At 70.1% G+C, this 230,686-nt stretch carries 212 protein-coding genes and 1 riboswitch (2 of these 213 cut by a window edge); of the genes, 97 read left to right on the top strand and 115 right to left on the bottom strand.

The features are described from left to right. Positions 1-264 carry the start of an aldehyde dehydrogenase family protein gene (locus JJ691_RS06080; RefSeq protein WP_211767808.1) on the bottom strand. Its footprint begins 1,278 nt before the window's first position, so 264 of the gene's 1,542 nt are visible here — the first part of the coding sequence; the start codon lies at positions 262-264; its stop codon lies beyond the left edge, outside the window. 191 nt (positions 265-455) lie between these two features. Then, positions 456-519: riboswitch (cobalamin riboswitch) on the bottom strand. A gap of 130 nt (positions 520-649) precedes the next feature. On the opposite strand from JJ691_RS06080, the gene JJ691_RS06075 reads away from it, so the two are divergent. From JJ691_RS06075 to JJ691_RS06065, 3 genes are all read left to right on the top strand, one after another. Then, a complete protein-coding gene (locus JJ691_RS06075) occupies positions 650-1,324 on the top strand; it encodes an SDR family oxidoreductase (RefSeq protein WP_211767807.1) in 675 nt (224 codons plus the stop codon). A 22-nt stretch (positions 1,325-1,346) separates the two neighbouring features. Then, the gene (locus JJ691_RS06070) at positions 1,347-1,928 is read left to right on the top strand and encodes a TetR/AcrR family transcriptional regulator (protein ID WP_211767806.1); all 582 of its coding nucleotides are present in this window, start codon (positions 1,347-1,349) and stop codon (positions 1,926-1,928) included. 253 nt (positions 1,929-2,181) lie between these two features. Beyond that, entirely contained in the window at positions 2,182-2,961 is a 780-nt protein-coding gene (locus JJ691_RS06065) for a polysaccharide lyase family 7 protein (protein ID WP_249227717.1), read from the top strand. A gap of 129 nt (positions 2,962-3,090) precedes the next feature. On the opposite strand, the gene JJ691_RS06060 is transcribed toward JJ691_RS06065, so the two are convergent. Together JJ691_RS06060 and JJ691_RS06055 are read right to left on the bottom strand one after the other, a co-directional pair. After that, positions 3,091-3,282, bottom strand: a complete 192-nt coding sequence (locus tag JJ691_RS06060) for a tautomerase family protein (RefSeq protein WP_211767805.1) — start codon at positions 3,280-3,282, stop codon at positions 3,091-3,093. Next, entirely contained in the window at positions 3,282-4,169 is an 888-nt protein-coding gene (locus JJ691_RS06055) for a VOC family protein (RefSeq protein ID WP_211767804.1), read from the bottom strand. Before JJ691_RS06055 ends, JJ691_RS06060 begins: the two co-directional genes overlap by 1 nt. 110 nt (positions 4,170-4,279) lie before the next feature. Here JJ691_RS06055 and JJ691_RS06050 point away from each other — a divergent pair, with 110 nt between their 5' ends. From JJ691_RS06050 to JJ691_RS06035, 4 genes are read left to right on the top strand one after another with little or no spacing between them, the layout of a single operon-like run. Continuing rightward, positions 4,280-4,939 carry a class II aldolase/adducin family protein gene (locus tag JJ691_RS06050; protein ID WP_211767803.1) on the top strand — a complete coding sequence of 220 codons (660 nt, stop codon included), beginning with the start codon at positions 4,280-4,282 and terminating at the stop codon, positions 4,937-4,939. A 12-nt stretch (positions 4,940-4,951) separates the two neighbouring features. Then, positions 4,952-6,238, top strand: coding sequence for an MFS transporter (locus JJ691_RS06045; RefSeq protein WP_211767802.1), 1,287 nt, complete (start codon positions 4,952-4,954; stop codon positions 6,236-6,238). Beyond that, positions 6,235-7,659, top strand: a complete 1,425-nt coding sequence (locus JJ691_RS06040) for an aldehyde dehydrogenase (protein WP_211767801.1) — start codon at positions 6,235-6,237, stop codon at positions 7,657-7,659. The genes JJ691_RS06045 and JJ691_RS06040 overlap by 4 nt, the downstream gene beginning before the upstream one ends. 16 nt (positions 7,660-7,675) lie before the next feature. Next, entirely contained in the window at positions 7,676-8,248 is a 573-nt protein-coding gene (locus tag JJ691_RS06035) for a PadR family transcriptional regulator (RefSeq protein ID WP_211767800.1), read from the top strand. On the opposite strand, the gene JJ691_RS06030 is transcribed toward JJ691_RS06035, so the two are convergent. Then, positions 8,249-9,133, bottom strand: coding sequence for an AraC family transcriptional regulator (locus JJ691_RS06030; RefSeq protein ID WP_211767799.1), 885 nt, complete (start codon positions 9,131-9,133; stop codon positions 8,249-8,251). A gap of 101 nt (positions 9,134-9,234) precedes the next feature. Between JJ691_RS06030 and JJ691_RS06025 the strand changes: the two genes are divergently transcribed. From JJ691_RS06025 to JJ691_RS06010, 4 genes are read left to right on the top strand one after another with little or no spacing between them, the layout of a single operon-like run. Then, on the top strand, positions 9,235-9,990 hold the full coding sequence (locus JJ691_RS06025) for a nuclear transport factor 2 family protein (RefSeq protein ID WP_249228196.1): 756 nt from the start codon (positions 9,235-9,237) through the stop codon (positions 9,988-9,990). Between the two features lie 4 nt (positions 9,991-9,994). After that, positions 9,995-10,855, top strand: coding sequence for a macro domain-containing protein (locus JJ691_RS06020; protein ID WP_211767797.1), 861 nt, complete (start codon positions 9,995-9,997; stop codon positions 10,853-10,855). Next, the gene (locus JJ691_RS06015) at positions 10,846-11,670 is read left to right on the top strand and encodes a hypothetical protein (protein WP_211767796.1); all 825 of its coding nucleotides are present in this window, start codon (positions 10,846-10,848) and stop codon (positions 11,668-11,670) included. The genes JJ691_RS06020 and JJ691_RS06015 overlap by 10 nt, the downstream gene beginning before the upstream one ends. Next, on the top strand, positions 11,667-12,770 hold the full coding sequence (locus tag JJ691_RS06010) for an NAD(P)-dependent alcohol dehydrogenase (protein WP_211767795.1): 1,104 nt from the start codon (positions 11,667-11,669) through the stop codon (positions 12,768-12,770). The genes JJ691_RS06015 and JJ691_RS06010 overlap by 4 nt, the downstream gene beginning before the upstream one ends. 5 nt (positions 12,771-12,775) lie before the next feature. Here the strand turns inward: JJ691_RS06010 and JJ691_RS06005 are convergent, their stop codons facing one another. Then, a complete protein-coding gene (locus JJ691_RS06005; RefSeq protein WP_211767794.1) occupies positions 12,776-13,531 on the bottom strand; it encodes an IclR family transcriptional regulator in 756 nt (251 codons plus the stop codon). A 7-nt stretch (positions 13,532-13,538) separates the two neighbouring features. On the opposite strand from JJ691_RS06005, the gene JJ691_RS06000 reads away from it, so the two are divergent. The 6 genes from JJ691_RS06000 (at position 13,539) to JJ691_RS05975 (ending at position 19,350) form a co-directional block, all read left to right on the top strand. Next, on the top strand, positions 13,539-14,363 hold the full coding sequence (locus JJ691_RS06000; protein WP_211767793.1) for a 2-keto-4-pentenoate hydratase: 825 nt from the start codon (positions 13,539-13,541) through the stop codon (positions 14,361-14,363). Continuing rightward, positions 14,363-15,313 carry an acetaldehyde dehydrogenase (acetylating) gene (locus JJ691_RS05995; RefSeq protein WP_211767792.1) on the top strand — a complete coding sequence of 317 codons (951 nt, stop codon included), beginning with the start codon at positions 14,363-14,365 and terminating at the stop codon, positions 15,311-15,313. The genes JJ691_RS06000 and JJ691_RS05995 overlap by 1 nt, the downstream gene beginning before the upstream one ends. Beyond that, on the top strand, positions 15,310-16,323 hold the full coding sequence (gene dmpG / locus JJ691_RS05990; protein ID WP_211767791.1) for a 4-hydroxy-2-oxovalerate aldolase: 1,014 nt from the start codon (positions 15,310-15,312) through the stop codon (positions 16,321-16,323). Before JJ691_RS05995 ends, dmpG begins: the two co-directional genes overlap by 4 nt. Continuing rightward, entirely contained in the window at positions 16,320-17,066 is a 747-nt protein-coding gene (locus tag JJ691_RS05985) for a 2-keto-4-pentenoate hydratase (protein ID WP_211767790.1), read from the top strand. The genes dmpG and JJ691_RS05985 overlap by 4 nt, the downstream gene beginning before the upstream one ends. Before the next feature lie 49 nt (positions 17,067-17,115). Then, positions 17,116-18,012 (top strand): class A beta-lactamase, encoded by an 897-nt coding sequence (gene bla / locus JJ691_RS05980; protein WP_211767789.1) that lies wholly within the window; start codon positions 17,116-17,118, stop codon positions 18,010-18,012. A 114-nt stretch (positions 18,013-18,126) separates the two neighbouring features. Then, a complete protein-coding gene (locus JJ691_RS05975; RefSeq protein ID WP_211767788.1) occupies positions 18,127-19,350 on the top strand; it encodes a family 2 encapsulin nanocompartment cargo protein terpene cyclase in 1,224 nt (407 codons plus the stop codon). 213 nt (positions 19,351-19,563) lie between these two features. Here JJ691_RS05975 and JJ691_RS05970 read toward each other — a convergent pair whose 3' ends face one another. The 3 genes from JJ691_RS05970 to JJ691_RS05960 form a co-directional block, all read right to left on the bottom strand. Beyond that, positions 19,564-20,412, bottom strand: a complete 849-nt coding sequence (locus JJ691_RS05970) for a geranyl diphosphate 2-C-methyltransferase (protein WP_211767787.1) — start codon at positions 20,410-20,412, stop codon at positions 19,564-19,566. Between the two features lie 535 nt (positions 20,413-20,947). Next, positions 20,948-22,060 carry an ATP-binding protein gene (locus JJ691_RS05965; RefSeq protein ID WP_249228195.1) on the bottom strand — a complete coding sequence of 371 codons (1,113 nt, stop codon included), beginning with the start codon at positions 22,058-22,060 and terminating at the stop codon, positions 20,948-20,950. Positions 22,061-22,113: 53 nt separating this feature from the next. Continuing rightward, positions 22,114-22,665 (bottom strand): TetR/AcrR family transcriptional regulator, encoded by a 552-nt coding sequence (locus JJ691_RS05960; RefSeq protein ID WP_211767785.1) that lies wholly within the window; start codon positions 22,663-22,665, stop codon positions 22,114-22,116. An 80-nt stretch (positions 22,666-22,745) separates the two neighbouring features. Between JJ691_RS05960 and JJ691_RS05955 the strand changes: the two genes are divergently transcribed. Genes JJ691_RS05955 through JJ691_RS05945 form a run of 3 tightly spaced genes read left to right on the top strand, consistent with a single transcriptional unit; the run spans position 22,746 to position 25,287 of the window. After that, on the top strand, positions 22,746-23,873 hold the full coding sequence (locus JJ691_RS05955; protein ID WP_211767784.1) for an FAD-dependent oxidoreductase: 1,128 nt from the start codon (positions 22,746-22,748) through the stop codon (positions 23,871-23,873). Positions 23,874-23,924: 51 nt separating this feature from the next. Further along, positions 23,925-24,146 (top strand): SDR family oxidoreductase, encoded by a 222-nt coding sequence (locus JJ691_RS05950; protein WP_211771305.1) that lies wholly within the window; start codon positions 23,925-23,927, stop codon positions 24,144-24,146. 22 nt (positions 24,147-24,168) lie between these two features. Further along, a complete protein-coding gene (locus JJ691_RS05945; protein ID WP_211767783.1) occupies positions 24,169-25,287 on the top strand; it encodes a glycosyltransferase family 2 protein in 1,119 nt (372 codons plus the stop codon). Between the two features lie 291 nt (positions 25,288-25,578). Here JJ691_RS05945 and JJ691_RS05940 read toward each other — a convergent pair whose 3' ends face one another. Continuing rightward, complete coding sequence (locus JJ691_RS05940) at positions 25,579-26,724, bottom strand: DUF222 domain-containing protein (RefSeq protein ID WP_211767782.1); 1,146 nt, start codon at positions 26,722-26,724, stop codon at positions 25,579-25,581. A 401-nt stretch (positions 26,725-27,125) separates the two neighbouring features. On the opposite strand from JJ691_RS05940, the gene JJ691_RS05935 reads away from it, so the two are divergent. Both JJ691_RS05935 and JJ691_RS05930 read left to right on the top strand, forming a co-directional pair. After that, positions 27,126-27,602 (top strand): GNAT family N-acetyltransferase, encoded by a 477-nt coding sequence (locus JJ691_RS05935; RefSeq protein ID WP_211767781.1) that lies wholly within the window; start codon positions 27,126-27,128, stop codon positions 27,600-27,602. Between the two features lie 74 nt (positions 27,603-27,676). Further along, positions 27,677-29,338, top strand: coding sequence for an acetolactate synthase large subunit (locus tag JJ691_RS05930; protein WP_211767780.1), 1,662 nt, complete (start codon positions 27,677-27,679; stop codon positions 29,336-29,338). Here JJ691_RS05930 and JJ691_RS05925 read toward each other — a convergent pair whose 3' ends face one another. Together JJ691_RS05925 and JJ691_RS05920 are read right to left on the bottom strand one after the other, a co-directional pair. Continuing rightward, complete coding sequence (locus JJ691_RS05925; RefSeq protein ID WP_211767779.1) at positions 29,339-30,550, bottom strand: dihydrolipoamide acetyltransferase family protein; 1,212 nt, start codon at positions 30,548-30,550, stop codon at positions 29,339-29,341. It abuts the gene before it with no gap. Further along, positions 30,550-32,700, bottom strand: a complete 2,151-nt coding sequence (locus JJ691_RS05920) for an alpha-ketoacid dehydrogenase subunit alpha/beta (protein ID WP_211767778.1) — start codon at positions 32,698-32,700, stop codon at positions 30,550-30,552. Before JJ691_RS05920 ends, JJ691_RS05925 begins: the two co-directional genes overlap by 1 nt. A gap of 96 nt (positions 32,701-32,796) precedes the next feature. On the opposite strand from JJ691_RS05920, the gene JJ691_RS05915 reads away from it, so the two are divergent. Together JJ691_RS05915 and JJ691_RS05910 are read left to right on the top strand one after the other, a co-directional pair. Then, on the top strand, positions 32,797-33,297 hold the full coding sequence (locus tag JJ691_RS05915; RefSeq protein WP_211767777.1) for a VOC family protein: 501 nt from the start codon (positions 32,797-32,799) through the stop codon (positions 33,295-33,297). 13 nt (positions 33,298-33,310) lie between these two features. Then, on the top strand, positions 33,311-33,964 hold the full coding sequence (locus JJ691_RS05910; RefSeq protein ID WP_249227715.1) for a GntR family transcriptional regulator: 654 nt from the start codon (positions 33,311-33,313) through the stop codon (positions 33,962-33,964). Positions 33,965-34,009: 45 nt separating this feature from the next. Here the strand turns inward: JJ691_RS05910 and JJ691_RS05905 are convergent, their stop codons facing one another. The 4 genes from JJ691_RS05905 to JJ691_RS05890 form a co-directional block, all read right to left on the bottom strand. After that, complete coding sequence (locus JJ691_RS05905) at positions 34,010-36,247, bottom strand: glycoside hydrolase family 3 N-terminal domain-containing protein (protein ID WP_211767775.1); 2,238 nt, start codon at positions 36,245-36,247, stop codon at positions 34,010-34,012. A 17-nt stretch (positions 36,248-36,264) separates the two neighbouring features. Beyond that, on the bottom strand, positions 36,265-37,509 hold the full coding sequence (locus JJ691_RS05900; protein ID WP_211767774.1) for an MFS transporter: 1,245 nt from the start codon (positions 37,507-37,509) through the stop codon (positions 36,265-36,267). 508 nt (positions 37,510-38,017) lie between these two features. Next, a complete protein-coding gene (locus tag JJ691_RS05895) occupies positions 38,018-38,512 on the bottom strand; it encodes a DinB family protein (protein ID WP_211767773.1) in 495 nt (164 codons plus the stop codon). 14 nt (positions 38,513-38,526) lie between these two features. Then, on the bottom strand, positions 38,527-39,492 hold the full coding sequence (locus tag JJ691_RS05890; RefSeq protein ID WP_211767772.1) for an SDR family NAD(P)-dependent oxidoreductase: 966 nt from the start codon (positions 39,490-39,492) through the stop codon (positions 38,527-38,529). A 215-nt stretch (positions 39,493-39,707) separates the two neighbouring features. Between JJ691_RS05890 and JJ691_RS05885 the strand changes: the two genes are divergently transcribed. Beyond that, on the top strand, positions 39,708-43,094 hold the full coding sequence (locus JJ691_RS05885; protein WP_211767771.1) for a discoidin domain-containing protein: 3,387 nt from the start codon (positions 39,708-39,710) through the stop codon (positions 43,092-43,094). A 42-nt stretch (positions 43,095-43,136) separates the two neighbouring features. Here the strand turns inward: JJ691_RS05885 and JJ691_RS05880 are convergent, their stop codons facing one another. After that, positions 43,137-44,834, bottom strand: coding sequence for an amidohydrolase (locus JJ691_RS05880; protein ID WP_211767770.1), 1,698 nt, complete (start codon positions 44,832-44,834; stop codon positions 43,137-43,139). A gap of 292 nt (positions 44,835-45,126) precedes the next feature. On the opposite strand from JJ691_RS05880, the gene JJ691_RS05875 reads away from it, so the two are divergent. Beyond that, positions 45,127-47,889 carry a glycosyl hydrolase 2 galactose-binding domain-containing protein gene (locus JJ691_RS05875; RefSeq protein ID WP_211767769.1) on the top strand — a complete coding sequence of 921 codons (2,763 nt, stop codon included), beginning with the start codon at positions 45,127-45,129 and terminating at the stop codon, positions 47,887-47,889. A gap of 20 nt (positions 47,890-47,909) precedes the next feature. Here JJ691_RS05875 and JJ691_RS05870 read toward each other — a convergent pair whose 3' ends face one another. Next, positions 47,910-48,764, bottom strand: a complete 855-nt coding sequence (locus JJ691_RS05870) for a class I SAM-dependent methyltransferase (protein WP_211767768.1) — start codon at positions 48,762-48,764, stop codon at positions 47,910-47,912. A gap of 99 nt (positions 48,765-48,863) precedes the next feature. Between JJ691_RS05870 and JJ691_RS05865 the strand changes: the two genes are divergently transcribed. Further along, positions 48,864-49,019 (top strand): hypothetical protein, encoded by a 156-nt coding sequence (locus tag JJ691_RS05865; protein ID WP_211767767.1) that lies wholly within the window; start codon positions 48,864-48,866, stop codon positions 49,017-49,019. Here JJ691_RS05865 and JJ691_RS05860 read toward each other — a convergent pair. Further along, positions 49,016-50,068, bottom strand: coding sequence for an alpha/beta hydrolase (locus JJ691_RS05860; RefSeq protein WP_211767766.1), 1,053 nt, complete (start codon positions 50,066-50,068; stop codon positions 49,016-49,018). The two genes, JJ691_RS05865 and JJ691_RS05860, sit on opposite strands and share 4 nt — an antisense overlap. Positions 50,069-50,081: 13 nt before the next feature. Then, a complete protein-coding gene (locus JJ691_RS05855) occupies positions 50,082-51,368 on the bottom strand; it encodes a cytochrome P450 (protein ID WP_211771304.1) in 1,287 nt (428 codons plus the stop codon). 240 nt (positions 51,369-51,608) lie between these two features. On the opposite strand from JJ691_RS05855, the gene JJ691_RS05850 reads away from it, so the two are divergent. Next, entirely contained in the window at positions 51,609-52,424 is an 816-nt protein-coding gene (locus JJ691_RS05850) for an SAM-dependent methyltransferase (RefSeq protein WP_211767765.1), read from the top strand. A gap of 137 nt (positions 52,425-52,561) precedes the next feature. On the opposite strand, the gene JJ691_RS05845 is transcribed toward JJ691_RS05850, so the two are convergent. The 4 genes from JJ691_RS05845 to JJ691_RS05830 are packed head-to-tail and all read right to left on the bottom strand — an operon-like array spanning position 52,562 to position 57,212. Further along, the gene (locus JJ691_RS05845) at positions 52,562-53,476 is read right to left on the bottom strand and encodes an NlpC/P60 family protein (protein ID WP_211767764.1); all 915 of its coding nucleotides are present in this window, start codon (positions 53,474-53,476) and stop codon (positions 52,562-52,564) included. An 11-nt stretch (positions 53,477-53,487) separates the two neighbouring features. Then, positions 53,488-53,970, bottom strand: coding sequence for a poly-gamma-glutamate biosynthesis protein PgsC/CapC (locus tag JJ691_RS05840; RefSeq protein WP_211767763.1), 483 nt, complete (start codon positions 53,968-53,970; stop codon positions 53,488-53,490). Beyond that, on the bottom strand, positions 53,967-55,142 hold the full coding sequence (gene pgsB / locus JJ691_RS05835; protein ID WP_211767762.1) for a poly-gamma-glutamate synthase PgsB: 1,176 nt from the start codon (positions 55,140-55,142) through the stop codon (positions 53,967-53,969). Before pgsB ends, JJ691_RS05840 begins: the two co-directional genes overlap by 4 nt. A 9-nt stretch (positions 55,143-55,151) precedes the next feature. Beyond that, complete coding sequence (locus JJ691_RS05830; protein ID WP_211767761.1) at positions 55,152-57,212, bottom strand: HAMP domain-containing protein; 2,061 nt, start codon at positions 57,210-57,212, stop codon at positions 55,152-55,154. A gap of 184 nt (positions 57,213-57,396) precedes the next feature. Here JJ691_RS05830 and JJ691_RS05825 point away from each other — a divergent pair, with 184 nt between their 5' ends. Next, the gene (locus JJ691_RS05825) at positions 57,397-58,290 is read left to right on the top strand and encodes a hypothetical protein (RefSeq protein WP_211767760.1); all 894 of its coding nucleotides are present in this window, start codon (positions 57,397-57,399) and stop codon (positions 58,288-58,290) included. On the opposite strand, the gene JJ691_RS05820 is transcribed toward JJ691_RS05825, so the two are convergent. Next, positions 58,274-59,371: a CU044_5270 family protein gene (locus JJ691_RS05820; RefSeq protein WP_211767759.1), complete on the bottom strand. Its 1,098-nt coding sequence runs from the start codon at positions 59,369-59,371 to the stop codon at positions 58,274-58,276. The two genes, JJ691_RS05825 and JJ691_RS05820, sit on opposite strands and share 17 nt — an antisense overlap. After that, complete coding sequence (locus JJ691_RS05815) at positions 59,364-59,966, bottom strand: RNA polymerase sigma factor (RefSeq protein WP_211767758.1); 603 nt, start codon at positions 59,964-59,966, stop codon at positions 59,364-59,366. The genes JJ691_RS05820 and JJ691_RS05815 overlap by 8 nt, the downstream gene beginning before the upstream one ends. Before the next feature lie 49 nt (positions 59,967-60,015). On the opposite strand from JJ691_RS05815, the gene JJ691_RS05810 reads away from it, so the two are divergent. Together JJ691_RS05810 and JJ691_RS05805 are read left to right on the top strand one after the other, a co-directional pair. Then, the gene (locus tag JJ691_RS05810; RefSeq protein ID WP_249227714.1) at positions 60,016-60,507 is read left to right on the top strand and encodes a pyridoxamine 5'-phosphate oxidase family protein; all 492 of its coding nucleotides are present in this window, start codon (positions 60,016-60,018) and stop codon (positions 60,505-60,507) included. Between the two features lie 338 nt (positions 60,508-60,845). Further along, positions 60,846-61,952, top strand: a complete 1,107-nt coding sequence (locus tag JJ691_RS05805) for a DUF222 domain-containing protein (protein WP_211767757.1) — start codon at positions 60,846-60,848, stop codon at positions 61,950-61,952. Between the two features lie 43 nt (positions 61,953-61,995). Here JJ691_RS05805 and JJ691_RS05800 read toward each other — a convergent pair whose 3' ends face one another. The 12 genes from JJ691_RS05800 to JJ691_RS05745 all read right to left on the bottom strand — a co-directional run bounded on the left by JJ691_RS05800 (position 61,996) and on the right by JJ691_RS05745 (position 74,947). After that, complete coding sequence (locus JJ691_RS05800) at positions 61,996-63,258, bottom strand: alpha/beta hydrolase (protein WP_211767756.1); 1,263 nt, start codon at positions 63,256-63,258, stop codon at positions 61,996-61,998. A 197-nt stretch (positions 63,259-63,455) separates the two neighbouring features. After that, the gene (locus JJ691_RS05795) at positions 63,456-63,908 is read right to left on the bottom strand and encodes a GNAT family N-acetyltransferase (RefSeq protein WP_442912716.1); all 453 of its coding nucleotides are present in this window, start codon (positions 63,906-63,908) and stop codon (positions 63,456-63,458) included. A gap of 21 nt (positions 63,909-63,929) precedes the next feature. Then, complete coding sequence (locus JJ691_RS05790) at positions 63,930-65,183, bottom strand: ATP-grasp domain-containing protein (protein ID WP_211767755.1); 1,254 nt, start codon at positions 65,181-65,183, stop codon at positions 63,930-63,932. Further along, positions 65,180-66,391, bottom strand: a complete 1,212-nt coding sequence (locus JJ691_RS05785; RefSeq protein WP_211767754.1) for an MFS transporter — start codon at positions 66,389-66,391, stop codon at positions 65,180-65,182. The genes JJ691_RS05790 and JJ691_RS05785 overlap by 4 nt, the downstream gene beginning before the upstream one ends. Further along, the gene (locus JJ691_RS05780) at positions 66,388-67,338 is read right to left on the bottom strand and encodes a branched-chain amino acid transaminase (RefSeq protein ID WP_211767753.1); all 951 of its coding nucleotides are present in this window, start codon (positions 67,336-67,338) and stop codon (positions 66,388-66,390) included. The genes JJ691_RS05785 and JJ691_RS05780 overlap by 4 nt, the downstream gene beginning before the upstream one ends. Positions 67,339-67,354: 16 nt before the next feature. After that, on the bottom strand, positions 67,355-68,524 hold the full coding sequence (locus tag JJ691_RS05775) for a GNAT family N-acetyltransferase (protein ID WP_211767752.1): 1,170 nt from the start codon (positions 68,522-68,524) through the stop codon (positions 67,355-67,357). Further along, on the bottom strand, positions 68,521-69,723 hold the full coding sequence (locus tag JJ691_RS05770; protein WP_211767751.1) for an ATP-grasp domain-containing protein: 1,203 nt from the start codon (positions 69,721-69,723) through the stop codon (positions 68,521-68,523). Before JJ691_RS05770 ends, JJ691_RS05775 begins: the two co-directional genes overlap by 4 nt. Continuing rightward, entirely contained in the window at positions 69,720-70,739 is a 1,020-nt protein-coding gene (locus JJ691_RS05765; protein ID WP_211767750.1) for an Ldh family oxidoreductase, read from the bottom strand. Before JJ691_RS05765 ends, JJ691_RS05770 begins: the two co-directional genes overlap by 4 nt. Beyond that, positions 70,736-71,797, bottom strand: coding sequence for an enolase C-terminal domain-like protein (locus tag JJ691_RS05760; RefSeq protein ID WP_211767749.1), 1,062 nt, complete (start codon positions 71,795-71,797; stop codon positions 70,736-70,738). Before JJ691_RS05760 ends, JJ691_RS05765 begins: the two co-directional genes overlap by 4 nt. Continuing rightward, positions 71,797-73,104: a KamA family radical SAM protein gene (locus JJ691_RS05755; protein WP_211767748.1), complete on the bottom strand. Its 1,308-nt coding sequence runs from the start codon at positions 73,102-73,104 to the stop codon at positions 71,797-71,799. The genes JJ691_RS05760 and JJ691_RS05755 overlap by 1 nt, the downstream gene beginning before the upstream one ends. Next, positions 73,101-74,090 carry an AurF N-oxygenase family protein gene (locus tag JJ691_RS05750; RefSeq protein WP_211767747.1) on the bottom strand — a complete coding sequence of 330 codons (990 nt, stop codon included), beginning with the start codon at positions 74,088-74,090 and terminating at the stop codon, positions 73,101-73,103. The genes JJ691_RS05755 and JJ691_RS05750 overlap by 4 nt, the downstream gene beginning before the upstream one ends. Continuing rightward, positions 74,087-74,947, bottom strand: coding sequence for a TauD/TfdA family dioxygenase (locus JJ691_RS05745; protein ID WP_256449369.1), 861 nt, complete (start codon positions 74,945-74,947; stop codon positions 74,087-74,089). The genes JJ691_RS05750 and JJ691_RS05745 overlap by 4 nt, the downstream gene beginning before the upstream one ends. Before the next feature lie 285 nt (positions 74,948-75,232). Here JJ691_RS05745 and JJ691_RS05740 point away from each other — a divergent pair, with 285 nt between their 5' ends. The 3 genes from JJ691_RS05740 to JJ691_RS05730 all read left to right on the top strand — a co-directional run bounded on the left by JJ691_RS05740 (position 75,233) and on the right by JJ691_RS05730 (position 78,541). Beyond that, positions 75,233-75,811, top strand: a complete 579-nt coding sequence (locus JJ691_RS05740) for a hypothetical protein (RefSeq protein ID WP_211767745.1) — start codon at positions 75,233-75,235, stop codon at positions 75,809-75,811. A gap of 36 nt (positions 75,812-75,847) precedes the next feature. Continuing rightward, on the top strand, positions 75,848-76,111 hold the full coding sequence (locus tag JJ691_RS05735; protein WP_211767744.1) for a DUF1905 domain-containing protein: 264 nt from the start codon (positions 75,848-75,850) through the stop codon (positions 76,109-76,111). Positions 76,112-76,369: 258 nt separating this feature from the next. Further along, positions 76,370-78,541, top strand: a complete 2,172-nt coding sequence (locus tag JJ691_RS05730) for a discoidin domain-containing protein (protein WP_249227712.1) — start codon at positions 76,370-76,372, stop codon at positions 78,539-78,541. Positions 78,542-78,582: 41 nt separating this feature from the next. Here JJ691_RS05730 and JJ691_RS05725 read toward each other — a convergent pair whose 3' ends face one another. From JJ691_RS05725 to JJ691_RS05710, 4 genes are all read right to left on the bottom strand, one after another. After that, on the bottom strand, positions 78,583-78,960 hold the full coding sequence (locus tag JJ691_RS05725) for a VOC family protein (RefSeq protein ID WP_211767742.1): 378 nt from the start codon (positions 78,958-78,960) through the stop codon (positions 78,583-78,585). 17 nt (positions 78,961-78,977) lie between these two features. Further along, the gene (locus JJ691_RS05720; RefSeq protein ID WP_211767741.1) at positions 78,978-79,355 is read right to left on the bottom strand and encodes an SgcJ/EcaC family oxidoreductase; all 378 of its coding nucleotides are present in this window, start codon (positions 79,353-79,355) and stop codon (positions 78,978-78,980) included. Then, on the bottom strand, positions 79,352-79,936 hold the full coding sequence (locus tag JJ691_RS05715) for a hypothetical protein (protein WP_211767740.1): 585 nt from the start codon (positions 79,934-79,936) through the stop codon (positions 79,352-79,354). Before JJ691_RS05715 ends, JJ691_RS05720 begins: the two co-directional genes overlap by 4 nt. A gap of 208 nt (positions 79,937-80,144) precedes the next feature. Then, positions 80,145-81,287 (bottom strand): PucR family transcriptional regulator, encoded by a 1,143-nt coding sequence (locus JJ691_RS05710; RefSeq protein WP_211767739.1) that lies wholly within the window; start codon positions 81,285-81,287, stop codon positions 80,145-80,147. Positions 81,288-81,408: 121 nt separating this feature from the next. Between JJ691_RS05710 and JJ691_RS05705 the strand changes: the two genes are divergently transcribed. Then, positions 81,409-82,566, top strand: coding sequence for an alpha-hydroxy-acid oxidizing protein (locus JJ691_RS05705; RefSeq protein WP_211767738.1), 1,158 nt, complete (start codon positions 81,409-81,411; stop codon positions 82,564-82,566). On the opposite strand, the gene JJ691_RS05700 is transcribed toward JJ691_RS05705, so the two are convergent. After that, complete coding sequence (locus JJ691_RS05700) at positions 82,567-83,694, bottom strand: M48 family metallopeptidase (protein ID WP_249227711.1); 1,128 nt, start codon at positions 83,692-83,694, stop codon at positions 82,567-82,569. 64 nt (positions 83,695-83,758) lie between these two features. Here JJ691_RS05700 and JJ691_RS05695 point away from each other — a divergent pair, with 64 nt between their 5' ends. From JJ691_RS05695 to JJ691_RS05645, 11 genes are all read left to right on the top strand, one after another. Next, complete coding sequence (locus tag JJ691_RS05695; protein ID WP_211767737.1) at positions 83,759-84,325, top strand: TIGR00730 family Rossman fold protein; 567 nt, start codon at positions 83,759-83,761, stop codon at positions 84,323-84,325. A 71-nt stretch (positions 84,326-84,396) separates the two neighbouring features. Beyond that, entirely contained in the window at positions 84,397-86,049 is a 1,653-nt protein-coding gene (locus JJ691_RS05690) for a hypothetical protein (RefSeq protein ID WP_211767736.1), read from the top strand. Positions 86,050-86,104: 55 nt separating this feature from the next. Next, on the top strand, positions 86,105-87,022 hold the full coding sequence (locus tag JJ691_RS05685; protein ID WP_211767735.1) for a hypothetical protein: 918 nt from the start codon (positions 86,105-86,107) through the stop codon (positions 87,020-87,022). Positions 87,023-87,152: 130 nt separating this feature from the next. Next, positions 87,153-87,872, top strand: a complete 720-nt coding sequence (locus JJ691_RS05680) for a G1 family glutamic endopeptidase (RefSeq protein ID WP_211767734.1) — start codon at positions 87,153-87,155, stop codon at positions 87,870-87,872. Positions 87,873-88,063: 191 nt separating this feature from the next. Continuing rightward, positions 88,064-89,896 carry an FUSC family protein gene (locus JJ691_RS05675; RefSeq protein ID WP_249227710.1) on the top strand — a complete coding sequence of 611 codons (1,833 nt, stop codon included), beginning with the start codon at positions 88,064-88,066 and terminating at the stop codon, positions 89,894-89,896. 112 nt (positions 89,897-90,008) lie between these two features. Beyond that, on the top strand, positions 90,009-90,383 hold the full coding sequence (locus JJ691_RS53040) for a ClpX C4-type zinc finger protein (protein ID WP_211767733.1): 375 nt from the start codon (positions 90,009-90,011) through the stop codon (positions 90,381-90,383). Between the two features lie 49 nt (positions 90,384-90,432). Beyond that, positions 90,433-90,783: a hypothetical protein gene (locus JJ691_RS05665; RefSeq protein ID WP_211767732.1), complete on the top strand. Its 351-nt coding sequence runs from the start codon at positions 90,433-90,435 to the stop codon at positions 90,781-90,783. Positions 90,784-90,842: 59 nt separating this feature from the next. Beyond that, the gene (locus tag JJ691_RS05660; RefSeq protein WP_249227709.1) at positions 90,843-91,640 is read left to right on the top strand and encodes an alpha/beta fold hydrolase; all 798 of its coding nucleotides are present in this window, start codon (positions 90,843-90,845) and stop codon (positions 91,638-91,640) included. A 110-nt stretch (positions 91,641-91,750) separates the two neighbouring features. Continuing rightward, entirely contained in the window at positions 91,751-93,595 is a 1,845-nt protein-coding gene (gene ggt, locus JJ691_RS05655; protein ID WP_211767731.1) for a gamma-glutamyltransferase, read from the top strand. A 97-nt stretch (positions 93,596-93,692) separates the two neighbouring features. Then, on the top strand, positions 93,693-94,961 hold the full coding sequence (thrS, locus tag JJ691_RS05650) for a threonine--tRNA ligase (RefSeq protein WP_256449368.1): 1,269 nt from the start codon (positions 93,693-93,695) through the stop codon (positions 94,959-94,961). Positions 94,962-94,971: 10 nt separating this feature from the next. Continuing rightward, positions 94,972-95,385, top strand: coding sequence for a RidA family protein (locus JJ691_RS05645; RefSeq protein ID WP_211767729.1), 414 nt, complete (start codon positions 94,972-94,974; stop codon positions 95,383-95,385). Here the strand turns inward: JJ691_RS05645 and JJ691_RS05640 are convergent. Further along, on the bottom strand, positions 95,372-96,403 hold the full coding sequence (locus JJ691_RS05640) for a YeiH family protein (protein ID WP_211767728.1): 1,032 nt from the start codon (positions 96,401-96,403) through the stop codon (positions 95,372-95,374). The genes JJ691_RS05645 and JJ691_RS05640 overlap by 14 nt on opposite strands. 73 nt (positions 96,404-96,476) lie before the next feature. Between JJ691_RS05640 and JJ691_RS05635 the strand changes: the two genes are divergently transcribed. After that, positions 96,477-97,241, top strand: a complete 765-nt coding sequence (locus JJ691_RS05635; protein WP_211767727.1) for a GntR family transcriptional regulator — start codon at positions 96,477-96,479, stop codon at positions 97,239-97,241. A gap of 1 nt (position 97,242) precedes the next feature. Here the strand turns inward: JJ691_RS05635 and JJ691_RS05630 are convergent, their stop codons facing one another. After that, entirely contained in the window at positions 97,243-97,548 is a 306-nt protein-coding gene (locus tag JJ691_RS05630) for a hypothetical protein (protein WP_211767726.1), read from the bottom strand. Next, on the bottom strand, positions 97,545-99,797 hold the full coding sequence (locus JJ691_RS05625) for an ATP-binding cassette domain-containing protein (RefSeq protein WP_211767725.1): 2,253 nt from the start codon (positions 99,795-99,797) through the stop codon (positions 97,545-97,547). The genes JJ691_RS05630 and JJ691_RS05625 overlap by 4 nt, the downstream gene beginning before the upstream one ends. Before the next feature lie 59 nt (positions 99,798-99,856). Here JJ691_RS05625 and JJ691_RS05620 point away from each other — a divergent pair, with 59 nt between their 5' ends. The 3 genes from JJ691_RS05620 to JJ691_RS05610 are packed head-to-tail and all read left to right on the top strand — an operon-like array spanning position 99,857 to position 102,358. After that, positions 99,857-100,552 (top strand): MerR family transcriptional regulator, encoded by a 696-nt coding sequence (locus tag JJ691_RS05620; protein ID WP_211767724.1) that lies wholly within the window; start codon positions 99,857-99,859, stop codon positions 100,550-100,552. A 55-nt stretch (positions 100,553-100,607) separates the two neighbouring features. Continuing rightward, positions 100,608-101,507, top strand: a complete 900-nt coding sequence (locus tag JJ691_RS05615) for an aminoglycoside phosphotransferase family protein (protein WP_211767723.1) — start codon at positions 100,608-100,610, stop codon at positions 101,505-101,507. After that, positions 101,504-102,358, top strand: coding sequence for an aminoglycoside phosphotransferase family protein (locus JJ691_RS05610; protein WP_211767722.1), 855 nt, complete (start codon positions 101,504-101,506; stop codon positions 102,356-102,358). Before JJ691_RS05615 ends, JJ691_RS05610 begins: the two co-directional genes overlap by 4 nt. Here JJ691_RS05610 and JJ691_RS05605 read toward each other — a convergent pair. Then, entirely contained in the window at positions 102,327-103,259 is a 933-nt protein-coding gene (locus JJ691_RS05605; RefSeq protein ID WP_249227708.1) for a GlxA family transcriptional regulator, read from the bottom strand. The two genes, JJ691_RS05610 and JJ691_RS05605, sit on opposite strands and share 32 nt — an antisense overlap. Further along, positions 103,244-103,780 (bottom strand): NAD(P)H-dependent oxidoreductase, encoded by a 537-nt coding sequence (locus JJ691_RS05600; protein ID WP_211767721.1) that lies wholly within the window; start codon positions 103,778-103,780, stop codon positions 103,244-103,246. The genes JJ691_RS05605 and JJ691_RS05600 overlap by 16 nt, the downstream gene beginning before the upstream one ends. Positions 103,781-103,895: 115 nt before the next feature. On the opposite strand from JJ691_RS05600, the gene JJ691_RS05595 reads away from it, so the two are divergent. The 3 genes from JJ691_RS05595 (at position 103,896) to yidD (ending at position 105,834) form a co-directional block, all read left to right on the top strand. After that, on the top strand, positions 103,896-105,017 hold the full coding sequence (locus JJ691_RS05595; protein ID WP_211767720.1) for a CaiB/BaiF CoA transferase family protein: 1,122 nt from the start codon (positions 103,896-103,898) through the stop codon (positions 105,015-105,017). Between the two features lie 100 nt (positions 105,018-105,117). Beyond that, positions 105,118-105,450 carry an STAS domain-containing protein gene (locus tag JJ691_RS05590; RefSeq protein WP_211767719.1) on the top strand — a complete coding sequence of 111 codons (333 nt, stop codon included), beginning with the start codon at positions 105,118-105,120 and terminating at the stop codon, positions 105,448-105,450. 18 nt (positions 105,451-105,468) lie between these two features. Beyond that, positions 105,469-105,834 (top strand): membrane protein insertion efficiency factor YidD, encoded by a 366-nt coding sequence (gene yidD, locus JJ691_RS53225; protein WP_331474362.1) that lies wholly within the window; start codon positions 105,469-105,471, stop codon positions 105,832-105,834. Between the two features lie 131 nt (positions 105,835-105,965). Here yidD and JJ691_RS05580 read toward each other — a convergent pair whose 3' ends face one another. Together JJ691_RS05580 and JJ691_RS53035 are read right to left on the bottom strand one after the other, a co-directional pair. Beyond that, positions 105,966-106,661, bottom strand: coding sequence for an RraA family protein (locus JJ691_RS05580; RefSeq protein WP_211767718.1), 696 nt, complete (start codon positions 106,659-106,661; stop codon positions 105,966-105,968). Between the two features lie 61 nt (positions 106,662-106,722). Beyond that, positions 106,723-107,241, bottom strand: coding sequence for a LysM peptidoglycan-binding domain-containing protein (locus JJ691_RS53035; protein ID WP_305874570.1), 519 nt, complete (start codon positions 107,239-107,241; stop codon positions 106,723-106,725). A 454-nt stretch (positions 107,242-107,695) separates the two neighbouring features. Here JJ691_RS53035 and JJ691_RS05570 point away from each other — a divergent pair, with 454 nt between their 5' ends. From JJ691_RS05570 to JJ691_RS05555, 4 genes are all read left to right on the top strand, one after another. Next, positions 107,696-108,787 carry a hypothetical protein gene (locus tag JJ691_RS05570; protein ID WP_249227707.1) on the top strand — a complete coding sequence of 364 codons (1,092 nt, stop codon included), beginning with the start codon at positions 107,696-107,698 and terminating at the stop codon, positions 108,785-108,787. After that, positions 108,784-109,716, top strand: a complete 933-nt coding sequence (locus JJ691_RS05565) for an ABC transporter ATP-binding protein (RefSeq protein ID WP_211767716.1) — start codon at positions 108,784-108,786, stop codon at positions 109,714-109,716. The genes JJ691_RS05570 and JJ691_RS05565 overlap by 4 nt, the downstream gene beginning before the upstream one ends. Further along, positions 109,713-110,546: an ABC transporter permease gene (locus JJ691_RS05560; RefSeq protein WP_211767715.1), complete on the top strand. Its 834-nt coding sequence runs from the start codon at positions 109,713-109,715 to the stop codon at positions 110,544-110,546. Before JJ691_RS05565 ends, JJ691_RS05560 begins: the two co-directional genes overlap by 4 nt. A gap of 143 nt (positions 110,547-110,689) precedes the next feature. Further along, positions 110,690-114,166 (top strand): ABC transporter substrate-binding protein, encoded by a 3,477-nt coding sequence (locus JJ691_RS05555; RefSeq protein ID WP_211767714.1) that lies wholly within the window; start codon positions 110,690-110,692, stop codon positions 114,164-114,166. 37 nt (positions 114,167-114,203) lie between these two features. On the opposite strand, the gene JJ691_RS05550 is transcribed toward JJ691_RS05555, so the two are convergent. From JJ691_RS05550 to JJ691_RS05540, 3 genes are all read right to left on the bottom strand, one after another. Then, the gene (locus tag JJ691_RS05550; protein ID WP_211767713.1) at positions 114,204-115,334 is read right to left on the bottom strand and encodes a TolB family protein; all 1,131 of its coding nucleotides are present in this window, start codon (positions 115,332-115,334) and stop codon (positions 114,204-114,206) included. A 47-nt stretch (positions 115,335-115,381) separates the two neighbouring features. Continuing rightward, positions 115,382-116,011: an esterase/lipase family protein gene (locus JJ691_RS05545; RefSeq protein ID WP_249227706.1), complete on the bottom strand. Its 630-nt coding sequence runs from the start codon at positions 116,009-116,011 to the stop codon at positions 115,382-115,384. Between the two features lie 191 nt (positions 116,012-116,202). Further along, on the bottom strand, positions 116,203-116,982 hold the full coding sequence (locus JJ691_RS05540; protein WP_249227705.1) for an inositol monophosphatase family protein: 780 nt from the start codon (positions 116,980-116,982) through the stop codon (positions 116,203-116,205). A gap of 71 nt (positions 116,983-117,053) precedes the next feature. On the opposite strand from JJ691_RS05540, the gene JJ691_RS05535 reads away from it, so the two are divergent. Continuing rightward, positions 117,054-118,058 (top strand): Lrp/AsnC family transcriptional regulator, encoded by a 1,005-nt coding sequence (locus tag JJ691_RS05535; protein ID WP_249227704.1) that lies wholly within the window; start codon positions 117,054-117,056, stop codon positions 118,056-118,058. Here JJ691_RS05535 and JJ691_RS05530 read toward each other — a convergent pair. Next, positions 118,015-118,902 carry an NAD(P)/FAD-dependent oxidoreductase gene (locus JJ691_RS05530; protein ID WP_211767712.1) on the bottom strand — a complete coding sequence of 296 codons (888 nt, stop codon included), beginning with the start codon at positions 118,900-118,902 and terminating at the stop codon, positions 118,015-118,017. The genes JJ691_RS05535 and JJ691_RS05530 overlap by 44 nt on opposite strands. A gap of 68 nt (positions 118,903-118,970) precedes the next feature. Between JJ691_RS05530 and JJ691_RS05525 the strand changes: the two genes are divergently transcribed. Beyond that, the gene (locus JJ691_RS05525) at positions 118,971-119,912 is read left to right on the top strand and encodes a threonine ammonia-lyase (protein WP_211767711.1); all 942 of its coding nucleotides are present in this window, start codon (positions 118,971-118,973) and stop codon (positions 119,910-119,912) included. Here the strand turns inward: JJ691_RS05525 and JJ691_RS05520 are convergent. Further along, positions 119,909-120,883 (bottom strand): chitinase, encoded by a 975-nt coding sequence (locus JJ691_RS05520; RefSeq protein ID WP_211767710.1) that lies wholly within the window; start codon positions 120,881-120,883, stop codon positions 119,909-119,911. The genes JJ691_RS05525 and JJ691_RS05520 overlap by 4 nt on opposite strands. A 127-nt stretch (positions 120,884-121,010) precedes the next feature. Between JJ691_RS05520 and JJ691_RS05515 the strand changes: the two genes are divergently transcribed. Further along, positions 121,011-121,718, top strand: coding sequence for a class I SAM-dependent methyltransferase (locus tag JJ691_RS05515; protein ID WP_211767709.1), 708 nt, complete (start codon positions 121,011-121,013; stop codon positions 121,716-121,718). On the opposite strand, the gene JJ691_RS05510 is transcribed toward JJ691_RS05515, so the two are convergent. From JJ691_RS05510 to JJ691_RS05495, 4 genes are all read right to left on the bottom strand, one after another. Beyond that, the gene (locus JJ691_RS05510; RefSeq protein ID WP_211767708.1) at positions 121,619-123,142 is read right to left on the bottom strand and encodes an FAD-dependent monooxygenase; all 1,524 of its coding nucleotides are present in this window, start codon (positions 123,140-123,142) and stop codon (positions 121,619-121,621) included. The two genes, JJ691_RS05515 and JJ691_RS05510, sit on opposite strands and share 100 nt — an antisense overlap. After that, positions 123,139-123,747: a TetR/AcrR family transcriptional regulator gene (locus JJ691_RS05505; protein WP_211767707.1), complete on the bottom strand. Its 609-nt coding sequence runs from the start codon at positions 123,745-123,747 to the stop codon at positions 123,139-123,141. Before JJ691_RS05505 ends, JJ691_RS05510 begins: the two co-directional genes overlap by 4 nt. A 156-nt stretch (positions 123,748-123,903) precedes the next feature. Then, a complete protein-coding gene (locus JJ691_RS05500) occupies positions 123,904-125,289 on the bottom strand; it encodes an MFS transporter (protein WP_249227703.1) in 1,386 nt (461 codons plus the stop codon). A 44-nt stretch (positions 125,290-125,333) separates the two neighbouring features. Continuing rightward, positions 125,334-126,254 (bottom strand): hypothetical protein, encoded by a 921-nt coding sequence (locus tag JJ691_RS05495; protein ID WP_211767706.1) that lies wholly within the window; start codon positions 126,252-126,254, stop codon positions 125,334-125,336. Positions 126,255-126,392: 138 nt separating this feature from the next. On the opposite strand from JJ691_RS05495, the gene JJ691_RS05490 reads away from it, so the two are divergent. After that, positions 126,393-127,037: a response regulator gene (locus JJ691_RS05490; protein WP_211767705.1), complete on the top strand. Its 645-nt coding sequence runs from the start codon at positions 126,393-126,395 to the stop codon at positions 127,035-127,037. Here the strand turns inward: JJ691_RS05490 and JJ691_RS52080 are convergent. Together JJ691_RS52080 and JJ691_RS05480 are read right to left on the bottom strand one after the other, a co-directional pair. Beyond that, positions 127,034-128,617 (bottom strand): sensor histidine kinase, encoded by a 1,584-nt coding sequence (locus tag JJ691_RS52080; protein ID WP_211767704.1) that lies wholly within the window; start codon positions 128,615-128,617, stop codon positions 127,034-127,036. The genes JJ691_RS05490 and JJ691_RS52080 overlap by 4 nt on opposite strands. Before the next feature lie 132 nt (positions 128,618-128,749). Next, positions 128,750-129,172: a pyridoxamine 5'-phosphate oxidase family protein gene (locus JJ691_RS05480; protein ID WP_211767703.1), complete on the bottom strand. Its 423-nt coding sequence runs from the start codon at positions 129,170-129,172 to the stop codon at positions 128,750-128,752. Positions 129,173-129,259: 87 nt separating this feature from the next. Between JJ691_RS05480 and JJ691_RS05475 the strand changes: the two genes are divergently transcribed. Both JJ691_RS05475 and JJ691_RS05470 read left to right on the top strand, forming a co-directional pair. Continuing rightward, a complete protein-coding gene (locus JJ691_RS05475) occupies positions 129,260-130,096 on the top strand; it encodes a patatin-like phospholipase family protein (protein ID WP_211767702.1) in 837 nt (278 codons plus the stop codon). 82 nt (positions 130,097-130,178) lie between these two features. Further along, the gene (locus JJ691_RS05470; RefSeq protein ID WP_211767701.1) at positions 130,179-130,406 is read left to right on the top strand and encodes a hypothetical protein; all 228 of its coding nucleotides are present in this window, start codon (positions 130,179-130,181) and stop codon (positions 130,404-130,406) included. Here JJ691_RS05470 and JJ691_RS05465 read toward each other — a convergent pair. The 4 genes from JJ691_RS05465 to JJ691_RS05450 form a co-directional block, all read right to left on the bottom strand. Further along, positions 130,403-131,650, bottom strand: coding sequence for an ABC transporter substrate-binding protein (locus JJ691_RS05465; RefSeq protein WP_211767700.1), 1,248 nt, complete (start codon positions 131,648-131,650; stop codon positions 130,403-130,405). The two genes, JJ691_RS05470 and JJ691_RS05465, sit on opposite strands and share 4 nt — an antisense overlap. A gap of 99 nt (positions 131,651-131,749) precedes the next feature. Beyond that, positions 131,750-132,697 carry a sigma-70 family RNA polymerase sigma factor gene (locus tag JJ691_RS05460; protein ID WP_249227702.1) on the bottom strand — a complete coding sequence of 316 codons (948 nt, stop codon included), beginning with the start codon at positions 132,695-132,697 and terminating at the stop codon, positions 131,750-131,752. A gap of 195 nt (positions 132,698-132,892) precedes the next feature. After that, complete coding sequence (locus JJ691_RS05455; protein WP_211767699.1) at positions 132,893-133,048, bottom strand: hypothetical protein; 156 nt, start codon at positions 133,046-133,048, stop codon at positions 132,893-132,895. A 293-nt stretch (positions 133,049-133,341) separates the two neighbouring features. Beyond that, positions 133,342-133,656 carry a hypothetical protein gene (locus tag JJ691_RS05450; protein WP_211767698.1) on the bottom strand — a complete coding sequence of 105 codons (315 nt, stop codon included), beginning with the start codon at positions 133,654-133,656 and terminating at the stop codon, positions 133,342-133,344. 196 nt (positions 133,657-133,852) lie between these two features. Here JJ691_RS05450 and JJ691_RS05445 point away from each other — a divergent pair, with 196 nt between their 5' ends. Beyond that, positions 133,853-135,463 carry a CocE/NonD family hydrolase gene (locus JJ691_RS05445; protein ID WP_211767697.1) on the top strand — a complete coding sequence of 537 codons (1,611 nt, stop codon included), beginning with the start codon at positions 133,853-133,855 and terminating at the stop codon, positions 135,461-135,463. Between the two features lie 35 nt (positions 135,464-135,498). On the opposite strand, the gene JJ691_RS05440 is transcribed toward JJ691_RS05445, so the two are convergent. The 7 genes from JJ691_RS05440 to JJ691_RS05410 form a co-directional block, all read right to left on the bottom strand. Next, positions 135,499-136,578: an HNH endonuclease signature motif containing protein gene (locus JJ691_RS05440; protein ID WP_256449367.1), complete on the bottom strand. Its 1,080-nt coding sequence runs from the start codon at positions 136,576-136,578 to the stop codon at positions 135,499-135,501. A 719-nt stretch (positions 136,579-137,297) separates the two neighbouring features. Further along, the gene (locus JJ691_RS05435; protein WP_249227701.1) at positions 137,298-138,713 is read right to left on the bottom strand and encodes a phosphocholine-specific phospholipase C; all 1,416 of its coding nucleotides are present in this window, start codon (positions 138,711-138,713) and stop codon (positions 137,298-137,300) included. A gap of 70 nt (positions 138,714-138,783) precedes the next feature. Continuing rightward, on the bottom strand, positions 138,784-139,389 hold the full coding sequence (locus JJ691_RS05430; RefSeq protein ID WP_211767695.1) for a pentapeptide repeat-containing protein: 606 nt from the start codon (positions 139,387-139,389) through the stop codon (positions 138,784-138,786). Continuing rightward, on the bottom strand, positions 139,386-141,014 hold the full coding sequence (locus JJ691_RS05425) for an ABC transporter ATP-binding protein (RefSeq protein ID WP_211767694.1): 1,629 nt from the start codon (positions 141,012-141,014) through the stop codon (positions 139,386-139,388). The genes JJ691_RS05430 and JJ691_RS05425 overlap by 4 nt, the downstream gene beginning before the upstream one ends. Before the next feature lie 73 nt (positions 141,015-141,087). Beyond that, positions 141,088-142,080, bottom strand: coding sequence for an ABC transporter permease (locus JJ691_RS05420; protein WP_211767693.1), 993 nt, complete (start codon positions 142,078-142,080; stop codon positions 141,088-141,090). Position 142,081: 1 nt separating this feature from the next. Next, a complete protein-coding gene (locus tag JJ691_RS05415) occupies positions 142,082-143,005 on the bottom strand; it encodes an ABC transporter permease (protein WP_249227700.1) in 924 nt (307 codons plus the stop codon). Continuing rightward, positions 143,002-144,705: an ABC transporter substrate-binding protein gene (locus JJ691_RS05410; protein WP_211767692.1), complete on the bottom strand. Its 1,704-nt coding sequence runs from the start codon at positions 144,703-144,705 to the stop codon at positions 143,002-143,004. Before JJ691_RS05410 ends, JJ691_RS05415 begins: the two co-directional genes overlap by 4 nt. Positions 144,706-144,852: 147 nt before the next feature. Between JJ691_RS05410 and JJ691_RS05405 the strand changes: the two genes are divergently transcribed. From JJ691_RS05405 to JJ691_RS05375, 7 genes are all read left to right on the top strand, one after another. After that, on the top strand, positions 144,853-145,623 hold the full coding sequence (locus tag JJ691_RS05405; protein WP_211767691.1) for a class I SAM-dependent methyltransferase: 771 nt from the start codon (positions 144,853-144,855) through the stop codon (positions 145,621-145,623). Positions 145,624-145,660: 37 nt separating this feature from the next. Next, on the top strand, positions 145,661-147,748 hold the full coding sequence (locus tag JJ691_RS05400; protein WP_211767690.1) for an alpha-galactosidase: 2,088 nt from the start codon (positions 145,661-145,663) through the stop codon (positions 147,746-147,748). Positions 147,749-147,931: 183 nt separating this feature from the next. Next, a complete protein-coding gene (locus JJ691_RS05395; RefSeq protein ID WP_211767689.1) occupies positions 147,932-148,642 on the top strand; it encodes a 3-keto-disaccharide hydrolase in 711 nt (236 codons plus the stop codon). A gap of 159 nt (positions 148,643-148,801) precedes the next feature. Beyond that, positions 148,802-149,695 (top strand): GNAT family N-acetyltransferase, encoded by an 894-nt coding sequence (locus JJ691_RS05390; RefSeq protein ID WP_211767688.1) that lies wholly within the window; start codon positions 148,802-148,804, stop codon positions 149,693-149,695. A 40-nt stretch (positions 149,696-149,735) separates the two neighbouring features. Further along, complete coding sequence (locus tag JJ691_RS05385) at positions 149,736-151,082, top strand: apiosidase-like domain-containing protein (protein ID WP_211767687.1); 1,347 nt, start codon at positions 149,736-149,738, stop codon at positions 151,080-151,082. A gap of 44 nt (positions 151,083-151,126) precedes the next feature. Further along, positions 151,127-151,900, top strand: coding sequence for an isocitrate lyase/PEP mutase family protein (locus JJ691_RS05380; RefSeq protein ID WP_211767686.1), 774 nt, complete (start codon positions 151,127-151,129; stop codon positions 151,898-151,900). A gap of 53 nt (positions 151,901-151,953) precedes the next feature. After that, positions 151,954-153,987 (top strand): hypothetical protein, encoded by a 2,034-nt coding sequence (locus JJ691_RS05375; protein WP_211767685.1) that lies wholly within the window; start codon positions 151,954-151,956, stop codon positions 153,985-153,987. 26 nt (positions 153,988-154,013) lie between these two features. On the opposite strand, the gene JJ691_RS05370 is transcribed toward JJ691_RS05375, so the two are convergent. The 5 genes from JJ691_RS05370 to JJ691_RS05350 all read right to left on the bottom strand — a co-directional run bounded on the left by JJ691_RS05370 (position 154,014) and on the right by JJ691_RS05350 (position 158,145). Next, positions 154,014-154,874 (bottom strand): diacylglycerol/lipid kinase family protein, encoded by an 861-nt coding sequence (locus tag JJ691_RS05370; protein WP_211767684.1) that lies wholly within the window; start codon positions 154,872-154,874, stop codon positions 154,014-154,016. Continuing rightward, the gene (gene tatC, locus JJ691_RS05365) at positions 154,871-155,815 is read right to left on the bottom strand and encodes a twin-arginine translocase subunit TatC (protein WP_249227699.1); all 945 of its coding nucleotides are present in this window, start codon (positions 155,813-155,815) and stop codon (positions 154,871-154,873) included. The genes JJ691_RS05370 and tatC overlap by 4 nt, the downstream gene beginning before the upstream one ends. After that, a complete protein-coding gene (locus tag JJ691_RS05360; protein ID WP_211767683.1) occupies positions 155,812-156,066 on the bottom strand; it encodes a hypothetical protein in 255 nt (84 codons plus the stop codon). Before JJ691_RS05360 ends, tatC begins: the two co-directional genes overlap by 4 nt. A 133-nt stretch (positions 156,067-156,199) precedes the next feature. Further along, positions 156,200-157,162 carry a helix-turn-helix transcriptional regulator gene (locus JJ691_RS05355; RefSeq protein WP_211767682.1) on the bottom strand — a complete coding sequence of 321 codons (963 nt, stop codon included), beginning with the start codon at positions 157,160-157,162 and terminating at the stop codon, positions 156,200-156,202. Next, complete coding sequence (locus JJ691_RS05350) at positions 157,159-158,145, bottom strand: helix-turn-helix transcriptional regulator (RefSeq protein WP_211767681.1); 987 nt, start codon at positions 158,143-158,145, stop codon at positions 157,159-157,161. Before JJ691_RS05350 ends, JJ691_RS05355 begins: the two co-directional genes overlap by 4 nt. A 142-nt stretch (positions 158,146-158,287) precedes the next feature. Here JJ691_RS05350 and JJ691_RS05345 point away from each other — a divergent pair, with 142 nt between their 5' ends. After that, positions 158,288-159,037, top strand: a complete 750-nt coding sequence (locus JJ691_RS05345) for a UbiA family prenyltransferase (protein WP_249227698.1) — start codon at positions 158,288-158,290, stop codon at positions 159,035-159,037. 81 nt (positions 159,038-159,118) lie between these two features. Here JJ691_RS05345 and pafA read toward each other — a convergent pair whose 3' ends face one another. Beyond that, positions 159,119-160,477 (bottom strand): Pup--protein ligase, encoded by a 1,359-nt coding sequence (pafA, locus tag JJ691_RS05340; RefSeq protein WP_211767680.1) that lies wholly within the window; start codon positions 160,475-160,477, stop codon positions 159,119-159,121. A 115-nt stretch (positions 160,478-160,592) separates the two neighbouring features. On the opposite strand from pafA, the gene JJ691_RS05335 reads away from it, so the two are divergent. Then, on the top strand, positions 160,593-161,978 hold the full coding sequence (locus tag JJ691_RS05335) for a bifunctional phosphatase PAP2/diacylglycerol kinase family protein (protein ID WP_211771287.1): 1,386 nt from the start codon (positions 160,593-160,595) through the stop codon (positions 161,976-161,978). Between the two features lie 348 nt (positions 161,979-162,326). After that, positions 162,327-164,402: a caspase, EACC1-associated type gene (locus JJ691_RS05330; protein ID WP_211767679.1), complete on the top strand. Its 2,076-nt coding sequence runs from the start codon at positions 162,327-162,329 to the stop codon at positions 164,400-164,402. 186 nt (positions 164,403-164,588) lie between these two features. On the opposite strand, the gene JJ691_RS05325 is transcribed toward JJ691_RS05330, so the two are convergent. Together JJ691_RS05325 and JJ691_RS53260 are read right to left on the bottom strand one after the other, a co-directional pair. Then, complete coding sequence (locus JJ691_RS05325) at positions 164,589-164,756, bottom strand: hypothetical protein (RefSeq protein ID WP_211767678.1); 168 nt, start codon at positions 164,754-164,756, stop codon at positions 164,589-164,591. A gap of 24 nt (positions 164,757-164,780) precedes the next feature. Continuing rightward, positions 164,781-164,990 carry a DUF1707 SHOCT-like domain-containing protein gene (locus JJ691_RS53260; RefSeq protein WP_442912715.1) on the bottom strand — a complete coding sequence of 70 codons (210 nt, stop codon included), beginning with the start codon at positions 164,988-164,990 and terminating at the stop codon, positions 164,781-164,783. Positions 164,991-165,040: 50 nt separating this feature from the next. On the opposite strand from JJ691_RS53260, the gene JJ691_RS05315 reads away from it, so the two are divergent. Next, the gene (locus tag JJ691_RS05315; RefSeq protein WP_211767676.1) at positions 165,041-166,186 is read left to right on the top strand and encodes a DUF222 domain-containing protein; all 1,146 of its coding nucleotides are present in this window, start codon (positions 165,041-165,043) and stop codon (positions 166,184-166,186) included. 668 nt (positions 166,187-166,854) lie between these two features. Here JJ691_RS05315 and JJ691_RS05310 read toward each other — a convergent pair. From JJ691_RS05310 to JJ691_RS05280, 7 genes are all read right to left on the bottom strand, one after another. Beyond that, the gene (locus JJ691_RS05310; RefSeq protein WP_211767675.1) at positions 166,855-167,895 is read right to left on the bottom strand and encodes an IS110 family transposase; all 1,041 of its coding nucleotides are present in this window, start codon (positions 167,893-167,895) and stop codon (positions 166,855-166,857) included. Between the two features lie 292 nt (positions 167,896-168,187). Next, positions 168,188-168,925, bottom strand: a complete 738-nt coding sequence (prcA, locus tag JJ691_RS05305; protein WP_211767674.1) for a proteasome subunit alpha — start codon at positions 168,923-168,925, stop codon at positions 168,188-168,190. Positions 168,926-168,961: 36 nt separating this feature from the next. Further along, positions 168,962-169,795 carry a proteasome subunit beta gene (prcB, locus tag JJ691_RS05300; protein ID WP_211767673.1) on the bottom strand — a complete coding sequence of 278 codons (834 nt, stop codon included), beginning with the start codon at positions 169,793-169,795 and terminating at the stop codon, positions 168,962-168,964. 59 nt (positions 169,796-169,854) lie between these two features. After that, complete coding sequence (locus tag JJ691_RS05295; protein ID WP_184867474.1) at positions 169,855-170,049, bottom strand: ubiquitin-like protein Pup; 195 nt, start codon at positions 170,047-170,049, stop codon at positions 169,855-169,857. 93 nt (positions 170,050-170,142) lie between these two features. Further along, complete coding sequence (dop, locus tag JJ691_RS05290; protein WP_211767672.1) at positions 170,143-171,645, bottom strand: depupylase/deamidase Dop; 1,503 nt, start codon at positions 171,643-171,645, stop codon at positions 170,143-170,145. A 48-nt stretch (positions 171,646-171,693) separates the two neighbouring features. After that, positions 171,694-174,198, bottom strand: a complete 2,505-nt coding sequence (locus tag JJ691_RS05285; protein WP_249227697.1) for an FtsX-like permease family protein — start codon at positions 174,196-174,198, stop codon at positions 171,694-171,696. 147 nt (positions 174,199-174,345) lie between these two features. Beyond that, positions 174,346-175,953, bottom strand: a complete 1,608-nt coding sequence (locus tag JJ691_RS05280; protein ID WP_211767671.1) for a S53 family peptidase — start codon at positions 175,951-175,953, stop codon at positions 174,346-174,348. Positions 175,954-176,037: 84 nt separating this feature from the next. On the opposite strand from JJ691_RS05280, the gene JJ691_RS05275 reads away from it, so the two are divergent. After that, entirely contained in the window at positions 176,038-176,547 is a 510-nt protein-coding gene (locus tag JJ691_RS05275; protein ID WP_442912714.1) for an NUDIX hydrolase, read from the top strand. Here the strand turns inward: JJ691_RS05275 and JJ691_RS05270 are convergent. From JJ691_RS05270 to arc, 5 genes are all read right to left on the bottom strand, one after another. After that, positions 176,538-177,191, bottom strand: coding sequence for a class I SAM-dependent methyltransferase (locus JJ691_RS05270; protein WP_211767670.1), 654 nt, complete (start codon positions 177,189-177,191; stop codon positions 176,538-176,540). The two genes, JJ691_RS05275 and JJ691_RS05270, sit on opposite strands and share 10 nt — an antisense overlap. 84 nt (positions 177,192-177,275) lie before the next feature. Next, entirely contained in the window at positions 177,276-178,493 is a 1,218-nt protein-coding gene (locus JJ691_RS05265) for an NAD(P)/FAD-dependent oxidoreductase (RefSeq protein WP_211767669.1), read from the bottom strand. 262 nt (positions 178,494-178,755) lie between these two features. Further along, positions 178,756-179,418 carry a hypothetical protein gene (locus tag JJ691_RS05260; protein WP_211767668.1) on the bottom strand — a complete coding sequence of 221 codons (663 nt, stop codon included), beginning with the start codon at positions 179,416-179,418 and terminating at the stop codon, positions 178,756-178,758. Between the two features lie 78 nt (positions 179,419-179,496). Next, a complete protein-coding gene (locus JJ691_RS05255; protein ID WP_249227696.1) occupies positions 179,497-180,435 on the bottom strand; it encodes an aldo/keto reductase in 939 nt (312 codons plus the stop codon). Positions 180,436-180,638: 203 nt separating this feature from the next. Further along, positions 180,639-182,432, bottom strand: coding sequence for a proteasome ATPase (gene arc / locus JJ691_RS05250; protein WP_211767667.1), 1,794 nt, complete (start codon positions 182,430-182,432; stop codon positions 180,639-180,641). Between the two features lie 315 nt (positions 182,433-182,747). Between arc and JJ691_RS05245 the strand changes: the two genes are divergently transcribed. After that, entirely contained in the window at positions 182,748-183,479 is a 732-nt protein-coding gene (locus JJ691_RS05245; protein WP_211767666.1) for a hypothetical protein, read from the top strand. A gap of 10 nt (positions 183,480-183,489) precedes the next feature. Continuing rightward, positions 183,490-183,942, top strand: a complete 453-nt coding sequence (locus JJ691_RS05240) for a hypothetical protein (protein WP_211767665.1) — start codon at positions 183,490-183,492, stop codon at positions 183,940-183,942. Here the strand turns inward: JJ691_RS05240 and JJ691_RS05235 are convergent. Both JJ691_RS05235 and JJ691_RS05230 read right to left on the bottom strand, forming a co-directional pair. Next, entirely contained in the window at positions 183,939-184,784 is an 846-nt protein-coding gene (locus JJ691_RS05235) for a tRNA (adenine-N1)-methyltransferase (RefSeq protein WP_211767664.1), read from the bottom strand. The genes JJ691_RS05240 and JJ691_RS05235 overlap by 4 nt on opposite strands. A 164-nt stretch (positions 184,785-184,948) precedes the next feature. Next, entirely contained in the window at positions 184,949-186,085 is a 1,137-nt protein-coding gene (locus JJ691_RS05230; RefSeq protein ID WP_211767663.1) for a site-2 protease family protein, read from the bottom strand. A 229-nt stretch (positions 186,086-186,314) separates the two neighbouring features. On the opposite strand from JJ691_RS05230, the gene JJ691_RS05225 reads away from it, so the two are divergent. Further along, positions 186,315-187,160: a RecB family exonuclease gene (locus JJ691_RS05225; RefSeq protein ID WP_211767662.1), complete on the top strand. Its 846-nt coding sequence runs from the start codon at positions 186,315-186,317 to the stop codon at positions 187,158-187,160. Between the two features lie 61 nt (positions 187,161-187,221). Then, the gene (locus tag JJ691_RS05220) at positions 187,222-187,584 is read left to right on the top strand and encodes an STAS domain-containing protein (protein WP_211767661.1); all 363 of its coding nucleotides are present in this window, start codon (positions 187,222-187,224) and stop codon (positions 187,582-187,584) included. Here JJ691_RS05220 and JJ691_RS05215 read toward each other — a convergent pair. From JJ691_RS05215 to JJ691_RS05205, 3 genes are read right to left on the bottom strand one after another with little or no spacing between them, the layout of a single operon-like run. After that, a complete protein-coding gene (locus JJ691_RS05215; protein ID WP_211767660.1) occupies positions 187,581-188,495 on the bottom strand; it encodes an AEC family transporter in 915 nt (304 codons plus the stop codon). The two genes, JJ691_RS05220 and JJ691_RS05215, sit on opposite strands and share 4 nt — an antisense overlap. Before the next feature lie 10 nt (positions 188,496-188,505). Further along, positions 188,506-189,351, bottom strand: a complete 846-nt coding sequence (gene hisG, locus JJ691_RS05210; protein WP_211771283.1) for an ATP phosphoribosyltransferase — start codon at positions 189,349-189,351, stop codon at positions 188,506-188,508. Positions 189,352-189,371: 20 nt separating this feature from the next. Beyond that, positions 189,372-189,635 (bottom strand): phosphoribosyl-ATP diphosphatase, encoded by a 264-nt coding sequence (locus tag JJ691_RS05205; RefSeq protein WP_211767659.1) that lies wholly within the window; start codon positions 189,633-189,635, stop codon positions 189,372-189,374. A 151-nt stretch (positions 189,636-189,786) separates the two neighbouring features. Here JJ691_RS05205 and JJ691_RS05200 point away from each other — a divergent pair, with 151 nt between their 5' ends. Together JJ691_RS05200 and JJ691_RS05195 are read left to right on the top strand one after the other, a co-directional pair. Then, positions 189,787-190,854: an NAD(P)-binding domain-containing protein gene (locus JJ691_RS05200; protein WP_211767658.1), complete on the top strand. Its 1,068-nt coding sequence runs from the start codon at positions 189,787-189,789 to the stop codon at positions 190,852-190,854. Between the two features lie 11 nt (positions 190,855-190,865). Further along, positions 190,866-191,786: a patatin-like phospholipase family protein gene (locus tag JJ691_RS05195; protein ID WP_211767657.1), complete on the top strand. Its 921-nt coding sequence runs from the start codon at positions 190,866-190,868 to the stop codon at positions 191,784-191,786. 72 nt (positions 191,787-191,858) lie between these two features. Here the strand turns inward: JJ691_RS05195 and JJ691_RS05190 are convergent, their stop codons facing one another. The 5 genes from JJ691_RS05190 to JJ691_RS05170 all read right to left on the bottom strand — a co-directional run bounded on the left by JJ691_RS05190 (position 191,859) and on the right by JJ691_RS05170 (position 195,864). After that, positions 191,859-192,140, bottom strand: coding sequence for a hypothetical protein (locus tag JJ691_RS05190; protein ID WP_211767656.1), 282 nt, complete (start codon positions 192,138-192,140; stop codon positions 191,859-191,861). 10 nt (positions 192,141-192,150) lie between these two features. Further along, on the bottom strand, positions 192,151-193,554 hold the full coding sequence (locus JJ691_RS05185; RefSeq protein ID WP_211767655.1) for a DUF4331 domain-containing protein: 1,404 nt from the start codon (positions 193,552-193,554) through the stop codon (positions 192,151-192,153). Positions 193,555-193,571: 17 nt separating this feature from the next. Beyond that, positions 193,572-193,841 carry a hypothetical protein gene (locus JJ691_RS05180; protein WP_211767654.1) on the bottom strand — a complete coding sequence of 90 codons (270 nt, stop codon included), beginning with the start codon at positions 193,839-193,841 and terminating at the stop codon, positions 193,572-193,574. 115 nt (positions 193,842-193,956) lie between these two features. Further along, complete coding sequence (locus JJ691_RS05175; protein ID WP_249227695.1) at positions 193,957-194,973, bottom strand: beta-ketoacyl-ACP synthase III; 1,017 nt, start codon at positions 194,971-194,973, stop codon at positions 193,957-193,959. 258 nt (positions 194,974-195,231) lie between these two features. After that, on the bottom strand, positions 195,232-195,864 hold the full coding sequence (locus JJ691_RS05170; RefSeq protein WP_211771281.1) for an HAD family hydrolase: 633 nt from the start codon (positions 195,862-195,864) through the stop codon (positions 195,232-195,234). A 203-nt stretch (positions 195,865-196,067) separates the two neighbouring features. Between JJ691_RS05170 and JJ691_RS05165 the strand changes: the two genes are divergently transcribed. Continuing rightward, the gene (locus tag JJ691_RS05165; protein WP_211767653.1) at positions 196,068-196,991 is read left to right on the top strand and encodes a PAC2 family protein; all 924 of its coding nucleotides are present in this window, start codon (positions 196,068-196,070) and stop codon (positions 196,989-196,991) included. Positions 196,992-197,133: 142 nt separating this feature from the next. On the opposite strand, the gene JJ691_RS05160 is transcribed toward JJ691_RS05165, so the two are convergent. Next, a complete protein-coding gene (locus JJ691_RS05160; RefSeq protein WP_211767652.1) occupies positions 197,134-198,054 on the bottom strand; it encodes an NADP-dependent oxidoreductase in 921 nt (306 codons plus the stop codon). 93 nt (positions 198,055-198,147) lie between these two features. On the opposite strand from JJ691_RS05160, the gene JJ691_RS05155 reads away from it, so the two are divergent. Then, positions 198,148-199,056, top strand: a complete 909-nt coding sequence (locus JJ691_RS05155; protein ID WP_211767651.1) for an AraC family transcriptional regulator — start codon at positions 198,148-198,150, stop codon at positions 199,054-199,056. A 146-nt stretch (positions 199,057-199,202) separates the two neighbouring features. Next, positions 199,203-199,706 (top strand): hypothetical protein, encoded by a 504-nt coding sequence (locus tag JJ691_RS52070; protein ID WP_249227694.1) that lies wholly within the window; start codon positions 199,203-199,205, stop codon positions 199,704-199,706. Here JJ691_RS52070 and JJ691_RS05145 read toward each other — a convergent pair. The 3 genes from JJ691_RS05145 to JJ691_RS05135 all read right to left on the bottom strand — a co-directional run bounded on the left by JJ691_RS05145 (position 199,703) and on the right by JJ691_RS05135 (position 203,094). Next, positions 199,703-200,917, bottom strand: coding sequence for a dihydrolipoamide acetyltransferase family protein (locus tag JJ691_RS05145; protein WP_211767650.1), 1,215 nt, complete (start codon positions 200,915-200,917; stop codon positions 199,703-199,705). The genes JJ691_RS52070 and JJ691_RS05145 overlap by 4 nt on opposite strands. 72 nt (positions 200,918-200,989) lie before the next feature. Further along, a complete protein-coding gene (locus JJ691_RS05140) occupies positions 200,990-202,003 on the bottom strand; it encodes an alpha-ketoacid dehydrogenase subunit beta (protein WP_211767649.1) in 1,014 nt (337 codons plus the stop codon). Then, positions 202,003-203,094 carry a thiamine pyrophosphate-dependent dehydrogenase E1 component subunit alpha gene (locus JJ691_RS05135; RefSeq protein WP_249227693.1) on the bottom strand — a complete coding sequence of 364 codons (1,092 nt, stop codon included), beginning with the start codon at positions 203,092-203,094 and terminating at the stop codon, positions 202,003-202,005. Before JJ691_RS05135 ends, JJ691_RS05140 begins: the two co-directional genes overlap by 1 nt. A gap of 116 nt (positions 203,095-203,210) precedes the next feature. On the opposite strand from JJ691_RS05135, the gene JJ691_RS05130 reads away from it, so the two are divergent. Then, complete coding sequence (locus JJ691_RS05130; protein ID WP_249227692.1) at positions 203,211-203,708, top strand: Lrp/AsnC family transcriptional regulator; 498 nt, start codon at positions 203,211-203,213, stop codon at positions 203,706-203,708. 100 nt (positions 203,709-203,808) lie between these two features. Next, on the top strand, positions 203,809-205,686 hold the full coding sequence (locus JJ691_RS05125; RefSeq protein WP_211767648.1) for a S53 family peptidase: 1,878 nt from the start codon (positions 203,809-203,811) through the stop codon (positions 205,684-205,686). Between the two features lie 5 nt (positions 205,687-205,691). Here JJ691_RS05125 and JJ691_RS05120 read toward each other — a convergent pair whose 3' ends face one another. Both JJ691_RS05120 and JJ691_RS05115 read right to left on the bottom strand, forming a co-directional pair. Continuing rightward, positions 205,692-206,510, bottom strand: coding sequence for a VC0807 family protein (locus JJ691_RS05120; RefSeq protein ID WP_211767647.1), 819 nt, complete (start codon positions 206,508-206,510; stop codon positions 205,692-205,694). Continuing rightward, positions 206,507-206,989, bottom strand: coding sequence for a MarR family winged helix-turn-helix transcriptional regulator (locus tag JJ691_RS05115; protein ID WP_211767646.1), 483 nt, complete (start codon positions 206,987-206,989; stop codon positions 206,507-206,509). The genes JJ691_RS05120 and JJ691_RS05115 overlap by 4 nt, the downstream gene beginning before the upstream one ends. A gap of 140 nt (positions 206,990-207,129) precedes the next feature. On the opposite strand from JJ691_RS05115, the gene JJ691_RS05110 reads away from it, so the two are divergent. Beyond that, entirely contained in the window at positions 207,130-207,990 is an 861-nt protein-coding gene (locus JJ691_RS05110; protein WP_211767645.1) for an SAM-dependent methyltransferase, read from the top strand. A gap of 602 nt (positions 207,991-208,592) precedes the next feature. After that, complete coding sequence (locus JJ691_RS05105; protein WP_211767644.1) at positions 208,593-209,726, top strand: HNH endonuclease signature motif containing protein; 1,134 nt, start codon at positions 208,593-208,595, stop codon at positions 209,724-209,726. A gap of 73 nt (positions 209,727-209,799) precedes the next feature. Here the strand turns inward: JJ691_RS05105 and JJ691_RS05100 are convergent, their stop codons facing one another. Further along, positions 209,800-210,795, bottom strand: a complete 996-nt coding sequence (locus tag JJ691_RS05100; RefSeq protein WP_211771277.1) for an MBL fold metallo-hydrolase — start codon at positions 210,793-210,795, stop codon at positions 209,800-209,802. 176 nt (positions 210,796-210,971) lie between these two features. Between JJ691_RS05100 and JJ691_RS05095 the strand changes: the two genes are divergently transcribed. Then, entirely contained in the window at positions 210,972-212,126 is a 1,155-nt protein-coding gene (locus JJ691_RS05095; protein WP_211767643.1) for a glycoside hydrolase family 88/105 protein, read from the top strand. A 55-nt stretch (positions 212,127-212,181) separates the two neighbouring features. Here JJ691_RS05095 and JJ691_RS05090 read toward each other — a convergent pair whose 3' ends face one another. Continuing rightward, positions 212,182-213,030 carry an SAM-dependent methyltransferase gene (locus tag JJ691_RS05090; RefSeq protein WP_211767642.1) on the bottom strand — a complete coding sequence of 283 codons (849 nt, stop codon included), beginning with the start codon at positions 213,028-213,030 and terminating at the stop codon, positions 212,182-212,184. A gap of 175 nt (positions 213,031-213,205) precedes the next feature. Here JJ691_RS05090 and JJ691_RS05085 point away from each other — a divergent pair, with 175 nt between their 5' ends. Both JJ691_RS05085 and JJ691_RS05080 read left to right on the top strand, forming a co-directional pair. Beyond that, positions 213,206-214,078, top strand: a complete 873-nt coding sequence (locus JJ691_RS05085; protein ID WP_249227691.1) for an oxygenase MpaB family protein — start codon at positions 213,206-213,208, stop codon at positions 214,076-214,078. A gap of 105 nt (positions 214,079-214,183) precedes the next feature. Next, positions 214,184-214,879, top strand: coding sequence for an SDR family oxidoreductase (locus tag JJ691_RS05080; RefSeq protein WP_211767640.1), 696 nt, complete (start codon positions 214,184-214,186; stop codon positions 214,877-214,879). Between the two features lie 63 nt (positions 214,880-214,942). Here JJ691_RS05080 and icmF read toward each other — a convergent pair whose 3' ends face one another. Continuing rightward, on the bottom strand, positions 214,943-218,170 hold the full coding sequence (icmF, locus tag JJ691_RS05075) for a fused isobutyryl-CoA mutase/GTPase IcmF (protein ID WP_211767639.1): 3,228 nt from the start codon (positions 218,168-218,170) through the stop codon (positions 214,943-214,945). Between the two features lie 341 nt (positions 218,171-218,511). On the opposite strand from icmF, the gene JJ691_RS05070 reads away from it, so the two are divergent. Then, positions 218,512-219,540: a phosphatidylinositol-specific phospholipase C domain-containing protein gene (locus JJ691_RS05070; protein ID WP_211767638.1), complete on the top strand. Its 1,029-nt coding sequence runs from the start codon at positions 218,512-218,514 to the stop codon at positions 219,538-219,540. Between the two features lie 152 nt (positions 219,541-219,692). Then, positions 219,693-221,861, top strand: coding sequence for a tetratricopeptide repeat protein (locus tag JJ691_RS05065; protein WP_211767637.1), 2,169 nt, complete (start codon positions 219,693-219,695; stop codon positions 221,859-221,861). Here the strand turns inward: JJ691_RS05065 and JJ691_RS05060 are convergent. Together JJ691_RS05060 and JJ691_RS05055 are read right to left on the bottom strand one after the other, a co-directional pair. After that, entirely contained in the window at positions 221,788-222,054 is a 267-nt protein-coding gene (locus tag JJ691_RS05060; protein WP_211767636.1) for a hypothetical protein, read from the bottom strand. The genes JJ691_RS05065 and JJ691_RS05060 overlap by 74 nt on opposite strands. Before the next feature lie 14 nt (positions 222,055-222,068). Continuing rightward, a complete protein-coding gene (locus tag JJ691_RS05055; protein WP_211767635.1) occupies positions 222,069-223,268 on the bottom strand; it encodes a hypothetical protein in 1,200 nt (399 codons plus the stop codon). 200 nt (positions 223,269-223,468) lie between these two features. Here JJ691_RS05055 and JJ691_RS05050 point away from each other — a divergent pair, with 200 nt between their 5' ends. Then, positions 223,469-226,429 carry an AfsR/SARP family transcriptional regulator gene (locus JJ691_RS05050; protein ID WP_211767634.1) on the top strand — a complete coding sequence of 987 codons (2,961 nt, stop codon included), beginning with the start codon at positions 223,469-223,471 and terminating at the stop codon, positions 226,427-226,429. 152 nt (positions 226,430-226,581) lie between these two features. Then, positions 226,582-226,755 (top strand): hypothetical protein, encoded by a 174-nt coding sequence (locus tag JJ691_RS05045; protein WP_211767633.1) that lies wholly within the window; start codon positions 226,582-226,584, stop codon positions 226,753-226,755. Positions 226,756-226,941: 186 nt separating this feature from the next. On the opposite strand, the gene JJ691_RS05040 is transcribed toward JJ691_RS05045, so the two are convergent. From JJ691_RS05040 to JJ691_RS05030, 3 genes are all read right to left on the bottom strand, one after another. Continuing rightward, positions 226,942-227,427 carry a LapA family protein gene (locus JJ691_RS05040; RefSeq protein ID WP_249227690.1) on the bottom strand — a complete coding sequence of 162 codons (486 nt, stop codon included), beginning with the start codon at positions 227,425-227,427 and terminating at the stop codon, positions 226,942-226,944. 68 nt (positions 227,428-227,495) lie between these two features. Continuing rightward, on the bottom strand, positions 227,496-228,608 hold the full coding sequence (locus JJ691_RS05035) for a GGDEF domain-containing protein (protein WP_211767632.1): 1,113 nt from the start codon (positions 228,606-228,608) through the stop codon (positions 227,496-227,498). 367 nt (positions 228,609-228,975) lie between these two features. After that, entirely contained in the window at positions 228,976-229,635 is a 660-nt protein-coding gene (locus tag JJ691_RS05030; protein WP_211767631.1) for a hypothetical protein, read from the bottom strand. A 145-nt stretch (positions 229,636-229,780) separates the two neighbouring features. On the opposite strand from JJ691_RS05030, the gene JJ691_RS05025 reads away from it, so the two are divergent. Further along, positions 229,781-230,686, top strand: the 5' portion of a protein-coding gene (locus JJ691_RS05025) for an ArsR/SmtB family transcription factor (protein WP_211767630.1). The gene runs 84 nt beyond the window's last position; the window shows 906 of its 990 coding nt (coding positions 1-906); it begins with the start codon at positions 229,781-229,783; its stop codon lies off the right edge, out of view.

Here is a 230,686-nt window from a genome sequence, read left to right as displayed (position 1 = left end):
TTCCGGCCAGGGTTTTGCCGCCCAGTCGGACCCGGCGGCCGCGGCCACGGCGGCGTCCACATCGGACTCGGTGGCGGCGTGCGCGGTGCACAGCACCACGGACCGGTCGCACGGGCTGGTCACCGTGAACGCGGGCCCGTTGCCGGCGAACTCCGCGCCCAGCCAGGACTTGGCGGTGCGCAGGCCGTTCTCGTAGGCGGCGTGCAGTTCTTCGTTGTCGGACGTCAAGGTCGCATAAGTCACGCGGAAGCGCGCGGTGGTCACTGGATCCCCTTCAGGGCACGGCGAAGCACACCTTGCCGGGCTGACAAGGCGTGGGACGAACCGGCAGTGACGTCAGAGAGAGGTCCAGCCGCCGAGCGCGCGCGGCATCAGCAACTGGAGGACGCGGTAGGCACCCATGTGTCAGCTCCATCCTCGTGGGCCTCACCCGAAACGCCCATGGGCGGCGATCTGGCTCCCGACACCCAGGGGCGTCGGACACAGTGGCGGGACCGCGCCGGACTCGCACCGGCTTCCCCGCGCCGCGGGCCTTACGCGTCGTTTATAGCAGGGCGAACGCCGCCGCGGGACCCCCTGCCCGTCGTGTGGCCCCGGTCACCGGACTTCTTATTGCACCGTTCGTTCTCAACAGACTATCGTCATCGACATGGACTTCACCAAGACTGTTGCCGTCGTGACCGGCGCGAACCGCGGCCTGGGCCGCCACTTCGCCGAACAGCTCGTCGCCCGCGGCGCGAAGGTGTACGCCACCGCGCGCCGCCCGGAGACCGTGGACATCGAGGGCGCCGTCCCGCTGCGGCTGGACGTCACCGACCACGCCAGCATCGAGGCCGCCGCCAAGGTCGCCGCCGACGCCACCCTTCTGATCAACAACGCCGGCATCGCCGGCGAGCTCGACCTGCTGACCACCGACCTGGACGCCATCCGCGAGCAGATCGACGTGCACTACATCGGCCCGCTGGTGGCCATCCGCGCGTTCGCGCCGGTGATCGAGGCCAACGGCGGCGGCGCGGTGCTCAACGTGGCCTCGGTGCTGTCGTGGGCGCACTTCCCGTCGGTCGGCGCGTACTCGGTGGCCAAGGCGGCCGAGTGGGCGATGACCAATGTCGTGCGCCAGGAACTGGCCCCCAAGAACATCACGGTGACCGGCCTGCACGTCGGCTACATGGACACCGACATGGCCGCGCACGTCGCCGACGGCAAGTCGGACCCGGCCGAGGTCGCCAGCACCACGCTGGACGCGGTGGCCAAGGGCGAGGCCGAGGTGCTGTTCGACGAACTCACCCGCAACGTGAAGGCGGGCCTGAGCAAGATCCTGTAGTTCGTGTGAGAGGTTTGTCCCCATGGTGCGGCACAAGGAATTCGATCCGGACGAGGCGGTCGCGGACGCGATGGCGCTGTTCTGGGAGCGCGGCTACGAGGCGACCTCGGTGCAGGACCTGGTCGAGCGCACCGGGATCGGCCGGCGCAGCATGTACGACACCTTCGGGGACAAGCACTCCCTGTACCTCCGGGCGCTGGACAGCTACATCGGCGCGGTGGAGGACGGCTTCCGGCGCCTGGCCGCCACCAGCGCCGACGGCCGGGCCGCCATCCGGTCCCTGTTCGACATGCTGCTGAACTCGGCCGCGGACGACTACCGGGGCTGCATGGTCGTGAACAGCGCGACCGAGCTCGGCCCCTCCGACGACGAGGCGGACGGGCGGCTGCGCCGGCACCTGGACGTGAGCCGCGAGACGCTGGCCGGCCAGATCCGGCGGGGCCAGCAGGACGGCTCGGTGACCGACCGGATCGATTCGGAGACGCTCACCGCCGTCGCCTTCAACGCGTGGCTCGGCGTCCGGGTCGGAGTGCGGGCCCGCATAACCCGGACCCACATCATCCACGATGTGGAAAAACTGATGGACCTGCTTTCCGGTTCATAATCATGAACCGTTCACGTCCATGAATACTGTTCAGAAGTGTTGACGACGCTGGCACGGGTATCCCAGACTGATGGCCCCTGTTCTTCTCGATGTCGGTATGGCACCGCCGCCAAACCGGAGGAGATGCACAACCATGCACCACACCCCTGCCAGCGTTGCTTTTCCTCGCTCGGCCGGGGCGGCCAGAAAACCGTGACTCCTGCCTGAACTCACGGTTCCACACCGCCGCCACGGTCCCTGCCGAGGAGAAAAATTGAACACGAAACTCACGGCGAGCGCCCTGACGCTCGCCGCGGCCGGCATGCTGTTCGCCGGCCAGGCCGCGGTCGCCGCACCCGCACTGAACACCGGTGTCGCCCCGGGCGGAAACTTCAATCTGTCCGTGTGGGAATTGCAGGAGCCGACCGGCTCCCCCGGTTCTCCGACCACCATCAGCCCCAGCCGGCTGAAAGGTGCGAGCGGCTACCAGGACAGCTACTTCTACACGGACAAGTCGGACGGATCCATGACGTTCTGGGATCCGGAAAACGGCGTGCACACGCCCAACTCCAACTATTCCCGGTCCGAGCTGCGGGAGATGAACTCCAGCGGCTCGGCGGCCAGCTGGGGCCTGCCCGGCACGCACAAGCTGAGCGCCACGGTGAAGGTGACGCAGGTGCCGTCCAGCGTCTGCGTCGGGCAGATCCACGCCAGTGAGAGCAGCGGCACCACCAAGCCGCTGCTGGAGCTCTACTACCACAGCAACGGCGACATCGTCGCCGGCATCGAGAACGGCCCCGGCGGCGGCCAGACCCCGCACACCGTGGGCCACGTGTCGCTGAGCACGCAGTGGAGCTACGCCATCACCGTCACCGGCGGCAACACCATCAACATCCAGATCAACGGCGGCAGCACCCAGAAGTTCGCGATCCCGTCGGGCTGGAACGGGTACCCGCAGTACTTCAAGGCCGGCGACTACGACCAGACCGCCGGCAGTAGCTCCAGCGTGGGCGCGACGGTCCACTTCTACGCCCTGACCGTCTCACACAGCTGACCCCCAACCCCCGCGAGTCACGCTCTCCGTCACACCGAAATGCGGTTTCGGGCAGAACTGAGCCTTGAGTGTCAGAACTGCCCGAAACCGACATTCGCCCTGACGCTGGGCGGGACTCGCGGGGGTTCGTCAGCGACCGCGTTCACTCAGGGTGGCGCCGCCCGAGCTCCACAGTTCCGGGTCGACTTCGGTGACCAGTACCCGAATCGACGCGTCGGGCGCGCCGAGGCTGTCGCGCACCGCCTCGTGCACGGCCCGCATGCACTCCCGCAGCTGAGCGCGATCACGGCCGGCGGCAACGGAAATCCGCACGATGGGCATCAGCGGCCCGTCAGCCCGCGCAGCTGCGGCTGGGAGGCGCAGCGGTTGGTCGGTCCCCGCCACATGTCGATGGCGTCGGGCTCAGCCGGGTCGAAGTAGCGGACCCGCCACGCGTCGTCGTCCTCGATGCGCCGGACGCCGTAGGAGTATTCGTAGGTCAGGCCCTCGGGTCCCTTGAAGTACAGGAACACCGCGCCGGACTGGGGATGACGGCCGGGGCCCTGCTCGATCTCGATGCCGTTGTCCACCAGGAAGTGCCAGCTGCGCATCACGTCGTCGATGGACTCCACCTGGAAGTTCATGTGGCACAGCCCGGGGCCGGCGCCCTGGAACACGGCCAGCTTGTGGTGCACGGGATCGAAGCGCATCAGGCAGGCCCCGTCGCCGATCCAGTCGGACACCTTCAGGTTGAAGTGCTTGGTCCAGAACCGGTGCGCGGCACGGACATCCGGGGCGTCCAGGCAGACGTGGCCGAACTCGGTGATGCCGGCGGCGCGGGCGAAGTTGACCGGCGTCGGCACCGCCTTCTGGTCCACCACCAGTTCGACAACGTTGCCGAACGGGTCCTCGAAGGCGATGAACTCGCGCACGTGCCGGTCGGCGGCGGCCGCCTTGTCGCCGCGGGTGACGGTCAGCCCGGCCTTGGTCAGCTCGGTTTCGGCCTCGGCCAACCGGTCCTCGTCAGCCAGGGTCAGGGCGGTGGCCAGCACGCCGGCGTCACCGGCCACAAAGGACAGACAGTGGTGCCGGTTGTCGGCCCGCAGGTAGGCCCGGTCCGCGGTCCGCTCGACCAGTTCGAGGCCCACCACGTCGACCGCGAAGCCGACAGCGGTCTCCAGGTCCGCGGTGCCGGAGCGGACGTAGGCGATGTCCTGGATGGTGATCACGGCCCCACCTCGCTGTCAGACGGTCACTCAACGCTCACCACGTTACAGGTATCGATATACATGTCAATCCTCGTGTTGACAGATATACAGATACCGGTAACCATTGCCCCATGCCGACAGCCAGCACCGCCGACGACCTCACCAGGGCCGGCCACGCGCTCGACGCGACCGGCCTGGTCACCGCGTTCGGGCACGTCAGCGCCCGGATCTCGGCCGACGAGCTGATCATCACCCCGCCCCGGCCGCTGGGCTCGCTGGCCGGTGGGAAATTCCCCCAGCTGTCCATTTCCTCGGCCACACTCCCGACCGATGTGCCCCGCGAGGCCTGGATGCACGCCGCGATCGCCGCCGTCCGACCGGACGTCGGCGCCATCTGTCGGGCCCAGCCGCCGGCCGTCGCGGCCACCACCGCCCTCGGCCTCCCACTGGTCCCGCTGCACGGCCAGGGCGCGCTCGTCGGCCCGATCGTGCCGATCTTCCACAACTCGCGGCTGATCCGCGAGCCGGGCATCGCCCGCGACCTGGCCGCCGCGCTGGGCGGCGCGTCGGCGTTGGTGTTGCGCGGCAACGGAGCCGTCACCGTCGGGGCCAGCGTCGCCGAAGCCGTGGCCCGCATGTGGATTCTCGAGGAGACCGCCAAGCTCACCCTCGCCGTCGCACCGCACGGCCCGATCCGCCCGCTGCCGGCCGAGGAGCAGGCGGCCTGGGCGTCGACCGGATCCGAACTGCTCAACCGCATCTGGCACCACCTGACCGCACTGCCGCGGTGAAAGGACCCCGCCATGCAACTGAACCGCAGTGCCTTATGGAGCGTCGTCGCACTCTGCGCCTTCGCCGTCACCTTCGACGGCTATGACCTCGTCGTCTACGGCACGACGGTGCCGTCGCTGCTGGCCGACTGGCACATCGGCCCGGCCCAGGCCGGCGCCATCGGCAGCTACGCGCTGATCGGCATGCTGGTCGGCGCGTTGCTGGTCGGCACCGTGACCGACCTGCTCGGCCGCCGGCGCATCCTGGTGCTCTGCATGGTGTGGTTCTCCTTCTGCACGGCCCTGTGCGCCGTCGCGCCGAACCCGGAAGTGTTCGGGCTGCTGCGTTTTGTCGCCGGCATCGGGCTCGGCGGGCTGATGCCGACCGCCGCCGCGCTGGTCATCGAGTACGCACCGGGCGGCAAGCACAACCTGACGTACGCGATGATGCAGTCGGGCTACGCGGTCGGCGGGATCCTGGCGTCGACGCTGGCGATTCCGGTGATTCCGGCGCTGGGGTGGCAGGTCATGTACCTGATCGGCGCGGCCCCGGTGCTGGCGGTGCCGTTCGCGCTGCGCTGGCTGCCGGAGTCGTTGGAGTACCTGGTGTTGCGGGGCCGGACCGAGCAAGCCGCCGCGCTGGCCACGCGGCTCGGCGTCGAGGTGCCGGTGATTTCCGTGCCGGAGAAGCGGAACTGGCTCACCGCGTTGCGGGAGCTGGCCGCTCCCGGCTACCGGCTGGGCACGGTTCTGTTGTGGCTGGCCAGTTTCAGCTCGCTGCTGATGGTGTACGGAATGAACACCTGGCTGCCGCAGATCATGCGGCAGGCCGACTTCCCGCTGGGCTCGGCGCTGAGCTTCCTGCTGGTGTTCAACCTGGGCTCGATCATCGGCTCGGTGATCGGCGGCCGGGCCGCGGACCTGCTGGGCTCCAAGCCGGTGGTGGCGGTGTCGTTCCTGCTGGCCGTGCTGAGCATCGCGCTGCTGGCCACCCGACCATCCACAGTGGCCATCTACGTGCTCGCGGGGATCGCCGGTTACGGCACCATCGGCACCACCAACCTGCTCAACGTGTTCGTCACCCGCTACTACCCGCCCACGTCCCGCGCGGTCGGCATCGGCTGGTCGCTCGGGGTCGGCCGGCTCGGCGCCATCCTCGGCCCGGTGCTCGGCGGCCTGGTGCTCGCCTCCGGCGCGAGCTACGTGTGGAACTTCTATCTCTTCGCCGCCGTGGCGGTGATCGGCCTGGTCGCCACCGGGCTGGTGCCGGTGGCCCGCCGGGCGCCGGCCGGCATTCGACTGAGGGAGCAGACTTCGTGAAGATCCAGCACGTCATCGGCGGCGTGGAGACCGACTCCGCGGACGGCGCCACCTACGACGACATCGATCCGTTCACCCAGCAGAGCTACGCCACCGTGGCCCGGGCGTCGGCGTCCGATGTGGACCTGGCGGTCGCCGCGGCCCGCAAGGCCTTCGACGAGGGTCCTTGGCCCCGCATGGGTTTCGCCGAGCGCGGGCGGCTGCTGCACAGGTTCGCCGACCTGATGGAGGAGCACGCGGCGGAGCTCGGCGAGGCCGAGGGCCGGGACATGGGCAAGCCGATCGCCGCCGCGGCCTCGCACGACGTGCCGCGATCGGCCCAGAACTTCCGGTTCTTCGCCGACCACGCCCGGCTGTCGGTCGCCGAGACCCTGCCGTCGGACATCGGCATGCACACCTACACCCGATACGAGTCGGCCGGTGTGGTGGCGGCGATCTCCCCGTGGAACTTCCCGCTGATGCTGGCGACGTGGAAGATCGCGCCGGCGCTGGCCTGGGGCAACACGGTGGTGCTCAAGCCGGCCGAGGACACCCCGCGCTCGGCGGCGATCATCGGCCGGCTGGCGTTGGAGGCCGGTATCCCCGAGGGGGTGCTGAACGTGGTGCTGGGCTTCGGGGACGCCGGCGCGGTGCTGACGCAGGATCCGCGCGTGGACCGGATCACGTTCACCGGGTCGTCGGTGACCGGCCGGGCCATCGCGACCGCCGGCGCGGCCAACCTGACGCCGGTCAGCCTGGAACTGGGTGGCAAGGGCTCGAACCTGGTGTTCGACGACGCCGACCTGGACCTGGCGGTGGACTGGTCGATCCGGGCCGCGTTCAGCAACACCGGGCAGGTGTGCCTGGCCGGCTCGCGCCTGTACGTGCAGCAGGGGGTCTACGACGAGTTCCTGTCCCGGTTCGTGGCCGCGGCCGAGGCGATGACGCTGGGCGATCCGTCCGATCCGTCGACGGCGATCGGGCCACTGGCCAGCGCCAAGCACTACGCGAAGGTGGTCGGGTATCTGGACCCGTCGAAGATGCTCGGGGCGACCGTCGTCACCGGTGGCCTGGACCACGACTGGTTCGTGCGGCCCACGGTGTTGACCGACGTGCCGGCGGATGCGCCGGTGCAGCGGGAAGAAGTGTTCGGGCCGGTCGTCACCGTGACGCCGTTCGCCACCGAGGAAGACGGTGTTCGGCTGGCCAACGACACTCCGTACGGGCTGTCGGCCATGGTGTTCAGCGAGGGCCTGAACCGGGCGCACCGGGTCGCGGCTTCGCTGCGCAGCGGGAACGTGTGGGTCAACTGCTTCTTCGTGCGCGACCTGCGGGCCCCGTTCGGCGGCGTCGGCGACTCGGGGCTCGGGCGGGAGGGCGGCACCTTCAGCCGGGAGTTCTTCACCGAGCCGAAGACCGTGAGCATGCGCGTCGGCGCCTGACCGTTACTATCGGATCATGTCCCTACAGCATGCCTTGTTGGGGGTGCTGGAGGCACGCCCGATGTCCGGCTACGACCTGGTGCGGTTCTTCGACGGCTCCACCGGCTGGATCTGGGCCGCGCCGCAGAGCCAGATCTACCCCATGCTGCGCCGGATGGAACAGGCCGGCCTGATCGCCGGCGACGAGGAGGCGCGCGGGCCCCGGCTGACCCGGACCGTGTACTCGGTGACCGAGAAGGGACATGCCGAGCTGGCATCGTGGCTCGGGGTGGCGCACGACGCGGCGCCGCCCCGGGATCCGTTCATGGTGCAGGCCCTGAACTTCGACATGATCCCCGCGGCCGAAGCGGTGGCCGTGCTCGACGCGTTCATCGCCGAGCAGGACAAGGCCGCCACCGAGGCCGAGGCCCACCGGGATCGGTTGCTACGCAAGGACACCGCACTGCTCAAGGAGCGGCTGTCGCGGCGGGATCCCGAGGAGCACGACCGGATCGCCCGGCTGAAGGCGCATGTGTTCGATGGCATCGCGGCGGTGGCGCGGGCCAAGGCGGAGTGGGCCCGCGAAGGACAGCGACTGCTGGAGTCCTAGTCAGAGCTCGTCGGCGCGGAAGGCGCCGGGAGTCAGTCCGGTCTCGCGGACGAAGAACTTGGTGAAGTTGGTGGCCTCGCTGAACCCGAGGCGGTGACCGACAGCCGCCGCCGAGAGCGTGGTGTGCGCGAGCATTCGCTTGGCCTCCAAGGCGACCCGCGCGTCGATCAGGGCCTTGGCCGAACGACCGGTCGCCGCCTGACAGGCGCGGTTGAGGCTACGCAACGAATAGCCGATCCGGCCCGCGTAGACGGCCGCGTTGCGCGTCGTCGCGAAGTCCTTTTCGAGTTCGCGTCGGAAGCTTTGGAAGGTCTCGTCACTTCGGTGGCCGTCGTCGGCGTGGTCGATGGCCACCGGCAGCCGCGCGACACGCAGCAGCAGAGCGCCGAGCAACTGCCGGACGAGATCCGTGGAGACCGTGGAGTTCTCCGCCGCCGCCCTGCTGTACTCAACCTGGAGCTCGCTGACCGCCCGGTCGATGCCGCCCCACTCCTCGGCCGGCACGGACCAGGTGACCGGTCCGAACGGGCTGAGCAGCGTCCGCACCCGCTCCAGCCGGGGCGGGAACGACACCGTGAACAACACGGCGACCGCGTCCACGTCGGCGGTGACGGCCCGCGGCAGACGGAGCACGCGACCGGGGCAGACAGAGAGCAGCGTGCCGGCCGGACAGTGCAGGTCGGCGAAATCGACCATCGTCGAGGCCTCGCCGGCCCGGAACAGAAACAGCTGGTGGAAGTCCGTCCGATGCACCGCGGCCAGCGTTTCCGGCGGCAAGCGACTGCTCAGCAGCGAGTAGTCCACCAACTCGACGCCGAGCCGTGGCCGGTCCGGATTACTGAAGCCGAACTCGACCAGAGGTCGGTCCTGTCCACTTCTGACCATAGCGGTTCCCGATCCTACCTCGTGCCGGCGCCGCCCGCGGGAGATCGTGAAGCGGTCGACGGCGGGCGCCGGGCCCGCCGACCGTGAGAAGCGGACACGTGATGAACAACAAGGAACTCGTGCTCAAGGCCGCCGGTGAGCTGTTCGGCGACCGCGACCCGTCGGCGGTGGATCGCTGGGTGGCGCCGGACTACCGGCAGCACAGCTCGCTGGCCGCCGACGGTCCCGAGGCGCTGCGCGGTCTGGTCGCCAACCTGCCGGACGGCTTCCGCTACGAACTCGCGCGGGTCGTCGCCGACGGCGACCTGGTCGCGCTGCACGGCGTCTACCACGGCTTCGGGCCCACCCCCTTGGTGGCGTTCGACCTGTTCCGCGTCGAGAACGGCAAGCTGGCCGAGCACTGGGACGGCCTCACGCCGGTGGTGGCCACCACGGCCAGCGGCCGGTCGCAGACCGACGGGCCGGTCGACCCCCTGGCCACGGCGGACACCGAGGCCAGCCGCGCCCTGGTCGCCGAGTTCGCCCGGCGGATCCTCCAGGACGCCGACTACTCCGTGATCCCCGACTACATCTCGACCGAGACGTACCACCAGCACAACCCCGAGGCCGCCGACGGGATCGACGGCTTCGGCGCCGCCGCCGCGAAGTGGGCCGAGCAGGGCAAGAACCTGGTCTACAAGACCGTGCACCGGATGATCGCCGACGGCGACCTGGTGCTGCTCCAGTCCGAGGGCGAGTTCGGCGAACCGGTGGCGTACTGGGATCTGTTCCGGGTGGCCGACGGCCGCATCGTCGAGCACTGGGACGTCATCGCGCCGATCCCCGCCGAGTTGCCGCACCGCAACGGCATCTTCTGAGCTGATGGACACCCTGCACGCGTTGCTGCTGAGCGCGTACCGCGAGGCGATCGCACTGGACGAGCCGTTCCGACCGACCGGGGCGGCTGCCCCGCCGGACCGGCTCGTCCAGGACGCGGCGCGGCTGCTCGGCGGCCAGACCGGGGAGACGCTGCGGGACGTGCTGCCCCGTCGCGCGCCCGGTCCGATGGAGCCGGAGGTCGCCGCCGCCGTGGACGTATTGCTGGCCGCGGGAAACTCCCGGCGGGCCTGGACGGACCCGCTGACCCTGCCCACGATCGCCAGTGTTCGGCTGGACACGACCTACCCGGCCGCGGATCACACGTCGGTGTGGCGAGGCGACATCACCACGCTGGCCGCCGACGCGATCGTCAACGCCGCCAACAGCGCCCTGCTGGGCTGTTTCCTGCCGAGGCACCACTGTGTCGACAACGCCATCCACAGCGCCGCCGGCCCCCGGCTGCGCGAGGACTGCAACACGATCATGGCCGCCCAGGGCGCGCCCGAGCCGACCGGCACCGCCAAGATCACCCGGGGCTACCACCTGCCCGCACGCTACGTCCTCCATACAGTGGGTCCGATCGTGACCGGGCCGGTCCATCTGGCCGACCGGCGGGCGTTGGCCGACTCCTATCGGGCCTGCCTGGACCTGGCGGCCGAGGTGGACCAGATCCGCACGATCGCGTTCTGCGGCGTCAGCACCGGTGTCTTCGGATTCCCCAAGACACCCGCCGCGGGGATCGCACTGTCCACAGTGGAGGGCTGGTTGAGTCGGCATCCTGGTCGATTCGACCGCGTCGTGTTCACCACGTTCGGCGCCGACGACCTCGCCGCGTACCTGGAGCAGTTGACGACATGGACCTGACGATCCGCACCTTCCGCCGGTGGCTCGACGAGGCCGATCGCGTGCTCGTCGCCGCCGGCGCGGGGCTGTCGGCGGCAGCCGGCTACGACTACACCGACACCCGCCGGTTCGCCGAGCTGTTCCCTGCCCTGTACCGCCAGGGCCTCCGGGCCCGGTACCAGCTGATCGGACTGCCGCTGCCGCCACAACTGCTGTGGGGATACTGGGCCGTCCACGTCGACGACATCCGGTTCGGTCCCGGCCCCAACCCGGTCTACCAGCGGCTGCGCGAGCTCGTCGGCGACCGGGATCACTTCGTTGTCACGTCCAATGTGGACGGACTGTTCGAGCGAAACGGTTTCGCGCCGGACCGGGTGTGGACCCCGCAGGGGGACTACGCCCGCTACCAGTGCGAGATCCCGTGCACCGGCAGTACCTGGGAGAGCCGACCGATCATCGACACCGCGCTGGCCAGTTACGACCCGGGCACCGGCACCGTCCTGGACGAAGCCGTGCCGCACTGTCCCCACTGCGGCGGCGACGTGTTCCTCAACGTGCACAAGGGACCGGAGTTCATCGACGACCACTACGTCCCGACCGCGCGGCGCCTGAGCCGGTGGCTGGACACCCCGTCCCGGCTGCTGGTCATCGAGATCGGCGCGGGCATGAACACTCCGACCGTGATCCGCCGGCCCACCGAGACCATCACCCGCCACTCGCCGACCACCCGACTGGTGCGGATCAACCCCGAGTATCCCGACGTGCCCACCGACCTGGCCGAGCGGGCGCTGTCCATCGCCGCCGGCGTCGAGGACGTGCTGGAGGCGATGACATGAAGATCACGGCCGCCGTTGTCGAGCAGCGGCACGGACCGTTCGCACTGAGGGAGGTGCTGCTGGACGATCCCCGGCCCGGCGAGGTGCTGGTCCGCGTGGTCGCGACCGGAATCTGCCACACCGATTCCATCACGCGGCACGGCGACCTCCCGTTCCCGCTGCCCGGCGTGCTCGGGCACGAGGGGGCGGGTGTGGTGGCCGCCGTCGGGTCCGGTGTGGTTGGTGTCCGCGAGGGGGATCACGTCGTGCTGGGCTGGCCGTGGTGTGGTGAATGCCCGAACTGTCTCGACGGCCAGCCTCGCTATTGCCTGCGGTTGAAGGAACTTCTCGTCGGCGGTGGTCGTGCGGACGGTTCCACCGCGCTGCGCATGCCCGACGGCACACCGTTGTCGAGCCACTTCTTCGGGCAGTCGTCGTTCGCCACGCACGCTGTGGTGCCCTACCGAGGCCTCGTGACCGTCGATCCCGATCTGCCACTGGAATTGCTCGGACCGTTGGCATGCGGGCTCTCCACGGGTGCCGGGGCCGTGCTCAACGTGCTGCGCCCGCACAGCGGCGCCAGCCTCGTCGTCTACGGTGTCGGCCCGGTCGGGCTGGCCGCCGTCATGGCCGCCCGCAACAGCGGCGCCACCAGGATCATCGCCGTGGACCGACACCCGTCGCGGCTCACCCTCGCGCGCAGGTTAGGCGCCACCGACGTCATCGACGCCGGCGAGACCGACCCCGTCGCCGCGGTGCACGAGGTCTGCGCCGGGCCCGCTGATTTCAGCCTGGAGTGCACCGGAGTCATCGCCGTGTGCCGACAAGCCGTGGACTCCGTCGGCATGCGGGGTGTCTGCGCCCTCATCGGCGGCGCACCCGCCGACGCGCGGCTCGAACTGGACCACCTCAGCACCCTGTGGGGCAAACGGGTCGTCGGCATCCTCGGTGGCGAAGGCCGGAGCTCGACGCTGATCCCCACGTTGCTCGACCTGTACCGCCAGCACCGGTTCGCCTTCGACGAACTCGTGACCTACTTCCCGCTCGAACGGATCAGTGACGCGCTCGCCGCCGCTGAGACCGGCGAGGTCCTCAAGCCGGTGCTGCGCATGCCCTCCTGAGCATCTCACCCCCACTGCCGTGACAGCATCAACGCCGTGGTTCGCAGCGCCGGCACCACCCGGTCGATCTGCATCCGGTTCACCCAGCCCTGCACCGACACCGCGGCGATCGCCCGGCCCTGCCCGTCCACCACGGGGCAGGCCGCGCACACCACGCCGTTGGCCGATTCCTCGTACTCGTGCGCCACGCCTTCGGTTCGCACCCTCCGGAGTTCCCGCATCAACACCCCGCGCATAACCACGGTCCGGGGCGTGATGCGCTCCAACGGCCGTGACAGCACGATTTCCCGCACTTCCTCGGTGGCATGGGCCAGCAGCGCCTTGCCTACGGCAGTGGCGTGGGCGGGCATCCGGCCGCCGATACGGGACGGCACGGCCGGGGCGGCGCGGCTGGTGAGCTTGTCGAGGTACACGACATCCGGCGCTTCCAGCACGGCGAGGTGCACGGTCTCCCCCGACGCCCGGTGCAGGTCCTCCAGGTACGGCCGCGCCGCGTCCCGCAGACCCCGCTGCCGCGGCACCAGCTGCCCCAGCTCGAACACCCGCAGCCCCAACCTGAGCCCGCCCTCCCCCGGCTCCAGCATGCCCAGCTCCACCAGCTGCATGGCCAGCCGGTGCGCGGTCGGCTTGGCCACCCCCGAGCGCCGGGCCAGTTCGGACAGCGTCACGCACCGGTCGTCGTCCGGACGGAAGGCCGACAGCAGGGAAACCGTCCGGCCCAGCACCGAGTTCTGACCGTCGTCTCGCTGAGTGGAACGCATAGCTGGCATGGTGCCACGTGCGACCGCCATCGTCGACCTCGTGAACCCCCAGATCCAGCGAGCGGCCGACCGCCTGAAGCGGGCGGCGGAGACGGGCCAGCCGTGTGCCCCGGTCCGCGACCTCATCGGCGAGCACGACATCGACGCCGCCTACGCCGTGCAGGAGCTGCTCACGGCCCAGCGGGCCGCCACGACCCGCGTCGTGGGCCGCAAGATCGGCCTCACCTCAGACTCGGTCCGCAGCCAGTTCGGCGTCTACCAGCCGGACTTCGGCACGCTGTTCGCGGACATGGGCTACGCCACCGGCGAAGCGGTCCCGCTCGGCCGCCTGCTCCAGCCGCGGGTCGAAGCGGAGATCGCCTTCGTTCTCGGCCGCGACATCGATCTGTCGGACGCGTCGGTCACGGATGTCATCCGGGCCACCGACTTCGTCGTCGCGGCCATCGAGATCGTGGACTCCCGAGTGGACGGTTGGGACATCCGCATCACCGACACGGTGGCCGACAACGCGTCCAGCGGGCTCTACACCCTCGGCTGCACCCCGTTCTCCCTCAACGGCCTCGACCTCGCCCAGGTCGGCATGGTCGTGGAACACGACGGCGAGCCGGTCTCGGTCGGCTCGGGGGCCGCCTGCATGGCCAACCCGATCGTCGCGGTCGCCTGGCTGGCCCGGGAAGTGGCCCGGCGCGGCGCACCGCTGCGGGCCGGCGAGGTGGTGCTGTCCGGCGCGCTGGGCCCCATGGTCAAGGTCACCGCCCCGGGGGTCTTCACCGCCCGCCTGGACGGTCTGGGCAAGGTCCAAGCCGTGTTCACCGACGACGGAGGTGCGTGATGACCGCGGGAGCGGTGGTGATCGGTTCCGGCAACATCGGCACCGACATGATGTTCAAGATCAAGCGGCTGTCGACCGGCCTGCACGTGGCCGCCATGGCCGGCATCGACCCGGGTTCCGACGGCCTGGCCCGGGCCCGGCGGCTCGGCGTGGCCACCACGGCGTCCGGTGTGGACGGTCTGGTCGAGCTGCCGGAGTTCGCCGAGGCGCGCATCGTCTTCGACGCCACCTCGGCCGGCGCGCACCGGCACAACGCGGAAGTCGCGGCCGCGCACGGCAAACTGATGGTGGACCTGACTCCGGCGGCGATCGGCCCGTACGTGGTGCCGTCGGTGAACCTGGACGAGCACCTGGCCGCCGACAACGTCAACATGGTCACCTGCGGCGGCCAGGCCACAATTCCCGTCGTCGCCGCGGTTTCCCGCACCACGCCGGTGGCCTACGCGGAAATCGTCGCCTCCATCTCGTCCAGGTCGGCCGGCCCCGGCACCCGGGCCAACATCGACGAGTTCACCGAGACCACGTCGGCGGCCATCCAGTCGGTCGGCGGCGCGGCCCGTGGCAAGGCGATCATCGTGCTGAACCCGGCCGAACCGCCGCTGGTCATGCGGGACACCGTCTACTGCCTGGTGGAGTCGGCCGACCACAACGACGCCATCGCCGAGTCGATCGACCGCATGGTCGCCGAGGTGCGGCAGTACGTGCCCGGCTACCGGCTCAAGCAGGACGTGCAGTTCGACCCGGTCTCCGTGCCGTACCTGCCGGCCCTGGGTGGCGCGTTCGACGGCGTCAAGGTCTCGACCTTCCTGGAGGTCACCGGGGCCGGCCACTACCTGCCCGCCTACGCCGGCAACCTCGACATCATGACCTCGGCCGCGCTGCGGACCGGCGAGCGCATCGCCGAGCTGCGGGGCTGGCTGACCGAGCCCGCGGTGGGGAGCATCGCATGACCGAGATCTACGTTCAGGACGTGACCCTTCGCGACGGCATGCACGCCATGGCGCACAACTACTCCGTCGCGCAGGTGCGGGAGATCGTCACCGCGCTGGACGCCGCCGGCGTGGCCGCCATCGAGGTGGCCCACGGCGACGGCCTCGGCGGTTCCAGCGCCAACTACGGCTTCGGCGCCCACACCGACAACGAGTGGATCACCGCCGCCGCCGAGTCGGTGACCAACGCCAAGCTGACCACGCTGCTGCTGCCGGGCATCGGCACCATCGAAGACCTCAAGCACGCCAAGGATCTCGGCGTGACCAGCGTGCGGATCGCCACCCACTGCACCGAGGCCGACATCTCCGCGCAGCACATCGGCTGGGCCCGGGACAACGGCATGGACGTCGCCGGCTTCCTGATGATGAGCCACCTCAACGAACCGAAGAAGCTGGCCGAGCAGGCCAAGCTGATGGAGTCCCACGGCGCCCACTGCGTCTACGTCACCGACTCCGGCGGCCGGCTGACCATGCGGGACGTCGCCGAGCGGGTCGACGCCTACGGCGAAATCCTGGAACCGGCAACGCAGATCGGCATCCACGCGCACGAGAACCTGTCGCTGTCGGTGGCCAACAGCGTGACCGCCGTCGAGCACGGTGTGTACCGGGTGGACGTCGCGCTGGCCGGTCAGGGCGCGGGGGCCGGCAACTGCCCGGCCGAGGCGTTCATCGCCGTCGCGGATCTGCTTGGCTGGCACCATGGTTGCGACCTGTTCGCACTTCAGGACGCCGCCGAGGATCTGGTGCGACCGTTGCAGAACCGGCCCGTCCGCGTCGACCGGGAGACGCTGACGCTGGGCTATGCCGGTGTGTACTCCAGTTTCCTGCTGCACGCCGAGCGGGCGGCCGAACGGTACGGTCTGGACACCCGGGAGATTTTGGTGGAGCTGGGCCGGCGCCGGATGGTCGGCGGGCAGGAGGACATGATCGTGGACGTCGCGCTCGATCTCGCCGGCAAGGCGGCGTCGTGACGACCCTGGCAACGCGGCTGCACGAGGCCCAGCGCAAGGCCGAGGCCACTCCCCAACTGCCGGCGGGCATCACCATCGCCGAGGCCTACGCCATCCAGCATGCCGTGCTGGAGCAGCGCTTCGCCGCCGGGGAGCGCCTGGTCGGCACCAAGCTCGGCTTCACCAGCCGGGCGAAGATGGTGCAGATGGGCGTCTCCGACATCATCGTCGGCCAGCTGACCGACGCCATGCGGGTCGAGGACGGCGGCGAGGTGCGGCTGTCCACGCTGGTGCACCCCCGGGTCGAGCCGGAGATCATCTTCCGGCTCGGGCGGGACGTGGATCCCACGGACCCGTTGTCGGACATCGTGTCCGCGGTGGACGCCGTCGCGCCGGCGGTCGAGGTCATCGATTCCCGCTACCGGGACTTCAAGTTCAACCTGGCCGACGTGATCGCCGACAACACCTCCGGCGGTTTGTTCGCGCTCGGCGGCTGGCAGCCGATCGGCGACATCGGCAACCTCGCCGTGCGGCTCAGCGTGAACGGTCGGGACGCGCAGTTCGGCTCAACCGCCGCCATTCTCGGGCATCCGTTCCGGGCGCTGCGGCAGCTGGCCGGCATCGCCGCTCGTGAGGGATTTCCCTTGAAGGCCGGACATGTCATCCTGGCCGGCGCCGCGACTGCGGCCGTGCCGTTCGGAAAGTCGGTGGTCAGGGTCGAGGTCGCCGGCCTGGGCAGCGTCACGGTGCACGGCGTCGCCTGACTCGCCACGGGTAGTGTGACCCTCAGATACACACCCTGGGGGTTCACACATGCCGTTGCCGCGCCGCACTCTGCTGTTCACCGGGCTCGCCGCCGCGCTCGCCGGCTGTGCCGCCAAGCCGGCGAGCGAGCCGGGGACGGCCTTGACGCTGTCGACGACTCCCGACGCGGATTTCGTCGCCCTGGAACGGAAGTTCGGCGGCCGGCTCGGGTTCTACGCGCTCGACACCGGCACCGGCAAGACCGTGCAGTATCGCGCCGCCGAGCGGTTCCTCATGTGCTCCACGCACAAGGTGCTCGCCGTCGGCGCGATTCTCCGGCTGCGCCAGCAACAGCCCGGTCTGCTCGACCGGGTCATCCACTACGACCAGTCCCAGGTCCTGTCCTACGCGCCGATCACCTCGCAGCACGTCGCCGACGGCATGACGGTGTCGGCCCTGTGCGACGCGGCGCTGCGGGTCAGCGACAACACGGCCGTCAACCTGCTGATCGGTCTGCTCGGCGGCCCGCCCGCGGTCACGGCCTTCGTCCACGACCTGGGTGAGACCATGACCCACCTGGACCGGGTGGAGCCCGATGTCAACGTCGGCGCGCCCGGCGACGAGCGGGACACCACCATCCCGGCGTATTTCGCCGCCGACCTGCGGAAAGTGACATTGGGTGACGGTCTTGACAGCGCCGGCCGCGACCTGCTCGTGAACTGGATGAAGTCGGCCACCACCGGTCTGGACCTGGTCCGGGCCGGGGTGCCCAAGAACTGGGCGGCAGCCGACAAATCCGGCAGTGGCGCGCAGGGCGAGGTCAACGACGTCGCCGTGGTCTGGCCGCCCACTGGCGCTCCCCTGGTCGTCACCGCGTTCACCGTGCCGACCGATCCCAAGTCCACCGCTGGTCGTGCCACAATCGCCGAGGCGACCGCCATCGCTGTGAAGCAGCTGGGGCGCTGAATTTCCTTGAAGCACCGCACTTCTGGCGGTATCCAGCCACCCGACCCGTAGCACATCCGAGTGGACTTTCCGTTCCAGCGCCGTGGTTTGTGGCTTACTGGCCGCATGTCCCTGATGTCTCGGCTTCTTGCCCCGAGCGTGTCCGGAGACCCAGCGGAGCTGGCGGCGGCGGTGCTGGCCGACATGCGGGCGGCGCCGTCGGTGGAGCTGTCGTCGCTGCTCGGCGGCGAACCGGAGCGCCCGGCCCCCAGCCTGCTGTTCCTCACCGAGCAACCCTCCACGCTGGGCATGTCCGCGGCCCGGTTGCCACTGCTGCTGGCCGATCGGCCGGCCGAGCCCGCGCCGCTGCCGCCGGAACCGGCCGTCGACGACGACTCCGACGAGGTGCCGGAGCTGTTCTGCCCCGGCCCGGTGCGGGACAATCCGGCGCTCGGCGAGGAAGTCAACGAGCGCATGGTGGAGTGGGCCGGCGAGGTCGGCATCTACGACGGCCGGCTGGACCACCTGCGGTCCTGCGGCTTCGGCCGGCTGATCATGCTCACCCACCCCGGCACCGACGACCCGGACCCGCTGCTGGCCGCCGCCAAGGTGGTCGTCGCCGAATGGGCGGCCGACGACTACTACCTGGACGAGGAGGAGATGGGCGCGGATCCCACGCTGGCCGCTGCCCGCCTCGGCGTCCTGTACGGTGTCGTCGATCCCGTGACGATGCCGCAGCGCTACCGCCATGAGCTCGACCGCTTCATCAAGGAAGAGCCCATCGCGCTGGCCTTCCGCACCGGCATGGAACACCTGGCCAAGTACACCAGCACCGCTCAGATGGGCCGTTTCCAGCACCAGATGGCCATTCTGTTCCAGGCCCTGGACCAGAACGCCAGCTGGCGCCAAACCGGCAAGCGGCCCGCGGTGTGGGAGTACTACATGCACCGCTACCACAACAGCTATCTGCCGCCGATGATCCTGGTCGACGCCGTCGCCGGCTACGAGCTGCCGGCCCAGGAGTTCTACCACCCCCGCCTGCGCCGGGCCTTCACCATGGCCGGCACGGCCGCCGTGCTGCTCAACGACCTGCACTCGATGGACAAGGAAGCCGACGACGACATCAGCCTGCCCATCGCGCTGATGGAGGAGGAGGGCCTGTCCCGGCCGCAGGCCGTCAAGCGCACCGTCGAGATCCACAACGAGCTCATGCGCGGCTTCGTCACCGAGGCCGCCGCGATGTACCTCGAGGGAACCCCGATGCTGCAACGCTTCCTGGCCGACACCTGGGCCTGGTGCGGGGGCAGCCGCGAGTGGCACGCCACCAGCCCGCGCTACCACACGCAAGAGCAGTCCTGATCGGACGAACCCCGGGCCCCGCACCGTTTCCAGGTGCGGGGCCCCTGCTTCTGTCATGAAGGGCCCCTTCCTCTCGTTCAACGTCGTGAAGGGGTCCTTCATGACGTTGAACGAGAGGATCGGAGCCTTGATCTTGGGGGGCGTCGATCTCGGCGGAACGCCGCGGAGGCCCGCGTCCTCGGTGGACGCGGGCCTCGGGGAAAGCGTTGCCGGCTAGGCGATTCGGTCGGCGGCGATGAGCAGGTAGTGGAAGCTGCCCTCCCGGTAGGCCTGCAGGAACGGGCCCTCGATGCCGGTGGCGACCGAGGAGCGCTCGCGCAGTTCCCAGTAGGGGATGGTGTCGGCGGTCAGGTCGACCACCGCGATCGGCGTGAGCTTGTTGGCCGCCATGGCCTTGAAGTACTCGCTGCGCGGGTGGATGTTGCAGGTGTAGTGCTGGTCGATCTGGCTGACCGCCTTGGACCGGCCGCCGGTGACGTCGTTGTAGCATCCGGTGATCGTCACGTAGCGGCCGCCGATCTCCAGCTGCCGCGAGTGCTCGGCGAACAGCTGGTGCAGGTCGACGTACATGGTGCTCTCGTTGTTCCAGATCGCCTTGCGGCTCGCGTCCTCGAAGCCGGTGTCGAGCATGTTCCGGAAGTGGTAGCGCACCTTGTCCGAGACGCCGCGGCGGCGGGCCTGCTCGTTGGCGAACTGCATCTGCGTCTCGGAAATGGTGATGCCGTCCGCGTAGCAGCCGAACCGCTGGTTGGCCATGATGCTGGTGCCGCCGCGACCGCAGCCGGCGTCCAGCACCGCGTCCTCGGGACCGACGTCGCCGAGGTGGTCCAGCAGGACCTCGGCCTGCGCTGTCTCCAGGCGGTGCATCTCCGCGATGACGGCCTCGTCCGGACCGTCCAGCACGGCCGGGTCGTAGGCGCCGAGCCCGTAGTGGTGGTGGTAGAGGCCGTCGACATCACCGAGCCGCAGGTTGACCGGGTCCTTCTCGTTGTTCCAGTACTCAGCGACCGAACGCTGGTAGTCGCTGCGGAGGACCGGCCGTGCGCGGTGGGTTGTCGTCATGCGCGAACTCCTTCAACCGTGCGGACGTGCGCCATCGATAATCGGTGGCAGATAAGGACTTCCCGGCGTCGCTGGTGGCGACGAACGCGGGGAAACGCGGTGGCCGGCCGGCCCAGCCGAGGCTAGCACCGGCTTTCCGGACCAACACAGTCCCTCAACAGGGTGGTGTGCCGCTGCTCCGTTGTGGACATGCGCTGCGTAGAACTCGTTGCTCCGTGCGGGTGATGCCCGATAACCCGGACGTGCGCCATCGGATGATCGTTGCTCAGAAAGGGAAATCCGCTGCCGCCGATCGTCCAGCTCGGACGGTGGTGTTGTCTGCCAACGAAAAGCCGATTCCCGCAGGCCATCGGCGGCGCGACCACGCCGGCCACGCCGCGGCCGCGAGTCGCCGCTCCCCGAGCATGTGTCATCCAGACGGCCGAGTCGCACCAACGGCTCAAGGGGCATGGTCCGGCCCCAGTGCCACTCAGCGTCGTTCACTCCTACGGCGGTGCCCCCGTCTGCCGTATCAAGTAGGCGCGGGAAGTGCCGGTCATTCCATCTCGTCGAACAACCGCCGGCATTCACCGTCGTTCGCGGCCAGAGCCGCGAGGGCGGGGCGATGCAGGGCGGCGATGCCGGCCAGGCGCGAGGGCCACATCCGGGCCAGGTCCACGAGGTGGTCCCGGATGCATCGGCCCAGCTGCTCACGGACGGCCGCCAGCCGCTCGTCCTCGACGAAGCCGTCCCGGGCCACGTTGGGGAGCAGATCGTCGGCGTCGATCACGCAGCGCACGAAAACCGCCCAATCCGGCAGCAATCGCTCAGCCGACTCGGAAAGCAACATACGCCGCAGGCACACCCGGTCGCGGTGCGGGCTCGACTCGTGTGGCAGCACGAACGCCACTCCGCGGACGCCGTCGGCATGCAGCGGGATCGCGTCCAATGGATCCAGGTCCAGCACCCGGCGGGCGTACCCGAGGGCGTTCTCCCGCTGCCGGTCCATGGTCAGCGCCGGCAGCTCCCATGGCGGCGGCTCATCGTTGACCTGCGTCGACCCCATCCGGACCGGCACCGGCAGCAGGCCGCCGTAGCGACGGGCCGATCGCGACACATGGCCGAACGAGACGCCAGCCCGGGCCCGCAGGTGTACCCGAGTGCCTATCGGGAGAGAACTCTCCGCCGGGCTGATCTCATAGGTGCCGTCACCAAGCCCATGCCACCGGAGCGCTTCCGGATCCTTCGCGGACCGAGTGAGCACGGTGACCTCGTCGGCGACCAGGAAGCACGCGAGCAGCCCGACGCCGAACTGGCCGACATGGTCCCGATGCCGGGACGACTCATCCCGCTCGAAGCGGACTGGACGCCGTCGCACCATTTCGTACTGCCCCGAATCGCCGCCGACATTGGCCAGGAGCTCGACCAGCTCGGCACCGGTCAGGCCGATGCCGTTGTCGGTGATCACGAGCTCGCCGGGTTCGACCACCTCGATCGACACAACCCCGGACAGGCCGGGCTCCAGCCGTCGACGCGCGGCGATCGCGTCGACGGCGCTCTGGAGCAGGTCCCGGAGGTAGACGTCCGGGTCGTGGTAGAGGTGCCGCGACAGCAAACCGGCCAGGCCGCGAAAGTCCATCGCGGCCGAGGTGATCGTCGGAGACGGCATGCGCACGCGGCGATTCTGGAACGCCGGGCCGCCCCCTAGCATCGGGCAAACCCCTAGCCTTCGACCAGGGACGGCGCCTCCCGGAGCCAGTCGGCCAGGCCGTCGGGGTTGGCGCGGAGCTCCGGGGACGTCGTCGTGCGCACGATCCCGACGAGCTGGATGGCGTGCAGCCGCATGGCCGGGGTCGCGGGCCCGCCGGACTCGGCGGCGAGCTGTTCGACGACGCGGTCCTCGAACTCGGCCCACATCCGCAGCAGGCCGGAGCGCAGCGCGGGCGACTCGCCGTAGGCGCGGTGGTAGCTCACCAGGCCGGTGCCGTCGCCGGCGGCCTCGGCCAGCACGTCGACGAAGACCCAGGCGTGGCTGACGTCGGCGGGCCGGGCGGCCAGCGCGGCGATCAGCCGGTCCAGCAGCTCGGTGTCGGCGAACACCAGGTCCTCTTTGGACCGGAAGTAGACGAACAGCGTCTTCACCGAGACGTTGGCGGCGTCGGCGATCTCGGCCACGGTCACCTCGTCGTAGCCGCGCTCGGCGAACAGCCGCTCGGCGGCGTCCCGGATGGCCCGCCGGGTGATCGCCTTCTTCCGTTCGCGCAGCGACTCCATGACCGAGATCATACCTCCTTGACGCACGAAGGTAAGCGACTTACCTTTTCTAGCGAGTTACCCAACGGGAGGAGGACACCGTGTCCGACATCGCGATCCTGGGCGCCGGCCCGGCCGGCCTGGCCCTCGCGCGGCTGCTGCACCTGGGCGGCGTCGAGTGCGCCGTCTACGAGCGGGACGCCGACCAGCACGCCCGCACCCAGGGCGGTTCGCTGGATCTGGGCGCGGACAGCGGTCTGCGGGCGATCACCGCCTGCGGGCTGACCGAGGAGTTCGACCGGCTCGCGCGGCCCCAGGGCCAGCACACCAACTACTTCGACCAGCACGGCCAGCTCCTGCTGGCGACCGACGCCGAGGACGAGGGCGAGGCACGGCCGGAGATCGACCGCCTGGAGCTGCGCACGATGCTGCTGGAGTCGCTGCCCGCCGGCACCGTGCGCTGGAACCGTGACGTCGTCTCCGTCACCCAGACAGGAAACCGTTGGCGGATAACGTTTTCCGACGGCCAGCACGTCGACGCCGACCTGGTGGTCGGTGCGGACGGCATCAACTCCCGCACCCGCCCGCTGGTCACCGACGTGCCGCCGGCCTACACCGGGGTGACGCTGATCGCCGGCGAGATCGCCAAGCCACGGCTCGACTCCTACGCCGCCGAACTCGTCGGTGAAGGCGCCGGCCTCGCCTTCGCGCCCGATCAAGCGTTTCTCATGCAGCGCAACGGAGACGGCTCGATCCAGGTGTACTACGCGCAGCGCCGGGCCGAGGACCCGCGCCGGGCGATCGGCACCGTGCTGCACGATCCGGCGTTCATCCGCACCGAACTGGACCGGGAGCTGGCCGACTGGTCGCCCCGAATGCGCGGAGTCCTGGACGAGGTCGAGAGGCACTTCGTGTGGTGGCCGCTGTATGTGGTGCCGGCCCGTCAGACCTGGCGCGAGCACTCCGGTGTCACGTTGATCGGCGACGCCGCGCACATCATGCCGCCGTACTCCGGACAGGGCGTGAACATGGCGCTGCTCGATGCCCTGGAGCTGGGGCGAGCGCTCGCCGAGCACGCGGACACCGACGCGGCGATCGCCGCCTACGAGAAGTCGATGCTGGCCCGAATGGATCCAATCGCGACGGCCACGACGACGTACGAGAACCTGGTGCTCAACCCGGACGGGCCCAAGGCGCTGCTCGACCTCGTGCGGACCGGAGGTCGCTGACATGGACGCGCTCAAGGGCAGGACCGCCGTGATCACCGGCGGCTCCAGTTCCTGCGCCGTCGGATCCGGGTCAACACCATCAGCTACGGGGCATTGGCCACGCCGATGACCGAGCACCCGATGCTGCACGAGTGGGCCGCATCGAACGTCCCGATGGGGCGGGTCGCCGACCTGGCCGAGGCGGCCGCGCCGGCGTTGTTCCTGGCCGGATCGGGGTCGACGTACATGACGGGCGCGGAGATCGCCGTGGACGGCGGCCTCACCCAGCTCTGACGACTGTGGCAGCCTGGAGGGCATGGGCAAGGGGGCGATTCTCGGTTCGGCGGCGTTGGCGGCGGTCTCGGTGTTCCGCTCGGCGCGCACGGTGGCGACCTGGCGGACGGTTCAGCCGCTGCCGGACACCCCGCTGGACAAGGGCAGGGTCAGCGTCGTGATCCCGGTGCGCGACGAGGAGTCCACCATCGACGGCTGTCTGGCCTCGCTGCGTACCCAGCGGCACGCCGACCTGGAGATCGTGGTGGTCGACGACGCCTCGACCGACCGGACCGCGGAAATCGTGCAGCAGCACGTGGACGACGATCCGCGAGTGCGGCTGGTCCGCACCGACGGGCCGCCGCCGGGCTGGGCCGGCAAGGTGCACGCCATGTTCCGGGGCGTCGCCGAGACCACCGGCGACTGGCTGCTGTTCGTCGACTCCGACACCGAGTCCGCCCCCGACCTGGTCGGCAAGCTGCTGGCCGCGGCGGCCCGGGACAACGCCGACCTGATCACCACGCCGGGCCGGGCGATCGTGCCCAACAGCGGCTGGTGGCTGCTGCTGGCCCCGACCAACGTGCTGCTGTTCGACAGCGCGTCGCCGGACGGCAGCCGGGGCAAGGCCGTCGGCATCGGGCACTGCATCCTGGTCAGCCGGGCCGCCTACGACCAGGCCGGCGGCTGGGAAGCGCTGTCCGGCGAACGAGCCGACGACGTCGCGTTCGCCACCGCCGTGCGGGACAGCGGCGGCCGCACCCGGCTCGTGGACGGCATGGACTCGATCACCTCGTCCGGCCTGGACTCGTTCGGCGCGGTCTGGCGGTCCCAGCGCAAGAGCATTGTCGCCGGCGGGGCCATGGTCGGCGGCCTCGCCGCCGGGGCCGCCGCGCTGGGCCTCGGCGGCCTGCTGCACCTCGCCTACGGCCTCGCCCCGGTGTTGATGTCCTTGCGGGGCAAGGGCTTCGTCCGCTTGGCCGGTCTCGCCGCCTGGGCCGCCCAGTCCGCCGCCCACCGCTCGTACATGCAGGCCAGCCACCAGTCCGCCACCACCTCGGTGCTGGCCCCGGCCGCCAACGTCACGTTCGGCGTGCTGATGCTGGACTCCGCGTGGCGCTCGGTGCGTGGTGGCGATCTGTGGAAGGGGCGGGACATTCGGTAGCGGCTCGGGGGCCGTGGTGGGTTGCGGGCCGGTGGGGGAGGCAGGCTCGTTTGCTTGGGTCAGGTGGGTAGCGGATTTCAGGTGGCTCCGGGTGGATTTTGCGCGGAGCCTCTGGGCGATGGCGTATCGAGGCGTCATCGGGCAGGCTCCGCCTGCCTCGATTCGCGGATCAGCGAATGCCATCGCCCCCCTCCGCGCAAAATCCACCCTCCGATTCGAGTTGTTGCGGGTTCTTGGGTGGGCTGGGCTGGTTTCGCTGTGGAGTTGTCAAGGAACGGGTGGATCGGGTGGTCAGTATTGGTGGGGTTGAGTGGTGTAGTGGCGGCCTAGTGGGGTGACCCAGTGGAGGGTGCTGTCGGAATCCAGGGTGACTGTGTGGTTGCCGTGTTTGAGGTGGTGGTGATGGGCGCAGTAGCCCTTGAGTTGGGTAGCGGTGGTGTCACCGGCGGGCCAGGGAACGGTGTGGTCCAACTCTTGGATGGGCGTGGTGCAGCCAGGGGCGGAGCAGACTCCACCTGCATTAAGTTCGGCGAATTCCTTGATGCGGGCGGTGGGGCGGTAGGTATCGGTGCTCAGTTCGGAAGCCCGACGGTACTTGTCGAGGAGGAGTCCGCGCCAAGGGGCGTGCATGGACAGCTCGCGGGCAGAGTCGGCGGCGATCGGGCCGTATCCGTCCAGCAGACCGGGGTCTTCGGTCAGGCCCATCAGGGTCTCCAGCGAGATGGTGACGTGCACCTTGACCTTGCGGTCCACCCCATAGCCCAGGAACCGGTCCACGAAGGCGTCGGCCCGCTTCTGATCGGTGGTCCGGTTGTCCTTCACGAGGGCCCGCGCGTCCTGAGTCAGCACGTCGTAGACCTCGCGGGCATCCAAGGCGGTCAGGGTGATCCGCAGCTGGGCCATGCCGTCCGGGAGTGGTGTGAACTCGACCCGACGGTCCTGTTTGGCCTTCAGGCGGCGCTGGTCGTAGCCGGTGGGATCGACCTTCGCGACCTGCGCGGTAGCCCGGCGGGCCAGTTGGGTGCGGGTCAGCCCCGGAGCCACCTCGACGAGGGCGTCCTCCACCTCGGCGATCATGGCGGGGTTGGGCAGGTTGACGATCCGCTCGTCTACGGTCTCCAGTCGCCGCAGGTCCAGCTCTCCTCGCCGTAGCAGCTCCGACAGCCGAGGCAACCGGTCCAACACCTCACTACTGCGCTTCTGCCGTACCACCGACTGCTCCGGCTCATGGATGGCCATCGCCAGCTCGGCAGTGTCCTCGACACCGCTCAGAATCGACAGCTGCACGTGATCGGCGAAGGCTTTGATCTTCCGCGCCACAATGAACGCCGTCACCTGCTGATCGGCGGTCAGAGCGTTGAGGTCCACACCCATGAGCAGATCCAGCAGGGCCCCATAAGGCTCTCTACTCTCCAACTCTCGGGTGAGTTCTTTCATGCCTCCAGAATACGCCGCTCAAAGATCGAACTCGATTCACTAACGGGTGAATCCGGGTTTCATGCATAATCGCAAACCTGACCCCACAAACCCAACCATCGCTCCCTCTAACCTCGGAGGGTGGATTTTGCGTGGAGGGGGGCGATGGCGTACGCTCGTCCGCGAATCGAGGCAGGCGCAGCCTGCCCGATGATTGCCTCGATTGCCATCGCCCAGAGGCTCCACGCAAAATCCACCCGGAGTCAACCAAAAAACCCACCATATCCCCCGCAACCCAAAAACCGGTCACCCTTCCAAAACCACCCCTACCGCCACGACGAGCAGGCACTCCATCCACCGCAGCACCGCATCGGCTCGAAACCGAGTGGCGTCCTCGCACGTGGTTGATCGAGGATGTGGCCGTGCAGCAGGTGACGCTACGGAAGATGACGGCGGCGGAGTACGGTGCCGCGACCGAGCATCGCGAGGCCGAGTCGGTGCGTGTGCTCAGCCGGGTGATGCCGGAACACCTCGCGCGTGAGCGGGTCCGGAGTGGCACCACGCGGTTCCTCCCCGACGGCCTGGACACGGTCGGTCATCATCTGCTGACAGCCGAGAACGAGTCCGGCGAGGCGGTGGGGAACGCGTGGATCGGCCCGGACCCGAGCCAGGCTTCGGGTACGGCGAGCGCCGCATGGCTGTATGACATCAATGTCTTTCCGCCGTACCGGCGTCTCGGGTACGGATCCGCGATCCTCGCGGCCGCGGAGGCGCTCGTCGCGCGCGAGGGCCGGACGGCGCTGGGCCTGAACGTCGTCGGGGACAACGAGGCGGCGATCGCCCTGTACCGCCGCAGTGGCTACGAAGTGACGTCGATGTCCATGCGGAAGAAGATGTAGCGCTGACCCTTACGGGGTTGTGAAAGGGGGCTCACCACCGGGTCCGCTCGCCGCGGAAGTGGTAAGCCTGAGGTATGTCGCAGCAGCCTGACGGCCGGACGGCCGCCGATCTGATCGTGGAGTGCCTGCTGGCCGAGGGCGTCGAGGTGGTGTTCGGCATCCCCGGCGAGGAGAACATGCGGCTGACCAACGCCCTGGACGCCTCGCCGATCCGCTACGTGCTGACCCGGCACGAGCAGGCGGCGTCGTTCATGGCCGAGATGTACGGCCGGGTCACCGGCAAGGCCGGGGTGGTGTCGGCGACCCTGGGCCCGGGGGCGATCAACCTCCAGCTGGGCGTGGCCGACGCGACCACCAACTCGACGCCGCTGGTGGCGATCTCGGCCCAGGTCGGCCAGTTCCGCGAGTACAAGGAGTCGCACCAGTTCGTGGACCTGGTGAGCCTGTTCGCGCCGATCACGCAGTTCGCCGGCAGTGTGCCGTCGGCCGCGGCGGTGCCGGAGATGCTGCGCCGCGCGTTCAAGACGGCGCAGAGCGAGCGGCCCGGCGCGGTGTACCTGGCCGTGCCCGAGGACGTCGAGGTGGAGACGGCCACGCCGGAGCTGAAGCCGTTGCCGCTCAACGTGGTTCATCCGGAGGCCCCGTCCGCCAGCCAGGTGGAGCGGGCCGCGGCCATCCTGCGGGCGGCCCGCAACCCGGTGCTGCTGGCCGGCCACGGCGCGGCCCGCAACCACGCGAGCGCCGCGCTGGGCCGGTTCGCCGAGCACACCGGCGCCGCCGTCGCGACCACCTTCCATGGCAAGGGCGTGCTGGCCGACGACCACCCGAACTCCATGGGCACCATCGGTTTCATGCGCCGCGACTACGCCAACTTCGGCTTCGACCAGGCCGACGTGATCGTCGCCGTCGGCTACGAGCTCCAGGAGTTCGACCCGGTCAAGATCAACCCGGACGGCGACAAGCAGATCATCCACATCCACCGGTTCCCGGCCGAGGTGGACGCGCACTACTCGGTGTCGGTGGGCATCGAGGGCGACATCAGCGCCTCCCTGGACGCCCTGCGCGAGGCCGTGCCGGCGCGGGAGCCCCACACCGGGGCGGCCAAGATCCGCGAGCTGGTGGCCGACGAGCTGGCCCGCGGCCAGCGGGACGACCGGTTTCCCCTGTCGCCGCAGCGGATCGTGGCCGACACTCGGTCCGCCCTCGGCCGCGACGACATCGTGCTGGTCGACACCGGCGCGGTGAAGATGTGGATGGCGCGGCTGTACCCGACCTACGCCGCCAACACCTGCCTGATCTCCAACGGCTTGTCCACCATGGGTTTCGCCCTCCCCGGCGCGCTCGGGGTGCATCTGGCCCGACCTGACCGCCGGGTGCTGGCGGTGACCGGCGACGGCTCGTTCCTCATGCACTCGCAGGAGATCGAGACCGCCGTGCGTGAGCACCTGCCGCTGACCGTGCTGGTGTGGGAGGACAGCGGCTACGGCCTGATCGAGTGGAAGATGAAGCTGGAGACCGGCACCGTGTCCAACGTCCGGTTCCGCAATCCCGAGATCACCCAGTACGCCGCCAGTTTCGGCGCCACCGGCTACCACGTGACCCAGGCCGCCGAGTTGCTGCCCACCCTCCGCAAGGCCCTGGACGACGACGGCGTCTCCATCGTCGTGGCCCCCGTGGACTACGCGGAGAACATCAGCCTCACCGACCGTCTGGGCATGCTCACCGATCCGCTCTGATCACGCCACCAGCCGCAGCGGCTCCTCCAGCGCGGTGACCAGCGCCGCCATCCACTGGGCGGCAAGGGCGCCGTCAATGGCCCGGTGGTCGACCGAGAACACCAGGGTCAGCTGGGTGGCCACCGTCAGCTGACCGTTCACGACCGCCGGCGCGGGTTTGCCCGCGCCGACGGCGAGAATGGCCGCCTGGGGCGGGTTGATGATCGCCGCGAACTCGTCGACCCCGTACATGCCGAGATTGCTCACCGTGATCGTGCCGCCCTCAAGGTCCTTCTGCGGCAGCCGACCCTCGTCGGCCTGCCGGGCGAACCCCTTGACCTGGGCCGAGATCGCGCTCAGCGACAGGCTGGCGACGTTGCGCAGCACCGGCGTCACGAGCCCCCGGGCCGAGGCGATCGCCACCCCGATGTCGACCGTCCGGTAGCGCCGCATCGCGTCGTCGGTCCAGATCACGTTCGCGTCCGGCACCGTCCCGTGGGCCACCGCGACCGCCCGGATGACCAGGTCGTTGACGGAAATCTTCGCCGGTGACACGGCGTTGAGCTGCTTGCGCAGCGTCAAGAGGTCGTCGATGCGCGCGGTCCGGCGGACGTAGAAGTGCGGGATGGCCTGCTTGCTCGCCGTCAGCCGGCTCGCGATGACCGTGCGGACCCGGCTGTGCGGAATCTCCTCGAAGGCAGCATCGGCGACGACCGCCTTGGCACCAGGTTCCGGGATCGTGGTGGCCGGTTTGTCCACCTGCGCGATTGCGGCTTCCACGTCCTTGCGCACGATGCGGCCGTTCGGGCCGGTGCCGGCGACCGCGTCGAGCGGGATCCCGGCTTCCTTCAACAGCTTCCGGGCCAGCGGGCTGGCGAAGATTCGCGCGGGCGAAGGTTCGGCCGGCCCGCCGGAGCTGTTGGTCGCCGGCTCACCGGCACCGGCCGATGCTTCAGCGCCCCTGAGTTCGGCCAGCAGCGACGACACATCCTCCCCTGCCGCCCCCAGCACGGCGATCGGGGCACCAACCTCCACAGTGGACCCGCCGTCGACCAAGCGCCGCAACACCATCGCGCCGATCTCGGCCTCGACCTCCACGGCGGCCTTGTCGGTCTCCAGCACGGCGATGGCGGCGCCGGCCTCGAAGGCGACGTTCTCGGGCACCAGCCACTCGGTCAGCACGGCCTCGGTGGAGCCGGTGGCGACCTCGGGGACTCGCAACAGCGTGGCCATCAGCTGATCCTCCGCAGCGCCTCGACGACTTCCTCGGTCCGGGCGATGGCGGCCCGCTCCAGCGCCTTGCTGATGCTGGGTGAGGCTTCGCCTCCGGTGACGCGTTCGACGGGGGCGTCGAGCCAGTCGAACAGCCGGTGCTGGATCTCGTCAGCCAGGCGGCCGCCGTAGGAAGTGCCCCGCGCGCCCTGTTCGACGATGAGGACGCGGTTGGTCTTGCGGACACTGCGCTCGATGGTGTCCCAGTCGAGACTGGCCCAGTCCAGCCAGCGGAGATCGATGAGGTCGGCGCTGAGGTCGACGATGTCCAGGGCTTCGAGGCAGTGGTTGACCATCGACAGGTAGCTGATCACGGTGAGGGAGTCGCCCGCACGGCGCAGCGCGGCCTGGCCGACCGGAAGCCGGTAGTCGAAGTCGGCGACGGGGCCGATTCCCGTGGTGCCGTAGAGATCGACGTGTTCCAGGACGACAACCGGGTCGTCGCAGGCGACGGCGGTGTTCAGCAGGCCGACGTAGTCGAACGGGTTGGAGGGCGCGACGACCCGCAGCCCGGCGGCGGTGGTGAGGATGCCGGCGGGATCCATGGAGTGCTGGGAGCCGTAGCCGGTGCCGGCGGCCAGCTTGCTGCGCAGCACGAACGGCACGCTGCCGTGCCCGCCGAACATGTGCCGGGCCTTCGCCACCTGGTTGAACAACTGGTCGGCGGCGACCCACATGAAGTCGGCGTACATGAACTCGACGATCGGCCGGGCCAGGCCGTCGATGGCCATGCCACCGGCCAGCCCGGTGAAGGCGTTCTCGCTGATCGGGGTGCCTAGTACCCGTTCGGGAGCACGCTCGATGGCCCCTTTGGTCGCGCCATTGGTGCCGCCCTTGAGCCGGTGCACGTCCTCGCCCAGGACCACTACCCGGGCGTCACTCTCCAACCGCCGGGCCAGCACGTCGCTGACCACGTCGATGAACCGCCGCTCGGCCAGCTCGCCGGAAAACCCGGCCTGCTCCTCGTACCGGCTGCCGTCCAGTTCGGACAGATCACCGCGCACGCCGATGTCCACGAAGGCCGGATCCGGCCACGCCGACTCCCTGATCGACCGGCCGTCCGGGGTGAGGAACTCGGCGCTGATCTCCCGCAACACGGCCTCGACCCCGTCCCGGGCGGCGTCGATCTCCTCGGCGCTGGCCAGCCCCCGGCGCACCACGTGCCGACGCAGCAAGTCGATGGGATCCCGTGCCCGCCAGGCCTTCTCCTCGTCCTTGCTGCGGTAGCCGAACGCGCTGCCCGGGTACGACCCGTTCTGGTGGAAGTACCGGTACAGGTCGGCCTCGATGATCGTCGGCCCGCCGCCGGACCGCATCACCGCCAGCGCCTCGGTCATCGCCAGGTGCACGGCCAGTGGATCCATTCCGTCGACCCGCCAGCTGGGAATCCTGAACCCGAGCCCGCGGGCCGACAGCCGGGGCTCGGCGGTCGCCTCGGCGACCGTGGTCGACACCGCGTACTGGTTGTTCTCGATGAAGAAGCAGACCGGCAGCTGCCAGGCGGCGGCCAGGTTGAACGTCTCCAGCACCGAGCCGATGTTCACCGCGCCGTCGCCGAAGTACGTCACGGTCACGGCGTCGCCGGCCCGCCGCTGGTTCCAGGCGAATCCGGCGGCCTGCGGCACGCCGCCGCCGACGATGGCATTGGTGCCCATCGCGCCGGCCTCGCGCCACTGGAGGTGCATCGACCCGCCGCGACCGCCGCAGTATCCCTCGGCCAGGCCGCAGATTTCGGCCAGGGTCCGCCGCAACACCGTGCGGACGTCGTCGTCCAGCGCCGGCAGCTCGCCGCCCTTGGCCTTGGCGACGTGTCCGAAGGCCTTGGCCAGGAACTGGTGGTGGCCGCGGTGTGAGCCGTTGACGTAGTCGTCGCTGCGCAGCGGCAGCACGGACCCGACGGCCCCGCCCTCCTGGCCGATGCTGGAGTGCGCGGGACCGTGCACGAGACCCCGGCCGGCCAGGTCGAGCACGTGCTCCTCGAACGATCGGATCCATTGGGCCCGCCCGAGCAGGGTGCGCAGCAAGTCGCCGTCGGCCTCGTCCCAGTCCCGCTGTGTGCTGCGCAGCAGGACCCAGGGCGCGCCGGCGGCCAGGTCCTCGCGATCAGGCATCCCAGCCTCCATTGGATCCAATCGGCACGATATGCCGTACACTATGCGAGGTCGCTACCACAAACGCAAGGCTCATTGGATCCATTGGAGGTCACAGTGCCCCTGCCGGGAGTGACCGGCGTCGACCATGTCGGCGTCACCGTGCCGGACCTGGAGCAGGCCCACGAGTTCTTCACCGACGTGCTGGGCTGCGAGTACATGTACAAGCTCGGCCCCTACCAGGATGAAGGTCGCTGGATGAGCGAGCACCTCGGCGTCGACGACCGGGCGGTGATGCGCGAGCTGCGGTTCTACCGCCTCGGCGGCCGGGCGATCTTTGAGGTCTTCCGGTACGAGGCGTCGGCGCAACAGACCGTGCCGCCGCGCAACTCCGACGTCGGCGGCCACCACATCGCCCTGTACGTCGAGGATCTGGACGCCGCCGTCGCCGACCTGCGCCGGCGTGGGCTCACCGTGCTCGGCGAGCCCACCACCAGCAAGGGGCCGAGCGAGGGCCAGCGGTGGGTGTACTTCCTGTCGCCGTGGGGGATGCAGTGTGAGCTAGTGTCCTATCCCAACGGAAAGGCCTTCGACCACCACCCGGAGGCGTTCGACTGAAGGGATGGCGAGCGTGGCCGTACCCGCGGGCGTGGCCAGCCAGCGCATCGCCGACGAGCTGCGCGCCCGGATCCTGGCCGGGCAGCTGGCCCCCGGCACCCGGATCGTGCAGGACGAGCTGGCCGAGGAGCTGAACACCAGCCGGCTGCCGGTGCGCGAGGCGCTGCGCATCCTCGAGTCGCGCGGCCTGGTCACCCTGCGCGCCAACCAGGGCGCCTGGGTGACCTCGATGGACGTGCGCGAGTGCGAGCTCAGCTACAAGATCCGCGAGCGGCTGGAACCGTTGCTGCTGGCCGAATCCGCGCCGCGACTGTCCGATGCGGACATCGAGGCGATGGCCACGGTGCAGGACCGGATCGAGGCCTGCGTGGACGTCGAGGAGTTCCTGGTGCTGGACCGCCGGCTGCACTGGGCCGTGTACCAGTACCACCGCGACGGGGACCTGCCGACGATGGTGAACCGCCTGTGGGACACCACCCAGCACTACCGGCGGGCGTTCTCCCGGCTGGCCGGCGACCAGCGGCGGTGGATCATCAACGCCGAGCACCGGCTGCTGATCCAGGCGCTGCGGGACCGTGATCACGGCTCCGCGGAGCGGATCCTGGAGCTGCACATCCGCCGGACCCGGGTGGAGCTGGTCAAACACCCGGAGCTGTTCGCCCACTGACGGAAACGGGCCGTGTGGGGCTGCCGCACGGCCCGATCCGGCGCGTCAGGAAATGGTGAACCGGGCGGCCAGCAGGTCACGCGGCCGCGAGGAGTGGCCGACCAGCAGGTCGAACTCGCCGGACTCGACGATCCGGCGGCCGTCGGCGGTGACCAGCGTGCAGTCGGCCGCCGGCAGCTCCAGCGCCACCCGCACCGACTCCCCCGCCGGCACGTCGACCTGCTGGTACGCCTTGAGTTCCCGGTCGGCCCAGGTCACCGAGGTGATCAGGTCGCGGACGTACACCTGCACGGTCTCGCGCGCCGGCCGGTTGCCGGTGTTGGAGACGGTGACCTCGGCGCGCACGGTGTCGGCCGGACCCAGCGCCGGCGTCAGCACCTCGAGATCCGAGTACTCCAGCGTGGTGTAGCTGAGCCCCTCGCCGAAGGCGAACATCGGGTCCTGCGTGAGGTCGGCGTAGCGGTGCCCGTGCTGGCCGCGGATCTGGTTGTAGTAGATGGGCTGCTGGCCGACGTGCCGGGCCACCGAGATCGGCAGCCGGCCGCTCGGCTCGATCAGGCCCAGCAGCAGCTCGGCGATCGCCCGGCCGCCCTTCATTCCCGGGTTGAACGCCTGAACGATCGCGGCGGCGTGCTCCGCCGACGGCGGCAGCACCAGCGGCTTCGAGCTGATCACCACCACCACGACCGGCTTTCCGGTCTGCGCCAACGCGTCCAGCAGCGCGATCTGGCCGCCGACCAGTTCCAGTGTGGCCGTGGAGCGGGCCTCGCCGACCAGGCCGATGGTGTCACCGACCACCGCCACGACCACATCGGACGCCTCGGCGGCCGCGACCGCCTCGGCGATCAGCGACGGGTCCGCCGGCTCGGGCCGCACGACCTCGGGCGCAGGCTGGCCGTCCGGCAGCACGGTGCCGTCGGGATCCGGGCCGAACGTGGCGATGCGGGCGCCGAGCGCGTGCGTGACCGTCCACTCGGGAGGGACGACCGCGCGCAGTCCATCCAGGACAGTCTCGGTGAGGTGCCGCGGGTGGCCGTCCGGCAGCCAGTCCACCTGGCCCGAAGCGCCGGCCCAGTCACCCAGCTGCGCGTCCACGTCGTCCGCGTTCGGGCCGACCACGGCGACCTTCACCTGGCTGCCGCCGAGCGGCAGCGTGCCGTCGTTGGTCAGCAGCACCAGGCTGCGCCGCGCCATCTCCAGGTTCACGGCCACGTGCTCGGCCTTGCCGATGTGCAGCTTCTGCCGCTCGGCGTCGGGCACGCGCGGGTTCTCGAACAGGCCCAGCTCGAACTTCAGGGTGAGGATCCGGCGCACCGCCTCGTCGATGTCCACTTCGGACAGCATGCCGCGGGCCACCGCGTCCTGGGCGCCCTGGAAGAACTGGGGCGTGGTCAGCACGAGGTCGTTGCCGGAGCGCACCGCGAGCGCCGCCGCCTCGGCGTGGTCGGCGCAGATCTGCTGCTCCCACACCATGCGGCCGACGTTGTCCCAGTCGGTCACCAGCGTGCCCGAGTACTTCCACTCGTCGCGCAGGACTTCCTTGAGCACCCACTGGTTCGCGGTGATCGGCACGCCGTCGATGGCCTGGTAGCCGATCATGAAGGTGCGGCAGCCCTCGCGGGCCACCCGCTCGAACGGCGGCAGGAACCAGGAGCGCAGCTTGCGTCGCGACAGGTCGGCCTCGGTGGCGTCCCGGCCGCCCTGGGTCTCCGAATAACCGGCGAAGTGCTTGGCGCAGGCCAGGATCGCCGTCGGGTCGGACAGGCCGTCGCCCTGGTAGCCCTTGACCATGGCCGAGCCGTACTCGCCGATCAGGAAGGGGTCCTCGCCGAACGTCTCGTCGACCCGGCCCCAGCGCAGGTCCCGGGTGATGCACAGGACCGGGGAGAACGTCCAGTGCACGCCGGTGGTGGAGACCTCGACCGCGGTCACCCGGGCCACCTGCTCGACCAGGGCCGGATCCCAGGAGCAGGCCATGCCCAGCTGCGTCGGGAAGATGGTGGCCCCGGGCCAGAACGAGTGGCCGTGGATGCAGTCCTCACCGGTCAGCAGCGGGATGCCCAGCCGGGTCTTGGCGGCCAGGTCCATGGCCAGCACCAGGTTCTCCGGCGAGGTGTGCAGGATGGCGCCGACGTGGTAGTCGTCGATCAGCTCCCGGACGCCGCCGCGGGCGTCCAGGTGCAGCATCTGACCGATCTTCTCCGGCAGCGTCATCCGGGCCAGCAGGTCGTCGATGCGCTCGGCGACGGAAAGGGCCGGATCACGGTAAGGCTGGTCGACCACCTGCGTTGCTCCTGTCTTCACTGGTTGTCGAGTGCCCGGTGGCGGTCCGGGTCCACGGGCGCGAGCGGACGGGTGGCCTGCGCCAGGCACAGCGCGACCACCTGTAGTGCGGCCACCGCGAGCAGGGCCCGCAGGATCGTCACGTGATCACCGAGCAGGCCCAGCAGCGGCGGCCCGGCGAAGCTGGCGATCTTCGCGACCGAGGACGCCACGGTGACCCGGCCGGCGGCGTGCGCCGGGTCGTCCGCGGCCGCGCTCATGCCGACCGGATAGCCGAAAGCCACGCCGACGCCCCACAGGGCGGTTCCCACGAAGGCTAGCGGAACGGCGGGGGCGAAGATGAACAACAGGAGCCCGAGTACGGCCACCGCGCCCTGGATCCGTAGCACGATCACCCGGCCGAAACGGTCGAGCAGGCGTGGGCCGAACCAGCGGGTGGCCGTCATGGCGGCCAGGAAGGTCGCGTAGGCGACGGTGCCCAGCGCGGCCGGCGCGTGGTAACCGTCGACGAAGCTGACGCCCGTCCAGTCGTTGCCGGCGCCTTCGCTGAACCCGGCGGCCAACACGAACACGCCGATCATCAGGGTGCGCGGCTCGCGCCAGTAGCGCAGCGTGCTGTGCGGCCTACGACCGTCCTCTGTGGACGGAGGCTCGCCGGGCAGGAATCCGCGCACCGCGATCGGGAGCGCGACGGCCACCACCACCGCGACGATCGTCAGGTGCACCGGCACCGGAACGTCCAGTTGCACCATGGCCGCGCCCAGCAGCGCACCGGCCACCGTGCCGACGCTGTAGCCGGCATGGAACCGCGGCATGATCGACCGGCCGAGCCGGCGCTCCACCACCGTGCCCTGGATGTTCATCGCGACATCCCAGGCCGAGCTGAACAGCCCGAACAACAGCATGCCGGTGGCGAACACCGGCGCGCCGAGCCGGTCGCCCAGCCCGATCAGCACCAGCGCGACACCGGACAGCGCGGACGTCCAGGCGACGGCGCGGCCCTGCCCGAGCTGGGTCACCACACGGCCGGAGAACGGCCGGGAGATCAGGGCGCCGGCCGCGCCGGCCAGCAGGATCGCGCCCAGTTGACCGGTGTCCAGACCCAGGTCGTCACGCAACTGCGGAAGGCGGGCCAGCCCGCTGGACAGCAGCAGTCCGGAGCCGGCGAACGCGGCGTAGGTGGCCTTGGTGGCGGCGCGCTCCGCCGCCGACCGCCGCGCGGTCGGCTGAACAGTGGTCATGGCGGCGCGTCGCCCGGGCACGCGCCAATTTCTACCATATGGTCAAGATTGATGGAAGCGCTCTCACAGGGTGGTGACGGGTCACCGCCCCAGTGTCCGGCACAACGGCCCTCTCGGCGTCGACCACTGGCCGGAAGTCACTCCTTCCGCCCAGTGCTCCCAACCCGTGACACGGGAAGCTCCCCCACGCGGCAGACTGGGGGTACCGGCCGCGGGAGGGAGCTGGTCTCGGCGGATCGCGGTGGCGATCCAGCATTGACTGTAGATCGCCGGGGCGGGGCGGACAACGCCGTCGGGCGAAACGGGTCAGGAGGCTGCCCGAACGTCCAGAAACCGCGCCCCTGGAACGTTTTTCGCTGTTTCGGCCGGTTGGGCCCGCCCGGTCAGCCGGGCCCGAATGGTCCCGCGTTTCGGTCAGCCGGAGCGGTCTGGGCAGCCCACTCGGGCAAATCGGCCCGATCGTGCGGCGAACAGCCGAGCCCGACCGTTTCCCGCCTTTTCGATCAAACGATCAGGCCCGGACATTCGGTCAAGCCAGCTGATCGCGGATGTCCCGCAGGTGGTGCTGCACCTCGTGCACGGTGTGCACGGCCACCCAGCGCAGCGACCGCACCTGCGGCTCCGGCCAGGAGTAGACCATCTCGTTGTCCCAGTCCTCGCCCAGCCGGTCCAGCACGTTCCCGAACAGCGAGGCCGCGTCGGCGAGCTGCCGGGCGACGTCGTTCGGGTCCTGCTCGGCATAGCCCTCGTGCTCGACGCGGGCGTCGCGGCCCATGCTCGTCGGGGTGAACCCGCTGTTCCTACGGGCGGTCAGCACCCGCTCACGCTGCATCAGGAACACGTCCCGGAGGTGGCAGCCGTACTCCAGCGGCGACCAGAGCCCGGGCCGGCGGCGGGTGGCGAGGTCGGCCGGCGTCCGCAGCGCCTCGGCGACCTCGCCGGCCAGCCGCCGGATGGTGGCGGCGGCAGCCGGCGCGTCGTCGACGTCGTAGCGGAACCCGCACTCGGCGCAGAGATCATCCACGCCGGGATGCTATTTCAGGCGAAGGCGTTCACGCCGGTCAGCTCCGCCGACAGGGTCCACAGCCGGTCGGCCTGCTCCGGGTCGATGGCGTACGCCTTGACGCCGGCCCAGGTCGTGGCCGGGTCGGCGTCCACCGGGACCGCGTCGGCCAGGTCGCAGTCCTCCAGGTACACCCCGCCCAGGCCATCCAGCTGCGGCGAGGTGGCGGCGAACACCGTGGTCGCGGCGCCCTGCTCGGGCGTCTTGAACTTGACCAGCAGGTTGCCGTCCTGGTCGATCCAGCCGCGCTCGACCATCTCCTCGCGGGACAGGTGCCGCTGCAGCGGCGTCCAGATGCCGCCCGGGTGCACGGCGAAGGCCTGCACGTTCCGGTCCGCGCCCAACTCGTTCAGCTTCTTGGCGAACAGCACGTTGGCGGTCTTGGCCTGGCCGTAGGCCGCCCACTTCTCGTAGCCCTGCTCGAACTGGAGGTCGTCCCAGCGGATCGGCGAGAAGAAGTGGCCACGGGAGGAGAGCGCGACCACCCGCGCGCCGTCCGCGACCGCCGGCCAGAGCCGGTTGACCAGGGCGAAGTGGCCGAGGTGGTTGGTGGCGAACTGGGCCTCCCAGCCGGGGCCGATCCGGGTCTCCGGGCAGGCCATCACCCCGGCGTTGTTGATCACGAGGTCGAGGGTGCGGCCGGTGGCCAGGAACCGCTCGGCGAAGGCCTTGACGCTGTCCAGGTCGCCCAGGTCCAGCGCGTCGACCTCGACGTTCGGGATGTCCGAGAGCGCTTCCCGGGCCGTGTCCACCCGCCGGGCCGGCACGATCACGTGCGCGCCGGCGCCCACCAGGGCGCGGGTGGTCTCGATGCCGATGCCGGAGTAGCCGCCGGTGACCAGCGCCAGCTTGCCGGTCAGGTCGATGCCGGCGATCACCTCCGCGGCCGTGCTGGTCGCGCCGAAGCCGGTGCCGATCTTGTGCTGTGCGGTCGTTGTCATGGTGACGACGCTATGAGCTGGAGTGCGCTCCAGCGCAAGCCGCCGCCGCACACCGGCCCACGATCGTGTCGGCGATCACGGGGGCGGGACGCCGCCACCCTGGACAGCTCCCCCATTGACAGCGCGGAACCGGTGGCGGACCATCCGGGAGAGCGCTCTCCCACCCTGCCGGGCGCTCCCCTTCCTCGGTTCCCCCTGCACCCGAAGGAGCTCGCATGCGGTCCCGAAGACTCCGTCTCGGAGAGCGCTCCCCCATGATTCCGCTGGCCCTGGTCGCGTCGCTGGCACTGGCCCTGTTCGGCGGCGCGGTCCGGGCCAACGCGGCCGATTCGCTGCTCTCCCAGGGCAAACCGGCCTCGGCGTCGTCGACCGAGAACGCCGGCACACCGGCGTCGGCGGCCGTCGACGGCGACAGCGGCACCCGATGGTCGAGCGCGGCGGCCGATCCCCAGTGGCTCCAGGTCGATCTGGGCGCGACGGCCTCGATCACCCGAGTCGTCCTGCAATGGGAGACGGCCTACGCCACCGCGTTCCAGATCCAGGTCTCCAACGACGGATCGACGTGGAATCCGATCTACAGCACCACCACCGGCACCGGCGGCACACAAACGCTCACCGTGACCGGAACCGGCCGGTATGTCCGGATGTACGGCACCGCGCGGGCCACCGGCTACGGCTACTCGCTGTGGGAGTTCCAGGCCTTCGGCACGGCCGGTAGCGGCGGATCCTCCTGCGGCACGACCAATGCCGCCCTCGACCGGCCGGCGACCGCGTCCTCGACGGAGAACGCCGGCACACCGGCGGCCGCGGCCGTCGACGGCGATCCCGGCACACGATGGTCCAGCGCGGCTTCCGACCCGCAATGGCTCCAGGTCGACCTCGGCTCCAGCGTGACGATCTGCCAGGTCGTGGTGCAGTGGGAGACGGCATACGCCACGGCGTTCCAGATCCAGGTCTCCGATAACGGCACCACCTGGAACCCCATCTACACCACCACGACCGGCACCGGCGGCACGCAAACGCTCGCCCTGAGCGGAACCGGCCGGTATGTCCGGATGTACGGCACCGCACGGGCCACCGGCTACGGCTACTCGCTGTGGGAATTCCAGATCCGCACCGGCGGCAGCGGCTCCGGCGGCGATGGCAACTGTGGCAACAACAACGCGGCGCTGGGGCATCCGGCCACGGCATCGTCCATTCAGGACAACGACCCCGGCTACTCCGCGCCGTACGCGGTGGACGGCAGCAGCATCACCCGCTGGTCCAGCGCCTACAGCGACCCGCAGTGGCTCCAGGTGGACCTCGGGGCCAGCCTGCCGGTGTGCAAGGTGGTGCTGCGCTGGGAGAACGCCTTCGCGTCGGCGTTCCAGATCCAGGTCTCCGACAACGGCACCACCTGGAACCCCATCTACAGCACCACCACCGGCACCGGTGGCACACAAACGCTCACCGTGACCGGAACCGGCCGGTACATCCGCATGTACGGCACCGGCCGCGCGACGGCGTACGGCTACGCCCTCTGGGAGTTCGAGGTCTACACGGTCGGCGGCGTGACCGCGACCATCCCGCCGCCGCCGACCCAGCCAGCCCCGGGCAACTGCCCGTGGCTGAACAACACCAACCCGACGGCGACCCGCGTCGCCCAGGTGATGGGCCAGATGTCGTTGGCGCAGAAGGTGTCCATTCTGCACGGCACCGACGCCCCCGACTACATCGGCAAGATCTACGGCATTCCGGCGCTGTGCATCCCGGACGTCAACTTCCAGGACGGCCCGGCCGGCGTCGGCGACGGGCTCGGCGGTGTCACACAGATGCCGTCCGGCCTGGTGTCGGCGGCGACCTTCGACACCGACTACGAGCAGCAGTACGGGGCGGCGGTCGGCCAGGAGTTCGCCGCCAAGGGCGTGAACGTGTCGCTCGGGCCGACGGTCAACATCGTGCGGGATCCGCGCTGGGGCCGGGCGTTCGAAACGTTCGGCGAGGACCCGTACCTGTCCGGGCAGATGGGCGCGGCCGACGTCGCCGGCATCCAGGGCCAGGGCGTGCTGGCCGAGGTCAAGCACGCGGCGGCGTACAACATCGAGCAGCCGGCCGGCACCATCGACGTGGATTCCCGGACCCTGCAGGAGATCTACCTACCGGCGTTCCAGACCTCGATCGAGCAGGGCGGGGCGGCGGCGGTGATGTGCGCCTACAGCAACGTCAACGGCGAGCCGTCGTGCCAGAATCCGGCGATCCTGAACACCGGGCTCTACCAGCAGGCCGGCTTCACCGGGTTCGTCACCTCCGACTGGGGCGCGATCCACTCCACCGTCGAGTCGGCCAACGCCGGCCTGACCGTGGAGATGCCCGGCGGCTACTACTACGCCGACTATCTCATCCAGGCCGTGCAGAACGGGCAGGTCAGTCAGTCCACTGTGGACACCATGGTGTCCCGCGTGCTGACCCAGATGTTCCGGTTCGGCCTGTTCGACAAGGCGCCCTCCGGAGCCCGCGACGCCATCGTCACCACGCCCGCGCACGCCGCCGTCGCCCTGCGCGGCACCGAGGAGGGCACGGTGCTGTTGAAGAACAACGGCGTGCTTCCCTTGGACGCCAACAGCGTCGGCTCGGTCGCGGTGATCGGCGTCGATGGCGGCCCCGGCGCGCAGACCATCGGCGGCGGCAGCGGCACCGTCACCAGCGCCGGCACGTACACGCCGATCATCGGCATCCAGGAACGGTTGGCCGACACGAACGCGCAGGTCAGCTACAACGACGGCACCGACCAGGCGGCCGCGGTCGCCCTGGCGCGGTCGTCGTCGGTGGCGGTGGTGTTCGCCAGCGACAACTACGGGCACGAGGAGGCCGACAACACGTCGCTGAACCTGCCCAACAACCAGGACGCGCTGATCTCCGCGGTGGCCGCCGCCAATCCGCGGACCATCGTGGTGCTCAACAACAACGCGGCGATCCTGATGCCGTGGCTGAACCAGGTCGCCGGCGTGTTCGAGGGCTTCTACGACGGGCAGGTGTGGGGCAAGGCGATCGCCGCCCTGCTGTTCGGCGACGTCAACCCGTCCGGGCGGCTGCCGGTCACCTTCCCGACCTCGCTGTCCGCGGTGCCGGCCAACACGCCGGCGCAGTGGCCCGGGGTGAACGGCGCAGTCCAGTACTCCGAAGGCCTCAAGGTCGGCTACCGTTGGTACGACGCGCAGAACGTCGCGCCGCTGTTCCCCTTCGGTTACGGCCTCTCGTACACCAGCTTCTCGTTCGGCAACCTAGCCATCGGGCCGCTGGTGAACGGCCGCTCGACCGTCACCGCCACGGTCACCAACACCGGCAGCCGCGCCGGAGCCGAGGTCGCCCAGCTGTACGTCGGCGATCCCGGACCGGCCGGCGAACCACCGCACCAGCTCAAGGGTTTCCAACGGGTGACGCTCAATCCCGGCGCCAGCTCCACCGTCACGTTCACGCTGACCGCCCGGGACCTCGCGTCGTGGACGGCCAACGGCTGGGTCGCCGGAACCGGCAACTACCAGGTGCTGATCGGCGACTCGTCACGGAACCTGCCGCTGTCCGGCGGTTTGGCCGTCACGAGTCCGATTTCCGTTCAGCCATAAGGGGGCGTGCCCCACCGGCCGGACGGCCGGTGGGGCACGACATCACGTCACCGGTGGCAGGTCGGGGCCGACGGATCCCAACTGCTCCAGGGACACTACCTCGGGCACGGGCCAGGTGACGCCGGCCGGCGGCCAGTGCTGGCCGGTCGCGGCGAGGAAGTCGGCCGGCGGCTCGTACAGCGGGGGCTGCTGGCCGTCAGGGATGAGGCTCTGCCACTGGACCCCGGCGGTACGGGCCTGGAACTCTGCCTTGAACTGCGACAACAGGTCCGGCTGGGTGATCAGGTCGACGGCGGTGGCGGCCAGGTAGCGGGCGGCGGAGAGCAGGCCCTGGTGGCCGATGCTGGAGGCGGCGGTGGAGGTGACGCCCCAGTTGTGGTTGGGGACACCGGCCGGGAAGGTGGCGACGAGGGCCGAGGCGGTCGGCACGTGCCAGGAGACGTCGGCGGTGTCGGTGGAGATGCCGCCGCCGAAGTTGGGGTTGGGCGGGGTCAGCGGGACCAGGCCGGTGGGTAGGCCGACCTCGGGCTTGCCCAAGGCGTGCTGCACGGCCTTGGCCAGGGTCTGGTCGGCTTCGGTGAACACGGGCGGCCCGATGCGGGTCATGTTGTCGTTCATGAGCTCGGCCCCGAACTTGTTGCCCAGCGAGTTCCAGGTGGCCGAGTGGAACTTGTGGATGAGCCGGGTCTGGGACGCCTGGGCGGCGGCCTGGGCGCAGGCGACGATCTTGTCGTAGAGCACCTTCAGCCGGGCCGGGCTGCCCTCCCGGACGAAGAACCAGATGCTGCACATGTCGGGCGTGACGTTGGGGGCGCCGCCGCCGTTGATGACGGCGTAGTGGAACCGCCCGGACGGGGCGACGTTCTTCTCCCGCAGGTACTCGGACATCGTCGCCATGAGCAGTGCGCCGTCGAGGCCGCTGCGGTTGCCCAGCGGCGTCGCGCCGTGGCCGGCCGCCCCCAGAAAGGTGAAGGTGGCCGAGGTGAGCGCGCTGGTGGTGTTCCAGAACGCCAGGGTGGCACCGAAGGGATGCCAGTCCATGAAGGCGTCGAGACCGTCGTAGACGCCGGCCTTCACCATGTACGGCTTGCCGACGAGCTGTTCCTCGCCGGTGGTGCCGAAAACCTTGACGGTGGCCTTGAGCCCCTGGGCCCGGATGGCCTGGCTGACGGCGATCGCGGCCGCCGCGCCGCCGGCGCCGAGGGTGTTGTGCGCGTCGCCGTGGCCGGCGCCGTAGGTGGGGCCGTAGGCGTCGTAGTTGTAGACGAGCGGATCATGGCTGCCTGACCCGGCTTTCTGGGACAGGCCGGGCAGGGCGTCGTATTCGGCGTTGAATCCGATGACCGGACCACCGGACCCGTAGGTGGCCACGAACGCGGCCGGAAAGCCGCCGGCGCCCCACTGCACGGTGAAGCCGTACTTGGTCAGCAGCGCGGCGACCGCCAGCGAGGACTGCCATTCCCGCAGGGAGAGCTCGGCGTACTGCCAGATCCGGTCGCTCAGACCGGTGATCTCGTCGGCGTGCGCGGAGATCCAGGCCAGCGCGGTGGACTTGGCGTCGCCGTCCTTGGCCAGGCCGGTCGGCGCCTGATAGGTGGCCGGGGTGACGCCGACCCGCTCGTCGTGGGCCAGGGTCGCGCCGAGCACCGGGTCGGCGGCGGCCATCATGGCGGTGCTGGCCGCGGCGGTGAGGCCGAAGCCCCGCAACAGTCTCCTGCGGCCGATCTCGTAGTCGCTCACGCCGACCCCTCTGTCCACTATGGATCATTCGCCCGGTGCCAAGATCACCGTAACGCCGTCACGGGACCGCGCCGGGCCGGCGGAGTCGTCCAGCCGGTCAACTCGACCCGTTCAGCCGGTCGACCCCTAAACCGGGCGAAATGGTCGTACAGGGCAGGAGTATTGACAGCGATCCACCCACCCGCGAGGCTGTTTCCGATATAGGTAGGAAACTTTACTAATACTGAGCCAAGCAGCGGACCGCCGCCACCGCCGCTCGCCCATGTCACGTCGTCCGCGAGGAGCCGACCTAATGAAGCGAGTCATCGGCGTGGTGCTCGGCACCGCGCTCACGCTGGTGGCGCCGTTGCCCACCAGCGCGGCCGCCGCCCCACCGGGCCTGACCACCCTGGGCACCGCCGGCTGGACGGTGCTCACCAGCGCGACCGCGACGCAGGGTGGCGCGAAGATATCCACCCCCGGCTTCGACACGTCGAGCTGGCTGAAGGTGCGTCCGGACGACGCCGGGGCCCCCGGCACGGAGATCACGGCGCTGCTGCAGAACAACAAGTGCGCAGACGTCTTCGTCGCCGACAACATGAAGACCTGCTTCGGCACGCAGAAGAAGAACTCGGGCCCGGTGACCACCGCCCAGTTCGCCACCCCGTGGTGGTTCCGCACCGACTTCGACGCCTCGCTGGCCGCCGGCCAGACAGCCTCGCTGGTGGTCAACGGCGTGGTCGGCAAGGCCGACGTCTGGGTGGACGGCAAGGAGCTCGCCACCTCCTCGACGGTCACCGGCGCCTACACCAAGTTCACCTTCGACGTCAGCAGTGTGCTCAAGTCGGGCGCCAACTCGCTGGCCGTCGAGGTGTACCCGAACGACCCGTCCAAGATGCTGACGCTGGACGACGTGGACTGGAACCAGCTGCCGCCGGACAACAACACCGGCATCCAGTTCCCGGTCCAGCTGCTGGTGGCCGGCGGCCTGTCGGTCGGCAACGCCCACGTGGTGCAGAGCAACGCCACCGACCTGAGCAGCTCCAAGCTGACGGTGAAGGCCGATGTCAGCAACGGCAGCGGGTCCAGCCAGACCGGCACCGCGACCGCGACCATCACTCCCCCGTCCGGCGGCACGCCGATCACGGTGAGCCAGAACGTCACGGTGCCCGCGCACGGCAAGACCACGGTCACCTTCCCGGTGCAGACCATCTCGCACCCGCAGGTCTGGTGGCCCTACCAGATGGGCGCGCAGCCGCTGTACACAGTGGACACGACCGTCACCGGCGGCAACAGCACGCACGAGCAGTTCGGCATCCGCACCATCACCACCGCGCTGGTCGGCAAGTCGGCGAGCGCGCCGGACGGCGTCCGCCAGTACTCGGTCAACGGCCAGCCGTTCGTCGTGCGCGGCGGCGGTTTCGCGCCGGACCTGTTCCTGCGCTACGACTCGGCCGACGTGGCCCGGCAGATCGCGCTGCTGAAGAACATGGGGCTCAACGTGATCCGGCTGGAGGGCCACCTGCCGCCGGACGACTTCTTCCAGCAGATGGACCGGGCCGGCATGCTGATCGACTCCGGCCAGCAGTGCTGCGACTTCTGGGAGACGCCGACCACCGACACCGCCACGCTGAACCTGCTCACGCTGTCCGCGCAGACCATCGGCGAGAACGAGCGCGACCACCCCAGCGTGTTCACCTACAGCTGGAGCGACAACGAGCCCAGCGCCAAGGTGGAGACCGCCGAGCTCAACGGCTTCAAGGCGGCCGACTTCAGCCAGCCGGTCATCTCCTCGGCCGAGTACAAGAGCAGCCCGCAGCTGGGGGCCTCCGGCGAGAAGGAGGGCCCGTACGACTACGTGCCGCCGAACTACTGGTACGACACCAGCCACTACGACAGCGGCGACGACCGGACCAACGCGGGCGGCTCGTGGGGCTTCGACAGCGAGGAGAGCGCCGGCGACACGGTGCCGACGCTGGACTCGATCAACCGCTTCCTGTCCGCCTCGGACCAGTCGAACCTGTGGCAGAACCCGAGTTTCAACCAGTACCACGCCAACTACGAGACCGGGCACGGCGGCTACAAGTTCGGCACGCTGTACACCTTCGACACGGCGCTGACCAACCGCTACGGCAAGTGGTCCGACCTGGCCTCCTATGTCGAGGAGGCGCAGGTGCAGAACTACGAGAACACCCGCGCCCAGTTCGAGGCGTTCATGGACCACTCGACCAACGCCGAGGCCCCGGCCACCGGCACGATCTACTGGCAGGCCAACAAGGGCTGGCCGACGCTGCTGTGGGACCTCTACAACTACGACGGTGACCAGGCCGGCAGCTTCTTCGGCGCGAAGAAGGCCAACCAGTCGCTGCACGCGCTGTTCGCCATCGACAACAACACGGTGACCCTGGACAACCTGACCGGCAGCACCCAGGGCAACGTGTCGGTGGAGGCCAAGGTCTACGACACCAACGGCAAGGTCCTCGACGACCAGGGCGTCAACGGCCTTTCCCTGACGCCGCAGCAAGTGCGAAACTCGGTGGTTAAGCCGAAGGTGCCGACCAGCGCGCCCAACAACGTGTACTTCGTCGAGCTGCTGGTCAAGCAGAACAACCAGATCGTCGACCGCAACGTGTACTGGGAGCCGACCAGCAAGCAGGACAGCGTGAACTGGTCGTCCACGCTGGGCAACCCGCAGGCCACAATGTCCTCCTACGCCGACCTGACCGGCCTGAAGTCGTTGGCCCAGGCCAAGGTCTCGGCCACCGCCAGCACCACCTCGGCGGCCGGGCCGGACGGCGCGGACCGGGTCACCAAGGTGACGGTGACCAACACCTCGACCACCTCGACCGTGGGCTTCTTCCTGCGGGCCGACGTGCGGCGCGGCACCGTGGGCGGCGCCGAGCAGCCCGGTGACAACCAGGTGACCTCGACCCTGTGGGACGACAACGACATCACGTTGTGGCCCAGCGAGTCGCAGACCCTGACCGTCACGTGGAAGTCCAGCGACCTCAAGGGCGCCACCCCGGTGGTCAGCCTGAGTGGTTGGAACGTCGGCAAGTTCGACGTGAACGCCTGATCGCGCAGGTCCGGCGGCGCTCAGGCGCCGCCGGACCGAGCCGTCAGCAGAAAGGCCGGCGAGGACCAGTAGTCGTGCAGCGGCACGACGGAAACGTCCTGGTAGCCGGCCTTTTCCAGTTGCGACCGCCACTGGGCGGCCGGCTGTTCCCAGGTCACCCGCCGCGCCCCGGGCGTCAGCTGCCCGACCAGGACGGGCATGAGGAAGCCGCCGGCGACCAGGTCCCGGTCCGGTCCGTACTCGGACAGGCCGCGCTCGTAGGTCTCGGCGAGGAAGCGCAGGTGCGCCGGCCCACCGTGCTCCACCGCCGGCACGTCGAAGTCGACGATCACCAGCCCCGAAGTCCGTTCCCGCAGCCGGGCAAGGACTTCCGTGCGCTCTTCGTGCGGGATGGTGTGCATGGCGAAGGTCGACTCGATCAGGTCGAACGAGTCGTCCACTTCGGACAGGAACGACTGCACGGTGCCGGCGTAGGCGTGCGTCGGCGTCAAGTCCCGCACCGCCTCGGCCAACAACGCCGGTGAGGGCTCGATCAACGTCAGCGAATCCGGCAGATGTCCGCTAACCGCTATGGCATTGCGCACAACCCGGCCGTCGCCGCAGCCGATGTCGGCCAACCGGGCCGGGGTCACCGACCGGTACTGCGCCGCCAGGGCGTCCTCGACAGCCGCGTACAGGCCGACATTGCCACCACCGCCGATGAAAGCCTCGAACGCCGCCGGCTGGTCATACACCGAACCGGCGGCCTCGTTGTCCAAATAGGCCGTCAAATGCCGGGCCAACAAGGAAGAACCGCCGGCGGCCAACTCCCGCGCCCGCCGGCGGTCCCCGTCGGTCAACGCGGTCAACGCGGTCAACGCCTCGACATCGCTCATCCGCCAATGGTGTCAGACCGCGGATTGGTCCGAATGGCCGTTTTCGGCGGCGGCCCGCCGGTCATCCTCCTCCCGACAGCGAACGAAGGAGGTAGAACCGTGATCACCCTTGGCGTGATCCTGCTGATCTGCGGTTTCCTGTTCAACATCCCGGTGCTGTGGACCATCGGCATCGTGCTGGCCGTGGTCGGCGCGGTGCTGGCCATCGTGGGCGGCACCGGCCGCCGCATCGGCGGCCGCGCCCACTGGTACTAGATCCCCAGCTGGGAGACCAGCCAGGCCCGTGTCGCGTCCCGGTAGTCGCCGGCATTGCGGTGCAGGGCAATGGAATGGCCCGCGTCGGGCAACACGTACACCGAAAGCTTGGCGGCCGCCGAGTAGAACGGGGCCTCCTGGGCGCGCAGGGCCGACGCCGATGAACAGTCGCGCAGCGCCAGCAGGCCGCAGAACAGCACGTCATCCTGGCCGACTGCCTGCAACACCGGCACGTCGATGCCCAGCGTCACCGGCACCACGATGCCGAACACCGCCACGGTTCCCATGCCCGGCACGGAAACCTGGTCCTTGGTCGCCTCGTCGGCGGCGATCACGTCGGGATCGGCGTCCGCGGTGTTGTAGAACAACGGCCCGCGGGCGCCGGGCTTGGTGGTGAAGTACAGCGGGTCGCCGGGGTTCTGCACCGACGACAGGAACGCCGGCACCAGCCCCAATGCCGCACCCAGGCCCAGAGCCGGCAGGGACGGGATGTGCGTGACGCCGGTCAGGATCACGCCGTCCACGTCCTTGTAGGTGGACGCCTCCGAGGCGACGATGCCGGAGCCGACGGAGTGCCCGACGATCACCACCTTGCCGAAGCGGGTGCCGCCCACGGCGCCGGCCCGCAGCTGCCCGATGACCTCGTGCAGGGCCTCGGCCTCGGCCCACACGGTCAGCGGCAGGCTCAGCGGGTGGCTGCTCTGCCCGGCTCCGAGCACGTCGACCGCGAACGTGGCATAGCCGTGCTCGGCCATGTCCCGCTGGTACGAGTACTGATCCGGCTGGTAGGGCAGGTCCCAGTAGGTCCGGTTGTAGGTGCCGCCGTGCACGAGCAACTGGACAGCCGACGGGACCGCCCCGTCCGGCACGCACAGCTGGCCACTGATCACCGCGGGCGTGGTCAGCAGCCGCACCACGGACGACGAGTTCACCGGAAGCGTGGTCACCGAGCAGTTCGCCGACGACGCGCTCGCGGTCGGCGGCGCCACCGCGCCGGTCAGACCCGCGACGCAGGCAAGCATCAGCACGGCGAGCTTGCGGACAAGCATCCGAACATCTCCCTCAGTGACGTGGCACAACAGTCATCGGCAGCCGGTTGGGCTGCATGGTGGCGGCCAGCCGTGGCTTGACCTTCGCGCCGGGCACCGGCACGAGCCGCCAGCGGGCGGCGATGGTGGCGGCGACCACCGCTATCTCGGTCTGGGCGAACAGATGGCCGGGACACAGCCGCGCGCCCGCGCCGAACGGGATGAACGCGCCGCGCGGCAGCTTCTCGGCCCGGGCCGGCAGCCAGCGGTCCGGGTCGAACCGGTCCGGGTCGGGGAACCAGCGCGGATCACGGTGCAGAGTGTGCTGGCTGACCGCGACCTCGGTGCCGGCGGGGATGGTTATCCCGCCGAGCGTCACGTCGGTCCGGCTCCGGCGCATGAGGATCAGCGGCGGGTTGCGGCGCAGGATCTCGTTGACCAGCCGCTGCGTGTACTCCAGCCGCGGCAGGTCGGCGAACGTCGCCACGCGGCCGGCCAGCACCTGGTCGATCTCGGCGTGGAACCGGTGTTCGATCTCCGGCTGCTGGGCGATCTCGTGGAAGAACCAGGCCAGCGCGACGGCGGTGGTCTCGGCGCCGGTGGTCAGGATGGTGACCACCTCGTCGTGCACCTGCTCGTCGGTCATGCCCTCGCCGGTCTCCTCGTCCCGGGCCAGCAACAACATCGAGACCAGGTCGCCGTGATCGGTCTCCGCCCCCGCATCCAGCACTGCGCGGGCGGCCAGCACGACCCGCGGGATCACCTCGCGCAGCCGGGCCGCGGCCGCGTCGAACCTCCGGTTGCCGGGAATGGGCAGGCGCTCCACGAACTTCGGCGAGAACGCCCGTACCAGCACGTTGTCCAGCAGATCGGGCACACAGCGCTGGATCTCGTCGAGCACGTCCTGGCCGAGCTCGGTGGCGAACAGGGTGCGGCCGGCGATGCTGAGCACCAGGTTCTGCATGTGCTCGTCGACGGCGACCTCCTGCCCGGCCTTCCAGCCGGAGATCGACTCGGCGGCCAGCGTGGTCATCGTGGTCTCGGCGTACGAGGCGATCCGGGTGCGGTGGAAGGCCGGCAGCACCAGGCGGCGCTGGCGCTTGTTGAACTCGCCGTTGGAGGTGGCCAGGCCGTTGCCGAACAGCGGGCGCATCTTGTCGAAGACGATGCCCTTGTCGTAGTTGTCGGCGTCGGCGGCGAGCAGCCGCATGGCCAGCTCCGGACTGGTCACCATGTAGACCGGCAGCGGGCCGAGGTAGATCTTGACCACCTCGCCGTAGGCCGGCAGCGCGGACAGGAAGCGCAGCGGTCGTCGCAGCATGGCGGCGGTGTGGCCGAGCACGGGACGCCGACCGGGGACAACCGGTGCGTCGCTGGTGACGTTCTGGTTGGCGGACAACCCTACTCACCCCACGATCGGTGCACGGCGGTTCACCCTAGGGGTGACGGCGACCTACTGCGAGTGGCCGCGCCCAGGACCACCCGATCGGGTTGCGTTAGCGGTTGTGCGGCCGTCCGTCTAGGCTCTCGCGGTTGGCTTTGTGAACGGTGAGGTGGCGGTATGAGTGGCGATCTGAGCTGGGTTCCGCCCGAGGTCGACCCGACCGTGCCGCACCCGGCCCGGGTGTACGACTACTGGCTGGACGGCGCCTCCAACTTCGCCGCCGACCGGGAGCTGGCCGAGAAGATCAACAAGATCATGCCCGGGGTGCGCGAGGCGGCCCGGTTCAACCGGGCCTTCCTGCGCCGGGCGGCGATCTTCATGGTGCAGGCCGGCATCCGGCAGTTCCTGGACGTCGGCTCCGGGCTGCCCACCGCCGGCAACCTGCACGAGATCGTGCAGCAGATCGACCCGTCCTGCCGCGTGGTCTACGTGGACCGGGACCCGATCGCCGTCGCGCACAGCGAACTGCTGCTCAGCGGCAACGACCGGGCCGCCGTGGTGCACGCCGACGCCCGCGACCGGCTCGGCATCATCGAGTCCGAACAAGCCCGGCGGCTGCTGGACTTCTCCCAGCCCGTCGGCCTGTTCATGTTGCTGCTGCTGCACTTCATGCCCGACGAGTGGGACCCGGCCGCCGTCGTCGCCGGCTACCGCAACGTGCTGCCCGCCGGCAGCTACCTCGCCGTCTCGCACGTGGCCGCCGACGGCGAGGCCCGCAACCTCCGCGACGCCGTCAAGGTGTACGACCAGAACACCCACAACCAGCCGTTCCCCCGCACCCACGAGGAGGTGCTGCGCTTCTTCGACGGCTTCGAGCTGGTGGAGCCGGGCCTGGTCGGCTGCCCGATGTGGCGGCCGGACGGCATGGGCGGCATCTCCGACGACCCCGCCATCAACTCCCTCCCCTACGCCGGCGTCGGCCGCAAGCCCTAGTTCGGGTGTCTCCAAGACCCACAAACCCTGTTGTGCGCGTCGCTGACCGCTACAAACCCGGCAGCGCCGATCGCGGGGTTTGTAGCGGTTAGCGACCCTGTTCCGGGGGTCTGTAGGTCTTGGAGACCGGCAAACTGTCAGAGGCGGCGGATGCCCCACAGTCCGGTGGCGTAGAGGCCGTCGTCGTCGAGCACGCTGCGGCCGCTGGAGTCACCGAAGCTGGGGCCGTTGGGGGTGCCGCGGGCGGCGATGAAGCGCTGCTGGCCGGCGTCGTCGACACCGAGGTAGATGCCGACGTGGTCGACGGTGGTCTTGGCGCCGTCGGTGCTGAACAGGAGCAGATCGCCGGGCTGGGCCAGGAAACGGGTCTGCGGCGAGCCGGCGGCGTGGTCGGCGATGGTGGCACCGAGGGGGGCGGTCGGCATCTCCTGGGGCGTGCGCGGCAGGCCGCCGGCGCCGATCGGATAGCCGAGCCGGTAGCCATAGACCAGGCGGACGTAGCCGGCCGAGTCGACGTCGCCGAGGCGATCCTTTCTCGGTTTCGCGCCCTGGTAGGCCACGCCGAGGAAGTCGTTGAAGTCGGCGTCGTCGGCGTAGTGGGCGAAGGTGACGTACTGGGTGGCCACGGCCAGCACGTCGGGGCTGCGGTCGCCGAGTTCGGTGTCCAGCCACGGCCGGAACCAGGAATCCTTCTCGGCGCCGGCTTTCCAGGGCTGCGGCGCGAGCCGGACCCAGTTGGTGGTGGTGACCAAGGCGCTGGTGCGCTGCGGATCAGCGAACGTGCGGCTGGGTCCACTGAGGACGGCGGAGCGGGCGCCGTCGGTGAAAGTGGCGATGAGCCGGACATGTTCGTCCAGCACGGCGGTGCGCGGCGGGCCGTCCAGCCGAACGAAGCTGTACCGGGTGCTGGCCGGATGGGCCGGTGCGATGGCCACGACCGCGCCGTTGTCCCGAGCCCGGGTCGGCACGTCCTGCGCCTGCGAGAGGTGCACGACCGCCCCGCCGGAGGCGACCAACGTCGTCAGCAACACAGCTGTGCGTAAGTGTTTCACGGCAGGGGCTCCTACGAGGTGGGGACCAGGCCGACCAGCACCCCGCTGGCCAGCACTCCGTACGAGGCAAGGGCAACCGATCCGGTGGCCAGCACGGTCACCGCGGGCGGCTGACGAACCAACTGGTAGGCGATCAGACCGGGCACCACAAAACCCAGCGTCTCATGCACGTACAACAGCGGATAATGATCCTGGATCAACACGAACACCGTGGTCTGCAACAACACGCCGAGCAGCACCACCGCCGCGAACTGCCGCTTCCCGTACAGAATCACGACTTTACTCAGCCCCAGGGTGGTCAGATAGGTCAGCACGGTGGTCAGCACCACCAGCGCCGCCCGCCGATAGTCCTCGACCAGGGTCAACGCCAACCAGCCGGGAGTGATCATGCCGCCCGGCGACAGGTTCGTGGTGAGATAACACAGCAGGGAGAACAACAACCCGATGGCCAATCCCAGGGTGGCCACCTCCGGGGACAGTTCCTGGCTGATCATAGCCGCTCCAGGGTTTCCAGTTGGGCGAGCAGGATTTCGCCCTGTCCGTGGATGTTGCCGATGGCCGCGAGCGAGGCCTGCTCGTCGATGCCGTCGACCAGCGCGTCCAACAGTTCGGGTGCGCTGCGGCGGCCGCCGAGGTCGACCACCTTGGCCCGCCAGTCCGAGGGAATCGCGGCCAGCGCGCTGCGGGTCGGCTCCCCGATCAACAGCACCCGGTCCGGTCGCAGACGCGGCACCAGCGCGCCCATCTGGCCGTTGCGCTCGATCCGGTCCGGCCGGCAGTTGATCACGATGTGCAGCGGCCGGCCGATCGCCCCGTGATCGAGCAGATGCTCGATGTTCATCACCGTGGACTCGGGATCGTTGGCCGCGAACACGTTCGCGAAGTTCAACCGCTTGCCCGCCGCCGCATACCGGTCCACCCGCAACACACCCGGGTCCGGCGGGGCGGCCCACATGCCGGCCATCGCATCGGCCCGACCGACGTCCAACAGCTCGGCGACCGTCAAGGCGATGGCGACGTTCTCCTTGAACGTGATCCAGTCGAACCCGGCCATGTCCTCATCGGTCACCGACTCCGGATCGACCGCGATCAGCGTGCAGCGGCGCTTGTCGGCTTCCTCCTGCAGGATGTGCAGGCGGTCGCGTTCGGCCGTGACGCAGATGCCGCCGACCGGCATCGACCGGCACAGCGACCGCGCCACGTCGTCGAGGGTCGGGCCCATCTCGGCGAGGTGGTCCTCTCGGACGTTGCACAGCACGCCGATGCTCGACTGGATCAGCTTGGTCTGGTTGATCTCCTGCAACGGCGGGGCGACGGCCATGCACTCCATCACCAGGGCGTCGGGGTCGTAGCCGGCGGCCCGCCGGACGATGGCGATCTGCTCGACGACGTTGGCGATGTTGAACTTGCGGTGCACCGGTTCCTCGCGGGCGTCGGGGTGGATGAACCGCGCGGCGGTGCCGGTGGTCTTGGCCACCGTGGTCAATCCGCCGCCGCGCAGCGCGCCCGCGCACAGCCGGGTGATCGACGACTTGCCCCGGATCCCGTTGACCAGCACCCGATGCCTGATCCGGGCCAGGTTTCGGTTGTGTCGCCGCTGTTCCACCATCCCACACACCAGCAGCACCAGGCAGGAGAGCGCGTACACGGTGTAGAGGAAGCGCATTCGGGGCTCCTAGACCAGCATCGGGACGGAAGGGGCGGCCGTCGGGATCCGCTGTCTGCGCGCGGCGTCGAGACACTCGGACAGGGTGCCGATCTCGTTGAGCCGCTCCGGATAGATCACGGTCTTCAGGTCGCCTTGGGCCAGCCCCAGCGCGGCAACGGACAGCCGCCGCAGCGGGCGCACGAAGCACAAGTGGTACCAGCCGAGCAGCAGCAGGGCGAGGGCCCCGGCGGCCAGCGCGGCGAACAGCACGTAGCGGCGAACCACGTTGTCCGGCAACGGAAGCGTGGTCAGCGGCTGTTGCAGCACGACGGTCCAGCGCAGCGGGTCGGTGCTCGGCGCGCCGGTGACGGTGGCCGCGGCGACGACGTACCACTCGCCGTCGATCTGGTCGGTGCCCGGCCGGCCGACGCCGCCGAGCGCGTCGGTGACGCTCTGCCGCAGGGCCTGGTCGGTGAGCATGTCGAAGGCCCGGTAGCCGTCGGCCGAGGCGAGGGTACGCAGGCCGGAGTCGACGAGCTTGCCGTTGCCGGCGCTGCGGCGCAGGATCGACGACAGCTTCGTCACGTCCAGCTCGCCGATGAGCACGTGCGAGTGGTCCGGCAGCGGGGTGCTGGCGTAGAGCACGGGGATGCGGCCGGCGGTGTTCTGTTGGTGCAGGCCGGATCCGGCCGGCGGGCGCTCGGTCGTGCGCAGCGGCGCGCGGCCGGCGGTGACCTGCACCGAGCCGGCGGCGTCGGTGACGTAGACGCTGCGGTAGCGGTTGTTCTGGGCGATCAGGTTGTCCAGGGCCGGTTTCAGCGACGCCACCTCGCCGTTGGCGCGAGTGGCGAAGGTGCGCAGATCACTCAGGGTCGCGGAGAGCTGGTCGCGCAGCGCGCCCGCGGTGACCTCGGCCAGCCCGCGTTCCCCTTGTACGACGAGGTCCGGCACGGTGGGCACCGTCTCCCGGGCGACCACGCCGATCACGGCCGAGCAGACCAGCAGCGGGGCGACGGCGGCGATCACCAGCGTGCGGGCGGAGATCCGGCCACGCCTGACCGGAATGATCTCGTCGCGCAGCGCGGCCGACACGATCGTGGCTTCGCGGAGCCGATATCTGCGGCGGTGGTGGCCACCCAGGGCCTCGCCGCGCAGGCGACGCAGCGGCAGCACGAAGCCGAACCCGATCAGCACCAGCGTGATCAGCACCGCGGCCGCGAGCGCCGCCGCCACCCACTCGGTCTCCACCGGCGTCTGCGGCGCGCCATGGGCCGGCGCCGAGCCGACGAGGACCAGGTTGAGCCCAAGTGGCCGAGCCGGATCACCCGTCAGAATCGGCGCGTAGACGGCAATCGGCGTCGTCCGGCGGCCATCCACCACCGGCCCGGTGCTCTCCTCGCCGACCACGCTTCCGGCCGCGGTGACCGCGTTCGCGCTCGCCGTGGTGACCAGCCGCTGATATTCGGGGTCGAACGACCCGCGCGACTTCACCACCTGGCCGTCGGGTGTGGTCAGCAGCAACGCCTCGGCCGGCGACCCGGACAGTGTGGTGGCCGGGATTTTCAGGCCGGTGGTGACCAGAACCAGCCACTGGGTGCCAGGCAGCGGGGCGGTGGTCAGCACGACCGTCGCGCCGGACTGGTCGCGCACCAGGTTGACCGTGATGCGGTCGACGTCCTTGCTCGGCAACGACTCCACCGGCACCGGCTCGCCCGTGCCGGCCAGCAGCACGCCGCTGGATCGATGCACCAGGGCCAGGCCGAGGGCCTGCGGGATGCTGCGGGTGAAGGCGGCCAGCGTGCCGGCCGGACTCGGGTCGGGGTGCACGGTGTACAGCGCGCCGGCCGTGCTCAGGTCGCCGGCGACGTCGCCGATCGAGTCGGCGGTGGCCCGGGCCAGGTCGTTGACGAGCAGTTCCTGGGACTGCGCAACGACTTGCGGGCCGCCGCTCTGGCCGGCGGCCGGCAGTGCGAGCACACACCAGGCCATGAGCAGGGCCAACGCGGCCCCGACGACCACGAGTGGGACCCGCAGTCCGTCCGGAAAGCCGTTCTCCACCGGCCTGGGGCCGGCCGACATCGCCACCACGCGCGCTCCCTGATCAGTCCACAGAGGACGGTTTCAACGCGGCGGCGGGGTGCTGCGTCTCGGTCGTACTGTCTACTTCATTGCCTATTAGAGTATGATTGGCGTCACAAGGCAAGCACGATTCGCGACCGACCGACCGCGAGCAGCCACCGCCGGGCAGCCCGAAACCTCCGGAGAGTTCCTGGTGTCTGCCCGAAATCTGCTGGTCACCGTGCTCGGACTGATCTGCGTGGCGGTGCTGGCGGTGATCAACATTCCGCACCGGCCGGGCGGAATTGATCTTGCCGAGCGGGCCTCACAGTTCGCCGCCGCGCTGGAACCCGACGCACCCTACCGACCGCCCACGGTCCGTGAGGGGCAGGACGCGCTGGCCGGCCTGATCCCGCTGCTCACCGGCGGAAAGGACACTCAGGGTGAGGTGAAAACGCTTGCACCGCTCGGCTTCACGCTGACCGACGGCCGGGACACCGGATCCGGCCGGCACTTCGTGCTGGCCGCCACCCAGCCCGGCGACGAGCGGGGCTGGGGCATGTACATCGCCGACTACGGCGCCACCCCGAAAGTGGTCATCGAGGTGCCGCATCCCAACTTCGACCTGGACACCGAACAAGTCGGTGTCCAGTTGTACCGGGCGCTGCCCGGATCCGCGGTGCTCATCGCCGGTGCGCACCGCCGGGCGGCCAACGGCCTGGCCGACGTCGCGCACAATGCGAACTCCCTGTTCAACCTGGTCGCGACGGCTTTGGCGCACAAGGGGCTGCCGCAAGTGCAGCTGCACGGCTTCGACGACAACAGCCTGCCCGGCATCGGCGTCGTCGTGTCCGGCGGCTCGACCAAGCACACGGCGCTGCACGAGCGGATCGCCGACCGCGTCGAGGCCGGCGGCACAGCGGTCTGCCGGGCCTGGCAGCAGAGCTGCGGCCACCTCGAGGGAACCACCAACGTGCAGGGACAAGCCGCCGACTCGATGGGCGCGGTGTTCGCGCACATCGAGTCGGACAGCGAGATCCGGTCCCAGTCCGCACAGCGGGACCGGCTGGTGGCGGCGCTGGCCGCCGCGATCAGCTCTGACCCATAGCGCCGACCACCTTGGTCGACAGCGCGGTCGCGTTCACCACCGTGCCCGCCTTCAGGCCCTTCGCGTCCCGCACCTGCATCTCCTTCCAGCCCAGGTACGTCCCGGTGGCCGGATCGATGATCAGCTCGTACTGGGTCGCGTCGTCGACCAGGCCGAAGCCGGTGCCCGACCGACCGTCGAAATCCGCCTGCCCACCCAGGACCTGGAGGTTCGGCAGGTAGGCCAGCGCCTGGAAGACCGCCTTGCGCAGGTCGGCCGGGATCAGGCCGGTGTCCAGGCCCTCGCTGATCTCGGTCAGCAGGATGTGGCCCTGGTCGCCCGCGGCCTCCGAGCGCAGCTTCTCGTACAGCTTCTTCGGGTCCCGGGTCAGGGCGGCCAGGTAGGCCGGTGTCGGGCGGGTGAAGGCGGCCGGCAGGTCGTCCTGGCCCCAGAACGCGCCGCCCCTGGCCTTCCATTCGCCCAGCGGCATCAAGTCCGGCATGTCCTTGGGGAAGTCGTCCGGCGAGCCCACGAGCAGCGTCTTGCGGCCGGTGCTGCTCCGCTTGGTCTCCCAGGTCTGGCCCTGGTCGGCCGGCACCCACGTCTCGTAGGTCTCGTCCTGCGTGTACGCCCAGCCGATGTGGTTCTCGTCGGCGCCGCCGGAGGCCATCGCCATCGTGTGGTTGCGCACGTACAGGAACTGCCCCGGCTGGAGCACCACATCGCCGGTCTTGCTCGCCGCCTGGCTCAACGCCTCGGCCGCCACCGCGCTGCCGATCCGCGGCTCCGGGCCGGAATCGACGTCGCCGCCCTTGGGCACGAGGGTGGGGCCGACCAGGGTGAGCACCAGCACGCCGACTACAACGGCGGCCGCGGCCAGCCATGCGACATGGCGCGAGCGTCGGCGTGGTTGGGGAACCGCGATCGACTCGGCTTCCGCAGTCGTCACCGACTGAGTTTCTACAGCCGTGTCAACGGTCCTGCCCATGCGGGCCATCAGCCGGGCGCGGCCGGCGGCGAAAGCCTCGTCGGACATCGGGGGCAGCTCCGACACCGCCCGCTTGACCAGGTCGTCCTCGGCGGGACGCAGTCCCTCACGCATCGTCGTCACCCTCCTGTCCCTCAATCTGCTGTCCCTTGATCTGCGCTCCCTTGATCTGGGCACGCAGCTTGGCCCGGGCCCGGAACAGCCGGGTCCGGACGGTGGCGACCGGGATGTCGGTCACCTCGGCGACCTCGGCCGGCGACAAGTCGGCCCAGGCCACCAGCAGCAGCACGTCCCGTTCCTCCGGCCGCAACTCGGCCAGCGTGTCAGCCAGGTCGCCGACCACCGTCTCGGCGTCGATGACGGCAGCGGTCCGCTCGTCCAGGCGGTCGCCGACAACCCGCCGCCCATGATCACGGGCCAGCGCCCGCAGCCGCCGGCCCTCGGAGCGCACGTGCTGGCGCAGCATGTTGGTGGCGATGCCGTACAGCCATGCCTTGAGGCTCGCTCGGCTCGAATCGAAGTCGGCCCGGCGCTCCCAGGCCGTCAGGAACGCCTCCGCCACCAGGTCGTCGGCGACCTGCGGATCCACCCGCATCGCCAGGTAGCGGTGCAACGTCCGGGCATGGCTGTCGTACAGCTCGCCCAGCTCGTCGGCGTACCCCACCCCCGGGCCTCCCGTTCGCGCCAGCGGCGCCGTCTCACTGCTCACCGACCATATTGGCCGGACGGCACCGGCGCGTTCCCGTACCGTCGACCGGGTGACGATTTGGCAGGAGTTCACCGAGGTCGCGCCGAAGATCGCCGCGATCTTCACCCGGCGGCACGCCGCCACCGGCAACCTGTGCCTACTGGCCACCCTGAGGGCTGATGGTTCGCCCCGGATCAGCCCCATGGAGCCCCGGCTGTTCGAGGGACAGCTGTGGCTCAACGGCATGCCCGGCACCAGAAAGTTCCAGGACCTGGCGCGGGATCCGCGATTCTGTCTGCACACGGCGACCGTGGACACGCATGTGTCGGACGGGGACGCCAAGCTGTGGGGGACGGTGCACGATGTGCAGGATCGTGATCTACATGCGCGGTATGCGGAGGATCTGTATCAGAAAACGGGGTTTGATCTGAGGGGTAAGGTGTTCAGGCCGTTTTATGCGGCGGAGATCAGCAGTGCTTCGGCGGTGGAGGTGGGAGAAGGGCATATGGATGTGACGGTGTGGAAGGTAGGGGAAGAGGAGCGGGTGGTGCGCAAGCACTGAGGGGGTGAGATTGGGAGGGTTTGGGGTTGGCGGTTTGGATTTTCGCGACAGGACTTTGGAGTGCTCCGGGTGGATTTTGTGCGGAGACCTCTGGGCGATGGCGTATCGAGGCGTCATCGGGCAGGCTCCGCCTGCCTCGATTCGCGGACCAGCGTATGCCATCGCCCCCCTCCGCACAAAATCCACCCTCCGAGGAGTGGGGTTGAAGGGTTCTTGTGGGCGTCCTTCGCGGCAAGGATTCACCCGTTAGGGATTCGAGTTCGATCATGCGTGCGAGTATCCTGGAGACATGAGGGAAATCATCCGAGAAATGGAGAGCATGGAACCGTCAGGGGGACATGCTGGACCTGCTCGCGGGTGCGGATCTCTCCAGCCTCACAGCCGATCAGCAGGTGACGGCGTTCATCATGGCCCGCAAGATCAAAGCCTTTGCCGATCACGTTCAGTTGTCGATTCTGCATGACTTCGAGGACACGACCGAGATGGCCATGGCTGCTCATGAGCCGGAGCAATCAGTGGTGCGGCAGAAGCAACGCAGCCTGGTGCTGGACCGCCTGCCACGGCTGTGTGAGCAGCTGCGGCGCGGGGAGCTGGACCTTCGGCAGGTGGAAGCCGTGGATGAACGGGTGGTCAACCTACCCAGCCCGGCCATGATCACCCAGGTGGAAGATGCCCTGGTTGAGGCGGCCCCAAGACTGACCCGCAGCCAGCTGGCCCGACGCGCCACCAAAGCCGTCGCCGAGGTCGACCCCACTGGGTATGACCAGCGGCGGTTGAAGGCCATCCGGGAGCGGCGGGTGGAGTTCACGCCACTCCCGGATGGCATGGCCCAGTTGCGGATCACGCTGACCGCACTGGATGCCCGCGCCGCCTACGACCTGCTCACCCAGGACGGTCGCGCCCAGGTCAAAGACGACTGCACCACCGACCAGAAACGGGCTGATGCTTTCCTCGACCGGTTCCTCGGTTACGGAGTGGACCGCAAGGTCAAGGTCCACGTCACCATCCCGATGGAAACCCTGATGGGCCTGACCGAAGACCCCGGCCTCCTCGACGGCTACGGCCACATCGCCGCCGACGCCGCCCGCGAACTGGCTGGGCAGGGACCATGGCAGGGACTGCTCCTCGACGAGTACCGGCACGCCGAATCACTGGGCACCGACACCTACCGACCCCCGACCGCCGTCAAGGAATTCTCCGCGCTCAACGGCGGTGGGGTCTGCTCCGCCCCGGGCTGCATCCGCCCCATCGGCGAGTTCGACCACACAGTTCCCTGGCCCCAGGGCAAAACCAACGCCACCCAGCTCAAGGGCTACTGCACCCACCACCATCACGTGAAGCACGGCAAAAGTGGCGACTACGTGGTGACGCTGGATCCGGACGCAACCCTGCACTGGGTCACTCCGCTAGGCCGGCACTACACCACCCAGCCACACCAATACTGACCGACCGACGCACCCGTTCCTTGACAACTCCACAGCGAAACAATCAAGGCGTGGGCAGCGAATGCCCCGGGCAAACCACATCCCCAGCAGGCACCTTCCCGGTCAGCAAGTAATCCGTCGCGTACCCATCCACGCACCCGTTGTGCACCTGCGGCCGGTTGTACAGCCCATGCGATCCCCCACCCTGCTCAACCACCAGGTGAGAACTCGGCAACAGGCTGTGAGTCCGCAGAGCCCCCTCATACGGAGTCGCACCGTCAAGCGTCCCCTGAAGCATCAGAATCGGCGGCAACCCACGCCCATCGATCTTCACCGGCTGCTGTCCCGCCACCGGCCAATAGGCACACGGCAGGTTCAACGCGACGTTGGCCCAGGTCTCGATCGGAGCCTTCAACGCGTACAACGAGTTGTCCCGGTCCCAGCGACCCCACGACCGAGGCCACGAAGCGTCGTTGCAGCTCACAGCGGTATAGGCGGCGTTGGCGTTCTCGGACGCGGCGGACGTCGGGTCAGCGTCCCGGGCGTCGGCCAGCAACGCGGAAGCATCCCCGCGCACCACGTAGTCGCTCAGGGCCCGAGCGTTGGCGACCCAGTTGGTGTCGAAGTACACCGAGTTCACGATCACGGCATCCAACTCCGCCGGCCCGAGCACCTCAACCGGCGCAGCAGCCAGCCGTGACCGGGCAGCCAAATAGGAGCCATAGACGGCCCTCATCGACGACCCCAGGTGGAACACGTTGTCGTACTGGGCGATCCACCCGAACCACTCCTCGGCCCGGCCCTGGAAGGCCACGTCCTGATCCAGATTGCCCTGGTACCAAACGTTCTCCACCGACGCGTCGGCGTTGCTGTCCAACACCATCCGCCGCACCCGCTGCGGAAACAGCTGCCCGTACACCGCACCGAGATAGGTGCCGTACGACGAGCCGTAGTAGCTGATCTGCCGCTCCCCCAACGCCTTCCGGATCTCGTCGATGTCCCGGGCGGTGTTCGGCGTCGTCAGATAAGGCAACTCGGCCCCACTCCGAGCAGCACATCCCCGCGCATAGAACTGGGCCCGCTGCCGAATCCGCGCCTTGTCGGCCTCGGACGCCGGATTCGGGTCGGCGGCCGGCGAGGCGAAGAAGGAGCCGTCCACGCAGCTGACCGGGCTGCTCGCCCCGACGCCCCGAGGGTCGAAGCCGATGTAGTCGTAGGCCTGCCGGACCGAGGCGGGCAGGATGTCCGCCTTGTACAGTCCGCTGGTGCCGGGCCCGCCCGGGTTGTAGACGATCACGCCCTGCCGCCGGGGACCGGTGGCCTTCAACCGTGACACGGTGATGGTCAGTTTCGGGCCCCACGGACGGGAATAGTCCATCGGCACGGAAAGCGAGCCACACTCATACCCGGGATGTCCCGGACACGGATGGTCGAACAGCCCCGGGGCCGGTGCGCCCGTGACGAGATTGGCGACCAACGCCGCCACCGACAACACCGACCACATGGGCGTCCTCCCGTGAACGATCAGAGCGACAGCTTGAAACCGAGGTGGGTGGCGGTGAAACCGAGCTGCTCGTAGAACCGGTGCGCGTCGGTGCGGGCGGTGTCCGAGGTCAGCTGCACGATGGTGCAGCCCCGTTCCCGCGCCTGGTCGATCGCCCACGCCATCAGCTGCGACCCGAGCCCGGTGCCGCGTTCGGTGCCCCGCACCCGCACGCCCTCGATCTGGGCCCGGGTGGCGCCCTTGCGGGACAGGCCGGGCAGGAACGTCAGCTGCATGGTGCCGACGACCTCGCCGTCCCGGTCGGCCACCACCAGGAACTGGTTCGGGTCGGCCGCGATGTCCTTGAACGCCGCCAGGTACGGGGTCAGGTCGTCCGGGGACTCCCTGGTCGCCCCGAGCACGTCGTCGGCGAGCATCGCCACGATCGCCGGCAGGTCCGCCTCGGTCGCCCGCCTGAACTGCACGTCACTCACGCTGTTGTCTCCTTGTTACCGTCACGCCGTGGCCCCCATGCCACCGGCCTGAGCCGAGGGTACGGACACGATCAGCCGGCACTTCGCGACGGCCTCGTGCGCCCGCTGCACGGCGGTCGCCGCATCCGGCCCGTCGGCCCTGGCCCACAGTGGGCGTGAGCCGGAATCGCTGAGCTCCCCGACCTGATCACCGGGTTTCGCCACGACCACGACCCGCTCGTCGGCGCCTTCCACCGACACCAACGTCCCCGCGCACGGCGCGATGCCGAACCAGATCGCCTGCGCGGGACCACCGGGCTCGGCCAGCCGTTGCCGCAGACCCGGCAGCACCGACTCGCCGAGGGTCTGCGCCACGACCAACCGCACCAGATCCACACCGGTGGCGTCCTTGGCCAGGTAGGGAATCTCGTCGCCGGCCAGCCGCAGGTGGGTCTCGATCGTGCGGGGACCGCGCTCGGTCAGCACCAACTCCGTGTGGCAGGGCCCATCCCGTACGCCCAAAGCCGACAGCACCCGGGCGGTGTGCCGCTTCACGGCCTCGGTGGTGTCGGCGTCCAGGTCCGCCGGGATCACGTGGCCCAGTTCGACGAACGTCGCCGGGTCGGAGAACTTCTGCGTCACCGCGACGACAACGTGTTCTCCCTGCTCGGAAAACGACTCCACGCTGATCTGGCGGCCGGTCAGGAACTCCTCCACCAACACGCGGGCCGCCCCGGTGCGGCCGGTGTGTGTGGAGCCGACACAGCGTTCGTACCGTGTTGAAGCGTCGGCGGGATCGGACAGCACGCCGACGCCGGCGCTGCCCGAACCGTCCAGTGGCTTGACGATCCACGTGCCCGGGTTCTCCGTGACCCACCGGGCCAGCTCCTCGGCGTTGTCGACCGTGTGGCTGCGGACCTGTTCGACACCGGCCGCGGCCAGCACCCGTCGCATCGTCGCCTTGTCGTGCACGGCGGCGACCGTGTCCGGCGCGTGCATCGCCAGCCCCAGCGCGACGCCGACCGCGGCCGCCCGGTCCTGGTCCCGTTCGCCGAGGGTGGCGATCCGGGTGACGGGGTCGGCGGCGTGGATCAGCGCCGCCGCGTCGATCCACTCCTGGTCGTCGCAGTCCGGGCCGATCGCCACCACCCGCTGATGCCCGGCCGGTTCCCACAACCGGGGCAGCAGCGCGAGCTGGCACAGCACGGAGGTCCGCACGCCGGGCCGATGCGTACGCAACAGCCCGGGGATCTCCATGCCGCCGCCCACCACGAGAACGTGTTCCTGATCGCTCACCGCAGCACCTCCACCCGTCGTCCGCCCGCCACCATCAGCACCGCGCCCACGGCGAACGCCGCCGACAACGCCACCCAGCCGACCGGCCCGCGCAGCACCACGGCGGTCATGAACGGCGGCCCGAAGCACAGCTGGGCCGCGATGCCCAGGTTGAACACCCCGATGTAGGCCCCGGCCGAATGCGCGGGGGCCAGCAGATGCGACAGCTCGAAACCGGCCGCCGTGTGCAGGTTCTCCCCCACCGTCAGGGCGATCACCGCCAACGCCGCCAGGACACCGGCCAGCACCGGCCCGGTGTGCTCCGCGGCCAGGAACAGCAGACAGGCCCCGACCAGCGGCAACACCGCCCGGATCACCGTGCGGCGGGCCGCGCTGAGGCCGATGCTCCACTTCGTCACCGGCACCTGGAGCACGACCGTGAGCACGGTGTTCAACGCCAGCAACGGCCCGACCAATGCCGGCGGGGCGGTGGACTTGGTGACCAGCCACAGCGGGATCAGCGTGAACAGCACCGAGTCGTGCAGGGTCAGCAGGGCATTGCCCACGGACATCAGCAGATACCGGCGATCGGCCGTGGGCAGCGCGGTCGGCGGACGGTCCCGTGCCGGCGCTGGCCGGACGTCCCGGTTCAGCGATCGCACGACCAGCAGCAACCCTATGTAGGACAAGGCGTTGACGGCGAAGCCGAAATGGAACGCGCTGACCGTGTTCATGCCGATCAGCACGCCGGAACCCAGCAGGCCCAGGCTCATGCCGGCGTTGCGCATGGTCCGCAGCACCGCCAGCGACCGGCTGCGCTCCTCGACCGGCTCGACCTGCACCACGAACACCTGCTGCACCGGCGTGCTGCCCCGGTCCAGCAGGCTGACCAGGCAGGTCAGCACCAGGTAGGCGGCGAACGAGTCGACGAACAGGAAACCGGCGTAGCCGATCGCCCGGGCCAGCAGCAGCACGCTCCACACCCGGCCGGCGCCGAACCGGTCGGCCAGCCACCCGGCCGGGACCGGGCCGGCGAGCCCGAGCAGGTTGGCCACGCCCAGTGCCACGCCGACACTGACCGGGTCGATGCCGACGTGCGTGACGACAAAAACCGGGATCAGGGCCAGGAACAGCCCGCTGCCCATGGAATCCACCGCGGCCGCGCCGGCCAGCAGCCGGCCGGCGCGGGTGTGCGGGGTGTAGGCCCGCAGCAGGGTGGCGACGCTCACGGCGAGACGGCGTCGAGCACGCTGGTCACGTCCGTGACCCAGTCGCGGCGGGCGGGCAGCTGGCCGGTGATGGCCTTGTCGAACTCGGCCCGCAGGGTGGTGAACACCGGCCCCGCGCTGCCGCCACCGACCGGCAGACCGTCCAATGTGGTCACTGCCACGAGCTCCATCGCCGTGCCGGCCAACAGCACTTCGTCGGCCATCCGCAGGTCGGCCGGCGCGAGCGGACGTTCCTCGGTCGGCACGCCGACATCCGCGGCCATGGTGAGCACAGCGTCGCGGGTGATGCCGGGCAGGATGCCCTCCGACACCGGCGGGGTGACGAGAACGCCGTCCAGCAGCGCGAAGACGTTGGCCGCCGAGGCTTCGGCGACGCGGCCGGCTTGGTTGAGCAGGATGGCCTCATGGTCGCCGCCGCGCACGGCCTCCAGCCGAGCCAGTGACGGATTGATGTAGCCGCCGGTGGATTTCACGCTCGGCGGCAGCTGCGCGGGGCCGCTGCGCACCCAGCCGCTGGTGCGCACCCGAATGCCCTGGTCGGCGTCGGGCAGGTAGCCCGACCAGGCCCAACAGCCGATCGCCACCCGCACCTGATCCAGTTGCCCGGCCACGGACATCGCGCCCTCGCGCAGGAAAACCAGCGGGCGCAGGTAACCGGAGGACAGCCCGGAGCGCAGCGCCATGTCGGTGCAGGCGCGGATCAGTTCCTCCTCGGTGTACGGGACGCGCATGCCCAGCGCCCGCGAGGAGTTGACCAGCCGCCGGATGTGCTCACGCAGCCGGAACACCAGCGGACCGGTCAGTTCCGGCGTGCGCGACGGATAGAACCGGATGCCCTCGTAGGCGCCCCAGCCGTAGTGCAGGCTGGGGTTGAGCACGTGCACCATGGCGTCGGCGCCGGCCACCACCTCGCCGTCGATCCACACCGGACCCGAGGTCACGTCCATCGGTCTACTCCCCTGTTCACAGGCCACATTCCTCGGTCAGCCGCAGACGCTCGCCGCGGTCCTGCACGCGCAGCGCGGTGCGTAGATTCTCGTGTCCCGGCAGGTGGAACACGCCCAGCCGGGGCTCGAAGTGGCAGCCCCGCGTGCGTTTGGCCGGATAGCTGGCCAGGCCGAGCTCCAGGCGGCGCACACCCCGGGGCAGGCCCCACTCCAGCGCGTCGTAGTAGACGACGTTGAAGTAGCAGAAGTCCTTGGGCCCCAACCGGTCGTAGTCAAACCCGGCGGTACGCGCATACAGCGTGTCGCCGCGGCGCAGGCAGATCACGAAGCCCACCGGCTCGTCACCGCGCAGGGACCTGATCACCACCAGGTCCTCGCCGCACCACCGGGACAGCGCCTCGAACTCGGCGACGGTGCGGTCTCGTTGGTCGGGCAGGCCGTACCGGGTGCGCAGGTTGCAGCGCAGCTCGACCAGGTCGTCCCCGATCGCGTCCGGGCCGGTGGTGATCGTGCTGCGGTCGGTGCCGGCCAGGTAGCTGCGGCGTTCATGCAGCACCCGGGTCCGCCGGCGCGAGGACAGCCCGTTGAGATAGTCCTCCCAGGTCCCGCCTTCGCACTCCAGCACGCTTTCCGCGCCCAGCACGGCCACGTCGTGCTCAGGCGTCAGGGCCGGCCGCATCCAGTCCAGCAGGCCCTCGGTCAGGTACAGCAGACCGTGGCTGTTGCAGCCGTGGCTCTCGGCCACCTCGGCGACTGCCGCCGGCAACTCCCGGCAGAGGGCGATCCGTTCGTCCTTGTCCAGCACTGGATCCAGCGTGACGCCGTGGTGCGCGCCGTGCGTGCCCAGCACCAGGCTCGGGTACGCCGCCAGCCGATCCTCGGTCAGGTCCAGGTTCTCGACCTGCTCCGCCTCCGGCAGTCGCTCGTGATCACCGAAGGCTCCCTCGTTGCCGATCATCGCCGGCAGGTCGTAGAACAGCAAACCGCCCGGCTGTTCGCTGCGCAGCAATGGGGCCAGCAATGCCGGGCGGCCGTCGCGGATGGCCGCCAGATGCAGGACCGGATGCTGGGGCAGGGCTTCGGTCACGCGGCGGAAGCCCGGGGCCGACCAGACCGGCGTGTGGCCGACCGGGTCGACCCAGTGCTCGAAGTCCACCTCGGACAGGTCGACGAGCTCCCACTTCATCGGGCGCCGCCCACCGAAATTATCTCCTGCCAACCAACTTTGCCCTCCATCAGGTCCGCCGACTCCTGGATCCGTTGCCGCAGCTCGCCTTCGCTGTCGGCCGTCACCGTCCACGTGACCACGAAGTCGCCGGACTTGCGGGCCTCGTACCGGTCGCGGTCCCAGACGTCGCCGGGCTTGGCCAGCACCTCCAGGTCGTGCACCCAGGGCGGCACGTCGGTCGGCACGCTGGTAATCCGGCCGTGCCGGGGCGGAAGGCCGAAGTTCGCCACCGAGCCGGCCCGCACGGCCGCCCCGGCGATAGCTGTGACGTCCACCGGGAGACCTGCGGCGATGCGGAGCCAGGTGGCCCGGAGATCCAGCCCCAAGGCCCGGTTGATCATGGGCGGGATGGGGTGGCCGGGCAGGCGGGAGGCGATCTCGCACAACACCGGCCGTTGGCCCTCGGCGACGAAGAACTCGGCGTGCAGCACCAGATCCTCGGCTGCCGGCAGCGCGGCGACCACGCGCCACAGCTCTTCGGTGAGCGGGCCGTGCCAGGGGTGTTCGGCGGTCAGCAGCAGGCTGCCGCTCCCGCTGTCCTCCCAGTGGGCCAGGCAGGCCAGGTCGGTGTAAGCGGCAGGCAGCGCGAACACCGGCTTTCCGCCGACCAGCAGGCCGTCCACGTGCACGACCTCGCCGGGGACGAACTGCTCCACCACGTGATCGGCCAGCTGATCGGGCAACTCGGCCAGATCGGCCGTCGACCGCAGGATTCGCACGCCGACGCTGCCCGAGGAGGACCGAGGCTTCAGAACGGCGGGAAGGCCCTGGTCCGCAACGAACTCCCGCACCTCGGCGGCCGTTTCCACGGTGCGATAGGCCGGTCCGGGCAGCCCGGCGGCGAGGGAGTGCTTCCGCATCAGCGCCTTGTCCCGATATGCCAAGGCGCTCACCGGACGTTGGCCAGGCAAGTCGAGGGCTTCCCGCAGCTGCGCCGCGGCGACGACATCCGCCTCGGCGAAGGACACCACCCGCTCGAACCGGTGCCGGCGAGCCAACTCCAGGCCGGCCGCCACCAGGGTTTCCGTGCGGTAGTCGGCGACAGTGACCAATTCCGAGGCACCGCTGGGCACGGGGCCGCCGGTGATGACCACGCAGTCGTCGACGCCGCTCAGGTCCAGACCGCGTTGTCGGGGACTGACCAGGACCAGGATCACGGGTGCTCACTCCCCAACCGGTCCAGCAGCTCGATGGTGGCCGAGTCCAGCTCGATGCCGTCCCGCAGCTGCCGTTCCCAGTTCGCCCGCTGGGGATCGCCGGGAATCAGCACCGGCGCGGCCGGATCAGCCGCTTGGTTGGCCCGCACCGCGCCGATCAGCCGGTTCATGGCCTGCCCGGCCTGGTCGCGGCCACCGAGCGCGTCGGGGTCGACGGCGATCAGCAGGTGCGCCACCCGTCGGCCCTCATCGACCGTGCCGATGTGCGGCATCTCGAAATCGAGCGGACCGCCGACGAGCACGGCGGTCAGCACGGTGACGGCCATGGCCAGGCCCTGCCCCTTGTAACCGCCGAGCGGGGCCAGTGCCGAAGCCTGGGCCGGGTCGGTGGTCCCCTGGCCGCTGTTGTCCACGGCCCAGCCGGGTTCCAGCGGCCGGCCGACCCGGCCGCGTTCCTTGATCTCGCCGAAGCAGACCTGGCTGGTGGCCATGTCCAGGAAGAACTCGTCGCCATAGGCGATGGCGATCGGGTTGGTGCCGAACAGCGGTGTGGTGCCACCGAACGGCGCGACGCGGTTGGCCGCCGACGTCGTCACGAGGCCGAGCAGCCCGGCGTCGGCGATCCGGCGGGCATAACAGCCGGCCGCGCCGAAATGGTTGGAGCGCTGGACGCCGACCACGCCGACGCCGAACCGCTTGGCCCGCTCCACTGCCAGCTCCACGCCCCGCAGCCCGGCGACCACCCCCAGCGCGTTCCCGGCGTCGAGGTGCACGACCGGCCCGGAGTCCTTGCGTACGGCCAACACCGGCTCGGCCACCGCGACGCCGCGGTCCAGTTCGTCCAGATAGCTACCGAGCAGCCGAATCCCGTGCGTGTGCACGCCCAGCAGCGAGGTCTCCACCAGCACCTCGGCGACCTCGGCCGCCTCCTTGACGCCCTTGGCCTCCAACGCCGCCGTCGCGACCCGGCGCACGTCCGCCGGGCTGGTCCAGCGGTGAGTGTCCACAGTGGTCATCGCCCATTCCCCTCATGTGCCGGCCCCTCATGCGCCGGCGAGGTCCAGTCCGGGGTGAAGCCGGTGCCCGTGCCGCCGGCCAGCCGGATGCGACCGGTGTCGTCCAGGCCTGCGCCGGTCCCGGTGTCGATGTCCAGCAGCGCGACCGTGTCCAGGTCGACGTGGTCGGCCAGCCGAGCGATGTGCGCGGCGGCGCTGGCCCCGGCCGAGGACTCGGGCAGGCAGCCGAGCATGCTGGCCACGCCCAGTTCCCGGCACTCCCGCAGCATGGCCAGCGCCGGCGTGAGCCCGCCGGCCTTGAGCACCTTGACGTTGATGCCGTCGAACCGGCCGGCCGCCGGCCGCACCTGGTCCGGCGTGGTCACCGACTCGTCGGCGAAAATCGGCACCGGGCTGCGGTCGCGGGCCGCCAACTGTCCTTCGACCTCGGTGACGGCGAACGGCTGCTCCAGGGCGACCACGCCCAGGCCCGGCAACTCGTCCAGCACCTCGAACAGCGCTTCCGGCTGCCAGCAGGCGTTTCCGTCCACCCAGAACGGGGCGTCGGTGTGCTCGCGCAGCGCTCGCAGCACGTGCAGGTCGTCGGCCTTGGCCAGCTTCACCTTGTACAGGCCCCAGCCCGGAGTCCGGTTCAGCTTGTCCACCATGACATCCACGGTGTCCAGGCCGATGCTGTAGCTGGACGGCAGCCCGCTCGGGTCGGGCAGCCCGAGATGCTCGAACAGCGGCACGCCGGCCAGCCGGGCCGCCAGGTCGTGCGCGGCGACATCCAGCGCCGCCAACGCGAACGGGCAGTCCTTCAGCTGCGGAGCCAGCTGTTGCCAGGTCTGCTCCGGCTGGTGCGGATCGACGTCCAGATCGAGCCCGTGCAGGCGGTCGACCACGGTGTCGGTCTCGGAGTTGTAGACGGCGGTCATGAACGCCGACGCCTCGCCCCAGCCCGACTCGCCGTTCGCGCTGAGCTCGACCAGGACGGCGCGGTGCTCGGGGATCTCCTCCCGGGCGCACCGCCATACGTCCTTGTCCCGCATGCGAACCAGGTGCGTGCGCAGCCTCATCACGCGGCCCCGCCGAAGAACTCCCGGTCGTGCTCGCCGTACGGGCGAAGGTCGTTCCACCACTGCGCTTCCGCGTCGAACCGGGCGTGGAACGGCCGCCCCACCAGCTCCGGATTCCGGTGCTGGAGGAACCGCAGCGCGAACGCCGGTCCATTGTGGAGGTTCACTACGCCGTCGATGGCGACCTTGCCCGGCGAGGCCGACATCACCGGGCCGCGGGCGCTGCGCCCCAGCCCGGACAGCCCCTTGATCGCACCCCGGTATATCTCCAGCGCACGGGCCAGCGGCAACCCGAAGTACCGACGCGCGCCGGTATCGCGCTCGACGAACATGTAGTACGGCACAACTCCGTTGCGCACCTGGTCTTTCCACAACTGCGCCCACACGTCCGGGTCGTCGTTGACGTGCCGCACGACCGGCGCCTGCGAACGCAGCACAGCCCCGGTCCCGGCCAGCCGCCGCAACGCTGCCCGGGCAGCGTCGGTGTCCAACTCCGCCGGATGCGACAGGTGCAGCATGAGCGCGACGTGCTTGCCGGCGTCCACCAACGCGGACAGCAGCCGGAGCAGCTCGTCGGCCTCGCGCCCGGCGAGCACGCGGTGCGGCCAGAACGACACGGCCTTGGTGCCGATGCGGACCGTCTGCACGGTGTCGTGCTCGGGACGCAACAGCGGCCGCAGGTACTGCTCGATGAGCTCGGTGCGCATCACCAGCGGGTCGCCGCCGGTGAGCAGCACGTCGGTGATCTCCGGGTGGCGCCGCAGGTGCGCGGTCATCACCTCCGGCCCGGACACCGCCAGCCGCAGGTCGCTGCGGTCGACGAACTGGGCCCAGCGGAAGCAGTAGCCACAGTAGCTGTGGCAGGTCTGCCCCTGGCGCGGGAACACCAGCAGCGTCTCGTGGTACTTGTGCTGCAGGCCCCAGCCGTCGGCGTCCTCCTCCTGTGGCACGTTCAACGCCAACTGGTCGCCCGGGTGCGGGTTGAGCCGGTCGCGGACGGCGTCCACGGTCTGTCGCAGGCCGGCGCGGTCCTGCGTGCGCATGGCCAGCTCCACCGCGGCGAAGTCGTCCGGCAGCAGCATGTCCCGGTGCGGAAACAGCAGCCGGTACATGGCGTCGTCCGGGGCGCGGTCCCAGTCGATCAGCTCTTGCACCACGTAGGAGCTGACCTTGAAGGGCAGCACCTGGGACACCACGTCGACCTCGTGCGCGAGCCCCGCGTCGCCGGTGCGGTCGAGCACCAGGTCCCGCAGCCGCCGACCGGAGACCGTGCGCAGCGCGGGCTCGCTCTCGACGGTCACCGTCACTGGTTCACCACCGACTTGCCCCAGTCGAAGTCGACCTGGTCGAGCACGTCCATCTCGGACAGCAGCGAGTGCAGCCCGGTGTAGTCGCGGACCAGCCGGGCCCGGCTGGTGTCCTCCCGGGTCTCCTTGACCATGCGCTGCCAGTCCGGCACGTTCTCGATCTCCAGGATGCGTTCCCAGGTGGTGTAGTCGGTGGCCACGAACGCGTCCAGGCCGGCCAGCAGCATGTCCAGGAAGAACCGCTTGCGGTTCGGGTCCAGCACCTCGTAGACGATCTTGCCGAGCTCGTCGGAGATCGAGGCGTGGCAGTACTCGTCCCGGTTGTGCAGCTTGGCCGTGGTCGAGTTGATCACCTGGATGTCCGGGTCCTCGGCCAGCAGGTCCAGGTAGGCGTTGATGGAGATCTCCGAGACGGTGGCGAAGGCCAGCGTGGTCAGGCTGCGCTGCCAGCGCTCGTCGCAGCCGTCCCGCAGCTCCTGGTGGACGCGGGCGGTGTGCGAGGAGGGCAGCCAGGCGTCCGGCAGCTCCGCCTGGCGCTTGCGCCGGGTCACCGCGCTCGCGTTGATGTGCATGAGCGTGTGGTACTGCTCGTCCACCATGGCCTGGGCCAGCGCGATCTCCATGTCCTGGCCGCCCAGCCCGGGGAACTCGCCCTCCATGACCAGGGCGAACGCCGGGTTGGCGACGCGCTGCTCGGCCAGCACGGTGTGCCGGTTGTAGGCGATCCAGGACCAGCTCAGCAGTCGTGACCTGGTGTGATCGGGCAGGCCCTGCCAGATCGGGTGGTCGCGGAACGGAATGATGCCCTCGGGATAGTCCGACCGGGCCAGCTCGAACAGTTCGTCGAGGTCGGGCTCGTCGCGCTTCACCGTCGCCCGCCGCCGCCAATTGCCGGCGAGCCGGGTGATGATTGCGCTTTCTGTCGCATCCGCCGGATCGAAGGACGGCAGCCCCGGGATATGCGTGAAATTGTCCTCCACGGTCACGCGACCCTCCGATCCGAAACCCAGAAACGGGTGAGGTGGCGGGCCTTGTCGGCATAGCTGGACCGGGCGTGCAGCATGCGCTGGTTGTCCCAGATCAGCAGCGCGCCGTCCGGGATGAGGATGCTCAGGCGCAGTCGCTGGAACGTGTCGCTGACGACGTGGGCCAGCTCCCGGCCGGCCTCCCCCAGCGGCAGCTGGTCGGCCGTCGGCACGCTGTCCAGCGGTGGGTCGTAGTCACCGCTGGTGAGCAGGTTGAAGCTGAACCGCAGCAGCCGCTTGCCGTCGGCCCGGGTGCGCAGCAGGGCGGTGCGCACCGGCCGCGGGGCCGGGCCCGGGAAGTCCAGCTCGGCCTCGGTCAGCAGGGCCAGCTGCGCCGGATCCAGCTCCGGCAACAGGGATTCGACGTCGAGCAGGTCGGTGTGACCACCGCCGCACTGGGCCTGCTGATGGCAGAACAGGGCCAGGTAGGCCGGGCTCGGGTCCCAGCCCGGGGCCTCGGTGTGGGCCAGGATGGTGTTGACGCTCTGTGAGTACGACCGCCCCTCGTTGCCCGGGCGGTAGGTGACCTCGTGCGTGAGTGTGCCGTGGTACTGGGGAATCAACTCCCCTATTTCACGCAGCAATTCCGCCGCCGCGTCCTGATCGCCGACGTCCCTGATCAGCGCGTATCCGTGTTCGTCGAGAACGGCCCGCGTCAAGCTGGTCGAGGCTGGTGTGAGCAGAAATGGCTTGGACACAACTAATCCCCAGTCATCCGCGACGAGTGCTCCCCAGTAGGCCAGGAACGTCGAAACGTCCCACGTCCACAACCGACCTTGGCCAACATTACGGCCCGGTCTCAATGTGATCAGCGTCACACCCCCGTGAATATTACCGAAACCTTGAACCAGCAAGATTCGAATGCTAACGACGACGTGATTCGGGACACAGGTTGGCCGGATGACCGGCAGCGATCACCCCGCGTGAACATCTGTCAACTGTGAAACACCCCTATTCCGAGCGGGATTGTCCGATTTTCGCTGCCCGCGAGTGCCCCTCCGCCGATGTACGCGCACCCCCGACCCGGCGCGATTCTCACGAGAGTTCCTCATTTTGCGGTGCCGGGTCGGCCACCCCGGACAAGCGGTCGATACCGTGTGCGAATGGCCACCGAGGACACCGCGCCCATTCCCCTGCACACCACCGTGGCGCGGCCCAGCGTCCGCACCGTCGCGGCCCTGTTCGCCGGCGGCGCGCTGCTGATCGCCAGCACCTTCCCGGACCTGGCAATCGTGCCGCTGCCGACCGACAGCGGCGGGTTCCGGCTGGCCATCACCGCCTGGGGCATGGACCTCGGGCTGGGCCACTCCATCCAGCAGTACGTCGGCGTCGTCACGCTGATCGTCGGCCTCGCCCTGATCGCGGTCGCCGCCGCCTCGCTGCGGGCCGAGTTCCGCTGGACCCGCAACGCCTCCCTGATCGCCGGCGGCCTCGGGGTCGGCGCCGGCCTGCAGCTGGCCGCCGCCGGCTACGGCACCGGCACGGTCCTGGCCCAGCTGGCCAGCGCCAGCGGCGAGCAGATCACCGCGAGCATCGGCCCCGGCATGGTGATCGCCCTGCTCGGCGCCGTCGCCTCCCTGCTCGCCATCGCCTTCCCGCCTCGGCAGGACCTCGTTCCCGTCGAGGAGCCCGTCGTCGTGGAGCGGCTGGAGGACAACGACGAGGTCCTCGACGAGGAGTGAGTGTCGGAAACCCGGCCCCGGCTTCGACACCGGGGCATGCTGACTGAATTCACCGCCACCCTGGTCCGCAGCCCGGCCAAGGGCGGCTGGACCTACGTGGTCTGGCCCCGATCCGCCGAGTTCTTCGGCACCCACGGCCTGGTCAAGGTGCGCGGCACCGTGAACGGCGTGCCGTTCGAGAGCTCCTTCATGGCCCTGGGCGACGGCAACCACAAGCTGCCGGTGAAGGCCGCCGTCCGCAAGGCCATCGGCAAGGACGCCGGCGACGAGGTCCGCATCCGCCTCACCGAACGCCTCTAGCGGCCGCCGCGGCGCGCCCCGAACGTCAGGAAAGGACCTTTCCTGACGTTGAACGTGAGGAAACGCGCTTCGATCTTGGACGGTTGGACCAGCGGTCGGGCCGCCAGGCTCGATTGCCTGTCGGGCTTTTGCGTCGACTCGTCGGACTCTTGCGACCAAGTGTCGTAATTCGTATAGTCCGGTGCACGTGGTCCCGCACCCTGCCTCGTGGGACCAGGAAGCGAGCAGTCGATGAAGCCTGCCAACCCTGTATTTGGCATGCCCGTGTTGCTGGCCGCGACGCTGATCGCCTCGGGGGCCGCGCTGGTGGCCGGGGCCGTTCCCGCCACGGCGGCCACCTGTCCGACCACCGCGTCCGGCGGCGCGTCCGTGCCGTTCCGCACCGTGGAGGCCGAGTGCTCGGCCACCAACGGCGCGGCCGTCGGCCCCGACTACACCCAGGCCAGCCTGGCCTCCGAGGCGTCCGGCCGGCAGGCCGTGCGCATCAACCAGGGCCAGTACGTCGAGTTCACGCTGCCGGCCGCGGCCAACTCGATCAACGTCCACTACAACCTGCCCGACGGCAGCTCCGGCCGGCTTTCCGTGTACGTCAACGGAACCAAGCTCGCCAGCGGGCTGTCGGTGACGTCGAGGTACATGTACATCGACACCGGCTGGATCCCCGGCGCGAAGAATCACCACTTCTTCGACGACTCGCGGCTGCTGCTGGGCCAGAACCTGGCCGCCGGGGCCAAGGTCCGGGTGCAGGCCGACGGCGGCGACGTCAGCCAGGCCACCATCGACCTGGCCGACTTCGAGCAGGTCGGCGGGGCGGCGGCGCAGCCGGCCAACTCGCTGTCGGTGACCGACTACGGAGCCACCGCCGACGACTCGTCCGACGACTCGCAGGCCTTCCGCAACGCCATCGCGGCGGCCAAGTCGCAGGGCAAGACGGTGTGGATCCCCAGCGGCCGGTTCGAGATCCCGTCCGCGCTGGCGGTCGACCAGGTGACCATCACGGGTGCCGGCCCGTGGTACACCACCTTGCACGGCAACAACATCTTCAACAACGGCAGCGCCTCGGGCAACATCAAGCTGTCCGACTTCGCCATCTTCGGCGACGTCACCGAACGCAACGACGGCAGCCCGGACAACGGCTTCCACGGCGTGCTGGGCAACGGGTCCTCGGTGCAGAACCTGTGGATCCAGGACACCAAGTGCGGCCTGTGGCTGATGAACGGGGCGTCCAGCAACCTGACCATCGCCAACAACCGCATCCAGGACACCATGGCCGACGGCGTCAACTTCGACGGCGCCGTCACGAACTCCACGCTGTCCAACAACTATCTGCGCAACAACGGCGACGACGGCCTGGCGCTGTGGTCCAACGGGCAGGCCGACTCGGGCAACTCGCTGACCAACAACACCGTCGTGCAGCCCAACCTGGCCAACGGGATCGCGCTCTACGGCGGCTCCAACAACACGGTCAGCGGCAACCTGGTGCAGGACACCAACGCCCTGGGCGGCGGCATCCTGGTGGCCAACCGGTTCAGCAGCGTCCCGCTGAGCGGCACGATCACCTTGTCCAACAACACCACGCTGCGGGCCGGGGCGCTGGATCCCAACTGGCAGTTCGGGGTCGGCGCGCTCTGGTTCGACGCCCGCGACCAGGCGATCACCGGGGTGGCCATCAACGTCACCAACTTCAAGGCGATCGACAGCCCGTACGAGGCGATCCAGTTCATCGACGGCAACGGCGCCGGCAAGGTGATCCAGGGCGTCACCATCAACGGCGCGACCGTGCAGGGCGTGGGCACCTTCGTGCTGCAGTCACAGACCCAGGGCACGGCGTCGGTCAGCAACCTGACCGCGAGCGGCGTCGGCGTGGTCGGCACCTACAACTGCCCGTACCCGACGTCCATCCCGAAGATGACGTTCAACGGCTCGGGCAACAGCGGCTACAGCGGCACCTGGGGCGACTGCTCGACGTGGCCGCCGCCCAACTCGGGCCCGCCGGCGCCGCCGACCTCGGGCACCAACCTGGCCAAGGGCAAGGCGATCTCGACCAGCGGCTCGCAGGGCGGCTTCCCGCCCGGCAACGCCAACGACGGCGACGCCAACACCTATTGGGAGAGCGCGAACAACGCCTTCCCGCAGACGCTGACCGTGGACCTCGGCCAGGGGTACTCGATCAACAAGGTGGTGCTGAAGCTGCCGCCGTCGAGCGCCTGGGGCGCCCGCACGCAGACGATCACCGTGCAGGGCAGCAGTGACGGCAACTCGTGGTCCACGCTGGTCGCGTCCCGCGGCTACACGTTCGATCCGGCGTCCGGCAACACCGCGTCGGCCTCGTTCGGCACGACCACACAGCGGTTCGTGCGGCTGACCTTCACCGCGAACACCGGCTGGCCGGCCGGGCAGGTCTCGGAGTTCGAGGCTGACATGGCGTGAAACGGTTACGGGGCCGCACTTTCGGTGCGGCCCCGTAGTCGTCACTCCTGCTCGGTGGGCGGCAGGTAGCCGTGGCCGGACAGGTCGAACCAGTTGCCCTCCGGATCGATCGCCCGGTACTCGGCGAACGGCCGGGTGGTGTGCCGCACGGCCGGCTTCGGCAGCCCGGCCTCGACCAGGTTGGTCATCGCCCCCTCGACGTCGTCCACGTGGAAGCCGAAGTGGTTGAAGCCGGTGGGCACGTCCCCGTCCAGCGCCTGCTGGATGATGGCCAGGTTGATGTAGCCGTCGGTGAGGAACTGGCTGCCGTCGGGGTCGGTGTGGAAGATCCGCATGCCGAACTGGTCCCGGTAGAAGTGGGCCAGCTTGACCGCGTCCCGGGCGGTGAAGGCGAGATGGCGCAGCTTGGCGGTGGGCATCGATACTCCTGTGTTGGTCAACGAGGGCCAGCGGGAACCATGTTGTGGAATGCGGTGATCAGCCATTCGCCGTCGCGGCGCTCGACCACGGCCTGGGCGTGCGTGCGCACCAGCAGGCCGTCGACACCGTCCACAGTGGTCACCACGTGGACGACGGCGGCGTTGTCGTTGATGAACCTGATCGTGGGGGTCTCCGCGGTGAGCGTGGTGTCGCGGAAGCGGGACTCGAACAGCATCTGATGACCCTTGGCCACCATCTCCCGGCCGTGCTGCTCCTCGCCCCGCACGTTCACGAAGTCGGTGTCCGCCGCGAAAACCGCGGCAAACCGCTCGCCGGAGCCGGCGGCCCAGCCTTCGGTCATGCGGGCCCAGAGGGCCTTGATCTCGTCGCTCACGCGGCCACCGCCTTCACCTTGGTACGCAACGGAAGCGCCGCCCCGCTGGGGCTCCACGCCTCGACGTTGTAACTCGTCATGCCGTTCATCTGCTCCAGGTAGCAGATGATGTTCACTGGCCAGCCGGTGCCGGCGAACACGTGCTCGTCCATCGCCGTCGGCCGGGACGACAGCGCGCAAGCGCGCTCGGCCGGCACGCGGGTGATCCGGTGCCAGTCCGGGTGCATGTGGATGGAGCCCAGGATCTCCAGGCCGTCGCGGTCGGCTTCGTGGTGGATGCGGAGCAGGTCGGCGGGATCCAGCCAGTAGCCGCGGTCGGTGTTCTCGTAGGCCGCGCCGAACTTGGGCACGATGCTGGTGGCGAACTCCTCGACCGCGGCGCGCGAGGTGGTTCGGGCGTTGGCGCCGAACGCCAGCCGGCGCACGTGGCTGACCGACGGCGCGGAATCGCCGAGCAGGACGGCGAAACAGGGCAGCGGGTGCTCGGGCGTGAGGCTCTCGTACACCGGCAGGGCGACGGTCAGGAACGACTCGACGACATCGGGACAGAGCACCACGGCAGGGGTGGGATGAGTGGGCATGCGGATGTTCTCTCCAACCGGGAACCTCGTTGGTGCGATCGAGGATGCCGCATGTTCGGCGGTTATTACTTCAGAGTTCGGTCAGAGATGTTTGCAGTCAAACGACTGGAGGCAAATGGTTGACATTTAAACAAGTTGAACGCCGCTTGATACGTCGTTCGGCGCAACTGCTGCCGTCAGGCGGGCTCAGCTAACGGGCGGATGACCCCTATGAGCCCATGCGGCGCACCGCGATCGCCGCCCGCAGCATCGGCAGATCGGCCGGCCGCGTCGGGTCCAGACCAGTGAGCCGGCCGATGCGACGCAGCCGGTTGTCGACCGTGTTCGGGTGCACGCCAAGAACGGCCGCGGTGGCGTTGCGGCGCAGACCGGTGTCCAGGTAGGCGTCGAGGGTCCGCAGCAGGTCCTCGTCCACTGGGTCGAGGGCGGCGGCCAGGCGAGCGCTGGCCTCGGTGGGCCGGGTCAGCTGGTACTCGAGCAGCACGTCGTCGAGCCGGTAGACGCCCGATCCTCGGCGGGTTTTCACCGCCACCTCAAGGATTTCCCGCGTCAGCCGGGCCGCCTTCGGCACCGCGGCAGGCGTTGCCGTCTCCACCGCGACGGTGACCTCGGCACCGGCCGCGGCGGCGAGCCGAGCGTGCGGGATGTCGGCGACCGGCAACAAGGCGATGCCGCCGGTCGGGGACAACGCCGTCAACACGTCGTCGCGGCCGAGGCTGGCCAGCTCCAGTCGTACGCGACTGACCTTGCGCCGGGCCGCCATGACATGGTCGACGCCGGGCCGCGACTCGTCCGGATGCGGGCCGATGGCCAGCGCGGCCACCAGGTAGTGCTCGCGGAGCCGGATGCCGGCCCGGTGGGCCGCGTCGGTGGCGTCGCCGCCGTCGACCAGGGCGGCCAGCAGCGCGCCCCGAGCCGCCTGGGTCTCCCCGGCCGTGCTCTCCCGGTGCTCCAGAAAACCGGACGCGATCGCTTGGTGCACAACATGTTGGAAGGTCAGCACCGCACCGAAGAAGTCGATCAGCTCCGCGTTCTCGGCCCGCTCCAGCTCCGACCGCAGCTGGGTGACACATTCCTGGAGGCCGAGCAGGTAGGCGTCGAGGATGGCCTCCATCGGGATGCCCTCCTCGCCGCGGGCGATCGCCGACTCGCGGGCCTGCGCCGTCAGCTCGGCCGCGGGCACGCCGCCGTGGGGCAGCGACTCGACGAAGCCGCGCAGGGCTCGCTCCGCCATCGGGCGGACGTCGCCGGTCAGGGCCTCGACCGGCATCGAGCCGTAGGTCGGCAGCCGCCGCACCAGCCCGTCCAGCACCCGGTCCACCAGCGCCGGGACGTCCACGTCGGCCAGCATCGTCGCCTCCCCCGTTGTGATCCGTCACAACCATCATGCCGGCAGGGTGGGTGGATTCGCCGTGCGCTGCCGACAGCCTCTGGTGGAGGATTGTGAAAGACACCAACCGGGAGGGTTCGGCATGGCCTTCGGCGACTTCCAGTACGAGATCTACTTCGGCGGCCTCAACGGCGTGCTGCCGACCATGCCGATGGTCTACGAGGAGCTGGAGGCACGGGCCACGCGGGCGATGCCGCCGTCGCTGCTGTCCTATGTGGCCGGCGGGGCCGGCGACGAGCACACCCAGCGCGCCAACGTGACTGCGTTCCAGCGCTGGGGCCTGATGCCCCGCATGTTCGTCGGCGCCAAGGAACGGGACCTGTCCGTCTCCATGTTCGGGCTGACCCTGCCGTCACCGCTGTTCATGGCCCCGATCGGCGTGCTCGGGCTGTGTGCCCAGGACGGCCACGGCGACCTCGCCGCCGCCGACGCCGCCGCGCGGACCGGCGTGCCGCTGGCGCTGTCCACCCTCACCCAGGACCCGTTGGAGGACGTCGCGCCCCGGCTCGGCGACACCCCCGGCTTCTTCCAGCTCTACACGCCCACCGACCGCGAGCTGGCCGAGAGCCTGGTGCACCGGGCCGAGGCCGCCGGTTTCAAGGCCATCATCGTCACGCTCGACACGTGGATCCCGGGCTGGCGGCCGCGTGACCTCACCACTGGCAACTTCCCGCAGCTGCGGGGCAAGTGCCTGGCCAACTACACCTCCGACCCGGTGTTCCGGGCCCGGCTCGGCAAGGATCCGGCGGAGGACGTGCAGGCGACCGTCGGCCTGTGGGCGCAGCTCTTCGGCAACCCGCTGACCTGGGACGACCTGCCGTGGCTGCGGTCCATCACCTCGCTGCCGCTGATCGTCAAGGGCATCCAGCACCCCGACGACGCCCGCCGGGCCCGCGACGGCGGCGTGGACGGCATCTACTGCTCCAACCACGGCGGGCGGCAGGCCAACGGCGGCATCCCCGCCCTCGACTGCCTGCCCGGCGTGGTCGCCGCCGCCGACGGCCTGCCCGTGCTCTTCGACTCCGGCGTCCGCTCCGGCTCCGACGTCGTGAAGGCCCTGGCCCTGGGCGCGACCGCCGTCGGCTTGGGGCGTCCCGTCGCCTACGGCATGGCCCTGGGCGGGGCCGACGGTCTGGTGCACGTGCTCCGCTCCGTGCTGGCCGAGGCCGACCTGACCATGGCCGTCGACGGCTACCCGACGCTCGCCGACCTCACGCCGGACAGCCTGCGACGCACCTAGTCAGTCCTTGGGCTTGTCGGCGGGGGGCTCGTTGTTGTTGTCGGCGGAGTCGTCAGCCGGGCGCTCCTCCGACGCCGGCCCGTCGGCCGGCGGCTGGGGGCGGGCGGCGAACTTGGACCAGACCTTGCCGGCGGCCTCGGAGATCACGCCGCCGACCTCGTTGAGCACCTTGGCCAGCGGGTCGGTGGTCTCGACGAAGGCGTCGCGGTAGGACTTGGCCGCGGACTTGACGTCGTCGGTCCACTGGTTCTGCGGGTCGTCGGTGCGCTGCGGGTAGGTGCCGCCCAGGATCTCGCGGTACTCCTCGCTGTCGGCCCACTTCTGCAGCTCGGCGGCCCGCACCACGGCCAGCGGGTGGCTCAGGTCGATGACGTTGAGCACCTTGAGCACGCTGTCCCGGACGTCGCCCGAGGACTCGTACTCCTGGGCCTGGGCCAGGAAGGCCTCGGTGTCCACTTCGGACGGATCGACGGCGCCGGCCAGCAGCACGTGGGTGCGCAGCGCGGTCTCGGGGTCCTGGGTGCACAGCAGCCCGGCGCGGTCGGCGGACAGCTCGGCCTTGCGGTACCACTCCCGCAGCGCGGCGATGACGGCCCGCAGACCCCAGTAGCCGACCGGCATCCACGACATGCTGGTGAGCAGTTGGAGCAGGCGCAGCAGCATGGTGCGGTACAGCGCGTGACCAGACAGGGCGTGCCCGACCTCGTGCCCGATGGCGAACCGCAGCCCCTCGGTGTCCAGCGCCTCCACCAGACCGGTGGTGATCACGATGAACGGCTCGTCGAGGCCGATCGTCATGGCGTTGGGCCGCGGGTCGCGGGTGACGTACAGCTCCGGCACGGGCGTGACGTCGAGGATCTCGGCGCACTCGTTGCGGATCTTGTCCAGCTCCGGGTACTGGCGCGGGCCGACGCGGATGGACGAGGACAGCGACAGCAGCCGCTCACCCCGCTCGGAGAACGCGCCGCTGACCGCCCGTAGCACCTGGGCGAAGCCCGGCACCGAGCGCAGCGTGGTCAGCGCGCCGCGGTCCGCCGGGTGTTCGTACGCGCGCGGGCTGATGCCCGGGAAGCGCACCCGGCCCTCGCTGAGGGCCACCGCACCGGTCGAGTCGTCCGCAGAAGTCACTCCACCACAGTAGCCACGCCCGCCGCCGGGTGTGGCGGAATCAGGTGATCGTTAGGATCGGCCCATGCGGATCTGCGTTTTCTGCGGCTCGTCCAACGGGCTCGACGTGCACCTGGAGGCGGCCCGCCTGGTCGGCCGGACGCTGGCCGAGCGGGGCATCGGCGTGGTCTACGGCGGCGCGAAGGTGGGCACCATGGGCGCGGTGGCCGACGCCGCGCTGGCCGCCGGCGGCGAGGTGATCGGAGTGATCCCGGAGAGCCTGGTGAACTGGGAGGTCGCCCACCAGGGCCTGACCGAGCAGCACATCGTGGACGGCCTGCACGCGCGCAAGGCGCTGATGGCCGAGCTGTCCGACGGCTTCATCGCGCTGCCCGGCGGCGTCGGCACGATGGAGGAGCTGTTCGAGGTGTGGACCTGGGCCCAGCTCGGCCTGCACGACAAGCCGGTCGGCCTGCTGGACGTGGACGGCTTCTACGAGCACCTGCTGCGCTTCACCGACACCATGGTGGAGACCGGTTTCCTGCGCAAGCCGTACCGGGACGTGCTGCTGGTGGACCGGGATCTGCCGGCGCTGCTGGAGAAGTTCACCGACCACCGGCCGCCGACCCGCAAGTGGTCGCAGGAAGGCTGACTGGCGTTCGGGTGACTTGAGTCGAATCGCGACCTTCCGCTGCCACACTGGACAGTGGGAGGTGCGTCGCCATGGAGCTCCCGATTTCCGCTATCCGCCCCTACTTCTCGGTGATCGTCCTCGAGGGCGAGGACTTCGCCGGCCTCACCGGATTCCTCGAAGCCTCCGGCCGCGGCGACGTCGTCGCCCGGCACGAGGCCGAGGACCTGGTGGCGTTCGTGCGCCGCCGCGAGGACCCGCCGACCTGGGCCGGCCCCGAGGCCGGCTTCGTCGACGTGACCCATCAGCTCACGATTGTGGTGCGGCGCGGCGGTTTTGTCGTCGTGTGCACGGACAAGCCGAGCCAGGAGCGGCTGCAGACCTGGCTGGACCGGCAGAGCTCGCTGCGCCGGTACCCGTCCGAGGTGCTGGAGAGCGCGCTGATCCGGGGCGAGGTGAAGAACCTGTGGCTGCGGGGAATTCACCGGCGCACCAGCGTGAAGGCCGACGGCAAGGTGCTCAGCGGCAGCAGCGTGGAGCAGACGCTCAGCCCGCACGAGGACGGCTCCTACGTCGCCGGCTCGGCCCGGGCGGCGCTGCCGTCACGGCCGGATCTCCTGCTGCTCAAGGGAAACGCCGGGACAACACCACGTAACGCGTTGGTGTGGCTGAGTCAACGGGCCGACTTCCAGACGTTCACGGCGATGGCCGCCGAACTGCTCGACCTGTTGGAGGAGGCTCGGGCCCAGGGCGCCGAGCGGCCCGATTTCCTGACCATGCTGGCGAGTCCGGCCGACATCGACGAGGTCCGCGACGCCTTCGAGGTGATCGTCGAGGACCCCGACACCCTGCCGCCCGGCTCGCTCAGCGACGAGCTGCGGGAGTTGGCACTGTCCGTTCGGGACAGTCCGCCGGCCGTCACCGGCTTTCCCGACTCCGCCGCGTTCACGCTCGACGGCGCGGAGGTCGTCCCGGAGGCGGTCGGCGACAAGATCCGGCTGGACGGCGAGTCCCCGATCCTGGACACCGACCTGCTCACCGTCTACTACCAATCCGGCCACTCCTACAGCCGCGGCCGGTTCTGGCAGGCCCGCGCCCCCGAGTACCCGTTCCGCAACTGGCGGTTCGAGGACTTCCAGGGCTGGGACATCCGGCGGGAGAAGCCGCGGGCCGACTCACCGCAGCGCATCCACGACCGCATCGGCAGCGACACCTCGCTGTTCGACTGGGTCGCCCGCGCCTACGACCACGGCTGGCTGATCTGTGACGACGGCCCCGGCGAGGTCGCCGACTTCCTGCACATCTCGGCCGCCCGCACGCTCAGCCTGATCCACGTGAAGTCGGCCAAGAGCCATTCCCCGGTGCGGGACGTCTCGGCCGCGGCGTACGAGGTGGTGGTCAGCCAGGCGGTGAAGAACCTCATCTACGTCAGCCGCGGCCACCTCCGCCAGCAGCTGACCCGGCCGCCGGTGCGCAGCCCCGCGTCGTGGATCGACGGCCGACGGGTCCGTGGCCGGCGGGACTTCCTCCGCCAGCTCGACGCCCGCGTGGCCACCGACGAGACGCGGGTCGTCATCCTGCAGCCGCATGTCAGCCAGCGCGTGTACGACCAGCTGCGCGGGCCGGCCGGCCACGGCTCCCCCGAGCTGATGCGCCTGCACCTGCTGGAGTCCATGCTCAACTCGGCCCGCCAGTCGGCCACCGGTCTCAACGCCGACCTGGAGGTGATCGCCAGCAAGGAGTGAGCTTCCCGCCGGTCGGCCGTGGTCGGGGGCCGGGTCACGGATCTACCGTCGGTGGATGGACCGCCAGCTGGCCGCCGCGCTGGAGTCGGGATCGTTCGCGCACGGGTTGCGGACGGCGATCAGACTGCGCCGCCTCACGTTGGAGCAGGTGCAGCACGAGCTGGCCGACCGTGGCGTGGTCGTCAGCGCGGTGACGCTGAGCTACTGGAGCCGGGGCCGCAGCCAGCCGGAACGGGCCGAGTCGATCAGGGCCGTGCGGCTGTTGGAGGACATCCTCGACACGCCGACCGGCGGCCTGACCGCGCTTCTCGCTCCGCCCCGCCCGCGCGGCCCCCGCCGGGCGCATGTGGCCGTGAGCATCGACCGCCAGCGGCTGTGGGACGAGGCGCATCGGCTGGACCGGGTGATGGCCCAGCTCGGCATCCTGGACGAGGAACGGCTGTGCCTGCTGTCCGTACACGACCGGTTCCAGCTGGACGAGCACCGCCGGCCGGTCCGGCTGTCGATCACCGAGGTGGTGCGGGCGCAGCGAGACCGGGTGGACCGAGCACTGGTCATCTTCCAGGGCCGGGAACTGGGCCGCACGCCGCGGCTGTCGGTGGTGCGCGGCGGTTGGCCGGGCCGGGTCCGCACCGACGAGGAAGCCGGTTTCCTGGTCGCCGAGGTGATGCTGGACCGGATCATCGACCGCGACGAGACCGCCGTCGTCGAATGCGCGCTCCAGTACAGCGGCGAACCGGAGAAGATGACCGATTACGACCGCCGGCTGCCCTACACGACCCGCGCTTATCTGCTGGAGGTGGAATTCCATCCGACGGCGCTGCCGGTCCGCTGTCACGCCACCACCCGGCCGACCATCGAGCACGCCCGGCGGGACACGCACGAGCTGGCCCTGGGCGGCGCACCCCACGCCCACCTGGCGCTGTTCGACGTCGAGCCGGGCATCCACGGCCTGCGCTGGGAATGGGAATAACAGTTTCAAACAGTGTTCGGGCGTAGCCGAAACACAGTGTCCCGCGATGCGGGCGGCCCACTTGTCCTGATTGGACCCGTGCCAATACCGTCCGTCTTCCCTGCATTCGATAGACGGAGAGACCCCTGCCATGCACGCATCCCTGATCGCCCTGGCCCTGGGCGCGTCCCTGCTCGCGCCGGCCCAGGCCGCCGGCCCGGTCGGCGCGCCCGCCGGCCACCTCGGCGGCACCGCCGCCAACCGCACCAACGACCACTGGAGCGGCTACTCCGCCCACTCCGCCAGCTACAGCTCGGTGTCGGCCAGCTGGGTCGAGCCCAACGTGGACTGCCGCACCGGCGGCGAGGTCGTGTTCTGGGTCGGCCTCGACGGCGACGGCAACGACAACGTCGAGCAGACCGGCACGCATGTGCTGTGCCAGAACGGCCGCGCCATCCACACTGGATGGTGGGAGACCTACCCCTGCTACAACATCATCGACTACAGCCACACCGTCAAGGCCGGCGACAAGATCGACGCCACGGTGGCCGACAACGGCAACGGCACGTACCAGCTGTACCTGCGGGACGAGACCCAGGGCTGGACCGAGCAGCCGAACAAGCGGGCCTGCTCCGGCGCCGGCGACGTGTCGGCCGAGGTGATCACCGAGACGCCCATCTACTCCAGCGGCCCGTCCGCGCTGGCCAACTTCGGCACCGTCACGTACACCAACGTCACCGTCGACGGGCAGCCGCTGAGCAGCTCCAGCCCGCAGGCCATCGACATGGCCCGCCAGGGCCGCACCATCGACACCACCTCGGCGATCAGCGGCGGCAACCGCTTCAGCAACACCTGGCTCGCCACCAGCTGAACCCTCGCGAGTCCCGCTGTGGAGCAACCGAAACACAGGTTTCGGCAGAACTGAGACCAGGTCTCAGTTCTGCCCGATCTCTACATTCAGTTGCCGGAGAGCGGGACTCGCGAGGCGTTGGGGGTGCCCGTCTGATCCACATCGGGCGGGGCGTCAGCCCGCGGATCAGGCGGTCCCGCTAGATTCGCCCCGTGAAGGCACTGGCCCAGGGCGCGTCCATGCTCGTGGTGATCGTGATCGTGGTCGGCGGCACCGCCGGCATCGGGGCCGCGCTGGGCCTGGGCGGCGTGACCATTCTCGCCGGACTCACCGCGCTGTTCTGCTTCATCGCGGCCAACGGCGGACCGCTGCGAGCCGACCTCAAGTTGCTGGCGGTGTTCGCGCCGGTGGTGGTCATCGGCGGCGCGCTGCCGCGGCTGCTGGGCGAACTGTCGCATGTGGCCGGCGTGGTGGCGCTGGTGATCGTGGTGTTCGTCGCGGCACTGCTGCCGGTGTTCGGCAGCCGCTTCGTGACGGTCGGCCTCGGCCTGGGCATGGCCTCGGTGTTCGGGTTCGGCTTCCAGATCACCGGCGGCGCCAGCGGCTGGCAGATCATCGGCGCGCCGGCCGTCGCGGTCGGCGTGGTGATCATCCTGCGCACGCTGATGGGCGCCGGCGACCCGGACAAGCCGACCCGGGTGGCGCTGGCCGACGCCCTGATCGGCAACACCGGCTCGGCCGAGCGGGCCGCCCGGGTGTGGCTGGCCGACCGCCCCCGCGTGTGGCAGTCCCGGGTTCTCGGTGCGGCGGCACGGTTCCGCGCGACGATGACCGTCCTCAAGGACCGCCAGCGGGCGCTGCCGGCCGCCGAGGCCGAGGCGCTCGGCGAGGTGCTGGCGTCGGCGCGGGCCCAGATGGACACGCTGGCCGCCGCCGTGAAGGCGAAGTCCACTCCGGACGATCTGCCGCCGGTCACCCGCGCGGAGCCCGGCGTCCCGCTGCCCGGCGCGACCGGTCGGCTCCTCGACGACGCGTGGCGCATGGTCGATTCGGTGCACGAGGCCGTCACCACGCGCGATCGGTCCACTTCGGACTTTCCCCGGCACTTCATCCGGCAGCTGCTGCGACGCGAGATGGAAGGCGCGTTCTCGTGGCGTTCGGCCCAGCTGCGGCACGCCATCCGCTGCGCGCTGGGCATGGCCATCGCGCTGACGATCGCCTCGTTCCGGCCGGGCGACCCGCTGACGGTGTCGTTCCTGATGACCACGTTCGCGATCATGCAGCCGGAGTGGCGGGACACGCTGACCAAGGCGTGGCAGCGAGTCGGCGGCGCGCTGGCCGGCGCGGCCGTGCTGGCGCTGGTGCTGTGGCTGCTGCCGCAGTCGGCGCTGCTGCCGATCGCCCTGGTGGCACTGCTGGTCGGCTTCCCGTTCATGCAGACGCAGCCGATGTTGTTCAACGGCTGCATGGTGTTCCTCAGCGTCGGCATGAACGCCTCCACCCGGCACCTCGACCCCGTGCACACACTGATCGAGTACGTGCTGCTGATGGCCGGTGCGGTGGCGATCGGCCTGCTGTTCGGCTTCCTCGCCGTGCCGGGCGTGCCGCGGCCGCCGCTGAGCGCCCGGCTGGCTGACGCGACCACGGAGATCCAGCGCCTGCTGGGCCTGGTGTCGAACCTGCTGCGCGGCGACGAGGTGTTGGGCCGCACGGTCGGCTTGCGGTTCCGGGAAGCCACTCGGGCGCACCAGAACCTCATCGCGCCCGCACCAGGCAGCAAGGCCCCGGCGGCCGACCAACAGGAAGCGCTGGACGAGGCCAGCGACGGCCTGCGCGGCCTGGCCGGCTCGTCGCTGGCGTTGTTCCGGCTGGGCAACACCGCCCCGGCCCTGGCCGAATTCACCGCCGACGCCGCTCGCGCGCTGGACAACGGCGTCGAGCCGCCGGAGCCGCCGACCGGCCTGGACGACGAGCAACAGCTCATCGCCGACATGGTCGTCGCCGACCTGCTCCGCGTGCGGCATGCTCGACCGGCGCTGGCCTGACCGAACTCACCCCGCAGCGCTCTCCCGCAACCAACCGTCAGGCCGGGCCTGACAAACCACCCCTCTTCGCGCTACGGTGTCAGGCACAGCCTGACACCAAGGGAGGGACACCGTGCTGAATTGCTCGTTCTGCACGAAGAGCCAGGACGACGTCGAGAAACTGGTCGCCGGCCCGGGCGTCTACATCTGCGACCGCTGCGTCGACCTGTGCGCCACCATCATCGCCAAGGAGAAGTCGCCGGGCCGGGTGCCGGAGTGGTCGGAGCTGTCCGACGACCAGATGCTCGACCGGCTGCCCCGCATCGCCGGCACCGTGATGCAGGTCGAAGAGGGGCTCGACCAGTGGGTCGGCGAGCTGCGCCGGCGCGGCGTGACCTGGGTGCGCATCGGCGAGAAGCTGAGCATGACCAGGCAGTCCGCGTGGGAACGCTTCACCAAGCCGGCAGACGACGACGCCGCGTCAGCCGCAGAGGATCGGCCCGAGTAGGCCGCAGTCGTTCGTCGTGGTCGTCGGGCCGCCGGTAGTTTTGGTCGGCTTGGGTGGCTTCGGGGGCTTGGTCGGTTTGGCCGTCGTGGTGGTCGTCGACGGAGCGGTGGTCGTGGTGGTTGTCGTCGTGGTGGCGGTCGGCGACGACGGCCGCGAGGTTCTGGTCGGTCTGGGGTGGGTGACGGGCGCCGGGGCCACGGGGTCGGTGGTGGTGGTCGTGGTCTGCGCGGGGGCGGCGGGCTGGCCCTGGAAATCGGTTGTCGCCGGCGGCGGCATCTTGACCAGGGCCATGCCCAGCACCACACCCGCGATCGCGGACACCACGAGCGCGGTGCTCGCGCTCATCATCCGGTCGAACGGGGTACTCGCGGCCCGGCTCACTGTTGCGCCCTCCCGATAGTGGTTCACCAGCCAATACGCGCCCGATCGGGCAGCGGTTCAGGGGCTAGCCTTGATCGCGTGACACTGGGGCGGATCACAGTTGACGGCGGGGAGATCCACTACGAGACGGCGGGCGCCGGCAGCCCGGTGGTGCTGCTGCACCTGGGGGTGCTCGGCATGGCGATCTGGGACCGTGAGTTCGAGCAGCTGGCGGCCGAGCACACGGTCGTCCGTTACGACGCGCGCAATCACGGACAGTCGTCGACGGCGACCGGGCCGTGGTCGCACCACGACGACCTGCGACGGCTGTTGGACGAGCTGGGCATCGAGCGGGCCACGCTGGTCGGCGAGTCGCTGGGCGCGCGGACGTCCATCGACTTCGCGCTGACCTGGCCGGATCGGGTGGACCGGCTGCTGCTGGGCGCGCCGGGGGCCAGCGGCATGATCCATCACGACCCGTTCATCCTCGACCAGCTGCAGCGCATGATCAGCGCCCAGAGCGTCGACGAGGCCGTGGAGGCGCAGCTGCGAATGTGGGTGGACGGCCCGAACCGGACGCCGGAGCAGGTCGACCCCGAACTGCGGGCGTTCTGCCGGCGGATCAAGACCGACACCCTCGCCCGGCACATGCGGGGCTGGGGCATCCAGCCGGTGGAGGTCGGCGCGCTCGACCGAATGGCCGAGCTGACCATGCCGATCACCGTGGTGCTGGGCGAACTCGACTCGTCGGACATCCACGACGTCGTCGACCGCATCACCAGGGACGCGCCACGGGCCGAGCTGGTCACGCTGCCGGACACCGGCCACGCGGTGAATCTGGAACAGCCCGACCGCTTCGCCGAAATCCTCCGCGCGGTCATCCCAAGTGGACGGTGAGGGCTGCCCCTTCACCGGTTCGCCGTAGCGTGACCTGACCGGAAACCTGGTCAGCGACGCGCGGGTGCGGGTAGAACATGGGGACCCTGTCCTGAAGTGGAAGGATCGCCATGCGACTACGCCGCAGCGTCAGCTCGGTCCTGTCGGTAGGACTCATGGCCGGCCTCACCCTGGTGGCGGTGGCCGCCCCCGGCTCGGCGCGACCGGCGCCGGCCAAGCACGCGGTCGCGCAGGGCTACTTCGGCGCGGTCGTCTCGGACACGCCGGAGTCGACGCAGGCCGGCATCGACGTGCTGCGCCGGGGCGGCACCGCCGCCGACGCCGCCGTCGCGGTGGCAGCCACGCTCGGCGTCACCGACCCATACGTGGCGGGCATCGGCGGCGGCGGATACCTGGTGTACTACGACGCCCGCACCCATCAGGTGTCCACAATAGACGGTCGCGAGACCACGCCGGCGGCCGACAACCAGAACATGTTCCTGGATCCGGCCACCGGCAAGCCGTACGCGTTCCCGACCGCGGTGACCAGCGGGCTCTCCGTTGGCGTGCCCGGCAACCTGGCCGCGTGGCAGCGGGCGTTGCAGCGCTGGGGCCGGTTCAGCCTGGCCGACAACCTGCGCCCGGCCGAGGAGGTCGCCGACCACGGCTTCGTCGTCGACGCCACCTTCCGGGAGCTGACCAGGGAGAACGCTTTCCGGTTCAACCAGTTCTCCTCGACCGCCAAGCAGTTCCTGCCGGGCGGCGACCTGCCGGTGGTCGGCTCCACCATGCGCAACCCCGACCTGGCCAACACCTACCGGGAGATCGGCCGCAAGGGCATCGGCGCGTTCTACGGCGGCTCGATCGGCGCCGACCTGGTGAACACGGTGCAGCACCTGCCGCTGGCCCCGGGCGCCACGCTCAAGCCGATCACCGGGCCGATGCTGCTGTCCGACCTGAGCTCGTACCAGGCGCTGGACACCCAGCCCACGCACGTGAACTACCGTGGCTACGACGTGTACGGCATGGCCCCGTCGTCCAGCGGCGGCATCACGGTCGGCGAGTCGCTGAACATCCTGAACACCTTCGACCTCAAGGACATGGACAAAGTCCAGGCCCTGCACCACTATCTGGAGGCCACACGGCTGGCCTTCGCCGACCGCAACCGCTACATCGGCGACTCCCGCTACGTTTCCGTGCCACAGCAGCAGTTGCTGTCCCCGCAGTTCGCGGCCAGCCGGGCCTGCCTGATCGACCCCACCAAGGCCGGCGCCAGCCCGGTCGCCCCCGGCAACCCGTCGTCGCCGGGCTCCTGCGCCACCACACCGGCCGCGTCGACCAGCGACCAGGAGAACCACACCAACCACTTCGTGGTGTCCGACGCCTACGGCAACGTGGTGTCCTACACCAACACCATCGAGGAGCTGGGCGGCGCCGGCATTGTCGTGCCCGGTCGGGGTTTCCTGCTCAACAACGAGCTGACCGACTTCAACTTCACGCCCACGCAGGGCTCCGCGCCCGACCCGAACCTGCCGGCGGCGGGCAAGCGGCCGCGGTCCAGCATGTCGCCGACGATCGTGCTGCAGCACGGAAAGCCGTTCCTCGCGGTCGGTTCCCCCGGCGGCTCCACGATCATCACCACCGTGTTGCAGATCCTGATGAACCGGATCGACCTAGGCATGAACCTGGAGGACGCCATCGCCGCGCCGCGGGCCTCGCAGCGCAACTCGGCGACCACCACGGCCGAGCCGGCGTTCATCGCCGCTTCGACCACGCCCGGGTTGCAGGCGCTGGGCCAGTCCTTCGCGGTCAGCGACACCTCGCCGCTGGATCCGACGATCAAGATCGCGCCGACCATCGGCGTGGCCTCCGGCCTGGAGTTCAAGCCGGGCGGCCGGGTCATCGCGGCCGGTGAACCCTCGCGGCGCGGCGGAAGTGCCGCCGCTGTCGTGTTGCCCACGTGCTACTGTGATTGACATGCAGCGCGCACTCGTCACGACGACGCCGGACCCAGTCCCGGCGCGCTGATTCACGTACTCAAGCGACAGTGCTGAATTTTTGGCCCCGGGGCGAGTGCCCCGGGGCTTTCGCGTTGCCGGTCACTCGCCTCACGCAGACGAGGAGACCACGATGTACGACCACCGCAAGCTCGGCCGCGAACTGGGCCTGTTCGACACCGATCCGCTGATCGGCGCCGGTCTGCCGTACTGGCTGCCCGATGGGGCGGCCGTCCGGCACGTGCTGGAGGAGTACGTGCGAGACCTGGAACGCCGGGCCGGGTACCGACACGTGCATTCGCCGATCATGGGCAAACGCGCGCTGTTCGAGCAGTCCGGGCACTGGTCGCACTACAACCACGACATGTTCCCACCGATGGAAGTGGGCGGCGAGCAGATGGTGCTGCGGCCCAGTCTGTGCCCGCACCACGCCCTGATCTACCGGTCACGGGCGCACAGCTACCGGGAACTTCCCTTGCGCATGGCCGAAATCGGCGGCATGTACCGGGCCGAGCTGTCCGGCGTGCTCGGCGGGCTGTCGCGGGTGCGGTCCATCCAGCTCAATGACGCGCACGTGTTCTGCACCCCTGACCAGGTGCTCAACGAGGCCCGGTCGGCGCTGGAGCTGATCCAGCGGGCGCACCGGGATCTGGGCGTCAAGCCCGTGCGGTACCGGCTGTCGCTGCGGGGCGACGGCGGCAAGTACGTGGACAATCCCGAGCTGTGGCAACGATCGGAGGCGCTGCTGCGGGAGGTGCTGTCCGGCGTCGACCACGAGGAAGCCGTCGGCGAGGCCGCGTTCTACGGGCCGAAGATCGACATCCAGATCGCCGACAGCGCCGAGCGGGAGTCCAGCATCTCCACCGTGCAGATCGACCTGCACCAGCCCGAGCGGTTCGACCTCAGCTACATCGGCCCGGACGGCGCCCGGCACCGGCCGGTCATGGTGCACCGCAGCCTGATCGGCAGCATGGAACGGTGCATGGCCCACCTGATCGAGGTGTACGGCGGCGCTTTTCCGGCCTGGTTCGCCCCCGTGCAGCTGGCCGTCCTGCCCGTCAGCGACGACGAGCTGCCGGCGGCGGCGGTCGTGGCCGAACGCTGCCTGGATCTTGGACTCCGAGCGGAAGTCGTTGGGTCGGAACGAGGTTCGCTGGGCGCACGGATCCGTGAGTCGCGGCTTGTGCCGTACCAGGCGGTCATCGGGCCCAAGGAGCTGGCCAACGAGGAGGTCGCCCTGCGGTTGCGGGACGGCCGTCGGCTGGACCCGCTGTCAGTCGACGAAGCCTTGGGCCGCATCGGGGAGTTGGTGAATCGCCGGTCGCTGGACCTGTGGGCGGATTAGGCTCCGGACCATGATCCGTCGCTGGAATCCGTCCTCAGTGGCCGCGCCCGCCGGGCAGTACAGCCATCTGGCCGCCGTGCCGGCCGGGCACGAGCTGGTGTTCGTGTCCGGCCAGCTCGGGCTGCGGCCCGACGGCACGCTGGCCGGTCCGGACGCGGAAAGCCAGACGCGGCAGGTACTGGCCAACATCGAGGAACTGCTCCGGGCCGCCGGCGGCGGCCCGGAGCACGTCGTCAAATTCCTGTCGCTGATCGGCGGCGTCGAGCACCTGGACGGCAGCCGCAAGGCCCGCACGGACATCTTCGCCGAGTGGTACCCGGACGGCGACTTCCCGGCCCACTCGCTGATGGTGGTCGCACAGCTCGCCGCGCCACAGTTCGCCGTTGAGATCGAGGCTGTGGCGGCTATACCTACAAGCCGATGAGGGCCTGAATGCCGAGGCTGCTTGCGGCGACGGCGATCCAGAGCAGGCCGCCGAGCAGCAGCGGGCGGGCCCCGGCCTTGCGCATGTCGGCGAACCGCAGCGACAGGCCGATGCCGGCCAGCGCGGTGGTGATCAGGAACGTGCCCAGGGTGGACAGCGCAGGGTGCCAGCTGTCCGGGATCAGGCCGGCGGTGTCGGTGGCCGCCGCGACCACGAAGCCGATCAGGAACAGCGGCACGATCCGGTGCCAGGGCAGGCGCACCTCGCCGTGGCCGTTGGCGTTGTCGCGGCGGGCCTTGAGCCAGGCCAGCCCGATGACGATCGGGATGATCATCAGGCTGCGGGTCAGCTTCACCACGATCGCGTACGGGCCGGCGTCGGCGCCGTAGGAGTAGGCCGCCGCGACCACCGAGGAGGTGTCGTTCACGGCGGTGCCGGCCCACAGGCCGAAGGCGTGCGGGCTCAGGCCGAGCAGGTGGCCCAGCGGCGGGAAGAGCAGCACCGCGGCGATGTTGAAGGTGAAGATCGTGCCGATGGCGTAGGCGACTTCGGTGTCCTTGGGCTTGATCACGGCCGTGGTGGCGGCGATCGCCGACGCGCCGCAGATGCCCGTGCCGACGCCGATCAGGGTCTTGGTGTCGGAACCGATCTTCAGCCACCGGCCCAGCAGCCACGCTCCGCCCAGGGCCACCGCCAGCGTGCCGAGCATGACCGGCAGCGAGGACACGCCCACGTGCACCACCTGCTGCAGCGACAGGCCGGTGCCCAGCACCACGATCGACAGCTGCAGCACGCCCTTCGACGCCAGCGTGTAGCCCGGCGTCAGGCTGCTCGACCGCAGCGGCTTGATCACCGTCGCCGCGAGCACGCCCAGCACGATCGCGAACACCGGTCCGCCGACCACCGGCACCAGCAGGCCCAGCCCCGTCGCCGCGGCCGCGACCGCCACCGTGATCGCCAGCCCCGGCAGCCGGGTCGCCAGCGGCGTCTGCGGTGCCGCGTGCAGGGTGCGGGCCATGGTTCGCCTCCTAATGTCCGTACATTTACGCTACGATATGTACGGACATTGCACAACCGGTAGCGTTGTCCCCGTGGCGGGGCGCACATTGGACCGGTCCGGGTCGACGCCGCTGTGGCAGCAGCTCCAGCGATCGCTGCTCGACCGGCTCGCCGCCGGCGAGTTCTCCGACCAGTTCCCCGGCGAGCTGGCCCTGGTCGAGGAGTACGACGTCAGCCGCTCCACCGTGCGGCAGGCCCTGCGCCAGCTGCGGGCCGACGGCGTCATCGTCGCTGAGCGGGGCCGCCAGCCCCGGGTCGCGCCCGTGCCCGAGATCCACCAGCCCGTCGGCGCCCTCTACAGCCTCTTCGCCTCCGTCGAGGCCGCCGGCCTCTCCCAGGACTCCGTGGTCCGGGCCCTCGACCTGCGCGCCGACGCCCTCGTGGCCGAACGCCTCGGTCTGGAGGGCTCCGCTCCCCTCGTCTACCTCGAACGCCTTCGCCTCGCCGGCGGCGAGCCCCTGGCCATCGACCGTGTCTGGCTACCCGCCGCCGTCGCCTCCCCCCTGCTCTCCGCCGACTTCCGCCACACCAGCCTCTACGGCGAACTCGCCACCCGCACCGGCATCCGCCTCGACGCCGGCCACGAGGACGTGCACGCCATCGTCCCCAGCCCCTTCGAGGCCGCCCAACTCCACTGCCCTGCCGGCACCGCCCTGTTCGCCATCAACCGCCTCGGCCTCTCCCAGGGCCAGCCCGTCGAATGGCGCCAGACCCTCGTCCGCGGCGACCGCTTCGCCCTCACCGCCGAGTTCACCGCCCAGTTCGGCTACCGCTTCACCCAGCCCCAGACCGGCTGAGTCAGCGCAGCTTGCGGGCGGTCTGGTGGGCGGTGGTGAGTTCGCGCCGGGCCTGAGCGCGCAGGTCGTCGGGCAGGTCTTCGAAGCCGTGGCAGAGGACGACGACGTGCTGGAGACACATCATCAGCAGCGCCAACTGCGGGGCGATCGTCCCCAGTGGGCCGGGAGTTGCGGCGACGGTGGCGCGGAGGACGGCCAGTTCGGCGTCCAGGGCGCGGACGATGTCGCCGATGGGGTACGGGCCGGTGCCGCGGACGGGGTGGGCGGCGAGGAGGGTGGCGATGCGGCCGGCGGACTCGGGGATCATGAGACGGCCGAGCGGAGGGCTTGGGCGGTATGGGACGTGGAGTGGGCGATCAGGTCAGAAGGGGTGCCGGAGAAGAGGATCTGGCCGCCCGCGCTGCCGCCGTCGGGGCCGAGGTCGATGATCCAGTCCGCCCGGGCGATCACCTCCAGGTTGTGCTCGATGACGATCACACTGGCGCCGCGGGCGGAGACGAGGTGGTCGAGCACGCCGACCAGACGGTCCACATCGGACATGTGCAGCCCGGTGGTGGGCTCGTCGAGGACGTAGACGGCGCCGGAGCGGTGCAGGTGGGAGGCGAGCTTGATGCGCTGGCACTCGCCGCCGGACAGGCTGGGCAGCGGCTGCCCGAGGCTGAGGTAGTCCAGGCCCACGTCAATCAGTCCATTGAGGACAGGAGCGACGGAACGGCTGTCACGGAAGAAGTCGGCGGCCTGGGCGACGGTCATGTCCAGCACGTCGCTGATGGACGAGCCCCGGAGCAGATGGCCCAGCACGTCGGGTGAATAGCGCCGTCCCTCGCACGCGCCGCAGACGGAGGTGATGCCCTCCAGGAAGGCGAGATCGGTCACGATCACACCGGCGCCCTCGCACTCGGGACAGGCGCCGGCGGAGTTGGCGCTGAACAGCCCGGCCGGCACACCGTTGGCCTTGGCGAAGGCCTTGCGGATGTGGTCCATGGCCCCGGTGTAGGTGGCGATGCTCGAACGGCGGTTGGCCGTGGGAGCCGACTGGTCGACAACGACGGCATCGGGGTACCGCGAGCAGAAAGCGCCGTACATCAAGGAAGACTTGCCGGAACCGGCCACCCCGGTCACGGCGGTCAGCACGCCGGTGGGGATCTCGACGCTGACGTCACGCAGGTTGTGCAGCGACACGCTCTCCAAGGGCAGCCAGCCGGTGGGCCACCGGACCTGTTCCTTGAGCTCGGGCCGGGCCTTCATGCAGCGGCCGGTCACGGTGCCGGAATCCGCCAGTGCGGCCACGGTTCCGGCGAACACCACCTGCCCGCCGGCGCTGCCGGCGCCGGGGCCGATGTCGACGACGTGGTCGGCGGCGGCGATCACGTCCCGGTCGTGTTCGACCACCAGGACGGTGTTCCCGTTGTCCCGCAACGAGGTCAGCAGCCGAGTCAGCCGGCCGACGTCCCGGGCGTGCAGGCCGATGCTGGGCTCGTCGAACACGTACAGCAGATCGGACAGGGTGCTGGCCAGCTGGCGGACGATCTTGATGCGCTGGGACTCCCCGCCGGACAAGGTGTCGGTAGGCCGGTCCAGCGAGAGGTAGCCGAGACCGATCTCCACGAGATGCCCGACCCGCTGCCGCAGGCTGGTCAGCACGGGGGCCACGGCCGGCAAGTCCAGGCCAGCCAACACCGACAGCAGTTCACCGGCCTCCAAAGAGGACAGTTCGGCGATGTTGTGGCCGTCGATGAGGCAGTCCAGGGCCGCCGCCGACAGCCGGCTGCCGCCACAGTCCGGGCAGACGCCGGACGTGGTGAACCGGGCGACCGCCTGCCGGGTGCGCTCGCTCGCCTCGGCGCTGTCCTTGCGCACGTGCAGCCGCCGGAACTTCACCACCGCACCCTCGTAGCTGGCCTTGATCTTCTGCCCGAGGTTCTCCACCTCGACGGTGCCACCCTCGCCGTACAGCAGATCCTGCCGCTCCGTCGCCGAGAACACCTCGATCGGCCGGTCCGCGCCGAACCGGTTGGCGAAGATCTGCCAGTGCCAGTTGCCGACCTTGAACGTGGGGGCCAGCAGCGCGCCCTCGGCCAGCGACCGCGTCGGGTCGAGGAAGGCGGCCAGGTCGACGTCGGTGACCACGCCCAGCCCCTCGCAGCCGGGACACATGCCGGCCGGCATGTTGAACGAGAACGAGTCGGCCGGGCCGATGTAGGGCTGGCCGGCGCGGGAGAACAGCAGGCGCAGCAACGGAGAGATGTCGGTGATGGTGCCGACGGTGGACCGCGAGCCACCGCCGAGCCGCCGCTGGTCGACCAGCACCACAGCCGGCAGGTGCTCGATCAGGTCGACGTCCGGACGCGACCGGTGGGGCAGGAAGCTCCGCACGAACGCCGGCAGCGTCTCGTGGAACTGCCGCTGTCCCTCGGCCGCCACGGTGTCGAACACCAGCGACGACTTGCCGGAGCCGGACACGCCGGTCACCACGGTGATCACCCGCTTGGGCAGGTCCACGTCCACGCCGGTCAGATTGTGCTCACGGGCGCCCAGCACTCGAACAAATTCCATGGCCTCAAGCGTATCGTTGAACTACCTTGTTGAGGCTTTCCCGATGACCCAGGAGAGACGTGCGCAAAACCCTCAACCGGCCCGTTGACCTGGCCCGGCTTGCCGGCGTCTCCGCGCAGCAGATCCGCAACTACCTGGACGCCGGCGTGCTGCCGCTGGCCGCCCGGTCCGAGGCCGGCTACCGCCAACTCGACGACCAGCACCGCCGGGCGCTGCTGGCCTACCGGGCCCTGGCCGAGGGGCACGGCTGGACCGCCGCCGGGGACATCATGCGCGCCATCCACGCCGACGACCGGACGCAGGCCCTCGCGCTGATCGACGCCGACCACGCCGATCTGCACCGCCAGCGCGAGGCCCTCAAGCTCACCGCCGAGGCGCTGGAGACCGTCGTCGACACCGACCCGCCGGCCCGGGCGGCCATGCAGATTGGCGAACTGGCCGCGCACCTCGGCGTCCGCACGTCCACGCTGCGCGTCTGGGAGGCCGCCGAACTCCTTGCCCCGCAACGGGATCCGGCCACCGGCTACCGCACGTACGGGCCGAAGGAGACCCGCGACGCGCGGATCATCCTGATGCTGCGCCAGGGCATGCACCGCCTCCCCCAGATCCGGCCGATCCTGGACGACCTGCGCCGCACCGGCAGCCGGGACGCGCTGCGGGCGGCAATCGCGCAGCGGCACGGGGAACTGGGCCGCCGGGCCGAGAAGATGCTGGCCGCCGCGGCGCTCCTGCACGCCTACCTGGCCGGCGAATAATTGCCTCGACACGTGCGGTGTGGTGGAGGCACGCCGACAGCCCGAGGAGCGCTGATTGTCTTCCGACGCCGTGCACGTCGACATCCCGCAGGTGCGGCGGCTTGTCGCCGCGCAGTTCCCGGAGTGGGCCGACCTCGCGGTGACGCCGGTGTCGTCCTCCGGGGTCGACAACATCACCTTCCGGCTCGGCGACGACATGCTGATCCGGATGCCGCGGTTCGCCCGCTGGATCGGCCAGGTCACCAGGGAACAGCGGTGGCTTCCGGTGCTGGCCCCGCACGTGCCGCTGGCCGTCCCGGTTCCCCTGGGCAAGGGCCGGCCCGGCGCGGGCTATCCGTTCCCCTGGTCGGTCTATCGGTGGATCGAGGGGGCGAACGCCGAGCTCGCCACTCTGTCCGATCACCGCCAGGCGGCGGTTGACCTGGCCGATTTCCTGTTGGCGCTACGGGAGATCGATGCCTCCGACGGGCCGCCGCCGGAGTGGAGCAACGGTTTCCGCGGGGTCGGCCTGCACGACCAGCGTTCCTCGCCGATCGAGGACTCCTATCTGCGCGGCCGGATCGCCGTGCTGGACGGGTTCTTCGACATCGACGCCGTGCTCGCCGTGTGGCAGGCCGGGCTGGACGCCCCGGCCTGGGACGGGCCGCCGGTCTGGGTGCACGGCGATCCCGTGCCGGCCAACATGCTGGCCCGCGACGGCCGGCTGGCCGCAGTGATCGACTTCGGTACGCTCGCCGTCGGCGATCCCGCGGTCGATCTCATTGCCGCGTGGGGATTCCTGCCGTCCGGGGCGCGGGACGAGTTCCGCAAGCTGCTGGCCGTCGACGACGCCACCTGGGCCCGCGGCCGGGTCTGGGGCCTGACTTCTTTGTTGCCCTCCAGGGCTGATCTCGCCGATCCCGGGCGCGCGGCGCGGGCGCGACGAGGCCTGGAGGAGATCGTGGCGGACCTGTGATCGTGCATCCGGTGATCCGGCGGCGGGCCGAGCAGGAAGGACCCGTCGGCGAGAAGTGGTTGGCGGACCTGGATTCCCTGCTGGCGATCATGGCCGATCGATGGTCGCTGACCGTGGGCGAACAGCTCCACGGCGGCTTCGGGTCGGTGGTGTTCCGGGTTCGGACGCCCGACCGGGACGCCGTGCTCAAGCTGTCGATCCCCGGGCTCGACGTCGCCCGGGAGGCCGCCTCGCTCGGTCACCCCGGCTACGCCCAGCTCTACGCCTGTGACCCGGCGGCCGGCGCTCTGCTGCTGGAATCCCTGGGGCCGTACCTGGAATTGCCGGCCGAGCAGATGGTCGCCGAACTGGGCCGGCTGCTGCGGATCGCCTGGCGGCCCACCGACGAGCCCGCGTTCCCGAAGGCCGACAGCCTCGCCCAGCTGATCACCGACCTGTGGCGGCGCCTCGCCCCGCCCTACCCCGACGCCCTGCGAGATCAGGCCCTGGCCTACGCCGCCAACCGGGCCGTCGACACCTCGCGCAAGGTCGTCGTGCACGGCGATCCCCACTGCGGCAACGCCCTACGAGGTCCGCGCGGCTACGTCTTCGTCGACCCCGAGTGCTTCGCCTGCGATCCCGCGTACGACTGCGGCGTCGTGCTCCGCCAGACCACCGCCGAGGAGTTCCCCGCCCTCTGCCGCCAACTCGCCGAGATCACCGAGCTGCCGTACCGCGCCATCGCCGAGTGGACGTTCATCGAACGCGTCTCCAGCGGCCTCTACCTGCTCAGCCTCGGCGACACCGAACGCGCGCAACTGTTGCTCGACGCGGCACTGGTCAGTGCTGAGCCCGGTACGCCCCCGGGGTGACGCCGAGGCGTTGCACGAACACGCGGCGCAGGGTCTCGTCGCTGCCGAAGCCGCTGCGGGCGGCGGCCGAGGCGACGGTGTGGCCACGGGACAGGAGGTCCTGGGCGGCCTCCAGGCGGACGAGTTCGACGTAGCGGGCCGGCGTGGTGCCGATCTCGTCGTGGAACAGGCGGCTGAGCTGGCGGGCGCTGACGGCGGCCCGGGCGGACATGGTGGCGACGGTCCAGTGCTCGGCGGGGTCGGCGGCGACAGCGTCCAGAAGTGTCCGAAGTGGACTGTCCCGGCCGACATGGGCCCGTGACGGTGCGGAGAACTGGGACTGCCCGCCGGGCCGCTGCATGAAGACGACCATCGCCCGGGCGACCTCGGCGGCGAGGTCGGGGCCATGGTCGTCCTCGACCAGCGACAGGGCCAGGTCGATGCCGGAGCTGACGCCGGCGGAGGTGACGATGTCGCCGTCCCGCACGTACAGGGCGTCCGGCTGGACCAGCACCTTCGGAAACCGCTGGGCGAAGCGGTCGACCTGCCGCCAGTGGGTGGTGGCCCGCCGCCCGTCGAGCAGCCCGATCTCGGCCAGCAGGAACGAGCCGGTGCACACGGAGGTGATCCGGCCGGCCTCGGACACCAACTGCCGCACGGCGTCGACCAGCGGGCCGGTGAACGGGAAGTCGACCATGCCGTAGGCGCCGGGGACGAGCACCGTCCCTTCTGGACTGTCGGCGACGCCGTCCACGCCGAGCGTGGTGCCGCTGGCGGTCCGCACCGGTTGCCCGTCCGGCGACACCACCCGCAGCTCGTAGTCGGCCCCGAGCCGGTTGGCATGGCCGAACACGTCCGACGGGCCGGCGACGTCGATCATCGTCACGCCGTCGAAGGCCAGGATGGTCACGCGATGAGGCACACACCGAATGATGCCAGCATGTTCCGGTACCGCGCCGCGTGCACGGCCAGCTCCGCGTCGCTGACGCCGCGAACGTCGTGCAGGATCAGCGGCGGGGCGAAGGCCATGCCGACCCGGCGCGCGGTGTTCTCCAGGGGCGTCAACAGCGTGGACATCGGGAAGCGGTGGAAACCGCCGTCCCGGTACGCCTCCTCCACGCCGCCGGTCGACGTGACCACCTGCAACGTCTTGCCGGCCAACAGCCCCTTCGGGCCGTCATAGGCGAAGCCTGGCAGCAACACCTCGTCCATCCACTGCTTCAACAGCGAAGGCACCGAATACCACTGAAAGGGGAACTGGAACACGATCTGGTCGTGCTCCCGGACCAACTGCTGCTCCCTCGGCACGTCGAGCGTCCGGTCCGGGTAGGCGGCGTGCAGGTCGTGCAGCGTCACGCCGGGCACGTCCCGCACCGCCTCGGCCAGCGCGGCGTTGATCCGGGACTTGGCCAGGTTCGGGTGGTCCAACAACACCAGTGTCATGCCACTGAAGCTAGGCCCGCGCACGCCCCCGGGGTCCCCGAGATCGGGCCGGGAAACCCACAGATCAGGCGCACTCGATCCACACGTGCGTGACGGCGTGCACTTTACTGAGAACATGGGACCGTTGGACGGAATTGTCGTGGCCGATTTCTCAAGGGTGCTGGCCGGGCCGTACTGCACGATGCTGCTGGCCGATCTGGGCGCGGACGTGATCAAGGTGGAGAGCCCGCACGGCGACGACACCCGGCAGTGGCTGCCGCCGACCGACGCGGACGGCGTCGGCACCTATTACCTGTCGGTCAACCGGAACAAGCGGTCGATCGCCCTGGATTTGGCCGACCCGGCCGACGCCGAGGTGGCGCGGGAACTGGCCAAGCGCGCGGACGTGCTGGTGCACAACCTCCGCCCGGGCGGCATGGCCCGCTTCGGCCTCGGCTACGACGACGTCCAAGCGCTGAATCCGGGCGTGGTCTACTGCTCGATCAGCGGTTTCGGCCCCGACGCCACGCTGCCCGGCTACGACCTGCTGGTGCAGGGGGTGTCCGGGATGATGAGCCTCACCGGCGCCCCGGACGGCCCGCCGTACCGGGCCGGGGTCGCGGTGATCGACGTGATGACCGGCCTACACGCGGCGACCGGCGTCCTGGCCGCCCTGCACCACCGGGACGCCACCGGCCAGGGCCAGCACATCGAGACCAACCTGCTGTCGGCGGCGCTGTCCTCGCTGGTCAATCAGACGTCGGCCTACGTGGCCGGCGGTGTGGTGCCCCACCGGATGGGCAACGAGCACCTCAGCCTCTACCCGTACGAGCCGATGGCCACCGGCGACGGCGAGCTGATCATCGCCGTGGGCAACGACCGCCAGTTCCGGCGGCTGGCCGCCGCCGTCGGCGCGCCCGAACTGGCCGACGACCCCCGGTTCGCGACCATGGCCGTGCGCAACCGGAACCGCGGTGAGCTGCGGCCGCTGCTGCTGGCCCGGCTGGCGGCGAAGCCGGCGCAGGAGTGGTTCCGCGTCCTCGCCGACGCCGACATCCCGTGCGGACCGATCAACGACGTCCGCCAGGGCGTGGATCTGGCCACGGAGCTGGGGCTGGACCCGGTGGTCGACGCCGGCGGCGTGCCGACCGTGCGCAATCCCCTGACGCTGTCGGCCACTCCGCCTCGCTACGACCTCGCGCCGCCCGCGCTGGACGAGCACGGCTCCGAGATCAGGGCGTGGCTTCTGGAGAGCTAGTTGCCGGCCGACACCGGGCAGCCTACGGTTGAGCATTGCCGGTTGAGATCACAGCCGCGTGGAGCTGGGGTGCGCCACGACGAGCGAGGGAGTGCCGGCCATGTCGATCAGACTTGAGCACATCGGATCGGTGGCGGTCGTCCACGTGACCGACGAGGTGGACATGGCCACCGAGGCCCAGCTGCGGGCGACCCTCACCGACGCCGTGTCGGCCGGGCCGGCGGCGCTGGTGCTGGACCTGACCTGCGTGACCTTCTTCGCCTCGGCCGGCCTGCACGTGCTGGTCGACGTCCAGCACGACGCCACGGCCCGCGGCCTGGACATGCTGGTGGCGGCGGACAAGCGGTCGGTGCTGCGGCCGTTGCAGATCACCGGGGTCGACCAGCTGGTCACGGTGGTGGCTTCGGTCGATCAAGCCCTGGCCCACAGCTGACGTGGCTACATTGGCGGAGTGCCCTTCATTCGACGCCGCAGGCGTTACGACGACCGGTACTACGAGCCGCGCCGCTACCGGGGCGGTGGCGGCTCCTCCTGCTGGCGGGACGCCTGCCTGATCGAGAGTGGTTGCTGCATAGCGGAAAGCTGCGACGGCAACTGCCTGATCCTGGGCCTGCTGACCATTCCTCACCTCCTGGTCGCCGTCGGCTCGGCCGTGCCCCGCACGCGAAAGCCGGCAGAGGTGATGATTGCGGCAATTCGGGTGTACCAGCGGGAGATCAGCGCCAAGCGGCCGGCGGTCTGCCGCTTCGAGCCCAGCTGCTCGGAGTACGCGGCGCAGGCATCTCCCGCCACGGCGCGCTGCGCGGGGCCCGGCTGATGATCGGCCGGCTGCTGCGCTGCCGCCCGGGCGGCAAGCGCGGCGCGGACCCGGTTCCCAGCTAGCTCAGGGTTTGGGTGTCTCCAAGACCCCACCCAAGTGGGTTTGTGGGTCTTGGAGACACCCAAACCTCACTCCTCCACGGCGCCGCCGACCCGGCGCAGGTGCTCGCGGAAGGTCAGCGACGGGTTTTCCGCGCGGCGGGCCAGGAAGTCGGCGAAGCCGAGTTGATCCCGCAGCGTCCGGCCCTCGCGCACCAGGTCCGCCTGCCGGCGTTCCTTGTCGCGGATGCCTTCGGCCAGCGTGAGCACGTCGTCGACGTGGGCCAACGGCACAAAGATCACGCCGTCGTCGTCGGCGAACACCACGTCGGAGGAGTCGACGACCCACTCCCCCACCCGCGCCGACGTCAGCGCGTCGGCGGACCGGTCCTCGGGCAGGAGCGGCCCGGTGGGCAGCGCGCCGAGGCTGTACACCGGCAGGCCGATCGCCCGCACGTCGACAGTGTCCCGGTGCAGGCCCCAGATCACCACACCGGTCAGCCCGGCGGTCTGCGCCTCCTGCACGATCAGGTCGCCGACGCAGGCGTGGTCGAGCCGGGCCCCGTTGTCCACCACCAGGACGTCGCCGGCGGCCCCGCCCTCGATCGCCTCCAGGAAGATGTCGACGCTGCCGGCGTGCCGGGCCGGCAGCACCCGCCCGGCGGTCTTGTCGCCGGCCACCAGCGGGTGCAGTCCCAGGCACCGCACCGGAAGCTGGGCGCGCACGCAGGCGTCGGCGATGTGCGCGGTGGTCAGCGTCTCGAACCGCTGGCGAAGAAGATCCATGCGCAGACTCTAAAACGGGGCGGCACGCCGGCGCTTCGCCGGCGTGCCGCCCCTTCGTGCGCTACTTGGTGGCGATGCGCGCGCCCGGCAGAATCAGGTCCGGGTTGACCAGTTGGGTCGGGTTGAGCTCGACCAACCGCTGCCAGCCGCCGTTGACGTCGAGCTTGTCGGCGATGCCGCTGAGTGTGTCGCCGGGCTGGATCGTGTAGTCGCCGGCCGGGTTGTCGGTCGAGGCCGGCTCCGCGTCCCTGGGCGTCGGGGGCAACAGGCCCTTCGCGACGGGTGCGCTGCGGGCCGGAGCGGAATGCCCCGCTGTGGAATGCCCTGCGGCGCCGCCCATGCAGTTCGGCCACGCGCTGGTTCCCCGTGAGCGCACCAGGTTCTCGGCGACCCGGATCTGTTCCTCCCGACTGGCCTGCGCGGCCGAGCCGGTGCCGCCGTTGGCGGCCCAGGTGCCGGGCGAGAACTGGAGGCCGCCGGAGTAGCCGTTGCCGGTGTTGGCCGACCAACGGCCGCCGCTCTCACAGGCGGCCACCCGGTCCCAGTTGATCCCCGAATCGGCCAGGGCGAATCCAGCCATGGGACCGACCGTCAAAACCAGTGCCGCGATTCCGGCTGCGGAACCCACGGCGACACGCCGATTCACTCGACGATGCGACATCGTTGCCTCTCCCACCGCGCCTGGCGCACACGCCCTCCGTCCGACGGTTCCCTTCACGCGACAACGTGACCCGATCCGGTTTCCGGACGGAGCTGGGCGCTCGCCGGATCGGCACCGCTGGGCCGTTTCCGGACCCGGCGCCAACGTAAGCAGGTGAAATCGACGTGAGCAAGGATATCGGCCGGCTATCGTGTCGCGACCAAAACGTGATTCGGCAGGTCGAAACTCAGTTGATCTTCGGTATTCACGGCGACGAATCACCCGAAACGGTGGCGTTGCCGTTTCGGGGCGTGACCTGGCCCACATCCGACCACCCGCATCCGTAAGGGATCCATCACAACCGAACCGGCCCCGGCAGGCGTAGAAAGGTGACGTGGCGAGGACACGGTGGCGCTGGGCGGTGGTGGCCGTGATGGCGGCGGTGCTGGTCGCCGCGCCGCTGGCGCTGGCCGCGCTGCCGGCATCCGCCCGCATGGACCCCGCCGCGCTGCGGGCTCGCATGCTGGCCTCGATCAGCCTGCCGTACCAGGGATACGCCGAAAGCACTGGCTCACTAGGCCTTCCGGACCTGCCCAACCTGTCCGAGGTGACGTCGCTGCTGGGCGGTACCACCCGGCTGCGGTCCTGGTATGTCGACCCGAAGCATTGGCGCGTCGACGAAATCAGCGGCGTCGGCGAGCGCGACACGTATGCCGTGCCGGGCAGTCAATACGTCTGGGACAACGGCCAGAACCAGTACACGCAGGTCGTGGGCGACCAGCCGATCCGACTGCCCCGCGGTGGCGACCTGCTGCCGCCCGACCTGGCCCGCCGCGTGCTGGCCGACGAGGGCAAAGTGGTTGCCCTGCCGGCAGAACGGGTCGCCGGCATCGACGCCGCCGGGCTGCGGGTGACGCCGTCCGATCCGCAGACGGCCATCGGGCATGTCGACGTCTGGGCCGATCCCGACACCGGCCTGCCGCTGCGGGTCGAGGTGACAGCCAAGGGCCAGCCCGCGCCGTTTGTGGTCACCGCTTTCCAGTCCGTGAGCACGCAGCGTCCCGACAACGACGTGATCACGCCGAAACCCTCGCCCGACAGCGGATTCACCGCCACCGGCGCACCGGACGTGGTCGGGGCGCTGGGTCAGTTCCCGCTGCCGCCGACCCTGGCCGGCCGGCAACTCCAGACCGACCGCGTCGGCGGCGGCCGCGGACTCGGCTTCTACGGCGCCGGCCTGGCCGCGTTCGCCGTCGTTCCACTGCCGCGCAACGTCTCCGACGGTGTGGTCAACGCCATCGGCAAGGTCGGCGGCAAGACCGTGACGCTGCCCGGCGGCCAGGGCACACTGCTCACCATCGCCCCGCTTTCCGTGCTGGTGGAGCGGTCCTACCGGCGCTCGTTCCTGATCGCCGGCGTGGTCGACCCCGCGCTGCTCACCCAGGCCGCCGCCGAGCTGTCCACGCTGCCGAGGAGGCGCCCATGATCGTCACCCGCGGGCTGACCAAGCGCTACGGCTCCGTGCTCGCCGTCGATTCCGTGGACCTCAACGTGCGCCCCGGCGACCGCTACGGCTTCCTCGGGCCCAACGGCTCTGGCAAGACCACCTTGGTGCGCATGCTGTTGGGGCTCGTGTACGCCACCAGCGGCTCCATCGAGGTGCTCGACCAGCGCATGCCCCGCAGCGCCGGCGAGGTGCTGCCGCAGATCGGCGCGATGGTCGAGGGGCCGGCCGCCTATCCACACCTTTCCGGGCGCAAGAACCTTTCCCTGCTCGACGCCAGCGGCCCCGGCGGCAGCCGCCGCACTCGGCGTGACCGGGTCGAGGAAGCCCTTACGCAGGTGGGACTTTCCGGGATCGACCGCCGCCCCGTGAAGGCGTATTCGCTGGGCATGCGACAACGCCTGGGGCTGGCCGCCGCCCTGCTGCGCAAACCCCGGCTGCTCATTCTCGACGAGCCCACCAACGGCCTCGACCCCAAGGGAATCCGGGAGATCCGGGACCTGCTCATCGCGCTCAACCAGGCCGGCACCACCGTTTTCCTGTCCAGCCACCTGCTGTCCGAGGTCGAGCAGCTCTGCACCCGGGTCGGCATCGTCGACCGCGGCCGCCTTGTCCTGGAAGAGGAGTTGGCCACGGTCCGGGGCGCCACCGGCCTCATCGAGCTCCGCAGCCCCGACGCCGCCGACGTGGCCTCGATGCTCAACGGCCAGCTGGTCACCCGTGACGGCGAGAACCTCCTGATACGCCACGAAGATCCCGCCGCCCTCAACGCCCAGCTCGTCGCCGCCGGGCTCCGGGTGGCGGCCATCACCGAGCAACGTCGCACCCTGGAGCAGGTGGTCCTGGAGGTGACCGGAGCGGGTTCGGACCGGGTGGACGCCGCCGACCCTGATCGGGCGGAGGCCTCGTGATCACCGTCGAACTGCGCAAGCTGGTGCTGCGGCCCCGGATCTGGGTGAACATCCTGCTGCTGTGCGCGCTGCCGATCATCGTGGGCGTGTTCCTGAAGACGGCGGACTTCGCGCCGCCGCCGGGGCAGGGCGGGGCGTTCCTGTCGGCGGTGCGGGGCAACGGACTGCTGTTCCCGGCGGCGGCGTTGGCCTTGGTGCTGCCCATTTTCCTGCCGTTGTCGGTGGCGGTGGTGGCGGGCGACTCGATCGCCGGGGAGGCCATTGGGGGCACCCTGCGCTACCTGTTGATCCGGCCGGTGGGGCGGACCCGGCTGCTGGTGGCCAAGATCGTCGCACTGGTGGCGTTCGTGTTGCTGGCCATCGCCTGCGTGGTCGTCTCCTCGCTGATCGTCGGCGTCATCCTGTTCGGCACCGGCACGAGCGCCGCCGGCGGGGCGGCCGCGGGCGCGGCCACCTCGCTGTCCGGCGTCTCGCTGACCCACACCCAGCTCACCGTCCGGCTGCTCTACTCCATCGGCTACATCGTCGTGGCCATGATCGGCTTCGGCGCCATCGGCCTCTTCCTGTCCACGCTCACCAGTTCCTCGCTCGGCGCGGCGCTGGGCGCCCTCTCCATCCTGATCACCAGCGCCGTGCTGCAGACCCTCGACGCGGCCGCCGCGGTCCGCCCCTACCTGCCGACCAACTACTGGCTCTCCTGGGTGGATTTCTTCCGCGACCCCATATTCTGGGACTCCATCGACAAGGGCCTGCTGTTACAGGCCGGCTATGTCGCGGTCTTCTTCGGCGCCGCCTGGGCCAACCTCGCCACCAAGGACGTGACATCGTAGTCCCGCTTTTCCGGGACTGGTCCCGGAGTCACCGGCCGTTCGGGTGATGCGATCACCATCCCCGTGTCCTTTTCGGCGAATCGGCGTTACATGGAAACACCAGCGATTCCACGACGCCGCCGATTTCCCGCCGGGAGGGAACTGTGCCCGATGAAAGACGGCTGCCACCGGCCACCGCGCTGGCCGCGCGACTGCTGTGGCACCGCGACGTCCGCGGCCCTCGCCGCCGGCAGCCGATCGTGGTGTTGCTCGGCCCGACCGGGGCCGGCAAGAGCTGGACGCTGCGTTCCATCTCGGACAGCTGCGGCCTCGACGTGGTGCACGCCGGCTACGACTTCCAGCGCGCCACCCCCACCGACACCATGGAAGTGCTGGCACAGCTGGCGTTCGACCTGAGCCGCAAGTGGTCGCAGCGCGGCCGGCCGCGGTTCGCCCGACTGGCGGCCGGGCTGATCGCCGTGCAGACTCCGCTGGCCGGCCTGGACCACCGGCGGGCCAAGGACAAGCTTCGGGCGGAGTTCGCCAAGTACACCAGCCGCCAGCGACCGTCGTGGATCGCCGACGCGCTGAGCACCCTCGTCGACGCCGCGGTGGACGCGCGTATCCTCGACACCACCGTCGGGGCGCTGCTCAAGCGCGGCCTGCCCGAGCTGGTGCAGGCCGCCGGCCGGGAGTCATTACGGCGCGCGATCCGTTGGCACGGCGACCATCCGGACCCGCGCGCCGACGACCCGTACGACGCGCTGCTCGACCTGAACCGGCTGCCCGCCGCCGGCCGGGACGTCTGGCTGCTGGCCGCGTTCCTCGCCGACACGCGGGAGAGCCAGGCTCGGCTGGCCAAGGCCGACATGGGCAGCGAATGCCGTTGCGGGCAGCCGAAACGGCCCCGACACTGGCACAACTGGTTGCTGCTGCTGGACAACACCGACCATCCCGACGGCGAACGGTTCCTGCGTGACCTGACCGCGGCCCGCGAGCGGGCGCTCGGACACGACCCGACCGCGCACGACCCGCTGCTCGTGATGGCGACCAGCGGGCGGTGGAATTCCGGCTGGGAGCCGGAATGGCGCCCGCCGTGGCTGTCCCCGGCGGCCGGCCGGCCGCCGGCGCGGACGGTGCGGCGGTGTCGGGACGCCGGCTACCACGACTGGGCCGGCTCGCACCCGTACTACCCGGTGCTGCTGGAGCCGCTCACCCTACGCGAGACCGCGCATATCATTGGGGTGCAGGAGGATTCCACCGCGGCCCTGCTCGCCCGACGGGCCACCGGCGGGTTGCCGGCGGCGGTGGAGAGCATTCGGCCGCTGCTGGAGAAGACGACGCTGACGCCCGGCGCCCGGGATGTGCTCGGGCCGGCCGACAATCCGTGGCAGCGCCGTCTCACCGATCTCGGCCTGGCCAAGCACGCGCCCGACCTCGGCATCGAGGAGTTCGTCAGCGCCGCCCCGTTCGCCACCGCGCCGTGGCTGCTGCCGCGGACGTCCATGCGGGTCAACCACCGCAATGTCGGGCGGATCCTGACCGAGCTGCGCACCGCGCTGTGGGCGATGGAACGGCGGGACGGCAGCGCCACCGCTGATCCGGCCGTGCTGCACCCGTGGATCGCCGGCAATCTCGTGCTGGCGCTCACCCATCGCGAGCCGGATCCCGGGCTTCCCTCGTATGAAGAGCAGTTCACCGTGCTGCTCAACGACTTCGGCACCGACCGGGCTCGCCGCGCCTACTGCCACCTGGCGCTGGGCGACGTCGCCGCCGTGGTGGACGACTTCGTGGAGACATTCGAGACGGAGGACGAGGAGCCGCACCAGGCGTGGGTGGACCGGCTGGAGATGGTCTGCCGCGCGCCGGACGCGCTGCCGTTGGACAGCACCGTGAAACAGCTGTTCACCAAGCTGGTCAAGGAGGCTGGCCAGGGCCGGGACTGGGATGTGGTGCGCAACGTGGTGAGCCGGCTGGTGGTGGCGAACTGGTTGTCCACCACCATGTTCACCGTGCCGCCGGACGAGCGGGAGATCGTCGAGCACGCCTACCGCCACGAACTGCCGCCCCATTCGCGCAAGCCCGACACTTCCGCGCTGCACAACGCCGGCAGCCGGGCCTCGGACCCGTTGATGGAGCGCGGAGTCATGGCGGCGACCGCGCCACGCCTGCTGACGCCGCGCACCCGCCTGCGCCGATACCTGCCGCCCGTGGCCGTCGGCGCCGCCGCCGTGCTGGTGGCCGCCCTGACCTACTTCGCCCCGTGGCGGACCTGCGGCCGCGGCCTGACCGATGGCGCCGAGCCCTCGGTGTGCGTCGGGCTGAACCGCGACGGCGCCGCCTTCCGAAGCGACGATCCGCTGGCCGCGCTGGAACGGCAGGTGTACGCGGCCAATCCGCCGCGGTCCGCGCCGTACGCGACGATCGTCCTGCTGGACGACATGACTCCCGATCCGCAGTCGGACAGTGAGGGGCTGCACGAGACCACGCATGACATCGAGGGCGTGCAGACCGCCGTGTGGCGGGCCGACCACACCTCCGCCGCCGGCGGCACCACGCCGCCGATCCGGTTGCTGCTGGCCAATTTCGGCCCCGCCGCGGAGAGCCAGCAGGCCGCGGTGGACGCGATCAAGGCGGCGCAGGCCGAAGAGCACATCGTCGCGGTCGTCGGTCTCGCCGAGAGCCGCATCGCCACCCGGTCCGCGGCCAGCCAGCTGTCCGCGGCCGGCATCGCGACCATCGGGCCCAGCGAGACCGCGGACAGCATGAACCTGGCCCCGGACGGGCGAAGGATCGAGAACTTCTTCCGGATCGCGCCCACCAACACCCAGGAGGTGCGGGCCGCCGCGAACAGCTTCGACCGGCCGGACCGGAAGATCCTGCTCGTCGCCGACGACGATCCCGACGACAGCTACACCATGACGCTGGCGCAGGCGTTCGTCGCCACCGTGCACCGGCAGTACTTCAGCGAGCGGTACAAGTTCCCGGCCGGGACCACCGGCTCCCGCGCCGACTACGTGCAGCAGCAGTTCGCCGACATGCACGGCGACATCTGCGCCGACCACCCCGACGTCGTCTACTTCGCCGGCCGCGGCACCGACCTCAAGTCCTTCCTGGCCACGCTGGCCGACGCCGGCTCGTGCGGACTCGGCCCGATCGACGTGTACACCGGCGACGACGCCGCCAACATCGTCGGCGACACCGACCTCCGGCTGCCGGCCAACGGCTCCGTCCGGCTCTTCTACACCGCGCTCGCCACCCGTGACGAGTGGCGCGGCTCCCCTTACGCCGCCGAGACCAGCAACTACGCCGAGTTCGACAAGGCCTTCGCCGCCAACGGCTTCGCCGAGGCGGATCTCACCGACGGCTTCGCCATCATGGCGCACGACGCCGCGCTGACCGCCGCCACCGCGATACGCCGGGCCAGCGACGTGCGCTCGGTCAACTCCATCGCCCCGTTCGTGTTGGGGCTGCACTGCCAGAACGCGGTGCCCGGCGCCAGCGGCTACCTCGCGTTCCACGACGGCAATCCGGTCGACAAGGTGATGCCGATCATGCAGATCGGGCCCGACGGCTCCACCACCCTGAACACCCTGGTCTGGTCCGACGGCCACCCCTTCAGCGCCGAGTCCACCTGCTGACCCGGGCGGCGTGCGAGGCGCCGCCCGGGCCGCGCGGTCAGCCGGCGAGGTCGCGGACGAAAACGTTGTAGCTGTAACCGAAATCGGGCATGCCGGGGGCGAAGTTCTTGGCCACCGACTCGAAGGCGAGGTGCTGGCCGTCGGCCGAGATCGACGGCTCGCCGGAGCCGCCGTCGCCGTGGGTCCCGTCGGTGGCGACGCTGACCAGGGCGGTGGTGACGGTGGCGCGGTCCCAGAGGAAGACGTCCCACGCGTAGTTGACATCGTTGGGCACCAGGTTGTCCGCGCCGGACTCGTAGGCGATGTACCGGCCGTCGGCCGAGATGGTCGGGTAGACGTTGGGCGAGGTGCCGTGACTGAGCTGGCGGCCGGCCGGGTCGAGGTCGATCCGGGTGGTGGTGGACGCCTGCCGGTCGAACAGGAAGATGTCGCTCTCGTCGTTGGTGTCGCCGGGCACGAGGTTCGAGGCGTACGAGTTGTAGACGACGTAGCGGCCGTCGGCCGAGATCCGGGCGAACCGGCTGACGCTGTCGCCCTGCTGGCCGTCGGCGTTGACGCTGACCCGATCGGTGCGGGAGGTCAGGAAGTCGTGCACGAACACGTCGCCGGCGTGGTTGGTGTCCCCGGGGACCAGGTTGTCGGCGTCGGAGGCGAACGAGACGTAGCGGCCGTCCGCGGAGATGGCCGGTTGCCAGCTCAAACCGTTGGCCTGCGTGCCGTTCGAGTCGACGCTGACCCGCGTGGTGGTGTTCCACTGCCGGCTGTACTCGAAGATGTCGTGCGTGCCGTTCGTGTCGTCGGCGACGAGGTTGCTCGCGGCGGAGTAGTACGCGACGAACAATCCGTCGGCCGAGATCACCGGGGTGTAGCTGTCGGAGTTGGCCTGGTCGCCCACCGAGCCGGTGGTGAGCCGGCTGGTCGCGCCGGTCCGCATGTCGTGCAGGAAGATGTCGGACCGCCGGTTGGTGTCGCCCGGCACCAGGTTCGAGGCGTACGAGCTGAACACCACGAACCGGCCGTCGGCGGAGATCGACGGCTCGCCGCTGCCGCCGGCCGGGGTAGTGCCGTCGGCGGCCACGCTGACCAGGGTTGTCGCGGCCGAGTCGGCGTGGGCGAGGCCGGCCGGCGTCAGCGCCACCACTGCCAGCACCGTAACGATACGTCTCATTGCTCCAGCTTGTCGGGATTGATGACCGCCGAGCATCGGGACATTCCCTACGAAACACCCTCCCTAGGACATTCGGCCGGTGCGCTGAGCGTCGCCTGGCCGAGGCTGGCCAGGACCAGGGCGATCACCCGGGAATCGGTCGGCAGCTGCTCGTGCGACACCCGCACACCGGGGCAGAGTTGTTGCAGCGGCAGGTTGATCGCCCCGGGCAGGCGGGCGGTGTCGGGCGGGGTGACGGTCTGGTCGTCCTCGGTCCAGATCGACAGCCACGGCAGCCCGGCCGCGCCGCCGATGGGCGCGAGGATCGGGCTGCCGGGCGCCAGCTGCTGACAGGCGGTGGGGCAGGCGCCGGGGGCGAGCGCGTTGCCGGCGGCGGCAAGTTGCGTGCCGTGCAACGGAGAACCGAGAGTGATCACCCGCCGGGCCTTCTTGGCTCCGGCGTCGTCGGCCACCCACAGCCGCGCGACAACGCCCCCGGCCGAGTAACCGACGATGTCCACCGACGGGCTGCCCGCTCGCAACGCGTCGTTGACAGCCTTGTCCAGCACGGAAACCTGTTGGAGCAAGTCACCGGTGCCGTCGCCAGGTAGCGTCAGGACCTCCGCCTGCCGGCCGTCGGCGTGGATGCGGTCGGCCAGAGGTTGCAGGGAGTCGCGGTCGCCCCCGAAACCCGGCACCAGAATCACGGTCCCCGGCTGATCAGTGCGGACGGCCGTGGCCGGACCAGGAAGCAGCTGGATCGCGACCACCACCCCGATCGCCACAACAACCGCCGCGACCAGCGCGAATAACAATCGCCGCCGGGGACTCAGGGCTCGCCAACTCACACTTCATCATCCGTGCGGACGGGAATGCCGGCAACCGACCGTCATCCCTGCGCGAGCAATGCCAGCAGCTGCCCGTGCAGGCCGGCCGGCGCGGCCAGGAACGACCGGTCCCCCACCTTCCAGTCCTGCCCGTCCAGATTCGTCACCAGCGCCCCAGCCTCACGGGCCAGCAGCGCGCCGGGGAGCAGGTTGGCCTCATCGAGGCCGAACTCCCAGAAGGCGTCGATACGACCGGCGGCGGTGTCGGCGAGCTGCCAGGTGGTAGGGCCGAGGTTTCGGACAGCGCCGACATGAGGGAGCACGGCCGACAGGGAGCGGCCGGCGGCGGCGATGGCGACGGGCTCGTCGGCGACGGTGGGCGGCTGGCTGGTGGCGACCAGGCAGACGGACAGGTCGGTCTTGGTGGAGGGCGTGATCGGCGAGCCGTTGCGGAAGGCGCCGCGGCTGCGTTCGGCGGCGTAGGTCGCACCCAGCACCAAGGAATGCAGCACGGTGGCGACGGGCTCGCGGTCCCGGACGAGGGTGACGCTGACGCACCACTGGGGCAGCCCCTGCAAGAGCTGCACGGCACCGTCAACGGTGTCGACGATCCAGACTTCGCCGCGTTCCGGCACTTCGGTGCGCATCTCGGCCGCCCACGGCACGCCTGGGCGCAACGCATCCAGGTGCTCGGCGAGCAGGGCGGAGGACTGCTTGTCGAGCTCGCCGAAGAGGGCGGCGAACTCGGGCATCGAGTCGGGCTTGACCGACGGCACGGGCCAGGCGGCGACGAAGGTGGCGACGGCCTCGGCGGCCTCGGTGAGCTGGGGCAGGAGTTCCATGCCCCCAACTCTCGCCCCGAGTGAGCGCCGGACGTTGTCGCTGGAGCCAAATCTGAGCGAAACTGGACTCCGTGACGTCAGATGTGGCGACTGAGGTCCTGGACAACCGTGATCTACGGCTGATCGCGGCGTTGCAGTGCGACGGGCGACTGGCCGCGGAGCGGGCGGGCGAGGTGCTGGGCATCAGCACCCGACTGGTCCGCCGGCGCTGGGCGACGCTGCTCGGCGCGGGCACGATCCGGGTGACGACGGTCCGCGAGCGCCCGGCCGACCTGGTCGGGGTGCTGCTGCGCATCAAGGTGTTGCGGGGCAAGGTGGACGCCGTCGCCGCGGCCCTCGCGGCCCGCGACGATGTCCCCTTCATCGACCTCACCGCCGCCGGCGACGAGATCAGCGCGGTCATGCTCACCCGGGCCGGCGTCCGCGGCGGCCTGCTGTACAACCAACTTCCGGCGACGTCGGCGGTCACGTCGGTGGAGGCGAAGACCGTGCTGCACGTGTTCTCGGAGGCCACCGACTGGCGGCTCGACGTGCTCACCCCCGACGAACGCGCCGCCCTGACAACGAACCCGTCCAGTAAATCCGCAGTGGACACAACAGACGAGTCCATTATGGACGCCCTTGACGACGACGCCCGAGCCCCGGCGGCTGCCGTGGCGGCGCAGACCGGCCTGCCGGAGTCGACCGTGCGCCGCCGGATCGCCACCCTCACCCAGAACGGCGCGCTGCGCACCCAGGTCCTGTTCGATCCCCGCCGCGCCGGACTAATGGTCGACGCCAACCTGTGGATCCAGGTCAAACCGTCCCGTTTGGACGAAGTCGGCCGAACCCTGGCCGCACATCCGGCCGCGCACGGCACGGTCGCCACCACCGGCCAGGCCAACCTCCAGGTTGCGGTGTGGGTGCGAGACCTGGGCGAGCTGTACCGGCTGGTCACCCAGGACCTCGGCGCGCTCAGGGTGACGTCGGTCGACACGGTGCTGGTGGGTCGGGCGGTGAAGCGGCCTGAATCGGCGCGGGGCCCGAAAAAGATCACACTGCCAAACCGGCCACGGCCGCTTCCGTCTCCTCAGTGATCAGGTCCATGTTGATCGCCCCGGCGGCCCGCACCCCGGCGGCCGCCGCGCCGATCAACTGCTCCGCCTGGTTGGTCACGTTGCCGGCCACCCACACGCCGGGAATCTCCGTCGCCTCGCCGTCGGCCGGAACATAGGTGCCGGCCACGTTCTCGGCGGTGTCGAGACCAAGCGCGGCCAGCACCTCAGCGTTGGAACGGACCTTCGCCGCGACGACAAAGGCCTGGTGGTCCAGGTCGTCCAGGCTGCTGATCTTGCCCGCCACGACCCGGATCCCGCGGGCATCGAACTGGCGCCGCTGCACGTCGTCGAGCTCGACGACATCGTTGGGATAGAAGGTGATGTCGGCGCTCCACTGCCGCCACATCAGGGCCTGGCGCACGGACATCTCAGTGCAGCCGATCACGCCGATGCTCTGGTCCCGCACCTCCCAGCCGTGGCAGTACGGGCAGTGCAGCACGTCGACACCCCACCGCTCGGCCACGCCGGCGATGTCCGGCAGTTCATCGGTCAGGCCGGTGGCGACCAGCAGCCGCCGACCATCCACAGTGGATCCGTCAGCCAGCTGGACGGTGAATCCGGTGGCGGTCCTGGCCGCCTTCACGGCCTCGCCAGTGCGGATCTCGCCGCCGTAGCCCTCGACCTCGGCACGGCCAATGCGCAGCAGCTCCAACGGGTTCACGCCCTCGCGGCCCAGGTAGTTGTGGGCGTGCCCGGCCGGGGCGTTGCGCGGCCGGCCGGCGTCGATGACCAGCACCGACCGGCGGGCCCGGCTCAGCGTCAGGGCCCCGCTCAGTCCGGCGGCTCCGCCGCCGATCACGATCACGTCGTAGCTATCGTTCATATGACGATGATGCGGACCGCCGAGAGCAACCGGCAAAGGATGTTGCTGTTTTCGCAAAAGGAGCGGCTGTGGTCGACATCAGGGACATCGAGGCGGCGGCCGAGCGGATCGCCGGGCACGTGCTGCGCACGCCGACCCTGCCCAGCCCCGGCCTGTCCGCGCTGCTCGGCGCGCCGGTGACGGCCAAGCTGGAGCTGCTCCAGCTCGGCGGCTCGTTCAAGGTCCGCGGGGCGGCGGCGAAGATGCTCACGCTGACCGACGCTGAGCGCGCCGCCGGGGTCGTCGCGGTCAGCGGCGGCAACCACGCGATCGCTGTCGCGCTGATGGCCCAGGCGCTCAAGATCCACGCGACTGTCGTGATGCCGAAGGCAGCGCCGGCCCGGTCGGTCGAGGCGACCCGTGCGGCCGGGGCCGAGGTGCGGCTGACCGACGACGTCGTGGCTGCGTTCACGTTGATGGAGGAACTCCAGCGCGATGGCCTGACCAACGTGCACCCGTTCGCTGACCCTGTCGTGCTGGCCGGACAGGGCACCGTGGGCCTGGAGCTGGGCGAGGACGCCAGCGAGCTGACCGATGTCCTGGTGAGCATAGGCGGTGGTGCGCTGATCTCCGGGGTGGCCGTCGCATTGACTGCCCTGCGGCCGGGGATCCGGGTGTGGGGCGTGGAAACCGAAGGGGCGCGGACGATGTCCGACGCGCTGGCCGCCGGCGGCCCGGTGCCGACGAAGCTGTCGTCGATCGTGACCACGCTCGGCGTGCCGAAAACCGCGCAGCTGCCCTACGACATTGTGTCCACTTTGGTCACCGACGTGCTGCTGGTGTCGGATTCCGAAGCCGTGCAAGGAGTTGTGGAGCTGGCCGAGCACGCCAAGGTGTGGGCCGAGCCGGCCGCCGGGTGCCTGCTGCCCGCGGCACGCCGCGTGCTGGACAAGGTGGGCCCCGACGCCCGACTCGGTCTGGTGCTGTGCGGCGGCAACGCCGCTTTCAGGGATGTTGTCGCTTGGACTTAGAACTGCTGGAACGCCTTGGTGAAGTCGCCGTCGCCCTGGCTCACGCCGCTGCACGTGGACGAGGCCGTGGTGCTGCCGGCGCAGCCGCCGTTGTCCCGGCCTTCGGCCCAGAACGACAGCAGCGTGGCGCCCTTCGACTGCGCGTGCGACACCACACTGGCCGCGTCGGCCACCGAGAACACCTCGCCAGCACTGTCGTTCTGCCCGATCATGGGCGTGTTGCCCATCATCGCGAACGCGTCGGCGCTGGACTTGCCGAACGCCGAGGCGACCTGACCGGCCGCCGCGTCCAGGGCCGAGTTGGACGCGTCGCCCATCTCGGTGCCGGAAGTGCCGTAGTCCATGGACATCACGTTCACCACGTCCGGCGTGAACCCGTTGGCCTTGCCGGTGGACAGCAGCTTCGTGCCGTCGCCGGTGAGGCCGGTCGGCAACGTGGGGATGGTGTAGTCCAGGGCCAGGCTGCGGCCGCTGCTGCTGGCCCAGCTGCGCACCTGGGCCAAGGCCTTGGTGGTGCGGTCCACGTCGGTGGCGTTGGTGATCGCCGTCGACTCGATGTCGAAGTCCAGGCGCGGCGCGTTGAACGTGGTCACCACGTCCTCGATCTGCGCGGCCGCGGCCTCCGGCGACGAGCAGGTCGTGCCGAGGTCGGTGCCGCCGTTGTCGGAGGTCCAGCCGCCGAACGAGATGATCACGTCGCCGCCGGCCGCGCGCAGGTCGCTGACCTGCTGCTGCCAGCCGGAGCTGTTCGGCATCGACCACTTGCAGCCGGCGCCGTCAACGAAGGCCAGCGTGAAGTACTTGGTGCCGTAGCTGCTGGCCACCTGGGTCAGGGTGACGTTGCTCAGGCCGGTGTCCACGTACGGCGCGAAGAACTTGCCGGGAAAGGCGTGCGGCGCGGCCTGGGCCGGCGCGGCGCAGGCCAGGGCGGCCAAGGCGGACACGGCCAGCGCCGTGGTGATTCGCTTCATGCAGGGTCACATCCTCGGGTCCGGGCAGGGACCTGTCACGGTGGACTAGACCACTCGCGGTGTCAAGGGTCGACGCCGCCGATCCGCCGTTCCACAATGGATGTTCACGTATTAACAAGGGGTTGACATGACGACAACTCGTGACGGCTGCACGGTCGAGCTCTACGCGCTGCTACCGCCGGCCGGCGAGCCCGAGGTGATCCACCAGGCGATCCCGGCCGGCGCGACCGTGCTGGACCTCGGCACGGGCGCCGGCCGGATCGCGTTACCGCTTGCGGCGCTGGGACATCCGGTCACCGGGGTGGACAACTCGGCCGAGATGCTGGCCCATGTCCGGAATGCCGAGACGGTGCTGGCCGACATCGAGACGCTGCGACTGGGTCGCCGCTTCGACGCCGTCCTGCTGGCCAGCAATCTGCTCAACACGCCCGAAACGGCGCTACGGCGGGCATTCCTGGCCACGGCGGCTTATCATGCCGACGGCCCGGTGATCGTGCAGTGGACCCCGCCGGCCTGGTTCGACACCATGGACGCCGGCACCCGCCAAATCGGACCGGTCACCGTCACCACCAAGGACATCGTCCGCGACGGCGATCTCCTCTCCGCGACGGCCCAGTACGACACCGCGGACCAGCACTGGGAGCACGCCTTCACCGCGCTTCGACTGTCCACATCGGACGTCGAAGAGGAACTGGCCGCCGTCGGGTTGCGGCTGGAGCGGTGGCTGACCGAGGATCAGAGCTGGTTCACGGCCACTGTCCGAGAACCGAACCAGCGCTCCAGCGTGTCGGCCAATCCCTCGGCGCTGGGTTCGTCCGACGCCCAGGCCACGTAGGTGTCCGGCCTGATCAGCATCGCGGCCGGCAGGCCGTCCACCGGCTCGGCGGTGATCACGTCCACCGGGCCCTGGAACCGCCCCAGCGTGCCGGTGAAATCGAGCAGCAGCGGGCGGGCGGTGCGGGCCAGTTCGGCCAGGCGGACCGGGCCGTCCGGCGTCACCAGGTCCATCGGCGGCGCGAACCGGCCGACCAGCGGATGCGCGTCGGCGATGCCCATGTCGTACCGAATGTCCGTACCAGCCATCAGTTCCGCAACCCGCTTCACCGCGGACGGGTCGGCCAGCATCTCACCGAACAACGTGCGCAGCGCGGTGACGTCGCTGCCGGGCGCGACCATCGCGGCGGTCGCCGACGCGTGGACGACCAGCCGCTCGGCGGCGATGCGCCGCTCACGGTCGTACGTGTCGAGCAGGCCGTCCGGGGCAGTTCCCGCGATGGCGGCGGCGAGTTTCCAGCCGAGGTTGGCGGCGTCCTGCATGCCGAGGTTCAGGCCGCCGCCACCGGCCGAGTAGATGTGCGCGGCGTCGCCGAGCAGGAACACCCGGCCGTCGCGGAACCGCTCGGCGATCCGGGTGTTGCCCTTGGCCAGGCGGTTGAGCAGGTGCGGCCCGTCGCCGGTGGGCTCGCCGAGCGGCAGGTCCACGCCGAGCACCCGGCGCACACTGGCCCGCATCTCGTCCATGGTCAGGGGTTCGTCGCTTTCCGGCTGGTCCCACTCGGTGGTGGCGATGGTCGGCGGGTGATCCGGCAGTGGCGCATAGGAGAAATTGCCCTGCTCGGTGCGAATGCCGATGAACGGCAACGCGATGCCGTGGCCGGGTATTTTCAGTCCTCGTGTGGCCGGGTCAATCCAGTCCGGCGGCACAATCGCGTGCGCCATGCGCAGAGTCGTCCGGTCGTAGGTGACGCCGGGGAAATCGATCCCGCACAGCTTGCGCACCGCGCTGCGGGCGCCGTCCGCGCCGACCAGATACTGGGTCCGCAGTTCGTAGCGGCCGTCGGGTCCGTCGACCCGCACGGTGACGCCGTCGTCGTCCTGGCTCAGGCCGACGAGCTCATGGCCGGCGCGGATCTCCACCCCGAGGGCCAACGCCCGTTCGGTCAGGACGTTGACGATCTTCCGCTGCGGCACCGGCAGCACGTGCAGCGGGCTCCGGTCGAGCAGCCCCAGGTTCAGATACATGCCCGCGTAAGGAAAGAAGCCGCTGTTCGGCTGCGGCGGGCCGGGCCGGGCGGCCAGCGCCTCGTACAGGCCGCGGTGGTCGACCAGCCGGACCACCTCGCCGACCAGTCCGTTGGCCTTGGGCTCGACGCTCGGCTCCGGCAGCCGCTCCAGCACCACCGGCCGCTGCCCGGCCAGGGCCAGTTCGCAGGCCAGCATCAACCCGTTGGGGCCGCCGCCCGAGATGACAACGTTCATGACTCCCCCTCCGGCACGGGAAGTCCCCGGCCGATTTCCGTGAAAGCTCGTTCCAGCGCCTCGATGACCGACCCGTTCGGGTCGTTGACCATCCAGTGCCGCATGGCGGTGGCGATCGCCGCGGTCGCCACCGACGCCGCCAGCTGCGGGAACAGGTCCCGCTCGGCGTCCAGGCCGACCCGGTCGGCGATGGCCGCCGCCAGCTCGTCCTTGGCGATGTCGTCAGCCCGCAGCAGTTCGGCGTGCAGCGACGGGTGGGCCAGCACCAGCTTGACCCGCTCCATGTGCCCCTCGTCGCGGGGCGAATCCGGGGCCCCGCTCAGGCTCTTCCGGGCCGCGTCGACCACCGCCGGCCACAGCGGCTCGGTCGCCGGCCGGGTGCGCAGCTCGTCGGCGACGACCAGCGCCCGCTCCAGGTGGCTGGCCGCGACCGCCTCCGCCTTGCTGCTGAAGTAGTTGCGGAAGGTCCGCTCGGAGACGTTGGCCGCCGCCGCGATGTCCTCCACCGCGACCTCGTCCCAGCCCCGCTCGACGATCAGCCCGATCGTCGCCCGGCTCAGGGCCAACCGCGTCTCACGCTTCTTCCGTTCCCGCAACCCCGTCATGACGCAACAGTACCCCCAATCTTGCCAACTCGGCAAGATTTCCACAAACGCAATCTTACCACTCTGGCAATCTTCCCGAAAGCAAACGCCATATGTGCGCCACAGTCGACTTCCACAGCCACATGTGGACCACATGTGGCAAAAAAGGCGGGAGCGTTAGGGGCGGGCGGGGGTTCGGGGGCGGCCGGCGCTGACGACGGAGCCGGCGGTGGGCGAGAGGCGGAGGAAGAGCAGGGTGCCGACCAGGGCGATCGCCGCGCCGACCAGGAAGGCGATACGGAAGTCCAGCACCGTGGGCACTCTCCCGCCGGCGGCGACGTGCACGACGGTCGCCGCGATGGCGACGCCCATGCCGGTGGCGAGCTGGGTGATGGTGGCGTTCACGGTGCTGGCGGCGCTCATGGCCGAGGCGGGGACGTCGGCGAAGGCCAGGGTGTTGATGCCGGTGAACTCCAGCGACCGGAACGCGCCGCCGAGGAAGCACACCACCGAGATCAGCCAGTACGGCGTCGAGGGCCCGAAGAGGGCGCAGGCCGCCAGCGACAAGGCGACCAGCAGGCCGTTGCCGACGAGCACCCGCCGGAAGCCGAACCGTCGCACGGTCGGGGTGGTGATCGTCTTCATCACCAGGTTGCCGGCGAACACGGTCAGCACCAGCAGGCCGGAGGTCACGGCGCTGAGCCCGAAGCCGACCTGGAACAGCAGCGGCAGCAGGAACGGCACCATGTTGATGGCCAGCCGCAGCAGCGAGCCCTCGGCCGAGGTCGCGGCGTACGTGCGGATCCGCAGCGGCGACAGGTCCAACAAGGGTGTCGGATGCCGGAGCGCGTGCCGGACGGCCACCACGCCGACGGCCAGGCCGATGACCAGCAGACCCACGGTGAGCAGCCAGTTCGACCCGCCGCCGGCCTGGTCGAGGCCGTACACCAGGCAGGCGATGGCCACCGCGCTCAGCGCGAACCCGAGCCCGTCGAACGGCCGCCGCTGCCGCTGCGAGGCCGGCACCACGAGCAGTGCCGCCACCAGGGCGATCGCGCCGAGCGGCACGTTGATCAGGAAGATCCAGCGCCATGAGGCGTAGGTGGTGATCACACCGCCGACCGGCGGGCCGAGCACCGGGGCGATCAGGCCGGGCCAGGTGATGATGGCCGTGGCCGCCATCAAGTCCGCCTTCGCGGCGCCTCGCAGCACGACGGTCCGCCCCACCGGCACCATCATCGCCCCGCCGACCCCTTGCAGCACCCGGGCCAGCACGAACTCCAACAGGGTCTGGGAGGCGGCGCACAGCACCGAGGCCAGCGTGAACAGGACGATCGCCACGCAGAACACCGGCCGCGCCCCGAACCGCTCCGACAGCCAGCCGCTCAGCGGGATCATCACCGCCACGGTCAGCAGATACGCCGTGACGCCGAGGCCGGCGTCGACCGCGCCGACATGGAACGAGCCGGCGATGCCCGGCAGCGCCGTGCTGATCACGGTGCCGTCCAGCAGCTCCATGAAGAACGAACCCGCGACGATGACCGCGACCAGTCGACTGCTCACGACCAGCAACCTAGCCGGTGATCCGGGCCGGCTAGAAAACCTTCTCACACGGTGGTCGGCAGGCCCCCGATCCGCAGCAGCGCGTGCGGGTGCGCACCCCGGCCGAGCTGGCGGGACAGACCCTCGCGCACCTCGTCCAGCTTGATCAGCCGGGTCACCGGCCGGACCGCCAGCCCGAATGCCGACGCGGCCAGCCGGGCGTTCTGGATCGCCGCCCCGGCCAGTATGTGGTCGCGCGGGGTGTCGCCGCTGGTCGTGACGACCAGCACCGGGTCGGCCACCAGCCGCGCGGCGATCGAGCACACGGCGTCGGCGTACGGCTCGGCCGACATCGTCGCCAGCGGCCCGAGCTGGGCCGTCACCTGCGCCACCGGCGTGGTCTGCTGCGGCTCCAGCCACGGGGCGAGCTCGTCGGCGCACCAGCGGTCGCCGTCCATCCGTCTGCCGGCGTGCAACACCAGGCGAGCGGTCTCCATGGCCGCGGCCCGGTCACTGAGCAGCCGCAACTCGGTGCCGGGGCACCAGTTGGAGGCGACCAGCTTGGCCACCGCCGCCAGGTCGGGCACCCACTCCGCCGGCTCGGCCCAGTACGGCGGCATCCGCTCGATCTGGCGGTGCAGCAGCGTCTCGCGGTCGGTGGCCGGCGCCGGGGAGACCGCCTTCACGGTGGCCACCAGGTCCGGGGCCGTGCCGTCGCCGGCCAGTTCGATGGTCGAGCGCCAGCCCAGCACCCGCATGGCCAGGAACAGGTTGGCCAGGGCGGTGCCGCAGTAGAGCAGCCGGTTCACGCCGGCGCGCTCGTAACGCGTGCCCGGGCCCAGCTCGAACAGGGACGCGGCCCGCTCGCCCAGCTGGAGCACGTAGGGCCGCTCGGGGTGTAGCACGGGCGCGTGCCGAATGGCGTTGAGCAGCGTGGTCGCCTCGAACTTGGTCCACTGGTCACCGGAATTGCGCCGGGTCAGCACAACGGTCCTCCGAACGTCGCCGGTCTGCCTGAGATCACTCCCGAACGTGAAGACGCCTCCAGGCCACGTCTTGTTCACTTCTTCCGCGAAGGACCTTGGACACTGCCACGGTTCGCGGGCCGCTGACTAGGGTTGGGTGTGCCCACCCGAGTGTTTCTGGTCGACGACCACGAGATCGTGCGGCGCGGCATCGCCGATCTGCTCGACGACGAGCCGGACCTGCTGGTCTGCGGCGAGGCCGCCTCCGCCGCCGAAGCGCTGGCGCGGATCCCCGCGACCCGGCCCGACGTCGCGGTGCTGGACGTGCGCCTGCCCGACGGCAACGGGGTGGAGCTGTGCCGTGAGCTGCGGACCCGGACGCCCGAGCTGCACTGCCTGATGCTCACCTCGTTCTCCGACGACGAGGCCCTGCTCGACGCGATCATGGCCGGGGCCGCCGGTTTTGTGCTCAAGCAGGTCCTCGGCCACGACCTGCTGGCCGCGATCCGCACCGTGGCCGGCGGTCAGTCCTTGTTGGACGGTCGCACCACCGCCGCCCTGATGAACCGCCTGCGCCGCCAGCGCGACGACGCCGATCCGCTGCGCGAGCTGTCCGATCAGGAGCGGACCGTGCTGGAGCTGATCGGCGACGGGCTGACGAACCGTCAGATCGCCGAACGCATGTTCCTGGCCGAGAAGACCGTGAAGAACTACGTCTCGCACCTGCTGGCCAAGCTCGGCATGCAGCGCCGCACTCAGGTCGCCGTGCTGGCCACGGAGTTGCGCAGCCGTGACAAGAGTTAAGGGAGGGGGACCCGCCAGGTCAGCAGGGTGCCGCCGGTTTCCCGCGCCACCACGTCCAACGTGCCGCGGCAGGCGCGGGCCCGCTCGGCGAGGTTGGCCAGCCCGCTGCGCCGGACATCCGACGGTATGCCCACCCCGTCATCACCCACCCGGATGACCAGGTCCTCCCCCGCGTCCACGGCCAGGGTCAGCTCGGTGGCGCCGGCATGCCGCAGGGCATTGCTCAGCGCCTCCCGCACGACGGCGTCGGCGTGCTCGGCCACCGAGGGCGGCACGAGGGTGTCGACGGCGCCGGAGATCCGCACCGACGGGGTGGGGGTGGCATCGGCCGTGAGCTCGGCCACAGTGTCCAACAGCCTGCGGCGCAAGCCTTCCATGCCGTTGCCGCCGGAGGTGTGCAGGTCGAAGATGGACGTGCGGATCTCCCGCACGGTCTCGTCCAGCTGCTCGACGGCCTTCTGGATCCGGGCCCGCACGTCGGGGTCGGCGGCGCGGCGCAGCGTGCCCTGCAACCCCAGACCGGTGGCGAAAAGTCGTTGGATGACATGGTCGTGCAGGTCGCGGGCGATCCGGTCGCGGTCGGCCAGCACGGCCAGCAGCCACTGCGTGCGTTGCTTCTCGGCGAACTCGATGGCCACCGCGGCCTGGTCGGCGAACGAGCTGAGCAGCGGCACCTCGGATGGCTCCAGCGGCCGGGATCCCTTGTCCCGCACGGCGATCAGCACACCGGTGGCCCCGCCGGCCGAGCGCAGCGCCACCGCGACGGCCGGCCCGAAGCCGGCGGCGTCGGGGCCGAGCTCGCCGCCCAGCGCCTCGGCCAGGGTCGGGATCAGCCGCGGCACGCCGTCACGGGTGATCGCCGCCAGCACCGAATCCCCGTCGGCCAGCTGCCGGCCGACCAGGGACGGGCCGCCGGGGCCGGCGTACGAGTGCACCCGCAGCACATCGTCTTCCTCGTCCACCAACAGGATCAGCGCGTGGTCGGCCACCGCCAGGTCCCGCACCCGGTTGGCCACCATCTGCAGCGCGTCAGTCGCGGTGCAGCCGGCCAGCAGCTCGGCCCGCACCTCCGAGGACGCTTCCAGCCAACGCTGCCGCCGCCGGCTCTGCTCGAACAGCCGCGCGTTCTCCACGGCCACCCCGGCCGCCGTCGCGAGCGCTTCCACCACCGACACGTCTTCCTCGGTGAACCCGCCGGAATCCCGCTTCTCGGTCAGGTACAGGTTGCCGAACACCTCGTCACGGACCCGCACCGGCACGCCGAGGAACGTTCGCATCGGCGGATGGTGCGGCGGCAGGCCGGTGGACGCCGGATGCTTGGTCAGATCGTCCAGCCGCAACGGCTTCGGGTCGTGGATCAGCACGCCCAACAACCCGTGCCCCCTGGGCAGCGCGCCGATGCGCCGCCGGGTCCGCTCGTCGAAGCCCACCTCTACCAGTTCGGCCAGCTCACGGTCGGGGCCGAGCACCCCCAATGCGCCGTACTGGGCGTCCACCAGGTCGACGGCGGCCCGCACTATTCGCCGCAGCGTCGACTCCAGCTCGATGCCGGCCGACACCGACAACACAGCGTCCAGCAACCCCTGCAACCGCTCCGAACGCGCAGACCCGGGTCTCCGCTCCCGCACAACCTCACTCCAGCTCCGCCCCGCGACCCCATGATGATCCAGATCCGACGCCGTCCGCGTGACCGCCGAACGGTCGTCAGCCGATCACCCTGTCGGCGGGCGCAGCCGGCGTCCGGTGAGCATCTCCAGCCCGACCGCCACGAACCGGTCGTGCTCGCCGACGCCCCACCGTCGCAGGCCACCCGCCGCAGCGCGCTCGTCCGGACGCACCGGCCGGGTGCGTCCGATGCCCAGCACGCTCCAGCCGCCCGTCGGCCCCATCTCGTCCGCCTCGAACGCCACGACCGTGGCCCGCGTCGCCGCGGCCAGCCGGCCGGCGCCGGACACCCGCAGCAGCACGGCCCGGCCCAGCAACAGGAAGTACACCGGCAGCACCGACGGCAGGGCCCGGTCGCTGACCGCGATCCGGCCCAGCGGTACCGTGGCCAGCAGCCGCAGGCACTCCGCGTCGTCCAACACGGCGAGCCCGGTCGAGTCGGTCCCGGTGGCGGACTGATCGAGACTCATGGGGCCCAGCGTCGACCGGAACCGGCCACGGCGACAGCGACAAGAGGCCCGTTCGGCCGGGACCTTCGACCCTGGGATGATCCGACAATGGGACACGCACTGGTGTTGGGTGGTGGCGGTGTGGCCGGCATCGCCTGGGAGATCGGGCTGCTGGCCGGGCTGGACGAGGCTGGGGTCACAGTACGGGACGCGGACCTGGTCGTCGGCACCTCGGCCGGCTCGGCGGTGGCCGCGCAGCTGGCCAGCGGGCTGCCGCTGGCGGAACTGCTGGCGCGGCAGGTGGATCCGGCCAAGCAGGCGCCGGAGATCGCGGCCGACATCGACATGGAGAAGATGGCCCAGCTGTTCGGCCTGGAGCAGGCGCCGGCCGACCGGGCCGCGCTGCGTCGCCAGATCTGCCGCATCGCGCTGCTCGCCGAGACGGTCAGCGAGGCCGACCGGCACGCCGTGATCGAGGCCCGGGTGCCGGTCGACGCCTGGCCCGACGGGCAGCGGGTGCTGATCGTCGCCGTGGACGCGAACACCGGTGAGGAAAGGGTTTTCGACCGCGACAGCGGCGTGGGCCTGGTGGACGCGGTGGCGGCCAGCTGCGCGGTGCCCGCGGTGTGGCCCCCGGTCACCATCGGCGACACCCGCTACGTCGACGGCGGGGTGCGCAGCGCCGAGAACGCCGACCTGGCCGCCGGACACGAGGTCGTGCTGGTGTTGCAGGCCATGGCGATGGAGGGCGTCACGGACCTCGAGGACCAGGTGGAGTCGTTGCGGTCACAGGGATCCACCGTGCTCGTGGTCACGCCGGACGCCGAGGTGCTGGCCGCCATGGGCGCCAACCCGCTGGACCCGGCCGTCCGCACGCCGACCGCCACCGCCGCCCAGCGGCAGGGCGCCGCGTTGGCCACCGAGATTGCCGCCTTCTGGCGCTGATCCGACTGCCCGTTCGGCGGACAGCCGAACCACTGTGGTCGCTGTCACACTTGCAGTTCCGTGGCTTTCAGGAGGACCCGCCATGCTCGGTCTCCGTGCCCTCGCGCGCTTGTTCCGCCGGCGACCGGCCCGGCCGGTGATCCCCAGTCCGCGGCTGGCCGAGGTGATCCCGCTGGCCCTGGCCGAGAAGGCCATGGCCGACGGCTGTCCCACCCCGGACCAGGAGTTGATGCTGATGGCGGCGGGCAGTCCCGCGCACCTGGCCCGCCGCCATCCCAGCCTCGTCCGTCCACAGTGGAGGAAACGCTAGCCTATCCGCTGGCGTACCAGGTCCGATTCCTTCAGCGGGTCCACGATGTCCAGGCCGCCGGCCGTCTTCGGGTCGGGGCGCAGCACGAAGGACTGCCGGCTGGACGGGTAGTTCGAGGACGAGAACAGCAGCGGCGCGGTCAGGCCGCCGGTGTCCACACCGGTCAGCTCGTGGAACGCCTTCTGCACGCCGGCCCTGGTCAGGTCGCCCTCGGCGCAGGCCCGCTTGAGGATGGCGGCGTAGCCGATGCCGACGACGTAGCCGTACACCATCGCCAGCGACGGCTTTCCGTTCGGGTACTTGGCCTTGTACGCGGTCGCCAGGTTCTCGGCGGCCGGGATCTTCGCGCTGTACGGGGCCACCGACGAGGACACCAGCACCAACTGCTGGAAGGCCGGGCCGGCCGGGCTGGCCAGCACGCTCGGGTCGAAGCCGGGGTTGGAGACCAGGAACGGCACGGTCAGGCCAGCCGCGGCGGCGGTGCCGACGGCCATCGCCGTCTGCTGCGGATAGGTGCTGATCGCCACCGCCTTGGCCCCGGCCGCCTTCAGCTGCCCGATCTCGGCGGTGAAGTCGGTCTTGTTCGGCGGCACCTCGATCGCCTTGAGGGTCAGGCCCATCTTGTCGGCGACGAACTGGCTGCCCTGCAACGCGTTCCCGCCGTACTCGGGGTCGTTGAGGTAGATGTGCCCGATCGTGTCGCCCTTCTGCAGCTTGCCCTGGCGCAGCAGGTAGTCGAGGCTGTTGATCACGTCCAGGTCGTAGGTGGCGCCGACCACCACCATGTACGGGTTGCCCAGCAGGTCGCTGGACCAGGACGTGGGCGCGGCCATCACCTGCTGCTGCAGCATGTCCGGTGTGATCCGGCTGGTGATCTCGCTGCCCACGACCTGGAGCAGGCCCAGCACGGTGGGTTCCATCTTGAAGTACAGCTGCGTCGCCTTGTTGCTGTCGAAGCCGGTGTCCTGCACGTCCAGCTCGATCTGGCGGCCGCAGATGCCGCCGTCGGCGTTCAGCTTGTCGACATACAGCTGATTGCCTTGCACCACCGCCTCGCCCAGCGGGCCGAAGGGCCCTGACAGATCGCTGAGCGCACCCAGCCGGATCGTCTTGTCGGTGACACCGGTGCCGGTCTTCACGGCGGGCGCGGGCGTTCCGCAGGCGGTGGCCGCCACTGCAAGTGCGAGCAGTGACGTCAGCGCTGCGGAACGTGGCCCCAGGAAACGAGATCTGCGGGGGAACACACCTACGAAGGTATCTTGTGGACCGGCCGAGTCACGTTTCAGTGCACCGATCACCGGCGACATTACTCCACTCGGCCGATCAAGCCCCGCGTGTTCGGCTCAGCTCGCCCACTCCAACAGCGGCCGGCTGTGCTCCGGATTGCGCAGTTGCGCCAGCGCGCCCTTCTCCAGCTGCCGAACCCGCTCGCGGGTCAGGCCGACGCGCTCCGCGACCTCCTGCAGGGTCCGCGGGTTGCCGCCGTCCAGCCCGAACCGCAGGCTGACGATCAGCGCTTCCCGCTGCGGCAGGGTGTTCACGACCGCGCGCACCTGCTCGTTCATCGCCTCGCGCTCCAGCACCTCACTGGCCCGCACCGACTCGGTGTCCTCGATCAGGTCCGAGATGCTGGTCTCGCCATCCTCGCCGACGGTGGCGTCCAGGCTGGTCGCCTCGCGGCTGGCCCGGCGCAGCTCGTCCACCCGCTCCACCGGCAGGCCGACCTCGTCGGCGATCTCCTGCAGCGAGGGCTCGCGGCCCAGCTTCAGGTTCAGCTGGCGGTCCGCCTTCGCGATCTTGTTCACCTGCTCGACCACGTGGACGGGCAGCCGGATCACCCGCGAGGTCTCCGCGACCCCGCGCTCGATGGCCTGCCTGATCCACCACATCGCGTAGGTGGAGAACTTGAAGCCCTTGGCGTAGTCGAACTTCTCGACCGCCCGGATCAGACCCAGGTTGCCCTCCTGGATGACGTCCAGGAACGGCAGCCCGCGGTGGCTGTACTTGCGGGCGGTGGAGACCACCAGCCGCAGGTTCGCCCGAATCATGTGGTCCCGCGCCAACTCGCCGTCCCTGGCCACCATGGCCAGCTCCTCGCGGGTCCGTCCCCCCAGCTCACCGGTCCTGAGCAGTTCGGCGGCGTACACGCCCGCCTCGATCCGCCGGGCCAACGACACCTCTTCCGGCGCCGTCAGCAGCGGGGTGGTCCCGATGTCGGCGAGGTAGTGGCGCACCAGGTCCTGGTCGCCGTCCGTCGCGGCCCGCTGCCGGGGCGTCCTGACCTCCGCCACGATGACCTCCTCACGTCTACGTCGGCCCGAGCGCGCAGGGTTGTTGCTCTGCTACGTTCGGAAGAGCGGATCCCGGGAGCCGGTCGGCCCCTCTCGGTGTGTCCGCATGTCGTCCAACGCGAGAACGGGACGGTTAATTCCACGTAGCGTGACGCCGGTGTCCGGCGTCAGCTAGGTCACACTTTCGTGGTGGGCTCAGTTGCGCCGCTGACCGACCCTCAGCAGCAGCTCGTCGACGCTGATCCCGTTGCTCACGGTGTCCGCGCGATGGCGGCCGGCGTCCGGCTCCGTCATCGCGACCCGGTCTGTTTCCGGCTCGGCCCAGCCCGTGAAGTCGCTGTCCACACTCATCTCAGGTTCCTTTCCCCGACCTCTGGTCCTTTACTTACCCCCTCCACACGGATTTGACTCGCGAAATAAGGGTCGAGGTAATTCTGATCACGTCCGGAGTGTCGAAACGGGAAAGCACCTGGGGCTGGGCGCACCTTCGGGCGCGCCGTTCCGGGCCGGCACGGGGGACACTGGTCCCGGAACGGCGTTCGGGTCGGCGGGGCGCCTGCGGGCGGCATTCGGGACTGCCGCCATCCGCGGATGTGAGGGGTCATCGACGCGGTCAACGCGGCTCGCTCGCCGCCGACCACTTCTCACAACGCGGGACGCCCCTGTTCTGTTCCCTCATCGCTGGTGTCGATCCTGGGCATCACCGGCAGGTTCTCCGGACTGGCGGCCTGCTCGGGAATGAACAGCGTCGGGGTGCCCGAAGGGGCGATCCCGGTGCCCAACTCCGTGAGACGGGCACGCAGCAACGCCAGCACGGGCTCACGTTGCCCGTGCACGCATTCGTAACCCAACAACTGGTGCAGTTCGTGGGCGGTCAGGCTCAGGATTGCGTCGGCCAGCTCACCGAACGTGAGCCGGGTGTAGTTGCGGAGCGGAAGAGCCGCGGAGCTGTCTGGCATAACCGGGTACCTCCTGCCCTCGCTGGGCCGGTACCAGCAAGAATGCACCATCGCGATGCCCGAAGGCCCGCCCGTTTAATCCCGGTTCATCCAGAACCACACGCTCGGCCTAGCGAAACCGGCGGTAATCACCCGAATGCCCTGCGTGGTCGCGGTACTGGACGCGCACGGAGGGTAGCCATGGCAGGCTGGGGCGATGACGGTGACTGGTTGGGTCGCGCAACGGTTGCTGAAGCTGCCGCCGGCGACGGTGCCCAAGGTGGTGGTCGAGCGGGACCTGCCGGTCCCCGCCGACGACGGTGTGACGCTGCTCGCGGACCATTGGGCGCCCGCGGGCCCCGGCACGTTCCCGACCGCCCTGGTGCGGTCCCCCTACGGCCGCGGCGGGCCGCTGGGCTGGATGATGGGCCGGCTGCTGGCCGAGCGGGGCTTCCATGTGGTGATCGTCAGCTGTCGGGGCACCTTCGGCTCCGGCGGCGGCGAGTTCCGGGCCATGCGCCAGGAGCGGGCCGACGGCCATGCCGCGCTGCGCTGGCTGGCCGAGCAGCCGTGGTTCGACGGCTCCGTCGTGCTGACCGGGGCCAGCTATCTGGGCTACACCCAGTGGGTCGTCGCCGCCGACGCGCCCGTGCAGGTCAAGGCGATGATCCCGCACGTCACCTCGTCCCGGCTGGCCATGGCCTTCCTGCGGCCCGGCCGGATCGAGCTGGAGACCCTGCTGAGCTGGTCGGCGATGACCGCCACCCAGGAGCAGCGGTTCGCCGGCCTGCGGAGGCTGCTCGGCGGCCGCAAGCGTGTCGAGGCCGCCATGCGGACTCTGCCGCTGGCCAACGGCGATCAGGCCGCCCTGGGCCGGGAGTGGCCGTTCTATCAGGAGTGCCTGCACCATGACCAGGACGACCCGTACTGGAAGGACGAGGACTTCAGCGCCATCGTCGGCGACGTGAAGGTGCCGGTGAGTTCCATCGCCGGCTGGTACGACATCTTCCTGGCCGATCAGCTGCGGGACTACAAGGCTCTTGTCGCCGCCGGCCGGCCTCCCCGCCTGACTATCGGCCCTTGGTACCACTCGCATCCGCAGGGTCTGGCCGCTTCGCTGTGGGAGACCGTCCGCTGGGCCGGGCCGTTGGCTCGGGGCGACAAGCCCGGGTATCGGGCTCCCGTGCGGCTGTTCGTGATGGGCGTGAAGGAGTGGCGGGAGTTCGACCAGTGGCCGCCCGCCGGGTACTCGCCGCAGCGCTGGCACCTGTTGTCCGGCAACGCCCTCGGCCCCACCCCCGGCGGCTTCGACGTGCCCACTTCCTTCACCTACGATCCCGCCGACCCCACTCCTTCGGTCGGCGGCGCGAAGCTGGAGGCCCGCGGCGCCGGTCCTGTCGACAACCGTGCCGTGGAGGCCCGTTCCGACGTCCTCACTTTCACGTCGGATGTGCTGGCCGCCGACCTGGAGGTCATCGGCGAGGTGTCCGCCGAGGTGTGGCTCCGCGCCGACCGCCCCGCCTGCGACTTGTTCGTGCGCCTGTGCGACGTCGACCAGCGGGGCCGCTCCATCAACATCTGCGACGACTTGGTCAAGGTCCGTCCCGACGGCATCACTCAGGTCACCGTCGACCTGTCCCCCACCGCCCACGTCTTCCGCCGCGGCCACCGCCTCCGCGTCCAGGTCTCCGCCGCCGCTTTCCCCCGCTTCGCCCGCAACCTCGGCGGCGATGACCCCGTGCCCACCGCCTCGACGCCTTGGAAGACCACCGTCGAAGTGTTCCACGACGCCGGCCACCCGTCGGCCATCCTGTTGCCCGTCAAGTGATTCGGCGGCGGCGCTGGACCTTCCAGCGCCGCCCGCTACGCCGCCGTGCTCCACCTCAGGCCGTGACGCCGTTCGATCTTCGGCAGCCCGGCACTGATCTTCACGTCCCAGTCACTGTGGTGCACCAGCCGATGGTGACTTCCGCAGAGCAGCACCAGGTTGTTGAGGCTCGTCGGTCCCCCGTCCACCCAATGGATCACGTGATGCGCGTGACACTGCCTCGGTCTCCGTTGACACCCGGGGAACGCGCACCCCTTGTCCCGGATGATCAGTGCCCGCCGGATCTGATTCGGGATCGTCCTCGTCGCCCGCCCGATGTCCAGCGGCTGCGACTTGGCCTCCAACACGACCCGCATCACCTTGCTGTCACAGGCGACCCTGCGCACTGACGCCGCATCCATCGGCCCCATGCCCTCGACGTCGCCGGTGCCTCGCTGCTCCTGAAAGTCCTTGAGGGACATGGTGAGCGCCAGATGCGGCCGCTCCCCACCCGTCTCCGGCAGGTCTTCGCTGTTGGTGGCCATCTCGATGATTTCCGCCAGCGCGTCACCCTGCCGTTCGGGCGTGGTCCGGGTGTCGCTGGCCGAGGTCGGCTTGGCCAACGGGTCGATCAACGCCGCCCACTTGGCCCCGGTCTCCGGGTCGACCTTGCCGCGAAAGACCACCGACCCGTCCTTCCGGCTGGTCAGGTGCAATTCCCGCTTCGGCTCCGCCAGCTCCCGGTTGTCCGGCGCTTTCCCGTCCTGGTCGAGGAGTTGGAGGATGTGACGGGCGATCACCCTCAGCGTCGCCCCGTCAAACTCCTGAGCCTCCTCCAACAGCGCCGCCTCAACCTCATCCCGCTGGTCCTCCGGCGCTTCCTCCAAGGTCTTGTCGATCACGACCAGATGCTGCTTGCTCAGCAGGCCTTCCCGCGCCGTCTCACGGATCGCCTCACGCCCGAACAACTCCGCGTGCCTCAGCAGATCCCGGGCCTCACCACGAGTCACCTTCCACTGCGCCATCAGATCGGCAACCATCACCGCCCGATCATCCTTCACCCGCGCCGTGCGCCCCCACAACTCCCGCACCACTTCCACCTGCCGCACATAGTCCGCCCTGCGACAGGCCTCCATCCGCTCGCCGACCGACCACAGCTCCCCTTCGCCGAGCTGCCACCAGTCCGTTTTCCCTTACATACCACCATTCTACCTCTCCCAGAAGATCGATTTCCCTTACACACCAACGACTACCCATACGGGTGACACAATCGGAAAGCGCTTTCCGCAACGCGGTGGCGGAGGATGGAAGCGGGACGGAGAAGCCGGACAAGAAGGGAGGCGGGAGCGGATAGGGAGAGGTCGGAACAGGCAAGCAGGAGAACGAGGGTGGTCCAGAAGGGCCGAGATGAAGCCGGAAGGGCGGGAGGCCGGGAGTCCGAGAGAGGCGGCAGGGGCGGGAGACGATCGAGGGAGGTCGAAGAGGAAGCAGCAAGGGCGGGAGGGGTGCAAGCCAGAGAGAGGAAACCCACACCCCGCACAACGCAAGCAAACCACGAAACCCAGCCCCCCACCCCACGTCCCAAGCCGTCTTGATACGCACCACCCACCCCACCGCCAGCAAACCACCCAACCCCACCTGACCCCAGCGAACTGGCCAACCGTCCACGCAGGCCCGCAACCCACCACAGGCTCCGGGAAACAGAACGGGCTGCCAACGAGGAGACGGGTGGGCGGGCGGGACACCCAGCCCACTAACGGGAATAGCAACAGCAGAAGAAGCCGCGCAACGCAAGACAAAACGCACCCCAAGGGCCCGCCCGCCACCACCACAGACAGGCCCCCTCCTCCCCACCTCACGTATGCCGGCGTTTCCCCGGTTCCTGGGTCGGCGGCACCTGTCCCTTCCCCGGCAGCACAGGCTTCGGCAACGTCGCCACCTCGTACTGCGCCAGCGTCAGAGGTCCATGCGTGTCAGGCAGAACCGGCGGCGCAGCAGCCCGGTCCCCGAACCGGAACGCCGACGTCAGGTCCCCGAAGGTGTTGCGCCGCCACTCGGAGATGTTGCTCTCCTGCACCCCGGTCAACTGCTCCAGGAACCGCAGCACCGAGGTGTGGTCGAAGTCTTCGCTGCACACCCAGCCACCCTGGGTCCAGGGCGACACGATCGTCGTGGGCACACGGAATCCGCCACCGATAGGTAACCCGCCCACGAACTCGTCGGCCGTCCCCGCCGGAGGCACAGGCGGCGGCACATGGTCGAACAGACCGTCGTTCTCGTCGTACGTCAGGATGAACGCCGTCTTCCGCCACACCTCCGGGTTCGCGGCGATGGCGTCGATCTTCGACGCCACGAACGCCGCCCCGGCCGCCGGCAGGTAGTCCGGGTGCTCGGACTCCTTCGAAGTGGGGATGATCCACGACACCGTGGGCAGCTGATCATTCACGGCGTCGTACTCGAACTTCCCCGCCGGGTACTTGACCATGCCGTTCTGCCACAGCGGAGAATCCGTCCCAGCCTTTTGGTACTGGCTGAAGAACTCCAAAGCGTTGCAGCCGTAGTTGTCCGCCTGCTGGTACACCTTCCAGCTCACGCCGGCCTCGGTCAGGCGCTCGGGGTAGGTCTTCCACGTGTACGAAGTCCCGCTGTTGTCGAGAGCCGGCCCGCCGCCCAAGCCGTTCGGGTCGTTGGTGCCGGTCATCAGGTAGAAGCGGTTGGGATGGGTGGGCCCCATGATGGAGCAGAAGTACGAGTCGCAGATCGTGAAGGCCTCGGCCAGGGCGAACTGGAAGGGGATGTCGTCACGGGTGTAGTAGCCCATGACGTACGGCCCGTTGGCCCCGTCGGCCTTGCGGTGCGCGGGCAGCCAGTTGTCCATCTTGCCGCCGTTCCACGCGGCGTGCTGGACGCTCCAGGCGTGGCTGGTGGACGGGATGGCCTGGGCGCTGCTTTTGCGGGTGTCGAGGTGGAAGGGCAGCAGGTAGCCGTCGGGGTTGAGGGCGTCGGGCTGGTAGAAGACGGAGCGGCCGGTCGACAGCTGGAGGGCGTTGGGGTCGTTGAAGCCGCGAACCCCGGACATGGTGCCGAAGTAGTGGTCGAAGGACCGGTTCTCCTGCATCAGGATGACCACGTGCTCGATGTCCCGCAACGAGCCGCGACGGTTCGCGGGCTCGGCCGCCATGGCCTTGAGCAGGTTGGGCGGCAGAAGGGTGGAGGTGAGCGCTGCGCCTGCGGCCGCGCCCAGCATGCGACGACGAGTCAGTTCAGCCACTCGTCGCACGCTACCCGCGACCGGGGCAAACGCCGGCCGAATTCTTGTTGCACGGCAAGGAAACGAGCGGTCAGCGGGAGTAGTTCACGTTGATGTCCACGGTCTTCGCGCCGCTGAGGTTCACCGAAGCCATCCGGGCGTCTACTACATGAGCGTAGCTGAGGTTGGCCCCGCCGAGGTTGGCGCCGGTCAGGTCGGCGCCGTCCAGGACCGACCAGCTCAGGTTGGCGTCACCGAAGTCGACGCCGGCCAGGTTGGCGTACACCAGGCTGATGTTGGCCATCTGGGCGTCGTTCAGGCACGCCCCGTGCAGGTCGACAACTGTGCCCAGGTCACCGGCGGGCGAGCGCAGCCGCAGCGCGGACAGCGCCGCCTGCACGTCCCGCCCGACCGGCTGGTCGGCGCAGGGCGCAGTGCCGGCGGTGGAGCGGATGAACGAAGACAACTCGCTGGTCACGGCTGGCTGGTCGCCGGGCGACTCGACGGCGATCCGCTGCAACGCCTGCACGCCCTGGATCCGCACATCGATGTCGGGCGACCGCAACTCCCCCGACGCCGCCGCATGATCGACCCCGACCGCGGTGTGGTCGACCCGGTCCCAGTAGGTCCCGACGAGGATTCCGGCGGCCAGCACGCCGGACACCACCACGACAACCGGCCAGCGGAATGTCTTCACGGCGTCAGCTGCCCGCGTTCCAGCCGCCGCTGCCGGGCCAGCTCGGGGTCGAGCACCGGCACCGCCGCCAGCAGCGACTTGGTGTACGGGTGCGTGGGATTGTCGTACAGCGAGTCGGTCTCGCCGAGCTCCACGACGGCTCCCTTGCTCATCACCGCGACCCGGTCGCTGACCTGCCGCACCACGGCCAGGTCGTGCGCGACGAAGATCAGCGTGAGGTCGAACTCGGTCCGCAGCGAGGCTAGCAGCCGGATGATCTGGGCCTGCGTCGACACGTCGAGCGCGGACACCGGCTCGTCGCACACCAGCAGCTTGGGCCGCAGCCCGATGGCCCGGGCGATGCCGATGCGCTGCCGCTGCCCGCCGGAGAACTCGTGCGGGTAGCGGTCGATCCGGTCTGGGTCGAGCCCGACGAGTTCCAGCAGCTCCCGCACCCGCGCCCGGGAGGCGTCCTCGCCCTGCACGCGCAGCGGGTCGGCGATGCTCTCGCCGATGGTGCGCCGCGGGTTCAGCGAGGACACCGGGTCCTGGAACACCATCTGCAGGTCCCGGCGAACCTCGGCCAGGGCCCGGTCGGACGCGATGTCCCGGCCGTCGAACAGGATCTGCCCCGAGGTGGGCCGCAGCAGCCGCACGATCATCCGGGCCAGGGTGGTCTTGCCGCTGCCGCTCTCCCCCACGACGCCCAGCGCCTCGCCGCGCAGCACGTCCAGGGTGACGCCCTCGACGGCGTTCACCTTGGTCCGGTTCAGGAACGACCCGACGGTGAAGACCTGGTGCACGTCCTTGACCTGCACCAACGGCTCGCCGCCGAGGACCTTCGACTCCCGCGGCTGCTCCAGCCTCGGGATGGCGGCCACCAGTTCTCGCGTGTACGCGGCGGACGGCGCGCCCAGCACCGAGCCGGCCGGCCCGTGCTCGACGGCCCGGCCGTTCTGCATGACCAGCACGTCGTCGACGTTGCCGGCGGCGACGGCGAGGTCGTGGGTGACCAGGATCAGCGCCATCCCGGTCTCCTCGCGCAGATCGTGGATCAGGTCCAGGATCTGCGCCTGCACGGTCACGTCCAGGGCGGTGGTCGGCTCGTCGGCGACCAGTACCTCGGGCGACAGGGCCAGCGCCATGGCGATCAAGGCCCGCTGGCGCATGCCGCCGGAGAACTCGTGCGGGTAGGCCTTCACCCGCCGGGCGGCGTCGGGAATCCCGACACGGTCCAGCACTTCCACCGCACGAGACCAGGCCGCTCGCCGGTCGACCTTGTTGTGGGCCCGGTACACCTCGACGATCTGGTCGCCGACACTGAAGTACGGGTCCAAAGCGGACAGTGGGTCCTGGAACACCATGGCGATCCGGTCGCCCCGCAGCCGCCGCACGTCCTCATTGGACGCCGCAAGCACATCAGTGCCCAACACTTCGACGGCCCCGGTCACCTCAGCATTGCCGCCACGGTGCAAACCCAGCAGGGACAAGGCGGTCGCGCTCTTGCCCGACCCCGACTCCCCCACGATGCCGAGCGCCCGGCCCGCCGCCAGATCGAAGGACAGCCGGTCGACCGCGCGCACCGTGTCGCCCTCGGTGCGGAAGTCGATGACCAGGTCCCGCACGGACACAACGGTTTCGCTCACTGCGGCACCTCGCTAGCGCTCGGTGTCCGCGTTCGCGGACGCACTGCGCTGAATGGTTCGCTCGCAAGCTCGCTCACGACACGCTCACCCTCTTGTCGACCACCGCGTAGAGCAGGTCGGCGACCGTGTTGCACACCACGATGACAAAGCCGATGAGCAGCACCAGCCCGACCACCACCGGCAGGTCGATGTTGCGCACCGCCTGCACGGTGAGCTGGCCGATGCCGGGCAGGCCGAACACCGACTCGGTAAGCACCGACGAGGTGAGGATGGCGGCGATGTCCAGCGCCGCCAACGTGATCAGCGGGCTGAGGGCGCCGCGCAGCGCGTGCCGGCCGATCACCCGCCGTTCCGGCAGGCCGTAGGCCCGGGCGGTGCGGATGTGGTCCTCGGCCAGGGTTTCCAGCATGCCGGCCCGCGACATCCGCACGTAGACCGGCATCGTGGTCAGGGCGAGCACGATCCACGGCAGGATCAGGTTCTGGGCCCACAGCAGCGGGTCCTGGTCGAACGGCACCCAGGTCGGGAACGGCAGCCACTGCAGGTACACGCAGAAGACCATCAGCGCCATCAGGCCGGTGATGAAGATCGGCACCGCCAGCCCGCCGAGCACGAGCGTGTTCACGGCGTGGTCGACCCAGCGGCCCCGGCGCAGCGCGGACAGCACGCCGATGCCGATACCGAAGGACAGCCACAGGATCGCCGCGCCGATCACCAGCGAGCCGGACACCGGCAGCCGGTCCAGGATCATCTGCAGCACGGGTTCGGTGTACTGGAAGGAGTAGCCGAGACAGGGCGCCGCACAGTGCACTGTGGACGGTCCCATGCTGTAGTCCCGGCCGGCGACCAGTCCCTCCAGGAAGTGCCAGTACTGGAGGTACAGCGGCTCGTCCAGGCCGAGGCTGTGCGAGATCAGGGCCAGCCGGTCCGGCGTGCACGCCTTGATCCCGCACACCAACTGGGCCGGATTGGCCGGCATCAGATAGAACAGCAGGTACACCACCGCCGACATGACCAGCAGCACCGCCGCCGCGCCGCCGATGCGGCGCACCGCGTAGCCGAGCACCTCAGCCCGCCTTCCTGGTCAGCCGGGTGGTGCGCGGATCCAGCGCCACCCGGACTCCCTCACCCATCAACGTGAACGACAGCACGGTGAGGAACACCATGAACGCGGGGATCAGCACGTACATCACGTCGCTGCGGAACCACGTGGTCGCGGTGGACAGCATCTGACCCCACGACGAGGTCGGCGGCCGCACACCGACGCCGAGGAAGGACAGCGCCGCCTCAGTGATCACGTTGGTCGGCAGTAGCAACGCCGCGTAGGTGATCACCGGGGCGGCCAGGCCGGGCAGGATCTCCCGGCGCGCGATGCGGAACCCGCCGGCCCCGGACAGCCGCGCCGCCGCGACGAAGTCCCTGGTGCGCAAGGATAATGTCTGCGCGCGACTGATGCGGGCGGTGCCGCCCCAGCCGAGCACGCCGATCACCACCGCCAGCAGCAGCGGCCGCGGGAAGCTGTCCGGCACGATGGTCAGCAGGGCCAGCGAGAAGATGATGACCGGGAACGCGATCGTGATGTCGGCCAGCCGGGTCAGCACCGTGTCCACCAGCTTGCCGGCCAGCCCGGCGGCCACACCGACCAGCACGCCGAGGAAGACCTCGACCACGGTCGCGGACACGGCCACCAGCAACGATATCTGCGCCCCCTGAGCGACGCGGGCGAACAGGTCGCGGCCGGTCTGCGGCTCGACGCCGAGCCAGTGCTGGCCGCTGATGCCGCCCAGCGGCCCGATCGGCACGCCGCCGCGGGCCGAGTCCACCAGGTCGTTGTGGAAGGTGGAGATGTCCTGTCCCTCCAACGCCGTCAGCACGGGGGCTAGCAGCGCGAGCAGCACCAGCAGGCCCGCCACGACCGCGCCGAACACGGCGGCGCGGTCGGTGCGGAACCTGCCCAGAAATACCGGGAAACCCGGTCTGGCCTCGGTCACTTCACGGACACCTGGGACAGGTCGTACACACCGGTCCAGTCACTGACGAAGGCGTTCTTCACGTTCTTGCCGTACAGCCGCAGGTTGGTGGTGTGGAACAGCGGCACCACCGGCGCCTGCTTCATGATCTCCGCGTCGAGCTGGCCCCACTGCTGGGCCGCCTGGTCCGGGTCGGTGATCTTGTTGATCTCGTCGATCTTGGCGTTGACGGCCTTGTCGTCGAAGTGCGCGGTGTTGAAGTTGCCGCCGCCGGCCAGATACTGCCGGCCATCGAAGATCGGAACCAGGAACGGCCCGCCGGACGGCCAGTCCGCGCCCCACTCCTCGACCGCCACCTGCGGCTGGGTCGCCGGGTTGCCCAGCGTCGTCGGGTAGCTGTCGTGGTCGATGCTCTGCAGCTTGACCGTGATGCCGGCCTTCTGGAGCGCGTCCTGCACAGCCGTGGCGACCTTGGGGCCGTCCTGCTCGCTGTCGTCCGAGCGGTGCGCCAGCGTGATGGTGAGGCCGTTGGGGAAGCCCGCCTCGGCCAGCAGCTGCTTGGCCTTGGCCGGGTCGCCTCCTGTGCCGGCCGGGAAGTAGTCGAACGCCTGGTAGCCCATGGTCTTGTTGTTGGGCAGGAAGGTCGTCGCCGGGTAGGCCAGCGAGCTGCCGCCGGCCGCGTTCACCGTGGAGGTGCGGTCGACCGCGTAGCTGAGCGCCTGCCGCACCTTGATGTCGTTGAACGGGGCCTTGGTGTTGTCGAAGGCCAGGTAATACGTGTACGGGAAGCCGCCCTTGGCCACCCGCTTGGCCAGCTCGGGATTGCTGTCCAGCTGCGCGAGCTCGGACGGGCCGAGGTCGGTGTCGGTGGTGACCGCGTTGGCGTCGTTGCCGGTGCCGGTGGACATCCGCTGGTTGATCACGGCCGGGTCCAGGCCGTAGGTGGCCTCGATGCGGTCCGGGCAGGCCAACCGGTTCGGGTCCACGCCCCGCGACCAGTTCGTGTTGCGGACCAGGGCCATGCTCTTGCCCTTGTCATAGGACTCGATCTTGTACGGGCCGCTGGAGATCGGGTGCTTCTCGTAGTCGGCCCCGGTGTCCTTGGCCTTGGGCACCGGCGCGAACTGGGTGGCCGTGGCCAGGTAAGGGAAATCGCCGTGCGGCGAGTTCAGGTGGAACACGATCGTCTTCGCGTCGGGCGTCTCGATCGCGGCGATGCCGTTCGGATCCTTGTACGGGCCCTGGTAGTTCTGCGCGCCGACCAGCCAGTCGTGCAGGTAGGGGGCGCCGCCGGGCAGCTCCGGCGCGAAGCCGCGCTCGATGCCGTACTTGACGTCGGCCGAGGTGATCGGGGTGCCGTCCTCGAACTTGAGACCGTCGCGCAGGTGGTAGGTCCAGACGGTGGCGTCGGCGTTGGGCTCGCCGGTGTCGGTGGCCAGGTCGGGAGCGACCTTCGCGCCGTCCGCGCCGGCCTTGCGGGTCCGGGTGGTCAGCGTGCGGAACAGCAGCGACGGGATGTTGCCGCCGCCGGAGGTGTAGAGCCGGGCCGGGTCCAGGTGCGAGCCGGCGTCGGCCTGGTTGAGGATCTCCAGCGTGCCGCCCTGGCAGGTGTTCGGGTCGAACGGTGTGGCTGCGCCTTGGCTGCCACCGCCACCACACGCGGTCACGGTCCCGGCGACCAGCGCGCCGGCGAGCAGCAGGGAAGGTCGTCGCCACGTCATCGGTGTTCCCCCACCTCGGGTGTCGATCTGTGCACGGATGGTCGCAGACCCTAGCCGCCGAAAACATCCGTCGATCGACGGTCCACCCCTTGAGACGAGGGCTTGTCGCAACTATCTTGCAGTAAGGATCGAAACAGGGGAGGGCCCATGACCAGCACGGATGTTGTCGAACCGGCCGTCGCGACGGCCTGGCTGCGCCGCTGGGACGCGCAGCAGGAGCACTACATCGCCGACCGTGAGCTACGTTTCACAGTGATCGGCGACGTTCTCGCGGACACGCTCAGCCAGCACTCGTCGCCCACCGTGCTCGACCTGGGCTGCGGTCCCGGCTCGCTGGCCACCCGGCTGGCCGACCGGCTGCCGGCCGCCCACTTCGTGGGAATCGACACCGACCCGCTGCTGCTGGCCTTCGCCCGCGCCACCGCCCCGTCGGCGGTGCGCTTCGTCGAGGCCCGGCTGGGCGTGCCCGGGTGGACGGATTCGCTCCAGCTCAACGGCAAAGTCCAGGCGGCGGTGTCCACGACGGCGCTGCACTGGCTGTCCGAGGACGGGCTCCGCCAGCTCTACCGGGACCTGGCCGACCTGATCGAGCCCGGCGGCGTGCTCGTCGACGGTGACCATTTCGTGGACGACCAACCGCGGCTGCACGAACTGCAGAAGGTGGTGCGACGGGACCGCGCGCGCCGACAGGGCGTGATCGAGAACGAGGACTGGCAGCAGTGGTGGGCCGCCGTCGAGGCCGAGGAAACGTTTGCCGACCTGCTGGCCCAGCGGCGGGAGCGGGCCGTGCCGTCCGACAACCACGGCGTCGGCGCACGGTTGGACGTGCACCTGAAGTTGCTCCGGGAGGCCGGGTTCCGCGAGGTCGGCACAGTCTGGCAGTCCGGTGACGATCGGGTGCTGGTGGCCGTTCGATAGTTGAAAAGGTTCTCGGTTGTCGCCTAGGTTTCCGCACATGAGCGAGCTGATCAGCCTGGCGGCGAACGGGACGGGTCTGGTCGTGGAGGCCGGCCCCGGGCTGCCCCGCGTGCTGCACTGGGGCGCCGACCTGGGGCCGGTCGACGGCGACTTCGTGCTCGCCGCCACGCCGGGCGTGCCGCCGAGTTCGGTGGACTCCCCGATCCGGCTGACCCTGCTGCCGTCCGAACAGGAGGGTTGGCTGGGCCGGCCCGGCACGTCCGGGCACCGCGAGGGGGCGTGGCCGCACGTGCGGCCGGAGCTGGTCGCGCCGATCGCCGTGGACGGCAACTCGCTGAGCTTCACCGCCGCCGATCCCGTTGCCGGCGTTGAGTTCCGCGTCGAACTACACCTCGACCCGCAGGGCGTGCTGCGGGTGCGGCAGGAGGTCGTGAACACCGGGTCCGACACGTGGACCGTGGACGCGCTGCGGCTGCTGCTGCCGGTGCCCACGCACGCCACCGAACTACTGGACCTCACCGGCCGCTGGTGCCGCGAGCGGTCGCCGCAGCGTAGCCCGTTCCTGCACGGCCTGCGGGCGCGGGAAAGCCGCCGCGGCCGCACCGGTCACGACGCGACCGGACTGCTTGTGGCCGGCACCGACGGTTTCGGCTTCCGGCACGGCGAGGTGTGGGGCGTGCACCTGGCCTGGAGCGGCAACCACGAGCACTTCGCCGAGCGGCTGGCCGAGGGCGTCGGCGTGCTCGGCGCGGCGGAACTGCTTGGCCCAGGCGAGATCCGGCTCGCGCCCGGCGAGTCCTACGCCACCCCGTGGGCGTTCTTCGTCTGGTCCGACCACGGTCTGGACGGGCTCTCCGAGCGGCTGCACTCCTGGATGCGGGCCCGCCCAACGCATCCAAGAACGCCGCGACCGGTCGTTCTCAACACGTGGGAAGCGGTTTACTTCAACCACGACCTGGACCGGCTCAAGGCGCTGGCCGACCGGGCCGCCGAGATCGGCGTCGAACGCTTCGTGCTCGACGACGGCTGGTTCCTGCACCGCCGCGACGACTCCGCCGGCCTCGGCGACTGGTACGTCGACCCGCAGGTGTGGCCGGACGGCCTGACGCCGCTGGTGGATTACGTGCGGGGCAAGGGAATGCAGTTCGGGCTGTGGTTCGAGCCGGAGATGGTCAACCCCGACTCCGACCTGGCCCGGGCCCACCCGGACTGGCTGCTGGTGGCCGAGGGCCGCCCGGCCCGGCCGTGGCGGCGGCAGCAGGTGCTCGACCTGGCCCGGCCCGAGGTCTTCGACTATCTGTTGGAGCGCCTGGATTCCCTCGTCGCCGAGTACCGCATCGACTACATCAAGTGGGACCACAACCGGGACCTGCTGGAGGCCGTGCCCGGTGTGCACGGCCAGACCGCGGCCGTCTACCGGCTGCTGGACGAGCTGCGCTCGCGGCACCCGGCCCTGGAGATCGAGTCCTGCTCCTCCGGCGGCGCCCGGGTGGATCTCGGCATCCTGGCCCACACCGACCGGGTGTGGGCCTCGGACACCAACGATGCCGTTGAGCGGCAACGGATCCAGCGCTGGATGGGGCTGCTGGTGCCGCCGGAGCTGATCGGCAGCCACGTCGGGCCGCCGCAGGCCCACACCACCGGCCGGGTCGCCGAGCTGCCGTTCCGCTGCGCCACCGCGCTGTTCGACCACGCCGGCCTGGAGTGGGACCTGACCGGCCTGTCCGAGGACGAGCTGGCCCAGCTCACCGCGTGGATCGCTGTGTACAAGCGGCTCCGGCCGCTGCTGCACGGCGGCGTGACCGTCCGGGCCGATCACACCGATCACGGTTCGCTGGTGCATGGTGTGGTCGGCGATGGGCACGCCGTTTTCGCTTACGCCCGGCTGGAAACCTCCCCGGACGCGGTGCCGGCCCGGCTGCGCTTCCCCGGCCTGGACCCCGACCGCCGGTACACGGTGCGGGCCCTGCCCGACCTCGCCCCGGCCGCCGGCCGCTTCGCCCAGCAGACCCCGTGGATCGCCGACGGCGTCACCCTCACCGGTGCCGTGTTGGCCCAGGTCGGCGTGCAACCCCCACTCCTGGGACCCGGCCAGGCCATGGTCTTCGAACTGACAACCACCTGACCCCGGCGAGTCCCGCTCTCAGGCAACCATGATGCGAGTTCGGAACTCGACATTCAGTGGCCTGAGAGCGGGACTCGCGAGGGTTTGGATTTCACGCCGACTTGACGCCTGCCTTCACTCGCTCGTAACCTGGGTCCTGCCGCGCATGAAAAGGTTTACATCCGATTCACGCTCGGAGGGATCATGGTTCGTCGTCCACTGTGGATAGTCACCATCGCGATCTCCCTGCTGGTCGCGGTCTTCACCGCCCCGGCGTCCCAGGCTGCCAAGGCCGGCAACCCCTACAACGACCCGAACCTCGTCTCCATGTTCGACGGCACGACCCTGGACGGCTGGACCTCGCAGGCCGCGGGCCAGTGGTCGGCCAAGGACGGCGTCATCCACGGCAACGGCACCTCGCGGGGCTGGCTGTACTACAACAAGCAGCAGGTCGGCACCTTCCGCTGGATCTTCAACGTTCGCCAGGTGAAGGGCAACCACGCGCCGACCGTGCTGATCTGGGGCACCACCAACCCGATCCGCGACGCGCTGAGCGCCATCCAGTTCCAGCCGCCCAACGGCGGCCACTGGGACTACCGCCCCGGCAAGAACAACGGCGGCGGCAGCCTGTTCAAGCAGCTCCCGCACACCAAGTGGGACGTGAAGACCTGGAGCCAGTGCGAGCTGATCGGCAACCAGGCCACCGGCGTCGCGCGGATGGCCTGCTGCCCGCTCAAGGGCACCGCCACCACCTGCAAGGGCACCGAGGTGCTGGACTTCACCGACAAGACGGCCGGCCAGGTCGGCCCGCTGGCGCTGCAGGTGCACAACAGCGGCATCCAGGACGAGTACCGCAGCCTGTACGTCGAGTCCCCGGTGGTGACCAGCCCCGACAAGTTCATCACCACGAGCTGAAAAAGCGTTGGCCACAGGCGCGCCGGCGGACTACTGTCGCCGGCGCGCCCTTCGGCGACGACAAGGAGGTGGGAGCGATGGTCACTCGACTGTTCACGTGCTCCCACCGGGACTCCAGGGCGTGACTCGGGAGCACAACACCAACTCCCGGAGCATTTCATGTCTGATCTGATCGTCCGGCCGCTCGTGGCCGGCGAGGAGTCCCTGTTCGACTCGCTGCCCGACCCCATGCTGGTCGGCTACGGCGCGTTCGGCACCACCTACGCCACCGGCAACTACCGTCCAGAGTGGACCTGGGTGGCGCTGCGTGACGGCGTGGTCGTGGCGCGGGCGGTATGGTGGGCCGGCCCCGAGGACACCGAGCCGAAAGCGTTGGACTGGTTCGACTTCACCGACGCCGACGCGGCCGTGCACCTGCTGCGCACCGCGCCGTTCCACGTCGAGTACTCGCTGCCGCTGCCGGCGAACTGGCGCGACGATCCGGCGGTGCACGCCGCGGCCACGGCCCGTCTCGACGCGGCGCAGGCCGCCGGCATGACGTTCCTGGTCGAGCGATACACCTACCGCTGGACCCCCGACTGCGGCCTGCCGGAACGCCCCGCACGACTGGAGTTCCGCCCCGAACCCGACGACGACGTCATCTTCGAGGTCTTCCGCCGGGTCAACGCGACCAGCGTCGACGCGCACGTCCGGCGGACCATCGCCGAGAGGGGCCTGGACGCCTCCGCCCAGGAGGACCTCGACTTCCTGCGCTGGATGCCCAGTCCGCGCGAGTGGTGGCGGCTGGCCTACACGTCCGACGGCGAACTCGTCGGGCTGGCCGCGCCCTGCTACCACTACAGCGCCCACGTCGTCGGCTACATCGCGGTCGTGCCGGAGCAGCGCGGCCACAGCTATTCCTACGACCTGCTGGCCGAGACCACGCACATGCTGGCCGCCGAGGGCGCGGAGAAGATCGCCGCCGGCACCGACGTGGCCAACACGCGGATGGCCAAGACCTTCGCCCGGGCCGGCTATCCGGTCGCACACCGGCGGATAGATCTTCTGCCGTAACCACTGCGGGCACACGTCGGGATCCGTACGATCCGAATTTGTGCGGATCCCGATCCTGCTGACAGCCACGGTGCTCGCCACCTCGATCCTGGCCACGCCGTCGGTGCAGTCGCCGGACACCCCCGGCCCCCGGTTCGCCTGGCCGACCTCGGCCAGCGCGAACGGGCGGTACCTGCTGGACCAGGTCGGCCGGCCGTACCTGATCTCCGGCGACTCGCCGCAGGGCCTGTTCGTCACGATGTCGCAGGAGCAGGCCGAGGACTACTTCGCCGACCGCCGGGCCGGCGGCTTCAACTCGCTGTGGATCAACTCGCTGGTGCCGCCGGACCAGGGCGGCCACCCCGGCGACGCCACCTTCGACGGCATCACGCCGTTCACCAAGGCGGGTGACATGTCCACGCCGAACCCGGCCTACTGGGACCGGGTCGAGGACATGGTGGCCGCCGCCCGGGACGACGGGCTGACCATCTGGCTCACCCCGGTCGAGACCTGCGGGCACCTACAGTTGTTGCGGGACAACGGAGTCGACAAGGCGCACGCGTTCGGGCAGTTCCTGGGCAAGCGATTCGTCAAGTATCCCAACATCGTCTGGTTCAACGGCTGCGACCTGCAGACCTGGCAGGACCCGAACGACCGGGCCCTGACCCAGGCGGTGGCCCGCGGCCTCAAGGAGACCGATCCGGACCACCTGCAGACCGTGGAGCTCAACTACCTCAGCAGCGGTTCGCTCGACGACCCGACTTGGCGGCAGTACATCCAGCTCGACTCGGCGTACACCTACTACCCGACCTACGCCCAGGTGCTCAAGGAGTACAACCGCCCCGACCCGCTGCCGGTGTACATGGTCGAGGCCAACTACGAGGACGAGCACGACTACACCGGCCCGAAGACGTTGCGGCGCCAGGAGTACTGGACGATGACCAGCGGCGCCACCGGCCAGCTCTACGGCAGCACCTGGACCTGGCAGTTCAAGCCGGGCTGGGAGGACCACGTGGACACCCAGAGCACCCGCGAGTTCAAGCTGATGACCGACCTGTTCGGCTCCAGCCGCTGGTACGACCTGGTTCCCGACCAGGACCACACGTTCCTGGTCGACGGCTACGGAACCCCGAACACCGTGGGTTCGGTCAACGACAACGACTACGCCACCGCCGCGCGCACCGACGACGGGCGGCTGGCCGTGATCTACCTGCCCACCTCGCGCAAGATCACCGTGGACATGTCCACGATGCGGCCCGGCGCGGTGGCGTTCTGGTACGACCCGACCGACGGCCGCTACCGGCTGGCCGACCCGCCGATCGGCCGCGGCGACGTCTCCTTCACGCCGCCCGGCCCCAACCACGGCGGGGACGACGACTGGGTGCTGCGGATCGCCGCGTTCGGCTGACAGTTCGGGTGGCGCCGAACCGTGCCGTGCCTAGGCTCTCCGCCATGACCTTCCGAGAGCTGCACCGAAGCGGGTTTTTCGTGCTGCCCAACGCCTGGGACCCGGCGTCGGCGCGGCTGCTGTCGACGCTGCCCGGGGTGCCGGCGCTCGGCACCACCAGCGCTGGCGTCGCCGCCGCGCTCGGACTCCCCGACGGCCAGCGCATGCCCCTGGCCACGATGCTCAGGGCCGTGGCCGCGATCGTCGAGTTCTCGGCGGTGCCGGTGTCCGCCGACCTGGAGGGTGGCTACGGCGACGTGCGGGCGACCATTCGGGCCGCCGTGGATGTCGGCGTGGTCGGCGTCAACATCGAGGACGTGCGGTATCCCGACGGCGTCATGTGGAGCGCCGACGAGGCCGCCGACCGCATCGCCGCGGCCCGTTCGGTCGACGCCGACCTGGTGATCAACGCCCGTACCGACGAATGGTGGTCCGGCGACCGCCGATTCGACGAGGGGGTGGCCCGGCTGCGGCGATTTCTGGACGCCGGCGCCGATTGCCTGTTCGTTCCCGGCCTACCCGAGGAGCTCATCCCCGACCTCGTCGCCGCGCTGCCCGGGGCCGCGATCAACGTGCTCGCCTCCCCCACCCTGCCGTCGCTGGAGTCCCTGGCGAACATGGGGGTCCGTCGCGTCTCCACCGGCTCCTCGCTGGCCCGGCTGGCCTGGGGCGCCGCCCGCGACGCCCTCACCGGCGTGCTCGGCGGTGCGGGCTTCGGCGGCCTCGCCGGCAACCTCAGCTACGGCGAGCTGACCGAGGCACTCGATGGCCGCAATTGACCCGTGACCTTTGTTTGACATCATTCCGCCCGAACCATTAGGGGGGAATGACCATGGACCAGGAGTCCATCGAGCCGGCGCGCGGTCAGCACGCGCCGGAGGACCCGATCGCCGAGCCGGCCAGATACGACAGCCCGGCCGCGTCGGAGGCGGAGCCAAGACCGGCGACCGCCGAAGCACCGCGGCAAACGCCGGTTTCCGACGCACCGCAGAACACCGAGCAACCCACAGCAGCCGAACTGCCGCAAATCCAGTGGCAGCCCACCTACCAGCCGCCGAGCAATTGGCAGCACATGACCGGCGCACCGCAGCAGGCCTGGCAGCCGGGCCCCGGGCAGCCGCAGGCCGGATGGCAGCAGCCGGCCGCGCCGGTCGCGAACCTGCCGCAGAGCACATGGCAGCCGGGGGTTGCCGGGCCCCAGCCGACCGGCCAGTTCCCGCCGATGGCGCCGATGCCGACCGTCGTGCAGCAGGTGTGGCCCGCGCCGGCGGAGCCGTGGCATCCGCCGCTCGTGGCGAACGCGGACCTGCCACCGGGATGGCACGCGCCGCTGCGCACGGACCTGGTGCCGGTGCCGCCGCGCAAGCGCCGCAGCAAGCGGCTGGTGGTGATCACGGCCGCCGTGGTGGTGCTGCTGGTCGCGGGCGTCACGACGTGGCTGGTGTGGCCGCCGGACCGCAGCCCGTTCGAGCAGGCGGTGGCCAACCTGGCCGCGCAGCCGGTGGCCAACTACCGCGCCGACCTGCCGGACGGCAGCCAGTTCGACGGCCGCGTCACCAACCAGGGCGACGCGATCGGCACGATGACCGGCGGCGGCCTCAAGTTCCCGTTCCTGGTCGCCAACGGCAAGCTGTACGTGCAGCTGTCCAGCGGCCTGATCCCGCCCGGTCTCGAAGGCCGGCTGCCGTCCGGCGTGAGCCTGAAGAACCGGTGGGCCACCGGCGACCTTGGCGACCTGTCGCCGCTGCTCAAGCAGGACGTGACGCCGTCGGCGATCGCCGGCGTGCTGCGCGATCAGGTCACCAAAACCGACAAGCTGCCGACACCCGACAACTACGACGGCACCACCGTCAACAACGTCGAGGTGCTCAAGGCCGACACCCCGGACGGCACGCTGTACGTGGCCAAGAACCAGCCGTACCGGGTGGTGCGCTGGATCGACAAGACCACCAGGAAGGCCGCCGCCGCGTTCGGCAACCCCGGGCACAAGCTCCAGCTCAACGGCGCCCGCGCCTCGTACACCGGGCTGGGCACGGCCACCTTCACCGAGATGAACGACGACTTCGCCGACCAGACCTACGACGAGATGGAAACCGACATCGGCCAGCTCGGCGACGCCATCAACACCGACGTGCACCTGACCAAGGGCGACATCGTCCAGAACAACGACTCCCTCGACAAGTGCGTGCAGACCGGCTGCTCGGTCACCGCGCACTTCACCGCGTCGCCCCGGTCCAGCGCCAACGTGCCGGCCCAGGTGTCGGTGCAGATGAACGCCGACGTCTTCCTGAACGACCTGCCGGCCGGCTCGTGCAGCTCCACCACCACCATCGCCTCCACCGGCGTGGCCACCCTCAGCTGCGTCGACAAGGACATGAAGGGCCCGTTCGACGAGGCCAGCGCCAAGGCCAAGGCCGACGCGCAGGCCCACGCCATCGGCGGCTACTACTCGTGGATCGTGCAGGCCAAGGTCTCCATCTACGCCGTGCCGCTGGCCGCGGTCGACACCGTGGCCGAGGGCAAGCGGATGGAGTCCTACCGGCCCGACCACGCCTGCGGCTGGACCGACAAGGGCGGCGCCGGCCGGGATCCCAAGACCCTCGACGGGGACTTCACCGCCCGGTTCGACACGGCCCGGTTCCCCGACTTCGAGCTCCACGTCTTCCGCAACGGCAAGTTCTACGGCGACTTCGGCCCCAGCGGCTGGTTCGCCAAGAACGGCGGGAGGGTGCCGACCGACGTGCCCGCGACGCTGGCCACGGAGCTGAAGACCCTCGCCGTCACGTTCATGCGGGCCCAGGGCACCCTCAAGGACGGCGACAACACCGACGGCGACAACTGGAAACGCCCAGCCCCACAGTGCTGATGGACCGAGGGCTGATGGACCGAGGGTTAGGCCACGACTGACAAGGCCTTCGGCACGCACTCGACGGTGAGCGGCAGCTCGCGTTGCCGCTCACCGTCGGCGTACCCGATCCAGTCGTTGCCGGCGATGGCCACCGAACTGGCCCGCAGGGTGGTCACCACCGGGTGGTCGACGTGCCGGCCGGTGCGCAGCTTGGGCAGGATCCGCATCAGCTCGGCCCGCCCGGCCCGACCGGCGATGGTGACGTCGAGCAGGCCGTCGCCGGGGTCGGCGTCGGGGCAGATGGGCACGCCGCCGCCGTAGAACGGGGTGTTGCCGATGGCGACGAGGGTGGCCTCCAGCTCGACCTCGCCGCCCGGGGTGCGCACAGTGAGCGGCCGGGAGCGCAGCTGGGCCAACTCCATCACGATGGCGAGGTCGTAGCGGCGAGGGCCGCGGGGCCAGCGCATGCGGTTCACGCGCTCGTTGACGGCGGAGTCGAAGCCGGCGCACAGCACGGTGCCGAACCAGGCCCCACGCTGCACGCGCCCCAGGTCGATGGCCCGCCGGCGGCCGCTGCGCAGCGCCTCGACGACACGGTCCAGGCTCAGGTCGAGGGCCCGGGCGAAGTCGTTGCCGGTGCCGGCGGGGATGACCGCGAGGGCGGTCTCGGTGCCGGCGCAGGCCTGCACGCCGGCATGGGCGGCGCCGTCGCCGCCGAGCACCGCCAGCACCTCGACCCCGTCGCGAACGGCCTTGTGCGCCAAGCGAATGGTGCCCTCGGCGTCGGAGGCGACCAACAGCTGGACGTCACCGCAAGCCTCGCGAAGCCGGCTCGCCACGGTGCCGGCGACCCGCCCGGCCGCGCCGAGCCCGGCCGCCGGGCACACCAGCAGCGCTACCGTCACGTGGCGTCTTCGTCGAAGGTGGTGGCCTTGACCTCGGACGCCGGGGTCGCCTGCTCGGGCTTCGGGTCGTAGTTGAGCGGCGAGGCCTCGTCGTCGGACAGGCCCTCCCACTCGTTGTCCTTGACCTTCTTGCGGTCGTTCAGCCGGGAGATCTGCACCGCCAGCTCGAACAGCAGGGTCAGCGAGCCGGCCAGCACGCACATGGAGATCGGGTCCTGGCCCGGGGTGACCACGGCGGCGAAGCAGAACAGGCCGAAGATGATGCCGCGGCGCCAGCGCCTCAGCTTCTCGTACGGGAGGATGCCGACCTTGTTCAGCATCACCACCAGTAGCGGCAGCTCGAAGCTGATGCCGAAGATCACCAGCAGCGCCAGGATGAACGAGATGTACTTGTCGGCGGTCAGCGCCGTCAGGAACTCGCTGGAGCTGATGCTGGACAACACGGTCAGGGCCTCGGGCGCGACCAGGTAGGCCAGCACCGCGCCGCCGACGAACAGCACCACCGCGCAGGCGACGAAGATCCGCGCGAACTTCTTCTCCTTGGAGTAGAGGCCCGGCGTGATGAACGCCCACAGGTGGTACAGCCACATCGGGCTGAACAGCACGGCGCCGACCGCGATGCCGACCTGCAAGCGCACCATGAAGCCCTCGAACGGGCCGCTGGCCAGCAGCTTGCCCTCGGTGCCCGGCAGCTTCAGGCCCGACGGGATCCGCTCGTACGGCCCGATCAGCAGGTTGCCCAGCGTCGGAATGGGCCAGGGGGCCGTCTCGAACCAGACGAAGCCGATGATCGCGCCGATGGCGATGCCGAGCATGGCCATGCCGAGCCGATACCGCAGCTCGTACAGGTGCTCCATCAGCGTCATCGTGCCGTCGGGATTCTGCCGACGGCTGCGACGACGCCGCTTGCTCTTGCGTTCGGTCTTCTTCTCGGACGTCACCGATGCCGCCCCTCAGCGTCCGCCGCCACGTCGGCGACCCGTTGCTCTGCCCCGATCCTACGGCGTTGGGCCAGCGCCACCCCCAGCGCGGCGACCCGGGCCCGGATCAGGCCCCGCCGATCGGCGATGTCGGCCCCCGCCCGCGCCGCCGTGGCCTTGAGCAGGGTGACCTTGCGCCGGGTCCGCAGCAGCGTGCGGACCAGCAGCGCGAGGGCCAGCAGGATCACCAACGCGGCGATGACGTACAACACGTGCACACGGTAACGGTTGCCGGATAAGCCCCAGGTAGGGCCCACCCACCCTCGCGAGTCCCGCTCTCGGACAACCATGTGTCGACTTCCGAAACTCGACATTCAGTTGCTGGAGAGCGGGACTCGCCGGGGTTCAGCCGGCGAAGCGCTGCAGGGCGACCGAGGTGCGCTCGCGGATCAGGTCGACCAGCTCGGCCGGGCCCTCGGCCACGGCCTGGCCGCCGGCGCCGATGACCAGCCGGGCCATCCACATCGGGTCGGTGTAGCGCATGACCACCCGGCAGCGGCCGCCCTCCAGCTCGGTCTGCTCGTCCACGGCGTAGTACTCGGAGATCCAGCGGGCGTCCGGCTCCAGCCGCAGCACCGCCACCTGCTGGCCGTCCTCGGGCCGGAACAGGCCGGCCGACACGTCGGTCGGCTCGGCGTAGGGCGGCGGCGCGGCCGGCTCGTCCAGCACCTCGATGGCGTCGATCCGGTCCAGCCGGAACAGCCGCACGTCACCGGCGTAGCGGCACCACGCCTCCAGGTAGTTGCGGCCCTCCACGAGCAGCGCCCGCATCGGGTCCACCACCCGCTCGGTGATCTCGTCGCGGGACGCCGTGTAGTACCGGATCCGCAGCGCCCGCCCGCGGTTGAGGGCGTCCCGCACGATCTCCCGTACCTCGGCGGTGGCCTCGGCCTCCGGCGCTGCCAACCCCACGACCACGCCGGCCGGCCGGGCGGCCCCGGCGGCCGCCTCCACCTTGGCCAGGGCCCGCCGCACGGCGTCGGTGTCGGCCACGCCCGGCGTGTCGGCCAGCGCCCGCAGCGCCACCAGCAGGGCAGTCGCCTCGGCGCCGGTCAGCCGCAGCGGCTTGTTCATGCCGGCATCGAAGGTGACGGTGATCGTCTCGCCCTCGAAGGACAGGTCGATCAGGTCACCCGGCCCGTAGCCGGGCAGCCCGCACATCCACAGCAGCTCCAGGTCCTTGCGCAGCTGCCGCGCGGTCACGCCGAAGTCGGCGGCCGCCTCGTCGACCGGGATGCCCGGCCGGGCGATCAGGTACGGCACCAGGGCCAGCAGCCGGGTCAGCCGGTCGTTCCCGCCCGCGCTCACGACGCCTTCCCCTCCGCCGCGGCCAGCGCGCCGAGCAGCCGCTCGTACACCGACTTGCGCAGCACCTCCGGCTCCAGCACCTCGACGTCCGCACCGAAGCCGGCGATCCAGCCGGCCGCCGACTCGGGCAGGTTCAGCTCGATCTCCAGCAGGTCGCCCGCGATGCCGTCCACCACGTCCTCGCCGACGAGCTTCGCGCGGCGGCGCAGCCCCTGGGCCTGGCCCTTGGCCACCCACAGCCGGGCCAGCGTGCACTGGCCGGGGTCGTCGTCGAAGCCCTTCACGAAGCTCATCAGGTCCACGCCCGGTGGCGCTTCCACCACGCCCGCCTTGCCGACGGTCTTGGCGTCGCCGACGATCCGGGACAGCCGGAAGCAGCGGGCCGCCCGGCGGTCGCGGTCGTGGCCGACCAGGTACCAGCGGCCCCGCCAGGACACCACGCCCCACGGCTCCACGGTCCGGGTCCGCACCTCGGCCGGCACCGGCTTGCGGTAGTCGAACGTGACGACCCGGCCGGTCTGCACCGCCGCCAGCAGCGTGGCGAACGCCGGCTCGCTGGTCCGCACCCGGGGCTCCACCACCGCCGGCGCGCCCTGGTCCACGTCCACGCCGGCGGCGCGCAACTTGAGCAGCGCCACCTCGGCCGCACCGGTCAGCTCCGGCGAGTCCCACAGTCGCACCGCCAGCGCCACCGCGGCGGCTTCGTCGGGCTCCAGGTCGATGTCGCCCAGCTCGTAGTCGCGGCGGGCGATGCGGTAGCCCTCGGCCGAGTCGAACGGGTTGTTGCGGCCCGTCTCCAGAGGGATGCCCAGGTCGCGCAGCTCGGCCTTGTCCCGCTCGAACATCCGGTAGAAGGCGTCGGCGTTGGCGTCCTCGGGGTAGCCGGGCACGATCGTCCTGATCCGGTCGGCCGTGAGGTACTGCCGGGTGGACAGCAGGCACAGCACCAGGTTGACGAGACGTTCGGCACGGGCTATGGACACCTCAGCACCCTAACCCCGCCGCCGGTCACGATGTCCGGACAACCGCCGAGCCGGCGGCCGAATCGTCCATCCGGTCGATCGCGACCGTCGTCGATCATGCTATTCGCGCCTTCCTCGTCCGGTTGCGGCAGAGTAGTGGATCGTGTCCACGGTGAGCGGACTGGTCCGCGCGAGCCATCCGGCGCCCGCCGTCGCGGTCACGGCGATCGGACTGGGGCTGGCGGTGGTGTGGGGTCGGTCGCCGGCAGGCATCGCCGCCGTCGGCGCTGCCGTGCTGGCCGGTCAGCTGTCGGTCGGCTGGCTCAACGACTACCTCGACCGGGACCGTGACGCCGCCTCGGGCCGTTCCGACAAGCCCATTCCCAACGGCACGGTTGCCGCGAAGGCGGTCTTGGTCGCGTATGTGGTGTCAGCGGCCGCCGTCGTGCCGCTGTCGTTCCTGTCGGGTCTCGTCGCCGGCTTCGCGCACCTGCTCGCCGTCGGCAGCGCGTGGGCGTACAACCTGTGGTTGAAGGGCACCGTCGTGTCGGTGCTGCCGTACACGGTGGCCTTCGCCGCCGGGCCCGCGTTCGTGGTGCTGGGCGTGCCGGCGACGCCGCCGTGGTGGCTGCTGGCCGCCGGTGCCCTGCTCGGCTCAGGGGCGCACTTCGCCAACGCCCTGCCCGACCTCGCCGCCGACCTGGCCACCGGCATCCGGGGCCTGCCGCAGCGCCTCGGCCCCCGCTTCTCCTCGGCCGCCACCGTCGTGTTGCTCCTGGCCGCAGCAGCCGTCCTCAACCTCTACGCCGTCGCCGCCTCAGCAGTGATCCTCCTACTCGCCCGCCGCCACCCTTTCCAAGCCGCCATGGCCGTCGCCCTCATCGACGTCCTGCTCCTCATCCTCACCAAATAGCGCGAGTCCCGCTCTCAGGCAACCATGTGTCGAGTTCCGGAACTCGACTTTCAGCTGCCCGAGAGCGGGACTCGCGGGGTTCTACAGGCTGGAGATGAGGCGTTCGACGCGCTCGTCGACGGCTCGGAAGGGGTCCTTGCAGAGGACGGTGCGCTGGGCCTGGTCGTTGAGCTTGAGGTGCACCCAGTCCACCGTGAAGTCCCGGCCGGCGGCCTGGGCGGCGGCGATGAAGTCGCCGCGCAGCTTGGCCCGGGTGGTCTGCGGCGGGGTGTCCTTGGCCGCCTCGATCTCGCCGTCGTCGGTGACCCGGTGCACCAGGTCCTTGCGCTGGAGCAGGTCGAAGATGCCGCGGCCGCGCCGGATGTCGTGGTAGGCCAGGTCCAGCTGGGCGATGCGGGGGCTGGACAGCTCCAGGCCGTGCTTGGCCTGGTAGCGCTCGATCAGCCTGTGCTTGACCGCCCAGTCGATCTCCCGGTCGATCTTGGACAGGTCCTGCTGCTCGACCGCGTCCAGCACCTTGCCCCACAGCTCCACGATCCGCTGCGAGGTGGGGTCGTTGGTGCGCGAGGCGACGTGCTCGACGGCCTTGGCGTGGTACTCCCGCTGGATGTCCAGCGCGGACGCCTCGCGGCCGCCGGCCAGCCGGACCAGCCGCCGGCCGGTCAGGTCGTGGCTGATCTCGCGGATCGCCCGGATCGGGTTGTCCAGGCTGAAGTCACGGAACTGCACGCCCTGCTCGATCATCTCCAGCACCAGGTTGGCGCTGCCCACCTTGAGCAGCGTCGTCACCTCGGACATGTTCGAGTCGCCGACGATCACGTGCAGCCGCCGGTAGCGCTCGGCGTCGGCGTGCGGCTCGTCCCGGGTGTTGATGATCGGCCGGGAGCGGGTGGTCGCGCTGGACACGCCCTCCCAGATGTGCTCGGCCCGCTGCGACAGGCAGTACACCGCGCCGCGCGGGGTCTGCAGCACCTTGCCGGCGCCGCAGATCAGCTGTCTGGTCACCAGGAACGGCAGCAGCACGTCGGCGATCCGGGAGAACTCGCCGGCCCGGGCGACACAGTAGTTCTCGTGGCAGCCGTAGGAGTTGCCGGCCGAGTCGGTGTTGTTCTTGAACAGGAAGATGTCGCCGCCGATGCCCTCGTCGGCCAGCCGCCGCTCGGCGTCGACGAGCAGGTCCTCCAGGATCCGCTCACCGGCCTTGTCGTGCGTGACCAACTGGGTGAGGTCGTCGCACTCGGCGGTCGCGTACTCGGGGTGGGAGCCGACGTCCAGGTACAGGCGCGAGCCGTTGCGCAGGAAGACGTTCGAGGAGCGCCCCCACGACACGACGCGCCGGAACAGGTACCGCGCCACCTCGTCGGGTGACAACCGACGCTGCCCGTGGAACGTGCAGGTCACCCCGAACTCGGTCTCGATTCCGAAGATCCGCCGCTGCATCCCTTCACAGTAGGCGGTCGAGCGCCCGCTGACCGTGCGCCGTTCGGGGATCGAGCCGAAAATTCGGCTACCTTCGCATAACGTGCGCTCCGTGAACCGGCTCGACGAGGCCCTGATGCGCAGGTCGGCGGCCCTGCGGCCGTCCCGTGTCGATCTCGCCGTCAAGATGCTGTCGACTTCGGCCAACCACAGCTTGGTGTGGTTCGCCGCCGCGGCCGTGCTGGCCACGATCCGCGGTCGGGGCCGCCGGGCTGCGATGCGGGGCGTGGTCGCCATCGCCGGCGCCAGCTTCACCGCCAACGCCCTGGGCAAGCAGGTGTTCCCCCGTCGGCGGCCCGCCGCCGACCTGGTGCCGGTTGCTCGCCGCCTCAGCCGCCGCCCCACGTCCTCGTCTTTCCCCTCCGGGCACGCGGCGTCGGCCGCCGCCTTCACCACCGCCGTCGCTCTGGAGTCACCCACCGCCGCCGTGATCATCGGGCCCGTCGCCGCCGCCGTGGCGTACTCGCGGGTGCACACCGGCGTGCACTGGCCCTCCGACGTGGCCTGCGGCGCCGCCCTCGGGATCGGCGTCGGCCTGCTCACTCAGCGCTGGTGGCCGCTCGGCGTCGGTGAGCCGGCCGAGGCCGCCGTCAACGTGCACATGCCCGTGCTGCAGGGTGGCGAAGGCCTGACGATCGTCGCCAACCCCAACTCCGGGCCCGACGACGTCGACCCCGCCGTCGAGATCAAGGCCGCCTGGCCCAAGGCCACCGTGATCCGCCTCGACGACCTCGACGAGCGGGATCTCACCGACGTGCGGGCGCTCGGCGCCGCCGGCGGGGACGGCACCGTGGCCGCCGTCGCCTCGGTCGCCGCCGACACCGGCCTGCCGCTGGCCGTCGTGCCCGCCGGCACGCTCAACCACTTCGCCCGCGACGTCGGCGTCGACAGCCTGGAACACAGCCGCACCGCGACGGAATCCGGCGACGGTGTCACCATCGGCCTCGGATCCGTGTCCGTCGACGGCACCGAGCCGACGATCTTCCTGAACACCGCCAGCCTCGGCGGCTATCCCGACCTCGTTCGCCTCCGCGACAAGCACGCCAAGCGCCTGGGCAAGTGGCCCGCCGGCGCCTACGCACTCCTCCGCGTCCTGCACTCCGCCGAGCCCCTCACCGTCACCCTCAACGGTCGCCGGCTGACCGTGTGGATGATCTTCGTCGGCAACAACCCCTACCTGCCCAAGGGCTTCGCCCCCGCCACCCGCGACCGCCTCGACAGCGGCCTGCTCGACGTCCGCTTCATCCGCGCCGACGTGCCCTTCTCCCGCACCCGCTTCGTCCTGGCCGCGCTGGCCGGGGCCCTGCACCGCAGCCACACCTACCGCCAGCTGGACCTGCCCGGCTTCGACGTCCACGTGCACGGCCGCCCCGTCGCCATCGCCACCGACGGCGAGGTCGGCCCCGAGGGCACCGTCTTCACCTTCAAGGCCCGCCCCGCCGCCCTCACCGTGTATCGCTAACCCACCGCAGCCATTCGAAAGGGTGGTTCAGAGTTGGGGGACCGGAGCCCACAACAAGCAAGGCGATGGATGGGCTGCGGGTGATTGGAAACAACGCCGCACACCCCGGAGAGATCGAGCTCGGCGGGGACCCAGAGCTGGTACCCGCGCTCTTTTCTCTGGTGAACCGGATTGTTCATCACGTACTCACCCGCCCCAAGCACTGTCCCGATGGGGTAGTGCTTCTGCAAGACGCCGGTGCCCGCACCTTGGGCGAGATGGACGCCCTTGGGGCTAACCGGGTATCGCTGACAAAGGTTCGATAACGCCCGGGAGATCGTGCCGGGGCGGCGGGGTTGGATGGCCGGTATGAAGGGCAGCAGACCCTCGCCGGCGCTGCCGGCCGAGCGGAGGCTGGCGCTGGTGGTGGCGACGGCCAGCTATCGGGACGCTGGGCTGCGGCAGTTGCGGGCGCCGGCGCGGGACGCGGCTGAGCTGGGGGAGCTGCTTGGGGACCCGGCGGTGGGCGGGTTCGAGGTGACGACGGTGCTGGACCGGTCGGCGCAGCGGATCCGGCTGGCGGTGGAGGAGTTCCTGGCGGACCGGCGGCCGGACGATCTGGTGGTGGTCTACCTGTCGTGTCACGGGCTGATCGACGCCCGCAGGCGGCTGTACTTCGCGGCCCAGGACACGATGAAAAACCGGCTGGCCTCGACCGGTGTGGAGGCGGAGTGGCTGCTCAGCCAGTTGGAGGACTGCCGGGCGCGGCGGCAGGTGGTGATCCTGGACTGTTGCTTCAGCGGAGCGTTCGGAGGGCGGGCCAAGGGGTCTGACGATCTGGGGCTGGACAGCAGGTTCCACGGCCAGGGGCGGGGCCGGGTCGTGCTGACGGCCTCCCGCGGCACTGAGTACTCGTTCGAGGGCGAGCCGCTCGCCGACGCGGTGCAGCCGGGCTCGGTGTTCACCAGCGCCCTGGTCGCCGGCATCCGCAGCGGCGAGGCCGACCGGGATCACGACGGCTACATCTCCGTCGACGACGCGTACGAGTACGCCTTCGACCGGCTCCGGGACGCGGCTGTCGCGCAGACGCCGCAGAGATCGGTCTACCAGGCCGAGGGCAAGATCCTGCTGGCCCGCTCCCCCGCTGGCGTGCCGGTCGAGGCTGTGGCGCTGCCCGAGTCCCTGCGCAGCGCGCTGGACAGCCCGCACCCGGCAGTCCGCCTTGGCGGCGTCACGGCGCTGGGTGAGCTCCTGGACGATCCAGCGCTGGCCGCGCAGGCCCGTAAGGCGCTCGAAGACGTTGCCGCGAATGACGTCCCTCAGGTCGCTCTGGCCGCCAAGGCGCACCTCGTGTCACCCGTGCCTGAGGTGCCCGCGCCACCGAAGCCGTCCCGCCGCCGGAATGTGCCGTTGTTGGCCGGCATCGCGGTCGCGGTGGCCATAGCCCTGACGGTGACACTTGTGTTGGTGTTGCGACCGAACACCACTCCTGCTGTCGTCGCGCCCGAGTTGCACACCGTCGCCTTCAGCCCGGACGGGAAGCTGCTCGCCACCGGCGGCATCGAGAGCGGGGCGACCTCGATCCGACTGTGGGACGCCACCAGCTGGCAGCTCACGAAGATCCCGCTCGGCGGTGACCCCACCGTGTACGACATCGCGTTCAGCCCGGACGGCGGCACGTTCGCCGTCGGCTGCGACGACGGTGTGCGGATCTTCGACACCGGCAGCCGCAAGCTCGTCGCCGGCCCGTTCGGGGTGAGCACCAACTCCCGTGTGCACGGGTCGGCGTCGGTGGCGTTCAGCCCCGACAAGAAGACCATCGCCATCGGCGACTTCGACGGGTCCGTCCAGCTCTGGGACCTGGCGACCCGGACGGCGCTCACCCCGAGCATGATCGGGCACACCGGCAGCATCGACGGGCTGGCGTTCAGCCCCGACGGCAAGGTGCTGGCCAGCGCCGGCGGCTACACCTTCAACGAGGACAACAGCTACAGCCCCGACGGCACCGTGCGGCTCTGGGACACCGGCACCCGCCAGCAGATCGGCGACCCACTGATCAACGAGCGGGCCAGTGCCGCGGCCCTCGGCGTGGCCTTCGCGCCGCAGGGCGAGAAGCTGGCCGTCGGCTACAGCGCCCGCGACAACCTGGTCTGGGACATCGGAACGCGCAAACCCATCGCCACCCTCCCCGGGGGCAACGGGGACGGCACCGACATCACCTACAGCCACGCCGGCTACCTGATCGCGGCCGGCGACAGCTACAACGTCCGCGTCTGGAACGCCGACACCACCAAGGTGATCCGGGATCTGAAGGGGCACACCAACGATGTGACGTCGCTGGCCTTCTCCCCCGACGACGGCCGGCTGGCCAGCGCCTCCCGCGACGGCACCGTCCGCGTCTGGGACCCGGCCACCGGCCAGCTCCTCAAGCAGTTGAACGCCTAGGCTTCGACGGTGATCGTCACTCCCCCGACCCGTGGGCCCGCGTGCCCGTGCCGCTGCTGCAGCACACCCTGCGTGAGCGGGGCCTGCGCGGCGCGGGCCAGCGACTCAGGCTGAGCTGGTCCACCCACCCGGCGCGGTCGCTCTCCGGGCGGGTCGAGGTCGTCTCACGCGAGTACGACAACCCGGCTAGTAGGTCGAGCCGAGTTGCGTGAGGTCTACGGCGGCGTCCTCGGGAACCAGGATCTTCAGTCGCACCGATTTGAGTTCCGCATCCACGACGACTGCGATCGAACGGAACTGTGCCTGCGAGAAGTCCAGCACGATTCGACCGTTCTCGCCACGGAGTGTGATCACGCTCGGCACCGCCCAGTTCCCGCTCTACACGGCCTCAAGGTCGCTCACCGTAGCCGCCGCAAGGACAAGGTCATTACTGGCAGTGAATTCCTCCACCGACAGCATCCCGTGGCCAACTGCCATTTCCAGCAACCTCAGCGCCCGCTCACGCTCCGCGTCCGCAACCAGCCGCCCCCCTGCTCCATGCCCACCCCCTAGCGCGACGACCAACAGCAATTTCCCAGAAACCCACATTCACCCATTAGTGATTCGAGTTCGATCTTTAGCAAGCGTATTCTGGACGTATGCCAGAACTCACCCAGGACCTGGAGTCCCAGGAACCCTCCGGGGCCCTCTTGGACCTAGCCATGGGTGCAGACCTGACCACCCTCACCCTGAGCGAAAAACTCACCCTGCTCATCCTCGCCCGCAAATTCATGTCCTGGGCCGAACACCTCCAGCTCGCCATTCTCCACGACCTCGACGACACCACCGAAATCGCCATGGCCATCCACGAACCAGAACAGTCCGTGGTCCGCCAGAAGGAATACAGCCAGGTCCTGGACCGCCTCCCCCAATGCGCCGAACTACTACGGCGCGGGGAGATCGACCCCTGCCGACTCAAGACCGTGGATGATCGAGTGGTTCACCTGACCGATCCGGAACTGGTCGCTCAGGTGGATGAGGCTCTTGCGGATGTGGCCCCCGGTCTGACTCGCACGCAGTTGGCCCGCCGCGCTACCAAGGCCGTGGCGGAGGCTGACCCTCTCGGCTACGACCAGCGCCGTCTGAAGGCCCGCGAGGACCGGCGAGTCGAGTTCACTCCCCTGCCCGATGGCATGGCCCAGCTCAGCATCATCCTGCCCGCCATCGACGCCCGCCAGGCCTACGACCTGCTCACGCAAGATGCCCGGGCTCTAGTCAAGGATGACCGCACCACCGACCAGAAACGCGCCGACGCCTTCCTTGACCGGTTCCTGGGCTACGGCGTCGACCGCACCGTCCAGGTCCACGTCACCATCCCGGTGGAGACCTTGATGGGATTGACCGAGGACCCCGGCCTTCTGGACGGCTACGGCCCCATCGCCGCCGACTCCGCCCGCGAACTGGCCATGCACGGCCCCTGGCGCGGCATCCTCCTCGACAACCGCCGCCACGCCGACGCCATGACCACCCACAAATACCGGGCCGACACCCGGACCCGCGAGTTCATCAAAGTCCGCGACGGCGGCACCTGCACCGCCCCCGGCTGCACCACCCCCATCCAAGAACTCGACCACACCACCCCCTGGCCGGCCGGCAAAACCACCGCCACCCAACTCAAGGGCTACTGCGCCCACCATCACCACCTCAAACACGACAACTACACCGTCACCCTGGACCCCGACGGCACGACACATTGGGTCACGCCACAGGGACGGCACTACACCACCCAGCCACACCAGTACTGAGCACCGGTTCTTTGACAACTACAGAGCGAAACGGCACCGACCGAAGGGCAAGATCGAACAAGAAGTCCGACAGCGAGAGCCACGGGAAGCCAGAAGAAGCCGAAGCAGGCGACCGCAACGACCGCAACGTAACCAAATGACAGGCACCCAGAAAAGAGACAACAAAGGAGCTGACAAGCGCGAACCAGCCCCTAACCCCCCTCCCGTCCAAAGCCCTCCCTAAACCCAGCCACCCATCTATGAAGGAGCGGGGTCGGTCAAGACCCTTGGTAGTGCTGTGTTTCTTCGGTTTTCGGCGGCATAAGGTCAGACGCGTCTAACGGTGGAGGGGTCAAGGCTGGCCGGAGGCCACCCCGCCAGGGGGCTTGGCCTTGACGACGACACCGGGCGCGTCAGGCTGGTCATGCCGAAAGCCGGCACCACCACACAGATTCACGTAACCAGAAGCAGAGATCCTTTCACCGCGGGAACACCGAAGACCAGCCGTGTTCACCAAGAACCGGGGCGTACCCGGCGGCGTGCCGAAGACTCGGCCGCCGTTCATCTATTCGCGTGTCAGCATGGTGAGCTACGACCGTGACCGGACAGGATCAATCAACCCGACGACCACGCCCGAACACAGGGGGTCAGGGTGGGTTCGATCCGTGGCCGGTCACGTCCGAGCCCGCTCACGCCACGCCCACACGACGCTGCTGGGCCAGGGCACGGATGTGCCCGTCGCGCAGGCCGTAGAACACCAGCGTGAGCAGTCTGCGTGCCACCGCCACGGTGGCGATGTTGCGGCCCCGACGCTGCCGGATCCCCTCCCGGGTGGCCACCAGCCAGCCCGCGTCCGCGGGAACCCGCTGGGCGGCCTCGACCACCGCCCACCGCAACAACGTCGAGCCCTGCTTGGTGATCCGACCCCGACGCACCTTCACATCCGACTCTCGATGCCGCGGCGTCAACCCGGCCCACGAACACAAGTGCCGGGGCGTGGCGAACCGGTGCACATCGCCGATCTCGGCCACCAGCACCGCGGCCAGCACCGGGCCGACACCGGGGATGGCCTGGACCGTGGCATACCCGGGATCGCCTGCCAGCCGGGCCGCGATCACCCGGGTCGTCGTCGCGATCTCGAAATCGAACGCCTCGATCAGCCGGCACAACGAGTTCACCCGCGCCCGGTACGGCGGGTCCAACGCGGCCTGGGCCAGCAGTTGCCGGCCCCGGACCCCGAACAGGTCGGTCACCGGCACTCGCAGGCCCTGTTTGGCCAACACCGCGTGCACGCTGGCCTTCAGCCCAGTGCGCTGACTCACCAGCTTCGCTCGATGCCGCACCAGCTCGCGCAGCTCCCGCACCGCCGGCGGGGCGACCCAGGCCTCGGGCAGCCGGCCCATCCGCAGCAGATCCGCCAGGTCCGCGGCGTCCCGCACGTCGTTCTTGACCCGCCGGTAGGCGAATCCCTTGATCCCCAACGGATGCGCCAAATGCACCACGGCCCCGTGTTCGGCCAGCACATCCGCGGCCCAGTACCAGCCGTAGGTGGCCTCCACCACCACCTCCGGCGCCACGCCGGCCTTGCCGATCTCCTCAGCCAACCGCATCGGATCGTTCACGATCCGAACCACGTCCAGCTGCTCACCGGTCGCGGTCTGCCGCACGATCACCGACCGGAACCGATGCAGGTCGATCCCAACGAACTGTTTGCCGTCATACTCAGACACCAGGGGCCTCCCTTGCGTGAGAAGTTGAGCACCCTGAGCATCCCGCTCGGGACCCACCAGGAGCGAGGCCCCGCTCCTTCATCCCATCAACCGCAACCAACCCGCACAACCCAACCCCCACCTGACTCCACCCAACACCCGCCGCCAACGACGACCGCCAAACACAGTGACGGGCGGGTGGGCGGGCCACCCCAAAACACCCACACCCACACCCCCCGCAAAACAAACCCAACCTCCCAGACACAAGAAAGGCCCCGACCACAAAAGCCGGGGCCTTCCAAGCAAAGAAACCCTACTCCGCCGGCTTCTCCGGCTCCTCAGCCGCCGATTCCTCGGCAGCGGGCTTGGTGGAGGCGAGGAGCTCCTCCAACACCGCCCCCTGAATCCGCCGGAACGCCCGGCGGGACCGCTTGCGGTCCAGAACGGCGACCTCCAACGGCCGGTCGCCGTTGCTGGAGGGGCTGCCGGCGTCGAAGGCGGCGACGGCGAAGCGGAGGGCGTCGGCCAGGGAGGCGTCGTCCTGGTACGACTCCTTGAGGGCGGTGGAGATGGCGTCGGCCTGCCCGCCCATGACGACGTACTTGGGCTCGTCGACGATGGAGCCGTCGTAGGTGAGCCGGTAGAGCTGGTCGGTGCCGTAGGCGGCGCCGACCTCGGCCAGGCAGACCTCGACCTCGAACGGCTTGATCTGCTCGGTGAAGATGGAGCCGAGCAGGCTGGCGAAGGCGTTGGCCAGGGAGCGGGCGTTCACGTCCCGCCGGTCGTACTGGTAGCCGCGCAGGTCGGCGTGGCGGACGCCGGCCACCCGCAGGCTCTCGAACTCGCTGTAGCGGCCGACGGCGGCGAAGCCGATGCGGTCGTAGATCTCGGACACCTTGCGCAGCGTGGACGAGGTGTTCTCGGCGACGAAGAGCACGCCGTCGGTGTAGGTGAGCACGACGACGCTGCGGCCCCTGGCGATCCCCTTGCGGGCGAGCTCCGAGCGGTCCCGCATCACCTGCTCGGCGGATGCGTACAACGGCAACGTCACTGTGCGGCTCCTGTGGTTCGTGGGGACGTCATCAGCTCAGCCGCGGGTCCGGTCCGCGACGACCGCCTCGGACACGGCGGCGGCGGCCTCGTCGGCCAGCCGCACGGCGCCGTTGACCCCGTCGACGGTGATGACGACCGGGAAGATCCGGCGCACCAGGTCGGGGCCGCTGGTGGCGGAGTCGTCGTCGGCGGCGTCGTAGAGCGCTTCGATGGCGGTGCGCACGGCGGCGTCCTGGTCGCCGTCCGGGTCGTACAGCTTCTTCAGCGCGCCCTTGGCGAACACCGAGCCGGAGCCGATCGAGTGGTAGCCGGCGTGCTCGTCGAACCGGCCGCCGGTGACGTCGTAGGTGACGATCCGCCCGGCCCGGTCCGGGTCGGGCGCGTCGATGTCGTAGCCGACGAACAGGGGCAGCACGACGAGGCCGGCCATGGCCGCCTCCAGGTTGCCCTTGATCATCGCGCCGAGCCGGTTGGCCTTGCCGTCGAGCGTGATGGTCACGCCTTCGAGCTTCTCGTAGTGCTCCAGTTCCAGCTGGTAGAGCCGGACCATCTCGACGGCCAGCCCCGCGGTGCCGGCGATGCCGACCGCGGAGTACTCGTCGGTGACGTACACCTTGTCCATGTCGCGGTGCGCGATGACGTTGCCCGCGGTGGCCCGCCGGTCACCGGCGATCAGCACGCCGCCCTTGTAGGCGACGGCCACGATCGTGGTGCCGTGGGCCAGCTCCAACGGCCGAGCGCCGGGCGTGACCCGGTTGAACGGCAGCAGTTCGGGCGCCTGAGCGCGCAGGAAGTCCACGAACGAGGACGTGCCCGGCGCGAGGTAGGCCGCCGGCAGCGCCGCGCCCGTTTGCGAGTTGTGCTCCATGTAGTGCTGTTTCTCCTGCCGCCTCTGGAGTCCTGTCACGGGTTGGCCGCGCGGACGGCCTACTCGCCGCCCTTCTGCACGTAGGCGCGCACGAAGTCCTCGGCGTTCTCCTCGAGCACGTCGTCGATCTCGTCGAGGATCGCGTCGACGTCCTCGCCGAGCTTCTCGCGGCGCTCCTGACCCGCGGCGGCGGCGCCGTCGGCGCCCTCGTCGCCGTCGCCCCCGCCCTGACGCTGAACCTGTTCCTGAGCCATTGCCGCCTCCCGGTGACTGGTTGGCCTGCTTCAACACTACCCAGCGGCACTGACATTCGTCCTTCAGCCACTCGGGTCGTGATCAACGTGTGTCTACCCCCGGGTGAGGGCGTCCACCAGTTCCTCGGCCGTGTTCGCGGCCTCCAGCAGGGCCCCGACGTGCGCCTTCGTGCCCCGCAGCGGTTCCAGGGTGGGGATCCGCACCAGGGACTCACGGCCGATGTCGAAGATGACGGAGTCCCAGGACGCGGCCGCGACCGAGGTGGGGTAGCGCTCCAGGCAGCGGCCGCGGAAGTAGGCCCGGGTGTCCTCGGGCGGCGTGGTCACCGCGGCCAGCACCTCCTCCTCGCTGACCAGGCGCTTCATCGAGCCCCGGGTCACGAGCCGGTTGTACAGGCCCTTGTCCAGCCGCACGTCGGCGTACTGCAGGTCGACCAACTGCAGCCGGGGCGAGCCCCACTGCAGGTTGTCGCGGTTGCGGAAGCCCTCCAGCAGCCGCAGCTTGGCCGGCCAGTCCAGCCGGTCGGCGCACTCCATCGGGTCCCGGCGCAGCGCGTCCAGCACCTCGCCCCAGGTCTTGAGCACGTGCGCGGCGACCCGGTCGCCGCTGCCCTCGGACTCCAGGAACTGGGCGGCCCGCTCGTGGTAGGCGGACTGCAGGTCGAGGCCGGAGAACTTGCGGCCGCCGGACAGCTCGACGGTGGCCTTCAGGGTCGGGTCGTGGCTGATGGTGTGCACGGCCCGCACCGGGTCGGCCAGCCGCAGGTCGTCGAACCGCTTCCCGGCCTCGATCATGTCCAGCACGATGGCGGTGGTGCCGACCTTGAGGTACGTGGAGTACTCGGCCAGGTTGGCGTCGCCGATGATGACGTGCAGCCGGCGGTACTTGTCGGCGTCGGCGTGCGGCTCGTCGCGGGTGTTGATGATGCCCCGCTTGAGCGTGGTCTCCAGGCCGACCTCGACCTCGATGTAGTCGGCCCGCTGGGACAGCTGGAAGCCGGCGTGGTCGCCGGAGGCGCCGATGCCGACCCGGCCGGAGCCGGTGATGACCTGGCGCGAGGTGAAGAACGGGGTCAGCCCCCCGATCACCGCGGTGAACGGGGTGCTGCGGGACATCAGGTAGTTCTCGTGGGTGCCGTAGCTGGCGCCCTTGCCGTCGGTGTTGTTCTTGTACAGCTGGAGTTTCGGCTGGCCCGGCACGGAGGCGGCCTTGATGGCGGCCAGCTCCATGATCCGCTCGCCAGCCTTGTCCCAGATCACCGCGTCGCGGGCGTTGGTGACCTCGGGCGCCGAGTACTCGGGGTGTGCGTGGTCGACGTAGAGGCGGGCGCCGTTGGTCAGGATGACGTTGGCCGCGCCGAGGTCCTCCACGTCCGGGTCGGACGGGGGCACGCCGGGCGCGCCCAGGTCGAAGCCGCGGGCGTCGCGGAGCGGCGACTCGACCTCGTAGTCCCAGCGGGCGCGGCGCGCCCGCGGGATCTCGGCCGCCGCCGCGTACGCCAACACCACCTGGGTCGAGGTCAACACCGGGTTGGCCGTCGGGTCGCCGGGTACGGTGATGGCGTACTCGACTTCGGTGCCCATGATCCGCCGCATGTCAGCAGCCTACGACCTCGCACCGACATGCGAGCACGGTGACCGGATTCACGATCCGGCCAGTCCGGCCGCCGGCACCACCCGTGACGCCGTCCGAGCAGGCATTACGGCGGCCAGCACGGCCAGCAGCACCACCGCGAGTCCCCCAATTGCCAGCTGGCCCCACGGCAGGCTCGGCCAAGTGTGCACGCCCATGCCCACGATCAGCAGCTCCGCGTACACGGCGCCGAGGATCGTGCCGCCGACCAGGCCGCTCAGCGCCAGCAGCACGGCCTCGGCCAGGATGCCGGCCGTGACCTCCATCCGGGTGACACCCAGGGCCCGTCGCAGCGCGACCTCCTTGCGGCGTTCCTGCACGGAGATGCTCATGGCGGTGCCGATGCCGGTGACCGCGACGGCGACGCTCAGGCCGAGCAGCACCATCAGCGTGACGGCGGCGAGGTCCAGATTCCGCTGGGTGTCCTCGCTGCTCTGGGCGGCCGTGTCCACGGTGACGGTCGGGGCGTTGGGCAGCGCGGCGAGCACGGCGCTGCGGTAGGCGGACTGGTCGAAGCCGGGTTTCACGTCGACGAGCACCGCGCTGACCGGCGCGAGCTTCGGGTCGCCGACCAGCACGTCGGCGTAGTCCAGATCGGCCTTGGGCATGGCGCCGGCGATGGTCACGGTGCGCGGCCCGCCGACCAGGCCGCTGATGGTGATCTGCTGGCCGACCTGGAGCTTGTTGTCCTCCAGCCGCCATGAGTCGACCAGGGCGCTGTCCGGGCCGAACTTCGCGGCCGCCGGCTGGTTCATGGCCGACAGGTAGGCGTCGAGCTTGGCCGGGTCGATGCCGGCGACCGCCATCCTGGCCCCGTTGACGGTGATGCCGGCGCCGGCGCCGCTGATCGGCAGCAGCTGGTTGACCTCGGGCTGCTGGGCGGCCTTGAGCACGTCCGGGCCGAGCGGCCGGTGGCCGGTGTCGCTGATCTGGGCGTCCGCGGCCAGCGGGTCGGGGCGGGACAGGGAGATGTCACGGGCGGTGCCGATGAGCACCACCGCGCCGGCCACGATCGCGCTGGCCAGCACCAGCGGCATCGCCACCGAGGCGGCGCGCTGCGGCACCCGGCCCAGTTCCACGCCGGCGAGCCGCACGTGCGGGCCGAACACCTTGCCGGCAACCCAGCCGATGCCACGGCCCAGGAACGGCACCACGCGTGGCCCGAACGAGCCGAAGACGCCGGCTACTGCGGCGATCCCGGAGAACAGGGCGAAGAACGGGGCGCCGATGGTCCGCTGAGTGGCCAGTGCGCCGAGAGCGAACACCACCGCCGCCCCGACCAGCAACCAGCCGCGGACCGTACGAGCCCGCACCGTGCGGCGTTCCGGCGTGGCCTCGTCGGCCAGGCGCAGCGCCGCCAGCGGCGACACCCGGGCGGCGGCCAGCGACGGCCGCACGGCGGCGAACGCACTGAGCGCCGCCGCCACGAGGATGCCGGTGATGAAGTAGCCGATGGATGGCAGCGCCGCCGGCTCCAACTGGGTCGCCCCGAGCATCGTCGACACGCCCGTGACGTCCAATATCCATGCCAGCAGCCGCGCCACGACCCCGGACAGCAGGGCGCCTACCGCGCCGGCCAGCGCGCCGGTGAGCACCGCCTCGATGAGGTTGGCCCACACGATCGGCGACCGCTCGGCGCCGACGCAGCGCAGCAGGGCGGTCTGCCGCTGGCGTTGCAGGTAAACGGCGCGGAAGGTGGCGCCGGCGACGAACACCGAGGTAGCCAGGGCCAGGATGCTGAACAGGAACAGCAGCACGCGGACGGTGTTGTCGCCGCCCTGGATGGTCCGCTCGCCGTCGCCGGTGCGCACGGCGAAGCCGGTGCCCAGCTGCTGGGTGATGTTGGCCCGGGCGGTGATGTCGCTGGTCCCCGGGGTCAGCTGGAGGTCCAGTTCAGTGGTGTCGAACGTCGGGTCCAGCTTCGCGGCCAGGTCCTTGCCCACCACCAGGAACGGCTGGTCGGCCTTGCCGCCCAGTTGCAGCACGCCGCTCACGGTGACCTGGACCGGGCGTCCGCCGGCGTCGGCCAGGGTGATGTGCGTGCCCGGGGCCAGATGCCGCTGGTACGCCGTGACCTTGTCGATGGCCACCTCGCCGTCGGCGGCGGGCGTGCGGCCGGCCTGGAGGGCGTACCGGTTCAGCGACGGGTCGCCCGGGTCGATGGCCGCGGACACCCGATACGGCAGGGCCCGTCCGTCCGCGCCGAGCACGTCCACATCGGCCCGCTGCACCGGCACGACCTTGGCCACGCCCGGGGCGCCGGCCAGCTGCTTGGCCACGTCGTCGAGGTTGGCGGTGTTGGCGTTGTGGTCCGGGATCGCCGACACGACCACGCCCACCGACTGCGGCACCCGCTCCGCGCCGGCCTTGACGGCGTCGCTCATCGCGTCGCCGAGCATCAGCGAGGCGATCAGGCAGGCCACGCCCACCAGCAGGGCCAGGCCCGGCAGCAGGGTCCGGCCCGGGTGGCCGCGCAGTTCCGACAGGGCGAGTCGGGTCACCATCACTGGATTCACGGTCCAGAACGCTAGGCACCCAGTGGATCACCCGTCGTCATCCTGCCGTCGCTACCACGGATCCACCCAGAGGACTACCGCTCGACGCTTGGAAGGGACCATTCCTCTCGTTGGATGAGCGAAATGGTCCCTTCACGCAGCGCGGGATCAGTTGCCGAGCATGGCCTGGACGAACTTGACGGCGTCGACGCTGCCGTTGCCGGTCACCCGGTCGTAGCCCTTGGTCGCGGTGAACGCGCCGTTGCTGCCGCTGGTGATGTCGTGCAGCGCGGCGGTGCCGGCCAGCTTGTACAGCGCCGGGTTGGCGAAGCCCAGGTTGGGCTTGCCGGCGGCCTTGGCCAGCTGGTTGTACAGCGCCGTGAAGCCGGCCCACTGCGGGGCGGCGGCGCTGGTGCCGCCGACCACGCCGAACTGGCCTTTGCTGAACACGGCCAGGCCGGTCGCCGGGTCCGCGTCGGCGGCGATGTCCGGCACCATGCGGACCTTGCTGCCCAGGCTGGCCTGGTAGTCGGGGGCGGCGAAGAGCTTGGAGTTGCCGCCGCCGGAGCCGTCCCAGCCGGTCTCGCTGGTGCGGGCGTTGTTGGCGCCGACCACCAGGTGCGTGCCGCCGGTGCCGGTGACGAACGGGTCGCTGGCCGGGAAGTCGACGCTGGTGCCGCCGTTGCCGATGTCGTCGGAGCCGCTGTCGCCGGAGGCGGCGAACAGGCTCTGTCCCTGGGCCGCGGCCTGCTTGTACAGGGTGTCCTGGGCCTGGATGTCGGCCTGCGAGCCGGCTTCCTCGGGGCCGCCCCAGCTGATCGACACGACCGGGATCTTGCTGTTCACGATCGCGGCGTACGTGTCGATGACGCCCTTGTTGCTGTTGGGGCCCTCGAAGATGGTCTGCTGGGCCTGCGGCGCGACCGCCTGGATCGCCTCGATGTCCAGCTCCACCTCGGTCTGGCCCTGGCCGAGCGCCACGCCGCCGTCGACCTTCTTGACGACCGGGGCCGGCGGCTTGAGGCCGAACTGCTGGTCGTAGGCGTCGATGTTCTGCTGCTGGAAGGCGTCCAGCTCGAACACCGCGACCTGCTGGCCGGCACCGGTGGCGTTGAGGCCCTTGATGTCGTACGCGCCGGCCAGGTTGGCCGGCGTGACGCCGCGGACCGCCCGCTGCTGGAGCGGCGGGTGGGTCAGTTTGCGGTGGTTGTCCAGGCCCGCGACGTCGGCGACGGCCGGGGCGAGGTTGCCCGGCAGAGTCAGGGCGGAGTCGTTGGCGTAGTACTCCTGGCCGCTGGCGTCGCGGCGGTCGGAGATCTTCGCGCCGAACGTCTGCTCCATCGCCGAGGCCGGGCCGGTGGCGTCCACGATGAGGTGGTTGGCCGCGACCGAGTCGACGGCCAGGCCCTTCGACTTCAGGTAGGTGGTGACCTGGTCGATCTGGTTCTGCGAGGCCCCGTACTTGGCCGCGAACTGCTGCGGCGTCAGGTACTGGCCGTACATCGGCGAGCGCGGATCGCTGACCTGCTTGACGAACTGGTCGAGGTCCTTGCTGTTGGACGGCGTCAGGCTGACCGCGACCGACAGCTGCTTGTCCGCCGGCACGTCGCCGAGGCGGGTCGACTGGGCCAGCTTCGGCAGCACCGTGCCGTTCAGGGTCACTCTGGGCTGCGCTCCGACCGGGTCGGCGTTCGCGGCCTGCATGACGGCCGCGCAGGTCCCCAGGACGGCCAGCGGCGCGACAACCGCCACGGCCACCTTGATGCTCTTCTTCACCATCGGCTCCTCGCCTCGCGCAGGGTCGCCATCCGAATACGCCTCGGGATCGGGTGCGGTTCACTGACGTGCGAGGATCGGCTGGTGGCCGATGAGCTGATCGCCTTGTACTCCCCCGCCGGTGAGCCCGTCGGCAGCGTCTCGCGGGCCCGGATGCGGGCCGAGGGCCTGTGGCACGCCGCGACCGCCATCCTGGTCCGCTCCGGCGACGGCTCCCGCGTCTACGTGCACCGCCGCAGCCCCGACAAGGACGTCTTCCCCGGCCTCCGCGACGCCGGCGTGGGCGGCGTGGTCGCCGCCCACGAGGACCCTTCCGTTGGGGCGGAACGGGAACTGGCCGAGGAGCTCGGCATCACCGGCGCGCCGCTGCGCTTCCTGTACCGGTTCGTGTTCGACCAGCCGCCGGTCCGGTGCCACAACTTCGTGTACGAGACCACCTGGGACGGTCCCATCACCCACCAGCCCGAGGAGATCGTCTCCGGCGAGTGGTTGCCCCTGCCCGAGGTCGCCGCGCTGCTCCGGGATCCCTCGACCGATTTCGTGCCCGACGGCCGGGCCATCGCCCTGGAGTGGCTGCGCCGCTACTACGACTGATCCACCCAGAGCAGCTTCCTCGTCCCGCTGGGGTTCTCGTGCGGGAGTTCCACCCGGCCCGCGATCTCGATTCCCCAGCCCTTGAGCGCACGCTCCGTCTGCTCGTCGCCCACGTCCACCGTGTACGGCCCGATGACCAGCCGATCCCCCACGTCGTTCAGCAGCCGTTTCACGAAGGCCTCTCGCCGATTCGCCGGCACGTATTCCAGCCCTGTCCGCACGAAGTCGTAGCGCTGCGGCGGATTCCAGGTGAGCGCGTTGCCGTGATGAATGCGATCCGCCCACCCCGGCAGCCTCTTCCGGGTCAGTGCCACGAATTCCGGCACGATGTCCACGCCGTGCGGCTCCACGTCCAAGCCCTGCTCCGCGGTCCAGATCGCGACGCACTCCATCAGATACCCGTTGGCACAGCCCACATCCAGGAAGGTCCCGTCCCCGCCGATCGCCTCCACCACGACCCGCCGGGCCGTCACCCAGTCCCTGGCCGTCCCACCCTTGCCCGACTGGCCCCACGGCGTGCTGGCGTTGAGGTACGGCTGTCGCAACAGATCCGCCATCGCCTCGTGCCACTCCTGCTGGCCGATCACCCCGTCCGCCAGCGCCTCGTCGACAGCCGCGATCTCCCGCCACCCGTTGTCCCACATGGCTCCCCCTTGTGACGGCAACTTCCGACCACCATCGGGCACCCGCCGTTGTTCGGCAAGCGCCCGACGAGGCCGTACAACGAATCAGCCGAGCGGGCTGCCCGGGTCGGCCAACCGGGCCGGGTCGACGGCCTTGCGAGCGCGGATCAGCTCCGTCACCGGGCCGATCCCGTCGTCCCACTGGTTGAGGTGCATGCCGGCGACCACCTCGTCGCCGGCCAGCCAGAACGCGTAGAACGACAGGCCGTCGACATCGCCGCGGGTGACGACCCGGTCGTATCCGCCGCGCGCGAACCAGCCGGTGAATTCCATGCCGATGTCGTACTGGTCGGTGAAGAAATACGGCAGCTGGTCGTAGGCGACGTCCTGGCCGAGCATCGCCTTCGCAGCAGCCGGTCCGGAATCGACGGCGTGCTGCCAGTGCTCGACCCGAATACGCTGGCCATAGCGGGAATTGGGCACGTTGGCGATGTCGCCGGCGGCGAAGACGTCGGGGTCCTCGGTGCGCAGGGCCGCGTCGACGTGCACACCGTTGTCCACGGTGAGGCCCGCGCCCTCGGCGAGCTCGGTGTTGGGCCGCGCCCCGACGCCGACGACCACGATGTCGGCCGGGATGTCCCCGGCCTCGGTGGCCACGGCGCCGACCTTGCCGGCGCCCTTGAAGCCGGTGACGCCGACGCCGAGCCGCAGATCGACGCCCTGCCGCCGGTGCGCCTCGGCGAAGACGGCCCCCATCTCCGGGCCGAGGGCGTTCTGCAGGGGCTGCGCCAGCGGCTCGACGACCGTCACCTCGCAGCCGGCCCTGCGCGCCGCGGCCGCGGTCTCCAGGCCGATCCAGCCGGCGCCCACGACCACCACCCGTCCCCCGTGGGCGAAGGCGTTGCGCAGGTCGTCGGACTGTTCGAGGCGGCGCAGGTAGTGCACCCCGTCCAGATCGTTGCCGTCGACCTTCAGCCGTCGCGGCGACGACCCGGTGGCCAGCAGCAGCTTGGCGTAGCCGATGCGCTCGCCACCGGCCAGCTCCACCTCGTGGGCGGCGCGGTCCAGCCGGCTCACGCGGCGGCCGGTGAGCAGTTCGACGTGGTTGTCGCCGTACCAGTTCAGCGAGTGCAGGTAGACGCTGTCCCGGTCCTGGTCGCCCAGCAGGTAGCCCTTGGACAGCGGCGGCCGGTCGTACGGCCGCTCCTGCTCGGCCCCGACCAGCACGATCCGGCCCTCGAAACCCTCCGCACGGAGCGTCTCGGCCGCCTTAGCCCCGGCCATGCCGGCGCCGACGATGACGTGCGTCTGCTCGCTGGACATTCTCGTCACTCCCGTCGCAGAACGGCTGATTCCCCCGTTCTACAACCCCTCCGCAACCCCCGCGCGTTGTTCGGACCTCGTTGTTCGGCCCCCGGCCAGCGACACCGAACAACGAGGAGCCGGTAGACAAGAGGCGGGCGGCAACCAGCCACGAGGGGGGACTGGTTGCCCCCGCCGGGATTGCCGGATCGCCAGCCGCCAAACCTGGCCGTGGGATGTCGCCGGCCGCCGAGGACCCCAGAATCCTCGGCGGCCGGCGACATCACGAACCGCTGGCCGCGAGCTTGGCCGCGGCGGGCACGGACACGTCCTTGATCAGGTTCTGGGCCTTGGCCTCCATGGTGGTGACCACCTGGGCCCGGGCCAGCAGGTGGCCCTTGGCCAGCAGCACGGTGCAGCTGGGCTGGGCGCCCTTCTCACACCAGCTGTAGCTGGCGTCCACACCGGCGGGAACCGGGGTCAAGGCGTACTTGGTGGCCTGGGAGCACGTCAGGGCGGCCTTCGCGGCGGTCAGCACCTGAGCGGCGGTCGTCTTGGGGTAGACGGCGACGTACTCGGTGAGGGTGGTGACCGAGCTGGCCCCGACCCACCCGGTCTGGGCGCCGGCGGCGGGCGTGCCCAGCGGGGCCGAGCAGGCCGGCAGCTGGGACAGCACGGTGGCCTTCTGCGGCACATTCGGGTGGAAGCCGATGTCGATCACGGAGGCGTCGACCATCAGCCCGGTGGTGACCGAGGCGGCCAGCGCGGCGGTGTCGGGGGCACTGGACGTGGTGGTCGGCGCGGCGCTGTGGGTGGTGCTGGGTGCGGCTGTCGACGTGGTGGTGGCAACGGGGTCCGCGTAGTGCCGCAGGTCGTTGGGCTTGCCTGAACAGGACGCCGTCAGCACCAGAATGCCGATGCCTGCGACCACGTGCGCGCGACGCAACGCCTTGCCCCCTCCGGGATTCGTCTCAAGGAATCACCCGAGGGTAGTAGTCGGCGATCATCGCCCCGCGCTCGACCGTCAGTTCCACGCCAGCTCGGCCCGCCGGCCCCAGTAACGGCCCGGCTCGGTGGCCAGCTGAGCCAGGGCGTCGCCGGGCAGCGTGACCCGCACGGCGGCCAGGTTGGCCCGCAACTGGGCGGGACTGGCCGCCCCCAACAGCACGGTGTCGGCCCACGGCTGGGCCAGCGCCGCGGCCAGCGCGACGGCGTCGGCGCCCACGCCAGCGCCCTCGGCGATGCCCAGCACCTCCGGCGGCGGCTCCACGGCCAGCCGGCCGTTGGCCAGCGCCTCCTTGACCAGCACGTGCAGGCCGGCCTCGTGGGCCTCGGCCAGCGCGGGCCCGGCGGAGGTCTCCAGCACGTTCCACGTCGACTGCACGGTGCTGAACAGCGGTTCTCCGTTGACGGTCAGGGCCATCGCCCGCCGGATGGTATCGGCCTGGGCCGGCCCGGTGGTGGAGAAGCCGATCCGCAGGCCCCGGTCGGTCAGCTCGAACAGGCTCTGCTGCAGCAGCGGGTCGTTGAACAGCGGCGAGTCGGCGGTCAGCGAGTGCACCTGGTAGACGGCGAGCCGGTCGCCCAGCAGCTCCTCGGTCTCGGCCCACTGCTGCTCGAACCGGGCCAGGGTGTGCTCCTTGACCTCGTGCACCTGGGCGTCGGGCCGCCAGTCCGCGGTGTAGGCGTAGCCCCACTTGCTGGACACGACGATGTCCGGGTGCTCCCGGTCGGCCAGCCAGCCGGCCAGGAACTCCTCGGCCCGGCCGTAGGAGCGAGCGGTGTCCACCCAGCGGATGCCGGCCGCGTAGGCCTCGTCGAGCACCTTCCACGCGGCGGCCCGCATCGCCGGCACCGTCCGCACCCCGGGCAGCGCGCCCTGGCGGCCGAGGTTGATGTAGGCGGGCCGGCCCAGCGCGGCCAGGCCAAGTCCGAGTCGTTCCAGCCCTCGTTCTCGCAGCACAGGCAAGACGCTAACCGGGCGATCCCGTTCTCGCACTACAGCAGGAACGAATGACCACTGAGAGTGGCGATCTCCGCATTCCCGGGATTTACCGAATGGTTACAGAAATCGGGACGTTCATACGCCCGAAAGAGGCACGAACGGCCCGGATCGTGAGATCCGGGCCGTCCGTGCCGTGCTCAATTCCTTCTGGGCATAGGAACTTACAGGTACTGACCGGTGTTGCTGGCGGTGTCGATGGCCCGGCCCGACTCCTGGTTCTTGCCGGTGACCAGGGTGCGGATGTACACGATCCGCTCGCCCTTCTTGCCCGAGATGCGGGCCCAGTCGTCCGGGTTGGTGGTGTTGGGCAGGTCCTCGTTCTCCGCGAACTCGTCCACGATGGCGTCGATCAGGTGCTGCACCCGAAGGCCCGGCTCGCGGGTCTCCAGCACGGCCTTGATCGCCGCCTTCTTGGCCCGGTCCACGATGTTCTGGATCATCGCGCCGGAGTTGAAGTCCTTGAAGTACAGGACCTCCTTGTCCCCGTTGGCGTAGGTCACCTCGAGGAACCGGTTCTCGTCGGACTCGTCGTACATCCGCTCGACCGTGTGCTGGATCATCGCGTTGATGCAGCGCTTGGCGTCGCCGGCGAACTCGGCCAGGTCGTCGGTGTGAATGGGCAGCGTCTCGTTGAGGTACTTCGAGAAGATGTCCTTGGCCGCCTCGGCGTCCGGCCGCTCGATCTTGATCTTCACGTCGAGCCGGCCCGGGCGCAGGATGGCCGGGTCGATCATGTCCTCGCGGTTGGAGGCGCCGATGACGATGACGTTCTCCAGGCCCTCGACACCGTCGATCTCGGCCAGCAGCTGCGGCACGATTGTGGTCTCCACGTCGGAGGACACGCCCGAGCCGCGGGTCCGGAAGATCGAGTCCATCTCGTCGAAGAACACGATCACCGGGGTGCCCTCGGAGGCCTTCTCGCGGGCCCGCTGGAAGATCAGGCGGATGTGCCGCTCGGTCTCGCCGACGAACTTGTTGAGCAGCTCGGGGCCCTTGATGTTGAGGAAGTACGACTTGGCCTGGCCGTCGTCGTCGCCGCGCGCCGCCGCGACCTGCTTGGCCAGCGAGTTCGCCACCGCCTTGGCGATGAGCGTCTTGCCGCACCCGGGCGGGCCGTAGAGCAGCACGCCCTTCGGCGGCCGCAGCTGGTACTCGTGGAACAGCTCGGCGTGCAGGAACGGCATCTCCACGGCGTCGCGGATCGCCTCGATCTGCCGGAACAGGCCGCCGATGTCGCGGTAGTCGACGTCCGGCACCTCCTCCAGCACGAGGTCCTCGACCTCCGCCTTGGGCACCCGCTCGTAGGCGTAGCCGGCCTTGGAGTCCACCAGCAGCGAGTCGCCCGGCTTGAGCGGGGAGTCGACCAGCGGGTCGGCCAGCCAGACCACGCGCTCCTCGTCGGCGTGGCCGACGACCAGCGCGCGGGCCGCGCCCGACTCGAAGTCGCTGAGCAGCTCGCGCAGGATGCACACCTCGCCGGTGCGCTCGAAGCCGCCGGTCTCCACGACCGTCAGCGCCTCGTTCAGCCGGACCGACTGGCCCAGCTTGAGGGTCGCGCTGTCGACGGCCGGCGAGACCGCCACCCGCATGCGACGGCCCGCGGTGTGCACGTCCACCGTGCCGTCCTCGTATCCGGCCAGGTAGACGCCGTAGCCACTGGGCGGCTGGGCGAGCCGGTCCACCTCCTCGCGCAGGGCGAGCAGCTGGCTGCGTGCCTCTCGGAGGGTGTCCACCAGCTTGGTGTTGCGCTCGGTCAGCTGGCTCACCCGCTCGGACGCCTCGGCGAGGCGCTGTTCGAGCAACCGGACGTGTCGTGGGGACTCCGTCAACTTGCGCCGCAGCAGTGCGATCTCGTCCTCGAGGAACCTGATCTGCGCGGACAATTCGGCGCCACTCGCACCGTTGTTCAGCTCGCCACCCTCATCGGGCTGGCTGCCGGGACGGTCGGTCGACATATCGGCACCCTCCTCCCGCTCTACGTCTTCCCACGGTACCGGCGATCACTGACAAGTGAGAGGACCCGAGGCCGCGTGCTGGTCGCGAAACGGCCACGAAACGCCCGCTCGGCCGGATGAACTACTCCATACCGGTGTCAGGGGGAACCTCCCAACCGCTACCGTGCGTCTCAGGCACCGAAGTGCCGTGGTTCCGGCAGTGTCCACGCCGTAGACGTGAACAGCCACCCAAACGTGACATCCGTCCCGTGGAGTGGACACCTCGGTTTACCCATGGCGTCATCCAGCGCAAACCAGTTCGGGGAGAGAGCAGTCGTGACCTATCCGCCGCAGCCACCGGATCCGTACGGCCAGCAGTACCCGCCGCCGCCTCCGCAGCCCGGCTACGGCCAGCCGCAGTACCCGCCGCCCCCGCCGAACCCGTACCAGCAGCAACAGCAGCCCTATCCGCAGCAGCAGCCGTACGGACAGCAGCCGCCGGGCATGTACCCGGGCGGCATGCCCCCTCGGCCGCCGCGCGGCAAGGCGCCGGTCGTGCTGATCGTGGTCGGCGTGGTCGCGGTGTTCGGCCTGATCATCGGCGGGATGGTCTGGTTCGCCGAGACCAACGCGCACACCACCGTGTCGGTTGCCACCAGCACCCGCTCGACCGCCCCGACGACCAGCGGCCGCACGTCCTCGACGACGCGGAGCCCGGGCACCAGCTCAGGCGGGACCGGATCCACGGGTGGCGCCGCGACGAGCAGCCCCCAGGCACTGGCCAACGCCTTCGTCGCCGCGGTCAACAACCACGACGCGAAGTCGGCCATCGCCCTGGTCTGCGACACCGACCGCGACGGCTACACGAAGGCCGCGCAGTCCCCGACCTCGATCTTCGGCCCCAACGCCCAGGTCACCATGACCGTGTCGGACATCCAGCAGACCGACAGCACCCATGCCGGGGCAACCCTGCACACCGAGGGCACCGTGAACGGCACTCCCGGCAGCAAGACCAGCGGCCTGCCCATGGTGCAGCTGAACGGCATCTGGACCGTCTGCGGCCACTAGGCTCCCTCTCGTGAGCTTCCAGCAGCCGCCGTTCGACTCGTCCACCGTGCGCCGGGGCCCGATGAGCCCCAAAGATCGTCGGATCATCGCCGGCACCGCCGTGGGCGTGCTGGCGATGCTCGGCGTCGGCGCGTGGGCCGTCACCGCCATCATCGGCGGCAAGCACCCGTCGACCCCGGGCGGCGGCTCCCAGGCCGCCGCCCCGGTGGACCCGCTCGCCGCGGCCGCCGCCCAGCAGTTCGCCGACGCCCTGGCCAACGACGACGTCGACGCGGCCAAGCTGGTGGTCTGCTCCTCGGAGAACCCGCAGCCGGCCGGCGTGAAGGTGCCCTACACCGTCAAGTCGCTGACCGTGACCGGCTCCACCGGCACGTTGACGCTGGTCAAGGGCCAGGACACGACCGTGCCGGCCGTCCGGCTGGTCAAGCAGGACGGCGGCTGGAAGGTCTGCGGGACCGCCTAGTTGCCGGTCGAGGTCGGGCGGCGCTGCGGCCGGGGCGTGACGACGCCGTCAGCCAGCCGGCGGGCCGTGAGCAGGAACGCGGTGTGGGCGATCATCCGGTGTTCAGGGCGGACCGCCAGGCCCACCACGTGCCACGGGCGCATCATCGTCTCCCACGACTCCGGCTCGGTCCAGCACTGCTGCTCCCGCAGCGCCTCCGTGACCCGGGACAGCTGCGTGGTCGTGGCCACGTAGACCACCAGCACGCCGCCGGGGATCAGGGCGGCGCGGACCGTCTCCAGGACGTCCCACGGGGCCAGCATGTCCAGGACGACCCGGTCCACCTCGCCGCCCTCGGCGGCCGACGGGTGCGCGTTCAGGTCGGCCACGGTCAGCGACCAGTTGTCCGGGGCCTTGCCGAAGAACTGCTCCACGTTGCGGATCGCGTGGTCGGCGTGGTCCTGGCGCACCTCGTAGGAGATGACCTTGCCCTGGTCGCCGACCGCGCGCAGCAGCGAGCAGGTCAGCGCCCCCGAGCCGGCCCCGGCCTCAAGCACGCGGGCCCCCGGGAAGACGTCGCCCCACATCACGATCTGGGCCGCGTCCTTCGGGTAGATCACCTGGGCGCCGCGGGGCATCGACAGCACGTAGTCCGGCAGCAGCGGGCGCATGGCCAGGTACGAGGTGTTGGCCGCGGACGTGATCAGCGAGCCCTCCGGCTTGCCGATCAGGTCGTCGTGCGCGAGGGCGCCGCGGTGCGTGTGGTACTCCTTGCCGGGTTCGAGGACGATCGTGTAGTGCCGACCCTTCGAGTCGGTCAGCTGCACCCGGTCTCCGGCCTGGAAAGGCCCGCTCACGCTCACTGTGTCCCTTTCGCCGCGTTCCGCGGCGGGCGGATCCGCCATTAAGCCGGCGTCTTCCCTTGCACGGTGTCGATCGATGAAAAGACTCGATCGACACCGTGCCGCGGTCCAGACGCCGGCGCGGATCCGCGGGGTGCCAGCGGATTGATCTGCGGCCTATCCTCTCAACCCAGATTGCGGCCCGTGGAGGCGGCCCTGAGGTCCTGCCGGCGCAGCACGCCCGCGGGCCGGCCCTCGGCGTCCACCACCAGGAACTGCCAGGCCGCCGTGGTGCGGACCCGCTCGGCGATCTCGTCGTTCGGATCCGAGTCCAGCAGCACCGTCTCCGGCCGGATCGGCTCCGCCGCCACCTCCGCCGGCGTCAGCGGCGACTGCTCCGCCACCCGCCGCGCCGCGTCCTCGTCCAACAACCCCGCTGCCACGCCGTCGGCGCGGACCAGCACCACTCCCCGACCGGCCGCCGCCGCCAGCGCGTCCGCCACCGGGCTCTCCGCCGGCAGTTGCAGCACCGGGCGCACCAGGTCGGCCAGGGTGACCCCCTCCGGCCAGCTGCGCTGCAGCTCCGACACCAGCTCGCTGCGGGCTCCCGCGATCACGAACCAGGCCGTCACCGCGCACACGCCGAGCCACAGCCAGCGGTCCTGCGTGCCCTGCACCAGTCGCAACAGGGCCCACAGCAGCAGCAGGCCCGCCACGACGCCGCCGCCCACCACCGCCATCCGGGTCCCCGTGCCGCGCTTGCCCGTCATGCCCCAGACCGCCGCCCGCAGCATCCGGCCGCCGTCCAGCGGCAGGCCAGGCAGCAGGTTGAACACCGCCACCGCCGCGTTGGCCAGCGTCGTCTCCAGCAGCAGGAGCCAGATCGGGCCACCCTCCGGCACCACGAACAGCGTCGCCCCGAACACCAGGGCCAGCACGACCGACACCGCCGGCCCCGCCGCCGCGATCAGGCCCTCCTGGGCCGGCTTCGCCGGCGAGCGGCCCACCTCCGAGATGCCGCCCAGCAGGAACAGCCGCAGGCGCCTGACCGGCAGGCCGTAGCGCAGGGCCACCACGCAGTGGCCCAGCTCGTGGGCCAGCACCGAGGCCCCCAGCAGGATCGCGAAGCTGGCCGCCAGCACCAGCGCGCCCAGCGTGCCGAGGCCCGGCATCAGCTGGCCGATCATCGACGCGTACAGCGCCGTGACCACGATCGACCCGATCCACCAGGACGGGGCCAGCAACACCGGCACATTCCCGACCCGGAACAGCCGAAGGCCACCGTCGGGGTCTCCCGGTCGGATCCAGCTGGTGGTGGCCATACGAGCAGGGTAGGGCCTCCGGTGTGGGGCCGTCGTGACGACATCTTCAGCGGAAGCTGTCGGTGGCCCCTCCCCTCCCCCTCCTTTTGCCACATGTGGTCCACATTCGCGTTCAGGAGTCGAATGTGGACCACATGTGGCAAAAGGAGGGGCGGCATTCGGGTGGTGTTCGACGGCGAGGGCACGGGCCGCATCAGAACTGTCAGAGTGGCTGGGTAGCGTTTCGAGTATGGAGAAGGTCGTGCGCAGGCCGGCGCTGTCCCCCTCACGGGCCAGCGATTTCAAGCAGTGCCCGCTGCTCTACCGGTTCCGGGCGGTCGACCGGCTGCCGGAGAAGCCGACCAGGGCGCAGATCCGCGGCACGGTGGTGCACTCGGTGCTGGAGCGGCTGTTCGGGCTGCCGGCCAGCGAGCGGGTGCCGGACACCGCCAAGGAGCTGCTGGGACCGGCCTGGCAGGACCTGCTGAGCGAGCGCGCGGAACTGGCGGAGCTGTTCGAGCGGGACGAGGACCTGGCGGAGTGGCTGGCCTCGGCCGAGGGCATGCTGACCGGCTACTTCGGCCTGGAGGATCCGCGCCGGCTGGAGCCGGAGGCGTGTGAGCTGCTGGTGGAGGCGGAGCTGCCGTCGGGCATGCTGCTGCGCGGCTACATCGACCGGCTGGACGTGGCGCCGACCGGGGAGATCCGGGTCGTCGACTACAAGACGGGGGCGGCGCCGCGGGAGATCGGCGAGGCCAAGGCGATGTTCCAGATGAAGTTCTACGCCCTGGTGCTGTGGCGGCTGCGCGGTGTGGTGCCCCGCCAGCTGCTGCTGATGTACCTGTCGGACCGGCAGAACCTGGCCTACCAGCCGGACGAGGCGGAGCTGCGGCGGTTCGAGCGCACGCTGGAGGCGATCTGGAACGCCATTCTCAAGGCCGGCAAGACGGGCGACTTCCGGCCGAACCGGAGCCGGCTGTGCGACTGGTGCGACCACAAGGCGCTGTGCCCGGAGTTCGGCGGCACGCCGCCGCCGTACCCGGGCTGGCCGGAGCCGGACCCGGGGGTGGAAACCGCGCTGGACCGAGCGGACTAGGCTTGGCATCACCCGACCCGCACGCCTGGTCACTCGGGGTTGCCAGGCGAAGGGAGCGCGCATGTCCGCGGAGGACTTCGACCTGATCACGGTGCACACCGAGCCGGCCGGCGACACCATGATCGTGCACGTCAGCGGCGAGCTGGACCTGTCAACGGCCTCGGTGGCCGAGGCCGAACTGGGGCAGGCGGTGGGCAGCGGGGCGCCGGCGGTGATCGTGGACCTGGACCGGGTCAGCTTCCTCGGCTCGACCGGCCTGCGTGTGCTGCTGATGGCCCGGGACCGGGCCAACGACTCGGGGGTGGATCTCCGGCTGGTCGGCGAGCAGCGCGCGGTGCTGCGGCCGTTGCAGGTCAGCGGCCTGATGCCGGCCTTCCGCATGCACGCGACGGTGCCGGAAGCGATCGCGGCACTGGAAGGCTAGGCGCGCATCAGGGCGGTCAGACCGGACAGGGTGACCATGGACAGCACGGTGGACAGCAGCACGGCGTTGCGCGGCAGGCGGGTGTCCAGCGCGTACTGGTGGGCGTAGACGAACACGTTCTGCGCGGTCGGCAGCGCCGAGCACAACACGACGGCCAGCAGCAGATGCCCGTCCAGGCCCAGGGCCTCGCCGGCGAGGTAGGCCACCAGCGGCTGGGCGACGGCCTTGAGCAGCACGGTCACCCACAGCTCACGCCGGTTGGCGGCCTCACGACGTTCGCGGCTGTACAGGGACATGCCCAGCACGAGCAGGGCGATCGGCACGGCAGCGGTCCCGAGCTGCGTCAGCGGACCGTTCAGCAGGTCGGGCAGGTGCCAGCCGAGGGCGCTCACCACCACACCCAGCGCGGACGCGGCGATGATCGGGTTGCGCACGGGCAGGGTGAGCAGTTCACGCCAGCGGTTGCCTTGCGCCCCACGGACGTCCAGCTCGACCAGGGTGAGCACGACCGGCGTCACCAGCAGCACCTGGAACAGCAGCACGGTGACGATGAACGAGGCGTCGCCGAGCACGGAGATCGCCACCGGCACGCCGAGATTGGCCGAGTTGACGTAGCAGGCGGCCATGGCGCTGATCGACTGGTCGGCGAGGCCACGGCCGAACAGCCACCGGCTGGCGGCCAGCGCGCCGATGCCGACGACCAGGGTGCCGACGGCGAACACGGCGATGGCCGGCGACAGCAGCCGGGACACCGGCGTCCTGCTCAGCGTGGTGAACAGGACGGCCGGCATCGCGACGTGGAACACGAGCCGGCCCAGCACCAGCTCGGCACGATCGCCGAGCACGCCGGACCGGCCCACGAGGTAGCCGAGCACGGTCAGCGCCCAGATGGGCACGAACGCGGTCAGCACCTCAAGGCGTTCAGAGCCGGCACGAGCGGATGTCCGAGGCCAGGATGGCCTTGGCGCCCAGGGCCGACAGCTCGTCCATGATGTTGTTGGCTTCCTTGCGCTGCACCATTGCCCGCACCGCGGCCCAGTTCTCGTCGGCCAGCGGGGCGACCGTCGGCGACTCGAGGCCCGGCGTGGTCTTCAGCGCCTGCTCCAGCAGCGCCTTCGGGCAGTCGTAGTCCAGCATCAGGTACTGCTGGGCCAGCACCACACCGCGCAGCCGGGCGGTGAGCTGCGCCTTGGCCGGCGTGAGCTCCGAGCCCTCGCGCTGCACCAGGATCGCCTCGGACTTGCAGATCACGTCACCGAAGGCCACCAGGTTGTGCTGGCGCAGCGTGCGGCCGGAGCCGACCACGTCGGCGATGACGTCGGCCACGCCGAGCTGCACGGAGATCTCGACGGCGCCGTCGAGCCGGATCACGTCCGCCTCGATGCCGCGCCGGCTCAGGTCGTCGACCACCAGCCGCGGGTAGGCGGTGGCCAGCCGCATGCCCTGGATGTCCTCGACCTTCCAGTCGCGGCCGGCCGGGCCGGCGTAGCGGAAGTTCGAGCCGCCGAAACCCAGCTCCAGCGTCGGCTCGACGCCGGCGCCGGAGTCGCGCGCCAGGTCGAGGCCGGTGATGCCCAGGTCCAGCTGGCCGGACCCGACGTAGATGGCGATGTCCTTGGGGCGCAGGAAGAAGAACTCGACGTCGTTGGCCAGGTCGAGCACGGTCAGGTCGCGGGACTCATGGCGTCCCCGATAACCCGCCTCGGCCAGCATCTCGGCGGACTTCTCGGCAAGGGCGCCCTTGTTGGGCACCGCGACGCGCAGCATCTGCTTACTCCCGGTGTCGCTCATAGGTGACGGTAGACGTCGTCGAGGGTCAGGTCGCGGCCCAGCATCAACACCTGGACGCGGTAGAGCAACTGGGATATCTCCTCGGCCAGCCGCTCGTCGGACTCATGCTCGGCGGCGATCCAGACCTCGCCCGCCTCCTCCAGGACCTTCTTGCCCTGGGCATGGATGCCGTCGTCCAGCGCCGCCACTGTGCCCGAGCCGGCGGGCCGGGTCTTCTTGCGGTCGGTCAGCTCCGCGAACAGCTCGTCGAACGTCTTCACGGGAGCTGATCCTCCCATCCCCCGCACGGCCTGGTCCTACGCGGGGGTGGGCGTTCAGCGGGCCGACGCCTGGCGGCAACCCTGGCTGTGAGCAATCCGACAGCCGACGTGGAAGGACCTGATCGCGCCAGCCGTTTCAACGAACGTGGGCGTGCGAGCCAAAGAAGAAATCGACACCGTGGTGATCGGGGCCGGCCAGGCGGGGCTGTCGGCCAGCTACTTCCTGCGCCACTACGGCGTGGAGCACGTCGTGTTGGACGGCGCGCCCGAACCGGGCGGGGCGTGGCAGCACCGCTGGCCGTCGCTGCGGCTGGGCAAGGTGCACGGCATCCACGACCTGCCGGACATGCCGCTGGGCAAGCCGGACGCGTCGCGACCGGCGTCCGAGGTGGTGTCGGAGTACTTCGCGGCCTTCGAACGTCAGAACGCGCTGCCGGTGAAACGACCCGTTCGTGTGATGTCCGTACGGGAGAACGGCGACGGCCGGCTGTTCGTCGTCACCGACCGGGGTGAGTGGGTGGCGCGGGCGGTGGTGAACGCGACGGGGACGTGGGAGCGGCCGTTCTGGCCGTACTACGCGGGACAGCGTTCCTTCCGGGGCAGGCAGCTGCACACCGCCGACTACCAGGGGCCAGAGGAGTTGGCCGGCCGGCGCGTGGTGGTGGTCGGCGGCGGGGCGTCGGCGACGCAGGCGCTGGCCGAGATCTCGCTGGTGGCCGCGGACACGACGTGGGTGACCCGGCGGCCGCCGGTGTGGCGGGAGGGCCCGTTCCGGGAGCAGGACGGCCGGGCGGCGGTGGCGCTGGTGGATGAGCGCGTCCGCGCCGGATTGCCACCCATCAGTGTGGTTGGTGTAACCGGATTGGGTGTCACTCCGGACGTCGCCGAGGCGCGGGCGCGGGGCGTGATGGAGCGGCTGCCGATGTTCGACCGGGTCGTGCCGGACGGCGTGGAGTGGAACGACGGACGGCACGTGCAGGCCGACGTCATCCTGTGGGCGACCGGCTTCCGCGCGGCTCTGGACCACCTTGCGCCATTGCACCTGCGCGCTCCCGGTGGCGGGATCCTGATGGACGGCACCAAGGTCGTGGTCGACCCCAGGATTCACCTGATCGGGTACGGGCCCTCGGCTAGTACCGTGGGCGCGACTAGGGCAGGACGTGCGGCGGCTCGGGCGGTCCGGGACCTGCTGGCGGAGCAGGCGGTCAGCGCCGCCTGAGAGGCGGGCGTGTGGACTTCGTGCACGGCGACCTGGACGTGTTGGACGTCGTGAAGGCCCGTCGGGCCGCCGGCAGCAGGCCCGGGCGGCGCAAGGACGGTCTCCGGGTCGCGCTTGTCGTCGAGGGCGGCGGCATGCGGGGCGTCTACGCCGGTGGCATGGTCTCCGCGTTGGAAGCGCTCGACCTCCGTGACGCCTTCGACGTCGTCTACGGAACCTCCGCCGGCGCCTTCTCCGCTGTGGCGCTCGCCGTCGGCAAGGGGTCCGAGGCCGGTGCCGTGTACTACGAGGACCTGGCTTCCCGCGACTTCATCAACTACCGCCGGGCCCTGACCGGCCGTGGGCCGCTGATCAGCCTCGACTACGTCGTCGACCACGTCCTGGAGAAGACCAAACCCCTGAACTACGAATTGCTGGCCAGCTCCGACATCCCGGTGCGGACGGTCGCCACCCGGCTGGACACCGGTGCCGCCGAAGAGCTGTCCGACCTGGCTTGCGCCGACGATTGGCGGGCCGCGTTGCGGGCCACCTCCTGCGTGCCGTTCCTGTGTGGACCTGCGGTGTCGTTGCGGGGCGCGCAGTGGATCGACGGCTCCGTGGCCGAGCCGATCGCCGTCGAGCGGGCGTTGGAGGGGGACGCCACCCATGTGCTGGTGCTTCTTTCCCGTGCCCCCAATGAGAAATCCCCCAAAGGCGGCGAGCATCCGTTGATGTCCGTGGTGGCGCTCGGCTTGGACCCGGTGGTCGCGCAGGCCCTGCGCCGCCGGGCCGAGAAGCACGCCAGCGCCATGGAGTTGTTGACCGGCAAGGGTTTGCTGGCCGTGCGGCCGACCACCGACTGTGGCGTCAGCGGTCTGACCACGAACATCCCCCGTCTCCGCCGCGCGTCGGAGACGGGGGCCGCCGCCGTCCACGCCCTCTTCGCCGCCTAGAACCCCCGCGAGTCCCGCTCTCGGGCAACCATGTGTTGAGTTCATGACTGCCTGAGAGCGGGACTCGCGGGATCACCAGGTGTATTCGGCTACGTGGCCGCCCTGGATGTGGACGGTGCCGTGGACTGTCGAGTGGTCGCGCCAGATCGTGTACTCGCCGGCGCGCACTCTCGGGAAGACGGCGTTGTGCCGCACACCGTCGGGTAAGTGCCGGGGGTGCACCTGGTTGTGGAACCGCTGGTGGTCGGAGCCGACCGGACTGAGTTCGATCTCGGCGTGGTCGAGTTCGGGTCCGGTGTGGATGACCAGCGCGCCGATGTCGCCGCCGATGTCGAGGACCAGGCTGTCGGACAACGGAATCCTCCTACTTGGCCGGCGTGTCGAAGCCGTCGTGCGGCAGTCCGAGGTACGGGAAGTGCGGCATGAACGGGATGTCCAGGTTGGCCGGGGTGAGGCCGTCGGTGAGCTGGCCGGCCACGGCGTCGGGCTTGAACGTCTTGTCGATGAGGCTGAACGTGACGCCGGCGATGGCCCGCAACTCGACCGACACCACGTCGTCGTAGACCCGCCGCCCGTTGGGGAAGCCAGCCAGGTCGCCGCCGACCACACCGAGGATGTTGGGCTTCTGGGCCGGCGGCACGGCGGTGTTCAGCCGCAGCATGTCGGCCTGCACCTGCCCGGTGTTGTTCTGGAAGCCGTTGACCACACCGGAGGGAAGCCCGGTCAGCAGCACGGCGGCCAGGTCGTCGCGGGACTTGCCGGCCTTGTTCAGCGCGTCCAGGTTGGGGAACGCGCCGGGATAGAGCACCGGCAGCAGGCCGGCCAGCTCGGGCTTGGTCACGAACTGGGCGAAGTTCTTGTCGTCGGCGGGCTGCGAGCGGTTCCACTCGTCCTTGCGGGACATGGGAATCAGCACCTCGTTGACCAGCGGGTTGCCCAGCCGGGACACCTGGGTCCACGGCCCGGACCACTCGTGCTTGCGCTTGATGTCGTCCCACAGCTTGACCTGCTGGCGGCTGGCGGCGGTCCACACCCCGATGACGGCGGCCGGGTTGTTGACGTCCTTGCTGTTGCCGCCGCCACGGGTCAGGTCGGAGATCGGCACCTGTAGCGCGATGGTGTGCACGTTGAGGTCCTTGGTGGCGTTGACGCCGCCGGAGTTGACCAGCTTGGCCAGCCCGAAGTTGTTGTGGGCGCCGTCGAACGGGCGCAGCCGGCCGAGGTCGAAGATCGAGCCGAGGTCCACGTAGAAGCCGTCGGAGCGCTGCCCGGCGAACACCTTGCGGCCGCCGCCGAGGTCGTGCACGGCGTCGGCGGCCAGCTTGCCGTAGTTCGGCGTGGACAGCGGGCCGATGTTGCACGGCGGGCTGGCCAGGTTGTGGCCGACGGTCTGGGCCGTGGCCTGGTTGCCGCTGTGCACGACCCGGGCGACGTCGTAGAACTGCTTGCGGTTCCAGTTGGGCGAGTCCAGCGACTGGATCGGCCCGGTGTTGTAGAGGAACGTGTTGTTGTTGCCCAGCACGGTCTTGAACCGGAACTGGTAGGTCACGTTCGGCCGGCCGTCGCCGTCGTTGTCGATGTTGATCTCGTACAGCACGTCCTCGCCGAACTCGAAGAAGTTCGGGCCGGCGGCCGGCGACTGCAGCGGCACGTAGTTGGCGATCAGCGTGACGGTGTTGGGCACGTCGGGGCTGACGAACGCGTACAGGTCCGCGGAGTCGGCGACCGGGTCCTGGGAGATCTCGGGGGCTTCGCGATGCGATGACACGGAACGGTCTCTCCTCGTCAGCGGGCGGCCTGGGCCAGGCGGGCGGCCAGTTGCGGGTCTTTGAGCCGGACCACCCGGGTGCCGACGAAGATGTCGATGTCCCCCGACGCGACGTCCCGGACGTGCGCCACCACGGGCTCGCCGGCGGCCTGTGCCGACTGTTCGGTCTGCGCCGACGCGCCCGTGGTGAACGCCTCGACGGCGACACCGCCGACCACGCCGGCGGCGCCGACGGCCAGCGCGCCGCGGAACAGGCGGCGGCGCGACAGTGGGGAAAGACTTGTCATGATCCGGTTCTCCAGACAGAAGGGGCGAACTGGCGCGAGTCGGGTCACCAGATCACTTCGCGTGGAGAACCTGATCAGTTCACTTGAACGCTAACTGCAACTCATATGCAACAAGCTAGGGAAGCACGACCACCTGGCCGGCGAAGCTCAGTCCGGCGCCGAAGCCCAGCAACAGGGCGGTGTCGCCGCTGCGGGCCTCGCCCGAGGACAGCAGCGCCTCCATGGCCAGCGGCACTGACGCGGCGGAAGTGTTGCCCTGCTCCACCACATCCCGGGCGACGGCCACCGTCGGCGGCAGCCGCAGCGACTTGGCCAGTGCCTGGGTGATCCGGTCATTGGCCTGGTGCGGGATGAACGCGCCGAGATCGGCCACGTCCACGCCGGCCGCCTCCAGCGTGCGGCGGGCCACCTTGGCCATCTCCACGGTCGCCCAGCGGAACACCGGCTGGCCGTTCATGCGCAGCGCCGGCGCCTCGGTCGACGGGTCCTTGGCCAGCTGGTCCCGCCAGTCCAGCCAGCTGTGGTCCTGGCTGATCAGCTCGCCCTGGGTGCCGTCGCTGCCCCACACCACCGGGCCGATGCCCGGCTCCTCGCTGCGACCGACGACCGCCGCGCCGGCCCCGTCGGCGAACAGGAACGCGGTGCCCCGGTCCCGGTGGTCGATCAGGTCGGTCATCCGCTCCACGCCGATCACCAGCACGGTCTCGGCGCTGCCGCCGCGCACGATGTCCCCGGCCAGCGCCAGGCCGTAGCAGAAGCCCGCGCAGGCGGCCGAGATGTCCATCGCGCCGGCGTTGACCGCGCCGACCCGGGTGGCGACCTCGCTGGCCGCGGCCGGCGTCTGCTTGAGGTTGGAGATGGTGGCCAGCAGCACGCAGCCGATCCCGGCCGGGTCGACGCCGCTGCGCTCGATCGCCATGGCGGCCGCCGCCGTGGCCATCTCGACGATAGTCTCGTCCTCGCCGGCCCAGCGTCTGCGCTCGATTCCCGAGCGCGTGCGGATCCATTCGTCGGACGAGTCGATGAGCCCGGCCACCTCGTCGTTGTCCACGACCAGCCGGGGCCGGTACACGCCGATGCCGAGCATGGCGGCATGGCGCGCGGGAGCGCTGGTGCGAATGGACGCCCTCACAGTGGCGACTCCTGTCCTCGGGAAAGAGACGTTCCCACAAGGACATCCGCTACTGATCGGTAAGGCAATTCGCCAACCCGGTCCGACACGGTCACGTACGCCACACCGCAAAACGATCCGGTCTCGTTTCGCATAATAGGCCGGTAAAAGAAATCAGGCGCCGCGGGCCGCGGTGGCCCGCGGCGCCCATCTCGTCCCCGGTAGTGCCAGCCAGAATGCCAGTCGGCCGGGCGACATACCAGTCGTAGGGGCGATTAGTCAGGACAACAGTGCCCGCAGCGCCGGCACGTCCGCGCCGACCAGCGTCTCCCGGTGCACCATGCCCGGCCCGATCGGCACGTCCACGTCGCACGGCACGACCAGCACCGTGCAGCCGGCGGCCGCCGCCGAGGCCGACCCGGTCGGCGAGTCCTCCACCGCCACGCAGTCGGCCGGGTCCACGCCCAGCAGCCGGGCCGCCTTCAGATAGGGCTCGGGCAGCGGCTTGTTCCGGCCGTCCACCTCGTCGCCGCAGATGGTCACGTCGAAGAAGTCACGGCCGATCGTGTCCAGGGCGATCTCGGTCAGCGCCCGCTCGGTCGAGGTGACCAGCGCCGTCGGCACGCCCGCCGCCCGCACCGCCGCGAGCAGTTCGGCCGCCCCCGGCCGCCACGGCAGGCCGTCGTGGAACAGCTCCTCTGTTCGCTTGGTGAGAAATCGGCCGGCCTCGTCCATGGCCACCGGCTCCAGGGACAGCCCCAGGTCCTCGAACATCAGCACCATGGTGCGGTCCATGTTGGACCCGATCATCTCCGCCCTGGTCTCGGGCGTGAGCGCCCCGCCCAGGTGGGTGGCCAGGTCGGCCAGCGAGACGTCCCAGACCTTCTCGGAGTCGATCAGGGTGCCGTCCATGTCGAACAGCACCGCCGCCGGCCTGCGCACCGGTTTCTCCCGCCTGTCGGAGTCAGTGCGCCAACGGTAACCGAGCCAGGGGCGCCGACCAGCCGTTCGCGGACCCGGTGCGGCCAGCGCCACATCCCCGGCCGTCGCGACGCGCGGGCAGTTATGAGGTGCACCGAACGAGTTCGGTCGGGGCTGGGTCGTAGGCTGGGCCGGTGACCGATCCGGACCTGAACCCAGAGGACGCCTCGGCCGAGCAGCGTCAGCTCGTCGACCCCGTCCTCGTCGCCGCTTTCGAAGGGTGGAACGACGCCGGCGACGCCGCCAGCACCGCGATCGAGCACCTCGAACTCACCTGGGACGCCACTCCCCTCGCCGAACTCGACCCCGACGACTACTACGACTTCCAGGTCACGCGACCAACGGTCCGGATGGTCGAGGGCATCACACGGCGGATCGAGTGGCCGACCACCCGGCTGTCGGTGTGCCGCCCGCCGGGGTCCTCGGTGGACGTGGTGCTCGTGCACGGCATCGAGCCGAACATGCGCTGGCGCAAGTTCTGCGCCGAGCTCATCGGCTACGTCGAGCAGCTGGGCGTGACCACCGTCGTGACGCTCGGGGCGATGCTGATGGACACCCCGCACACCCGCCCCGTGCCGGTCACCGGCATGGCCTACGACGCCAACTCGGCGGCCAAGTTCGGCCTGGAGAGCTCCCGGTACGAGGGTGCCACCGGCATCGTCGGCGTGTTCCAGGACGCCTGCGTGCAGGCCGGCGTGCCGGCCATCTCGTTCTGGGCCGCCGTGCCGCACTACGTCTCGCAGCCGCCCGCCCCCAAGGCCACCCTGGCCCTGCTGCACCGCGTCGAGGAGGCCCTGGACATCGAGGTGCCGCTCGGGGCGCTGCCGGAGCAGGCCGAGGAGTGGGAGCAGACCGTCACCGAGATGGCTGAGGAGGACGAGGACGTGCGCAACTACGTGCGGGCCCTCGAGGAGCGCGGCGACGCCGACGCCGACAACCAGCTCAGCGAGACCAGCGGCGACGCCATCGCCGCCGACTTCGAGCGTTACCTGCGCCGCCGTGGCCGCGGCGGCCCCGGTCAGCGCGGCGACGGCCCGCCCGGACCGCTGGGCCGGTGATTGTCCACCAGTAGGCGCAAGGCGGCGGAGTTCACTCCGCCGCCTTTTTCACGTGAATCATTTATTCGCACCAGCAAATATCATCCGCGCTTGTTTGGCGGGCATAAAGCAGTTCGGGTCGGCGGCATAACCGCGCGTTCGGTCAGGGCACAATCGTGACCTTGCCGTGGAGGTCGCCGGCCTCGCCGAGTCGGTGGACGTCGGCGAGTTCGGCGAGCGGATAGGACCGGGTCACCTCGACATCGACCACGCCCTTGTCGACGAGTGCCGTCAGGGCGGCGAGTTGGGCGGTGTCCCTGCGGGTGACGAAGTGCGTCGCGGTGATCCGGGTGTCGGACGCCGGCGGAATCGGGGTGGTGGCCGACACGATGACGCCACCGGGACGCACCAGCGCGATGAGTTCCTCGGCCTGCGGACGGCCGACCGACACCAGATTGATGATCGTGTCGACGGGGTCGCGCACGGCCAGGCCGACAGCGGTGGTGGTGTAGTCGATGATGTGGTCCGCGCCCTGCCGGCGAACCCGGTCGGCGCTGCGCGGGCCGGCGGTGGCGATGACCTGCGCCCCGGCGTGCTTGGCCAGGCGGACGGCGAACCCACCGATGCCTCCGCCGGCCCCGTTGACCAGCACGCGCTGTCCTTCGACGACGCGAGCATGGTCGAAGACCGCCTGCCACGCGGTCAGTCCCGCCAGCGGCAGGGCAGCGGCGTCGGCGAGCGGAATCCTGGTGGGTGCGGGTGCCAGCAGATGCGCCGGCGCCGTGGCGTACTGGGCCGCGGCGCCGCCGTCGAGCCAGCCGATGACATGATCGCCGACCGCGGGCACGCTCACCTCGGCACCGGTCGCCACGACGATGCCCGCCACATCCCACCCCAGGGCGTACGGCAGCGACACCGGCGTGATCTCCCGCAGGAGCCCGGCGCGCAGAGCCGCCTCGGTCGGGTTGAACGAGGTGGCCGCGACCTTGAGCAACACCTCGTCCGGTCCCGGCCGCGGAACCTCGACGTCGTCGTGGCGGATGACCGACGCGTCACCGTGGCGGTGGAATCGAGCGATCTTCATGTCGCGAACCTACGACGACCGTGCGAGACGATCCATGCGGCTGAGTCCCGATTTCCTACTTGATCGTCTCGTCGGCGCGACTAGGGTGGCCGGGTGGACATGCTCAGCGACGTGATCGGCGTGATGCGGACCGGCCAACCGCGGTCGGCCCGGGTCGCCGGGCGTGCGCCCTGGGGGCAGTGGTTCGGACCGGTGCCCGGGGCATCCGGCTTCCAGGTGGTGCTGCGGGGCAGTTGCTGGCTCGTTCCCGTCTCGGCCGACCCGATCCCGTTGCGAGCGGGCGATGTCGTCCTGCTGCCCCATGGAGGCGGGCACGCGCTGGCCGACAGTCCGACGACCGCGGTGCCCGCGGAGCCCTGCGATCCGCGGTTCGCCCGGCACCACGCCGAACCCGTCGAGCCGGCGGACACCATCGTCCTCTGTGGCGCGTACCAACTTGATCCGGCACGGGCCCATCCGTTGCTGCTGAGCCTGCCGGAGATCGTCCACCTGCCCGCCGACGCCGGCCAGCACCCGCGGCTGCGAACCGCGGTGGAGCTGCTCGGCGCCGAGTTGGCCGAGCCGGGCCTCGGCTCGGACGCCGTGATCCCCGGATTGCTGGACACCCTGCTGGTGTACGTCCTACGCACGTGGATCCAGCAGCAGCCGGACAACGCCCCCGACGGCTGGGCCGCGGCGCTGAACGACCCACCGGTCGCCGCCGCTCTGCACGCGATTCACCGTGACACCACGTATCCGTGGACCGTGGCCGGTCTCGCCGCCAAGGCCGGACTGTCCCGAGCGCCGTTCGCCCGCCGGTTCACCGCCCTGGTCGGGCAACCGCCGCTGACGTACGTCACCTGGTGGCGCATGACCACCGCGGCCCGCCTGCTGCGCGACACCACCGCATCGCTACACAGCATCGCCGCCGAGGTCGGCTACTCGTCGGAATTCGCCTTCGCCACGGCATTCAAACGCATCCACGGCACGCCACCAGGCCGGTACCGGCGAACAGCGGGATGACAGTAGCCGACCCTTCGCTCACCCGCCGAAACCATCATCCCGGTCCGTCGTGGCGCGTGTGCGACAAAAGGACGGTCGGCCCGGTCTCGATGCGTGATTTGGCCTAGGTTTGTCGCCGAAGCTGTCCTGCCAGCGAGGGAGTCCCAATGACCCAGGAGTCGCAGCCCGACTCGACCGGCCAGAGCCCGAGCACACCGCCCACCGGCGACTTAGCTCAGCAGGACCCCGGCGCGGCAGCGTCGCAGGCTCAGGTTCCGCCGCAGGGCCCGGTTGCCCAACCCGGCCAGTTCCCTCAGCAAGCCCCGATGCCGCCGCAGCCTTATGTCCAGCAGCCCTGGTCCGCCCCCGCTCCCGGATTCTCCGGCGCGCCACGGCCCGCAGGCCCGGCGACTGGGCCGGGCCTGGCGGTGGTGTCCTTGCTCCTCGGCCTCGTCGGGAGCGTCGTGTGGCTGCTCCCGATCAATCTCGATCCCGGGCGGCACTACCTGCCGATCCCGTTCGGGGTGGGCGGGCTGGTGCTGGGGATCGTGGGCCTGGTCGGGAACCGCAAGGGCAAGCCGACGGCGGCGGTGGGGGTGATCCTGTCGGTCATCGCACTGATCCTGGGCATTCTCATGACCGGGCTGGAGGTCATGCACAGCGCCGGTTAGAGGCCCTGTAGCAGGACCAGGGGGCGTTCGACGCAGTCGGCGACGTAGCGGAGGAAGCCGCCGGCCACGCCGCCGTCGCAGACCCGGTGGTCGAAGGTGAAGGACAGCTGGGTCACCTTGCGCACGGCGAGCTGGCCGTCGACGGCCCAGGGCTTGTCGACGATGCGGCCGACGCCGAGCAGACCGGCCTCGGGATGGTTGATGATCGGGGTGGAGCCGTCGACGCCGAACACACCGTAGTTGTTGAGGGTGAAGGTGCCGCCGGTCATGTCCTCGGGGCCGAGGCCGCCGGCTCGGGCGAGCTCGGTGAGGCGGGTGAGCTCGGCGGCCAGCGCAGAAGTGGTGAGCCGGTCGGCGCCGCGAACGACGGGGACGACGAGCCCGCGATCGGACTGCACGGCGAAGCCCAGATTCACGCTCCGGAGCCGGACGATCTCCTGCCGTTCGGTGTCCACAGTGGAATTGAGCTCGGGATACCGGGCCAGCCCGGCCACGCAGATGCGGGCCATCAGAGCCAGCACGCCGACGCCGATGACCTTGCGGGCCTCCATCAGACCGGTGGCGTCGACGTCGACCCACGTGGTGGCGTCAGGAATCTCGCTGCGGCTGCGGGAAAGCTTCTCGGCGATGGCCCGGCGCATGCCGCGCAGCGGGATCCGCTCGCCGTCGACGGCCGGCGCGGGCTTGGCCACGGCGGCCTCGACGTCCTTGCGCAGGATGATCGAGTCCGGGCCGGTCGGCTTGACCGCCGCGAGGTCAATCCCGTTGTCCCGGGCCAGTTTCCGGACCAGTGGGGAGATCACCCGCGGCGCCTGCGTGACGGCGGGCTCGGCGACCGCGACGGCCACGGCAGCGGTGGCCGCGGTGGCCTTGGACCGGCGGCGACGGGTCCGCGGCTGCTCCTCCTTGGTGCCGTAGCCGATCAGCACGTTGCCGGAGCCGCCGGTCTCCTCCGACGAGGAGGCAGCGGCCGCGCCGACGGCGATCAGCGGCTCCCCCACCGACACCACGGAACCGGCCTCGGCGAACAGCTTCAGCACGGTGCCCTCGAACGGCACCGGCACCTCGACGGCCGCCTTGGCCGTCTCCACCTCGATCACCACCTGGTCCACGTGCACGGTGTCGCCGACGGCCACCTTCCAGCCCAGGACCTCGGCCTCGGTCAGCCCCTCCCCCAGGTCGGGCAGCCGGAACAACTGTTCCACGGTCATGATTCCGCCTCCACGGCAGAGAGTGTGTCGGCGGTCATGATTCCGCCTCCACGGCAAAGAGTGTGTCGGCGGTCATGAGTGGGCCCCCGTGAGATACCGGTGGTCGGGCTCGTCGTCGAACTGGAGCCGGTCCACGGCGTCCAGCACCCGGTCCACGCTGGGCAGGTGCGAGTGCTCCAGCATCGGCGGCGGATAGGGGATGTCGAAGCCGGCCACCCGGATCACCGGCGCGGCCAGCGAGTGGAAGCAGCGCTCCTGGATCCGGGCCACGATCTCGGCCCCGAACCCGGCGAAGCCGGAGGCCTCCTGCACGACCACGCAGCGCCCGGTCCGGCGCACCGACCGCATCACGGTGTCGTCGTCGAACGGCACCAGCGACCGCAGGTCGACGACCTCCAGCTCGACGCCGTCCTCGGCAGCGGCCGCGGCGGCCTGCATGGCCACCGGCACCGACGGACCGTAGGCGACGAGGGTGACATCCTTGCCGTGCCGGCGAATCGCGGCATGCCCCAGCGGCTCGTCGATCCGCCGCAGCTCAATGTCCTCTTTGGACCAGTACAGCTTCTTGGGCTCCATGAAGACAACCGGGTCCGGGTCGTCGATCGCCTCGCGCAGCAAGGTGTACGCGTCGTTGACGGTCGCCGGCGACACCACCTTCAGGCCCGGGGTGTGCACGTAGTAGGCCTCGCTGGAGTCGCAATGGTGTTCCACGCCACCGATGCCGCCGGCGTAGGGCACGCGGATCACCATCGGCACCGACAGGTGGCCGCGGGTCCGGTTGCGCAGCTTGGCCACGTGCGAGGTGATCTGCTCGAACGCCGGGTAGGCGAAGGCGTCGAACTGCATCTCCACGACGGGCCGGAAGCCGCCCATCGCCATGCCCAGCGCGAAGCCGACGATGCCGGCCTCGGCCAGCGGCGTGTCGAAGCAGCGCAGCTCACCGAAGTCCCTGGTCAGGCCGTCGGTGATGCGGAAGACGCCACCGAGCTGGCCGACGTCCTCGCCGAACACGAGCACCCGCTCGTCGTCGGTCATCGCGTCGCGCAGCGCGCGGTTGAGCGCCTGCGCCATGGTGGTGGCGGCCATCAGCCCTCCTGGGCCTTGAGTTCGGCGGCCAGCTGGTCACGCTGCTCGACGAGCTGCGCGGTGGGCCGGGCGTACACGTGGTCGAACATCGCCAGCGGGTCCAGGTGCGGCTCGGCGTTCATCCGGCCGCGCAGGTCGGCGGCCAGCCGCTCGCCCTCGGCCTGGGCCACGGCGACGTCCTCGTCGGTCAGGGCGCCGATGAGGCGCAGGTGCTTGTCCAGGCGGGCCAGGGGATCCGCGTCCAGCCAGCGGTCCACCTCGGCGCTGTCCCGGTAGCGGGTGGCGTCGTCGGCGTTGGTGTGCGCCTCGATGCGGTACGTGTGCGCCTCGACGAGGAACGGCCGGCCGGCGCGGGCGTGCTCGAAAGCCTTGTGCAGCACGGCGAGCATGGCCACCGGGTCGTTGCCGTCGACCTGCTCGGCCCGCACGCCGTAACCGACTCCCTTGTACGCCAGGGAAGGCGCCTTGCTCTGCTTCTCCAGCGGCACGGAGATGGCGAACCCGTTGTTCTGCACCAGGAAGACCACCGGCGCCTCGAACACCGCGGCGAAGTTCAGCGCCTCGTGGAAGTCGCCCTCGCTGGTCGCGCCGTCGCCGATCAGGGCCAGCACCGCGCTGTCGGTTCCCTTGCGCCGCAAGGCATAGGCCAGGCCGGTGGCGTGCAACGTCTGCGTGGACAGCGGGGTGCACTGCGGGGCGGTGCGGGTGGCGTTCGGGTCGTAGCCGCAGTGAGCGTCGCCGCGCAGCAGGCCGAGAGCCTCGACCGGGTCCAGGCCCCGGGAGACCATCGCCATCGTGTCGCGGTAGGTCGGGAAGAACCAGTCGTCCTCGCGCAGCACCATGGCGGCGGCTATCTGGCACGCCTCCTGGCCGCGGCTGGACGGGTAGACGGCCAGCCGGCCCTGCTTGGTCAGGGCGGTGGCCTGGGTGTCGAAGCGGCGTCCCACCACCATCCGGCGGTAGGCCTCGCGCAGCTCCTCGACGCCGGGCTGGGTGTAGCCGGCGGGTCCGTCGACGGTGGTGCCGTCTTCGGCGAGGTAGCGGACGGGAGTGGCCGAGGGCAGCAGGTCCGTGGCGATGTGGTCGGACACCGGGGTCCTCCTTCGGCAGACGTTTGCAGGCGCTTTCTCGACATTCTGAGCTCCTTGTCCGAGACTGGCGGAAGATCCGTGACAGATTTCCGCCCAAGCGTCGCCTGGAGAGCCATTTGACCATCGAGACTCAGGTCACACCATCGCCGGCCGGACGTTCGGCCGCCGAGCTGGACGACGTGGACCGGGCCATCATCGCCGAGCTGCGGCGGGACGGCCGGATGTCGATCAGGACCCTGGCCGAGCGCGTGCACATCTCGCGCACGAGCGCCTACGCGCGGTTGGACCGGCTGCTGGCCGACCAGGTGATCACCGGCTTCACCGCGGAGGTCTCGCCCCGCCGCTCAGGGTTGGGCACGAGCGCGTACGTGCTGCTGACCATCGAGCAGAACACCTGGCGCTCGGTGGCCAAGGCGCTGCGCGGCATCCGCTACATCGAGCACCTGGCCCTGGTCGGCGGCGACTTCGACGTGCTGGCCCTGGTGCACGCCCCGGACAACCTGGCCCTGCGCGAGGTGGTGCTGGAGAAGATCCAGAGCGTCAAGGGCGTGCGCGGCACCCGGACCTGGCTGGTGTTCGAGGAGGAGCCGGGCCTCGGACCCCAATGGGGATGAGGTCGGTGGGATGACGATCGGCCTCACATTCCGCTGATCACTTCCTCACAACCTTCGAGCACGCTGACGCCACCACGTCGTTTACCGAAGGGGTTTGGCGTTGAAGCGTTCGAAGAAGACCCTGGCGGTCGCCGTGCTCGTGATGGCGGTGACGGCGGGCACCTCCGGAGTCGCGCTCGCCGGCGACCGCCACGAGCTCCCGTTCGTGCCGCCGACCGGCCAGGACGTCGGGCACGCCCCCGCCGGGCAGCAGGTCACCGCGCACGTGCTGCTCGCGGGCCGTGACCCGGCCGGTCTCGCCGCCTACGCGTCCGCCGTGTCGGACCCCGGCAACGCGAATTACGGCCATTTTCTCAGCGCCGCTGACACTCTCGCCCGCTACGGCACCTCGCCCGCGCAGCACGACGCCGTCGTCCACTGGCTGCAGTCCACCGGCCTCGCCGTGACCGATGGTGACGCGCACGCCGTCGTCGTCCATGGCACCGTCGCCCAGGCCGAGACGGCCTTCGCCACCAGACTCGACTTGTTCCACACCGATGGCCTCACGACCATGGCTCCGGCCACGCCGATGAGCGTGCCCGCGAACCTCGGATCAACGGTGTTGGGCGTGACCGGGCTCAACGCGGCGACTCTGGACCCCGCCCACAGCAACGCCGCCCACGAGACCGCCGGCAACTGCTCGCAGTACTACGGCGAGAAGCCCGCGACCGGATTGCCGGCTGCCTATGGGAAAACGCCAGCCTGGGAGCCCTGTGGCTACTCCCCCGAGCAGTTGCGCGGCGCGTATCACGTCACCGGCAGCGGGCTCGCCGGCGCGGGCACGTCGATCGCGATCATCCTGTCCATCGTGTCGCCGACCATCGAAAGCGACGCCAACAGGTACGCGCAGTCCTACGGCGACAAGGCTTTCGCGCCCGGGCAGCTGACCCTGGACATCCCGGCCGACGGTGCGGACGGTCGGATCCTCGGGGACGACGAGGGCGCGATGGATCTCGAAGCCGTGCACGCGATGGCCCCGGAGGCCAAGGTCACCGTGGTGATGGGCACCGGCAGCGTGACCGGCGACCGGGTGCTGGACGCCATCGACAACATCGTCGACCACCGTCTCGCCGACGTCCTCACCAGCTCGTACACCATGGGCGCGCTGCCGGGCGAGGCACCCGCGCCGGGTCTGCGTGACGCCGCCGAGCAGGACTTCCAGCAGGCCGCCGTGGAAGGGATCTCGGTGAACTTCCCGTCCGGTGACGGCGGTGGCAAGCCCGACGGCACCGCTGAACTCGACTACCCGTGCGCCAGCGCCTGGGTCACCTGCGTCGGCGGCACCACGCTCGCCGTCGGGCCGCACGACGAGTACGCCGGCGAAATCGGTTGGGAGGACACCGGTTCGGACCTCGCCGCGGACGGCAAGACCTGGACTCCGGCGTTGCCCGGCCCGTTCCGCAGCGGAGCCGGCGGCGGGGTCAGCACCGACATCCCGCAGCCGGTCTACCAGAGCAAAGTCGTCCCGCCCGCGTTGAGCACGCACAACGGCAAACCCATGCGCACAGTGCCGGACATCTCGGCGCTCGGCGACTTCCACACCGGCATGGCCATCGGCCTGTCCTACCCGGCCAGCACTCCCGGCGGCACTCCGGAATACCGGACCGGCGTCAACGCGGGCACCAGTCTGTCCACGCCGCTCATCGCCGGTCTGGAAGCCCTGGTCATCCAGGCCCGCCACGGAAAGCCGCTCGGATTCGCCAACCCGCTCTTCTACGGATCAAAGGCGTTCCGCGACATCACCGACCGTTTCCCGGGCAGCACCGACCCGGCGACTGTTGTCACGACAACCCTGGGCAGCCGGAACAGCCCGGCCACCACCACCCTGATCACCCAGGGGCAGGCCACTGCCGCCGGACTGGTCAACGGCAAGGGCTACGACACCGTGACCGGCATCGGCTCCCCCGCGGCGGGCTTCCTCATGGCGTTCTGCGGGTAGTCGGCTCACGCCGGGTGAGCCGGCATCTCCGCTTCGACCAGGCGGGTCAGCCTCGGCACCAGAATCACCCTGATACCAATGATGAACAGCACGAACAGGCCGATCACCGGGAGCTGGGAGACGAGGCTGGAGGCCATCACCTCGTCGGCGTTGAACTGGAAGGCGAGCACGACCCGCAGCACCGACTCGGCCAGCAGCACGAAGCCGAGGGCGGCGGTGCCGATCCGTTCCAGGCGGCGGAATTCGGCCGAGTTCCGCCAGGCCCGGTCGTAGGCGAGGCCCCGCTTGGGGTCGCCGGCGACGGCCATCGGCCGGGCCACGACGTACAGGAAAGCCTTGCCACGGAAGACAGTCGCGAACACGTAGCCGGCGGCGAGGAAGGTGTAGAAGGCGGGGCGGGCGACCAGGAACCGCGGATCGCCGCTGGTGACGAAGCTGAGCGCGACGCCGAGGGCGAGTTCGGTCAGCACCAGCAGGGCGAAGCCGTCCAGCCGGCGACGGCGCAGGATCGAGGTCGCCACACCGATGCCCTGGACCACAACTCCGGCGGCCAGGGCGATCGCCGTGGTCACACCGGCCGCGTACAGGCCGAACATGACCGCCAGCGACGCGATTGTGCTGGCCAGCAACAGAATGGTGTCACGCTCGCCGGTGTCGGACAGCTTACCGAAGGCCGCCTTGCCGCCGACCAGGATGCCGCCGGCGGTCAGCGACAACACCGAGGGCACCCCGAACGGTTGCAGGACAAGGTAAACGACCGTCGGCACGACGATGTCGACCGCCATGTCCAGCAGCGCGACGAGTAATATCCGGGCCTTGTTCATTCGTTGTCCCCCCTGCTCCGCCGGCGGCCACGCTCGGGCCGCTGTTCCTGTTCTTTCTCGACCACGGCCGCCTTGCTGTGCTCGAACTTCCACAGCAGGCGGGTGAGCTCGCGGACCTCGGCCTGATCCCAGTCGGCGACGAAGGCCTCGAACCGACGCATCCCGAACTCGGTCAGCTCGGTCAGCTCCTGGCGGCCCCGCTCGGTCAGCTCGGCGACGAACGCCCGACCGTCGCGCGGATCGGGCCGGACCGCCACCTTGCCCTCGTCCTCCAGGTCACGCAGCTGCCGCGTGACCAGCGACCGGTCCACGCCCAGCCGCTCGGCCAGCTCCGAGGGCCGGCTGCCCTCGTGCATGGCCACGGCCTGCAACAGCCGCAGCTCACTGGCCTTGGGCCGCTGCTTGGCCGCCCGCGTGAGGCCGTTGTTGACCACGAACAGGGCGGCGACCAGGCCCTCCACCTCTTCCCGGTGCACCATGCCGACGACTGTACAGATAGTTGATGGACTCCATCAATCAGTTTCGTTCAGTTGCGTGACCCGCCTCACAAGGTTGGTTAGTCCCACTAAGTGATACGTTGCGTGCACAACTGACTACGCGATGTCGGGAGGGGTCACCGATGACGCAACAGGCCGACTGGGACATCGTCACTGATGTCGGCATCACCGCGCTGGGCGTCGCCGCCGCGCGGGCGATCGAGAGCCACCGCGAGAACCGGCTGATGTCGGATCCGTACGCGGAGCTCTTCGTCGCCGCCGCGCGACCGCCGATGGCGATGCCGACAAACCCGAAGGAAACGACGCCGGACAGCCCGTGGTCGGCGATGGCCGACTATCTGGCCGTGCGGTCCCGGTACTTCGACGAGTTCTTCACCGCCGAGCCGACCGCCCAGGCCGTGCTGCTGGCCTCCGGCCTCGACGTGCGCGGCTACCGGCTGGACTGGCCGGACGAGGCCGTCGTGTACGAGCTGGACGTGCCGAAGGTGTTGCAGTTCAAGCAGAACGTGCTCGGCGATCACGGCGTCGCGGCCCGGATCGACGTCCGGCACGTCACCGTCGACCTGCGCGACGACTGGCCCACCGCGCTGCTGCGGGCCGGTTTCGACCAGTCCGCGCCGACCGCCTGGCTGGCCGAGGGACTGCTGCCGTTCCTGCCCGACGACGCCGTCGAGCGCCTGTTCGGCATCGTGGACCGGCTCTCGGCGCCCGGCAGCCGGTTCGCCATCGAGCACATCGACGCCGACATCCGACAACTGGCCACCGAGCCGCCGATGGCCGACATGTCCGAGCAGTTCGGCCTCAACGTCACCGACATGTGGCCCGAGGACAAGGTGTTCCCGCCGGTGCGATGGCTGGCCGACCACGGCTGGCGGGTCACCAGCACGCCCATCGGGCCGGTGGCCGAGGGCTACGGCCGGCCGCTCGGGCCGGGCAGTGTCGGCCTGCGGCACACCGTCCTGATCAGCGCTACCAAGGGGTAGGTCCGGGAGCGGTTGTGGTTCAGGTGTCCGCACCGCGCGGTTGTCGTTCGGGTGGGTGGTGGGTGGGTGGTTGCCGGCCTGCGTGGATGGTTGGCCAGTTCGCTTGGGTCGGGTGGGTGGTGGGGTTGGGTGGTTTGCTGGCGGTTTGGGTGTGGGGTTGGGTTTAGGGAAGGCTGTGGACTGGGGTGGGGCGGGCTCGGGTGGTTGTCTTGCCGTGGGGCGGGGTGGCGGGGGTGGGGTGGGGTTCGGGTGTCCGCACCGCGCGGTTGCCGTTGGCCAGGCGCGGTTGTGACTCGGGCGTCCGCACCGCGCGGTTGCCGTTAGCCGGCATGTCATTCCCCTGGCCGCGAGCGGCAGGCGCCGGTTGCCGAGCGGCCAGTGCACTTGCCCCGCACCGCCCCACGCCCTGTTCACCCCACCGCGCGTCATCGCCGTCGCACCGCCTCACGCTCCTTCCCCAGCCCGCCGCACATCGTCGTCGCCGGACCGCTACCAGCCCACCACAGCCAGGCCGGAAAGCGCTTGCCTGATTTTGTCACCCACACCGGTAATCCTTGCCCCACAACGGGAATCGATCACTTTGAGGCGGTAGAATCGGGGGTATGGAAGCGACCCTGACCGCCGACGCCGAGTGGTGGCGCATGGACGAGGGATCGCTGTGGGCCGCCGGCCGACAGAGCCAGGACCGGCTGCGCGCGGAGTACGTGCGACAGGTCGAACTGGTATCAGAGCTATGGAACCGCACCGCACAAGGCAAGGATGACCAGCGGGCGCTGGTGGCGGATCTGGCGGCGCGGTGGAAGATCACTCGGGCGGAGGCGCGGGATCTGCTGCGGCACGCGTTGCTGTTCCGCCGCCAAGGCATCCACGACGCGGCGCGGGCGGGGGTGCTCAGCAAGCAGCACCTGACCGTGCTGGACAAGACCCTGACCGAAGCGCCCGAGCCCGACCGGGACAAGGTCGAGGCGGAACTGCTGGACAAGGCGCGCGTGTTCGACGGGGCGGCGCTGCGGATGCTCGGGCAGCGGATCCTGCAGCTGCTCGACCAGGACGGCAAAGAGCCCGACGACCCCGACCTGGCCGAACCCGACCGCGAGTTCCACTACACGAACCGCAAAGACGGTTCCATGGTGTTTCGGGGCAAGCTCGACCCGGAAAGCGGCGCACAGCTGGAAGCGATGCTCAGCACGCTGGCCAAGCCGGCCTCCGCTGACGACACCCGCACCACCGCGCAACGTCAGGGCGACGCCCTCGCCGAGATCATCGACCTCGCCGCCGGCAGCGACAGCCTGCCCGACGAGGGCGGCGAGAAGCCCCACCTCGCCCTGACCATGCCGCTGGCGGACTTCCTCGCTCAGCGGGGCACCGCCGAGATGGACGGGTCGGGGCCGCTCAACGCCGCCTCCGCCCGGCGAATCGGCTGCGACAGCACCGTTCTGCGCGTGGTGCTGGGTGCCCAGTCGCAGCCACTCGACATCGGCCGTGCCACCCGGACGATTCCCCATCAGATCCGCCGGGCGTTGATCATCCGAGACCGGGGATGCGCCTTCCCCGGCTGTCATCGAAGACCACGCCAATGTCACGCCCACCACGTGATCCACTGGGCAGACGGCGGACCCACCAGCATGGACAACCTCGTCCTGCTCTGCGGACAACATCATCGACTGATCCACCACAGCCACTGGTCAGTCACGATCAACGACGGGGCACCGGAATTCGGGTGGGCGGCAGCCTAGCTAGGTGACGGCTGCCCACGAACCGAACCCCGTCCGGCAAGCAGCAACGACCATCTCGTCGGAGAAACACGGCCTAAGCCCGGTAGTGCGCGACTCCGTCCACTATGGACGTGTGCAGGCGGCCGTCCCGCACCAGAACGTCCAGGTGGGCCGAGGTCTCGCCGATCGCCAGCATCTTGTTGAAACCGTCCATCTCGGACAGTTTGCGGTTGTGCCGGGTCCAGCCCATCCGGCCGGCCACCTCCGCCGCGGTCGCCTCGTCCGCGCCGAGCGCCCGCTCGGTCTCGTCCAGGCGGCGGCGGTGGTGGTCCAGCAGCTCGTCCACCCGCACATGCGTGGAGTCGGCGACCGGGCCGTGCGCGGGCAGCAGGCGCATGTCGGGGTGCTCGCGGACCAGGCGCAGCGAGTCGAGGTAGTCCCCCAGCGGGAGCTCGCTCCGCACCAGCTCAAACCCGATCGACGGCGTGATGTGCGGCAGGATGTGGTCGCCCGCGAACAGCAGCGACGACTCGGGGTCCAGGAACACCACGTGGCCGGCGGTGTGCCCCGGCGTCGGCAGTGCCCGCAGCGTCCGGCTGTTCAGGCGGATCTCCGTGGCCCCCCGGATCCACTCGTCCGGCTGCTCGTAGTCGTCCTGCCGGCCCCGACCAGCGGCCTTCTTCATGCCCTCGCGCATCCGGTCGGCCATGTCCCTGGCGCCCCAGCGCACCAGGTCGTTCAGCTGGCCCTCCACCCGCCCGGCCAGGATCGCCTCCAGCGACGGCTGCTCGCCGACGCCCAGGCTGACCCTCGTGCCGAACGTCCGGCGCAGCTGCACACCCAGCGTGTAGTGGTCGCGGTGCACGTGCGTCACCAGGAACCGGCTGATGCTCTCGAAGCCGTGCCCGATCGCGCCCAGCGCCTGCTCCAACCGCTCGCGGGCCTCCTCCAGCGCCCACCCCGAGTCGATCAGCACCAGCTCGTCGCCGTCCGCCACCGCGTACACGTTCACCGCGCGCAGGCCGTCATTGGGCAGCGGCAGCGGAATCCGGTAGACCCCAGGCGCCACCTCGAACGCCCCGGGCTCCATCCACGCCGACCGAGCCTCAGCGATATCAGTTGCCAAAGCCAACCTCCCTTTTCGGGAGTGTGCCACAGGGGCCCGGCCGGCCTCTTGCGGCTGTGACGGATCTCCGTGTAGGTCTACGGGGAAACCACTCCCACAACGACGTCGGGTCGCCGCCGGGCTCGGGGTGGAGGAACTACATGACCGGCTCGATCTCGCGGCGCTCCTTCGGGCGTCTGGCGGTGCTGACGGGCGGTGCGCTGGCGGCTGCCACCGGCACCGCCTCGGCAGCGGCCACCGACTGGTCGAAGGCGGTGGTGGACTCGACCATCGCCCGCAACCCGGATCCGAAGTCGCTGGGCGGCTGGGGGTACACGCAGGGCCTGTTCCTGTACGCCACGTACCTCGTCTACCAGCGGCTGCGCACGCCGTCGTACCTGGCGTACATCAAGAAGTGGGTGGACTACTCGGTCGACGGCAGCGGCCACATCAGCGACTCGTTCAACAGCCTGGACTCGATGCAGGCCGGCAACCTGCTGCTGATCCTGCACCAGGAGACCGGCGACAGCCGATACCAGAAGGCGGCGCAGCAGATCCGCGCCCGGGTCACGAACTACCCCCGGACGAGCGACGGGGCGATGTGGCACTCCACGTCGTTCACCCAGCAGCTGTGGTGCGACGGCCTGTACATGGCCCAGCCGTTCATCGCCCGCTACGGCCAGCGGTACAACGACCAGACGTACTGCTTCCAGGAGGCCACCCACAACCTGACCACCTACTTCGGGCACCTGACCTCGCCGACCGGGCTGCTGTTCCACGCCTACTCGGCCGACGGCAAGGCGTCGTGGGCCAACAAGACCACCCACACCTCGCCGTACTTCTGGGCCCGGGCGATCGGCTGGGTGGCGCTGGCCCACTTCGACGTGCTGGACGTGCTGCCGGCCAACGACTCCCGCCGGGCCGCGCTGGTCAAGAACATCCAGCAGCTGGTCAACGCCTTCGTGAAGTACCAGGACCCGGCCACCGGCCGCTGGTTCCAGATAGTCGACAAGGGCTCGGATCCGAACAACTGGACCGAGACCTCCGCCTCCTCGATGTTCACCTACGCCATCTCCCGGGCCGTCCGCGCCGGCTACGTGTCGTCGAGCCTGCAAGCCGCGGCCCAGAAGGGCTACCAGGGCGTGCTGGCCAAGGTCACCCTGGGCTCGGACGGCCGAGCCAACATCGCCGACATCTGCCCCGGCACCGGCGTGACCGGCTCACTGTCCGGCTACTACAGCCGCCCACGCACCACCAACGACCAGCACGGCCTGGGCACCTTTTTGCTGATGAACGAGGAAATGAACCGGTCGTGACACCACTCCGTTGACCTGCGGCGATCCCCATCGCCGCAGGTCAACGGCGAACGACTCAGGGTTTGCGCGCCACTGCTCCGGCGATGCACTGGGCGGCGAGACTGGCCGGAGCCAGCCTGGGGCCGTCGGGCCACCACGCGTCGCAGGCGACGATGCCCGGACCGGTGGTGGCGTTGGGCTGGATGATCTCCAGGCCGCTCAGGATCTCCGCCAGTTCCGCCGTGCTTCGGAACCGGCCGGCGCCCAGCGGACCGCTGAGCATCACCTGTTCGATCTTCTTCGCGACCTGGGTGGCCTCGTTCTCCGGGTCGAGGAAGTGGCTGAAGACCACGTAGGAGCCCGACGGCAGGGCGTCGACGTACTGGCGCATCACCTCGGGCGCGTGCTGGCCCTCAAGGTGATGCAGGGTGGCGACATGGAGCAGCACGAGCGGCTGGGAGAAGTCGACGTGCCGCTGGATGGTGGGATCGGTCAACACGGTCTGCGACTGGAAGACGTCCGCCTCGACCATGTGGACGAAATCGTTCTCCTCCAGCAGCGCCCGTCCATGCGCGAGGACGACGGGATCGTTGTCCACGTAGACCACGGTCGCGTCCGGCCGGGTGCGCTGCACGATCTGGTGGGTGTTCTCCGAGGTCGGCAACCCGGAACCGCAGTCGATGTACTGCTCGATGGCAGTCTGGGTGGCGAGGAATCGACACGCGCGGCCGAGGAAGCGGCGGTTGGCGCGGGCGATGTCGACCGCCTCGGGGGCCACCGCGTTGATCTTCTCCATCACCGCGCGGTCGACGTCGTAGACGTTCTTGCCGCCGAGGAAGCCGTCGTAGATCCGGGCGATGCTGGGCCGGGCCGGATCCACTCCGACCGGAACTTGGCTGGGTGACAGGGGCGGCGTCCCGGACATGGCTTCCTCACGTCAGATCAGGTCAACGACCGGGCCAGCGTATTGCTCGTGCGCTCACGGACTCCGGCCGCGGTCCCGTTTCACTCGATCAGGCGATCACGCAGTCGCCGCACGCGTCGTCGAGGCGGCGCAGGGACTGGATGGCGCGGGCCGGATCGGGCGGACAATGGCCGGCGTGGAGGTCCTGGACAGAGAATTGGCGAAGGTGCGGCTCTGGCTGGCCGGCGAGCTCTCGGGCAAGGTCGCCGGGCCGAACGCCGACGAGGTGCGCCACCGGATCATGGCGACGCCGGGGCCGCGGTGGTTCGGCCCGGACCGGCCGATCCGGCAGGTGCACGGCGACGCGGCCATCTTCATCGGCGGCCTGCGAGCCTTGTTGCTGCAGTCGCTGCATCCGCTGGCGATGGCGGCGGTCGACGCGCACTCCGGCTATCGAGGTGATCCGTGGGGACGGTTGCAGCGCACCAGCGCCTTTCTGGCCACGACCACGTACGGCACCGCCGAGGACGCCACGCGGGCCGTCGCCACCGTCCGCGGGGTGCACCGGCGTGTGCGCGGCACGACGCCCGACGGACGGCCTTACGCCGCCTCGGATCCGCACCTGCTGGAGTGGGTGCACGTGGCCGAGGTGGACAGTTTTCTGCGTTGCCACCAGCGCTACGGCTCCGTGCCGCTGGATGAGGCCGGCGCCGACGGCTACGTGGCCGACATGGCCCGGATCGCGGTCGAGCTCGGCGTGCCCGATCCGCCGCGCAGCCGGGCCGAGCTGGCCGAGCGGTTACGGGCGTTCCGCCCGGAGCTGGCCGGCACGCCGCAGGCCCGCGCCGCGGCCCGGTTCCTGATCTTCAACGCTCCCCTGCCGTTGCCGGCGCGGCCGGCCTACGGGGTCCTGGCCGCGGCCTCCGTGGCGATGCTGCCCGGTTGGGCGCGGTGGCCGCTGCGCCTGCCCTACCTGCCGTTGACCGAGGCGACCGCGGTCCGCGCCGGCGGCCACACGCTGGTCGGCGCCCTGCGCTGGATCATGGAGACGCCGCGCGAACACGCGTGACCCGGTTCACGCCATAGCTGAGTAGCAAAAATATACCCAGAGGCGTAGCGTCGATCCCGACGGCGATCCGGTGGCGGACCGCCGACCTGGGACAAGGGGAAGACCATGGACATCAAGGGATCCGTCGCACTGGTCACCGGGGCCAACCGGGGTATCGGGCTCGCCTTCGCCCGCGCGCTGCTGGCCCACGGCGCGGCCAAGGTCTACGCCGGCGTGCGGGACCCGGCGACGATCACCGACCCCGATCTCGTGCCGCTGCGGCTGGACGTCACCAACCCCGACCTCGTGGCCGTCGCGGCGGCGCAGGCCGGCGATGTCGACATCGTCATCAACAACGCCGGCATCGGCGCCCCCGGCGACCTCATGACCGCCTCCTTCGACGACGCGCGGCGGATCATGGAGGTCAACTATCTCGGCACCTGGGCCGTGTCCCGGGCCTTCGCGCCGATCCTCGCCCGCAACGGCGGCGGGGCGCTGGTCAACATGCTGTCCCTGGCCTCCTGGGCCGGCCGCCCGGCGCTGCCCGCCTACGCCGCCTCCAAGGCCGCCCAGTGGTCGCTCACCCAGGCCTTCCGCGCCGGCCTCGCCGAGCAGGGCACGCTGGTGGTCGGCGTGCACGCCGGCTTCGTGGAAACCGACCTGAGCGCCTGGACCGACGCGCCGAAGATCACCGCCGAGGACGTGGCCGAGCAGACCATGCAGGCGCTGCTGGACAACCGGGTCGAGGTGCTGGCCGACGAGGGGACCCGGCAGCTCAAGGCGTCCCTGTCACAGCCCCTGGACGCGGTGACGGCGCGATGAAACACACCTGAGTGGCTCACTTGGTCGCTGGAACCAAGTGAGCCACTCACGTGCTGGCGCGGGTCAGATGTTGCGGCGGTACTGGCCGCCGACCTCGAAAAACGCCTCGGTGATCTGGCCGAGGGTGCAGACCCGGGCGGCGTCCATCAGCACGGCGAAGACGTTCTCGCCACTGGTGGCGGCGGCCCGCAGCCGGGCCAGGGCGTCGGCGGCGTCGGAGCGGTGGCGCTGCTGGAAGTCCAGGGTGCGCGACACCTGGGACTCCTTCTCCTGCTCGGTGGCGCGGGCCAGCTCGATCTCCACCGGGCCCTCGTCGGCGTGCGGGGCGAGGAAGGTGTTGACGCCGATCAGGGGCAGGTCGCCGCTGTGCTTGCGCTGCTCGTACAGCATCGACTCGTCCTGGATGCGGCCCCGCTGGTAACCGGTCTCCATGGCGCCGAGCACGCCGCCGCGCTCGGAGATGCGGTCGAACTCGGCCAGCACGGCCTCCTCGACCAGGTCGGTGAGCTCGTCGATGACGAACGAGCCCTGCAACGGGTTCTCGTTCATCGACAGGCCCCACTCCTTGTTGATGATGAGCTGGATGGCCATGGCCCGGCGCACGGAGCTCTCGGTCGGAGTGGTGACAGCCTCGTCGTAGGCGTTGGTGTGCAAGCTGTTGCAGTTGTCGTACAACGCGCACAGGGCCTGCAGCGTGGTGCGGATGTCGTTGAAGTTCATCTCCTGCGCGTGCAGCGAGCGCCCCGAGGTCTGCACGTGGTACTTGAACTTCTGCGAACGGTCGTTGGCGCCGTAGCGGTCCCGCATGGCCACGGCCCAGATCCGCCGCGCGACCCGGCCGATCACGCTGTACTCGGCGTCCATGCCGTTGGAGAAGAAGAACGACAGGTTGGCCGCGAAGTCGTCGATGTCCATGCCGCGGGCCAGGTACGACTCCACGTAGGTGAAGCCGTTGGCCAGGGTGAAGGCGAGCTGGCTGATCGGGTTGGCCCCGGCCTCGGCGATGTGGTAGCCGGAGATCGACACCGAGTAGAAGTTGCGCACCTTGTTGGCGATGAACCATTCCTGGATGTCGGCCATCATGCGCAGGCTGAACTCGGTGGAGAAGATGCAGGTGTTCTGGCCCTGGTCCTCCTTGAGGATGTCGGCCTGCACGGTGCCGCGCACGTTGGCCAGCGCCCACGCCCGCAGCTCAGCGGCCTCCTCGTCCGACGGCTCCCGCCCGTGCTCGTCCCGGAAGACGTCGACGCGCTGGTCGATGGCGGTGTTGAGGAAGTAGGCCAGGATCGTCGGCGCGGGGCCGTTGATCGTCATCGACACCGACGTGGTCGGCGAGGTCAGGTCGAAGCCGCCGTAGAGGGTTTTCATGTCCTCCAGCGAGGCGATCGACACGCCGGAGGTGCCGATCTTGCCGTAGACGTCCGGCGGGGTGTCGGGGTCGCGGCCGTAGAGCGTCACCGAGTCGAACGCGGTGGACAGCCGGGTCGCCGCCGAGCCCTCGGACAACAGCTTGAACCGCTTGTTGGTGCGGAAGGCGTCGCCCTCGCCGGCGAACATGCGGGCCGGGTCCTCGCCGTCCCGCTTGAACGGGAAAACACCGGCGGTGTAAGGGAATCGGCCGGGCAGGTTCTCCCTGCGCAGCCACCGCAGCAGGGTGCCCTCGTCGTCGAAGCTGGGCAGGCTGACCCGGCGCACCTTGTTGCCGGACAGCGTCTCCCGGGTCAGCGCGGTGCGGATCTCCTTGTCCCGCACGGTGAACACCAGCTCGTCACCGGAGTACTGCTCGACCGTGCGCGGCCAGTCGGCCAGCAGGTCGGCGCTGTCCCGGTCCACCTTTCGCTCGCTGGCCGCCACCAGCTCGGCGATGTCCGAAGTGGACTTGTCGGCGGCGTCCAGGGCCTTCTGCGCGGCGACCAGGTGGCCATGCTTGCGGACCGCGTCGACCTGCGCTGAAGTCCGCTTGTGGTACGTGCGAACGGTTTCGGCGATGTCGGCGAGGTAGCGGGCCCGCGCCGCCGGCACGATGGTCGACGCCGAGGTGGACACCTTGCCCTCGACGATCGGCAGCACGCCCGGCTCGAATCCCAGCTCTGCCACCAGATGCTGGTAGAGCGCGGTGACGCCGTCGTCGTTGAAGGTGGCGGCGCTGGTGCCGTAGACCGGCATGTCCTGCCAGGTGAAGCCGAACGCCTCACGGTTGCGCACCAGCTGGCGGGCCACGTCCCGGCGGGCGTCCTCGGCGCCGCGGCGCTCGAACTTGTTGATCGCCACCGCGTCGGCGAAGTCCAGCATGTCGATCTTCTCCAGCTGCGACGCGGCGCCGAACTCCGGCGTCATCACGTACAGCGAGTGGTCGACGAAGGGCACGATCGCGGCGTCGCCCTGGCCGATGCCCGGGGTCTCCACGACGACCAGGTCCGCGCCGGCGGCCTTGCAGGCCAGGATGGCGTCGGCCAGCCCGTCCGGCACCTCGGCCCCAGCCCGGCGGGTCGCCATGGAGCGGAAGAACACCCGCTCGCGGTCCAAACAGTTCATCCGGATCCGGTCGCCCAGCAGCGCGCCACCGCCGCGACGGCGGGTCGGGTCCACGGCCAGCACCGCGATGTGCAGCTTGTCCTGCTGGTCCAGGCGGAACCGGCGGACCAGCTCGTCGGTCAGCGAGGACTTGCCGGAGCCGCCGGTGCCGGTGATGCCCAGCACCGGCACCCGCCGGTCGCCGACCGCGTCGGTCATGGCCGACCGCAGCGAGTCGGGCAGCCGGCCGGCCTCGATCACCGTGATGGCCCGGGCAAGCACGTCCTGCGCCCCCGTGAACAGGCCGTCCCAGCTGGCCGGGACCTGCGTGGACAGGTCGTGGTCGCAGGCCTCGACCATGGTGTTGATCATCGCCGCGAGGCCCATGTGCTGGCCGTCGGCCGGCGAGAAGATGTGCGCCACGCCCCGGGAGTGCAGCAGCTCGATCTCCCGCGGCACGATCACGCCGCCCCCGCCGCCGTAGACCTTGACGTGGCCCGCGCCGCGCTCGCCCAGCAGCTGCACCAGGTAGGTGAAGTACTCGACGTGGCCGCCCTGGTAGGCGCTGATCGCCACGCCCTGGGCGTCCTCCTGGATCGCCGCCGTGACGACCTCGTCCACGGACCGGTTGTGGCCCAGGTGGATCACCTCGGCGCCCTGCGACTGCAGGATCCGCCGCATGATGTTGATCGCGGCGTCGTGCCCGTCGAACAGGCTGGCGGCGGTGATGAACCGGACCGGGTTGCTCGGCTGGTGGAGAGCAACTGCTCCGCTCACTGCAGCACCTCGCTAGCGCTCGGTGTCCGCGTTCGCGGACGCTCTGCGTTGAATGGTTCGCTCGCAAGCTCGCTCACTGGGACTCCTCGGGGGTGGCCTCCCAAATACTTTGCCTTCCTACTATCGGGAGTGCAACTAACTGGGGATGCGGCCCCGCTCACATGACGGCGCGACCTGGGCAAATCCGACCCAACCGGCAACCCGGGTTAACAGCGTTCATCCATCCGGCGACCGGCACGCTGCGGTTATCGGTTGAGGCTGTTGATCTCGGCCGGCCGGCCGTAGGGTCGCAGACCGGGTGCCGCCACACCCGTGACCGCGACGAATTCGAGGAGATCGCTATGCGGGTGAGCAAGGTGGCGGTGGCGGTGCTGGCGCTGGCGGGGTTGACCGCCGGGACCGCGACGGCCGACGGCACGGGATCGCTGCGGCTGTCCGAGGCAACCACCGTGGGCATCCACAACACCTACGACACCGCCGCCTACCAGTACCTGGCCCAGTCGCTGGACGCCGGCGCCAACCTGGTCGAGCTGGACGCGTGGTTCAACGTCTTCACGCACAAGTGGAACGTCAGCCACAGCAACCCGATCGGCAGCGACAACAACTGCGTGCAGGCCAAGACGCCGACCGCCAACCTGTACACCGGCACGCGCAACCAGAACCTGAACGACTGCCTGGACGACATCAACGTCTGGCTGGGCCAGCACCCGAACGCCGGGCCGCTGACCGTGAAGATCGAGCTCAAGGCCGGCTTCGACGCCACCATCGGCATGGGCCCGGCCAGCCTCGACAGCTACGTGCAGAACAGCCTGGGCAGCCGGGTGTTCCGGCCGGTCGACCTGCTCGGCTCGTACCCGACGCTGGACGACGCGGCCAAGGCCAACAACTGGCCGACCCGGGCCTCGATGGCCGGCAAGGTCCTGGTGGAGATCATCCCGGGCACGGTCGAGGAGCAGAACCCGACCGACCACCTGTGGACCGACGTCGAGTACGCCCAGTACCTCAAGGGCCTCGCCGCCAGCGGCAACCTGGCCCAGGCGCAGATCTTCCCGGCCGTGCACAACGCCGCCGCCGGCGACCCGCGCACCCGCTACACCGACACCACCCTGCGGCCCTGGTTCGTCGTCTTCGACGGCGACGCCAGCGGCTACATCGACGGCGGCATCGACACCTCGTTCTACGTCAACAACCACTACTACCTGATCATGACCGACGCCGAGAACGTCAAGCCGGCCATCGACGACGTCAACCCGACCGTGCAGCAGGCCCAGGACCGGGTCGCGCTGATGGCCAGCAAGGGCGCCAGCGTCGTCGGCACCGACTGGCGGCAGCTGACCACCGTGCTGCCCGAGGTACTCCCCCGCGGCTGACGGTGTCGCCACGTGCGCGCTCTTCGCTCGCGTTCCGACACCACGCGAAGAGCGCGCACGTGACACTGTTCACCGGCCGGGCCCCTAGTGGTGGATCCGATCGGCGGTGACGGTCCCGTACCGTCGGTTGGGGCCGACGGGACGGGGGTGCCGTGGACAACGAGGTGAATGCCGACGCCATAGGCAATGTCGTGCAGTCCGGGGTCATTCACGGTGACGTGCACGTGCACGGAACGGTCAGCCCGGATCGACCGCCGCGACCGCGTCAATTGCTGCCCGCGCCAATGCATTTCACCGGCCGACGGCCTGAGCTGACCGCGTTGGACGAGATGCTGGCCGAGGCGCAGGCGGGCGATTTTCCGCTGGTTGTCGTGCTGACCGGGCCGGGCGGCGTGGGCAAGACGGCGCTCGCGCTGCACTGGGCGCACGCCATGCGGAATCGTTTCCCGGACGGCGAACTCCATGCCGATCTGGCCGGATTCGGTGGCTCCGAACCGATGTCGCCGCGGGAAATCCTCAGCGGGTTTCTCCGCACGATGGGTGTTGATCCGCAACAGATCCCGGTCGGCCTGTCGGAGCAGGCGGCGTTGTTCCGCACCATGACGGCCGACCGTTCGCTGCTGCTGTGCCTGGACGACGCCTTCTCCGCAGCCCAGGTCAGGTTGGCGTTGCCGGCGTCGCCGGGTTGCGCCGTGATCGTCACCAGCAGACACCGGCTGCCCGGGCTCGCCGCGGACGGGGCCCGGGTCCTCGAGGTCGAGCCGCTCACGTCCGCCACCGCGGTCCAGCTGTTGGCCAGGACGATCGGCGACGACCGCGTGGACCGCCAACCCGAGCAGGCGCAGAGCCTGGTGGACCTGTGCGGCGGCCTGCCGATCGCAGTCCGGGTCGCGGCGGCGCGGCTCGCGACCAGACCGAAGTGGTCGGTGGCCAGGGTGGTGACGGAGCTGTCCGACGAGCGACGTCGGCTGGACGCGCTGTCCGCCCCAGGCCAGGTGTCCGTGCTGGCCAGTTTCGACCTGTCGTACCGGGCGCTGTCGGACACCGCGGCGACGCTCTACCGGCGGCTGGCGTTGCAGCCCGGCATCGAGTTCGGCGTCGGGCCGGCTTGCGCGGTGCTGACGGACGCGGATCCGGCCGTGGCCCGGAATCTGCTCGGCGAGCTGGTGGAGGTGAGCATGGTGGAGGAAGTCGGCGAGGACCGGTTCCGGCTGCACGACCTGCTTCGGCTGCACGCCCGCCAGCAATGCGCCCGGCACGACGCCGACGACGACCGGACGTCGGCCCTGCAGGCCGTCGTGGAGTGGTATCTCGCCGCGGCGAGCCGCGCCGACCATCTCGTGAGCCCGACCCGCCGCCGGCTGCCGTACGCGTTCGCCGCCGAGCCGACCGAACTGCCGGATCTCGGTGGTCGGGAAGAGGCCCTGGACTGGCTGGACGACGAGCGGGTCAACCTGATCGCGGCCGGCCGGGCGGCGATGGAGCAGAGCTGGGCGGAACTCGCCTGGCAGCTGTCTGACGTGATGTGGCCACTGCTGTTGCACCGCAAGCACTATCTCGACCGGCTGGAGATCGACCGGCGTGGTGTGGCCGCCGCCCGGGCGTGGGGCAATGTCTTCGCCGAGGCGGACATGCTCAAGCGGCTCGGCCAGGTGAGCGTCGTGCTTGGCCGGCGCGAAGAGGCCGAGCAGTGCTTTCGGCAGTCGATGGCGCGGGCGGAGTCGATCGACGACCAGCGCGGTGTCGCCGATGCCCAGGAAGGGCTCGCGCTGCTGCACCTGAAGACCGGGCAGCCGGAGGTGGCGATCACCGAGTTCGAGGCGCTGGTGGTGACGAACCGTCGGCTGGGCGCGGCCCGTTCGCTGGGGCTGACCCTGATCAACCTCGGCGCCGCGCTGTCCGCCGCCGGCCGCCATCATGCGGCGCTGGACGTGCTCGCCGAGGCGCCGGCGGTGTTCGCCGGGCTAAAGGTTCCCGATCCCTACAACGAAGCGAGGATCCTCGTGGCCCAGGGACAGGCTTGCGCGGGTGCGGGGGACACGGACCTGGCCCACGAGATCGCCACGCGTGCCCTGGTCGAGCTGACGGCCCTCGGCTCCCCGGCTGGGGTGGCTGAGAGCCACGAGGTGCTCGCCGACGTCGCGTGGCAGCGCGGCGACGCCGACGACGCGGTCGAGCATCTCCGTGCCGCGGTCGAGACCTTCACGACGCTGCGGTCGTGGCGACTGCCCGCGGCACGGAGCAGACTCAACGAGCTGACCACATCGCGTGCAACGCGAGAGCCAGATCGTCCACAAGAGACGGACACAGGCGAAGCGTGAATGTCACGCCGTCCCGGGAGGCGACCAGAATTCCCTTGTCGGGAAAGATGAACAGGACGATTCCAGCCGGGTGGTCGACCAGCGTTCGGCGCGCGAGGCCGCGCGCGAAATCCTCGTCGGACGCCTCGCCGATGAGCACGTCCGCCAGGTCCGCGAGTCCATCGTGGACAGTGCAGAGCAGGGTGCCGTCCATGGCCCGGCGCACCGTCACCACCGGCCCGGGTCCGGCACCGGCACGGCTTCGACGGCGCGATGTCGACCGGGCGCTGTCATGCCGAGCAGTCGGTACAGCTGCTCCTGCAAGGCGGTAACGGCGGTGCCCGGCCGGGACGTGAGGCGGCCGGCCACCTTCGCGCCCACTTCCCGCGCACGGCGCCGAGCAAGGTCCAACTGCGGAGCCAACGGCTCCGCTGCCGCCAGCCGGACGGCCGTCGCCGACAGCACCTCCTGGGCCGAGCCCGCGGAGTGCACGGCTTGCAGCGACTGGTCGGTGAGCAGGACCGGGCAGCCGATCGCGGCGGCGTAGACCGGAACGGAACCGTGATCGCCCACCAGGTAGTCGGCCGCGACGACCACCGCCCGCCAGTCCACCTCCGGCGGCACCAGCATGAGCCCGGCCTGGCGACTGTCCGCCAGCCACGCCCGCAACTGCCGCCGGCCGTGGCCGAACCAGACCGACGGGTGCATCAACGCGGCCAGCCGGTAGCGGTCGGTGGCCAGCGTGTCGTGCAGATGCGGCAGCAGATCACCGTTGCGGGCGAACAGCGAGTCCTGTCCCCAGGTCGACGCGACAACAACGAGTTCCTGGCCCGGTTGGACCCCCAGCGCCGCACGGTAGGCGTCCCGGCTCAGGACGCTGGCCGCGAGGCGGTCGTAGCAGATGTCGCCGACCACGACGGCCCGGTCGACCGCCGCCGGGCACTGCCGGCGCAGCAACTCCAGTTGGCTGTCATGGGACAGCGCCACGGCGTCCGTCAGCACGCGGCCGTTGTGGGTCAGCCGCTGGGCATCCAGCCCGTAGCTCACGGCGGACGCACCGGTGCCGTGCGTCTTGCCGTAACCGGCGCCGTGCGGCATCACCACAATCGGCGCGTGCAGTTCACGCAACCCGCCGTACGCGGCTGCGATGGCCAGGTCGAAGCGTTCCCGGACGGCCTGCTGCCAGGGCAGCACCACCCCTCCGGTGTTCCGCAGGAACTCGTCGACCCCGTTGCTGAACGCGTCCGGGCCCTGCGCGAACACGACTTGCACCCGTCGATCGGTTTCGATGGTTTCCACCGCCTCCAGCAGGCGCTGGCCGCTGGTGACGGTGTGGACGACGGCAAGCACGTCGCGGCAGCCCGAACGCGTGACCCAGCTGGACGCGTCGATGCCAACCGGCGCGCTCGACCATTCGGCGGCGAACATGTGTACCCCCTTGACGTTTCCCCGACTTCCCCACCACCAGCGTCACCATCACCGTTGACAGCGCACTTGCGGTTCGCTTGCCATACCCGCGGGGACTAGACCGATCGGGAGACAATCCCGAATTTGCGGTGGTGGCGCCCACGCACTGGTGCACACTGGAAATCCGAAGTCTGGAGGGTGACCAGCGAAGGGCGGCGCTGGTGGAATTCACGATCCTCGGTCCGACCCGGCTGCACGTGCAGGGGGTTCCGGCCGATCTCGGCACGGCCAAGCAACGCGGCCTGCTCGCGTTGCTGCTGCACGATGTCAACAACTCGGTCCCGATCGACACCCTGGTGGGCGAGTTGTGGTCGCCGGACCGGACATTCAGGCAGGTCAGAAGCTCGCTGCAGGCCCTGGTGAGCCGCCTCCGCAAGGCGTTGGAAAAGGCCGGCGCGCCGGCGCGGATCGACCGCGACGGCGACGCCTATCGCATCGACACCGATCCCAGCCTCATTGATTTGCACAGGTTCCGCGCGATTGCCGAACGGGCGTACGAATCGGCGGCGCGGCGCGATCACGCGAAGTCGTGCGCCCTGCTCAAGGAGGCGCTCGGGCTGTGGACGCCAATGCCGCTCGCCGACGTGAAGGGCCCGTGGGCCGACCACTGCCGGGAACAGATGGAGACCTTCGACCGGCTGCCCGCCCATTACGCGCTGTTCGACAGCCAACTCGCGCTCGGCGAGAACAATGAGGTCCTCCGGGTCGTGCTCACCCTGCTGCGCCAGCGCGAACTGGACGAGGAACTGGTGCTGCGACAGCTGCGGGCGTTGGCCGCGCTCGGCCGGATCCCCGACGCCACGAGGGCGTTCCACCGGTTCCGCGAGCGGATCCTGGACGAGCTCGGCGCCGAGCCGGGGCCGGAGCTGCGGGCGCTGAACGCCCGGCTGCTGCGGTCGGAACGGGATCCCGCCGGGCACGCGCACCTGGCCGTGCCGGCTCGGCCGGCGCGGCAGCTCCCGCGCGCGGTGCCAGACTTCGTCGGTCGAGTCGACATCCTGGCCCGGCTGGACGCGCTCGTGAGCGAGGGAGACGCTGCCGCCACGCACCGCGTGTTCACGCTGCACGGTATGCCCGGCATTGGCAAAACCAGCCTGGCCGTGCACTGGATCGACCGGAACCGCGAGCGTTTCCCGGATGGGCAGTACTCCATCGACCTCCGCGGATACGGGCCCACCGCGCCGCTCGCCCCTGAGGACGGGCTTGCGCTCCTGCTGCTCTACCTGGGCGAAGATGTGCCGGCCGGCGTCGACGAGCGCCAAGCCCGCGTGCGAGGTCTGCTGTGTGACAAGAAGATTGCCCTCTTGCTGGACAACGCCCGGGACACCGTCCAACTGAGGCCGTTGCTCGCGGCCGTGCCCAACTGCGTCGTGCTGATCACCAGTCGGGACCTGCTCGCCGGCCTGGTCGTGCACGACCACGCCGTGCCGATCACCGTGTCCGCGCTGGACCCCAAGGAGTCCGTCGCGCTGCTGACTTCCTCGCTCGGCCCGGCCCGGGCGTCCGAGGACCACGACGCGGTCCGGCGGCTGGCCGGCCTGACCAGCGGCCTGCCGCTCGCGCTGCGCATCGTCACCCAGCGTGTGGTCGAACGCCCGCACACCCGCCTCGCCGACCTGGCCCGCGAGCTACAGCGGCAGGACGTGCTCGGCGCGATCGGCGTTGGTGACGACGAGGCTGCCACGCTGGCCGCACCGTTCACCTGGTCCTACCGGGCGCTGTCGCCAGCCGCCGCCAGCACGTTCGCCGCGCTCGGCCTGCTGCCCGGGCCAGACTTCTCCGTCGACGCCGTGTGCGCCCTGCTCGGCGCGGAACGGTCCGAAGTGGACCCGAACCTGCGCGCCCTGGCCCGCGTGAACCTGCTGCAACCCGGCGCCGGCCAGCGCTATCGGATGCATCTGCTGCTGCAGGGGTATGCCGCCCAACTCGTCGAGCACACCGACGCGGTGCCGGATCCCCGTGCCGCACAACGAAGACTGCTCGATTGGCTCGTGCTGTCCCTGGCCGCCGGCCATCGTCGGCTGGTGCCGGGCGGCGCGGAGATTCCCGCGCTGCCCGATCCGGCCCCGGTGCAGCCGATGACCTTTGCCGACGATTCGGCCGTAATCGCTTGGGCCAGCGAAGAATCCGCCAACTTGAGTGCCGTCGTGACCGCGGCCCGGCACACCTTCCCAGAGCACTGCTGGCGGCTGGCCGCCTACGCGCAGGAGGTGCTGGACCGACTCTTCCAGCACACGGAACTGCTGGCGATCCACCGCACCGGCCTGGCCGCGGCCCGCGAACTCGGCAATTCCGAGAGCGAGTGCGGAATGCTCAACGACCTCGGCATGATCTACCACCGGATCGGCCGGTACTCCGACGCCGGGACGGCGCTACGCCGGGCGCTGACCATCGCCACCGAGCACGGTCTCCGGGAGCTGTTGCCGATCGTGCTGTCCAACCTGGCCAGTGTGCACCTGGCCACCGGCGATCTGGCCAACGCGGTCGGCCTGTACGAGAAAGCGCTGTCCGCGGTCGAGAAAATCGGGACCCAGAACACCGAAGCGGTCGCACTCGACCAGCTCGCGAACACGTACCGGAAACTCGGTCGCGATGACGACGCCCTCGAACTGTACCGGCGGGCCCTCAGCATCCGCGAAAATATCGGGCACACCAGAGGAATGGGCACGACCCTCGCCGAGATGGCCGCGCTCAAGCACGAGCACGGCGAGAACTCGGAGGCGCTTCCTCTTGCCAGAAAAGCCCTTGTTCTCCACATCAAGAGCGGCGACCGGATCAAGGTCGCCGAAACGCAGGTGACCCTGGCCGAGATCTATTACGATTTCGGCTCCTTCGGCGACACGATCACATGGTCCGACCGCGCCCTCAGATTGCCCGAAACGGTGAGGTCCTCGGACTTACGGACTCGCGCCCTACGCGTTCGCGGCTACGCGCTTGCCGCTCGCGGCGACCGCGACGGTGCCCACTCGTCCTGGCGTGCGGCACTGGACGTGCTGCTCGACGCGGGAGCGCCCGACACGGACAGCCGACTGGCACAGCTGCGGAACCTGCTGAGCACCGTCGCCTTCGACACGAATCCGGACGACCCGGAAGCGACACCCGATCGGCATCACGGAGCGTAGTAAGGGGCATCACCGTCACCCGAAAGATAATTCAATTCGCAACTAACGACGTTCGGTTTCACGTGCATGGGCGACGCACGAACGGGGGTATGAGCCCGGTCAGGTGACCCCCAATGGGATCCGCGGTTCGGCCATCTGGCAAGCTCGCGACCATGCACAAGATCGACTACAAGTCGTGGCTAAGGGCCGGCGCCATCGCCGCCGCCACGGCGACCATTGCCGCCGTCATTGCGGTCTCGCCCGCCGGTGCGACCGTCGGCAAGACGGAGACGGAGGGATGGGGACTCATCAACGGGGCGAAGGACTCGACCGCCCAAATGGTCTGAACCAAAAAACCGACACGCGGGGGTGTCGAAATGGAAGCCAGCAGTGAAGCCAGCAGTGATTTAGTCACGAGAACAACCCGTCAGGGCCGACTGGAACAACCGCCTCGGGAAAGTGGTCACTGGCCATGACACGGCACCGCGTGGCGGTGGCGAGCAGCGCTCGTCGCCACCACGCGGCCACAGCTGCTACCGGGATCTGGCGGCGCGGCGCGCGGCCCGGCGGAGTTGGAGAATGCGGCCGTAGCCCGGGACGGCGACCAGCAGCACGCCGCAGATCGCGGCCAGCAGCAGGGCCACGCCGAGCGGGAACTGGCCGCCCCAGCCGAAGAAGTAGATGGTCACGTAGGTGTTGTTCTGCACGATGAACACGAGCAGCAGCAACAGCACCACGGCGGCGACGGTGACGCCGACCCAGAGGCCGCTGATCCGGGTACGCTTGAGCAGGGCGAGCTCGGCGGCGGGCTCGAGCTTGCCGGTGTGGTCGGGGTCGGTGGCGCGGGGGTCGACGACGGCGCCGCCGCCGGGCACGGACGCTGATTCACGCGAGCCCCCAGACATGGCGTCACCGGCCACAACCGCGGCATCGGTGCCGGCGTCCCGCATCGGGGGAACGTCGGGCTTGTCGCGTTCAGCGGCGCTGCTCCGCCCGGCGTGACGTTTCGGCTCGGCCATGGGGCCACCTCCTCGCAGGAGTGTTCCCACTGTTGGTACCCGCGAACCGGGCCCGCCGCCCGACGAACCTAGCCCGTTCGGGTGTCGCACACGGTCAGGCTGCTGACGACCCGGTTCCGCCCGCCCCGCTTGGCCCGGTACAGCGCGGTGTCGGCGGCGTGCACGAGCTCGTCGATGCCGGCGGCCGACGACGGGTAGGTGGCCACGCCGATGGATGCCGAGAGGGTGGACAGGACAGTGCCGGACAGGGGCACGCGGAGGTCGGCGACGGCTCGACGGATGCGTTCGGCGATGGCCAGCACGTCGGCGCTGGTCAGGCCGGGCAGCAGCACCACGAACTCCTCACCGCCGAAGCGGCCGACGGAGTCGTAGTCCCGGACAGACCGCCGGACGGTGGCGGCGACAGCCTTGAGGACCTCGTCGCCGGCGAGGTGGCCATGGGTGTCGTTGACCCGTTTGAAGTGGTCGAGGTCGACCATGAGCACGCCGGCGGTGTCGGCGGTGGTCAGCTCGCGGGCGGCGACCTCACGCCAGGTGGCGGCGTTGAGCAGACCGGTCTTCTGGTCCTTGGTGGCCAGCTCCTTGAACTGGGTGACCAGCACTCCCCGGTGCAGCACGAACAGCGGCACGAACAGGAACACCAGGGCGATCGGCTGGTAGACGAGCACCAGGCCGATCACGGCGCCGAGGCAGATGGTGGCCAGCTCCAGCGCGTTGTCGTCGGCGGAGCCGAACAGGCCGGCCACCGAACGCTGCCGCTCGTCGTCGACCAGCAGGCTGACGGCGATCAGCGCGCAGTCGACGGCGAAGAACACCAGCGCGGCGACGGCGACGACGACGATCGGCACGGCGGCCAACTGGGTGGCCTTGGCCAGGACCGGTACGCCGCCGGCGTCGAGCACCAGCCGGGCGGTCCACGCCGCGAGCACCATGGCGGCGGCGTTCATCACCTTCCGGTGCGGAAAGCTGCGCTGGCCGTGCCCGCTGCGCAGCACGTCGTGGGCGGACAAGAGCACGGTCACCACGGCCACCCAGGCCAGCGGCAGCGTGAGCACGGCCCCGAACACCCACATCGAGATCATGTTGACCCGCACGGACCCGTTCTTGATCCGCCGCGCCCGCTCGATCCGGCGCGAGGCCTCGACCTGCACGGCCGCGGCGGCCAGGATGGCGACCGCCACGCCGGGCGGCGCCTCCTCCAGGCCGGGGCGCGTAAACTCGGCGGCCGTCAGCGCGACCGCCGCCAGATCCACCACCAGCACGTACCAGACCGACAGCGCCGGCCGCCCCCACAGCGGCCATTTCCCGACCCCGACCAGGCCGAGATCACTCCCCCGAGTAATCGCCATGGTTCTCCCCCCACGGTTCACACCGAGTATGGGGGACGTGGCGTGACCGGGCGGGTGAACTGATCGAGACCACCCAGCTAGCGCAACCTCGGCCGAACGCTGCGTGGCGCGGCCACCTGATCAGGTAAGGGCGAGCCGTCCGTTCGGTCGGTGCCCGGCGGCAGGTCGTCGCCCACCGTGCCCGCCTTCGCCGGCCAGGTCAGCCAACATACCGCGTCTCGGCCAGGTCGGTGGCGGCCATCTCGCCGCCCAGCCGACGCAGCACGTCGGCGATGTCGGCCTCGGCGTGCCGGCAGGCCGCCTCGAACACGGCCAGCCGGGCCTCGTAGCGGTCGTCGTCGTACGGCCCCGGGTCGTCGGCCAGCCGGTGCACGGCGTCGGCCTTGTCGAACACGATGCGTTCCACGGCGTCGCAGGCCACCCGCAGGGTGTCGGCGAAGCCGCCGACCCGCTGCCACATCGCCCGCTGCCACGGCTCATGCCGGACGTCCAACATGTCCGAGCACAGCGACTCCAGCTGCTCGGCGTCGGCCCGCAGTTCGGCCAGCGGAATGCCACGCTGGCTGGCGTAGCGCCGCCCGATCTCGGCGTCGAAGTCGAATTCGCGGCGCTGCCGGCGGGCCCGCTCCGGCCCGTGCCGGCGGAAGTACTCCAGGCCGTCCGCCCCGGCGTCCAGGATGGGCGTCGACGAGGGCTCGCCGGCGCTGCCGAACACCTCCAGCCGCGCGGCGATCTCGGCGAGGTATCCGCTGCGCCCGCCGGCGACGCCGCAGCGCCCGAGCAGTTCCGCCAGTTCGGCCCGCGAGTCGCCGATCCGCTCGTCGAACACCACCCGCATGCGCACCGAAGCGTCGTCCATTGCTGTGTCCCCCAAAAGTGAACGTGCACCGCCACCATGGCATGACGGGCTCACGGCTGGTAGGACCTTTCAGACAGGTCCGAAAGGTCTGGCCGGACGGCGACGGCCACTTGGCCGAGGACACTCGCGGCAGGGGGTGGAAACCATGGCGGGCACGCTCCGTCTGCACTTCACGGCCGAGGATCTGCTGCGCACCCGGGTGCTCACCGAGCCGGATCCGATGTGGGAGCTGGTGCTGAGCGTCCATCACCTCGCGCCGACCGGCGAGCCGGACCGGCACGCGGCGTGGCGGCGTGACATCGGCCCGAGGTTCGCCGATCCCGAGACGGCGCACGCGTTGCGGCTGTTACGCAGGCTGGTGCCGCCGCGCGGCAACTTCCCGGACTTCCTGACACCGCTGCCCACCGGGGAGGGGATCGACGGCGCGTTCGACTCCATCCGTGTCACCCCGCGGTCCCGGCTGGCCCTGGATCTGAGTCCGGCTCGGCTGGAGCGGGTGGAGGACTCCCGCTTCGGCCAGGGCCTGGCCACCGGACAGGCCGAGTCGATGACCGACCTGGTCGGGGCGCTGCGCCGCTACTACGACAACGCGATCGCGCCGATCTGGGACGAGGTCGGCGACCGGGTCCGGGCCGACGGCGAGAGCCGGGTGCGCGAGGTGTTCGACGACGGGCTGGGCGGCATGTTCGCCCGGCTGGGACCGTCGTTCCGGTGGCGCTGGCCGTGGCTGGAGACGGACTATCCGCGCTCGCACGAGATCCGGCTGGGCGGCCGCGGCCTGACTCTGGTGCCGTCGTTCTTCTGCGTCGGCGATCCCGTCACGCTGATCGACGAGGAGCTGCCGCCGATGCTGGTGTTCCCGGCCCGGCCGCTGCGCCGCGACCCGGAAGCCGAGGAGCGGACGCTGTTCCACCTGTCGCAGGTCATCGGCCGCACCCGGGCCCGGATCCTGGTGGCGCTGAAGGCCCCGCGGTCCACCTCGGAGCTGGCCGAGACGATCGGCATGTCGCTGGCCTCGGCCAGCCAGCAGGTGACGCTGCTGCGCAACGCC

The organism is Kutzneria sp. CA-103260, from assembly GCF_018263855.1.
Classification (GTDB): Bacteria; Actinomycetota; Actinomycetes; order Mycobacteriales; family Pseudonocardiaceae; genus Kutzneria.
Note: the sequence above shows the minus strand (reverse complement) of the source record. Positions and strands in the feature narration are given on the sequence as shown.

What these genes read in the sequence shown, in the direction of transcription:
- JJ691_RS06075 (WP_211767807.1), top strand. Translation starts at nt 650, where the DNA reads ATGGACTTCACCAAGACTGTTGCCGTCGTGACCGGCGCGAACCGCGGC.
- JJ691_RS06070 (WP_211767806.1), top strand. Translation starts at nt 1,347, where the DNA reads ATGGTGCGGCACAAGGAATTCGATCCGGACGAGGCGGTCGCGGACGCG.
- JJ691_RS06060 (WP_211767805.1), bottom strand. Translation starts at nt 3,282, where the DNA reads ATGCCCATCGTGCGGATTTCCGTTGCCGCCGGCCGTGATCGCGCTCAG.
- JJ691_RS06050 (WP_211767803.1), top strand. Translation starts at nt 4,280, where the DNA reads ATGCCGACAGCCAGCACCGCCGACGACCTCACCAGGGCCGGCCACGCG.
- JJ691_RS06045 (WP_211767802.1), top strand. Translation starts at nt 4,952, where the DNA reads ATGCAACTGAACCGCAGTGCCTTATGGAGCGTCGTCGCACTCTGCGCC.
- JJ691_RS06035 (WP_211767800.1), top strand. Translation starts at nt 7,676, where the DNA reads ATGTCCCTACAGCATGCCTTGTTGGGGGTGCTGGAGGCACGCCCGATG.
- JJ691_RS06030 (WP_211767799.1), bottom strand. Translation starts at nt 9,133, where the DNA reads ATGGTCAGAAGTGGACAGGACCGACCTCTGGTCGAGTTCGGCTTCAGT.
- JJ691_RS06025 (WP_249228196.1), top strand. Translation starts at nt 9,235, where the DNA reads ATGAACAACAAGGAACTCGTGCTCAAGGCCGCCGGTGAGCTGTTCGGC.
- JJ691_RS06020 (WP_211767797.1), top strand. Translation starts at nt 9,995, where the DNA reads ATGGACACCCTGCACGCGTTGCTGCTGAGCGCGTACCGCGAGGCGATC.
- JJ691_RS06015 (WP_211767796.1), top strand. Translation starts at nt 10,846, where the DNA reads ATGGACCTGACGATCCGCACCTTCCGCCGGTGGCTCGACGAGGCCGAT.
- JJ691_RS06010 (WP_211767795.1), top strand. Translation starts at nt 11,667, where the DNA reads ATGAAGATCACGGCCGCCGTTGTCGAGCAGCGGCACGGACCGTTCGCA.
- JJ691_RS06005 (WP_211767794.1), bottom strand. Translation starts at nt 13,531, where the DNA reads ATGCGTTCCACTCAGCGAGACGACGGTCAGAACTCGGTGCTGGGCCGG.
- JJ691_RS06000 (WP_211767793.1), top strand. Translation starts at nt 13,539, where the DNA reads ATGGTGCCACGTGCGACCGCCATCGTCGACCTCGTGAACCCCCAGATC.
- JJ691_RS05995 (WP_211767792.1), top strand. Translation starts at nt 14,363, where the DNA reads ATGACCGCGGGAGCGGTGGTGATCGGTTCCGGCAACATCGGCACCGAC.
- dmpG (WP_211767791.1), top strand. Translation starts at nt 15,310, where the DNA reads ATGACCGAGATCTACGTTCAGGACGTGACCCTTCGCGACGGCATGCAC.
- bla (WP_211767789.1), top strand. Translation starts at nt 17,116, where the DNA reads ATGCCGTTGCCGCGCCGCACTCTGCTGTTCACCGGGCTCGCCGCCGCG.
- JJ691_RS05975 (WP_211767788.1), top strand. Translation starts at nt 18,127, where the DNA reads ATGTCTCGGCTTCTTGCCCCGAGCGTGTCCGGAGACCCAGCGGAGCTG.
- JJ691_RS05970 (WP_211767787.1), bottom strand. Translation starts at nt 20,412, where the DNA reads ATGACGACAACCCACCGCGCACGGCCGGTCCTCCGCAGCGACTACCAG.
- JJ691_RS05965 (WP_249228195.1), bottom strand. Translation starts at nt 22,060, where the DNA reads ATGCCGTCTCCGACGATCACCTCGGCCGCGATGGACTTTCGCGGCCTG.
- JJ691_RS05960 (WP_211767785.1), bottom strand. Translation starts at nt 22,665, where the DNA reads ATGGAGTCGCTGCGCGAACGGAAGAAGGCGATCACCCGGCGGGCCATC.
- JJ691_RS05945 (WP_211767783.1), top strand. Translation starts at nt 24,169, where the DNA reads ATGGGCAAGGGGGCGATTCTCGGTTCGGCGGCGTTGGCGGCGGTCTCG.
- JJ691_RS05940 (WP_211767782.1), bottom strand. Translation starts at nt 26,724, where the DNA reads ATGAAAGAACTCACCCGAGAGTTGGAGAGTAGAGAGCCTTATGGGGCC.
- JJ691_RS05930 (WP_211767780.1), top strand. Translation starts at nt 27,677, where the DNA reads ATGTCGCAGCAGCCTGACGGCCGGACGGCCGCCGATCTGATCGTGGAG.
- JJ691_RS05925 (WP_211767779.1), bottom strand. Translation starts at nt 30,550, where the DNA reads ATGGCCACGCTGTTGCGAGTCCCCGAGGTCGCCACCGGCTCCACCGAG.
- JJ691_RS05920 (WP_211767778.1), bottom strand. Translation starts at nt 32,700, where the DNA reads ATGCCTGATCGCGAGGACCTGGCCGCCGGCGCGCCCTGGGTCCTGCTG.
- JJ691_RS05890 (WP_211767772.1), bottom strand. Translation starts at nt 39,492, where the DNA reads ATGACAACGACCGCACAGCACAAGATCGGCACCGGCTTCGGCGCGACC.
- JJ691_RS05885 (WP_211767771.1), top strand. Translation starts at nt 39,708, where the DNA reads ATGCGGTCCCGAAGACTCCGTCTCGGAGAGCGCTCCCCCATGATTCCG.
- JJ691_RS05875 (WP_211767769.1), top strand. Translation starts at nt 45,127, where the DNA reads ATGAAGCGAGTCATCGGCGTGGTGCTCGGCACCGCGCTCACGCTGGTG.
- JJ691_RS05870 (WP_211767768.1), bottom strand. Translation starts at nt 48,764, where the DNA reads ATGAGCGATGTCGAGGCGTTGACCGCGTTGACCGCGTTGACCGACGGG.
- JJ691_RS05860 (WP_211767766.1), bottom strand. Translation starts at nt 50,068, where the DNA reads ATGCTTGTCCGCAAGCTCGCCGTGCTGATGCTTGCCTGCGTCGCGGGT.
- JJ691_RS05855 (WP_211771304.1), bottom strand. Translation starts at nt 51,368, where the DNA reads ATGCTGCGACGACCGCTGCGCTTCCTGTCCGCGCTGCCGGCCTACGGC.
- JJ691_RS05850 (WP_211767765.1), top strand. Translation starts at nt 51,609, where the DNA reads ATGAGTGGCGATCTGAGCTGGGTTCCGCCCGAGGTCGACCCGACCGTG.
- JJ691_RS05840 (WP_211767763.1), bottom strand. Translation starts at nt 53,970, where the DNA reads ATGATCAGCCAGGAACTGTCCCCGGAGGTGGCCACCCTGGGATTGGCC.
- pgsB (WP_211767762.1), bottom strand. Translation starts at nt 55,142, where the DNA reads ATGCGCTTCCTCTACACCGTGTACGCGCTCTCCTGCCTGGTGCTGCTG.
- JJ691_RS05820 (WP_211767759.1), bottom strand. Translation starts at nt 59,371, where the DNA reads ATGCGTGAGGGACTGCGTCCCGCCGAGGACGACCTGGTCAAGCGGGCG.
- JJ691_RS05805 (WP_211767757.1), top strand. Translation starts at nt 60,846, where the DNA reads ATGCTGGACCTGCTCGCGGGTGCGGATCTCTCCAGCCTCACAGCCGAT.
- JJ691_RS05780 (WP_211767753.1), bottom strand. Translation starts at nt 67,338, where the DNA reads ATGGACGTGACCTCGGGTCCGGTGTGGATCGACGGCGAGGTGGTGGCC.
- JJ691_RS05775 (WP_211767752.1), bottom strand. Translation starts at nt 68,524, where the DNA reads ATGAAGTGGGAGCTCGTCGACCTGTCCGAGGTGGACTTCGAGCACTGG.
- JJ691_RS05765 (WP_211767750.1), bottom strand. Translation starts at nt 70,739, where the DNA reads ATGACCACTGTGGACACTCACCGCTGGACCAGCCCGGCGGACGTGCGC.
- JJ691_RS05760 (WP_211767749.1), bottom strand. Translation starts at nt 71,797, where the DNA reads ATGAGGCTGCGCACGCACCTGGTTCGCATGCGGGACAAGGACGTATGG.
- JJ691_RS05740 (WP_211767745.1), top strand. Translation starts at nt 75,233, where the DNA reads ATGGCCACCGAGGACACCGCGCCCATTCCCCTGCACACCACCGTGGCG.
- JJ691_RS05735 (WP_211767744.1), top strand. Translation starts at nt 75,848, where the DNA reads ATGCTGACTGAATTCACCGCCACCCTGGTCCGCAGCCCGGCCAAGGGC.
- JJ691_RS05730 (WP_249227712.1), top strand. Translation starts at nt 76,370, where the DNA reads ATGCCCGTGTTGCTGGCCGCGACGCTGATCGCCTCGGGGGCCGCGCTG.
- JJ691_RS05725 (WP_211767742.1), bottom strand. Translation starts at nt 78,960, where the DNA reads ATGCCCACCGCCAAGCTGCGCCATCTCGCCTTCACCGCCCGGGACGCG.
- JJ691_RS05715 (WP_211767740.1), bottom strand. Translation starts at nt 79,936, where the DNA reads ATGCCCACTCATCCCACCCCTGCCGTGGTGCTCTGTCCCGATGTCGTC.
- JJ691_RS05710 (WP_211767739.1), bottom strand. Translation starts at nt 81,287, where the DNA reads ATGCTGGCCGACGTGGACGTCCCGGCGCTGGTGGACCGGGTGCTGGAC.
- JJ691_RS05705 (WP_211767738.1), top strand. Translation starts at nt 81,409, where the DNA reads ATGGCCTTCGGCGACTTCCAGTACGAGATCTACTTCGGCGGCCTCAAC.
- JJ691_RS05695 (WP_211767737.1), top strand. Translation starts at nt 83,759, where the DNA reads ATGCGGATCTGCGTTTTCTGCGGCTCGTCCAACGGGCTCGACGTGCAC.
- JJ691_RS05690 (WP_211767736.1), top strand. Translation starts at nt 84,397, where the DNA reads ATGGAGCTCCCGATTTCCGCTATCCGCCCCTACTTCTCGGTGATCGTC.
- JJ691_RS05685 (WP_211767735.1), top strand. Translation starts at nt 86,105, where the DNA reads ATGGACCGCCAGCTGGCCGCCGCGCTGGAGTCGGGATCGTTCGCGCAC.
- JJ691_RS05680 (WP_211767734.1), top strand. Translation starts at nt 87,153, where the DNA reads ATGCACGCATCCCTGATCGCCCTGGCCCTGGGCGCGTCCCTGCTCGCG.
- ggt (WP_211767731.1), top strand. Translation starts at nt 91,751, where the DNA reads ATGCGACTACGCCGCAGCGTCAGCTCGGTCCTGTCGGTAGGACTCATG.
- JJ691_RS05645 (WP_211767729.1), top strand. Translation starts at nt 94,972, where the DNA reads ATGATCCGTCGCTGGAATCCGTCCTCAGTGGCCGCGCCCGCCGGGCAG.
- JJ691_RS05640 (WP_211767728.1), bottom strand. Translation starts at nt 96,403, where the DNA reads ATGGCCCGCACCCTGCACGCGGCACCGCAGACGCCGCTGGCGACCCGG.
- JJ691_RS05630 (WP_211767726.1), bottom strand. Translation starts at nt 97,548, where the DNA reads ATGATCCCCGAGTCCGCCGGCCGCATCGCCACCCTCCTCGCCGCCCAC.
- JJ691_RS05625 (WP_211767725.1), bottom strand. Translation starts at nt 99,797, where the DNA reads ATGGAATTTGTTCGAGTGCTGGGCGCCCGTGAGCACAATCTGACCGGC.
- JJ691_RS05600 (WP_211767721.1), bottom strand. Translation starts at nt 103,780, where the DNA reads ATGACACTGGTGTTGTTGGACCACCCGAACCTGGCCAAGTCCCGGATC.
- JJ691_RS05595 (WP_211767720.1), top strand. Translation starts at nt 103,896, where the DNA reads ATGGGACCGTTGGACGGAATTGTCGTGGCCGATTTCTCAAGGGTGCTG.
- JJ691_RS05590 (WP_211767719.1), top strand. Translation starts at nt 105,118, where the DNA reads ATGTCGATCAGACTTGAGCACATCGGATCGGTGGCGGTCGTCCACGTG.
- JJ691_RS05580 (WP_211767718.1), bottom strand. Translation starts at nt 106,661, where the DNA reads ATGGATCTTCTTCGCCAGCGGTTCGAGACGCTGACCACCGCGCACATC.
- JJ691_RS53035 (WP_305874570.1), bottom strand. Translation starts at nt 107,241, where the DNA reads ATGGCTGGATTCGCCCTGGCCGATTCGGGGATCAACTGGGACCGGGTG.
- JJ691_RS05565 (WP_211767716.1), top strand. Translation starts at nt 108,784, where the DNA reads ATGATCGTCACCCGCGGGCTGACCAAGCGCTACGGCTCCGTGCTCGCC.
- JJ691_RS05550 (WP_211767713.1), bottom strand. Translation starts at nt 115,334, where the DNA reads ATGAGACGTATCGTTACGGTGCTGGCAGTGGTGGCGCTGACGCCGGCC.
- JJ691_RS05540 (WP_249227705.1), bottom strand. Translation starts at nt 116,982, where the DNA reads ATGGAACTCCTGCCCCAGCTCACCGAGGCCGCCGAGGCCGTCGCCACC.
- JJ691_RS05530 (WP_211767712.1), bottom strand. Translation starts at nt 118,902, where the DNA reads ATGAACGATAGCTACGACGTGATCGTGATCGGCGGCGGAGCCGCCGGA.
- JJ691_RS05520 (WP_211767710.1), bottom strand. Translation starts at nt 120,883, where the DNA reads ATGAAGCGAATCACCACGGCGCTGGCCGTGTCCGCCTTGGCCGCCCTG.
- JJ691_RS05515 (WP_211767709.1), top strand. Translation starts at nt 121,011, where the DNA reads ATGACGACAACTCGTGACGGCTGCACGGTCGAGCTCTACGCGCTGCTA.
- JJ691_RS05510 (WP_211767708.1), bottom strand. Translation starts at nt 123,142, where the DNA reads ATGAACGTTGTCATCTCGGGCGGCGGCCCCAACGGGTTGATGCTGGCC.
- JJ691_RS05505 (WP_211767707.1), bottom strand. Translation starts at nt 123,747, where the DNA reads ATGACGGGGTTGCGGGAACGGAAGAAGCGTGAGACGCGGTTGGCCCTG.
- JJ691_RS05480 (WP_211767703.1), bottom strand. Translation starts at nt 129,172, where the DNA reads ATGAGTCTCGATCAGTCCGCCACCGGGACCGACTCGACCGGGCTCGCC.
- JJ691_RS05475 (WP_211767702.1), top strand. Translation starts at nt 129,260, where the DNA reads ATGGGACACGCACTGGTGTTGGGTGGTGGCGGTGTGGCCGGCATCGCC.
- JJ691_RS05470 (WP_211767701.1), top strand. Translation starts at nt 130,179, where the DNA reads ATGCTCGGTCTCCGTGCCCTCGCGCGCTTGTTCCGCCGGCGACCGGCC.
- JJ691_RS05455 (WP_211767699.1), bottom strand. Translation starts at nt 133,048, where the DNA reads ATGAGTGTGGACAGCGACTTCACGGGCTGGGCCGAGCCGGAAACAGAC.
- JJ691_RS05450 (WP_211767698.1), bottom strand. Translation starts at nt 133,656, where the DNA reads ATGCCAGACAGCTCCGCGGCTCTTCCGCTCCGCAACTACACCCGGCTC.
- JJ691_RS05445 (WP_211767697.1), top strand. Translation starts at nt 133,853, where the DNA reads ATGACGGTGACTGGTTGGGTCGCGCAACGGTTGCTGAAGCTGCCGCCG.
- JJ691_RS05440 (WP_256449367.1), bottom strand. Translation starts at nt 136,578, where the DNA reads ATGGAGGCCTGTCGCAGGGCGGACTATGTGCGGCAGGTGGAAGTGGTG.
- JJ691_RS05410 (WP_211767692.1), bottom strand. Translation starts at nt 144,705, where the DNA reads ATGACGTGGCGACGACCTTCCCTGCTGCTCGCCGGCGCGCTGGTCGCC.
- JJ691_RS05405 (WP_211767691.1), top strand. Translation starts at nt 144,853, where the DNA reads ATGACCAGCACGGATGTTGTCGAACCGGCCGTCGCGACGGCCTGGCTG.
- JJ691_RS05400 (WP_211767690.1), top strand. Translation starts at nt 145,661, where the DNA reads ATGAGCGAGCTGATCAGCCTGGCGGCGAACGGGACGGGTCTGGTCGTG.
- JJ691_RS05395 (WP_211767689.1), top strand. Translation starts at nt 147,932, where the DNA reads ATGGTTCGTCGTCCACTGTGGATAGTCACCATCGCGATCTCCCTGCTG.
- JJ691_RS05390 (WP_211767688.1), top strand. Translation starts at nt 148,802, where the DNA reads ATGTCTGATCTGATCGTCCGGCCGCTCGTGGCCGGCGAGGAGTCCCTG.
- JJ691_RS05380 (WP_211767686.1), top strand. Translation starts at nt 151,127, where the DNA reads ATGACCTTCCGAGAGCTGCACCGAAGCGGGTTTTTCGTGCTGCCCAAC.
- JJ691_RS05375 (WP_211767685.1), top strand. Translation starts at nt 151,954, where the DNA reads ATGGACCAGGAGTCCATCGAGCCGGCGCGCGGTCAGCACGCGCCGGAG.
- pafA (WP_211767680.1), bottom strand. Translation starts at nt 160,477, where the DNA reads ATGCAGCGGCGGATCTTCGGAATCGAGACCGAGTTCGGGGTGACCTGC.
- JJ691_RS05335 (WP_211771287.1), top strand. Translation starts at nt 160,593, where the DNA reads ATGCGCAGGTCGGCGGCCCTGCGGCCGTCCCGTGTCGATCTCGCCGTC.
- JJ691_RS05330 (WP_211767679.1), top strand. Translation starts at nt 162,327, where the DNA reads ATGAAGGGCAGCAGACCCTCGCCGGCGCTGCCGGCCGAGCGGAGGCTG.
- JJ691_RS53260 (WP_442912715.1), bottom strand. Translation starts at nt 164,990, where the DNA reads ATGTGGGTTTCTGGGAAATTGCTGTTGGTCGTCGCGCTAGGGGGTGGG.
- JJ691_RS05315 (WP_211767676.1), top strand. Translation starts at nt 165,041, where the DNA reads ATGCCAGAACTCACCCAGGACCTGGAGTCCCAGGAACCCTCCGGGGCC.
- prcB (WP_211767673.1), bottom strand. Translation starts at nt 169,795, where the DNA reads ATGGAGCACAACTCGCAAACGGGCGCGGCGCTGCCGGCGGCCTACCTC.
- JJ691_RS05295 (WP_184867474.1), bottom strand. Translation starts at nt 170,049, where the DNA reads ATGGCTCAGGAACAGGTTCAGCGTCAGGGCGGGGGCGACGGCGACGAG.
- dop (WP_211767672.1), bottom strand. Translation starts at nt 171,645, where the DNA reads ATGCGGCGGATCATGGGCACCGAAGTCGAGTACGCCATCACCGTACCC.
- JJ691_RS05270 (WP_211767670.1), bottom strand. Translation starts at nt 177,191, where the DNA reads ATGTGGGACAACGGGTGGCGGGAGATCGCGGCTGTCGACGAGGCGCTG.
- JJ691_RS05265 (WP_211767669.1), bottom strand. Translation starts at nt 178,493, where the DNA reads ATGTCCAGCGAGCAGACGCACGTCATCGTCGGCGCCGGCATGGCCGGG.
- arc (WP_211767667.1), bottom strand. Translation starts at nt 182,432, where the DNA reads ATGTCGACCGACCGTCCCGGCAGCCAGCCCGATGAGGGTGGCGAGCTG.
- JJ691_RS05230 (WP_211767663.1), bottom strand. Translation starts at nt 186,085, where the DNA reads ATGGCCACCACCAGCTGGATCCGACCGGGAGACCCCGACGGTGGCCTT.
- JJ691_RS05225 (WP_211767662.1), top strand. Translation starts at nt 186,315, where the DNA reads ATGGAGAAGGTCGTGCGCAGGCCGGCGCTGTCCCCCTCACGGGCCAGC.
- JJ691_RS05220 (WP_211767661.1), top strand. Translation starts at nt 187,222, where the DNA reads ATGTCCGCGGAGGACTTCGACCTGATCACGGTGCACACCGAGCCGGCC.
- hisG (WP_211771283.1), bottom strand. Translation starts at nt 189,351, where the DNA reads ATGCTGCGCGTCGCGGTGCCCAACAAGGGCGCCCTTGCCGAGAAGTCC.
- JJ691_RS05180 (WP_211767654.1), bottom strand. Translation starts at nt 193,841, where the DNA reads ATGACAAGTCTTTCCCCACTGTCGCGCCGCCGCCTGTTCCGCGGCGCG.
- JJ691_RS05170 (WP_211771281.1), bottom strand. Translation starts at nt 195,864, where the DNA reads ATGGACGGCACCCTGATCGACTCCGAGAAGGTCTGGGACGTCTCGCTG.
- JJ691_RS05160 (WP_211767652.1), bottom strand. Translation starts at nt 198,054, where the DNA reads ATGAAGATCGCTCGATTCCACCGCCACGGTGACGCGTCGGTCATCCGC.
- JJ691_RS52070 (WP_249227694.1), top strand. Translation starts at nt 199,203, where the DNA reads ATGACCCAGGAGTCGCAGCCCGACTCGACCGGCCAGAGCCCGAGCACA.
- JJ691_RS05145 (WP_211767650.1), bottom strand. Translation starts at nt 200,917, where the DNA reads ATGACCGTGGAACAGTTGTTCCGGCTGCCCGACCTGGGGGAGGGGCTG.
- JJ691_RS05140 (WP_211767649.1), bottom strand. Translation starts at nt 202,003, where the DNA reads ATGGCCGCCACCACCATGGCGCAGGCGCTCAACCGCGCGCTGCGCGAC.
- JJ691_RS05120 (WP_211767647.1), bottom strand. Translation starts at nt 206,510, where the DNA reads ATGAACAAGGCCCGGATATTACTCGTCGCGCTGCTGGACATGGCGGTC.
- JJ691_RS05115 (WP_211767646.1), bottom strand. Translation starts at nt 206,989, where the DNA reads ATGGTGCACCGGGAAGAGGTGGAGGGCCTGGTCGCCGCCCTGTTCGTG.
- JJ691_RS05110 (WP_211767645.1), top strand. Translation starts at nt 207,130, where the DNA reads ATGACGCAACAGGCCGACTGGGACATCGTCACTGATGTCGGCATCACC.
- JJ691_RS05105 (WP_211767644.1), top strand. Translation starts at nt 208,593, where the DNA reads ATGGAAGCGACCCTGACCGCCGACGCCGAGTGGTGGCGCATGGACGAG.
- JJ691_RS05100 (WP_211771277.1), bottom strand. Translation starts at nt 210,795, where the DNA reads ATGGAGCCCGGGGCGTTCGAGGTGGCGCCTGGGGTCTACCGGATTCCG.
- JJ691_RS05095 (WP_211767643.1), top strand. Translation starts at nt 210,972, where the DNA reads ATGACCGGCTCGATCTCGCGGCGCTCCTTCGGGCGTCTGGCGGTGCTG.
- JJ691_RS05090 (WP_211767642.1), bottom strand. Translation starts at nt 213,030, where the DNA reads ATGTCCGGGACGCCGCCCCTGTCACCCAGCCAAGTTCCGGTCGGAGTG.
- JJ691_RS05080 (WP_211767640.1), top strand. Translation starts at nt 214,184, where the DNA reads ATGGACATCAAGGGATCCGTCGCACTGGTCACCGGGGCCAACCGGGGT.
- JJ691_RS05070 (WP_211767638.1), top strand. Translation starts at nt 218,512, where the DNA reads ATGCGGGTGAGCAAGGTGGCGGTGGCGGTGCTGGCGCTGGCGGGGTTG.
- JJ691_RS05060 (WP_211767636.1), bottom strand. Translation starts at nt 222,054, where the DNA reads ATGGACGGCACCCTGCTCTGCACTGTCCACGATGGACTCGCGGACCTG.
- JJ691_RS05055 (WP_211767635.1), bottom strand. Translation starts at nt 223,268, where the DNA reads ATGTTCGCCGCCGAATGGTCGAGCGCGCCGGTTGGCATCGACGCGTCC.
- JJ691_RS05045 (WP_211767633.1), top strand. Translation starts at nt 226,582, where the DNA reads ATGCACAAGATCGACTACAAGTCGTGGCTAAGGGCCGGCGCCATCGCC.
- JJ691_RS05040 (WP_249227690.1), bottom strand. Translation starts at nt 227,427, where the DNA reads ATGGCCGAGCCGAAACGTCACGCCGGGCGGAGCAGCGCCGCTGAACGC.
- JJ691_RS05030 (WP_211767631.1), bottom strand. Translation starts at nt 229,635, where the DNA reads ATGGACGACGCTTCGGTGCGCATGCGGGTGGTGTTCGACGAGCGGATC.